The following is a 166,996-nucleotide window of genomic DNA, read 5'->3' on the forward strand; positions in this document are numbered from 1 at the left end:
AGGCCCGCCTGCCCGACGGCATCATGCCCTGCTGCGACGTGGTCAACCGCGGCGCCGCGCTGTACGACGATCTGGTGATCTTCGCCACGCTCGACGCCAAGCTCGTCGCGCTGAATCAGGACACCGGCAAGGTGGTCTGGAGCGAAAAGACCGACGACTACAAGGCCGGCTATTCGGCTACCGCGGCTCCGCTGATCGTCAACGGCCTGGTCGTCACGGGCAATTCGGGCGGCGAGTTCGGCATCGTCGGCCGCGTCGACGCGCGCGACGCCAAGACCGGCAAGCTGGTGTGGTCGCGTCCGACCGTCGAGGGCCACATGGGCACGCTCAACGGCAAGGACAACGGCATCACCGGCAAGCTCAACGCGAGCTGGCAGGGCGACCAGTGGAAGACCGGCGGCGCGGCGACCTGGCTCGGCTGCACCTACGGCGCCGACGTCGACCTGATCTTCTGCGGCACCGGCAACCCGGCGCCGTGGAACTCGCACCTGCGTCCGGGCGACAACCTGTACTCGTCGTCGACGCTGGCCATCAGCCCGAAGACCGGCAAGATCGTCTGGCACTACCAGTCCACGCCGCATGACGGCTGGGATTTCGACGGCGTGAACGAGTTCATTCCGTTCGATCTGAAGAGCGGCAACAAGACCATCAAGGCCGGCGGCAAGGCCGACCGCAACGGTTTCTTCTACGTGCTCGATCGCACCAACGGCAAGCTCATCAGCGCCTCGCCGTTCGTGACCAAGCAGTCGTGGACCAAGGGTGTGGACCTCAAGACCGGCCGTCCGATCGAAGCCGATACGCGTCCGGGCAACCCGGGTTCGGCCGAGAAGGGCGGCACCGTGTTCTCCGCTCCGTCCTTCCTGGGCGGCAAGAACTGGATGCCGATGGCCTACAACCAGGGCACGGGCCTGTTCTACGTGCCGGCCAACGAGTGGGGCATGGATATCTGGAACGAGCCGATCACCTACAAGAAGGGTGCGGCCTACCTGGGCGCCGGCTTCACCATCAAGCCGCTCTACGAGGACTACATCGGCGCCCTGCGCGCGATGGATCCGGCCACCGGCAAGATCGTCTGGGAGTACAAGAACCCGGCTCCGCTCTGGGGCGGCGTGATGACCACGGCGGGCAACCTCGTGTTCACCGGCACGCCCGAGGGCTTCCTCAAGGCCTTCGACGCCAAGACGGGCAAGGAAGTCTGGAAGTTCCAGACCGGCTCGGGCGTGGTCGGCCAGCCGATCACCTGGGAAGAAGACGGCGAGCAGTACGTCGCCGTGGCTTCCGGCTGGGGCGGTGCGGTTCCGCTCTGGGGCGGTGAAGTGGCCAAGAAGGTCAAGAGCATCAGCCAGGGCGGCATGCTCTGGGTGTTCAAGCTGCACAAGTCGCAGACCGCTGCCAAGTAAAGCTTCAACGACGGAGGTCCCTGCAAAGGGGCCTCCGTTTTTCTTTCAGTTCCGATGTCCTAAGTCTTCGCAAACACAAAGGTAAAAACCCATGCGCTCGCTGCTCTCCAAATCCGCCCTCGTTCTTCTCACGGCTTCCGCGCTGGGCGCCGCGGGACTCGCATTCGCGCACGGCGACGTGGTTCCGCAGGCCGTGAACACCGACGGCCTGCCACAGGTCCAGGGCCCGCTCGAAGAAAACCCGTATCGCGGAAACAAGGACAAGAAGGTCGTCGCCAAGGCCGTCGAGATCGGCTCTTCGGCGTACAACCAGAATTGCGCGCGCTGCCATGGCCTCGGCGCCGTGTCGGGCGGCATCGCCCCGGACCTGCGCATGCTGCCGGCCGGCGTCGATGGCGACGAAATCTTCAGCCAGCGCATCCGCCATGGCAGCGTCCGCAACGGCGTAACCTACATGCCGCCGTTCGAAGGCACCTTCAGCGAACCAGCCATCTGGGCCATTCGCAGCTACCTGGATTCCGTGCATGTGGACGAATAAGCACAGCCGACTCCTCACCGTATCGATCACGCTGGTGGCCGCGTTGGCCACCAGCGCCGTGAGCTTCACCGCGGGCGCGCAGGACGAAGACCGCCTGCAGAAGATCCGCGAGAAGGGCGAGATGTCCGTCGCCGTCTATCGCGACTTTCCGCCCTACTCGTACGCGGGTGAGGGCGGGCGCTACACCGGCATCGACGTCGACATCGCCAGCGCGCTCGCGCAGCAGCTCGGCGTCAAGCTGATCCTCAACCCGGTGACCGCCGGCGAAGACAGCAACGACGATCTGCGCACGAACATCTGGCGCGGCCCGCTGATCAACGGCAGCGCCTCGGACCTGATGCTGCACCTCGGCATGGACCCCGAATACGTCAAGCGCAACGACAAGGCCGATCTGTTCAACGCCTATCAGCGCGAGACGGTTGCGGTGATCTATCACAGCGACGTGATCGAGAAGCTCGATTCGCCGCTGAGCCTGTCGGGCCACAAGGTCGCGGTCGAAAACGACTCGATCAGCGATTACTACCTGAGCGGCGGCTTCAACGGCCGCCTGGCCAGCGCCGCGGTGCGCAAGGCCACGGTCGAAGAAGCCGTGGACGCTTATTTCAACAACGAAGTCGATGCGGTGATGGCCCCGCGCGGCCAGCTCGAAGGCGCGCTGTCCGCGCGCAAGCAGTCGGCGGCGGAGCTCGACATCAGCGAGTTCGTCGGCCTGTTCCGCAGCAGCTGGGACGTGGGCATGGCGATCAAGGCCGGCAATCCGCAACTGCGTGCCGCGCTCGAAAAGGCGATGGCGACACTGCGGCAAAGCGGCCAGATCGATACGATTTACCAGCGTTACGGCGTCAGGCGCGTGGAGCCGAAGATCGTGGCCGTGAACGACTGAGCCGCGCCAGAGGATTTCATCGGGATATTCGATCGCGGCGTAGCGGACGGCGCGCCGCGATCGGGGTTTTCACAACGGCGCGAGCCGACCAACGACAAGGCGATGCCATGCGCAATCGCAGCACAGGACGCGGCGCCGGTCTGAGGAGAGCGGCCAGCTTCGTCATCGCGACCACGCTGTTCGCGAGCCCTGCGCTCGCCGACGGCAAACTGCCCGACGATCCCTTGCGATCGCCGGTCTGGGCCTTCATGGCCAAGCGCTATCTCGGCGACTCGCCCGTGGTGATCGACGATCGCGTACGCGTGATCATGCCAGCGTCCGCGGAAGATCCGCTCGCGGTTCCGGTGGAGATCAGCGCCGATGGCCTCGACGGTGTCGAGCAGGTGCTCGTCTACGCCGATCTGAATCCGCTGCCGAAGATCCTCGAATATTTCCCCAAGCGCGCGAAGCCGAACCTGCAGTTCCGTTTCAAGGTCGAGCAATCCACGCCCGTACGCGCCGCGATGAAGACGCGTGATGGCGTCTGGCATCTCGGCGGGGCCTGGCTCAGCGCCGCCGGCGGCGGCTGCACGGCGCCGAGCATGGGAACCGGTGGCGGGCTCTGGCACGACCAGCTCGGCGAAGTCAGCGGGCGCATCTGGCCGCAGAAGAATGGCAGCGAACGCCTGCGCATTCGCGTGATCCATCCGATGGACACGGGCCTCGCGCCGGGCATTCCGGTGTTTCACATCGAGTCGCTCACGCTGCGTGACGCCAAGGGCGCCGAGCTCGCGGTGCTCAAGCCGTATGAGCCGGTATCGGAAAACCCGATGCTCAGTTTCGACCTGCAATCGCAAGGCAGCGTCGTCGTCAGCGGACGCGACATCCAGGGCAATCTGATAGAGGCCACCGTCGCGACTGGAGCCACCAAGTGAAGCGCTGGCTCTGCGCTCTGCTGTTGCCGCTGTGCTGCCATGCGGGCGCGGCGAACGCGCCGGACTACGCGCTCACGCCGCAGCCGATCGCCGATGGCGTCTGGTGGTTCGAAGGCCTGCAGGAGCATTTCACGCGCAGCAACGGCGGCAACATCGCCAACACCGGCTTCATCGTCGGACGCGATGGCGTGGTCGTGATCGACAGCGGCCCGTCGAAGCAGTACGGCGAGCAGATGCGCCGGCAGATCGAAGCGCACAGCGGCGGAAAAAAGATCGTCGAAGTGCTCATCACGCATGCGCATCCCGATCACTTTCTCGGCAACCAGGCCTTTGCCGGAATCAAGATCGAAGCCTTGCCGCAGACCGTCGCCGCGGTCGCCGAGCAAGGCGAGACGCTGTCGGCCAATTTGTACCGGCTCGTCGGCGCCTGGATGCAGGGAACCGAAGTGCGCAAGCCCGAAGCCCTCACGCAAACCGGCGAGCGCGTGATCGGCGGACGCAAGCTTCGATTGATTCCGCTGCAAGGCCACACCGAGGCCGATCTCGCGGTGTACGACGAAGCCACGCGCACGCTGTTCGCGGGCGATCTGGTGTTCTTCCATCGCGCCGCGACGACGCCGAATGCCGATATCGCAAAATGGCTCGCGGCGCTCGACGCCTTGCAGAAGATCGATTTTCAGACGCTGGTGCCCGGACATGGGCCGGTCGTGCGCGGGCCCGAGGCGATAGCGGAGACGCGCGCGTACCTGGCGTGGCTGCGCGACTCGCTGCATGAAGCGGCGGCGAATGGGCTCGACATGATGGAGGTGGCGAATCAGCCGATCCCGGAGCGGTTTCGCAAGCTCGCCGTAGTGCAGGAGGAGCACACGCGGTCGGTGAGTCATTTGTATCCGGCGATGGAGTTGGAGGCGTTGGCGCCGGCGCAGTAGGGTTTGGTTGGCGCTTTGCCGCTGGGTTCAGCTGAGCATCCGGAGCGAGCTTCTGAGCTCCTGATGACGCGCCTTGGAAAACGGCAATAGCACATGTCCCCTCTCCCGCATGCGGGAGAGGGTGGTCCGAAGGACCGGGAGAGGGGAAGCTCGGAAAGTGCGCTCACTTTACGGAGCCACCCTCTCTCCCCGCCTTCGGCGGGACTCTCTCCCGCGAGCGGGAGAGAGAAAAATCGACAACAACTTGCATCGAGGCGTAGCGAGCCGCTAGCCGTGCCGTAGATGTTCACCCCCTGGACTTCGGGCCTGCTTTCTTTGCAGGAGCAAAGAAAGCAGGCCCGACCGGCGAGGTCAAAAACTCTCAACGCTCAGCTGCACCTAAAACCACAAGGCAACACACCACCAAGGGGAGACACCACATGATCGGCATCTATCACACCCACGCCCAAACCTTCCTGCTGATCCTGACGATCGTCACCACGCTCGTCTTCGCCGGCCCGATCTTCCTGATCCCGCTGACCTGGGCGCGCTGGTTCCAATGGCGGATCCCCGAACACACCGACCTCGCCGTCTACTTCGGCCGCTGCCTCGGCGCCTTCATCCTCATCGTCGAAGCCCTGATGCTGCGTGCCGCGCTGAGCGGCGAAGGCATCGAGTTCACGTTCCAGGTGCTGCTCGGCGTCGCCGGCTTCATGGTCGTGGTGCACATCTGGGGCGCGATCCAGCGCATCCAGCCGTGGACCGAGACGGCCGAGATTGCCATGTACAGCGGACTTGGAATCCTCGCGCTGCTGTTCTACCCGATCGCGCAATAAGGCTCAGTCGGCCGCGCCGTCGAGCCGCTCGCGCAAGGCGAGCAGGCGATCGCGCAGATCGATCAGATCACCCGCGCCGAGCCCGCAGGCGGTGCCGACGCCGATCGGCACCGCCTGCGCTTTTTCGCGCAGGGCGCGGCCAGCCGCGCTCAGCGTGACCTGCAGCTGGCGCTCGTCGGCCGGATCGCGGCCGCGCTGCACGAGGCCCGCGGCTTCGAGCCGCTTGAGCAAGGGCGTCAGCGTGCCCGAATCCAGGTGCAGCAGGCGTCCGATCTCCTTCACCGGCACGCCATCGCGCTCCCACAGCACGAGCATGACGAGGTACTGCGGATACGTGAGCCCGAGCGGATCGAGCAGCGGCTTGTAGACGGCATTGAACGCGAGTGCGGTGGAATAGACCGCGAAGCAGAGCTGCATGTCGAGCTTGAGCAGGTCGATCTGCGCTTCGCCCACCGCGGGGACCGGACTCTGGGAAGCGGAAGATCGGGAGGCTGATTTGGGCATGACGGGGGACCGGATGGGCTGGAGTGCAACTGCCTTCGATTGTATTGCGCGCAATTTAATTGCATAAGAGTCCCTCTCTTTATCGCTATAAATTACTTTGCACACAATTTAATTTTCCGCAATATTTGTCGCACCAACTCACACCCAAGCCCACCGACAAGGAGTCCACCATGTCCACCAAAGTCCTCTACCGCACCTCCGCAACCGCCACCGGCGGCCGTGACGGCCAGTCCGTCGTCGAAGACGGCAGCCTGACCGTCAAGCTCACCACGCCCAAGGAACTCGGCGGTGGCGGCGGAGCCGGCAACAATCCGGAACAGCTGTTCGCTGCCGGCTATTCGGCCTGCTTCATCGGCGCGATGAAGTTCGTCGCCTCGCAAGGCGGCCCGAAGGTTCCGAACGATGCGACGGTGAAGGCGACGGTCGGCATCGGCCCGCGCGACGAAGGCGGCTTCGGCCTCGAGATCTCGCTCGACGTCTCCCTACCCGGCCTCGACGCCGAAGCGGCCCGTGCGCTGGTCGAGAAGGCGCATCAGGTCTGCCCGTACTCGAACGCGACACGCAACAACATCGACGTGAAGCTCAACGTCATCTAGGGAGCGCCGGTTGAGCGTCGCGATCGCGGCGGCTTGAGCCGCGTTTCCCCCGGCCTCAAGGGCATCGCAACGACGGGCGGGTGATCTAGACGATCGCCCGCCCTTCTTCGTTCAAGCCCGCCAGACAGGGGGCGACGAACAGCTGGCCGCGCCAGGCGCCGCGCAGCGTTCGCGTTGCCACCACGAGCCAGATCGCGGCGAGCAGCATCACCAGCGCGCAGCCGCAAGCGCCGAAGAACGCGGCGCCCGTATGCGCTCCGAGCGCGAACGAGCACAGGGCGAAATTGCCGATCGGGAACGTGAACGCCCACCAGCCGAGATTGAACGGCAGGCCCCGGCGCAGATAGCCGATCGTGATCAGCGCGGCGAGCGCGAACCACCAGAGCGCGCCGCCCCAGAGCAAGGCGGCCGCGATCAAGCCGAAGTCGCGGGCCGCCGCGCCGAGCTGCGGAGCCGCCTGCACCGCGAGCGTCGTCGGCGCCGCGTCGCCGAGCGTGAGCAGGGCGAATCCGGCCGTCGCCACCGGGCCGAGCGAAAGCCAGCAGGTGGCGGCCGCGTCGCGCGCCGGCAGCTTGTGCAGGGCCATGCGCAGGAACAGCACGGCCTGGATGCCGAAGGCCGGCAGCATCGACATCGCCCACAGCCCGTAGCTGAGCCAGAACACGCGATCGGCCGCGGCCGACGGCGACAGCCTGGCGACGAGCAGGCCACCCGAGGCCGCCGAGACCACGCAGGCGACCACCGGCATGAGCCAGAGTGCGGTCATGGTCTCGAGCCGGTGATCGTGGCGCGTAAACATCAGGTACGGAATCGCCACCGCGCAGCCCGCAGCCATCGCCGCGTCGATCCACCACAAGGCCTCTGCGAGTCCGAGCGCGCCCGCACCGCCGAAGACGAGCAGGCCGTTGACGAGCGTCGCCAAGCCCATCGGCACCGCCCCGAAGAACAGGCTCATGGTCCCGTGCTCGAAGATGCGCCTGGCTTCCGAAGGGAACAGCAGCCAGCGCGCCGCATACGTCAGTGCGCAGACGGCGAACAGCAGCACATTGAGCAGCCACAGCGATTCGGCAAGCGCATGCAGAAACGGCCCGCGCTGCGGCAGGCGCTCGATCGCGAGCGACAGGATGCCGGTGCCCATGGTCACCGTGAACCAGTTCGGCGTGAAACGGCGGACGATTTCGATCGGCGGAAGGCGGCCGGTGACGGCGGATATCGAGGCAGGCATGGCGTACGGAGACGGTGTGGAAACGCGAGGCCGGCATCATCGAACCCGGCTCCATCATCGGTCCAACGCATTGTTCTTCTAAAATCCATCAATCCAATCGATATGCGATTGGCTCAGGAAGAACCCATGAGCACCCCGATCACGCTGCGCCAGCTCGAAATCTTTCTCGCCGTCGCCGGCTCCGGCCACGTCACCCGGGCCTCGCAGGCCCTGCACCTGTCGCAGTCGGCCGCCAGCATGGCGATCGCCCAGCTCGAACGTCAGCTCGACACCGCCCTGTTCGAGCGCCGTGGCCGCAGCCTGAAACTCACCGAACGCGGTCGGCTGCTCGCCAGCGAGGCGCGCGATCTGCTCGTCCGTGTGCAGGCGCTGCCGACGCTGCTCGGCGGGACCGGCGAGGCCCTGCGCGGAGAGCTGCGCATCAGCGCGAGCCAGACCGCGGGCTGTTATCTGCTCGCACCGGCGATCGCCGCCTTCGCACACGCCCATCCACAGGCGCGCGTGCATTGCCACATCGGCAATACCGCGGTCGCGGTACAGGCCCTGCTCGCGCACGAGGCCGACGTCGGCTACGTCGAAGGGCGCGTGAACCACGCCGATATCGTTTCGGCTCCATGGCAGCGCGACCGGCTCGAGATCGTCGTCGGCCGCGGCAGCCCGCAGGCGGCGCAGCGCAAGCTCGACGCGACCCGGCTGCGCGCGCTGCCGTGGATCATGCGCGAGCCCGGCTCGGGCACGCGTGAGCTGCTCGATCAGGCCGTGCGCACCGCCGGCCTCGACCCTCTGCCAGCGACGCAGACCTTCAACGACGCCGAAGCGGTCAAGGAAGCCGTGATCCAGGGCTTCGGAGCCGCCTGCCTGCCGGTGCTCGCGATCGCGGACGATCTGCGCGAAGGCCGGCTCGTCGCCCTGCACGCCCCGATGCTGACGCTGGAACGCCAGCTCTGGCGCATCACGAGGCGCGGCAGCTTCGACGGCGCGGTGCTCGCCGCGTTCGAGAGCTGGCTGCTGGCGCGGCAGCCGCCCGAAGCGCTCAGCGCTCGAAGCGCAGCAACTCCAGGCTCACCTCACCGCCGACGATCTGCTCGGTCCTGAGCTCCTCGGTGCGATGCAGCTTCACGAGGCCGACGCCCGGCGCATACCACTCGGTGTGCGTGATCGGCACTTCCGATGCGCCGATGCGCGCATCGGCGAGCACGAACAGGCGCCCCTGCCCTTCCACGCGCAGGCAATGTTCGAAGCGCCCGGCCGGTGTTTCGACCACTTCGTCGTCGCTCGCGAGCCGCATGCGCAGCTCGATGTTCTTCGATTCGTCCTGCGTGAAGCGCTCGCGAAACGGAATCGCGCGCTCGAGGATGTAAGGCCGCGTCTGCGCGTTCCATTCGGCGCCGACGACGAGCTTGGGCGGCAGCACCGTCTGCGGCGGTCCATCGACCGCAGGTGGAGCATCGAGCCACGAGCGCGCGCCGCTGCGCTGCACGCCATCGCCGTCGATACGCAGCCAGTATTCGTTGCCTTCGCTGCTGCGACGCAGCCAGTAGCGCACGCCGTCGCGCTTGCGCGCGCCGAGGTTCTCCATGCTCAAAGGCAGGCGCCGGCTCACGAGCGGGTTCGACTCGCTCACGCGGTATTGCCAGCGATAGCCTTCGTTGAGCGGAAAGTAGTCCGGCTGCGGTTCTTTTCCGCAGGCCGACAGCAACATGCAAGCGGCGATCAGGAGCGCGCGAGGCATCTCACTTCTCCGGCAAGGCGGGCGCCGGCAAGGTCCGCAGCTCGAAATCCGGCGGCGGCTCCTCGATCGAGAACAGGCCGCGGCCACGGCCTTGCTCACTGCCGTCGTCTTCCTTGAGCGAGCCGATCTGCGGATGCCCTTCGCGCATGCGGTCCATCGCGAGCTGCACCTGCTCGTGCAGCGAGCGCTTGTACGGCACGCGATACGAACGCGGCGGGCCATCCGGACCCTCGTCCTTCAGCGTCGTGAGCCAGAGCAGCAGGCTGCCCTTGCTGCCCGAATGCTCGTCGGGCTCTTCGATCGTGGCGGCGTGAAACAGGAAATTCTTCGGCATCGGCTCTGCGGTCGGCCAGCCGGTGGCGTCGCGCCAGAGCTGCCAGCAGACGAAATCGCTCGCGCCGACCAGCACGATCGCGATGAGCTTGAGCAGCACCGGCATGCGCGAAACCGCAGCGAGCCAGCAGGCCATCAGCGCAACGCCGGCGTAGAGCACGACGAGCAGCACGAGATCGGAGGTCATGAAGTCACCAGAGACTTGGGCAAGGTATGCAGCTTGTAGATACGGCCGTCTTCGGCCACCGAGAAGCGCACGGCGGTGCGCTCGCTGTCCTGTCCGGCGAGCTCGACGCTGCCGTAGTAGACGACTTCGAGCACCGGATTCACTTTCACCACGCTGATCTGCACGGGCACGGGCTTTTCGCTGGTCGAGTGATAGCAGTGAACGTTGACCGTGTATTCGCCCGGCACCGTGCCGCGCACGGTCACCACTTCCTGGTTTAGCGGGTTGACCACGGACTGGCCGTTGATGGTGATGCGGTCGTTGTCGGCGCCGCGATCGTCGCGATCCAGATGCATGAGGCCCGCATCGGGGTTGCGGAACCAGACCACCTCGCCATCGGGTGCCTGCACCCAGGTGTCGACGTCGTCCGGGTTTCCGTCGGGCCAGGTGGTGGTGATGATGATCTCGGCTTTCGCCGGAATCTCGCCCTTCTTCTTGGCAGGCGGATTCAGCGCGGTCACCGCGATCACGAACATGAAGGTGAAGCCGAGCAGGATGTCGAACAGCAGATCCGTGAACGGATCGTGATCGTGCCGGCCGACGTTGCGACGCCTCATGCGCGCGGGCTCGGCGCAAACAGCAAGGCCTGCGCGATGTAGCGATCGGCCGAGCGATCGAGCAGCAGGTATTGCAGCGACAGCGCCATGTTGACGAGCAGGCCGACGAGCGTGGTGTAGAGCGAGACGCCCATGCCCGAGCCCATCTGCGCGAGCATCTGCGGCAGGTCGGCGAACTCGCGCACCGACAGCGAGTTGATCGCACTGAGCATGATCATGAAGCCGACCACGGTCGCGAGCAGCGCGAGCTTGAGGATCGCACCGGCCATGAACCAGCCGAACTCGTGCGTGCCGCGCGCCTGTTCGACGAGCACTTCGTTGAGCGAAGCCTGATCGGCTCCGGGCAGTGAAAGTGCGCGCAGATGCAGGCCGGCCCAGGAGTCATGCGCCGCTGCGCTGTCGCCCGCGCGCAAGGCCGAGAGCGAGGCATGCTGCGCCGACAGCTGCCAGGCGCGCCAGCCGCCATGCGCGACGCAGGCCACGTAGAGCAGCAGCAGGATCACGGTGATGCGCGACTGATCGCTGACGATCACGTGCTGCAGGACATCGAGCGTCCAGCAGACGTGCACGATGAACGCGGCGAGCAGGCTCAGGCAGAGCCAGAGCAGGAAGGTCTGCTGCGGACTCTCGCGCAGCGAGGCGGGGACATCGTCGTTCATCGCGGCCTCGTCAACCGAAACAGGTCTGCGTGATGTGTGCATACCATTCTCGTGCCTGGTGATATTCGGATTTGCGCAAGGCCGCGTCGCCTTGCAGCGGGCTCATGCCCGAATGCTGCGCGCCGAAGCCCGCATCGGCCGGCGCATAGACTGCGCTGACCGAGATCGCGTAGTCCGGAGCGAGCACGCTGTAGCAGGTGTTGATCAGCCGCGGCTCCGGCGGCGCTTCGCCGCTCATGCGTGCCGCGATCGTGAGCGCGCAGAGCTGTGCCTGGCTGTGCGCGGCGAAAGCCGATTTCGGAACCGGCGCGATCGCGGCCGCATCGCCGATCACGTAAACGCCTGCATGACGCTTCGACTCGAGCCCTTGCGCCTGCACCGGACACCACTGTGTGTCGTCGACGAGATCGGCCTTGACCGCGATGTCGCCCGCGCGCTGCGGCGGAATCACGCAGCACAGATCGGCGTTCACACGCTCACCGTTCTCGGTGCGCAGCCAGTGACCTCGTGGATCGGTCGCGACGACCGTGCCCCCGCTGCTGCGCGAATGCCATTGCACGACACCCGGATAGAGCAGATCCCAGCCGTATTCGAAGAGCGGCTTCTTGGCGAAATCGTCCTTGGCGTCGAGGATCAGGATTCTGCTGCGCTTGTGTCCGCGCTGTTGCAGCGCCCAGGCGATCAGGCTCGCGCGCTCGTAGGGACCCGGCGGGCAACGATAGGGATTCGGCGGCGAGGCGATCGCGACGACCGCGCCGTCGTCGAGCGCGGCGACGCGCCTGGCGAGCTGCGTGAGCTGCGCATCGCCGAGCCAGGCGTGCGGCTGCGTGTGCTGGCTGCGCTCGTCGAGCCCTTCGATCGCATCCCAGCGCATCGAAACACCTGGTGCGACGACGAGGAAATCGGCCTGCAGCGCGTGGCCTTGCGCGGTCCGCACGCGCCTGGAAACCGGATCGATCCCGATGACCTCGGCTTCGAGGTAGCGAATGCCGTGCCTGCCGAGCGCGCGGCTGCTGCGCTCGACGTAGCCTGCGGGCTCGAGACCCGCGACGACGGTGTTGCAGAGCGGCCCGGTATAGAACGAGCGCCGGCGTTCGATCAGCGTGATCTGCGCCTGCGGCTCCAGCGCGTGCAGGCGACGCGCGAACGCCGCGCCCGCGAAGCCTCCGCCGATGACGACGACGCGCGCCGTGCCCGCGGCGCGCGATCGGCTCGTGTGCAACAGCAGGCCGGCACCCGCGCCGGCCAGCAAATGGCGGCGCGAGATCATGGCGCCTGCTCCGCGTCTGGCGCTTCGGACCCGCCGCGGGCGAAGTAGGCTGCCAGCGCCGCGATGTCCGCCTCGCTGAGCGCGGGCGCGAGCCGCGGCATGATCGTGCCCTTGCGCTCGCCGCTCGCATAGTCGCGCAAGGCCTCGGCGATCTGCAGCGGAGACAAGCCGGAAAGCGACGGGATCGATGCAGCCTGTGTCATCGATGACACATGACAAGTCGTGCACGAGAGCGCGAGCGGCGTCGACGGGCCGGCCGCGGCAGCGGACAGCGCCGGCATCGCGCAGGCAATCGCCGTCGAAAGCGCTAGCACTCGCAAGACGTCTCCTCGTGTTCGCGGCCTCTCTCTCGATCGGAGAAGCTCGTCGGGTGCGCGCCCCATTAGCAGGAGCTGTGCCACGAGCGGATGCTACGCGTCATCGCGCCGGCGGGTTGGCGGCGTTGCCGCCGCCACCGGCCTACAGTCTGACGGCGCGCAGCCTCAGCGCGTTGCTGATCACCGAAACCGAACTCAGGCTCATCGCGAGCGCGGCGAGCATCGGCGACATCTGCCAGCCCAGCGGCGCATACAGCAGGCCGGCCGCGACCGGTACGCCGAGCCCGTTGTAGAGCAGCGCGAAGCCGAGGTTCTGCCGCATGTTGCGCACGGTCGCGCGCGACAGCGCGATCGCCCGCTCGATGCCGAGCAGATCGCCGCGCACGAGCGTGAGCTGCGCGCTCTGCATGGCGACGTCGGTCCCGGTGCCCATCGCGATGCCGACGTTCGCAGTCGCGAGCGCCGGCGCGTCGTTGATGCCGTCGCCGGCCATCGCGACGACGCGGCCCTGCTGCTGCAAGCGCGCGACGAGCGCGGCCTTGTCCTGCGGCCGGGCGTTGCCATGCACTTCGCCGATGCCCAGCGTTTGGGCGACCGAGCGCGCGGTGGCGTCGGCGTCGCCGCTCGCGAGCACGATCCGCAGGCCGAGCGCGCGCAGCTTCTCGAGCGCCGGCGGCGTCGAGGGCTTGATCGCGTCGGCCACCGTGATCAGGCCGCCGAGCTGGCCGTCGACCGCGACGAAGACGCGGCTCAGCGAGGCGTCCTGCGTGGCGAGCACATCGCGCGCCGCCGCCAGCGAGACGCCAGCGTCTTCGAGCATCGCCGCATTGCCGACGACGATCATCGAATGCCCCACGTGTCCGCGCGCGCCCGCGCCTGCGATGGCCTCGAAATCCGGCACCGGCTTGAGCCGCAGATTGCGCTGCCTGGCTTCGGCGACGAGCGCCTTGGCGACCGGATGCTCGCTGCTGCGATCGAGGCTCGCGGCGAGTTGCAGCAGCTCGTCCTCGCTGCGGGTGTCGAACACCTGCACCTCGCGGACCTGCGGCGTGCCCTCGGTCAGCGTCCCGGTCTTGTCGATCACGAGCGTATCGACGCGGCGCAGGTTCTCGATCGCCTCCGCATCGCGGAACAGCACGCCGAGACTCGCGGCGCGTCCCGAGGCGACCATGATCGACATCGGCGTCGCCAAACCGAGCGCGCAGGGGCAGGCGACGATCAGCACGGCCACCGCGTTGACGAGCCCTTGCATCCACGCACCCGCGAGCAGGCCCCAGCCGAGCAGGCTCAGCAGCGACACCAGCAGCACCGCGAGCACGAACCAATGGCTCACGACGTCGGCGAGCCTTTGCATCGGCGAGCGCGAGCGCTGCGCCTGCGCGACCATCTGCACGATCTGCGCGAGCAAGGTGTCGTTGCCGACGCGCTCGGCGAGCACCACGAGGCCGCCGCTGCCGTTGATCGTCGCGGCGGTCACGCAATCGCCAGGCTTCTTGGCGACCGGCATCGACTCGCCCGTGAGCATCGATTCGTCGATGTGGCTGCTGCCTTCGAGCAGCTTGCCGTCGACCGGCAGCTTCTCGCCCGGACGCACGCGCAGGCGATCACCGACACGCACGGATTCGAGTTCGACTTCGCGCTCCTGGCCGTCGGCTTCGATGCGCAGCGCGGTCTTCGGTGCGAGCCGCATGAGCGCGCGGATCGCCTCCGAGGTTCGTGCGCGCGCCTTGAGTTCGAGCAGCTGCCCGAGCAAGGTCAGCGAGACGATCACGGCCGCGGCTTCGAAGTACACCGCAACGCCGCCGTGCATGCCGCCCGTCATCGTCTGCGGCAGCCATTGCGGCGCGAACACGGCGAGCAGCAAGGCGATCACGCTGTACCCATACGCCGCGCTCACGCCGATGCCGATCAGCGTGAACATGTTCGGATTGCGGCCCGCGATCGATTGCACGCAGCGCTGCAGGAACGGCCAGCCGGCCCACAGCACGACCGGCGTCGCGAACGCCAGTTCGATCCAGGGGCCGATCGCGGCCGGCACGCCGAGCCGATGTCCGAACATCGCGAGCACGAACACAATCGCGCTGGCCGGCAGGCTCCACCAGAAGCGGCGCGTGAAGTCGGCGAGCTCGGGATTGTCGGTCTCGGTCAGCGACGGCATCTCGGGCTCGAGCGCCATGCCGCACTTGGGACAGCTGCCCGGATGGTCCTGGCGCACTTCCGGGTGCATCGGGCAGATGTAGATCGTGCCGGGCGGCGCGGCTGGCGCGGCTTGGTCCGTGCTCGGGCCTAGATAGCGCTGCGGGCTCTGCGAGAAGCGCTTGCGGCAGCCTTCGCTGCAGAACCAGTAGCGCTGGCCCGCGTGATCGTGGAACGGCGCGGTGGCCGGATCGGCGCTCATGCCGCAGACCGGATCGATCGCCTTCGCCGGCACCGCCATCGCACCCGCATGCGCGGCCTGCGCATGCGGCTTGTGGCCCGCATTTCCGCAACAGTCGCTCATGCCTGCGCTCCGCTGCGCTCAGCCGGCCGCTCGCCGCTGAGCGCCTGCACGATCGGACATTCGGCGAGCGCGCCGTGTCCCGGGCAGGCTTCGACGAGCTGATGCAGCGCCGCGCGCATGCGTTCGAGCTCGCGCAGCTTGTCCTCGACCACCGCGAGCTTCTGCTGGGCCGCCGCGCGCATGCGGCCCATGTCCTGCGCGCCTTGCGCGGACAGATCGAGCAGCTCGGTGATCTCCGCGAGCGTGAAGCCGAGTTCCTTGGCGCGGCGGATGAAGCGCAGCCGGCCCACGGTGTCGCGTGTGTAGATGCGGTAACCGGATTCGCGCCGCTGCGGCGGCGGAATGAGCCCGGCCTTTTCGTAGTAGCGAATCGTATCGATCGGCAGCTCGGCCGCTTTGGCGACCTCGCCGATGCTCAGAGCGGACATGGCGTCCTCCCAATGAAAGCGAGGCGCCCACTCTAAACCCTGGAGTGAAATCCAGGGTCAAGAGGGGGCGCCGCTGCATCGGGAGAAAGACGCACGGGATCGCCATCGCTGGCTCTGGCGAGCCCGATCAGCGTCAGCGCGCCGGGCGCGAGCGAATCCGCAGCGGAGCCTGTCAGCGCTTGGCTGCGATGTCGCGCACGGCCTGCAAGGCCTGCTCGACGTTCGCCGCGGGCGCGAGCCCGCCGAGCGTGCTCGCGATCTTGCCGTCGGGCGTGACGATGAAGGTGGTGCGCTCGGCGAAGCCGTGGTCGATCTCGACGCCACGCGAATCCTTCTTGCCGGTGCTGGCCTCGCGCACGGCGAGGTCGTAGGACTTGGAGATCTTGCCGTCCTTGTCCGACGCCACCGGGAACTTGCCCGCGCAGTAGTCCGGATCGGCCGAGAAATCGTTGAGACGCTCGATGCTGTCGAGCGAGACGCCGATGATGGTGGCGCCCGCGGCCGCGAACTCGCCGCTCTTCTCGGCGAAGGTATGCGCCTGGATGTTGCAGCCGCCCGTGTACGCGGACGGATAGAAGTACACCACCACCGGGCCTTTCTTGAGCGAGTCCTTCAGCGAGAACGTGAAGGCCTTGCCGGCCAGCGAGGCCTGCGTTTGGAAATCGGGCGCGGTGTCGCCCTGCTTGAGCGCGGCGGCGGCCGGCAGCGAGACGCAGGCGGCGAGCAGTGCGAGAGGGGCGATGCGATGGGCGAAACGGATCATGGGATGGCTCACGGTCGTGGAGTGGAAGGCCGCAGTGACGCTGCGATCGGATGCGCCGATCAGCGGCTCAGCGACCTTTTATAGACCTCGTGACCGGCTTTGCAATTCCTGGCCGTGGCGCGCGCTGATCCGGCGGCTTTCTCGAACGGCGCGGATCGCCCTCGAGCAAAGCCAGCGGTTCATGCGCGGCGAATTTAGCGCTATAACGCGCCGCGCATCGGCGACTGCGCTCCGTCACCAGGCCCTCTGCAGTTGCAGGTATCCATCGATGAACCCACTGACTCGTTCGTTCGCATCGCACGCCAGCGCCTCGCTGTTGCTGCTCCTCGCAGGCTGTGCCGCGCCGTCGCTGCAAGGCCCGGACGGCACGCCCTCGCGCCTGCAAGGCGACGCGACGCATCCGGCGCAGACGCAGAACTGGCTGCGCACCGAGCTTTATTTCGCCACCGGCCCGGCCGACGACGCCCGAAAGGGAGTCGACGAAGCCGGCTGGCGCGCGTTCCTCGATCGCGAGATTTCGACGCGCTTCCCGAGCGGGCTCAGCGTGTTCGACATCTACGGCCAGTGGCAGAACCAGGGCGCGCCCGCACCCGAGCGCCTGCGGTCGAAAGTCGTCGTGCTGCTGCATGAGTCCAGTGCCGTCAACGATGCGAAGATCGAGCAGATTCGCAGTGCCTGGAAGAAACTCACGGGCGATCTGTCGGTGCTGCGCGTGACCCAGCCGGCCGACGTGTCGTTCTGAGCGGACGCCGCTCCCCTTTTGTAGCATGACTGGATTCGACATGCGCTTGTTCGTCCGCGGTGACATCGACGGTTTCTTCGGGCTCGCGCTCGACAATCTGATCCTGCTGCTGGTGTTGTCCGGCCTGTGCCGCTACGTGCTCGGCTTTCCGGAGGAGCTCGTCGTCGGGCGCATCCTGCCCGGCGCGGCGGTGTCACTGCTGGTCGGCAACCTCTACTACGCCTGGCAAGCCCTGCAGCTCGCGCGTGCCGAGCATCGCGACGATGTCTGCGCGCTGCCATATGGGCTCAACGCGGTCACCGTCTTCACTTTCGTGTTTCTCGTCATGCTGCCGGCCAAGCTCGCCGCGACCACCGCGGGCGCAGCCGACCCGGCGCGCGTCGCCTGGCAGGCCGGCCTGCTCGCCTGCTTCAGCTGCGGCGTGATCGAGCTGCTCGGCGCCACCGTCGTCGATCGCATCCGCCGCGCCACGCCGCGCGCCGCCTTGCTGTCGACGCTCGCGGGCCTCGCGCTCGCCTTCATCTCGCTCGGCTTTCTGTTTCGCGCCTATGCGACGCCCGTGGTCGGGCTCACGACGCTCGCGGTGATCCTGCTCGGCTACTTCGGCCGCGTGAAATTCCGCGGCGGCCTGCCGGTGGGCCTCGTCGCGGTCGCGCTCGGCACCGCGCTGGCCTGGGGAACGGGCCTCGCGCCGGTCGGCCCGGCTCCGGGGGCGCCGACGCTCGCGCTGCCGATTCCGGTCATCGGCGATCTGCTCGCCTCGTTCCGTGGCGATTTTTTGCTGAGCTACTTCGCGATCATCCTGCCGATGGGCCTGTTCATCGTCGCCGGCTCGATGCAGAACCTCGAATCGGCCGAAGCCGCTGGCGACAAGTTCGCCGCCAGGCCTTCGCTCGCGGTGAACGGGCTCGGTTCGATCGCGGCGGCCGCGTTCGGCTCCTGCTTCCCGACCACGCTCTACATCGGCCACCCGGGCTGGAAGGCGATGGGCGCGCGCGCGGGCTATTCGGCGCTCTCGGGCCTCTTCATCGCCCTGCTCTGCTTCACCGGCACCATCGCGCACGTCGCCTGGGCGATGCCGGTCGAGGCCGGCATGGCGATCCTGCTGTGGATCGGCATCGTCATGACCGCGCAGGCATTCCAGGCGACGCCGACGCATCACGCACCGGCGGTCGTCATCGGCATCCTGCCGGGGCTCGCGACCTGGGGCTCGATCATGGCCAAGTCCGGCCTGCGCGCGGCCGGCATCGGCTCGCCCGAACATGCGCTCGGCGCCGACATCGTGCCGGGCTTTCTGCAAGGCGACGTGCACATCACCGGCGCCTTCGCACTCGAGCAGGGCGTGGTGTTCACCGCGATGATCCTGTCGGCGATGACGGTCGCGGTGATCGAGCGCCAGTTCCTGCGCGCCGCGATCTGGTGCGGCATCGCCGCCGCGGTTTCTGCGACCGGCCTCATGCACGGCTATCGGTACACGCCGGCCGACACCGTGCTGCAGCTGCAGCCGGCCTGGCCGTGGGTCTGGGCCTATGCGCTGATGGCGCTCGTGTTCGTGTCGGCGCGCTGGCTCACGGTCCAGGATGACGCCGCCGGCCACGGCTGAGCGGCTCGCACACGCGATGCAGCCCGGCGTCGGACACAGCAGCATCCAGCTGCCGCCGGGCGACTGGGCGCTGCTGATCGATTTCCTCGACGAGCGCTTTCCGCGGATCGGCCGCGAGGTCTGGCTCGCGCGCCTGCGGCAGGGCAAGGTTTTCGATGCTGGCGGTGAGTGCTTGCGCGCCGACGCAGCGTTCGTCCCAGGGCAAGTCGTGCGCTACTACCGCGAGGTCGAAGACGAGCCGCGCATTCCGTTCGAAGCGCACATCCTGCATCGCGACGCCCATCTGCTCGTCGTCGACAAACCGCATTTTCTGCCGACGATGCCCGCAGGCCGCTTCGTGCGCGAATCGCTGCTCACGCGACTGAAGCTCGAAACCGGAATCGAAGCGCTGACGCCGCTGCATCGTCTCGATCGCGAGACCGCCGGCCTCGTGCTGTTCTCGATCGACGAGCGCACGCGTGCGGCCTACAGCGCCTTGTTCGCCGGGCGACGCATCGGCAAGGTCTACGAGGCGCTTGCGCCGCTGTCGTCGACGCATCGATTCCCCTTGCAGCGAAGCAGCCGCCTCGTCGCCGGCGAGCCGTTCTTCCGCATGCGCGAAATCGATGGAGAGCCGAACGCGCATACGCGGATCGATCTCATCGAAACGCGAGGCGACACCGGCCGCTATCGGCTGCGGCCGCAGACCGGCAAGAAGCATCAGCTGCGCGTGCACATGGCCGCGCTTGGAATCCCGATCCGGAACGATCGCTGGTATCCGCAGTTGCTGGACCCAGCCGAAGACGACGACGCCAAACCGCTCAAGCTGCTCGCCCGCGGCCTGGCTTTCGAAGATCCGGTCAGCGGCGAGCACCGCGAATTCGCCAGCCGCTTCGAGCTTTGATGGCCCGAGCAAGCCTTGCAGGCGGAATTTCTGAGAGGAATCGTCCGGACGCCGGACAAAAAGAAGCCCCCAAGAAGGGGGCCAAGGTGCGAGAAGGGCGCGTAGCCCTTCTGGAGGAGACTGGTTAGGCCGGAACCAAAAGTTCGACGTGCCTGATGGAGCGAAATATACGGATAACTTACCTACATGTAAATAGATTTCGACAACTTTTTTATTCTTGTCGAAATTCGAGCAAAAGCCGCGCCAGCCATACCAGTTGATCCGGCTGCGAAGGGCAGGCAGAATCCGTCCCGTTGATCGCGAGCATCGATCGGATTGATTTCCTCCGTTCGGACCTCGCCTTGAAAGAACTCTCGCGCAGTCGAGAGCGAGGTGCGAGAGGAGACAAAAGGCCCGTCCACACGCAAGTGTCGATGGGCCTTGGCTTTTTGGGGTGTTCGATTGCCGTGGCGGCTGTGCGCCGCGAGCGTCGCTACGCAGGGTGCGTCGCTGATACAGCGTGCAAGGCTTGAGCGACCAGTCCCTGGATCAGCCGTTCGACCGCCTCCGCCGGGCGTCCACTCACACTCAGGGCTTCGTACATTTCGATGCTCGTGAGCGCGAACAGCACGTCGACAAGCTCGGCCGCGGCCTGCGGGCACGGCACCGTAACGAGTCGGCCAATCAGTTCGCTCAGCGCTACGCGACGCTGCTCGGTGCGCCGATGCAGGCCGCAGGCCACTTCCTCGTCCATCTTGGCGACTGCCGCGAAGCGTGAAACGACCACGCCGTGGTTCGCCCAGAAACGGCAGAACACGTGGACGAAGCTCCGCAAAGCCTTGGCCGGATCGGGCTCCGCGAAAATTGCCGGCAACTCGCACATGCCGCCCTGGCGGGCAAGGTCGTCGAACACCGCTTCGAGCAGTCCGCAACGCGAATCGAACTGGTTGTAGACCGTCAGCCGCGTGACCCCGGCCTGGCGGGCGACGCCGTCGACCGAAAACGCCGGCAGGCCCTCGCCGCCCGCGAGCAGCGTGCGAGCCGCAGCCACGATGCGACAGCGGGTCTCGTCCGCTGCGGCTTCGCGGACGCGACTGCTGTACGGCTGGCGTGGAGGCTTGACAGGCATAGAGTCGATATACAGTATGTATATTGAAAAGTTCAACGCGTTCCGAAGGCTGCAGTATGCCGACCGACGAAGGCCTCGTCGTGACGCCAAAAGGGAGCCGCAGCCCGCTCGCAACGCGATCGACGAGCCCCTCGTCGCCTCTCTTTTGCCGCATCAGGAGCTGGCCGGCATGAATGCCCCTCTTCCCGCATCCGTCACCATCGCCTCGCCCGATGCGCTGCATTTCAGCAATCGCGACCCGGCCTGGCTCAAGCAGGCACGCGGCATCGTCAGCGATCTGTACGTGCGCTCGCCCGCGATCTACTGGACCGACTTTTTGCTCAGCATCGGCATCGCCTGGGCGGCGACCGCGGTGTATTTCCTGGCACCGGCCTGGAGTGCGCTGCAGATCGGGGCATTTCTGGTCGCGAGCGTGCTGTTCTTCCGCGCGGGCACCTTCATCCACGAAATCGTGCATTTCCCGCCCGGACAGATGGTCTGGTTCGGCCGTGCCTGGAACCTGCTGCAGGGCATTCCGCTGCTGATGCCCTGGGTGATGTATCGCAATCACGTCGATCACCACAGCGCCAGGCACTTCGGTTCGCCCGACGACGGCGAATACCTGCCGCTCGCCGCCTCGCCGCTGCGCGAGACGCTGAAGTACCTCGCGCAGGCGCCGCTGCTGCCGATCTTCACGCTCGTGCGCTTCGGCATTCTCGGGCCGCTGTCCTGGTTTCATCGCGGCCTGCGCGAATGGGTGCTCACGGCCACTTCGGCCGCGGTGTCGAATCCGTACTATCGCAAGCGTTTTCCGAAGCGCGACCAGTCGCACCTGAGCTTCGTCGAGGCGCTGTGCTTCATCTATCTCGTTGCACTTGCAGCACTGATCTACGCGCGCGCGATCAGCGGCACGCAGGTGCTCATGGCCTACGTGCTGATGGCCTGGACCTTGAGCCTCAACTGGGTGCGCAATCTCGCGGCGCATCGCTACGACAACCGTGGCGATCGCATGAGCCACGCGGACCAGTTCGTCAATTCGATCAACATCACCGGCCAGAACTGGCTCACGGTGCTGCTGTTCCCGGTCGGGCTGCGCTATCACGCGCTGCATCATCTGTTTCCGATGATGCCCTATCACCAGCTCGGCGAGGCGCATCGCCGATTGTCATTGTTGCTGCCGGCCGATTCGCCGTATCACGGCACCGGACGCGAGAGCTTCTTCGCCGCGGTCGGCGAGTTGCTCGCCGCCGCGCGAAGCACCAAGGCGGAAGATTCCGCGATGATCCGCTGGCGCGCCCGGTAAGCGCGCGCTTACATCAGCTGCGTGAACAGCCAGTAGAGCGAACCCGACAGCAGAATCGCCGCGGGCAGCGTGAGCACCCAGGCCATCAGCAGATTGCGGATGGTCGACATCTGCAGGCCCGAGCGATTCGCCGCCATGGTTCCGGCGACGCCGGAACTCAGCACGTGCGTCGTCGACACCGGCAGGCCATAAACGTCCGCCGCGCCGATCGTCATCATCGCCACGAGTTCCGCCGAAGCGCCCTGCGCGTAAGTCAGATGCGTTTTGCCGATCTTCTCGCCGACGGTGACGACGATGCGCTTCCAGCCCACCATCGTGCCGAGTCCGAGCGCGATCGCGACGGCGACCTTGACCCATAGCGGGATGAACTTGGTGGCGTTGTCGATCTCCTTCTTGAACGCGCCGAGCCTGGCGGTTTCGTCCTGACCGAGATCGCCGTGATGGTTTTTGTCGAGGAAGCGAATCGTCTCGGAGGCGATGTACATGTCGTTGCGCACGTTGGCGACCGCATCGGCCGGCAGGCGCGCGAGCGAGCCGTGCTCGTGCACCTGCTCGCCGATGCTGCCGGCGATGGACGCCAGCGCCGGCAGCACGGCCGGATTGAACTCCTTGGTGCGCACGTATTCGGTCAGCGTGGCGCGCGAATCGGTCGGTGCATTCGCGGGCGAACGCTGCATCAGGGACTGCTGCGTCGCCTGCGCCATTTCGACGAAATGCGCGACTTCGCGCTCCGGCATCGCGCGATTGAGCGCATACGCCATCGGCACCGTGCCGACGAGAATCAGCATGATCAGGCCCATGCCTTTCTGACCATCGTTGGAGCCGTGCGCGAACGACACGCCCGTGCAAGTGGCGATCAGCAGGCCGCGAATCCACCACGGCGGCGGCATGTTGCCCTTGGGTTCCTCGTAGAGCTCGCGCTTCTTCACGAGCGTGCGCAGCGCGAGCAGTATCAGCGCGGCGAAGCCGAAGCCGATCAGCGGCGACAGCAGCAGCGAATAGCCGACCTTGGCCGCCTGCGCCCAATCGACGCCGCTGGTGCCATCGCGTCCGTGCATGAGCGCATTGGCGATGCCGACGCCGATGATCGAGCCGATCAGCGTGTGCGAGGACGAAGCCGGCAGGCCGAGCGCCCAGGTCGCGAGGTTCCAGACGATGGCCGCGATCAGCAGCGCGAACACCATCGCGAAGCCGGCGCCCGAGCTCACCTGCAGGATCAGCTCCACGGGCAGCAGCGCGATGATACCGAAGGCCACCGCGCCGCTCGACACCATCACGCCGATGAAGTTGAAGCAGCCCGACCAGACCACGGCGAAGCTCGGCGGCAAGGAGTGTGTATAGATGACCGTGGCCACCGCGTTGGCGGTGTCGTGAAAACCATTGACGAATTCGAAGCCCAGCGCGATCAGCAGCGCGACACCGAGCAGGAAGAACGGCACCAGCGTGGTGCTGCGCGCGCCGGCCTCGCTGACATCGGAAACCAGACTGATCGCGGTGAACAGCAGACCGGCGCCGAGCAGACCGACGAACAGGATCACGGTTACGATGCCGGGCTTGCGATCGAGCTGCGGTCGCGAAGGGGTCGCCAGCGGCGGAGTAGCGAGAGAAGCAGAGCTCATGGCGCCAGGGATTGCGAACTTAGGATGAGAACATGGTCAGCAGGCAATGTTTCGGTTTGATGTCATCGATGGCATGGGTGATCGCATGATCGATCGCCGATTCGTGAAAGTTCTGATGCGCGCGGCACTCGGCGGCAGCCTGCTCATCGCGGCCTGCCGTTCTCCGGCACCGGCTCCGCAGCCGGCACATGCACCCCATCCGTCGACGCCTCCGTCCACGGCTCCGCGCACGAACGCGCCGACGATGCCGGGGTCCAGCACGCGCCAGGACGTCGATCTCTACAAGGCCGGCATCAAGCAGGGCTGCGTCAATCAAGGCATTCAGCGCGGAGATGCAGCGGCCAGCATCGATGCGTTCTGCGGCTGCATCTCCGAAACCTTCAACCGCTCGCTGAGTCCCGCGCAGTGGCAGGCCGCGAGCGATGCGGCCAGGGCGATGAACAGCGCGGAGGAAGCGAAGGTGTTCGCGCCGTACATGGCGCAGGCCAAGAGCTGCAAGAAGCCCAAATAGCGTTCCCTCGGATCAGCTGCGCGATTCGAGCCGCATCATCGAGCGAATGAGCCGCTGCTCGTCCTGCTCGATCTCACGCAGCGCATCACGGATGCCATGCAAGTGGTCGAGCGCCGCGCGCTGCGCGAGATCGGGCTTGCGCGACAGCACGGCCTGGTAAAGCTTGGCGTGCTGGGTGTCGATGAGCTCCTTGTACGGCGTGCGGTGATACAGGTTCACCACCGCGGCGAACACCGAACTCAGCAGCAGATCGGTCAGCGAGCGCAGCGTGTGCAGCAGCACAGGGTTGTGCGAGGCCTCGCAGATCGACAGGTGGAACGCGTGATCGAGCCGCGCATGCGTATCGACGTCGAGCTGCGTGCGCGCTGACTCGGCCTGGCGCAATTCCTCGTAGCGGCGCGCCATCAGCACGAAATCGGCATCGGTGCCGCGAATCGCCGCGAGCCGCGCCGATTCGCCTTCGAGCAGGGCGCGCACTTCGAGCAGGTCGTAGAGCGTGCGCGGCTGGCTCGCGAACAACTGCAAGAGCGGAGTCGTCGCCGTGCTTTCGTGCAGGTTCGCGACGAAGGTGCCGCGGCCATGTTCGGTGCGCAGCAGTCCGCGACCGCGCAGCAGGCGCAGGCCTTCGCGCACCGCGGGTCGCGAGAAGCCCAGGCTCGCGCTGAGCTCACGCTCGGCCGGCAAGCTCTGGCCAACGGCGAACACGCCGTCGGCGATAAGCTGCTCGATGCGGGCCGCGACGCGGTCCGCGACGGCGCCAGCGATCGGCCTACTGGCTTCGGTATCTGGTATGACCACCTTCATCTTTGGCTCCACTGGGCATGCGATACCTCGCAGCTATTGTAGAAGCATCTGGTAAGACCAGTTTGCGATAGCGCAAATCGCATGGAACGATCTGCCACGCCACGAGCCACGCTCCCAGCCATGAACCTGCTCTACGACGAAGCCATCGACGGCCCGCTGCCCGACATCGACCGCCCGGCGCTGATCCAAGCGCTGCGCGAGGCCGCGCCGGGCGTCGCCCTGCTGCACGAAGCCGAACAGCTGCGCCCCTATGAATGCGACGGGCTCTCGGCCTATCGCACCGTGCCGCTGCTGGTCGTACTGCCCGAAACCGCGGAGCAGGTGCAGGCGATCCTGCGCTGCTGTCATCGCTTTCAGGTTCCCGTGGTCGCACGCGGCGCCGGCACCGGCTTGTCGGGCGGCGCACTGCCGCTCGCCAAAGGCGTGCTGCTCTCGCTCGCCAAACTCAAGCGCATCCTCGAAGTCGATCCGGTGAGCTGCATCGCGCGCGTGCAGCCCGGCGTGCGCAATCTCGCGATCTCGGAGGCCGCGGCTCCGCACGGCCTGTACTACGCGCCCGATCCGTCCTCGCAGATCGCCTGCACGATCGGCGGCAACGTCGCCGAGAATGCTGGCGGTGTGCATTGCCTCAAGTACGGGCTCACCGTGCACAACGTGCTGCGCGTCGACATCATCACGATGGACGGCGAGCGGCTGACGCTCGGCAGCGAGGCGCTCGATAGTCCGGGCCTCGATCTGCTCGCCTTGTTCGTCGGGTCCGAAGGCCTGCTCGGCGTGGTCGTCGAAGTCACCGTCAAGCTGCTGCCCAAGCCCGAAGTCGCCAAGGTGCTGCTCGCGAGCTTCGACGATGTAGCCAAAGCCGGTCGCGCGGTATCGGACATCATCGCCGCGGGCGTCATTCCGGGCGGCCTCGAAATGATGGACAACCTGTCGATTCGCGCGGCCGAGGATTTCATCCACGCCGGCTATCCGGTCGACGCGGCCGCGATCCTGCTCTGCGAACTCGACGGCGTCGAAGCCGACGTCGCCGCCGATTGCGAGCGCGTGCGCGCGGTGCTCGTCGACGCGGGTGCGATCGATTGCCGGCTAGCGCGCGACGAGACCGAGCGCAAGCAGTTCTGGGCCGGACGCAAGAACGCATTCCCGGCGGTCGGACGCATCTCGCCCGACTACTACTGCATGGACGGCACGATCCCGAAGCGCGCGCTGCCGATGGTGCTCGAAAAGATCGGCGAGCTCTCGGAGCACTACGGACTACGCGTCGCCAACGTGTTTCATGCGGGCGACGGCAACATGCATCCGCTGATCCTGTTCGACGCGAACCAGCCCGGCGAACTCGAACGCGCCGAGGAGATCGGCGGCAAGATCCTCGAGCTCTGCGTCGACGTCGGCGGCAGCATCACCGGCGAGCACGGCGTGGGCCGCGAGAAGATCAACCAGATGTGCACGCAGTTCAATCACGACGAGCTCGAGACCTTCCACGCCGTGAAGTTCGCGTTCGATCCGGATGCACTGCTGAATCCCGGCAAGAACGTACCGACGCTCGCACGCTGCGCCGAATTCGGACGCCTGCACGTGCATCACGGCCAGCTGCCGCATCCTCACCTGGAGCGCTTCTGATGGGCGATTCCAGCGACCGCAGCGAATCGCTGCAGGAACAGGTGCGCGCCGCCATCGCCGACGACACGCCGTTGCGCATCAAAGGCGGCGACAGCAAGGCGTTTCTCGGTCGGCGCGTCGAAGGCCGCGTGCTCGATACGCGCGAGCATTGCGGCATCGTGCACTACGATCCGACCGAACTCGTGCTGACCGCGCGCGCCGGTACGCCTTTGAGTGAAATCGAAGCCGCGCTCGCGCAGCGCAAGCAGATGCTGCCCTGCGAACCTCCGCATTTCGGCGATCACGCGACTTTCGGCGGAGCGGTCGCTGCGGGTCTGTCGGGACCGCGCAGGCCGTGGTCCGGAGCCGTGCGCGATTTCGTGCTCGGCTGCCGGCTCATCGACGGCCACGCGCGGCATCTGCGCTTCGGCGGCGAGGTCATGAAGAACGTCGCCGGCTACGATCTGTCGCGCCTGATGGCCGGCAGTTTCGGCACGCTCGCGCTGTTGACCGAAGTGTCGATCAAAGTGCTGCCGCGCCCGCTGCATACGATCACGCTCAAGCTCGATCTCGACGTCGCCGAATCGCTGCGACGCCTCGCCGGCTGGGCCAGCGAACCGCTGCCGATTTCGGGCGCGAGCCACGATGGCACTGCGCTGATGCTGCGACTCGAAGGCGGTCACGGCTCGGTCGAAGCGTCCGCCGCGAGGCTCGGCGGCGAGATCGCCGATGGACAATTCTGGTCGGCGCTGCGCGATCACGAGCTGCCGTTCTTCGCTGGCGAGCAGGCGCTCTGGCGGCTGTCGCTGCCGCCGCACAAACAGCTGCCGCAGAACCTGCCCGGCAAGATGCTGATCGATTGGGCCGGCGCGCAGATCTGGCTGCGCAGCGATGCCGATGCGGCGTTGATTCGCGAGCGCACGGCCGCCGTCGGCGGCCATGCGACGCGCTGGCGCGGCGCAACCGACATCGACAGCCCGTTCCATCCGCTGCCTGCGCCACTGCTCGCGCTGCAGCAGCGCCTCAAAGCACAACTCGATCCGCAGGGCCTGTTCAATCCGGGCCGTCTCTATTCGGGACTCTGAACCATGCAAACCCGACTGGATTCCGTCGCCCTGCAGCTGCCGCGCGCGGCCGAGGCTGAAAGCATTCTGCGCAGCTGCGTGCACTGCGGCTTCTGCAACGCCACCTGCCCGACGTATCAGCTGCTCGGCGACGAGCTCGATGGGCCGCGTGGGCGCATATACCAGATCAAGCAGATGCTCGAAGGCGGCGAGGTCACGCGCGAAACGCAGCTGCATCTCGACCGTTGCCTGACCTGCCGCAACTGCGAGACCACCTGCCCGTCGGGCGTGCGCTATCACTCGCTGCTCGACATCGGACGCGAGGAAATCGCGCGTCGAGTGCCGCGCACGCCGGGCGAAAAGCTGCTGCGCGGAAGCCTGCGCAGGCTCATGACGCGGCCCGCGCTGTTCGGCTTCCTGCTCCGCATCGGCCGGCTGTTCCGTCCGCTGTTGCCGGCCATTCTTCGCGACAAGGTTCCCGCGCATCCGGTTTCGCCGGGCAAGCGCCCGATCGCGCAACACACGCGCAAAATGCTCATGCTCGAAGGCTGCGTGCAGCCGAGCCTGTCGCCGAACACCAATGCCGCGACCGCGCGCGTGCTCGACAAGCTAGGCATTCAAGTGCAGCCAATCAGTGGCGTGCGCTGCTGCGGCGCGGTCGACTATCACCTCGACGCGCAGGATGATGGCCTGGATCACGCGCGCCGCAACATCGACGCCTGGTGGCCCGCGATCGAAGCGGGCGCCGAGGCGATCGTGCAGACCGCGAGCGGCTGCGGCGCTTTCGTGAAGGATTATGGGCATCTGCTCGAACGCGATCCGGCTTACGCGGCCAAGGCGAGAACCATCAGCGCGCTCGCGCTCGATCTCGTCGAAGTGCTGCGCAGGGAGCCGCTCGAAAAGCTGCGTTCGCCCGAGGCCGGCGACGACAAGCTCGCGTTTCATTGCCCCTGCACTTTGCAGCATGCACAGAAGCTCGGCGGAGCGGTCGAGGACGCGCTCAAGCGACTCGGCTTTCCGCTGACCAGCGTGCCCGATGCGCATCTGTGCTGCGGCTCCGCGGGCACCTATTCGATCACGCAGCCCGAGCTGTCGAAGCAGTTGCGCGACAACAAGCTCGCTGCGCTGCAAAGCGGCGATCCGCAGCAGATCGTCACCGCCAACATCGGCTGCCAGACACATCTGGCCGCCGCATCGAAAGTTCCCGTGCGGCACTGGATCGAGATCGTCGACCAGTCGCTGCGCGGCTGAGCCTTCATCGAACCCCAAAGGAAGAAAAGCATGCCTGTCCTGACCACCCGACCCGTGCTGACCGCCGCCGACGTCGAGCGCATCGCCTCCGCCGCTCGCGAGGAAGCGCTGCGCAACGACTGGAAGGTCAGCATCGCCATCGTCGACGAAGGCGGGCACCCGCTGGCTTTGCAACGCCTCGACGGCTGCGCGCCGGTGGGCGCCTACATCGCGATGGAAAAAGCACGCAGCGCGGCGCTCGGTCGCCGCGAAACCAAGGCCTACGAAGACATGATCAACGGCGGACGCACGGCCTTCGTCGCGATCGCGGACATCAGTCGCGGCCTGCTCGAAGGCGGCGTTCCGCTGATCGTCGACGGTGACTGCATCGGCGCGGTCGGCGTTTCGGGCGTCAAGGCCGAGCAGGACGCGCAGGTCGCACGCGCCGGTACCGCGGCCATTCTTTAGGTTTTAGCTGCGCCGACCGCGCGCGCGCAGAATTCCACGATTCCTTCGATCAATGCCTTGCTGGCCTCGCGCTTGGCGTTCGGCGTGATCGGCCGGACCAGCGCCTCGGTGAACGCGCCGACGATGCAGGCCGCGCCGACGTCGATCGACTGCGTCGGCAGCACTTTGGCGGCGATGCCTTCGCGTAGCAGCTGCTTGAACACTTCGCCGAAGCGCTCGCGGCAGATCAGGCGTGCGGCCTCGACTTCGAGATCGGCCGGTTCGGCGATGAACGCGTAGGCCAGATTCGGCCCTTCCACCGCGCGACTCGCGAACGAGCGCACCGCCGCGCGCAGGCGCGTGCCGACGTCGCCCTTGCCGTCGACGATCTTCTGCAGGATCGCCACCTCGTAGTCCACCGCGCTGTTGAGCACCTCGACGAACAGATCCGCTTTCGCCGGAAAGTAGCGATAGATCGCGCCCGTCGACAGCCCCGCGCGCGCCGCGACCGCGGTGATCGAGGCCTGGCGAAAACCGCCTTCGGCGACCAGGGCGCGCGCCGACTTGAGGATGCGCAAGCGGTTGTCAGCCAACCTTTCCTCCATCAGCGACGAACGGCGATACGACATTCGGGCTCCTTTCAAAGAGATGAATTTGTGAACCAATATTTCTTTCGTGAATTGTAATTCACTTTTTTACAGGGCGCGCCTAGAATGCGTCTCCCGGGCCCGACGCCTAGAACATTTCCGCCTGGAGGAGACCCCAATGTCCCTGAGTGCCTTCAACTTCGACCTGGGCGCCGACATCGACGCCCTGCGCGACGCGGTGCGCGAGTTCGCGCAGCGTGAGATTGCGCCGATCGCGGCGCAGACCGATCGCGACAATGCGTTTCCGAACGCGCTATGGCCCAAGCTCGGCGAACTCGGCGTGCTCGGCCTGACCGCGCCCGAGGCTTACGGCGGAACGCCGATGGGCTATCTCGCTCACGTCATCGCGATGGAGGAAATCTCGCGCGCTTCTGGCTCGATCGGCCTGTCCTACGGCGCGCATTCGAACCTCTGCGTGAACCAGCTGACCAAGAACGGCAACGAGGCACAGAAGCAGAAGTACCTGCCCAAGCTCATCAGCGGCGAGCACATCGGCGCGCTCGCGATGAGCGAGCCGGGCGCCGGTTCGGACGTCGTCAGCATGAAGCTGCGCGCCGACAAGAAAGGCGATCGCTACGTGCTCAACGGCAACAAGATGTGGATCACCAACGGGCCCGACGCGAACACGCTGATCGTTTACGCCAAGACCGACATTAGCGCCGGTCCGCGTGGCATCACCGCGTTCATCATCGAAAAGAGCTTCAAGGGTTTCTCGACCGCGCAGAAGCTCGACAAGCTCGGCATGCGCGGCAGCAACACCTGCGAGCTCGTGTTCCAGGACTGCGAGGTGCCCGAGGAAAACGTGCTCGGCGCCGTCGGCCGCGGCGTCAACGTGCTGATGTCGGGCCTCGACTACGAGCGCGTGGTGCTGTCGGGCGGGCCGCTCGGCCTGATGGCCGCCTGCCTCGACGTGGTGCTGCCCTACGTGCACGAGCGCAAGCAGTTCGGCCAGAGCATCGGCGAGTTCCAGCTCATGCAGGCCAAGCTCGCCGACATGTACGTGGGCTTCAACGCCTGTCGCGCCTACGTCTACGCGGTCGCCAAGGCTTGCGATCGCGGCGAGACCACGCGCAAGGACGCGGCCGGCGCAATCCTGTATTCGGCCGAGAAAGCGACCTGGATGGCCGGACAGGCGATCCAGGCGCTCGGCGGCAACGGCTACATCAACGAATTCCCCACGGGTCGAATCTGGCGTGACGCGAAGCTCTACGAAATCGGCGCGGGCACCTCGGAGATTCGTCGCATGCTGATCGGTCGCGAACTGTTCGGAGAAACCGCCTGATGGCCGTGATCCAGTCCAAGCTGCGCACCGGCAGCGACGAGTTCAAGGCCAACAGCGCGGCCTTGCGCACGCTCGTCGACGAACTGCGCGAAAAGACCGCGCAGGCCGCGCTTGGTGGCAGTGAAAGCGCGCGTGCCAAGCACACAGCGCGCGGCAAGCTGCTAGTACGCGATCGCATCGACGCGCTGCTCGATCCGGGCTCGCCGTTCCTCGAGTTCTCGCCGCTCGCCGCGCACGGCATGTACGGCGGCGAAGTGCCGAGCGCCGGCGCGGTCGGCGGCATCGGCCGCATCAACGGACGCGAGTGCGTGATCGTCGCCAACGACGCCACGGTCAAGGGCGGAACCTATTATCCGATCACGGTGAAGAAGCATCTTCGGGCGCAGGAAATCGCGCTCGAGAATCGCCTGCCCTGCGTGTATCTGGTCGACTCGGGCGGCGCGTTCCTGCCGCTGCAGGACGAGGTGTTCCCGGACAAGGAACACTTCGGCCGCATCTTCTACAACCAGGCCAATCTGTCGGCGCAGGGCATTCCGCAGATCGCCTGCGTGATGGGCTCGTGCACGGCCGGCGGCGCCTACGTTCCGGCGATGTCGGACGAAACCGTGATCGTCAAGAACCAGGGCACGATCTTCCTCGGCGGCCCTCCGCTCGTGAAGGCAGCGACCGGCGAAGTGGTCAGCGCCGAAGACCTCGGCGGCGGCGACGTGCACACGCGCATTTCGGGCGTGGCGGATCACCTGGCCGAGAACGATCATCACGCGCTCGCCACCGTGCGCCGCATCGTCGGCAATCTCGGCCCGCGCACGTACTCGCTGCAGGCGCAATCGTTCGAGCAGCCGCTCTACGATCCCGAAGAAATCTACGGCGTGATTCCGGCCGACACGCGTAAGCCCTACGACGTGCGCGAGGTGATCGCGCGCATCGTCGACGGCTCGCGCTTCGACGAGTTCAAGGCGCGCTTCGGCACCACGCTGGTGACGGGCTTCGCGCATATTCACGGCTATCCGATTGGCATCGTCGCCAACAACGGCGTGCTGTTCTCGGAATCCGCGCAGAAGGCCGCGCACTTCATCGAACTGTGCGCGCAGCGCGGCATTCCGTTGCTGTTCTTGCAGAACATCACCGGCTTCATGGTCGGCCGCAAGTACGAGAACGAAGGCATCGCGCGTCACGGCGCGAAGATGGTCACGGCCGTCGCGACCGCGCAGGTTCCGAAGTTCACCGTGCTGATCGGCGGATCGTACGGCGCCGGCAACTACGGCATGTGCGGACGCGCGTATTCGCCGCGCTTTCTGTGGACCTGGCCGAACTCGAAAATCTCGGTCATGGGCGGCGAACAGGCCGCGAGCGTGCTCGCCACCGTGCGTCGCGACGGGATCGAGGCGCAGGGCAAAAGCTGGAGCGCCGAAGAAGAAGAGAAGTTCAAGGCACCGACGCGCTCGCAATTCGATGCGCAAGGCAGCTGCTACTACGCGACCGCGCGACTCTGGGACGACGGCATCGTCGATCCGGCGCAGACCCGGCGCATGCTTGCGCTCGGTCTCGCTGCCGCCGCCAACGCTCCGATGCGCGAAACGCGCTTCGGTGTCTTCCGCATGTGAGCCGCGCATGAGCACGCCCAACACTTCTTTGTTCACCAAGATCCTGATCGCCAATCGCGGCGAGATCGCCTGCCGCATCATCGGCACCTGCCGACGTCTCGGCATTCGCACGGTCGCCGTGTATTCCGAGGCCGATGCGCAGGCGCGTCACGTGCGGCTCGCGGACGAAGCCTATTGCGTCGGCCCCGCGGCCTCGCGCGAAAGCTATTTGCGCATCGAAAACATCATCGACGCCGCCAAGCGCTCGGGCGCGCAGGCGATCCATCCGGGCTATGGCTTTTTGTCCGAGAACGAAGCCTTCGCCAAGGCTTGCGCCGAAGCCGGCATCGTCTTCGTCGGTCCGCCGGTCGAGAGCATTCGCGCGATGGGCAGCAAGTCCGCGGCCAAATCGCTCATGGAGCGCGCCAAGGTTCCGCTCGTGCCGGGCTATCACGGCGACGATCAGGATCCCGCGCTGCTGCAGAAGGAGGCCGATCGCATCGGCTATCCAGTGCTCATCAAGGCCTCGGCCGGCGGTGGCGGCAAGGGCATGCGCGTGGTCAATGCGAGCGCCGATTTCGCTGCCGCGCTCGCCTCGTGTCAGCGCGAGGCGCGCGCGAGCTTCGGCGACGATCGCGTGCTGATCGAGAAGTACTTGCAGCAGCCGCGACACATCGAGATTCAGGTGTTCGCCGACAGCCAAGGCAACACCATCAGCCTGCACGAGCGCGATTGCTCGGCGCAGCGCCGCCACCAGAAAGTCATCGAAGAAGCGCCCGCGCCCAGCATGAGCACGGCGCAGCGCGAAGCCATGGGCCGCGCGGCCTGCGATGCGGCGCGCGCGGTCGGCTACGTCGGCGCCGGTACCGTCGAGTTCATCGCAGAAGGTCACCATGATTCGGGCCGCTCCGACTTCTACTTCATGGAGATGAACACGCGCCTGCAGGTCGAGCATCCGGTCACCGAGATGATCACCGGGCTCGATCTCGTCGAATGGCAGCTGCGCGTCGCGGCCGGCGAACCGCTGCCGCTCACGCAGAAGCAGGTTCCGCTCAACGGGCATTCGATCGAAGTGCGCGTCTACGCCGAGGAGCCAGAAAAAGGCTTTCTGCCGTCGATCGGCAGGCTCGCGTATTTCTCGGCGCCGCAGACCTCGGCGCACGTGCGACTCGACAGCGGCGTCGAACAGGGCGACGAGATCACGCCGCATTACGATCCGATGCTCGCCAAGCTCATCGTCTGGGATCGCACGCGCGAAGCCGCGATCGAACGCATGCTCGGCGCGCTCGCGCAGCTGCGCGTGGTCGGCGTCGGGCACAACATTGCCTTCCTGTCGAAGCTCATCGACCATCCGCTGTTCCGTGAAGGCCGCGTCGACACGGGTTTGATCGAGCGCGAACGCGAGGCGCTGATTCCGCCGGCCGGCAGCTTGCCGCACGAGGTTTTCGAAGTCGCCGCGCTCGCGCAGCTCGCCTTCGAGCGCGATGCGGCGAGCAGCCGCGAAACGGCGTCGCCGTGGGCGATCGCCGACGGCTGGCGCATCAACGGTGCTCAGAGCCGCCGGCTCTCGTTCGCGAGCGGCGAGCAGAGCGTGCAGATCGACGTGCGTTACGCGGGCGATGGCTATCGCATCGGCAGCGAGCCCGCGCGTGTCACGCGCCTGTCCGAGCAGCGGCTGCGCATCGCGATCGGCGATCGGCGCATCGACGCCGACGCACTGCGGCTCGGCGATCAGCTGCATCTGTTCCTGCGCGAGCGCCAGTACGTGATCGACGTACTCGATCCGCTCGCGCACGCCGGTGAATCCGACGAGGCGCAAGGCGGACTCACCGCGCCGATGCCCGGCAAGATCATCGCCCTGCTCGTCGAGCCCGGCGCGAGCATCGCCAAGGGCGATGCCCTGCTCGTGATGGAGGCGATGAAGATGGAGCTGACCGTCTCCGCGCCGAGCGCCGGCAAGCTCGCGAGCTATCTGTGCGCGGTCGGCGAGCAGGTCAAGGAAGGCTCGGCGCTCGTCGAGATCACCGCCGAATAAGGCGGTCGCGCGCGGTGCTCGGAGGCTTCACTCGAAGCCTTCGAGCACGATCTTGCCGCGCGCCTGGTGGCTTTCGATCAGCGCGTGCGCGCGCCGCAGATTCTGCGCATCGATGCGTCCGTAGTGCTCGCCGAGCGTGGTCTTGAGCGTGCCCGCATCGATGAGCTTGGCGACACGATCGAGCAGCTCGTGCTGGCGGATCATGTCGTCGGTCTCGAACAGCGGGCGCGTGAACATGAGCTCCCAGTGCAGTGAGATCGACTTGCGCTTGAGCGGCATGATGTCGATCGGCGTGGTGGGATCGTCGATCAGCGCGAGCTTTCCCTGCGGAGCGAGCGCTTCGACGATCTGCGCGTAGTGCGCATCGGTATGCGTGAGGCTCGCGACGTAGTGCACAGGACCGATGCCGAGGCGATCGAGCTCCTGCTTGAGCGGACGCGAATGGTCGATGACCTCGTGCGCGCCGAGCTCGCGCACCCATTGCTGGGTTTCCTCGCGCGAGGCGGTGCCGATCACCGTGAGCTTGGTCAGCTGTCGCGCGAGCTGCACGAGCATCGAGCCGACGCCGCCCGCCGCGCCGATCACGAGCAGCTTGCGGCCCTCGCCGCCGCCTTCGGCGATGCCGAGACGATCGAACAGCAGCTCCCAGGCGGTGATCGAGGTCAGCGGCAGCGCCGCGGCCTGCGCGTCGGGCAGCGAGGCCGGTTTGTGGCCGGCGATGCGCTCGTCGACGAGCCCGTATTCGGCGTAGCTGCCGGGCCGTGCGATCGAACCGGCGTAATAGACCTCGTCGCCGGGCTTGAACAGGCTCACCCGCTCACCGACTTCGACGACCGAGCCGACCGCGTCCCAGCCGAGGATGCGCGGGCTGTCGGTGGCCGCATTGCGGCGGACCTTGGTGTCGACCGGGTTCACCGAGACCGCGCGAATCTTCACGAGCAGGTCGCGCGGCCCTGGTGTCGGGCGCGGCAACTCGATCTCGTGCAGGGCCTGCGGATCTTCGATCGGCAGACCGTTTTGGGTGTAGACGATGGCTTTCATGGCGAACTCTCGTGAGCTGGAACAGGCGGCCATGCTGCGCCCGTCCATTGCTGCGAAAAACCCGCAGAATCGGACATCACTTTCACTTCCAGAAAGAAAATGATCCGCCTCGACGACCTGACCCTGTTCGTGCGCACGGCCGCGCTCGGCAGCTTTTCGAACGCGGCCCGCGAGGCCGATCTGCTGCCGGCCCAGGTCAGCGCCGCGATCCAGCGCCTGGAACGTGAACTCGACATCCGGCTGTTCGCGCGTTCGACGCGCAGCCTGCGACTGACCGCCGAGGGCGAGCGCTACCTGCCGCACGCGCAGCAGGCGCTGGCCCAGCTGCGCGAGGGCCGCGATAGCCTGCAGGCGCAATCGGGCGCGCTGCGAGGCGTCCTGCAGCTCGCCGCGCCGTCGGATTTCGGCCGCAACGTGCTGCTGCCCTGGCTCGCCGAGCTGCGCGGCGCGCATCCGCAGCTGAGCCTGCGGCTGCAGCTGTCGGACCAGGTCACCAACCTGTTCCGCGATCCGGTCGACGTCGCGATCCGCTACGGGCGCATCGAGGATGCGAGCTACGTCGCGCTGCCGCTGGCGCCGGACAACCGCCGCGTGCTGGTGGCCTCGCCCGACTATCTGCAACGCCGCGGTCACCCACAGTCACTCGACGACCTGCGCTCCCACGACGGCCTGCTCTGGGGACTCGACGGCCGGCTCTACGACAAATGGATATTTCCACTCGAAGGCGGCCGCCGGCAGACGGTGACGATGAAGGCCGCGCTGGCCTGCGACGACGCCGACGTCGCGCGTCGCTGGGCCGTCGCCGGCCAGGGCATCGCCTACAAGTCCTGGCTCGACGTCTGCGCCGACGTGCGCGCCGGCCGGCTCGAAGTGCTGTTGCCGGAGGTCCCGACCGAGCCGACGCCGCTGAGCCTGGTCTGCCCGCACCGCAGGCAGTTCCTGCCGGCGATCCGCGAACTGCATGCGCTGCTGCGCAAGCGTTGCGCTGAACTCGGAATGCCTTAGGGCCTGTTAACAGGCCTAGTTCACGGCCTCGCCGCCGATCTGCGCCACGCGCAGCAGGTTCGTATGCCCGGGCGCCCCGAACGGCATGCCGGCCGCGATGACCACGCTCTGGCCGTGGCGCGCGAAGCCTTCCTCGGACGCGGTCCAGCTCGCGAAGTTGGTCATCTCGGTCACGCTCGCGACGTCGGGCGTGATGACCGGATGGATGCCCCAGACCAATGTGAGCCGGTGCGCGGTCTCGATGCGCGGCGTCATGCCGATGATCGGCGCCTCCGGGCGCTCGCGCGCGACGCGCAGGGCCGAGTAGCCCGAGCTCGTGTAGGTCACTACCGCCGCGGCCTTGAGCCGGCCCGCGATCGTGCAGACGGCCTCGCCGATCGCGCCGGCGATGTCGGCCTGCGGCGGCGTGTGGGCGGCGTCGATCACTTCACGGTAGTAGGGGTCGGATTCGGTCTGCGCGATGATGCGGTCCATCATGCGCACCGCCTCGACCGGATACTGGCCGGCGGCCGATTCGGCCGACAGCATCACCGCATCGGCGCCGTCGTAGATCGCGGTGGCGACGTCGGAGGCCTCGGCGCGCGTCGGCACCGGCGCCGAGATCATCGACTCGAGCATCTGGGTGGCGACGATCACCGGCCGCCCGAGCCGCCGGCAGCTGCGCACGATGCGCTTCTGGATAGCCGGCACGTGCTCGGCCGGCATTTCGACGCCGAGGTCGCCGCGCGCCACCATGACCGCGTCGGTGGCCGCGACGATGGCCTCGAGCTGGCCGATCGCCGCGGGTTTCTCGAGCTTGGCGACGATGCCCGCGCGGCCCTGCACGATGGCCTGGATCTCCTCGATGTCCTCGGGCCGCTGCACGAACGACAGCGCCACCCAGTCGACGCCGAGCTCGAGCCCGAAATCGAGGTCGCGGCGATCCTTTTCGGTCAGCGCCGAAATCGGCAAGGTCACGCCCGGCACGTTGACGCCCTTGCGCTCCGACAGCGCGCCGCCGGTGATCACGCGGGTCTGCGCGTGCAGGGCGTCGAAACGCTCGACACGCAGGCGGATGCGGCCGTCGTCGAGCAGCAGGTCGGTGCCCTCGGTCAGCGCGGCGAAGATCTCGGGGTGCGGTAGGGCGACGCGGCTGCTGTCGCCGGCGACTTCACGGCGCAGGTCGAGCGAAAAGGGCTGGCCGGGCTCGAGCCTGATCGGCCCGGCCGCGAACGTGCCGATGCGCAGCTTCGGGCCCTGCAGATCCATCAGGATGCCGATCGGCCGCCCGATCTCGCGCTCGATCTCGCGGATCAGCTCGAAACGGGCCCGATGATCCTCGTGCGAGCCGTGGCTGAAATTGAGGCGGAACACGTCCGCGCCAGCCCGGAACAGGGCTTCGATGGTCTCGCGGTCCTTGCTGGCAGGGCCCAGCGTGGCGACGATCTTGGCGTTGCGTTGACGGCGCATGCGAACTCCTGGGTCTGGGCGACCATCATACGAGAGCCGCCCCGCACCCAAGCCGTCCCCGCGATTCGACCTATGTGTGATTATTAATCGAACTTTGTGTTTTACCGATCGCGTCGATTGATAAATTCAAACCGCATAAAGCGAACTTTCCATAGCCTTAGCACTCTATGATCCCGACTGCTAGCATTGCCTCACACGGTAATGCTCTGGGTAGCAGCCGTCCTAATGGAGTAAGTCATGACGCAATCCACCGCCCTGAGTCTGCGCGCCAACACCGGCGCCGCTCTGATGCCGCTGTCGGGCAGCCTGGAGTCGTACATCCAGTCGGTCTCGCGCATCCCGGTGCTGGACGCCGAAGAAGAATCCCGCCTCGCTCATCGCCTGCACGACGAGCAGGATCTGCCCGCCGCGCAGAAACTCGTGTTCTCGAACCTGCGCTTCGTGGTCCACATCGCCCGTGGCTACATGGGCTACGGCCTGCAGCTCGCCGACCTGATCCAGGAAGGCAACGTCGGCCTCATGAAGGCGGTCAAGCGCTTCGATCCGAACGTCGGCGTGCGCCTGATCAGCTTCGCGGTGCACTGGATCAAGGCCGAGATTCACGAGTTCATCCTCAAGAACTGGCGCATCGTGAAGATCGCCACGACCAAGGCCCAGCGCAAGCTGTTCTTCAACCTGCGCTCGGCCAAGCAGCGCCTGGGCTGGATGAACCAGTCCGAGGTCGAGGCGATCGCCAAGGATCTCAAGGTCAAGCCCGAAGAGGTCATGCAGATGGAATCGCGCCTCGGCGGGCACGACGTGTCCTTCAGCATGACGTCCGACGACAGCGAAGAATCGAGCTACGTGCCGGAAGACTATCTGGCGACCGAAGACTCGACCTACGCCGAGATCGAGGACGCCGGCTGGAACGAGCGCCGCGAGACCACCATGCGCAATGCGCTGGCCAAGCTCGACGACCGCGCCAAGAGCATCCTGATGCGCCGCTGGCTGTCGGAAGACGGCCAGAAGGCCGGCCTGCAGGAACTCGCGGACGAGTACGGCGTGTCGGCCGAACGCATCCGCCAGATCGAAGCCGCGGCGATGAAGAAGCTGCGCAAGGCCATCGAGGCGCTGCCGGCCTGAGCTTCTGCTTCTCATGCTGGTTGAATGAAAAGACCCGCTTCGGCGGGTCTTTTCGTTTCTGCCTATTCGACTGCGAAAGTCAGCGGTTGTAGAGCCGCGCGAGCGCCGCGAGCTGCTGCGTGCGTCCGGCCTCGAGCTGGCTCCAATCGAAGCGCCAGCACCAGTTGTCGTCGGCCAGCGTGCCGGGCGTGTTCATGCGGTTGCCTTGGCCGAGGCTCAGCACGTCCTGCATCGGAATGATCGCGAGCTGCGCACACGAGGCGTAGATCGCGCGGATCAGCGGGTCCGGCATCGGCGCCGGGTCGGGCAGATAGCGCTGCACGAGCGGCAGGCTGGCTTCGTCGAGCGCCTCGAACCATTCGAGCGTCACCGCGTTGTCGTGCGTGCCCGTGTAGGCCACCGAATCGACGGTGTAGTTGTGCGGCAGATGCAGGTTGGCCGGGTCGCCGTCGAAGCCGAACTGCATCACGCGCATGCCCGGCAGGCCGAAGCGCCTGCGCAGTTCATCGACTTCGGGCGTGATCTCGCCGAGATCCTCGGCCACCAGTGGCAGGGCGCCGAGCTTTTCGGCGACCGCCCTCAGCAATTCCTCGCCAGGCGATTTCACCCAGCTGCCGTTGACCGCGGTGGTGTCGCCGGCCGGAATCTCCCAACAGGCTTCGAGGCCGCGAAAGTGATCGATGCGCAGCAGGTCGAACAGCTCGCGCTGACGGGCCAGCCGGTGCAGCCACCAGTCGTAGCCCTGTTTCCGGTGCTCGGGCCAGCGATACAGCGGGTTGCCCCAGAGCTGGCCGGTCTTGGAGAAATAATCGGGCGGCACGCCCGCGACGACGGTCGGCTCGCCGGCCTCGTCGAGCTTCCAGAGCGTCGGCCGCGCCCAGACGTCGGCGCTGTGATGGGCGACGAAGATCGGCAGGTCGCCGAACAGGTAGAGCCCGCGATCGTTGGCGTAGGCGCGCAGATCGGTCCATTGCATCGCGAAGATGAATTGCTGGAAGCGCTCGAACTCGCAGCGCTCGGCGACCGCTTCGATCGCGCGCTTGTAGGCCGCGCCCTTGCGGTCGCGCACCGCTTCGGGCCATGCGGTCCAGCTGCTCTTGAATTGCGCGTCGAAGGCGACGAAGCGCACGTAATCGTCGAGCCAGTACGCGGCCTCGCGGCAGAAGCGGCGATAGCGTTCGAGCCAATCGGCGCTGGCGGTTTCGAAGAACTTCGCGTGCGCCTGACGCAGACAATCCGCGCGATGCGCGCGCGCCTCGGCGCGGCCCAGCCCGCGTTCGTAATCGGCCAGCCAGCCGCGATCGACGAGCCAGTCGAGGCTGATCAGCAGCGGGTTACCGGCATTCGCCGAGGTGCTGTAGTACGGCGAGCCGTCGTCGTGCGTCGGATTGAGCGGCAGCACCTGCCAGATCGAGAAGCCCGCGCGCACGGCGAAATCGACGAAGCGATAGGCGTCGTGGCTGAAGTCACCGTTGCCGAGCGGCCCGGGCAGCGAGGTGATGTGCGCGAGCACGCCGGCTCGGCGCCTGGCCAGCGGATTGGTCGGCGCCGTTGCGGCCGGCGCAGCTTTGAGCGTCATCGGAAGTCCTTTTCCCAAGTCCTAGTTCGCACGCATCACGCCGCCGGCGGCCGGGTCGCCCTGGCCGTGACTCAGCACGGCGGCGAGTTCGGCCGGCGGCGGCTCGCCGAGCATTTCGTAGAGCCGGCGCAGGTGCAGGCGGTAGAGCGATTCGAAATCGCTGACCGCGCGATCGGGGTTGTAGTCGCCGAGCCACCAGAACCAGTCCGAGCCTTCGCAGACCGCGAGCTGGCGATCGATCGCCGTGAGCTCGTCCGGCGACAGGCGTTTGCTCGCGACCACGCGGTCGTAGGCGCTCTTGGCATGCACGAGCAGATCCCAGCCGCGGTTCTTGTCGGCACTGCCGATCCAGGTCGAAAACGTGCCGTAAACCCAGCTGCCGGCCGTGAGCTTGGGCAAGTGCGCAAGGCTCGCCTGCTCGGCCAGCGCCTCGGACATCGTCACGAGCCTGAGTTGTGGATGCGCGGCGATGCGCGCATACAGCGTCGACAGCAGCCAGTACGCGTTGTGCGGATAGAACTCCCAGGCGTTCTCGCCATCGAGATAGATCAGCAGCAGTCCGCCAGGGGTCTGCCAGGCGCGGCTTTCGAGGCGCTTGAGCAGGTGCGTGACTGCGTCGTCCGCATGCCAGGTCTGGTACTGGAAGCCCACCGCGTCGGAGAGCTCGTCGTCGCGGAACACGCAGGCCAGCGGGTTGTCACCGAACTGCACGGGCGCGTTCGCGGGCGCCGTGCGCAGGCCGGCGTTGAGCACGCTGTGATGCAGCACGTTGCCGCCCGATGCAGTCCAGGTGAACCCGAATTCCGGCAGCAGCTTGAGCGTCGCCTCGGAAATGGAACCTTCGGACGGCCAGCAGCCCTTGGGTCGAAAGCCGAAGCAGCGTTCGAACACCTGCAGCCCGCGTTCGAAGTGCCAGCGCGCGCGCTCGATGCCGCCCGGATACTGCGCAGCGGCAGCCGGCAGCGGCGCACCCGGCATCGCCTCGTGCGCCGATTGCAGATCGAGCAGCAGCGGCACGATCGGATGGCCGTACGGCGTGGTCGTGAGCTCCACGCGCCCGCTTTCGGCGAGCTTGCGGTAGCGCGGAATGATGCCGGCGGTGATCTCGCCGATCAGCGCGAGCAGTTCGCGACGCTGCTGCAGCGTGTAACCGCGGCCCTGCTCGGTGAGCTGCTGCACGAAGGCATTGTCGCGACGGATCGTTTCGCCCATCCAGGCCAGGTGCAGCCAGGTCAGCAGGTCGGCGATGTAGGCATCGGACAGGTAGGCCGCGAACTCGGGCTCCTGCTCGAGGCGTTCGGCGATTTTCGCAAGTGCCGCGTAAGGCTCCCAGCGCGCGATCAGGCGCTCCTTGTGCGAGCGCAGGCCGGCCTGGATCAGTGCGAGGCGCGCGGTCGCATCGGGCGGATAGTGTTCGGCGACGAGCGCTTCGAGCAGCGGCTCCTTGAGTTCGGCGCCGTGGGCGAGGAAACCGGCGATCGTCTGCGCGCGCGCTTCGAGCTGTTCGAGCAACAGCGGAGCGAAGTTGACGACGCCGCGAGCCGACTCGTCGGCCTCGAAATGCGCCGCCATGTCGGCGTAGTCCTTGATCGCGTGCAGATAGGTCCACGGCAGCGCCGAGACGCCCGTCGCGGGGTCGCGATACTCGGGCTGGTGCATGTGCCAGCCCACCACCACGCGCAAACGGTCGTCGCTCATTCAGTCGCTCGATGTGCCGGTCGGAACACACAGCATACCCAAGCGAATCTGAACCGCTATACGTCGTTCGCGTGCATTTTTCGGCAGGCGTAACAGCGCCCGAAACGAGCCCTAGAACAGCCGCACGTAGTGATCGACGAGCAGGAACGTGAACAGGCCCATCAGGTACACGATCGAGTAGCCGAAGGTGCGCATCGGCAGGCCCGGCACGGGCGAGAACTTGAGTCGCCAAGCGTAGTACAGGAATACGCCGCCCAGGCCCAGAGCGCCGATCAGGTACAGCAGCCCGCTCATGCCGGTCACGAACGGCAGGATCGTCACGACGACGAGCAGCACCGTGTAGAGCAGCACCTGCGTGCGCGTGAACTCGATGCCATGCGTGACCGGCAGCATCGGCACGCCAGCCTTGGCGTATTCGTCGCGGCGCTCGATCGCGAGCGCCCAGAAATGCGGCGGCGTCCAGATGAAGATGATCAGGAACAGGATCAGCGAATGCGCATGCAGCTCGCCGGTCGCGGCGACCCAGCCGAGCACGGGCGGCGCAGCGCCCGCGGCGCCGCCGATGACGATGTTCTGCGGTGTCGCGCGCTTCAGATACAACGTGTAGATGCCCGCGTAGCCGACCAGCGTGAACTGCGTGAGCACGGCCGTGAGCGGGTTGACGAGAAACCACAGCACGACGAAGCCCGCGAGTCCGATCACGGTCGCGAACGCGATCGACTCGGTCATGCCGAGACGGCCGGTGACGAGCGGACGGCCGCAGGTGCGCGCCATGTTGGCGTCGATGTTGCGGTCGATGATCTGGTTGATCGCGGCGGCCGAAGCGGCCTGCAGCGTGATACCGAGCGTGCCCCAGACCAGCGCCGCGATCGGCGGCAGGCCCGGCACCGCGAGGAACATGCCGATGATCGCGGTGAACACGATCAGCATGACCACGCGCGGCTTGCAGAGCTCGTAGTACTCGTGGAGCAGCGAGCTGGGGTGTTCGGCGGCGGACGTCATATCGGAGCTCCGCATGTCAGCGCGGCGGCGCCTGGCGCAGGCGCACGTTGAGCGCCAGTAGCGTGCTCAGCAGCAGCGCGGCACCGGCGTTGTGCGCGGTGGCCAGCGGCAGCGGCAGCTGGAACAGTACCGTGGTGATGCCGAGCGTGATCTGCAGCGCGAGCACCGCGAGCACGGCCTGGCCGAAATGCTTCCAGACGCTTTCGCGACAGCGCAGCAGCGCCACCGCGAGCAGCAGCAGGAACAAGCTCACCACGAGCGCGCCGACACGATGCGCCCAGTGAATCGTCACGCGCGCTCGCGCATCGAGAATGCCGTGCTCGTAGTTGATGCCGAGCCCGTGCCAGAGCGTGAACGCGGTCTTGAAATCGGTCTCGGGCACGAGCCGGTAATGGCAGGTCGGAAAATCCGGACAGGCCAGTGCCGCGTAATTGGTACTCGTCCAGCCGCCGAGGAAAATCTGCAGCGCGACGAGGATCAGGCCGATGGTGGCGACGCCGATCAGCGGGCGCGGTGCCTTGGCGCTGCCGTGCGCGCGCCCGGACAGCCACAGGCCCAGCAGCAGCGACAGCGTGGTCAGGCCGCCGATCAGATGGCCCGTGACCACGAGCGGCTTGAGCAGCAGCGTGACCGTCCACATGCCGAGCAGGCCCTGGAACACGACGAGCCCGACGAGCACCCAAGGCAGCTTTTTCGGCGCGCCCTTGATGCGTGTGCTCATGAGCGCGAGCGCGACGATCAGGAAACCCAGCGTCGAGGCCAGGTAGCGGTGGATCATTTCCTTCCAGGCCTTGTGCGCCTCGACCGGACGCTCCGGGAAGGCCTGCTCGGCCTGGGCGACGTCGTGATCGGCCTCCGGAACGCCGACGTGCCCGTAGCAGCCCGGCCAGTCCGGGCAACCGAGGCCGGCGTCCGACAGGCGCACGAAGGCGCCGAACACCACCACGACGAAGCACAGCAGCACGGCGGTGAGATTGATGCGGCGGAACCAGAGCATGGACGGTGACGTGTGAGGTGACGCGGACGCGGCGGGCGGCATTCTAGTCGTCCATCAACCGAGGCGGGACAGCTTGAGCAGCTTGTTGATGTCTTTTTGCATGCCCTTGAAGTCGGCCTGCACGCCGTGGCCGCCCGGATACAGCATCAGGTAGTTGCCGACCGGATCGACCAGGAACAGCGCCTCGGCATCGGTGGAACCGAAGAAGCGACGCGCCTCAAGCAGATCGGCCATCGCATGCCAGCTCACGTCGGGCTGCTCGGCCGCCAGGCGCGATTGCAGGGCCGCGAGGCCGGCCGCGTCATTGCTGAGCACCACGCGCAGCAGGCGTTCGCGCTCGGCCGCGAGGGCGGTGCGCATCTGCCGCGTGGTGACCAGGCGATCGGTGCAGACCTGGTCGCAGCTGCCGTCGACGAGCTGGATCAGCAGCCATTTGCCGCGCAGCGCTTCGGTGGTGGAGGCGCTGCCATCGGGCTCGGTCAGCGACCAGTTCGGCAGCTGCAACGGTGGGTTCACGAGCTGGCCGTAATTGGTCGTGCCGGTCGGCCGGGCATCCGGAAAGTAGAAATACAGTGACCAGGCCGCGACGAACGGGGCGAAGAACAGCAGGGCGAGCAGCACGAACTGCGTGCGGCCGGTGAGGCGCGAGCGAGGGCCGGCGGTGGGCGGAGCAGCGTTCATGCGTCAGGACTTCTCGGAATGCGTTTGAGGTTGAGCTTCACGAACAGGAACAGCAAAGTCGCCGCGAAGGCGTACCACTGGGCCGCGTAGGCGTAATGCCGCTGCGGCGGAAAACCGGTGCTCACGCGCCAGTCGCGCACATAGCCGTCGGCCGCGTCGGCCTGCAACAGCAGCACGCCGGGCAACACGGCCTCGCCGAGCAGGCAGCGAAAATCCTTCACCTCCGGATACTGCAGCACGCGCGGCCAGGCATCGCCTGCGCAGTTGTCGACGGCCAGTCGCAAGCCGGGCCGGGCCGGTTCGCGCCACAGACCGGCGACCTGCCGAAGCTGTTCGCCGACCGCGATATCCGGCAGCTGGCTACGGCTCGCCGTCTGCGGCACCCAGCCACGGTTGACGATGACGATGGCGCCGTCGTCGAGTCGAAGCGGGGTCAGCACATGATACCCCGGGCGACCTTCGTAGCCTTCATTGTCGAGCAGCAGCTGGTGCGCGCTGTCGTAGCGGCCTTCGGCGCGGGCGTGCAGGGCACTGTCCTTCTGCGCGGCCTCGCTGCTGCGCGACAGCGCCGTCGGCGCCTGTTGCTGGGCCTCGTCGAGCGTCTGCTGCAAGGCGATCTTGCGGAGCCCGCGATCGAGCTGCCAGGTTCCGAGCGCGATCAGCAGGGCCAGGCACGGCAGCAGGCCGATCCAGGCCCACAGCGGCGGGCGAAACTGCAGTCGGCTGGCGGGAGCGGCACTCATCGGACGGTCGGGCGGCCTTCAGTATGAGACGGCGAGCATGCGGGCATTAGCAGCGATCGAGAACGGCGATACCATGCGCCGCTCAGTCTGGACCGCCTTGGACAACATATGGTCGTCAACGGCTTCATCGTCATCTTCCTGATCGCGATCATCGTCGCCCTGCTCGCCGGCGGCTACTTCGTCGTGCGCGACCCGAGCACCAAGCGCCGCGCGCTGTGGGCCCTGATCTGGCGCGTCGGGCTGCAGGCCCTGCTGCTGATCTTCCTCGTGCTCGCCTTCTTCCTCGGCTGGATCAAGCCGCATGGGGTCGGCGGCTGAGGCAACGAAACGCCGATTCGAATCCGTACAGCAAAAAGGCCCGCTGAGCGGGCCTTTTTGCTGACCACGTCGTCGATCGATCAGACGATGTAGACGAAGATGAACAGGCCGATCCAGACCACGTCCACGAAGTGCCAGTACCAGGCCACGCCTTCGAAGCCGAAGTGGCTGTCGGGCTTGAAGTGGCCGAGCATCAGGCGGATCGCGATGATCGCGAGCATCAGCGTGCCGAGCGTCACGTGGAAGCCGTGGAAGCCCGTGAGCATGAAGAAGGTGGAACCGTAGACGCCCGACGTGAGCTTGAGATTGAGCTCGTGGTAGGCGTGGATGTACTCGCTGGCCTGGAAGTACAGGAACAGCGAACCCAGTGCGACCGTCACCCACATCCAGATGATGCAGGACAGGCGGTGGTTCTCCTTGAGGTCGTGGTGCGCCTTCTCGAGCGTCATGCCCGAGGTGATCAGCAGCACGGTGTTCACGAACGGCAGGCCCCAGGCGCCAACCGTCTCGAACTTGCCGCCGACTGCGGCCGGGCCGTTGGTCGGCCAGGTGTTTTCGAAGCCGGGCCACAGCGTCAGGTGCGTGGCGATCTTGGCGCCCTCGCCCGAGAGCCACGGCACCGACATTTCGCGCGTGTACCAGAGAGCGCCGAAGAAGGCGGCGAAGAACATGACCTCGGAGAAGATGAACCAGGCCATGCCCATGCGATAGGTGCGATCGACCTGCGCGTTGTACGCACCGCTCTCACTCTCGAGGCAGATGCCGCGCACCCAGCGGAAGATGATGTAGATGGCCAGCGCCGAGCCGATCCACACCGGCAGCATGCCGACGTGCTGCTCTTCGAGATAGCCCCAGACGCCGATGATGACGGCCACCAGGGCCGCGGTCAGGATGAACGGCCAGGCCGTGGGCTCCGGAACGAAATAGTGACTCTTGTCCGGTGCGTGATCGTGGGTTGCGGCTGGCGTCGCCATGGGTCTCTCTCAAACCTCGTGCTAGCTGTTGGGTGATGCCGACGCGCTCTTTGCAGCGGTCTGCGTCACGTCAAAAAAAGTATACGACAGGGTCACCGTATCCACTTCCGGCGGTAACTCCGGATCAATCACGAAGCGCACCGGCATCTCCTTCGCTTCCCCGGCCTTGAACGGCTGGTTGTTGAAGCAGAAGCACTCCGACTTGCGCAGATGCCGTGCGGCGGCGGTGGGCGCCACGTTCGGAACCGCCTGGGCCACGATGTCGTGATCCTCGGTGTTGCGAGCGTGGAACATCACCGTCGAGAACTCGCCCGGATGCACCTCGACCTGTGCCTGTTCCGAACGAAACTCCCAATTGCGACCGCCGTTCACGGTGGTCACGAACTGCACCTTCACGAGCCGCGTCTTGTCGACCGCGGCCCCACCGCTTTCACTGACCGCCTCGGTCGACACCTTGCCGTTGAGGCCGATGATCGTGCACAGCGCGTTGTACAGCGGCACCGTCGCGTAGCCGAAACCGAACATGCCGGCGACCACGCCGGCCATGATCAAGGCCGTGCGGCGTACCGATTTGCGGCCCTGGTCCGTGGCGCTCATGCCGCTCAGCGCCGGGTCTGCGCGTAGACGAAGCCGGCCAGCACGACGATCACGAGCAGCACGTGCACCAGCGCGAGAATCACGTTGCGCCGGGCCCGCTTGCGATCAGCTTCCATTGCACTCATTCAAGCGTGGCGCGATCAGTGATGACCGGCGTGCGCGTGGGTGGTGTCGTGCAGGTTCTGCGTTTCGGCGTCACCGACGTGCGGCGGATCGACGAAGGTGTGATACGGAGCCGGCGACGGCACCGTCCACTCGAGGCCGTGCGCGCCTTCCCAGACGCGGTCCGTCGCCTTGGTGCCCTTCTTGAACATGCACTTGAGCATGTTGCCGATGAAGATGAACTGGGCGAAGAAGAACACGAAAGCGCCGACCGTGGAAATCTGGTTGAAGTCGGTGAACTGCACGGCGTAGTCCGGAACGCGGCGCTGCATGCCGGCCAGACCCGAGAAGTGCTGCGGGAAGAAGGTCACGTTGATCGCGATCGCCGACAGCCAGAAGTGCAGCTTGCCGAGCGTTTCGTTGTACATGCGGCCGGTCCACTTCGGAATCCAGTAGTAGACGCCCGCGAGGATCGAGAACACCGCGCCAGGCACCAGCACGTAGTGGAAGTGCGCGACCACGAAGTAGGTATCGTGGTACTGGAAATCGACCGGCGCGACCGCGAGCATCAGGCCCGAGAAGCCGCCGATCGAGAACAGGAACACGAAGGCGACGGCGAACAGCATCGGGGTCTCGAAGGTCATCGAGCCCTTCCACATCGTCGCCACCCAGTTGAACACCTTCACGCCGGTCGGCACCGCGATCAGCATGGTGCTGAACATGAAGAACAGCTCGCCGGCCAGCGGCATGCCGACCGTGAACATGTGGTGCGCCCAGACGATGAACGACAGGAACGCGATCGACGCGGTGGCATAGACCATCGAGTCGTAGCCGAACAGCGTCTTGCGCGCGAAGGTCGGGATGATCGTCGAGACCACGCCGAAGGCCGGCAGGATCAGGATGTACACCTCGGGGTGGCCGAAGAACCAGAACACATGCTGGAACAGGACCGGGTCACCACCGCCCGAAGCCGTGAAGAAGCTCGTGCCGAAGTACTTGTCGGTCAGCAGCATCGTGACCGCGCCGGCGAGCACCGGCATCGTCGCGATCAGCAGGTAGGCGGTGATCAGCCAGGTCCAGCAGAACAGCGGCATCTTGAGCAGCGTCATGCCGGGGGCGCGCATGTTCAGGATCGTCACGGCGACGTTGATGGCGCCCGTGATCGAGCTGATACCCATCAAGTGCACGGCGAAGATCAGGAACGGGAAGCCTTCGCCCATCTGCAGCACGAGCGGCGGATACATGGTCCAGCCGCCGGCCGGGCCGCCGGAGGGCATGAACAGGGTCGACAGCAGCAGCGCGAACGCGAACGGCAGGATCCAGAAGCCCCAGTTGTTGATGCGCGGCAGCGCCAGGTCGGAGCAGCCGATCTGCATCGGCACCATCCAGTTCGCCAGGCCCGTGAAGGCCGGCATCACGCCGCCGAAGATCATCACGAGCGCGTGCAGCGTGGTCATCGAGTTGAAGAACTCGGGATGCACGAACTGCATGCCGGGCGTGAACAGCTCGGCGCGGATCACCAGCGACATCAGGCCGCCGATGAAGAACATGATGAACGCGAACACCAGGTACAGCGTGCCCAGGTCCTTGTGGTTGGTGGTCTTGATCCAGCGCATGATCCCCTTCTCGGGGCCGTGGTGCGCGTGATCGTCGTGGTGGGCGTGATCGGTGTGAGCCATGCGAAAACTCCGAAAAACTCTATCGACTGCTATCTGTTTGGGGTCGGCGGCGCGTGCGGCTTACTTGCGCTGCGCCGCGACGTCGGCCGCGCTCACCGCGTCGGCCTTGTTGCCCCACGAGCTGCGGATGTAGGTCGCCACCGCGGCGATCTCGGCGTCCGAGAGCTGCGGGAACGGCGGCATCATGTTCTTGCCGTGCAGCACCTGGCCGATCACCGCATCCTTCGGACCATTGACGATCTTGCCGCCGGCGAGCGCCGGGAAGGTCGGCGGAGCGCCGGCACCGGTGGGCTGATGGCAGGCCGCGCAGTTGGCCTTGTAGATCTTCTCGCCGTCGGCCGCCGGAGCGGCGGCCGCGGCAGGCTTGGCGGCTTCGGCCGGAGCCGCTGCAGCAGCGACTTCGGTCTTCTCTTCGACGGCGGCAGCGGCCGGCGCTTCGGCGGCAGCCGGAGCCGCGTCGGTCGCGGTGGCCGGAGCGGCGGCGGCGACTTCGGTGCCGCCCTGCTTCTTCGAAGCGAGCCAGGCCGCGTATTCGTCTTCCGGCAGCGCCTTCACGACGATCGGCATGAAGCCGTGGTCACGGCCACAGAGTTCGGCGCAGACACCGCGATAGGTGCCGGGCTGATCGATCTTGGTCCAGATTTCGTTGACGTAGCCCGGGATCGCGTCCTTCTTGACCGCGATTTCGGACACCCACCAGGCGTGGATGACGTCGTTGGAAGTGATCAGGAAGCGGACCTTCTTGCCCACCGGCAGCACCAGCGGGTTGTCCACGTCGACGAGGTAGTTCGGCACCGTGTTGACGTCGATGCCCGACTGCAGCTGACGCGCCTTGTTCGATTCGGCGGCCAGCGTGGAGAAGAACGAAACGTCTTCACCGATGTATTCGTACTGCCACTTCCACTGATAGCCCGTGATCTTCACGGTCATGTCGGAGTTGGCGGTGTTGTCCATGCGCACGAGCGTGGCCGCAGCCGGAATGGCCATGCCGATCAGGATGACGAACGGAATCGTGGTCCAGATGATTTCAACGAGCGTGGACTCGTGGAAATCGGCCGGCTTCGGGTGGCGCGACTTACGGTGCGCGAACACCGAATAGAACATGACGCCGAAGACGACCACGGCGATCACCACACAGACCCAGAAGATGATCATGTGCAGATGGTGGACCTCGCGGCTGATCTCGGTCACACCCTCGGGCAGATTCCACTTCGCACCCGTGTAGGCGAACGCCGAACCGCTGGCGAGAAGTGAGCCCAAGAACGCGACGGCGCGCGCCCAACCCGGCATCTTCAGCATGCTTCTAGTCTCCAAAAGGCTTCCCAGCGGGCCCGTCGGCCCCCTCGGTGGCAATCACCCGGCCCCAAGCCGGCTTAGCGGACAATACTTGTTTTAGCCGCACGGCCAAGGCCGCACGTTCCTCTTCCGTCAGACAGCGGCCGATCTCGACCCATTGCCCCGAGCTGCCCAGGCGCAGCCGGCTCGGATCATGGCGGTTGTGGCCCGCCTCGATCGCTACCCGTACCCACGCTCTTGGAAACTCGATCCGCGAATCGATGCTGGCTGCGCCAGCTCGCCCCGTCTGTCCGAACTCCACCAGCACTCGCTCGTCGTCCACACTGATCACTTCGCGGTAGCGATTGCGGCGCAGGCTGACCCACACCGCGGCGGTCACCGCCATGATCTCGGCGCCCGCGAACGGCAACACGGGCCAAAAACCGAACCAGACGCAGACTGCTGCCACCGAAAGCGCCAGAGCGCTCAGCGAACCCAGGAACCACAACGCCCCACGAACATCCAGCGACGCGTTCGGCCCAATGACGATGCGGGTGACCGGCATGGTTGGTATCGGGTGATGGCTGGGAGCGCCGCACACTGTGCAGAGGCTTTCGAGCCGCCGGATTGTAGTGGATGCCGCTGAGCCGGCGCAAAAATTTTTGGGAATTGGGCTTTCCGGCGGGCGTGGCGCCGGGGCTCAGGCGAGCGCGCTGCGCAGCGCCGCGAAAGCCGCGCCCGCATCCGTGCCGCCGGTGGCGATGCGCCCGAGCAGCGGAGCGCCGATGCGGCCGGCGATGCTGCGGATGTTCTCGTCGAGCCGGTCCTGCCGCGGCGGCAGTTCGTTGGCGACCCAGCCGGCCAGGCGCAGGCCGCGGGCGCGGATCGATTCGGCCGTCAGCAGCGCATGGCTCACGCAGCCCAGGCGCATGCCGACGACCAGCAGCACCGGCCAGCCGCGTGCGCCGACCCAATCGGCGAAGTCGGCCGCATCGTTGAGCGGCACACGCCAGCCGCCCGCGCCTTCGACGAGCAGCCAGTCGTGGCGGGCGGCAAGCCGGTCGGCGGCGGCGTCGAGCACGCGCAACTCGACTTCGACGCCCGCCTCGCGCGCCGCGATGTGCGGGGCGAGGGGCGGCTCGAAGGCGTAGGGGTTCACCGCCTCGTAGGCCTCGTCGGCGCCGGAGGCCGCGAGCAGGGCCAGCGCGTCCTCGTTGCGCAGCCGGCCGCCGGCATCGCGTTCGCAGCCGCTCGCGACCGGCTTGTAGCCGCAGGCGCGTAGGCCGCTGGCCCGCGCCGCCCGCAGCAGCGCTGCGCTGACATGGGTCTTGCCGACGCCGGTGTCGGTGCCGGTGACGAAGACGGTCCGCAGCGTCGACAAGGCGATCAGGCCGCCGCGAGCGCGGCGAGGCTGTCGTGCAGGGCGTCGAGCAGCGCCTCGATCTGCGCGAACTCGTGCGCGGCCGACAGGGTGATGCGCAGGCGCGCGGTGCCGCGCGGCACCGTCGGTGGACGAATGCCCGCGACCCAGAAGCCGCGCCGCATGAGCTCGGCCGAAAGGGCCATCACGCGGGCGTCGTCGCCGACCATGACGGGCTGGATCGGCGTTGCCACCGGACGCTCCGGAATCGCCAGCCCGCGCTCATGCGCACCGGCGATGAAATGCCGCACGTTCGCGAGCAGCCTGGCCCGGCGCTCGGGTTCGGCGCGCAGGATGCGCAGCGATTCACGCGCCGCGGCCGCGATCGCCGGCGGCGGAGCGGTCGAGAAGATCCAGCTGCGGGCGCGCTGGATCAGGAATTCGATCAGCGTTTCGGAGCCCGCGACGATGCCGCCCGCGCAGCCGAAAGCCTTGCCGAGACCATTGATGAGCACGTCGGGCTCGGTGGCCAGCAGCTCGACGCTGCCGCGACCGTGCTCGCCGAGCACGCCGAGGCCGTGGACGTCGTCGACGATCAGCGCCGCGCCGGCCGCGCGCGTGAGCCTGGCCAGCGCCGGCAGGTCGGCGATGTCGCCGTCCATGCTGAAGACGCCGTCGGTCACCACGGCCGCGAAACGCGATGGCGCCAGCGATGCGAGCGCGGCTTCATAGCCCGCGAGATCGGCATGCGGAACCCGGATGTACTCGGCGCCGCTCGCGCGCGCACCGTCGATCAGCGAGGCGTGATTGAGCTCGTCGGCGATCACCGCGTCGCCACGCCCGAGCAGGGCCTTCAGCACGCCCATGTTCGCGGCCGTGCCGGTCGAGAACAGCAGGGCGCGCGGGCGGCCGATGAAATCGGCGTACTCCTCCTCGAAGGCGCGATGCTCGGCGTCGTAGCCGCTGATCAGCGCCGAGCCGGTGCTGCCGACGCCGCCGTTCGAGATGGCGCGTTTGGCCGCTTCGGCGACGCGCGGATCGGTCGCCAGGCCGAGATAGTCGTTGGCGCAGAAATTCAGGCAGGGCCTGCCGTCGACGACCATGCGGACCGCGTGCTGGCCACTGACGGTACGGCGCAAGCGGTAGAGCGAGCGGTCGCGCAGGGAATCGAGCTGCGGGGCGAGGCGGGCGTCGAGGACGCTCGGCTTCGAAACCGCGAGCAGTTGTTCCTCTCTCCCGCTTGCGGGAGTGAGTCCCTGCGAAGCAGGGGAGAGAGGGTTTACCTGAAACGTGCGCGCACTCTCCGGCCCGCCCCTCTCCCGGTCCTTCGGACCACCCTCTCCCGCCAGCGGGAGAGGGGACACGCTGGCCAGCTCGACGCCACTCATCTGAGCTGCAATCCGATCAAACCGCAGCCGCGTGCTCGTGGCCCTGCTCGTGATGGTGATGGTGTTCGCAAGCCGAGCCGCCATGACGATGGCAGTCCTCGGCGTTGCCAACCGCCACTTCGGTCGTCACCTTGCCTTCGATCTGCATGCCGAGCTTGGCGATCAGCGCGCGATCCTTGGCGTTCTGCGGGTTTTCGGTGGTCAGCAGCTTGTCGCCGTAGAAGATCGAGTTGGCGCCGGCCATGAAGCACATCGCCTGGGTCTCGTCGGACATCGCCTGACGGCCGGCCGACAGGCGCACCGAGGACTTCGGCATCAGCACGCGGGCCACCGCGATCACGCGCACGAAGTCGAGGCCGTGCACGGGCTCCTGCTTGCCGATCGCGAGCGGCGTGCCGTCGACCTGCACGAGGTCGTTGATCGGCACCGATTCCGGATGCACCTCCATGGTCGCGAGCTGGCGCAGCAGCTCGGCGCGATCGGCGGTCTGTTCGCCCATGCCGACGATGCCGCCGCTGCAGACCTTGACGCCGGCCGCGCGCACGTTGGCGAGCGTGTCGAGGCGATCTTCATAGGTGCGGGTGCTGATGATCTTGCCGTAGAACTCGGGCGAGGTATCGAGGTTGTGGTTGTAGTAATCCAGGCCCGCGTCGGCCAGGCGCTGCGCCTGGTGCGACTTGAGCATGCCCAAAGTCACGCAGGTTTCCATACCCAGTTCCTTGACCTCGCGAACCATCGCCTCGACCTTGTCGAGGTCGCGGTCCTTGGGGCTGCGCCAGGCCGCTCCCATGCAGAAGCGCGTCGCCCCGTTGGCCTTGGCCTCGCGAGCGGCCTCGACCACGGCGCGCACTTCCATCAGCGGCTCTTTCTTGAGCCCGGTTTCGAAGCGCACCGACTGCGGGCAGTAGGCGCAGTCCTCGGGACAGGCGCCGGTCTTGATCGACAGCAGGGTCGACAGCTGCACGGTGTTCGGCTTCTGGTAGCGGCGATGCAGCTCCTGGGCCTTGAACATGAGGTCCATGAACGGCAGGTCGAACAGGGCCTGGACTTCTTCGCGGGTCCAGTCGTGGCGGATGTCGGCGGCGGTCGTCATGGCTGGACGCGTGGCTTCTTTTTGGGAATGAGGGGAGCGAGTGTGAAAACCGGCATGGGGGCTGTCAACTTTTCCAGGCTCTCCGAGGTTTACAGCCTGGAGCCGCTGCGCCATCTGCTCAGCAGCCCGCATTGCCTGTGCTGCGAGCTGCCGACGAGCGCCGAGCTGCTCTGCGAGGGCTGCAAGGCCGACCTGCCCTGGAACCTCGAAGCCTGTCCGGGCTGCGCGATTCCGTCGACGCGCGGCCTGCCCTGCCCGGCCTGCCTGCGCCGCCCGCGACGCTTCGATGCGGCCTGGGCGCCGTTCCGGCTCGCCCCGCCCGTGCGGCTCGGCATCCTCGGATTCAAGTACGCGGCGCGTTTCGAACAGGCGCGCCTGCTCGGCGGGCTGATGGCCGAAGGCCTGCAGCATCGCGCCGCTCCGCTACCCGATCTGCTGCTGCCGGTTCCGCTGCACTGGCGGCGGCTGATGGGCCGCGGCTACAACCAGGCGCAGCTGCTCGCGCGCGAAATCGGCAAGGCGCTGGCGATCGGGATCGACGCCCGCAGCCTGCGGCGCGTCCACGCCAGGCCCGACCAGATCGGGCAATCGGCGAGCGAGCGGCGGCGCAACCTGCGCGGGGCTTTCGAACTCGGCCGACGGCTCGATGGACTGCATGTCGCGATCGTCGACGACGTGATGACCACCGGCGCGACGTTCGACGAGCTCGCGCGCGTCTGCCGCAAGGCCGGGGCGGCACGCATCGAGGCCTGGGCGGCGGCGCGCACGCCGTGAGGCGCGTTGCGTAAATGTGGGTAAAGACGCGGGCGCCGCGCAGGTCGAGCCGCTATGGTCTGCAGGCGTTTTCTCCACCGAACCGACCATGACACTCGCCCGGCACGCGCGCCGCTTTTCTGTGGCGCGCTCACCCAGCCTCGTCGCCCTCGCCCTGCTGCTCGCGGCGGCGCAGGTGCAGGCACAGGACCCTTCAAAGGAATCGAGGCTGCCCGACAGTCGCTATCCGGCGATGAGCTGCAGCAAGCCGGTGAAGCCGTTTGCGCCGATGGAGCTCAGCAACTCGGCCCAGGCCGCGCAGTACAAGCTGGTCGTCGAGCGCTACAACCAGCAGGCGCAGGCCTACACCGATTGCGTCAACGCCTATCTCGACGTGGCGATGGCCGACGTGCAGCGCATCCAGCAGCAGATGGACGCAGCCGTCGCGAGCGCCAACGCGCCGTGAAACGCCGTCATTTGCGCAGGTAGCGATCGAGGAAATCGATCGCCGCGTCGACCGCGCTGCCGTCGGTCAAAAACGCGCCGATGTGCCCGCGCCCGCGCAGCACGTAGAGCTCGGTCGGCACACCGGCCGCCTGCAGCGCTTTTTCGTAATCCCTTGCGTGATCGATGCACACGAGGCGGTCGCTGCCGCCGATATTGGCGATCGACTTCACCGGATCGCGGGAAATCCTGGAAGAACCTGCGGCCTCAGAGTGAAACTGGAGGCAAAGACAGCGCCGTGCCGATGAAGATCGCGAGCCCGTAGTAGTTGTTGTGCAGGAACGCGCGCATGCAGGCCGCCGGCTCGCGCGACGCGCTGATGCGCCATTGATGCAGCGTGGTCAGCGCGGCAAACGCCAGCCCCGCGTAATACGCCCAGCCGAGCGCATGCGCGATGCCGACACCCGCCATCAGCAGCAGCGCGATCCATTGCAGCGCGAACACGATCGTGCGATCCGCGCGGCCGAACAGGATCGCGCTCGATTTGACGCCGGCCTTCAGATCGTCGGCGCGGTCGGCCATCGCATAGTAGGTGTCGTAGGCGATCACCCAGGCGATGTTCGCGATCATCAGCGCGGCGATCTCGCCGATCGGCAGGCGCTCGCGCACGGCCGCGTAGGCCATCGGAATGCCCCAGGAGAACGCGAGCCCGAGCACCGCCTGCGGAATGCTGATGAACCGCTTCATGAACGGATACGCCGCGGCGATCGCCACCGCCGGCAGCGCGAGCGCGAGCACGCGGAGGTTGTGCAGCGAAGTCGTGAGCCCGAACGCGATCAGCGCCACCACCACGAACAGCCGCAGCGCCTCGCCCGAGCCGATCTCGCCGGCCGCGAGCGGACGATCGCGTGTGCGCGCGACCTGCGGGTCGAAATCGCGATCGGCGAAATCGTTGATCACGCAGCCCGCGGCGCGCATCAGCACGGTGCCGAGCACGAACACCACGAGCACCTTGAACGGCGGCAGGCCGCCCGCCGCGAACCACAGCCCCCACAGCGTCGGCCACAGCAGCAGGTAGATGCCGATCGGCCGGTGAAAGCGCATGAGCCGCCAGTAGATATCGAACCTGGCGGCGAAGCCCGGCGTGGGAGAGCTGTTCATGCGCGCAGTGTAAGCCTCAGACCTGGCCGTATTTCTCGACGTCGCCGACCCAGCGCGCGATCAGGCGCTTCGCATCGAGCGGGAAGCGCTCGAGCCATTCATCGGCGAGCTGCTGCAGCGGCGCGATCAGCGCCTGGTCACGCACCGGGTCGGCGATCTTGAGGCCGATCACGCCGGTCTGGCGGCGGCCGAGAATTTCGCCCGGACCGCGCAGTTCGAGATCGGCCTGGGCGATGCGAAAGCCATCGGTGGTGGCGCGCATGGTTTCGAGCCGGCTCTTGGCCGCGTCCGACAGCGGCGGCTGGTACATCAGCACGCACTGGCTCGCGGCCGCGCCGCGACCGACGCGGCCGCGCAGCTGGTGCAGCTGCGCGAGGCCCAGGCGCTCGGCGTTGTCGATGACCATGATGCTCGCGTTCGGCACGTCGACGCCGACTTCGATCACCGTGGTCGCGACGAGCAGCTGCGTGCGGCCTTCCTTGAAGTCGCGCATCTGCGCTTCCTTCTCATCACCTTTGAGCCGGCCGTGCACGAGCCCGATCTGCAGGTCGGGCAGAAACTCGCGCAGCTGTGCGGCGGTGACTTCGGCCGCCTGCGCGTCGAGTTCCTCGGATTCCTCGATCAGCGTGCAGACCCAGTAGGCCTGGCGACCGGCGCGACAGGCCTCGCCGATGCGCGCGAGCATCTCGTCGCGCCTGGCGTTGTTGAGCACGACCGTGGTCACCGGCGTGCGACCCGGCGGCAGCTCGTCGATCACCGAGACGTCGAGATCGGCGTAGACGGTCTGCGCGAGCGTGCGCGGAATCGGCGTCGCCGACATGATCAGCTGGTGCGGCGAGGAGCCCTGCGGGCCCTTGTCGCGCAAGGACAGTCGCTGCTGCACGCCGAAGCGATGCTGCTCGTCGACGACCACGAGCGCGAGCTTCGAGAAACTCACGCTGCTCTGGAACACCGCATGCGTGCCGACGACGATGCGCGATTCGCCGCTCGCCACGCGCGCGAGCCGCGCGTCCTTCTCGCTCTTGCGCAGCTTGCCGGCGATGAACTCGACCGTGATGCCGAGCGGCTCGAACCAGCGCGAGAGATTCAGATGATGCTGCTCGGCGAGCAGCTCGGTCGGGGCCATCAGCGCGCTTTGGAAACCCGCGTTCGCGGCTGCGAGCATCGCCGATGCGGCGACCACGGTCTTGCCCGAACCGACGTCGCCCTGCACGAGCCGCAGCATCGGCCGCCTGGCCGCAACATCGCGAGCGACTTCGCCGATGACCTTGCGCTGCGCATTCGTGAACTTGAACGGCAGCACGCCCTGCAGGGCATCGGCGGCCTGCTCGGTGGCCGCAATCACCGGCGCCGGGCGCGCACGTACCTGCGCGCGCAGCAGGCGCATGCAGAGCTGGTGCGCGAGCAGTTCCTCGTTGATGAGCCGGCGCTGCGCCGGGTGCTTGCCGGCGACGAGCAGCTGCGCGTCCTCGGGCGTCGGCGGCGCGTGCACGATGCGCAGCGCGGCGAGCGTCTCGGGGCCTTCGAGCCCGGGCAGCTGCGCGCACAGGCCGACGTCGCCCGCCGCCGCCTTGACCGCGCGTTCGGCGAGCCGGCGCAGGCGCGCCTGCGTGACGCCCGTGGTCAGCGGATAGATCGGCGTGAGGCCCTGCGCGATCTCGAACTCGGCGACATCGTCGGCGATGCGATATTCGGGATGCACCATCTCGAAACCGCTGGCCGTGAAACGCGCGCTACCGTAAGCCTGCACCCAGCGATCCTTCTTGAAGGCATTGCGCTGGGCGTCGTTGAAATAGAAGAAGCGCAGCAGCAGCGAGCGGCCCGCATCGCCGATCACCACGCGCAGCGAGCGGCGGCCGCCGTAGCGCACTTCCGAGGCTTCGACGCGCCCGCGCACGAGTGCGTCCTCGCCGTCGCGCAGATCGGCCAGCGCGATCAGCCGGCTGCGATCCTCATAACGCGTCGGCAGATGGAACAGCAGGTCCTGCAGCGTCTCGAGCCCGATGCCGCGCAGCACGCCGGCGAGCTGCGGCCCGAAGCCCTTGAGATCGGCGAGCCGCGTCTGCAGCCCGCCTTCCGGCGCCGGCGTTCTTCTGGTGCTCAGGACGAACTAATCGAGAACGATGACGGCGTCGGCCTCGACGTTCGCGCCCTTGGGCAGCGAGCTGATGCCGAGCGCCGCGCGCGCCGGATACGGCTTGGTGAAGTACTGCGCCATGATCTCGTTCACCTTGGGAAAGTTGGCGAGATCGGTCAGGAACACGTTGAGCTTGACGACCTTGTCGAGCGAACCGCCGGCGGCCCTGGCGATCGCCGAAAGGTTCTTGAACACCTGGTGGATCTCGTCCTCGATGCTCGCGTTGAGCAGGGTCATCGTCTTCGGATCGAGCGGAATCTGGCCCGAGACGTAGACGGTGTCGCCAACGCGCACGGCCTGCGAATAGGTGCCGATGGCGGCGGGTGCGTCGTCGGTGTGGATGATCTGGCGGCTCACGGCGTTGACCCTGGTTCGTGGCAAAGGCGGATTATTTCTTGAGAGCCTCTTCGGGCGAAAGGGCCGGCTCGCTCTGGTGTTCGAGCTTGTGCCGCAGCCGCAGGTTCAGCAGCTCCACCGCCACCGAGAACGCCATCGCCACGTAGACGTAGGCCTTGGAGACGTGCACATGCGCGCTCTCGATCATCAGCACGAGGCCGATCATGACGAGAAAGGCCAGCGCGAGCATCTTCACGGTCGGATGCGCGTCGACGAAGCGCGACAGCGGGCCCGAGAAGAACATCATCGAAATGATGGCGATGACGATGGCCGCGACCATCACCGGCAGGTTGTTGGTCATGCCCACGGCGGTGATCACCGAGTCGAGCGAGAACACGATGTCGAGGATCATGATCTGCACGATCGCCGCGCCCATGCTGAGCCCCTTGCGCGGCACTTTCACGCCCGACTCGGCCGCGTGATCGCCCGCGCTGAGCATCTCGGCGATCTCCTTGCCGGCCTTGTAGAGCAGGAACAGGCCGCCGAAGAACAGCACGAGGTCGCGCCCCGAGATCGCCAGCGAAGCCAGCGAGAACAGCGGCGCGGTCAGGCTCGCGAGCCAGGCCAGCGAGAACAGCAGGCCCACGCGCGTGAGCAGGGCGCCGGCCAGGCCGAGCGTGCGCGTGCGCGCCTGCTGATGCCTGGGCAGCTTGGAGACGATGATCGAGATGAAGATGACGTTGTCGATGCCGAGCACGATCTCGAGCGCGGTGAGGGTCAACAACGCGGCCCACATTTCGGGGTTGGCCAGAGCTTCCATTGTTCTCGCTAAAGGATGAGGGATTGCCCGTAAGGGGCGGTGAACGCCGTCGCATGATACCGGCTGCTCGAAGCTGTCATGAAAGCTTCGTCAAAGCTTCATCGATCTGGCAGAGACGCGCTCTAGTCTGGCAGACGTAAAAATCGACTGGAGAATGCCATGCGCATCGCCTACGGAGTCATGGGCTACGGCCGCGGCCATGCCATGCGCAGCCTCAGCGTGCTGCCCTCGCTGATGCAGGAGCACGAGGTCACCGTGTTCACGGCCGGCGACGCCTACGAGGTGCTCGCCCCGCTGTTCCCGACCGTGCGCATCCCGATGATCGGCTACCGCTATAACAGCCGCGGCGGGCATTCGATTCCGCGCACCGTCGGCGAGAACATGGGGCCGATGGCGGACCTGCTGCTGCGCGGCCCGGGCATGGAGCAGGTCGAGCGCGAATTCCGCGATCGCGGCATCCAGCTCGTGATCTCGGACTCCGAGGCCTGGTGCCACCGCGCCGCGGCCCGGCTCAAGCTGCCGCGCATCAGCTTCGACCACGTCGGCATCATCGCCTGGTGCAAGCCGCACTTTCCGGCCGAGCTCTGGCTCGCCGGCATGCGCGACGCGGTCGGCTACCGCTCGCTGATGGGCCAGCCGGACCGCATCATCATTTCGAGCTTCTACCCGGCCGAGCCGCGCGGCAGTGGCACCCGCATCGTCGGCCCGATGCTGCGCGACGAGGTGCTGCGCGCGAGCGCGGTGTCGCGCGGCGCCGCGCCGAAGGATTTCCTGCTCGCCTACTTCAACAAGGGCGAGCACCAGTACCGCCCGCACGTCGACCGCGCGCTGCGCCTGCTCGACTGCCCGGTGGTGGTCTACGGCACGCCGAATCGCGGCAGGAGCGACAACCTCGAGTTCCGCGCCCCGAGCAACGAGTGGTTCGTCAACGATCTCGCCAATTGCCGCGGCGTCATCAGCACTGCGGGCAACCAGCTGATCGGCGAGGCGATCCATTTCGGCAAGCCGATCCTCGCGCTGCCCGAGCAGGCCTTCGAGCAGCGCCTGAACGCGCACATGATCGAACGCATGGGCGTGGGCATGCGCGGCAACCTCGCCACGCTGACGCCGAGCGACATCGATCGCTTCCTCGGCAATGAGAGCTACTACCGCAGCCACATGGGCGAGCACGCCCGCGACGGCCGCGCCGAGGCGATCGAAACCCTGCACCGCTTCATCGGCGAACTCGTGCGCCAGCCGCGCCCGGCCGCCAAGCGCCGGGCCAGGCCGGGCCGGCGCATCGGGGCGGGGCAGGCGGTCAAGCCTTAGCTTCCAGCTTGTCCCCTCTCCCACTTGTGGGAGAGGGTGGTCCGCCACGACCGGTAGAGGGGCGATCTGAAAAGGGCGCTCTCTTCTCATACGAACCCTCTCTCCCCGCCTTCGGCGGGACTCTCTCCCGCAAGCGGGAGAGAGGACAAACAAAACGGCGCTCGATACACAGCGTCGTTGCGTTACCAGCGACGCCAAATCCTGCCGCTGCAAAAATCCCAAATTTCCATTGACAAGCAGTAACTGCCCGCTCACTATCTGCCGCCTCATTATCTGCTTAGGCAGAAATATAGATCGGCAGACACATGGTTCAGCACTACGACGCCAAGACGTTCCGCTCGAACAAGAGCCTCGGCTACCTGCTCAAGGTGGCGCATGCGCGCATGCATGAATGCGCCTCGCTGGCCTTCTCCGAGCACGACCTGAACTTCATGCAGTGGATCGTGCTGACCAAGCTGCGCGAGGGCACCGCGCGCACCGCCGGTGATCTCTGCAAGGGCATGTACTACGACACCGGGGCAGTGACCCGGCTGATCGACACGCTCGAGGAGCGCGGCTACCTGAGCCGCGAGCGCAGCCGCCAGGATCGTCGCGTCGTCGAGCTCCAGCTCACCGAAACCGGGCTCGAAAAGCTCGCCGAAATGACCCCGCTGGCCGTCGCCAAGCTCAACGAGGCGCTCGCCGATTTCAGCGCGGCCGAGTTCGCCGAATTCACCCGCATGCTCGAAAAGCTCATCGGCGGACTTTCGCGCGCCGAATCCGAATTCAAAGGGGCCGACCCCAAGGGAACCGCTTCATGATCCGCCCACCGCTCAAACTCGCGCTCGCCAGCACGCTGGCCGGCGCCCTGCTCGCGCTCGCGGGCTGCGTCACCCCGCAGGTCGAAGACCCGCGCGGTAGCGCGCTGACACCGCAGTCGCTGGGCCTGACCGGCACGCCGATGGCCCCGGTCGCCGCCGGCTGGTGGAAGGCCTTCGGCGATCCGCAGCTCGACAGGCTCGTCGACCAGGCGCTCGCCAACAGCCCGAACCTGCAGGCCGCGCTGGCCCGCGTGCGCGCCGCGCAGGCGCAAAGCCTGTCGATCAGCGCCGAAGACAAGCCGAGCGTTTCGATCGACGGCGAGGCCTCGCGCCAGCGCCTGTCGGCCAATTACATCGTGCCGCCGCCCTACGGCGGACACACCTACTGGGTCAGCAATCTCGGCGCGAACCTGAGCTGGAACCTCGATTTCTGGGGCCAGCAGGCCGCGCAGCTGTCGCAGGCGCGTGACGCCCAGGCCGCGAGCGAGCTCGACGTCGAAGCGGCCAGGCTCGCGCTCGCCGGCGCGATCGCCCAGGCCTACGTCGATCTGCATCGCGCCTGGACGCTGTCCGACATCGCCGATCGCCAGCTCGCCCAGCGCGAGCAGCTGCTCAAGCTCACGCAGCAGCGCGTCGACACCGGGCTCGATACGCAGATCGAGCTCAAGACCGCGCAGGCCGCATTGCCTGCGGCCCGTAATGCGCAGCTGCAGGCGCAGGCCACGCGCGATCTGGCCGTGCACCGGCTGGCGGCGCTGGCCGGGCTCGGCGCCGATCGCTACGGCGAAATCGGCCGTCCGAATCTGAAACTCGACGCCGCACTGCCGTTGCCGACCGCGCTGCCGATGGACCTGCTGTCGCGCCGGCCGGACATCCTCGCCGCGCAGGCGCGCATCCGCTCGGCGATGGCCGGACGCGAGGCCGCGCATGCGGCGTTCTATCCGGACGTGAGCCTCAAGGCCTTCGCGGGCGTGCAGGCGATCGGGCTCGACAACCTGTTCGACGGCGACAGCGCGATCTTCGGCGTGACGCCGGCCTTCCACCTGCCGATCTTCGAGGCGCGCCGCCTGCGCGCCGGCTACAAGGGCGCGACGGCCGAGCTCGACGCGGCGGTCGCGCACTACAACGACACCGTGCTCAACGCGGTGCGCGAGTCGGCCGACCAGATCACGCTCGGCGATTCACTGAGCGCGCAGCTCGCGCAGTCGCAGGAGCAGCTGCGGGCCAGCGAGGCGGCGTACTCGCTCGCGCAGAAGCGCTACGGCGCCGGGCTGTCGAACCAGCTGACCGTGCTCAATGCCGAATCGCAGGTGCTGCAGGCGCAACGCGAACTCGCGGCGCTCGACGCGAATCTGGTGATTTCGCGCGTGACGCTGTTGCTGACGCTGGGCGGCAGTTTCGATCCGCAGGCGGTTGCGGTAAGCGAACGCCGTTCCCCTCTCCCACTCGTGGGAGAGGGTGGCGCGCAGCGCCGGGAGAGGGTCTCTTTCTCAATGCAACCGACCTCTCCAACCGAACCCTCTCCCCTCGCTGACGCGAGACCCTCTCCCGCAAGCGGGAGAGGGGAACAGCTGGCCGTCGCCGATACCGCCGTCGCGACCGACAGCGCATCGCCCTAAATCAAGAAACAACAAGGCACCTCGCCATGAACACCCCCACTCAAGAAGCTCCCGCCCAAAACGGCAAACGCCGCACGCGCCTGATCGCGCTCGGCCTCGCGGTCCTCGTCGGCGCCGGCCTCTACGGCAGTTACTGGTATCTGCATGCGCGCCACTTCGAGGAGACCGACGACGCCTACGTGGCCTCCGATCTCGTGCAGATCACGAGCGAAGTCGCCGGCGCGGTGACCGCGGTCTTCGTCGACGACACCCAGCACGTCGAGCGCGGCCAATTGCTGGTTCAACTCGACGATGCCGACGCGCAGGTCGCGATGGCCTCGGCGCAGGCCGAACTCGCGCGCACGGTGCGCCAGGTGCGCGGTGTGTTCTCGCAGGCCGATGGCCTGAAGGCGCAGATCAACGAGCGCCAGGTCGCGCTGCGCAGCGCGCGTGCGGATCTGCAGCGCCGGCAGAAGGTCGCCGCCGATGGCGCGGTGTCGGCCGAAGAACTGCAGCATGCGAAAGACCAGGTCGCGCAGCTCGAAGCCGCGTTGAACATCTCGCAGGAATCGCTGCGCACGACGCAGGCGCAGATCGTCGATACGCAGATCGAAACGCATCCGCAGGTGCTCGCGGCCGCGGCCAAGGTTCGCGAAGCCGGGCTCGCGCTGCGTCGCACCAGGATCGTCGCGCCTGTGTCGGGCACGGTCGCGCGTCGTGGCGTGCAGATCGGCGCGCGCATCGCGCCGGGCGCCGCGCTGATGGCGGTGGTGCCCCTCGATCGCGTCTGGGTCGATGCCAACTTCAAGGAAGTGCAGCTCGCCGGCATCCGCATCGGCCAACCAGTGGAACTGCATTCCGATCTCTACGGCACCGACGTGAACTATCACGGCAAGATCGCCGGCCTCGGTGCCGGCAGCGGTGCGGCGTTCGCGCTGCTGCCGGCGCAGAACGCCTCGGGCAACTGGATCAAGATCGTGCAGCGCGTGCCGGTGCGCATCGCGCTCGATCCGAAGGAGCTCGAATCGCATCCGCTGCGCGTGGGTCTGTCGATGACCGCGACGGTCGACCTGCACGACAGCTCCGGCCCGCTCGTCGCGACGCAGCTGCGCAGCGAACCGCAGCGCGTGACGATCAACGAGCAGCGTGACGCCGAAGTGCAGCAGCAGATCGCGCGCATCATCGCCGACAACGCCGGTAAAGCCGCGCTGTGAGCACGTCCGCCACCACTTCGGGGGCAGCACCGCAGGCGCAGGCGGCGCTTCCAGGCGGCCGCGCTCTGGTGGCGACCGCGCTCGCGCTCGGCACCTTCATGCAGGTGCTCGACACGACCATCGCCAACGTGTCGATTCCGACCATCGCCGGCAACCTCGGCACCTCGACCGACCAGGGCACCTGGGTCATCACGAGCTTCGCGGTCGCCAACGGCATTTCGGTGCCGCTGACGGGCTGGCTCATGCAGCGCTTCGGCGTGGTGCGCACCTTCGTCGTCTCGGTGCTGCTGTTCACGCTCGCCTCGTTCCTGTGCGGCGCGGCCTGGAGCCTGTCGTCGCTGATCCTGTTCCGCATCCTGCAGGGCGCCGTTTCGGGCCCGATGATTCCGGGTTCGCAGGCGCTGCTGATCTCGCTGTTCCCGCCCGAGAAAAAAGGTTCGGCGCTCGCGATCTGGTCGATGACCACGCTCGTCGCGCCGATCTGCGGTCCGATCCTCGGCGGGCACATCTCCGACGATTACTCGTGGCCGTGGATCTTCTACATCAACGTGCCCGTGGGCCTGTTCTGCGCCTTCGTCTGCTGGAACGGGCTCAAGCATCGCGAGACGCCGACGCGCAAGATTCCGATCGACAGCATCGGCCTGTCGCTGCTCGTGATCTGGGTCGGGGCGCTGCAGATCATGCTCGACACCGGCAAGGACCAGGACTGGTTCTCGTCGCCGGTGATCGTCGCCGAGGCGATCATCGCGGTCGTCGGCTTCATCGCGTTTCTGATCTGGGAGCTCGGCGAGAAGCATCCGATCATCGATCTGTCGCTGTTCAAGAACCGCAACTTCACGCTCGGCGTACTGGTGTTCTGCGTCGGCTACGGCGTGTTCTTCGGCGGCGTGGTGCTGCTGCCCTTGTGGATGCAGACCTGGCTCGGCTACACCGCGACCTGGGCCGGCCTGGTCGCCGCGCCGAGTGGTGTCGTCGCGGTGCTGCTGTCGCCGCTCGTGGGCCGCAACATCAGCCGCGTCGATCCGCGCATTCTCGCGACCATCGCCTTCATCGCCTTCGGCATTTCGTACTTCATGCGCGCGGGCTACACCGCCAACGCCGAGTTCATGGATTACGTGCTGCCGCTGCTCGTGCAGGGCGTGGGCATGTCGATGTTCTTCGTCGCCATGCTGACGATTCTGCTCGACGGCGTGCCGGACGCGCGCCTGCCCGCGGCCTCGGGGCTGTCGAACTTCCTGCGCATCACCGCGGGCGCGTTCGCGACCAGCATCACGACCACGTTCTGGGACCGCCACGCGGCCCTGCACCAGACGCGGCTCGCCGAGGCCACGAGCGCGGCCGACCCGCGCCTGCAGCAGGCGATGGGCACGCTGCAGGAGCGCGGCCTGTCGGAGGGCCAGTCGATCGCCGCGCTCGCGCGTGAGCTCGCCAATCAGGCCTACCTGATGTCGACGCTGGACTTCTTCTGGATCTGCGCCTGGATCTCGATCGCCTCGATCGGCCTGGTCTGGCTCACGCGGCGTCCGCGTGGCGGCGCGGCGGTGCACGCGGCGGCGGATTGAAAGCCGGGAGACGACAGACGCAGAGGCGACTTCGCCACTCATGCGACGCCGCGCGGGATTAAAGATTTCTTACTTCTTCCCGCGTCCGCCGTTCCGCGTCTTGCGCCGGTAGTAGCATGCCGGCGCGAGCGCTCCGCTCGGGATCGGGGCGCGGCATGAGGCGAGTGATGCGATCGATGGCCATGGCGCTGCTGGGCCTGGCGCTCGGCGCCTGTTCGGGCAATGCCGACGAGCTCCTTCCGGGCTACAGCGTCGGCGACGGCCAGGTGTTCGATGCCAATGGCGAGGCGATCCAGCTGCGCGGCATCAACCTGTTCGGCTTCGACAGCGCGATCCTGATTCCGCAATACCTCGACGTGATGGGCTGGAAGCAGCAGATCCAGCAGCTCAAGAGCCTGGGCTTCAACGCCGTGCGCCTGCCGTTCGTGCCCGAGACGCTGTATTCGACGAAAAGGATCGGCATCGACCTCGAGACCTTCGTCGAGCCGACGCTCAACGCCGACGTCATCGGCAAGACGCCGCTCGAATTCCTCGACCTGTGGCTGCGAGAGGCCGATCGCCAGGGCCTGTACGTGGTGCTCGATTTCCATTCGGTCGCCAAGGGCCGGCTCTACCCGCTCTGGTACAGCCTCGATGCCCGCGACTATGCGGCCGACGGCGCGGCGCCGACCTACAACGGAGCCGCCTACAGTGCCGACGACTGGGTGCGCGATCTGGTCTTCGTCGCCGAACGCTATGCGTACATGAGCAGGTTCGTCGGCATCGATCTCTACAACGAGCCCCACGGTCCCGCACGCTGGGGCGATGGCGATGCGAACTACGTCGCCGCGGCCGACTGGAAGCTCGCGGCCGAACGCGCGGCCAAGGCGGTGATCGAGGCGAACCCGCGCCTGCTCGTGTTCGTGCAGGGCATCTACCTGAACCACGACGGCATCGAAAACAGCGCGCTCGGCGTCAATTACGGCGAGAACCTGCAACCGCAGGCGTATCGGCCGCTGGCCATCGCAGCCGACAAGCTCGTGCTGTCGCCGCACAGCTATGGCCCCGACGCGGGCCACGCGACGCCCAAGCCCGAGTTCGCCGCTGCGGATTTCCCGGCCAACATGCCGGCCGCCTGGGAAACCTTGTTCGGGCAGTTCCAGGCCAGCGCCACGAGCACGGCGCCCTCGGCCAAGCACACGGTGATCCTCGGTGAATTCGGCGGCTACTACGGCCAAGGCCCGTCCGGCGAGCAGGACGTGGTCTGGCACGATGCGCTCGTCGACTACCTGATCGGCAAGCACATGCGCAGCGCTTTCTATTGGTGCTACACCCCGAACAGCGACGGCACCGGCGGTATCCTCGCCGACGATCTGAGCGTGCGCGAGGACAAGCTGGCGATGCTCAGGCGGCTGTTCGGAAGCTGAGCGCCCGGTGGGTTAGCGGCGCAGCCGCGTAACCCACCGATTGCCGAATTACTTCTTGCCGTAGACCAGCGGCCGCAGGTTCGAGACCAGCTCGCGCGCGTTGTACGACTCCACCGAGGCCGGCATCGGATTCTTGCCGATCAGGATTTCGAGCTCCGAGGTGTATTGCGTGCTCGTCGTCGGCGCGATGTTGCCGCTGACGTAGCCCGGCGAAGTCGTCACCACCGCGTCGCAGCGGATCAGGCCGCAGCGCTGATACACCGTGGTCTGCGGCGGCGAGATGAAGTCCGGACCACCGCCGAACTCGCGCGTGTCCTTGTCGGTGTTCTTGCCGACGATCTGGAACCAGTCGGCGCCATGCTGCAGCGCGAGCTCGCCAGCGCGCAGCAAGGCGTAATTGCGCGTGGTTTCGGCCGGCGTGATGTCGTTACCCTTGAACGTGATGCGGTAGCGATCGGCGGCGATCGCGGTTTCGGTATAGCCGAAACCGGCCTGCTTCTGCGCAGGCTGATAAGGAGTCTGGCTCGCGCAGCCGGCGAGCATGGCGACGGCGGCGGCAGCCGCGAGCAGGGACGAACGACGCGGGAAGGCAAGTGACATCATGGTCAACTCCTGATGCCGTCCAGTGACGGCGAGTGGCAGACTGCGCGCCTAGACTCGCGATATTCTCTGAAGACACCATGAAGACCGGGGGCGCGATCCCGAGTCATTCGCAGCCCGGGCCGAACTGGATTCATCGTCCCGGACTCATCATCCGGCCTGGCCGGCGCGGCCCTCGACTCGACCACGGCGGCTGATCGTGCGGTCTGTCATCGGCGACACTGCCCAACACCTCGATAAAGACCTCGATAAAGGATTTTTTCATGAGCACTCCCGCCTTTGGCGTCGGCACCTTCCGCCTCAAGGACCAAGTCGTCATCGACTCGGTGCGCAATGCGCTCGAGCTCGGCTACCGGCTCGTCGACACCGCGCAGATCTATGAAAACGAGGCCGAAGTCGGCCAGGCGATCGCCGAATCGGGCGTGCCGCGCAGCGAGCTGTTCGTCACCACCAAGATCTGGGTCGACAAGTTCTCGCGCGACAAGCTCGTGCCGAGCCTCGAAGAGAGCCTCGCCAAGCTGCGTCTGGACCAGGTCGATCTGACACTGCTGCACTGGCCCTCGCCGGGTGGCGCGGTGCCGCTCGCCGAATCGCTGAACGCGCTCGCCGAGGCCAAGGCGCAAGGGCTCACCAAGGCGATCGGCGTCTCCAACTTCACGATCGATCTGCTGCGCCAGAGCATCGACATCGTCGGCGTCGACAACATCGCGACCAACCAGGTCGAGCTGCATCCGTTCCTGCAGAACCGCAAGCTCGCCGCATTCGCCAAGGACGCGGGCATCCACCTGACCTCGTACATGACGCTCGCGGTGGGCCGCGTGATGCAGGATCCGGTGCTGCAGCAGATCGCCGAACGCCACCGCGCGACGGTGGCGCAGGTGACGCTGGCCTGGGCGATGAAGCTCGGTCATGCGGTGATTCCGTCGTCGACCAAGCGCGAGAATCTGGCGAGCAACCTCAAGGCGCTCGAGCTTGCGCTCGACGACCAGGACATGCAGGCGATCGCCAGACTCGACCGTGGCGAGCGGCTCGCGGTGCCGGCCAAGCTTCAGCCGCAGTGGGATTGAGCGTGCGCCGGGTCGCGCCGTAAAACTGCTAGCCGACGAGCTTCTTGCGCATTTCGTCGAGCTGGTCGCGCTCGTGCTGGGCCAGCTCGGGCCAGCGCAGATCGAGCCCGGCGAGCGTGCGTTCGATGATGTCGGCCACCGCCATGCGCATGTAGGACTTGCTGTCGGCTGGAATCGCGTACCACGGCGCCCACGAACGCGAAGTCTGGTTCAGCGCGTCCTCGTACGCGGCCTGGTAGTTCTTCCAGTGCTCGCGCACGAGCAGGTCGGCCGATTCGAACTTCCAGTTCTTCTCGGGCTCGTCGAGCCTCGCGAGCAGGCGCTTGCGCTGCTCTTCGGCCGAGACGTTGAGCCAGAACTTGAGAATCACCGTGCCGTTGTGCGCGAGATGCTTCTCGTGGTCGCAGATCGATTCGTAGCGCCGGTCGAACAGCTCGGCCAGCGGCGGCCGATCGGGCAGTCGCTGCGCTTCGAGAAACTGCGGGTTCACGCGCACCGCAAGCACTTCTTCGTAATAGCTGCGATTGAATACGCCGATGCGCCCGCGCTGCGGCAGGTGCTGGCTCGTGCGCCAGAGGAAGTCGTGGCTCAGTTCTTCTTCGGTCGGCCGCTTGAACGCATGCACTTCGCAACCCGAGGGATCGATGCCCGTGAGCACCGCGCGGATCGTCGAATCCTTGCCGGCCGCGTCCATCGCCTGAAAGATCAGCAGCAGCGAGTAGCGGCTGTCCGCGTACAGCACGCGCTGCAGATCGGAGATCTTCGCGACGTGCTGCTGCAGCCGGGCTTCACGCTCGCTCTTGCTGTCGAGCTGCAGCTTCTTCGCTGCGTTGGTATCGAGCCTGGAGGCGCGCAGACTGCCGTCGAACGGCACGAGATAGGGACTTTCGACGGCTTTTTGACTCGGATGACCCATGCGATCGGCTCGTGGCAGGCGAACGGCGATCTTGCCATCGCCGACGAAGCCGCTGTCTGAACGACCTCGCCTGCGAAACGATCAGGCAGCGGGCAGGCGCACGCGCGCACTGAGCCCACCGCCTTCGCGCGGACCGAGTTCGAGTTCGCCGCCGAGCCGGCGCGCGATGTCGGAGACGATCGCCAGACCCAGGCCCGATCCGCCCGCATCGAGATTGCGCGAGCGATCGCCTCGGTAGAACGGCTCGGTCACGCGCTCGATCTCGTCCGCCGCGATGCCCGGCCCCCGGTCTTCGACGCGCAGTTCGATCAGGCCGCGCCGTGAGAGCACGCTGATCTGCGCCGAGCCCGCGTACTTGAGTGCGTTGTCGACGAGGTTGTTCAGGAGCCTGGCCAGCGAAGCCTCGCGGGCGCGGACGTGCGCGGGCTCGGCGAGCTCGCCGAGCTCGATCGCCTGTGCCGGATCCGCATGCGCTGCGACCTCGCGACGCACGAGCGCGGACAGATCGACGATCTCCCGCGCGCCGGCTTGCGTGTCGTCCGCGCTGCGCGGTCTCGCAAGCGCGAGCGTGTCGCTGAGCAATTGCCGCATCTGCAGGATGTCGCGTTCGGCCGCGTTGCGCTGCTGCTCGTCCGGCAGGTCGTCGATGCGCAAGCGCAGCCGCGTGAGATAGGTGCCGAGATCGTGGCTGATCGCGGCGAACAGCTGCGCGCGGCCTTCGAGCAAGCCGTGTATGCGTTCGCGCATGCGCGTGAAGGCATCGAGCAGGCGCCGCACTTCGGGTGCGCCCTTGGGCGGCGGCGGTGGAATTTCGCCCGCGGTGCCGAAGCGTTCGACCGCCTCGACGAGTCGTTCGAGCGGCTGAATCTGGCGCTTGAGCGCCAGCAGGGAAAGCACGCCGATGACAAGCAGCACGAGCATCATCACCCGCACGAGCGGCCGTCCGAGCGTGGTCCGCAGCAGCGGACCACGCAATTCGACCACCGCGATCTGTCCGTCGCGCAGGCCGATGGCGATGCGCAGCGGGCCGCGAAAATCATCGTCCTCGCTCTTCTCGAATTCGGCTCGCACCGGGCGTTCGCCGAGCGCGTTGAGATAGCGCGCGGTCATCCAGGCGATGCGCGGCAACGCGAGCCCCTGCTCGGCTTTCGGCGGCCAGTGGTCTTGCAGGCTCACGCGCAGGTCGCCCGAGTTCAGCGCACGCAAGACCAGCGGCCGCTGCTCGGCCGGGGTGCGATCGAGCAGTTCGGCGATCGCGGCCATCTGATCGGGCAGCGGCAGGCGCGGGTTGTGGCCGGTATCGGCCTGCCGTTGCAGCTGGAAAACGCCGTACACGGTCACCACCGCGAGCAGCAGCGCGGCGCTCGTGAGCAGGATCAGTCGCAGCGCCAGCCCAGGCCGCAGCCACATCAGCCGCGCTCGACCGGAACCGTGAACAGATAGCCACCGTTGCGCACGGTGCGCAGCAGGGTCGGTTTCGCCGGATCGGGCTCGATCTTGCGGCGCAGGCGCATCAGGGCGACGTCGATCGAGCGATCGAACGCCTCCCAGCTGCGTCCCTTGGTGTAGTCCATGAGCTGGTCGCGCGAGAGCACGCGCTGCGGGTGATGGACGAAAGTGGCCAGCAGATCGTAATCGCCGGCCGACAGCTCGATCTCGACGCCGTCGTCGCGCATGAGCCGGCGCGCGGCGAGGTCGAAACGATAGCGGTCGAAGCGCACGAGCTCGGCGGTCGCATCGGCCACCGGCGTGGCCGGCTCGCAGCGGCGCAGCACCGCGCGGATGCGGGCGAGCAGTTCGCGCGGATTGAAGGGTTTGGCGAGGTAATCGTCGGCGCCGATCTCGAGACCGATGATGCGGTCGAGATCCTCACCCTTGGCCGTGAGCATGACGATCGGCAGATTGCTTCTGGCACGCACGCGCCGGCAGATCGACAGCCCGTCTTCGCCGGGCAGCATGAGGTCGAGCACGAGCAGCGCAGCGGGCTTTTCGGCCAGCGCGGCATCCATCTCGATGCCGTCGCGCACCCAGCGCACCGCGTAGCCGTCGCGCTGCAGGCGATCGCGCACGAGCGGGCCGATTTCGGCGTCGTCTTCGACCAGGAGCAATTCGGTCAGGGCGTACATGGGCGGATTTATACGGGAAGACGCGGCGCGCCGAATGAAGCTGTAACCCGCCGTAACACGATCTTACGGTCCGTCGTGCGCCGGTGATCGCGCCGAAACCGCGGGAGCGCATCGTGATTCCACCGGCCGCGACGGCCATCACAGGAGTTCCCGATGACGTTCAGAACCCGCCTCGCTTTCGCCGCTTCCATGCTGGGCCTGGCCAGCCTGGCGCCGCTGCCGGCCATGGCCCAGATGCCGATGGGCGACATGGCCGGAGCCGACAAGGACGGCAACGGATCGATCAGCACGCAGGAAGTGCGCGATGCCGCGGCCCAGCAGTTCGCTCGCCTCGATCACGATCACAACGGCTCACTGAGCCAGGCCGAGTTCGTCGATGCGCGACTCGAAATGTTCTCCACGCTCGATGCCAACGGCGACGGCGAGATCGAGCGCAGCGAAATGCGCCAGGCCGCGATCGCCGCGCGCAAGAAGCGCTGATACGCGCTGACCTTTCCAACCACCGGAGCCGATCCCATGACACTTACATTCTCGCAGCAAAAAACCGCGACTCCCGTTCGCAATCGCCTGGCCCTGCTCGCCGGTGCGATCGCAGTCGGACTGGCTTTCTCGAGCATCGCCGATGCACGCGAGCGCAATCGCTCGGTGAGCCGCGAAACGGCGGCCGGCTCGTTCAGTCGCCAATCGCAGGTTCAGGCCGGCCCGGGCTATCGGTCGGCCACGCGCTCGCAAAGTGGCCCCAACGGCGCCTCGCGCAGCGTCGAGCGTGGCCATGAGGACGGCAGCCGCTATCGCGAGATCAGCGGCACCACCGCATCCGGCGACGACTGGAGCCGCAGCCGCAGCGCGAGCATCGAAGACGGCTCGCTGAGCCGATCGCGCAGCGTCACCGGCCCGGACGGCGCCAGCGCGGGCAGCAGCGTCAGCGTGAGCCACGATGAAACCGGCGGCAGCCGCAGCGTGTATCGCTACGGCCCCAACGGCAGCGTGAGCCGCGAAACCTCGCACGAGCACTGACGGAAAGTCCTGATCGAGCGCCGCGGGCGCACGCAGCCCGTACGAGACGCGGAGCGCGGCAGCTTGATCAGGTTTCCGGGCACTGCACTTCCCGGGCGGGATGAGGCCTGCGTCCGCATCCCGCCTTCACCTGGACGGAACCTCGCCATGTCGATCGATACCTTGCTGCCGCAGCACCGGCCCGGTGGGCTGTTGCCGTTCTTCATGCTGTTCGCGCTGCTCGAAATGCTGTGGCTGCATCGCCGCGCCGAAGCCGGTCGCGGCTACGATTGGCGTGAAAGCGGCGCTTCGGCTGCGATCGCGCTCGGCAACGCGCTGATCCGTCCGTTCACGGCCGCGCTGCTGTTGCCGCTGTTCGACTTCGTCTACGAACATCGCCTGTTCGACTGGAAACTCGATGCGGCCCGCTTCGTGCTGCTGCTTGTGGCGGTCGATCTGGCCTACTACGGCTTTCACCGGGCCAGCCATCGCGTGCGCTGGCTCTGGGCCACCCATTCGGTGCATCACTCGACCACGCGCTTCAATCTGTCGGCGGCCTATCGCCTCGGCTGGACCGATCTGCTCGCCGGTGCCTGGCTGTTCGTGCTGGGCTTCGTCTGGCTCGGCGTTCCGCCCGCAGCCGCCACCGGCGCGCTCGCGCTGAACCTGCTGTTCCAGTTCTTTCTGCATACCGAAGCCGTCGGCCGGCTGGGCCCGCTCGAATGGGTCTTCAACACGCCGACGCATCATCGCGTGCATCACGCCTGCAACGAGAGCCTGCTCGACAAGAACTTCGGCGGCGTGCTGATCGTCTGGGATCGCCTGTTTGGAACCTACGCCGCAACGCCAGAGCACGAACCGCTGCGCTTCGGCCTCGGCGGCGCATCGGTCAGCCACAACCCGCTGCGGATCGCCTTCGGCGAATGGCGGCGCCTGCTGACCGACATGCGCAAGGCCGGTAGCCTGCGACGGGCCCTGCGGCAGGCACTGGCCCCGCCCGGCTAGCGATCAATCCCCGCGGTGCCACGGCCGCGCTGCCGGCTTGACGGCTTCGCAGCGCTCCCTTCCTGCCGCGGAGGAGTCGCAAAAGTACTGCGCACGAAATCGGCGAACGCGCGCACGGCGATCGAGGCCTGCCGATGGCCCGGATACACCACGTGCACGCCCGCGATCGGCGGACGGAATTCGCCGAGGATCTTCACCAGTTCACCGCGTGCGATCGCGTCGCCGACGATGAAGGTCGGCAGGTGCGCGATGCCGATTCCGGCGCAGGCCGCGTCGCGCAGGATCTCGCCGTTGTTGCTGCACAGACGGCCGTTGACGGCGACGAGCTTGCGCTTGCCCTGCACCTCGAAGCTCCATTCGACATGGCGCTTGTGCCCGTACGGCAGGCATTCGTGCTGGCGCAGGTCGTCGGGTTTGAGCGGCCGGCCTCTGCGGCGCAGGTAGTCCGGGCTGCAGCAGGTCGCCATCTCCATCATCGCCACGCGCGTCGCGATCAGCGAAGAGTCGGGCAGTACGCCGATGCGGATGCCGACGTCGTAGCCTTCGGCGACGAGATCGACGGTCCGGTCGTTCAGGTCGAGCTCGAGCATCACGTCCGGATACGCGCTCAGGAAGCGCGGAATCGCCGCGCTCAGGTGCATGGTTCCGAAGGTCATCGGCGCCGAAACGCGCAGGCGCCCACGCGGAGCCTCGTTGTGGCGCGAGATGGCCTGTTCCATGCCGTCGACTTCCTGCACGAGCCGGCTCGCCTGCTCGTAGTACGACTGTCCGGCTTCGGTCATGCGCAGCGCCCGCGTGGTGCGAACGAGCAGGCGCACGCCGAGCCGCGCTTCGAGCGCGATGAGCCGTTTGCTGACGAACTGCTTGGACAGGCCGAGCTTGTCGGCCGCGGCGGTGAAATTGCCCGAGTCCACGGTCTGGACGAACAGGCGCATGTCTTCGAGCTGGTTCATCGTCTATCCGCCATTGTCCACTCATCGGCGACAATCAGTCGCTTCTCAACCGGTTTTTCGGATCATAGAGCGACATTACGATGGCCTCAATGGAGCTCGCACCGAGCGCCCGACTCGAAAGGAGAATCGCCATGCAGATCACCCAGGCCAACGACCGCGGCTACGCCAATCACGGCTGGCTCAAATCCCGTCACACGTTTTCGTTCGGCGGCTACTACAACCCCGAGCAGATCGGCTTCTCGGACCTGCGCGTGATCAACGACGATCGCGTCGACGGCGGCGAAGGCTTCGGCACGCATCCGCACCGCGACATGGAAATCTTCTCGTACGTGCTCGAAGGCGCGCTCGCTCACCGCGACACCATGGGCAACGGCTCGACGATCCGTCCGGGCGACGTGCAGATGATGAGCGCCGGCAGCGGCGTGGCGCACAGCGAGTTCAACGGCGACAGCGACGAGCTCGTGCACTTCCTGCAGATCTGGATCGTGCCGAACGTGCGTGGCGCGACACCTCGCTACGGTGAACGCAACTTCAGCACCGACGACAAGCGTGGCCGCCTGCGCCTGATCATCTCGCCCGAAGGCGACGAAGGCTCACTGGAAGTGCGCCAGGACGTGAAGGTCTACGCCGGCCTGTTCGACGGCGCCGAAACCGCCACGTTCACGATGCCCGAGAACCGCTACGCCTACGTGCACGTGGCCCGCGGCGAAGTCGAGCTCAACGGCCAGAAGCTCGTCGAAGGTGATGGCGTGCGCATTCGTGAGTCGCAGGCGCTGAGCTTCGCCAACGGCCGCGACAGCGAGGTGCTGCTGTTCGATCTGCGTCCCTACGAACTGCCGGGTCTGCAGTAAGCGGTGGCAGCTGCTTTCTCCATCGAGGCGGAGTCCTCGATGGAGAAAGCTTCCAAGCAGGTGGCGCATTCAGATCAAGGGGCTGGACATGATCGAGTCGAATCTTCGGACGCCGTATGCAGCGAGCAACGCCCACCGGGTCTTGTCCCGCGACACACTCGAACGCTTCGCACGCGATCTCGCGGCGCGAAACCAGGCGATCGACGACAGCGAGCACCGCTGGGTCGCCCTGCACTTCGCGAGCGCCCTGCTCTCCGCGCTCGAGCATCCGGGCGAACAGGCTTTCATCGAGCAGATGCTCGTGACCCTGCGCATGCATGTGGCGGAGCCGCCCGAGCTCAGCCGTCGCCCGGTCAAGAGCGGGCTCGCGCACTGGCAGGAGCTGCGGGCAAAAGCGCTGCTCTCGGGCCGGGACTCGAACGAGGCGACCATCGCGGATGCCGCATCCGCTTGCCGGCTCTCGCGCAGCCATTTCAGCAAGGCCTTCAAGCAAACCACCGGCCGATCGCCGCAGTGCTGGCTGTTGGAATACAAGATCGAAAAGGCCAAGGCCCTGCTGCTCGACGGCATGGCGATCGCCGACGTCGCCGATGCCTGCGGCTTCGCCGATCAGAGTCATCTGACTCGGGTGTTCACCCGCGTCGCCGGCCTGCCGCCGGCCCGCTGGCGCCGCAATCGCGGCTAGCCGTCGCCGCCTCCCTAATCAACAAAAGCGTTCATATCGGACCAGACCGCCCACAGCCCGCCTCAATCCTGATAAAACGTGGCGAAGCACCCGCCATCGCCAGGAGCCGATGCGATCCATGAACGAAGAAAACAAGATCCGGGCAGCAGCCGATCTCGTCGTCGAGCTCAACAAGGAAGTCGAGGCCGCAAGCCATGCGGCGACCGACGAGCCCTCGCTCGCGAAGGCGCGCGAAATTCTCAGACAATGGATCGACGGCACCAAAGGCGTCGTCGTCAACCCGGCGATGGGCCGCGTCACCGTGATCCACGAAAACGGCCAGGCCTCCACGGTCGCATCGTCGGCGCTCGCGTTCCAGCTCAGCGCGGCGAACATCACGCAGATCAGCTAGCGCTTGCAAAGCGCTGCTGCGCCCGCATCATCAGTGCATCGAGACGTGATCGAGAGCAACTAGTCATGGCAACCGGTTGGGCACGTGAAGGCGCCGTGCAGGATCAGATCGACGCCACCGTCGGCGATGCGGTGGCGCGCGCACGCAGCGGACTGGCTTCGGGCGAAAGCCTGACTCACTGCGCCGAATGCGGCGACGAGATTCCGCTGCGTCGCCGGCAGGCCATCGCAGGCGTGCGGCTTTGCGTGAACTGCCAGCAGGAACAGGACGACCAGGCGCCGGTCTTCAGCGGCTACAACCGCCGCGGCAGCAAGGACAGCCAGCTGCGTTGAATCAGCGTTCCAGGACGTAATCGATCGCCGCGCAAACGGCCGCTACCTGCGCGGCGATGCACTGCTCGGGCGTGGCCGACGGACTGTCCGGATACACCTCCGTCGTCGTCTTGTAGGCGGCCCGCGTGATTCCCGCGCACAGACCGAGCCGTTCGAGCGGATACTCGATCACGCCCGGCGCGACCATGGGCGAACCGATGATCTCGCCCTTGCTGTCGGGCGGTGCGATATGCGTGATCTGCGCAACGGCCGCGAGCACCGCGCGCTGAAACGCCGTCTGCGGATTCGCGCTGTCGTCGACCAGATAGAAGCCATCCGGAATTTCGCCAGGCTCGTGCACGACGCCGTCGCGCGCGGCGAGCGCCGGACGAAATTCGGTTTCGTCGGTATCGGTGGTCTCGTGCAGGTCGACATGCAGCCGCACGCGATCGCGATACGGCGCGACCAGCCGCATCAGCGCGGCCGACTCGGGCGCCGGGCTGTCGGCGAAGAACGATCGATTCGGATCGATCGCATCCGGATTCCAGCGCTGGATCACTTCGTAGGCCCAGGGACTCACGCACGGGGCGACGAGCAGGTTCACGCGGCCCGCATAGTGCGCCGCATGCCGGTCGATGAAGCGCAGCGCGCCGTGGACACCGCTGGTTTCGTAACCGTGCACGCCACCGGTCACGAGCACGACGGGCAGCGCGTCGTTCCAATCGCGGCTCCTGATCGCGAACAGCGGATAGTGCTGCGCATCGGCGTCGAGGCGGCCGTATTCGATCACATCGAAGCGCGCGCGAAAGGTCTCGATCACGCTCAGGACATCGTCGGCGTAGCTGCGCTGGCGCCGCTGCCGGGCGCGCCAGGCCGAGATTTCCGCCGCACCCCAGGGCATGCCTGGAGTTCCGATCGGGTAGTGGTCGCCTGAATTCACATCGCTCTCCTGAAATGGACTGCCCGGTCAGGATTGAAACACGAGCCGCGCATCGGACTCGCAATCACGAAACACGCGCCATGAGTGTCGGCTTGTCAGCCCGGCACATAGCGGATAGATTTCAGCCATCAAAGCTAACGATCGTTAGGAAGCCTCCGGGCGGCTTGGTGAGACTGAGGCCGCCGCACCGATGACAGAACATGCCCATCAGAACCTCCCTCCTCTCAACGCTGTGCGCGCTGCTGGCGCTCGGCCACTCGCACGCCGCGGCGGCACAAGCTTCGACGACGCGACTGCTCTACGACATCCTTGATGGAGACAAGCGCGTCGGCCAACTCGAGGTCTCGCTGGAGCCGTCGCCGCGAGGCTTGATCGCACGCCAGCGCGGCCAGCTCGAGCTTCGGCGAATGATGTTGTCGGCGAAGCTCGAGCAATCGGTCGAGGAACGCTGGCAGGGCCAGAGCCTGCTCGCCCTGAGCTCGGAGACGCGCTCCGACGTGGCGGTCGGCGCGTCGAAGAAATCGCTCGCGGTGACGCGTGAAACCTCGGGGACGCTTCGCGCCACCGTTGATGGGAAATCGCACGAGCTACCGCCCGACGCGCTGCCCTTGAGCATCTGGTCGGGCCGCACGCTGACCGAAGGCCCGCACTTCAATCTCGCCACCGGCGAGGTCATCGAGCTCAAGGCGAATTCATCAGCGAAATCCGATCCGCCGCGGATCGTTCGCTACGAGGGCGAAGAGTGTCGGCACCGCCGCTTCGAAAGCGTGAACGGAAGCAAACGCAGCACGGTCGCGGCCTGGCTCGGGCATGACGACATCGTCTGCCGGCTGAGCATCGCCTCCGGTCGCGACGTCTTGACCTACGTGCGTGTGCAGTGAGAGGACGGAGCCACGATGTCTCTCCATCTCTGCCAGCACTTTCCAAAGCAGTTGCTAAGGGCTTACCCCACAATTCAGCCCAGCCCGTGTTGAGGTAATGGTTCAGTTAAAGAAACTGCTGTCGGAGATCGAGCGGGTCTGGAATGAAAACTTCCGGATCGACGTGTACGCGCGTCGTATCGTCGGCTGGCGAGCCTCGACATCGGCGCGGACAAGCCGACTTTGCCAGGCTGCTCGGCGTGAGTTCACTCACGGTATACAACATAGAGAAGGGAAACACGCCGCGGCAGAAAACGCTTGAAGCGTTTGGCAGAACGGCTTTGTTAGGAAAACGCGAGGCTAAGACAAAGCTTCAAGCCCTCAAGGCGTCCGCATAGTAGACGAATGGTGCTTGGTGTCGGCTGCCCGCTTTCAGCCCAAGCAGCCGGGCGGCAGCTGTGATCTGGCTGCCAGATAGCTGACATTCATGAGGAGGTGAGAGCGGTCGCGCTCTTTACTCTTCATGGGCTGCGCAGCACGTTTAGGAAGGCGATCTGGTAGCCAAGATTTTGAGAAAGGGCCGGCTCAAAATAAGGATCGAAGTGGTTGGCATCTAGCGTTTCGAGTTTGATCTGTGGCTTTTTGAGAGCCCGGATTTTTTCTTCGACGAAGGGCGCCACCGTATCTCGTGTTGCTCCTACAATCAGAAGTGGAATAGGCACTTCCTTCAAGCTTTTGAATGGTCGATACAGACCCATCGTGAGGAGAGAACGCGCGGCCACCCGATTATCGTATTTACCTGCTTCGGGACCGCCGTTCTCGACCATCGCCTGCAATCCCTTCTGCAAGGCTTTCGCCGCGCCATCCCGATCCATGCTGGACCACTCTCCGGGCGGCGCTATGACTGGTAGGTAGATGGGCCGTCTTCCGCAGAACAGATCTCTAATTGCTGCCCAGCCGAAGCGTAGGAGGCGTGGAAACGGCACCGCCTTCACCGCCGCCATTCCATCCAGCATCGGAACCTGGGCGATGGCACCCAAGAGTTCAGGATGTCGCGCGGCGATCCTGACAACGTGTCCACCGCCGAAAGACGTTCCCCATAGCACGATGCTGCGTGCATCGATTTGCGGCTGTGCGCGCAAATGTTCCAGGGCGTTTTCAACATCGCGCTCTCGATGCCAAGGATTGATGACGTTACGGATCGTACCTTCGCTCGCTCCCCAGCCGGGATAATCGAACGTCATGACCGCGAAACCGGCTTCGTTGAACGGGGTATAGAAGGGCAAGGTCAACGCATCTTGTATCCCACCCCAGCCGTGAACCATGAGGATCGCTGGGAATGGACCAGCACCGTCTGGAAGGTGAAGAGTAGCGGCGCACTGGACGTTGTTGCTTTGGAAGTGCGAGACGAAGATTTTGATTGCCACGGCGCTTATCTTGAATGTCGATCAAGAGACGTTATCACCGCCTTAAATGGCGTTCAAGAGATCATATAATCAGTGCCGAGTGGCGCTTTGGCCACTCGTTAGATTGAGCAGCCAATGCCACGCAATAAGGTTCAGCAGGACTCCAACGAGAAGCGCGCTGAAATCCTGGACGCCGCCCGAAAATTGTTTATGGAGGTAGGTTATGAAGCTACCTCGATGGCTGCGATTGCCACATCCGCAGGAGTCGCAGCCAATACCATCTACTGGTACTTCAAGGACAAAGACGAGCTACTGATCGCCGTCCTCGATGCAGAATTGGAGCAGGGATTGACGGCACTCCGCCGTAGATCCGCCGCGGACCCGCTGGGACGGCTTCTCGCGACAGTGAATCAACTACAGCAAGCCAGCCATCTTGTGGCGACCGTCCATGCTCGGATGTTGACATCACCCAGCATCAACGCTTGGCATGACCGTTTCCACAGGCTGAGTGAAGACTTGATCCTGGCTGAACTTCGAGAGGCGGGCGTTTCTCCTACGAAGGCAAAGTCTCTGATGAAGATTTGGGTATTTACAATCGAAGGCCTTCTTGCTCATTCGATGACGGATGCTGAGAAGCGCGAGATCTGCTCGGCACTCGTCAGCGCAGCTGCGGCGCACGGGAACCTCGTTGCACGTACATTCGGGCGTCGTCTCTGAAGACTGTGCTGGCGCCGAGAAGCTGTCGATTGCGAGCGGCCGGAGTTGGCACATAGCTGCCGGCGGAGCATTTTGATGCAGGTATTGCGGGAAGCGGCTGAGCTTCTGCTCCTCTGAACGCCAGCATAGTGCCCGCCTCAGTGCCGCGCGATGCGCCGCAGATCGGCAAGCGACTGATCAGCCGCCGGCTTCGGCGAGGGCCCAATCGCGAGCTATATGAGTTGTCGGATGGCGTCGATACGCTCGTCCGGCACGTCGACCAATAGCGGAAGGGCGCTCATCCAGCTTCCCTAAATCGGCAGGCTGGTCCACGTGCACGTTTCAAACTTTCGTTCAATTTCCGCGCACACAATGTGTGCAATAAACCAATTCCCGAAAAATGAGCAAAGCAAATAGCTCGTCAGAATGGACGTTTTTTATCCATATAACGCTGACTTTCTGTCGCTATCTCAGTCCGATGTAAATGATTTTCCGCGCACTGGTGCGACCGTAAATCCATTACAACGTCCGCTTCTAGAGATGCAGAAGTCGCCTACGCTCACTGCGGTATACGCTGAGCATCATAGCTCCGAAATACAGCAGTGCGACAAGCGCAGCCCATGGCATGGCCGTTCGCACTTGATCGAGCGCTCCGTTCAAGACTTGGTTAATGGGCGACGGACGGTCGATGTCTGGAATCAGTAGAGCCGAGAGCAAGACGCCAGCTGGTATCAGTAGGGTTGCCCAGGCGGCAATCACGAGCTTGGCGGAAATGGAAAGCACCGCGCAGAACTCATACAGGGCGTCTTTTACTGCATCGAGCATCACAGAACTCCTTCTGTCAGATAGCAACCATCGAACTGCCGGACCATCCGCATTAGCTGGTATGGCATTCCCGAGAGCACCAGTAGCAGCCATTGGACTGGTAGTAGTGAACCTTGGCGGCGCGAACCGCTTCACGGCAGTTGCTGTGAAAGCCCAGCGCCAGTTGATTTGAGGGAATTGGCAGGAACGCGCAGGTCTGTTTGTGAACCTCGTGGTCACCGTTCGCCTGGGCCTGCTTGTTGACGTAGTAGTAATCCATGGCAGCCTCTGGCTAGCGCGACTTGTTGGACTGGGAGAGAACGGAAGCGGCCAGGTCCTTGGTGTTCTCCGAGTACTTATCGGAGCGCAGCACGGCCGACGCGACCTTTTCCATTTCGGCACTCGTTTGTTTTGCCCCTGCGCGCTGAGACAGAGCGGAAGCCGCCAAGCTCTTTGCAACCTGGGACTCGCCTCGGCTCCGCAAAGTCTCGGATGCCTGGCTGCCAACCCTCGTAGACGTCTGTTTGGTGTTCTTCGACATGAAACGCTCCTATGTCTTCCGCATACGACCTGACAGCCGGCATTGACCCTGCACGGCCTACGGTGAGACAGTTCCGTCTCACTTGAGAGACAGTCTGGAATATGACTGTCTCGTTTGTCAAACACTAATGTCTTACAGAAGAGACGAGGGTTATGGATTTTTCTGCCGTAGAGAGCCTCGCCGTGCGCATCCAGGAGAAACGCGGCGGCATGGGCATTCGGGAAGCCGCCAAGCAGGTGGGGGTTAGTCCCGCAACGCTTTCAAGGGTCGAAAATAAGAAAATTCCTGATTTGGAGACGTTCGAGAAGATTTGCCAATGGTTGGGCGATGACCCGTCGCTATACCTTGGAATCGCCGCCTCGGCGAAGACGATCCCGTGCGCACAGGTTCACTTCAAGAAAGGCAGTGCCATTGAGTTCGACAGTGCTAAGGCGCTAGCCGACATGATCCTCCTCACGCACCAAGCGCTGCGTGAAGAGGACGACGCTATCTAAGTTCAGAGTCGATCATGGCTTTTGAACGAGGGTTCAAGACCTGGTGCGAAAAGTACGCCGCGAAAAAACGCGCCGAGCTTGGATTGAGGCCCAGCGACCCGCTCGACCCATTCCATCTCGCAAAAAATCTCCGAATCCGTGTGTGGACACCGAACGACGTGCCCGGCATCACGACTGAGATGCTCGCTGTTTTGCTGCGCAACGACGGCAAAACGCCGAGCTGCTGGTCCGCGTTAACCGTGGTCGTCGGGCAGAAAGTGGTCGTGATCCTAAACAGCTCGCATTCGCCGGCACGCCAAGCGAGCGATCTCATGCATGAGCTGGCCCACCGAATCCGCGAGCATAGGGCTCAAGAGGTCGAAGTCTCAGCTGCTGGTCTCATGCTGCTGAAAGATTACGACAAGGTCCAAGAAGAAGAGGCCGACTGGCTATCGGGCTGCCTTCTGTTGCCCAGAGAGGCCCTCATCTCAATTAAAACCCGCCGGCTCGACGCCCAAACGGCAGCCACAACATTCGGCGTCAGCCAGCGCATGCTGAACTACCGTCTTGCAATGACGGGCGTTAATAGGCAGTTCGCGTAGAGCACAGCCTCTACGGGGCACGCTCCTCGTCATCGCGCACAGACTGCATTACCACGGAGAAAGTGCTTTTTGCCTTGTGAGAGCTGCAACCAACGCGCCGCATCAGTTCATCAACAAAGCTTTTCCTCGTTATCGGAATGCCAGCCTTTCTCCAGCGCTTCACTATGCGCCGCGCGGACTTCAACGTCGTGACTTCGCGGCTACGCTTCCGATCGTAAATCCCCTTGCGCTTCTTGGTCGCGTGCGACTTCAGCAAATCATCAGCATAGAAATAAAGCATCCCAACCGGGATGCCGACACGTTGTGCAAGTTCTTTGACGGTGATTCCGCTGGACGTACTGACCTCGGTCAATACCGACGCCCTGATAGAAACGGGATCATGTCGACGAAGCGGTCGAGACCGGGTCGGAACATAGACTGCAGCGGACTTGAACGGCAACGGTAGCTGACCAGATGCTAGAACTGGGTCCAGCAACGTCGCAGCCGGTGATGCTCCGACGCTGGCACATACCCGCAGCCACGAGCTTAGTCTCGGCCTGTTACGGCCACGCACCCACTGCGCCAGTGTATCGAATGGAAGCTGCGTCGCATCAGCCAGTGATTGCACCGTTATCTTTCTAGAGCGGACTAAAGCAGCGAGAAAAACTCTGCACTCTCCGCCATGAGATCGAACAGCGAGATCAGATCTTGCCGATAGAAGTGCCCCGATCTCTACAGATAGCCATCTCTGATACGCATCAGCAGGAGAGTCGCCGAAGCTACGATTCACTTCAACGACAAGCGACGCTGCGCAACTCGCGCACCTGTCGAGCGCCGACGTAGTAAGCAGGGGCTGACCCTGCCCACATTGTGGGCAGATATCTATCAATGGCGTGCCGTGCTCTGCGCATATTGTGATATCAGTTATTTGCCAGATCAGCTTGTCATGCAGAATCTCATCGCGCGCGCGCTGGCTTTTGTAGCACTCCGAACACCAATGCCGGGTTAGCTTGATGGCCCCGGTGCTGTTTTGAGAGAAAAACTTCCCCATGTCCGCAAGACAAGCCTGGTTCAAATTCGCAGTGACGTTCACCCATTGCAACGTGCGCAGAACCCTGTCCTGCTGAATGCCATAAGAATTCAGAACTCGAGCATCTCCATTCCTCATTACGATAAATGCCTTCGGCATGCTGTTGAAGTTGCTCAACACGCTGAACATCTTCGGAATCGAAACCCGATGCTCGCGGCATAGTCGCGAGAGGTAACTGGTCAAGGATTCCACGAGAGGGCTATCCGAACACATCAATGGCAGGTTGTAGAGTCGCAGGGGGCTACTCATTGTCGCTGCCAACCCTATCGCGCGATGGATTGCGCTCACCTACTCTTCGTCCATTGCGACTCCTACCTCTATCGGGTGTGTCAGGGGACGGAGACGATGCTGCGGACTCCTCGAAGTAACCCGCGATGGTCGAAATCTCGTGTTGTAAGACCTCGCGCTTCTTGGCGCGAGGAAGCTCCCTTTGGATGTCCTTCCAATTGAGCCTTTCCTTCTTGCGCTCCTCCATGCGCGCCAATGCGTCTGATATCGCCTGCTTAAGCCAGCCGATGCAACCGGCCGAAGCCGCATGCAGAGTCGAGGCATTTCCGACGAGGGTCCCTGATTCGACTAATGGGATGAGGATCTCTTCAAAACTCTTCACCGCGCTAATAAAGTCTGCGGCGGCAGCTTCATTATGGGCAGAGAGCGGCGGAACATGGAGCACTGTCGTGTGCAGGTCAAGCGATGCTTTGCGGTGCATTGTTCTTAGCAGCGGGATTCCACCGCCCATCACGACCACCTTGGGACGCTCGAACTTCCGAGCCGCCATCTGCTGAAAGATCTCCAGTGGAAGCGTGAGGTCGTCATCTGGCGCTCGACGGAGCATGGCATCTGCCCCGGAGATGAAGAGCGTTCGACAGCCACGCCGATGCAGGATGTGCTCAAAATCTCGACGCAGATTATCCTCAGCCCTGAAGGCTGCACTGCCGAGGAACTCGGTATAGAGCTTCGCCGATTCGGTCGCCCGGCGTCGTTGCCCGAGTATCGGCTCTTCCAATACCTCCAAGCCCGACTCCCAGAAATCCTTCCAATGAAATCGTCCGCGTGTGGGGACGCGAGCAACCAGCTCAACGGCGCAAAATGGATTCTCAGGCCTGCATGCTATCTGTAAGCGGCGATGACAGGCTCGGGCGATCGCAGTTACTCCTGTGCCCGGGGCACCGACCAGCAAGACGATGCTCCCTGGCAAAGCATAGGTCACGATGCTCTCTAGCTCGCCCAGAACATGCCGATACGTGGAGTGCTCGATGATGGTGCTTTCGAGCTTGCGATGGATCTCCCTCAAGGTGTCCGGGCTCATCGGCCAGACTCGGACGTCGATGACGCTGCAACCGAGGCTGGATCAACGCGGCCCCACACATCGTCAGCCTGCGCGGGATTGGCGCTCTGCGGATCGTGATCAAGCGATCTGAGGAAGTCATCCAGCGGGTTCTTGCTTATCGCCTCAATCGCCTCACGATGCCTGGCATGCTCTCGCAGCTGGTCATCGCGAGATTCTTGGTAACGCTGGCCGTGTTCGATCAGCTCGACGCTTACGGCTGACAGCTGGTCAGGCGACAGTCCCGCGTACTTGGGTTTGTGCTGATGCTCAAACCTCAGCCAACGATTTTTCGCGAAAACCATCACATAGGTGATGTCGAGCGGATCGTATCGAACAACGAGCTTTTTGCCGTAAAGATCTGGACTAACCGGTTCGCTTGGAAAGTATCGATGGTGTCCGCCAAACATTCGAATCCCTGTCTGGCGCTCGAAAGCGCGCTCGGCGCTGCGGGATGCGAAGGGCAACATGATGACCTTCGCACGCTCAAGGTCATTGATGATTCTGTGCTGGCGCTCGCCATGCTGCCGGCACGAGGACTGGCGCACTTCGGTTGGGGTAAGGCCACCAAAGGTGGCTGGGCGGTACGACGTGTTGTAGTAGTCAAAGAGAAATGCGCGAATCGCCAGCCAGAGAGAACCGAGCGTGCGGTCCGCAAATTGCGCCGGGTTCCAACCTCTGGGCCAGCTCTTGGGGTCCTGTCTGAGGACGTAGTTGCCCTGCAGGTAGCAGAGAAGCCCATGCTCGATCGTCAGGAAGCCCCGCTCGATGTCGGCGCCGTCCCTGGGAGACATATACCGGCGACAGATCTTGTCGGTGTTCGACTCGCCGAGGAGCGTTTCGACCGCGATACTGTCGTGCGCCTTTTCGCCATCAAGGAAGAGTTGCTCCGGGACACGTTTGTGAGTCCGGAAGCAATCCCAGATGCACCCGAGAACAGACTGCGCAGATGGATGTCGCCATGTCAGGTACATACCCAGGATTTCCTGGGCATGCCGATCCCGCATATAGGTCAGCCAAGGGCTTCCGCTAAGCGGCGACCGAGAAAATGCCGAAAGGCACCTAATCGGCAGAGGGGTGTGATCGAGGATCGCCAGCTGCCAAGCGCGCGACGCAGCCCGAGCATTGGCCACGGCGGTAAGTGGAGCCGATGGCGTACTTTGATACTTCGCCTCCGGACCCTCTCGCTTGGCAATATTCTCGAGGTCGGCTTTTCGTTCGCGTACCCGGACGTAAAAGGTCTGCCTGCTCGGAAGCGCCTTTCCTGCACATGTTTTGTCTGTTAGCAGCGAGCCATAAAAGCTTGAGACGGGCTCTAGACTGGCGGCAGCCTTCTCGACGTACGCGTTGAGCGTCGCGTTGATCTCATCGTCGAGCCGAGGAGTGCGATTCCCTCGCTCGTTAAAACGCGGCACAAATGCCAGAAATACGGGGTCGCTCGATGAAGCGGCTTTGCGCAAAGCCGAGACAAGGCCGCGCTCTCGCCTCGACAACGCTTCTTCTCCAGTTTTGGCGGCGGCCTTTCGTGCGGCTTCCAGCTTCTCCCACGCAGCCCGGATCTGCCGGGGCGAGAATTTCGAGAAATCGGGTTCTGCCCGCGTGCATTCGCCATGCAGGACTTCATTGGGGCCGTGGGCCCGGCCGTCATTGGCATTGGCATTGGCAAGTTCGGCGTGTTCTGCTGAAGCGTATAAGCGGACGGGCGCGAGGCCGCCCAGGCGATCGCGATCGAGATCCATGTAGATGAGGCCCTGTGCAATTCCGCCAACGATGTCGTCGGCAGTCCATCCGCCTGCATCTGCAACAAGTTGCTCGTAAGTGTTAATGCCGACACTGGAGAGGTGCCTGGCCAGCTTCTCGAATCCCGGCCCAGGACGCCATTTTTTTCGAAACCCCTTTCCGATAAAGAGGTAGTTCGCGGTTCGAACTGCTGAGAAGTCCGTGCTGACGAGAACCAAGTGTGGAATCCCCATCTTCTCTGCGGCCGACTGCGACGCAGGGTCGATGAAGTTTCCGCTCGAATCGCGGGCTAGTCGCGGATCATTCTCTGAGCTTCTCTTTTCGGCCGAATTGGCTTCTTTGCATTCGATAAGTATTGCTCGCCTATCGGGTAGCAGCACAAGGCAATCGGGAGTGGATGACGTAACCACTCGGCGTCCTGCGCGAGAACGATAGTCGAGTGGCAGCGGCTTCGGTTGCGGCCAGAGCTCGATATCGATCGGCGCGAAGTCGAGTTCTAAAAGCAGTAGAAATTCGACGGAAAGGCTTTCGGCCTCTTGCACGTAGCCCATCTTCTCGCCTGCGTAGCGTCCGGCGGAGTTATGCGGGCTTCGGCGAACGCGCCTAAATGGCGCCCCCTGGCGCGTCTCATCGATGTAGCGCCGACCATCATCGTTTGGGGCGTTGGCGGCATCGACGATTTTTTGAACGAGCGGGGATACAGCGCGCGAGCATCTTGCTCCAACGATATCGGCCATGATTTTCCTGGGTGTTGGACTGCCCTTCGTGCGGGCAAAAAGGTCCTTGACGGGTCCAGATTCACGGCCGATACTTTGCTTGCAAGAGCGGATCGGCAACGATTCCGGACCCGGAGCGGGAAACCGCTTCGGGTTTTTTGTTGGGCGCTAGAGTGGATTACTCTCCTTTAGTCGACGCCTTTCGGCAGGTGTAAGACAAGCAACCGCTTGGCAGAGCAACGTCGCTTTGACGCGCAGCCAACTCCGCAGCTAATCCCGTGAGGCTTCGCATGAAAGCATGGTCGCGCTGGCAAGCAGCCGTTGGTCGACTTTCCCAAGCCAAGTCGCCACGTCAAGCGTTCTTGCCATCCACGCTCTGCGCCCAGGCTCCTTGAAAATCGGCACCGGCAGCCTGTTCTGCTGAGCCGCCTGGCGAAAAGCCTGTGCGGACTGATATCCGAGCAAGTCGCGCAACTCCCGACCACTGACGAAGGGGCCACGGCTCTTGATGAATGCTTCTGCTGTTGATAGCGCCATCGATCTCATTCGGCAGCAATCATGTGCATCGATCGTATTTCGGCACGAACTACCGGACAAGGGTAAAAAGTCGGACGGATTTTTTACCTAGATAAAGCCGCCAAAATCCTGCATTAGTAGCCAGTATGAATAGCCAAGCAGTTCGTTCGCGCGGAAGCAGATGGCCTCGCTCAGTTGTCGTGTGCGCCGCGGCGGCAGTTCATGCCTGCTTGGCCGCCGCTTTCGGTGAGTGGAACGAACTCACGTGGGAAAGGGAAGTTGCTGGCGCTAGACCGAAGTCCTGGGAACCAACGGGTAAGTTCCGGCAGCTTCACGTTCCGAGAGGCGTGACGCTGAGGCAGATTCAGCACCGATTACCGAGTGCGGCGGTAACCCATTGGATCCATCATCCGCTTTGGTTGCTGCTCGCAAAGGAAATGGCGGACTACCAAACGGTCGACACCGCGCTCGAGTCCGTTGATGGACCCTCCAGAAAGCTGATTTGGGATTTCGAGTGCCAGCCCTTTACTGATCGAAGCCGGCTACGAACGCCTCCGACGCTGGAACTCCTCCATGCCCTATGGGAAGTTGGCGATGAGCACGCCCTGACTGCGATGGTAGCCCTGACGCTGGAGGCGCGAGCTGCTCGGCAGGCCAGCTTCATGCGATATGGGGCCGAGGGCATATGGCACATTCTCCCGCGTGTTCTTGCGAGGTCCCTTCCACTCCATGCGGGGTGGCCAGCGCTGCTAGATATCTTCTCGCAGCGAATCTGGACTTGTCCTGAGAATGTCTCAGTGTTTTACAAGTGGGTTCCGATCGATGTCAAAAAATTGAGTGAGCAGTTGTGGGGACTGCGTTTAGACGGCGATGTTGCGGCTGTCGCACCGCCCAGGCGCTATCTAGAGCACGTATGCCGGCAAGCCTCGTGTCGCCTCCCGATGGGCAAAGGCACCGCAACGCGAGCGATTAGCAAGATGCTTTTGCCTGGGTGAAGCTACGGGCGGTCAGTTCCCGAGCGAAATTGCCTCGCCAATCGGCAGAACGTCGCTGATGCGTTCGCCGTCGAAAAGGTACTGATACATCTTTGATGGCACGACATCGGTGATTGCCGGCGGCCGGAACAGCGCAACACACCATCCTCCCCTGGCGCGAACCGACGGATAGATCAGTCCATAGGCCTTCGCATCGCGCAGCTGCGCACCGACCTTGCGGCTCATCTGGTAGTCGTTGACATCAAGAGCTGCCTTGGGGAGCCGGCGACGTCCGTCCACGAGCTTCTGTGCCAGGCGACCCGCGTACTGTCGCATCTCGACGCGACACGGGCCTTCGCCTGTTAGCTTCAGAAAGATGGCGCGGTGATGCGCGGTCTCACGAATCGCGACTCTCTCGCTGTCACCACAGTAGTACACGCCGTAGCTGCCATCGGAGAATCGGGAGCCTGCCGGTGACGGATGCGTGAAGGCGCCCATTACGGTGGTTGCGCCGGGCCCAACAACCCAGTCCTCGGGGTCCACCAGGTGAAGCGCGCCGATGTCCGCACGCAACCGCTCATTGGTCCGAGCTTCGATCTCAAAGGCGATGTCCAGTTCATCGTGCGAAACCAGTCCGTCAAACACACCGACGGGTGGGAATCGCGATGGGATGATGCGGTAGGCAGTCTCGAACGGCGGCTTGATCGTGCGCAGGCCGTCGATCATCCGCGCCATCCGTCGAGATAACGCCGAACGTACTGAAGATCTTCCATGCGGCCGCGCAGCATGCGATCCAGTGCGGACTGACCGTCGAAGCCAGGCCCCTGGTTTGGGCGCTTGACCCAACCATCCGCCTGCGCATCGTCCATAAACAGGATGCGTAGGGCTTTGTGAATGCCGAGTAGGTAGCTCACCCGATCCAATGTGTCAGGTCCGAAGTCGGCTGCAATCGCGCCCTTGTCCGAGAGCTGGGCTTTCCAGCGCTGAATGGTTGAGCGCCCCACGCCGCCGAGCAGAACCGAAAGCTGGTCGTCGGTGAGGCCCCATAGGCGAGCAATGCCCAGCACGGCCTTGAATGCGACCGTAGTTTGTCGATCGCGGCTCGTCGTCTGGCGTGGGCGATGTGCGGTTGCTGATCCTGCCATGGTCGATCTCCGCCATGTCTCACATGGAGTAATCTATATCATATAAGATAATTCGGGGGCGTGGCTCGACTCGGAAATAGCTGGCACGTTGCGCGCATTGCCGAAGACAATGCGCCGTCGCCCTGTTGTTAGCTATCTTCTGAATGTCGAACGAATCCAGTGTGGAGAGGGATTCGGGCGCAGATAATCCTGACGCGAGCCTGCCCGCGGGAAAAGGCTCAAATTCTTGGATTGGCCAGGGCATGAGGACGCCCGGCAGGGCGAAGAAGGTTGTATCGGAAAAAGATGCTTGGGACGACACTGACCAGCAACGATCGAAAGCCCGAACCAGCTGGCCTGCTGAGCGGACTAGCACGCGTCGAGCCGCTCGACATGCGCCTACGTTTTGGCTCGAGGGCCGATGCTTCCCGCTATATCCGTGCGCTTACGAGCTTGGTCTTCGGGGCGAGCTTTGAGGTTACTGCGACGTTGACCACCGGGGCGTCACGCGAGGATCTTGGTGCCGACGAAATCGGCAGCTATCTCAAGCGTAATGCCATCGAAAAGCTGCGTTTCGATCTACGTCTAGGCGAGCTCGTGCCGCATGCCGAGCTATGGCTGCAGCCTTGCGAGCCTTGCTCGGTCTCCATCCGAGCGCCCTTCACGAGCGGCCCCACTGTTTCGCGTCTTTGGCTTCAAGCCGACCCTGATGTCGTGGAAGCAGTCACCGCGCTCATGCTCCCGACTAGCCGCGAGGGCCTCACGCTCGATGCCACCCACGCGTTCGTCGGGCTCGCGCTCCGATGCGGCGGCTTTGAGGGGGCCGAACTCGCCGGTGACCATCCGCTTACCTGGAGCACCTCGAAGTCGAGCGACGAAGCCCAGCCGGTGTGCAGTACTCTCAGCGACGCTGTCTGGAGCGCCAACAGACTGGTGCAGGGCGCCGCCCTATGGGTGACAGGCCTGCCATTGGCGCAGATGCCGCGAACCCCTGAGCCCGGTTGGTGGGAGCAGTACGACCTGCTCACCCGCAGCCCACGTGAGGCGCTGATCGAACTGCATGCACACCTCTCGGTGCACGTCGACGTACCCTTCACCTGGAGCATCGTCGACAAAACCGTCGCGCCCGAGGGCTCGTTCGCCGTACAGCCCGAAGCAAACGCTGTCGCGCGCTTAGTGCCGGAGGCCAACCGCGTCGTCATCGCGGTTGACCTGGATCAGCCTGCCTCACTGGTGGGCGAGATGCTCCTGCACCTCTGCGCGCATCTGGCGCTCGGTCACATTCGCCCCGGAGACACCTGGGGCCATTGGGACTCGCCCGACTCGTTGTCCTCGATACCGCATCGTCAATGGGACCGAGAAGCGCGCGCTTTCGTGGACACCCATTTCGCCCGCCCTACGCGCCGCGTCTCGTCGCTGGACGAGTGCACCCCGCGAGAGAAGGGGTGGCTAGTATTGCTCGACCACATCGGGCGCATGGTTGGCCAGCAGCGTACGCTGCACGCCGCAATAGAGCGCTACCAGGCCGCCGCCTATCAGCGCCAGGCTGCGCAGCGTCTCGTTGCCCAACTCGAGGAGTACGGCGGCTCGATGCTCTGCGACGGCGTCGGCCTAGGGAAAACCTACGTCGCCACCACCGTCGCCGTTCACTACGCGAATCAATGGCGCGACCAGCTCGCAAGCGCGAATTGCTCGGCCACCGAGGATCCGTTTCGCATCACGGTGCTCTCGCCAAATTCTGTGGTCAGCACGTGGTTGCGCGAGGCCATCGCACCACTCTCGGCACACGGTGTGCCGCTCGCCACCATCCGCGTCGTCTCCCACTCGAAGCTGTCGCGCATCTTGCCGTCCAGCGACATCCTTACGCGCCGCCCGGCGGGCATGAGCGACATGGAGCACCTGCTCCTGTCGGACCTCGTCGTCGTCGACGAGGCGCACAACTTCCGTTCCGTTGGCGCACGCCGCACCACGGTGCTACGCGATCTTCTTCGCTTGCAGCCACGCAAGGACCTGCGCCGCAAGGTTCTTCTGCTCACTGCTACGCCTGTGAACAACAGCCTGGAAGATTTGCGCCAACAGGCCGCGCTTATGTTCGGCAAGCCGCTTTTCTTCAACGACAACCTCACGCCCGAAAAGTATCGCGCACGCGTATTCAAGGACGTCGAGGAGCGTGTTGCGAAGGCAGCCAAGGGCAAGGGTGCGGCCGATGTAGCAGCGCTGCTTATCCACGGCGATGCCTCGGCGAAGTTCGCCTACGCACCCGATTTCCGCGACGACGTGCAGTTCGGCGTGCAGGTGCCCCGCGTCGGCGACTACCTCAAGGAGCAGGAGAAGCGGCTCACAGCGCAGCAGGCTTCCGTGCGCGCCGCAATACAAAGCGGCCAGCCGCCTGTCGAAGCTCCCGCGCGTATTGCGGGCGAGCTGCTCGACCGTATCGTGGTCCAGCGCTCACGCGCGCTCTGCAAGCAGATCGAGCGCGAGCAGGGCTCAGATGCGCGGCTTCTGTTCCGACCCGACGCCGCTACGCCCGAGAAGCTCGTCTACGAAGACGTCTACGACGATACGCGCGACGTGCTTGCTCGCTTCCTTCCGCTCTTCGAGACAGAAGGGGAGCCCACCGAGAAGGGCACGCCGCCACTGTCACTCAAAATCTACATGTGGGCGGACGTTCGTGACGGCATCCGCGACGCGGACAACGTGTCATCCGTCGTCGGTCTGCAACGTGTCCTGGTGCTCAAACGCCTCGAGTCGTCACCCGTCGCTTTCCTGATCACCCTGCTCCGTTTGTTGGCGCTGCACGCATATCGTCTGAAGCAGCTCGTCGAGCTGTGCCGCGAGTTGGGTGACAACAAACGCGAGAAGGCCCTCGCCGCCGAACTCGCAGACCTTGTCGACGCGGTCAGGCCTGTTGAACGAGAGCGCATCGACATGCTGCTCGCAGGCAGTGCCAAGACGAAGGTACGTCCGCCCGACCTCCTCGAGAGATGGAGTAAGGCGCACATGAGCGCGAAAGCGGCCGCCGATACTGACGATCCGCTACCACCTCAACTCGATCTTTTCGGCGAGCATGAGAAGACGACGGAGCGCAAGCAGCAGCTTGAGCGCTTGTGGGGCCTTCGCGACCATCTCACGCGTGACTTTGCCACGCTGCTTCGCGTCGCCCCAGGCCTTGCTGACATCATCTTCGGCCGCTTCGCACAGAGCGACTGGCCGCAGCGCTTCATCAACGGCGGGCAGCAGGTCGACTGGCCGAAGTCTGCGGCGTGGGCGATGCGCATCGTTACCGACGCCAAGCTGCAGCGCCTTGTGGCGCGGCTGCTACGTGCGCGCAGGGACGGCCAGAAGGCCATCGTTTTCTCTCAGTTCACCGATACGCTCGCCTACCTCGACTCTGTGTTGCGCGCTGCGCCGGTTCTCGAACGCAACGAGTGGAAGACCGTACTGCGCGAGTTGTCATCCGGTGCTGGGCACATCGTTTCGAAGGACGAGTTGCTCGATCTTATTGGACGAATCGCTGTCGTGAGCGGCGAGACCGAGGAGCGCGACGCAGTCATCCATGCATTTGCGCCGTTCTATCGGCTCGGACCATCGCGCCCGCGCTTGCCTGGGGCATCGGTGCTTGAACAGCAACAGATCGACACGCAGTGGATCAACGGCTGGAGGCAGGCGCTTATACAGCCCACTGACATTCTTCTTGCCACGGACGTCCTCGCCGAAGGTGTAAACCTCCAGGACGCGGCATTGCTAATCAATTTTGACGTTCACTGGAACCCAGTACGGATGATCCAGCGCGCGGGCCGCATTGATCGTCGCCTGAACCCCGCCATCGAGGAGGCGACGAGCTTCCCCGATCTCGAAGCGCTGGCGCACGAGCTCGCCGTCGCCCCGCCACGCTACTGGTGGCATGGGAACCAGGGTGCCGCGCCCATCACCGTGAACCTGCTCTTGCCCAACGAGCTTGAGGCTGAGCTGCAACTCCGTGAACGCATTGCCAACAAGACGCTCGCCATCGACTTCACCCTCGGTCTCGAACAGGGCACCGGCGCCGAGGCCGACTGGATGGCCGAGTACCGCTACCAAGGTATCTCGGCGCTCAACGCTTGGCAGGGCGACCGTGCCATCGAGCAGATCGCCGGCTACCAACAGCGCCTGCGCCGCAGAATGACCGAGCGGGGCATCCAGGCTGAGTGGCTAGCCGCGTGGAACGGCTGGTTGCGTGAGGCCGATGGGCGACCAGACGATCGGATCATCGCGTGGGCGAGCCTTGGGCGAAAGGGGGGCGAGGCGACGGAGTACACCCGTCAGCTTATGCCTCGCGTGCTTGACGGGATTCCACACTGGCTGTGGACAGCGGAGAAGCCGGTGGAGTGGAGCAAGAATTTCTGGCTCGTGCTCGATAGCAATGCGCACCCGGCCGCGACGCGTAAGGACCTTGGCTTCGCAGAAGATGCCTCACGTCCCGTCACAGCCGAGGACCTGCTGGTCGCCTCGCGTCGCATAGTCGATGGCGATGTTCTCCTTGAGGAGCTTGGCCGCGAGGTAGGCCGACCTTTCCAGCAGGGCGCCACGACCATCGCGGCCGGCGTCTTCAGCGAAGAGGACCGTCGCGCCATTCAGATCCGAGGATTCCGAATCCTTCAGTTGCGTCACGTCGATGCAGCGCCCGCCACCGTGATACCCAGCGAGGAAGCATGCTGACAAAGGATGAATTTATTCGCCACATTCTTGGCGAAGGCTCTCGCGCTAAAGCACCCGCGACGAAGGTCACAGGCCACATCGAGGGCTTTGACTTTGCCGACGACGTGCCGGACTTGGAGGCCGTCGAAGACACGCGCTTTGTGACACCGCTGCTCCAGGCGGGCTTCGGCGATGGCCAAGGCATTCCGCGCGCTACCGTTATTCGCAGTACCGACGCAGTCGCCCGCTATATCCCCGACGAGGTGCGGTACTGGCCAAAGACACCCACGCGCCCGCACCATACGCTGCTTATTGAGGCGAACCTCACCCACCGCGAGCTGCTGGCCATCCCGGCATTCAAGTCGCGTCAGTTCGCCTACCTCGACATCGCCGAAGACGCTGTCGCTCGTCTCGTCGCCGAGACGCTAGAGGGCTTCCAGCGAGGCGCCGAAGGTCTCGATGCCTCGGCCTTGAAGGGCCAGAAGCACGAGACTCTATGCGTCGTGTCGATCGTCGACGAGCGCGAAGGCCACGCTGGTCGCCTCGCGTGCTTCGGCACGTTCAATGCCAAGACCGAAGGGCTCGAGACCTTCTTCCTGACCGAGCACGCGCGCTTGTGGGACCGCGCTGATGCGCGTGAACGGCTGGGCCTCATCTACGAGAGGCAGTTCAAGAAGCTCGGCGAGAACTCTTGGCAGGAAGCCTTCACGACGACCGACGAGCGCAAGCAGGCCGAGAAGCTGCTCGAGGTCTGCACGAAGAAGAACGTCGCCGAGAAGGACGTTCAGGAGTCGATCCTCGACCTGCTTGACACCATCGCGCGCGGTTTCGGGCTGCGGAAGAAGGCCGACGCCGAGCGACGCCTACGCGCGTTCCCGCTGCCTGCAGACCACGACATCGGCATGACCTCGGAGGAGTTCGATAGCAGTTACGGCGGAACGAACCCGTTTAGCGGCGTCACGCTTCGCGACGACAATCGGCGCTTGCGCGGCTACATCGTCTACCCGCTCAAGACGAAGTCCGACGCCGAGAAACTGCGGCAGAACCTCCAAGAGCACAACCGGTTCCACAACGTCCTCGTCGTCTACCCTGACGCCACACAGGCGAGCATCGAACTCTGGCAGGGGCGCGAGCAGCTCACCGGGAGGCTTCGGAAGGGGCAGACACACAAGGACGCGGCCGACGTCGTGAACCTGCTCTCGCGCTTCTTCATCGTTAGCAACGCGAAGGTTCGAAACCCCTCGGAGCTCGCACAGGAACTCGCGCATCGCGCCCGTTTCTTGAGGCAGCTCGCCGTCAAGCAACTCAGGGATGAGCCGCAAAAGGGCCCGCTCCGCAGCTTGTACAACGCCTTCAAGGTCGCCCTGGTGCATGACCAGAAGGAGGACGAGTTCGCTGACGCCTTCGCTCAGACCATCACCTATGGCCTGTTGACCGCGCGCTGGCTGGGCAACGATCACCTGGCAGTGTCTGGCGAAGGGTTCACGCGCCGGAGCGCGCTCAAGTACCTCCCGGCAGCGAGCCCCTTCCTCAACGACCTCTTCAAGTCGGCGCTCTCGGTGAAGATCGACGAACAACGAGGCCGCCTGCTCTGGCTCGTCGACGACATTGCCGATCTCCTTGACCGCATCGACGTGACCTACGTCTTCGGCGCGGGCGACAGGGGCTCGGACGCGGCCACCGACCCCGTCATCCATTTCTACGAACCGTTCCTCGCAGCGTACGACAAGGACCTCAAGAACAAGCGCGGCGTCTTCTTCACGCCTCGGCCCGTCGTCTCGTACATCGTCCGCAGCGTTCACGAGATGCTGAAGAAGGAGTTCGGTCTCGAGGACGGACTCGCGTCGACTGACACTTGGGGAGATGTCTCGAAGCGCATCAATGGCCTCAAGCTTCCCAAGGGAACAAAGACTAGCGATCCCTTCGTGTGCATTCTTGACCCTGCGACGGGCACGGGAACGTTCCTCTACGAGTGCATCGAGGTCATCGAGCGAACGATGAAGGACCGCTGGTGCCGAGAACTCGGTGCCGAGTCTTGGAGCGACGAGCGCGTCATGAGTCTCTGGCGGGAGTATGTCGCCGCTGGGCTCTTGCCGCGAATGTATGGCTACGAGCTCATGATGGCGTCATACGCGGTCGCGCACCTCAAGCTCTCGTTCAAGTTCGCAGAAGCCGGCGCCGAACTCAGCGGAGGTGCGGCAAGCCGCCTACACGTCTACCTGACAAACAGCCTTGAGTCTACGTCGAGAGCACAGAGCGAACTCGAAGGCATCTCGCCCGCGCTCGCGTCAGAGGCGAGGGCTGTTGCACGCATCAAAGACGAGCGGCGCTTTACGGTCGTGATCGGCAACCCGCCGTACGCCAACTACTCGGCCAACTTGTCAGACGAGTCCCGGGCAATCGTGGACAAGTACCGAACGTTCGCCGGCGTGCCGATTCGAGAAAGGAATCAGCTCCAGTTCGAGCGCAACCTTCAGGATGACTTTGTGAAGTTCATCGCCATTGGCGAAGACGAGCTCCGAAGCAGTGATGTCGGAGTGCTTGGCTACATCACGAACGCGACGATGCTCGCGTCCGCGTCACTTCGTGGCATGCGGGAACATCTACTCGGAACCTTCAGCGAACTGTTCGAGCTTCATCTGCATGGAGGCGTCAACGAAATCGCCGAGGACTCTCGCAACGACCAAAACGTGTTCGATATCGCGCAGGCGGTAGGCATCCACGTCTACGTGCGCAGTGCCCGAAACATGAATAAAGAGGCACCCCGAGTCGTGCGCTTCGCCGAGTTGTGGGGGCCACGACCTGAGAAGTACGCATACCTCAGCTCTCATTCCGCCCCTACCACCGACTGGCGGCAGGTTGAGCCTGATCACGAGAACCGCGCGTTCGTGCCTCAGGACGGCATGGCAAGCTTGGAGTCCCTCCGACTCGACAACGTCTTCGTGCGCTTCGGGGCCGGAATCAAGACCAACCGAGACTCGGTGGCCATCGCCTTCCGAAAGGATGATCTCCTCGACGCTGTTAGGGAGTTCGACTCGAAACTTACCGGCCGCAACGCCAACGATTGCGTGCGTCCGATCTTGTACCGCCCCTTCGATAAGCGGGTGATCTTCTATCACGAAGATGTCGTTGCGAGCCGGTCGCTTCCTACGATGCAGCATGTGCTGGCGGGGGCGAACATTGGTCTCATTGCGTCGAGCACCTGGACTTCACCCGAACGATTCAGCGTCAACGTTTCACGTGTGATGGTCGAGATGAAGACGGGGACGCATGATCGCGGAACCACCTTCTTCCCCCTCTATCGATACGAGAGCATTCTCGGCGGTCGGGCACAGAAGGCGTCGAATCTACAGGCTGGATTTCGGGCGCAATGGGAGGGCTTCACCAAGACCCGACTTGTTGCCGAGGAGCGGGGCGACCTGAAGCAGACGACGGGTCCTGAGGACGTCCTCTACTGGATCTACGGCCTGAGCCATTCGTTGGAGTACCGGCGCCGACATCGGGCAGCGTTGGCACAGGGTTTCCCGATCCTGCTTTTCCCGCGAACGGGGCGTCTGCTGACGGAGCTTTCGGGGATCGGGAAGCGTCTCGCTTCGATTCATCTCTTTGAGGAATCTCCTGCCAGCGCTCCTGGGTCGTACGTCGGCAGTCGGAATCATGAAGTGGAGAAGATCGCTCACGCGAACGCCACCATTTGGATCGACAAGAAGCGGACGTGTGGGTTCGCAGGTGTCGCGGACGACGTGTGGGCACTCCACATCGGCGGCTACCCAGTCTGCGAAAAGTGGCTCAAGGACCGGAAGGGGCGGTCTCTGTCGAAGGACGAGATCGACCACTATCTGCAGCTCATTGGGGTTCTCAATGAGACGCTCCATCTGATGAAGCAGACCGACCTGATCATCGAGAAGCACGGGGGATGGCCCGGTGCGTTCGTCACGAAGGCGAGCGCGTCATGAGCGAGCCGAAGGCGTGGGCGATCGACATCAGCCTCGTGACTGACTTCGCGTCGGACGCGGTCGGCCCCATGCAGCTCTCGCTGCCCTCTGGCCTCCATCTCGAAACCGACGTGCTCGTCGCCCTCATGGACATGGGCCGCTGCTGTGGACTCGGGATGGTTCGCGACGAGGCTCTGGTCGTCCAGCCCGTGAGCTTCGAGCCGAACCTGCTCGTCAGCCCGCAGTACGAGCCAAAGGAGCTGCAGGCCGAGGACCGCGCCAAGCTCTTCGGAAACGACGAGGCCCACCTTCGCCGGATCCTTGGCTCCATGTCCGTCGCTCCGACGGCGCACGCCGTCGCGTCCCAGCCGACGGCTGTCGCGATGAGCCCCCGCTACTGGAAGGTCGCGCCCGGCCGGAACGGCATCGCCTGGCCCGAGTGGCGGCAGCGAGGCATCGCGGCCATCGGCTGGCCCGACCTCGGCGACATCTCCACGCTGTCCGAGACCGATTTCCAAATGATAGCAAGCGAGAAGTACGGAAAGGCCAAGATCAACGAAGGGCCCTACCAAGTGTGGCGTTTTCGTTCGATCAAACCGGGCGACCGTGTCGTTGCCAATAACGGAACGCAGGAGGTTCTTGGTGTCGGTACGGTGATGGGCGGCTATCAGTACAAGCCTGGCAATCACATGGTTGAGGGAAGCGACTATCCGCACCAACTCAACGTGAGATGGGACAACACGACGGCTCGTGAGGTAAATGAAGGAGGATGGCGAAAGACTCTACTGGAACTTTCTCGGGAAAAATTCGAGTCTCTTTCAGGAATTGCAGGGACTGAGCCGTACTTGCTGACGAGCCCGAGCAACATCATCCTCTACGGTCCGCCCGGCACCGGGAAAACGTACAACGTGCGAAGGCGCGCGCTCGAGCTGCTAGGCGACGCGACAGCTGCCGACGCGCCGAGCGACCACGTGCAGGCCGAGTGGGAGCGACTGCGACTGGCTGGGCAGATCGTCTTCTGCACGTTCCACCAGGCCTTCGCCTATGAAGAGTTCGTGGAAGGTCTGCGCGCCATCACTGACGAGGAAGGCGACGTCCACTACCGGGTCGAGCCCGGCATTTTCAAGCGCGTCGCCGCCACCGCGGCACAGCAGCGCAAGAACGCCTTCGTCCTCGTCATCGATGAGATCAACCGTGCCAATATCGCGCGCGTCTTCGGCGAGCTGATCACGTTGCTCGAACCCGACAAGCGGCTCGGCAATCCGAACGAGCTGCGCGTGCAGCTCCCGTCGTCGAAGGAGTGGTTCGGCGTGCCTCCGAACCTGCACGTCGTCGGCACCATGAACACCGCCGACCGATCCATCGCGCTGATGGACGTGGCGCTGCGCCGCCGGTTTACCTTCGAGGAGATGATGCCCGACGCGGAGGCGCTGAACGACGCGCTCGCCGAGGCGAACGTCGATGAGACGCTGCGCACGCTCGTCGTCGCGGTTTTCACGAAGCTCAACGAACGCCTGCGCTATCTCTATGACCGCGAGCACCAGATCGGCCACGCCTACTTGATTGGCGTGCGCTCTCTCGATGGTCTGCGTGCCGTCTTCTCTGATCGTATCCTCCCGCTCTTGCAGGAGTACTTCTACGGCCAGTGGGATAAGGTCGCACTCGCACTCGGCTATCCGATCAAGGCCGACGGCACGCCGAAGGAGGTGCGCGGCACCGAGCACGCGAGCGGTACCTTTCTCACCACGCAGCAGCTCTACGAGAAGAGCGTGCTCGGCTTCGATCATGACGAGTACGTCGACCAGGTCGCTTGGGACGTGCATCCGGCCTTCCGCCCGCGCGGCAAGGCCGCCGATGCCTGGCTTCGCCAAGCCTTCGACGAGCTGCTGGGGGCAAAGGTCACCTGATGCTGCGCGTAACCGTCCTCGAGCGTGGCCGCGTCGTGCGGTCTGACTCCGACGCCGACAGCGTCGAGCTCGGGACGCCTTCGCGCCGCGTGCTGCCCCAGCGCCTCTACGACCGGCTATATCGCCGCGAGGGCGCACGCGAGGACCGAGGAGAGGCTCCGGTGTTCAGCTGGCGTCGTAACCACTGCCTCGTCGGACCTTGGGTCGGCGTGATGCAGATCCCCGGCTTGCAACTCGAGATCCTGCCGAAGACTCACGAGAGCGCAACGCAAGACAGCGACCAGGAGGTTCGGGACATCCGCAGCAATCTGATGGAGATGCTGCTGCGCGGTGGTCTTGGAGCGGTACGGGCGCGCGGCATCGCCGATCTTGCGCTCAAGCGCGGCAACCTTCATGACCAGCTCGTCGATGCCTTCCTTGAGCGCACACTGTTCGAGCTGCGGCGTGGCCTTGATCGAGGTTACGCCACCGAAGAAGACAACCTCCCGACCCTGCGAGGCAAACTCGTGCTCTCGCGGCACGTGGCCATGAACGCTACGCAGAAGGGGCGTTTCTACTGCCGCCACGACGTGCTTACCGAGGCCACGCAGATCTCCGTGCGTCTCAAGCAGGCATGTCGCGTACTTGCCGGGCGCGCGTTGCCCGTAACCTTGTTGGTGAAGTGCAAGCAAGTGCTCGCGCTGCTCGACGACGTGCCCGACCTGCCATTCCGTCACCGCGAACCCGACCCGGTGTTCACGCGTCAGAACGAGCGCTTCTCTGACATCTTTGGCTTCTCCTGCATGCTGCTCGAAGGTCAGGCCCCGAACTCCAAGAGCGGCGAGGTCGAAACCTTCTCGCTGCTCTTCGATATGGAACAGGTGTTCGAGTGCTACATCGCTGCGCTCCTGACCTCCGATGTCATGCCCCTGTTCAGTGACATAAGCCTCTACTCGCAAGCCAAGGCTCACCGGCACAACCTCTATCTCGATGGGCAGGATAAGGTTCTGAGCATGGAACCAGACCTCTTGTTCATCCACGAGATGGAAGGCAAAAAGGGAACGCTCATCGTCGATACGAAGTGGAAGCGCCTCTCCGAAGAAAAGGGTGGCCGTCCGAGCCGGGCGGACCTCTACCAGCTCTACGCCTATCTTCACCGCTACGACTGCCAGCGCTCATTCTTGCTGTATCCGATGGCAGCAGGTGTGCTCGCACGCGACCTTAAGGCGCTCGCACGCCACGCGGGAGATCACGTGGGCACCGTCGGCGTGCGCTTCGTCGACCTGAACCGGAAGCTCTGGACTCGTGAAGGCAAGAGGGAATTGGTCGACGAGCTCGCTGTTATTGTCCGAGAGGGCCTGGGTCTCGCAATGGCGCCCACTGCAGAGGTCACTGCGTGACCCGCTCTTCCTTTGACGCTCTCGTCGCGCGCCTCGCGGGGTCTCCTGTGACCTTCAGTGAGCGCGAGTTGTTGGAGCCCTCGCACTGGATTCTCGGCGAGGACGCACGCCTGCGCGAGGACCTGCGCTTCCGTGAGACGCCCTGGGGGCGCTGGATGCTTGCCGAGGACCTTATCGCGAACGATGCAGTGTATCGCTGGCTGCACGCCGAACGTCGAGGCTCGGTAGTACTCGAAGCCGCAATCAGTCGAGCGAGCGAAGTATTTGGGCGTCGCTGCGTTCTGTGTGTCGATGACCCTCGCTTTGTCTTGAGTCGTGGCGAACTGCGTCTTTCAGCGAGCGAGTTGTCGCACAAGCCGTTGATCGAAAGCGAAGTGGGTGAGCTGGAGAAATACACCACTCATCTTCCCCTCTACAGTTTGAAGGCGATTGCGGCATCAGAGCCGGCGGGAGAATGGGGCGAGAGAGCGCAAGAGCAAGCTGCGGAAGTTCTTGGGTGGATTCGGCTGACGGTCCCGGGTCGGCAGGCCAACGAGCGGTTGTTTGTGGCTGAAATTGAAGGCCACAGCATGGACAACGGCAAGAGTGGACTTGTTGATGGGGGTTATGCGGTTTTTGAGTTGTGGCCCTCTGGGACCAAGCAAAATCTGAACGTGCTGGTTCGCGGCTCGTTCCACGATCCCGAAACGGGGAGTTACGCCGTAAAAAAGTACGTTGCTGACCAGCGTGATGCCGATGGTCAGCACCATAAGATCACTTTGGTATCGCTGAGCCCCGACAAAACGCGGTACCCGGACATCGATCTTCCGGTAAACGACGACGCCGTGATGGTGGTTGCCAAAGTAGTGCGAGCATTACTTCCGGACGACTATGAGCGGCGACCGAAAGACAAGCGGCGTGCGGGGCGCCGCAAACTGAACAGCGACGAGCAGGCTATACGTCTCGGTCGGCGGGTGGAGTCTTTCTTTGAAGGCGCGGTGTCCGACGCGGACGACGAGGAAACGAGTACGACGACGGGCGCCGGCTGGCAGACGCGACTCGTGTGCCTGGACCTTGCCGCCGGCGGTCTCCAACTCGAAGTTGGCCCGCTCGATGGCTTGCCGGCCTTCGTCAAGAAGCTCCGTGTCTTCGGCACCGAGTGGGATGCTGTCGTCCTGGCCGCTAATGCAAAGACACGCCCGACACGCACCCAGGTACACCCTGCGACAGGGCCTTGGCACTGGGAGGCCGTGGGCTTTGAGGATGAGCACGAATTAGGCGTCGACAAGCTCTCACTTGATGCTGTTGATGCTACGGCTCCGATCGTGTTCCGCGTCGATGCCGATGGCGTGGGGCATCACGTCAAGACCACGACGCTCGCTCTCGGCCAGCTTTACCGGCTGCTGCTCCCTCCGAACATTGGTTCCGACTTCGGTGCCGAGCAGGCCGACGGTTGGCGCATCTGGTCGCTCGATCTGGCCGTGCAGCTCTCGCCCGCGACACGACAGGCACTCACAGCCCTCGGGCTTGAGGTAGGCGAGGCGTGGCCGCGCATCGAATGGGCGCTCGCACCGGCGAGTGCATGGCGAACCAACGCACGCGGCGACAGCTATCCCGTGTTCGAAGCAGGTGCCGAGTTGCTGGTCCATGTGAGCGGCATTTCGGCGGACGAAGGTGACGAAGCCTTGCTGTTCCTCCACGGTCCTGTCGGCACGGCACGATTGCCGCTGTTGTCTAACGGGATCGTCTCTCTTGGTGCGCCCACCTCCGGACGATGGGCGTGCGCGCTCCTGCATTCGTGCACCAGGGTGCCGTCAACGACTGTGTTCTTCGAAGTCGCCAGGGAAGTGCTCGATGAAATCTCCGGGGCACATTCGGCTGTTGCCCACAGCGGAGCGGCTTCACTCGAAGCGACGGCGCCGCCTGGCTGGCCCGTCAAGGTTCACTGGCGCGTCTTTTCCGCTGATCAGGAGACGTTGGCAACTCTGCATAGCAACCAAGACGGCACGGTGCCGGCTGAAGACGTTGCAGAGCTCATAGCGGCCCGTGCTGCACGCACTCGCATCGCCGACCTCATCGTAGACTTCGGCGAACTGGGGTACCGTGTGCTTCCCCACGACGGCCGTGCGCCCTTGAAGCAGGTGCGTGAGCAACTTGCGGCGCTGTGGCAGCAGCGATCCGACCTCGTGCAGAGTCGCAAGGGCGCTTGGCTTCAGCTCAGGAAGCCGTGGTTCGAGCCAGTAACTGAACTCTTCGGCTACGGCCTTGGGGAAGTGACGCTGCTGGACGATATCGAGACTCCGCACGATCTCGCCGCATGGGGTCTCACGGTTGATGAGCGAACTACGGGTGGCATCACGCGATCGACATCGCGCGTGCTCGTGCTTACCGTGGACATCGACGCCGTCTTGCATGAGAACCGGGCGTGGATTGATAGCGCGTGCTCGGCGGCGAAGGTGCGCGACGCAATTGTCACCGATGGCGTGCGCTGGACCACGCACCGCAAAGGTAGTCAGCAGCTGAAGCAGAAAGTGTGGAGCCTGGATGACGCCATCAGCGCTGGCAGCATTGACGAGATGCTTGGCGATCTTGCGGAAGGTTTGTAATGGCTCCCTCGAACTATGCTGCAATTTGCGACGAGAACCGAACGCGATACGGCACTGATATCAGCCGCATCGGGCCAATGTTGCTCGCCAACCGCTACGACGACCGTACGCACTTCATCTTCGAGTTGCTCCAGAACGCCGAGGACGCGCTCGGTAGACGCAGCGAAGCGGGCGGGCCGCGGAGCGTTAGCTTCACGCTGTCACCTGGAAGGCTGAAGCTCTCGCATTTCGGAAGGCCGTTCGACGAGGCAGACGTTCGCGGCGTATGCGGCATTGCGCAGAGCACGAAAGACCAATACTCCATTGGTCGTTTCGGTATTGGCTTCAAGTCGGTCTACGCGTTTACGGATCTTCCCGAGATTCACTCGGGCGACGAGGACTTCTCCGTCGAGAACTACGTACAGCCGAAGGCGGCGGCAGCGTTAGCGCGTACCGCAGGCGAGACCCAGATCATTTTGCCTCTCAAGTCTGACGACAGCAGCGCGGAGCAGGAGATTACTAACGGCTTTCAGCACCTTGGCCCTGGCGCGCTGCTTTTCCTTCGTCACATCGACGAGATCAACTGGAGCGTCGAGGGCGGCGCGTCCGGCGTCTACATGCGGGGCGCCTCGGAAGCTCTTGCCTCCAACGCACACAGAATCAAGGTGATTGGCCAGGAAACCGGCAAGCCCGATGTTGACCAGAACTGGCTGGTATTCCACCGCGACGTGTCCTCAACCACCAGAGAGAAGGTTGGTCGCGTTGAGATCGCCTTCTCGCTGATCCCTACCCAGGACGCGCCTGGGCGATGGGCGGTGCAGCCACTCGCGGTGTCGCATCTCGTGGTGTTTTTCCCCACGGTCGTCTCGACGAACCTCGGCTTCCTCGTACAGGGGCCTTATCGCACAACGCCCAGCCGCGACAATATTCCGCGCAATGATCCGTGGAACCAGCAGCTCGTTCAGGAGACGGCCGACCTGCTGGTGGAGGCCGTGCGCTGGCTTCGCGACAACGGGATGCTCGACGCCTCCGCGCTCCGTTGCCTCCCGACAGACCGAACCAAATTCCCGGAGGGTGCGATGTTCGCGCCGCTTTTTGAGGCAGTCCGCGAGGCCTTCTTGGAAGAAGCCCTGCTCCCACGCTTCGACGGCGGCCACGTTACAGCGACACAAGCGAGGCTGGCGCGCACGCAGGAGCTGCGAGAGCTGTTCAGCATCGGGCAGCTCGAGGGGCTGTTCGACGCCGAAGGCTGCGCATGGCTCACCGGCGACATCACGCAGGACCGCGCACCTGAGCTTCGTCGGTATCTACTGCAGGAGCTCCAGGTTCCGGAGATCACGCCTGAAACGATCGTCGTGAAGCTGGACAAGGCATTCCTCGAGGTCCAGTCCGACAAGTGGCTGACGCGCCTCTATGTCTTCTTAGGTGGGCAGAAGGCAATCGCTGGTCGCGTCAGCATGCTCCCCTTGGTTCGCCTCAAGGACGGGAAGCACGTCGTCGCCCGCGAGAACGGGAAGTCGAACGCGTTTCTTCCCAGCGACATCGAGACCAGCTTCCCAACTGTCCATCGCAACGTTTGTGGGTATCCAGAGGCGCGGGCCTTCCTCGTGTCGCTCGGACTGACGGCGCCTGACCCGGTCGACGACGTAGTGTGGAATGTACTGCCCAAGTACCGAGCGTCTGAAGTTGATGGGGACAAGGGGGCCTACACAACTGACATAGAGCGTATACGAACCGCCTTCAATACAGACTCAAAGGCGCAGCGCGAGAAGTTGCTTGTAGCGTTGCGAGAGACTCCGTTTCTGATGGTTGTCGATTGCGGCGATGGGAAGGACAACGTATCCAAGCCCGGCGAGGTTTACATCGCGACGGACAGGCTGAAGGCGTTGTTTGCCGGTGTTCCTGATGTATTCATCGTCGATGACAATTATGAATGTCTTCGCGGTGAGGCCGTGCGTGAGCTTTTGGAGGCGTGTGGCGCGCTGAGGTACCCACGCCCAGTTCAGGCTTCGAATACTCTGACGTGGGAAGAGCGTCGCGACCTCCGACGTCAAAGTGGGCACGAGGAAACCTCGGGGCAGAACGATGTCGTTATCGATTGGGAACTGCTGGGCTTCGAAGCGCTACTCGATCTGCTGCCGACGCTTTCGCAGGAGCAGCGCGTCGAGCGCGCGCGTCTGCTGTGGGAATCCTTGGGCGACCTCGAGGAGCGACGGGGGCGAGGCTTGTTCGATGGCTCCTACACCTGGACGCATTACGGCCAGCGCAAGGCACCGCCATTCCCGGCTGCATTCGTCCGTCGCCTCGCCAAGGAGGCGTGGGTACCCGATGCCAGCGCCGATCTGGTGCGTCCGGCGCTCGTGACGTTCGAGAGTCTCGGCTGGAAATCGAACCCGTTCCTCCAAAGCAAGATTGCGTTTAAGCCGCCGATCATCGACCAGCTCGCGAAGGAAGCAGGAATCGAGCCGGCTGCACTCGACCTGCTACGAAAGCTCGGAATCACAAGCGTCGCAGACCTGGCCCGCATCGGCATCGCCAACAAGCCTGCGGCTTCGCCGCCTGATGAAGCGGCAACCGATGACGACGGTACTGCAGACGACGGCGCGGAAATGGAAGCTGACGAGGAAGCCCGCGATGGTGCTGGCGGGGCTGAGGATGTTGGCGAGGCTGACGACTCCTCGAACGCCGACAAGGCCATGCCATCAGACGACAACGACACGCCCGACCTGAGCGTGGCCGGCGCTGATGAGCCGACGACTAACGACAACAAAGGAGAAAGCGCCGCCGCAGAGCCGACCGAGCCGCGTGCTAACGGTGCTCGTGGTCCTCGCCCAACCACCGGCGAGGACCGCCCAGAACGATCCGCATGCCCGGGTCAACGCAACATCGCCGGCCAAGCGGGGCTCGACGAACAGGCGAAGCGCCTCGAGCGTCGCGTGGCGTCGTTCTTTGACGGCACAGCGCCTGGCGGCGACGACGAAGAAGTGACCGCAATAGAGCGGAAGACGAAGCTCGTATGCCTCGACGTCGATGCGGGCGGTCTGCAACTCGAGATCGGCCCGCTTGATGGTCTGCCGACCTTCGTCAAGAAGCTCCGCGTCGTCGGAACCGAGTGGGAAGCCCTCGTGCTTGCGGCGAATGCGAAGCTGCGGCCGACGCGCGTGTCGGTACTGCCTGGAACCGGTCCGTGGCGGTGGGAGGCCGTGGGCTTCGAGGACGAGCAAGATCTCAGCCTCGACCAGCTCGCCCTCAGCGCAGTCGACGTCACGACACCGCGCGTGTTCCGCGTCGACGCAGACGGCGTGGGCCAGTCCATCGTGAGCACTACACTCTCTCTCGGGCAGTCTTATCGGCTGCTGCTCCCGCCCAAGGTTGGTGGAGACGACCTAGGCACCGAGCTGGGTGACGGCTGGCGCATCTGGTCTCTCGACCTCGCGGCGCAGCGCTCGCAGGCGATGAGCGCCGCGTTGACGGCCCTCGGCATTGACATCGGCAAAGCATCGCCCCGCCTTGAGTGGGCCCTGACCTCTGCTTCAGCGTGGCGCACCAATGCTCGCGGCGACACCTATCCGGTGTTCGACGAGGGGATAGAGCTGCTCGTGAACGCGAACGGCGTCGCCCTCGAAGACGGTGGCGAGGCCATGCTGTTTCTCCACGGCCCCGCACGGACGGAACGCCTGCCTCTCTCGGCAAGTGGGCTGGTCTCTCTCGGCAAACCCACGGTGGGGCGGTGGGCCTGCGCGCTGCTGCATTCACAGACCAACGTGCAGACCGCAACGCTGATCTTCGAGGTCGCTCAGAGCGTGACAGAGTACGTCAGCGCAGCGTGGACGACGGGCATGCCGAACGGGCTGGCGTCGCTCGAAGCGATGGCCCCGCCTGGTTGGCCAATCGCCGTGCGCTGGGGCAGCCTCGCCGCTCACCAGGAGACGATCGCGACGATCTACGGCGGCGACGACAGGACTGTGTCCTTCGAGGACGTCCATCCGCTTCTCGAGGCCCGTGGTGCACGAGCATCTGCCGCAGATCTCGTGATCGACTTCCGCGAGCTGGGTCGCCGATTGATCCCTATTGACGGCCGCGCCTCGCTGGAAGAGGTTCGCGCACAGCTCATCGCGCTCTGGCAACAGCGCTCCGAACGCGTGCAGACACTTAAGGGGATGTGGTTGCAGCTCATGCCTATGTGGTTCGAGCCGACGGTGACGCGCCTCGGATATGGCGTCGATTCGCTCGCCATACCCGACGTTGCAGATGTGCCGCACGACCTCGCCGCGTGGGTGCTCACCATCGACGAGCGGACAGACGGAAGCATCACGCGGTCCCCGTCACGTCTGCTCGCGCTCACGACCGACGTTGACAGCGTGATGCGCGACCACCGCGAGTGGATCGACAACGCCTGCACGGCCGCGAGAGTGCGCGACGCGATCGTCACCGATGGCACCCGCTGGGCCACGCACCGCAAGGGCGACCGCCAACTCCGGCGGCGCGAGTGGTCGTTCGACCACGCGATCAATCTCGTCAGCGTGGACGACATGCTGAACGACCTCACGGAGGGTTTGTGATGACGCTCTCGCATGTCACGCTCGAAGAAGCAGTGAAGCGGCTCACCCAGAGCCAAGCTGGCGCCCCGGACTCCATCGAAGCGCTCTGCGATCTCGTGCGCGCTGAGGTTCATGCCCGGAAGCACGCACCGCGCGCGGCGACACTTTCTCGTGTCGCACGACTGCTCGCCCCTGCCCTCACCCTCGATGAGCAGCGCCTCGATGAGGTGTGCGATGCGCTTGAGCGAGAGGGTGATGTGATGCTCAACCCAGGCGGCATCCTCTACGCAACGCCCACACGCGTGGTTGCCATCGAGAAAAGCGCGCGTGTCTTTAGCAGTCTTCCAACGCGCGTTCTTGCAAAGGCGCTCGGTCGAGACATCTCCGCGAAGGGTGCTTCGCGCACAACCACCTCGATCGACGGGCTCACCGAAGCCGTCGCCAAGGTAAGCGGCGTGATGGTCCCGCCCGAAGCGTGGGCTGGGCTCGACCGCTCACCGAACGCCGACGCGGCTTTCTTGGATAAGCTTGACCAGAGGCTCGAATGGCAGGCGCTTGGCGGGGGCTCGCTCGAGAAAGATGGGGAGCTCGAATGGCGCGCCTGGCAGGCCGCGCCGGAAGGGGCGCGCTGGCGGCGCAGCAATCAAGGCCAGCTCTGGTGGGCGCGCACGCGCTTTGGTGGCCACTATCGCGCGTGGACGGCGGGCGCATCTCCCGCGACGAGCCCATTTGTCCCGCTGAGCCCAGACGACGCCGACCGCGCCCGCTTCGCGCTCTCGCGAAAGGTCAAAGCGGCTTCGACCCTGCGCGTCGAACGCTCCGGTAAGAATGCAATTCTTGAAGTTCCCGGTTGGTTGCCGTACCCAGAGTACCGATGGCTCTCGCTGCACGCGGTCGCCGTCGCTGAGAGCAAGGGCATGCGCTGGGAGATCTTCACGGACAATGAAGACCAGATCACGAAGCTGCTGGGCGAGCGTCTTGGTCTCATCGTGGAGGCCACGTGACACGACGACAACTCACAATCAAACCGAGCTGCATGCGTGAGATCGCAATGTTCCCCTCAGACCGCGCCGCGCTGCTCTGGGACAAGATCGACGCGCTCGTCTCCGACCCGCTTCCCGATGGGAAGGTAAAGAAGAAGCTCAAAGGCGCCGACGGCGTCTATCGCATGCGCGTGACCGACCACCGCGTGTTCTATCGCTTCGGCGAAGACTGGATCAGCCTGCTCGGCATCAGGCGGCGTGCCGAAGACACCTACGACGGCGTGCCCGACGAGACCGCTGACGCCCCGGCTCCTGACGACGGCGACGACAACCTCGATGCGCTCATTGCGGCCGCGCAGCCGAAGGTCTTTCAGTTCAAGACGACCGCGCCCGAGACGATGTTGCCCGAACCCATCACGCAGGTGCTGCTGCGTGAGCTCGGTGTCCCCGTCTCGGCGGTGCCGACTCTGTTGCGCTGCAAGACGGAAGAAGCGCTGCTCGAAGCCCCAGTGCCTCCCGAGGTTCTCAGCCGCGTTGTCGACCGCCTCTTCCCGCCGACCATCGAGCGACTCGACCAGCAGCCCGATCTTGTGGTGGCGTCTACGAAGGACCTCGTTCGTTTCAAGGAGGGCGATCTCCTCGGTTTCCTGCTGCGGCTCGACGATGACCAGCTCAAGCTGACCCAGTGGGCGATGAAGGGCCCGACGATGGTTCGCGGCGGTGCGGGCACCGGCAAGAGTACCGTCGCCCTCTATCGGGTGAAGGCGCTGCTCGAACGGCCCGGTGCGACTGGCGCCGAGCGCGTGCTGTTCACGACCTACACGCGCTCGTTGCTCACTGTGACGCAGCAGCTCCTCGAACAGCTCCTGTCGCCTGAGCAGATGAAGCGCGTCGACGTCGCGACGTGCGATCAGATCGCGTGGCGCGTCGTCGGAAAGGTTCGCAAGGTCGGTCAGCTCGAATCCGACAAGGAAGCGCTCAAGCGGCTGGCCAAGCTCCGTGCAACGCACGCGTCCGGGGGCTCCGCGTTCGAAGCGAGGCTGCGCGCGCGGGCGCTGGAGCGTCTGAGCGATGTGTGGCTCCTCGAAGAGTTCGAGTGGATCATCGAGGGACGCGGATTGACGAATCTCTCCGAGTACCAGGCGGCGCCGCGTCCAGGTCGAGGGCTGCCGCTTAATGAACGTGCTCGCGCGGCTGTTTGGGAGTTGTACGAGGCGTTCAGCAGGGGTGCGGGTGAGCGGTATCCGGCGCTGCGGCGGGAGGCACTGAAGCTCCTCGCCGAGGACGCGAAGGCGGCCCGCTACGACTACGTCGTTGTCGATGAGGCGCAGGACCTGAGCCCCGTATCGCTCGCGCTGATGGCCGAGGTTTGCAAGACCGCCGAAGGTCTGTTCTTCGCCGCCGACAACAAGCAGTCGCTCTATTCACGCAACTACACTTGGAGCTCGGCGCACCCGCGTCTCCAGTTCCGAGGGCGCACGGCGCTACTCTCGCGCAACTACCGCTCGACGCGCGAGATCGACCGCGCCGCCTTCTCTGTGCTCGTGGCCGGTGAAGGCGAGGAACTGATGGCCTCGAATAGTGTCCACGAAGGACCACTTCCAGTGCTGGTGCGTGACATCGCTGCCGACAAGCAGGCCGAGTGGATTGCGCGTTTCGTCCGGCAGATGGCGCGTCACCTTCACCTGAAGTCGAGCGCCGCCGCCGTTCTTGTTCCCGTCGCAGCCGCCGGTGAAACGCTGGCCATCGAGCTTCAAGCGCAGGGCATCCAGGCTCGCTTCTTCCCTGGCCGCGATCTCGACCTCAAGGCCGACGTCGTGCGCGTGCTGACGCTGCACGCGGCGAAGGGCTTGGAGTTTCCCATCGTTATCGTCGCGGGCCTCGACAGCGGTAGCTGGCCCGTACCGGAGGACTTCGAGGAGCCGGATCTTTTCGCCGAGCGCGCACGCCACGAGCGGCGTGTGCTCTATGTCGGGCTCACCCGTGCGATGCGCGGGTTGATGCTGATTTCGCCCCAAGGATGTCGGCATCCCGCGGTCGCCAATCTTGACCTCAGCCACTGGCACGTGGAGAGCGCCGTATGAGCAATGTGAAACTCCACAACTATGCCGACGAAGGTCGGCTCGTCGACGTGGACATTGTCGGGTTTCTCCGCAAAAAACTCGACAAAGGCGACAAGCTCGACTTCACGAACATCGTCGAAGTAGCCGACGCTGTGGTCGACGCACTCTTCGATGGCTGGTCGCCGGAGCAAGTTGCGGAGGTCATTGCGGAGCTGAGTCCGGCCGCCGACAAGGCGCTCGCTAAGTGGTCTGATCGAGCGGGCGGCAAGGTCACGAAGGCAGAGAAGACCACGCGCAAGGCCACGGTGCGGAGGCCCGCGCAGTTGACGCGCTCTCCTTCGGTCCTCGAGCGCGACCCCACGGGCGACGAACGTTTCACGCCCACGCGCCTCGTGGGCCGCCTCCAGAAGGCTCTGCAGGGCTACATCGAGAGCGCTTACCCGCTAAACGATCCGACGCTGGTTCGCTCACGTCGCCGCCTGCTCGAAGAAGCAGCAGGCGGCCACCTGCTCGCGCAGGAGCCCTACATCGAGACCACCACGCGCTACGCGACGTCAAAGGCGACATACGGGGACATAGGGTTCACGCCGGAGATCGCCGGCTTCTTCTCTAAGCTCGCCAAGACGCCGTCCGCGCAGAGCACGCCGGATGACGAGCGTACGGTCCTCTTCCCGTCGATCTACATGCATCAGGAGCGCGCCTTCCGAGAGTTCCTCGTCGAGCGGAAAGACATAGTCGTTGCGACGGGCACGGGCTCCGGTAAGACCGAGTGTTTCCTCGTGCCGATGCTCGGCTCGCTCTACGACGAAGCGGCGCGCTCGCCCGAGACGTTCGAGCAGCCCGGCGTGCGCGCGCTGATCCTGTACCCGATGAACGCGTTGGTGAACGACCAGCTCTCGCGCCTGCGTCTTTTGCTCGGCGACCCCGCTGTTGCCGATGCTTTCAAGGGGCTCGGGACAGATCGCCGCTTCCCGCGCTTCGGCATGTACACGGGGCGTACGGCATATCCAGGGCCGCGCAGCTCCTCGCGCGACAGCGACCGCGTGAAGCCGCTGCTCGACTACTACCTGGGGCTCTCGCCGGAAGTCGAAGAGCGCCTCCGCCGTCTGGGTCGTTACCCTGCCAAAGACCTCCAAGCCTTTTACGCGCAGAACGAGGCGCGCCGGCGGACGTACCAGAGCGGCAAGCGCGCTGGGCAGGAGTACACAGACCACAACTGGGAACGGCGCCTTCACACGGGTCCGAATGATCGCGAGCTGCTGACTCGGCAGGAGATGATCCACGGCGCAGGAAGCCGTCCCGGCCATGCGCCCGACGTGCTCGTTACGAACTATTCGATGCTCGAGTACATGCTGATGCGTCCGTTCGAGCGCCCTGTCTTCGCTGAGACAAAGCGCTGGCTCGAACAGGAAGGCACGCAACTCCTGCTCGTACTCGACGAGGCGCACATGTACCGGGGCGCCAAGGGCGCGGAGGTGGCGTTCCTCATCCGCCGCTTGCGCGCGCGGCTCGGTATCCACGACCGCCCCGACAAGCTGCGCGTCATCGCCACTTCTGCATCGCTCGGCGAGGGCGCGGAGGCGGTTGATGCGGTCAAGCGCTTCGCCGCTGACATCACCGGCAAGCGACCCGAGAGCTTCGAGGCGATCACGGGAACGCGCGAGGTTCCAACGCCTGCCAGTCCTGCTCCGAAGGACGTGGCAGACACGCTGGCTTCGCTCGACCTCGACGGCATCAATGAGGCGCTCGACGCGCCCGCGCTTCGCGAGAAGCTCGCGCCGCTGCTCCCGGCGAGCATCGCTACGGACGCTAGCGAGAATGAAGTGCTCGCGGCCCTGCATGCAGCCTTGAAGAACAAGCCGTGGGTCAATCAGTTGGTGAAGGAAGCGGCTGGCCACGCGGTCGCAGTGAGCGAGCTCGCTCCGCGCGTGTTCCCGGGCCATCCGGAGGCGCGCCGCGCGCTCGAAGCGCTGCTCACCGTGTCCACCCTCGCGCGCACCAAGGCCGACGAGCCCGGTCTCGTGCCCACGCGAGTGCACGGTCTCTTCCGTGGCCTCCACGGGCTCTATGCCTGCGTGAACCCCCAGTGCAGTGGACGGCAGAGCGAGCCCGGCGAACAGGCGGTCCTAGGCAAATTGTTCACGACGCCGAGCGCGGTGTGCGATGCCTGCGGCTGCCGCGTCTTCGAGATCGCGTCGTGCCGCGATTGCGGCGGCCCGTATCTGCTCGCCTACTCGCAAGAGGAGTCGCTTGACCGGCTCTCGTTCCTGTGGGGTGAGACCGAGGGTGCGCTATTCCGGCTGCAGCTCCTTCCCAGCACTCCGCGCTACACGGACCGCACCGAGATCGTGCGGCTCCACCTGCGCACGGGCTACCTCGACACCGGCAATCGCTTCCCCGACGACGAGGTCCGCGACCTGGCTCTCTGGCTCGATAGCGACGGTAAGCGCGAGGCCTCGTTCGACCGCTGTGCCATGTGCCAGCCTTCGGCGAACGCAAAGAGCCGCATTCACGACTTCAGGACGCGCGGCGAGCAGCCTTTCACGGCGCTTATCGAGGCACAGTTCGCAGAGCAGCCGCCGCAAAAGAAGGACCCGCGCCTGCCGAACCACGGGCGCAAGGTGCTGGTGTTCAGCGACGGACGGCAGAAGGCCGCACGCCTGGCGCCGGCGCTCGAGCACAGCCACGCGCGCGATCTGTTCCGGCAGGTCGTCGCGCTCGCAGCCCACGAGCTTGGCGAGCAGGTGGGCATGTCGGCGATGCAGTACCTGTACCCGGCGGTCGTGCATCTGTGCGCGCAGCGCGGCTACGACCTGTTTCCGGCCGCCGATGAGGTGGAGTTCCACAATCACCTTGGGCAGGTGAAGGGCAAGACGCTGCAGCAGACGATCGCGATGGCGAACCGAGGCTGGCTGCGCGCCACGCGCTCGTTCGCGCAGGCGATCTTCAGCGAGCTAACCGATCGCTACTACTCGCTGCCCGCGCTCGCCCTTGCCACCATCGAGGAGGACCCGGACACCGCCGACATCGTGTTCGATGATTTCCCGAGCATCGGCCTCGACGCCGATGCCCAGAAGGTTCTGTTCCGCGCCTGGCTCCGGCAGCACCTTGAGCGTCGCTCATTCCGCCCCGACGGCGCGGAGACGCGCGAGCTCGGCGAAGGCTGGGCTCACCCGCAGGGCATCAACGCCGCGCGCATCGAGCACGTGCTGCCCAACCGCTTCAACCAATACCTGGCCCACGTTCTCGGCGGGGACATGGTCAAGGTCGAGCAGGTGACAAAGTGGTTCCAGCACGCCGTGCGTGACAAGGGCCTGCTGCACTTTGAAAGCGACCTTTACTACCTGCAGCTCCAAGGCCTGAGCCTCCACCTGCGGCTCGACACCAACTGGCTGCGTTGCCAGGACTGCGCGCGCATCCATCCGGAGGCGCTGGCCAACGCGTGCCCCGCGTGCCTCGGCGCTGTCGTTGAGGTCGATCCTGACTACCTGGACGCGCGCACCGGGTTCTACCGCCAGCAGGTGCAGCGCGCCTTCGACAAGCGTGCGCTGGAGCCCTTTGGTCTCTCGGCAGCGGAGCACTCCGCACAGCTCACGGGCCAACCCGATGAGAGTGCCTTCAACAAGGTTGAGGAGTACGAGCTGCGTTTTCAGGACGTGCCGCTCGACAACCTGCCGCCGATCGACGTGCTGAGTTGTACGACAACAATGGAAGTCGGCATCGACATCGGCGCTCTCTCCGGCGTCGCGCTACGCAACGTGCCTCCGCACGTCGCGAACTACCAGCAGCGCGCTGGTCGCGCGGGCCGTCGAGGACGCTCCATCGCGTCGGTCATCACCTACGCCCACGGCACCTCTCACGACGCCCACTTCTTCGATCACCCAGAGCAGATCATCTCGGGCGACGTGCGAGCTCCGGTCGTTTACGTCGAGAACCAGCAGGTACTCGCGCGACACGTCCACGCCTATCTCGTGCAGCGCTTCTTCCACGAGCGCGTGCCACCAGACCCGACTAGCTACGACCTCTTTGGCTCCCTCGGCTCGGTCGAGCAGTTCCTCGCAGAGGCCCACGCCTGCTCGCTGCTCAAGCTCGAGGCGTGGCTTGACGACAACGCAGACGTCTTGCGGCGCGAGCTCGAAGGGTGGGTACCCGCGTTCAGCTTCGGCCTCAACGAGCCTGTTGCAGAGGTGGCAGACACGATTCGCGAGGCCATCGCCAACACGAAGCTACGCATCCGCGACGTGCTTCCGGTCGCCGAGTACGCCACGCGCGAAACACTCGCCGATCTCGAGCGAGAGTCACTGGAGCGACGCTTAGAGGAGCCGCTGCTCGAGACGCTCATCGGCCACGCGGTGTTCCCGCGCTACGCGTTCCCGACGGACGTCGTGACATTCTGGGTCTCCAAGCCACGCCAGCAAGGCGACGCGCCAAACAAGAGGACCTTCGACTACGAGCCGCAGCGCGACCTTCAGCTTGCACTTTCGGAGTACGCGCCCGGGCGAAGCCTCACGATCGACAAGTGGCGCTTCGAGTCAGCGGCGCTGTACTCGCCGTACGAGCCGAGCGCGGCGCACACGATCCAGCGGCAGCGCCCATACACGTCGTGCGTCGACTGCTCGTGGGCGACGATGGATGGCGCGATGGCCCAGGCGACACTTTGCCCGGTCTGCGGAAGCGACCAGCTCACGCGCACCGCGTTCATCACGCCAGCTGGCTTCGCGCCTGACCTCAACGCCAAGCGCGAAGTCGATCGTGGACAGGCCATCAGCTACGCGGGCATGACCGATCGCGCGCGGCTCGAACCGCAGGATCCGCCCTCGGCGTGGACCGAGGAGGCTGGATGCGATGGCCGCCTGCTTCGTTGGACCGGCCCGCGCTTCCTCGTGATGGTGAACAAGGGCGTCGGCCAGCGCGGCTTCCGCGTATGCCCCGACTGCGGTCGCTCGGAGCCTGAGTATGGTCCTGGTTTTACTGCTACGAAGCTCATGAAGAAGGGCGCGCCGACCTCGCATGATCACCCGTTGGAGCGAGGGAAGGTGTGCGCGGGTGTCGCCGATGGTCCCTTCTATCTCGGGCACGAGTTCCCTACCGATGCACTGCTCCTGCGCCTGCGCGTCACGGCGCCGGTGCAGCTCGGCGCGGCGACCACGACGGGACTCATTACGCGCGCCTCTCGCATGGCGCTCTCCTCGCTGGTTGAAGCGCTCGGCCTCGCGGCGTCGCGCGCGTTGCAGATCGACGAGGGCGAGCTGTCGGGGTGGTGGACGCCCGTCATGGGGGGGCGTCCCGACGAGGCGCAGCTTTACCTCTACGACCTCTTGCCGGGCGGCGCAGGCTACGCGCGCGCCGTCGGAAACAATATGCCGGAGGTGCTCGGCGCCGCCGAGGCGTTGCTCGGAGGGTGCGACTGTCCGTCGTCCTGCTACCGGTGCATCCGTCACTACGGCAATAACTGGATTCATGCTTCGCTCGACCGCCATCTCGCACTCGCGCTCCTTCGCCACCTGCGCACGGGCGAGCTTCCGAGCCTGACCGACCAGGACAAGGACCGCGCGCTCGTGACCCTGCGCCAGCTCCTGGCGCTGCGAGGCATCGCGTGTGAGGAGAACGTGAACCTCGGCGGTACGCGCGTCCCGCTTATCTTCCAACTCTCCAACTCGCGGGTATGCGTGGATGTTCATCATCCGCTTATCGATCCGCTTGCGCACGACTCTCCGGTCGTCGCAGCGGCGCGCTCGCAGTTCCTCGAGGCCGTGTCGCTGGATGCGTTCGACCTTCTTCACGATCTGCCTGCCGCCGTGGCGCGCCTGAAGCTGCCGAATGGAGCGGTGGGATGAGCCTCTACGAGCTGCAAGCGCCCACAGCGTGGGCGGACCCGCCGTCCATGTGGAGCAGCACGAGCCTCGACGACGTCGAGGCGTGCCCGCGGCGCTGGCAGCTCCTGCGTTCGCGCTGGGGCGATTTCGAGCGCTTCCCGGTGCGTCCGCACCCGGCGGCCATCGAAGGGCAGATCGTTCACGAGGCGCTCGACCGGCTCGCGCGCGCCTGCGGCCAGCGAGGCAACCCGGCATTCGGCAGCGCGGAGTTCTCGGCCGCTCTGACCGACGCGGACTTCTTTCCGGGCTTCGCGCGCGCCGTCGCAGAGTGGCAGCAGAAGCTCACGTCCCATCCAAGGCCGGGCCCCGCGTTCCGCCTCCGCGCGAGTGGCGAGGAGCTGGCGAACCGCGCGGTGCGCATGTTTCGCGAGCAGTACAAGGTCGACGGGCACGTCAACTCGCAAGCGGCTGAGCGCTCAACGGACACGCCCGCCGATGTAAATACGCTCCTCAAGCAGAAGCGCGCCCTCTCCGAGTTGAAGCTAACCCATCCCAAGCTTCCGTTCCTCGGAATCCTCGACCGCGTGCAGGGCATAGGGGAGGGAGTCGAGGTCGTCGACTTCAAGACGGGCAAGCCGAGCGACAAGAACCGGAGGCAGCTGCTTCGCTATGCGCTCCTCTGGTGGCGCGAGACCGGAGACGTTCCAGTTCGTGTCAGCGCGCAGTATCTGGACGGAATCGAATCTTGGGCCGGCAATCAGGGAATGCTCGAGGATATCGAGGTTGACCTCGAGCAGATGATTTCGCTTTTGACCGACGCGCTAAGTTTACGCCCGGCTTTGGCGAAGCCTGGAGCTAACTGTCACTTCTGTGCAGTCCGAGCACGCTGCCAGGAAGGTTGGTCTGTCGGCGAGGAGGCGGCGCACGCCGATGGCCGCGGTGACGCTGAGATAGTTGTAGGGGCGAGAGTTAGCGATTATGGATTCCTCGCTCTTTTGCACAACGGTGCCGAGATATCGGTGGTGTATGAGGCCGCCGTCTCGAAGTTGCTGCCCGAGCACGTAGAGGGCCGCGTGCTCCGAGTCATCAACGGTGTTTGGAAGGAAAGGCGTACCCAACTCCAGATCAAAGCATGGACTGAGGTATTCATTGTGCATCTGGCGCAATGTAAGGCCGGTAAAGTTCGTACCCGACCGTGAGCCTATGTCGCACATAGCAGGCCGGTGTGGCCCAACAATCGTAGTCCGATGAGCGCGCGGCTTCTACCAATGCAGCGAGCCATTCAACCGGCTGGCAGGAAAGGTCGCGACTATCGCGTCCTTCCATCCTGCAGCGCTTATCGCCTAGTCAGCTCGTAGCGAGCCAGCTAGCCGGATTACTTTCGTGTCATTGCCGGTTTCTAACAAATAGTCACGAGGTGAGACTGGTTGGCGCGGCGCGGCAGGGAGCATTTCTTCGCCGAGCAGATCGACATTAGGCGTTACCAGCCAGGAAAGCGCTTCAATGGTACTAATCGCCTGCGGAAACGCTCGCAAGATCTCACGAAGCCCCGGCAGTTCGTGATTCTCGTGAAACTGAAGGGCCGGCAGGCGGTATTCGCGCCCAGCCGAAAGCTTGAGAAATGTGCGATTCCTGATGCGCTGACGGATGGTTGATGTGCTTACGCCCAGCATCACCGCCACGTCGGCAACGGTCAGTCCCGTCACGAACAGATCGAAAAACACGTGCGCAGACTGACGGCGAGCACGTGCTGCACATTGCTGGGTTGTCGGGCCGAGAAGCAAGCCTACACGGTGGAGGGCTTCCAGTTCTCCCTCGGTCAACGCGCGATCTGGAGCGAGCGACGGCGGCGTGAAGTCATGGTTTCGGCTCGCGAACGTTGCCGCCGCAGCTCGGATGTAATCGAGATCGCTGGCTGCGGGGCTAGCGGCCTGGCGGGGGACATTGATTGCCTGCAGAAGCGGGTGCCGAGGCATAGCTCCGATCCTCGAGGGCTCGCTGTCAGTTTGCGCCGTCGGAGGCGCCGCATCCATGGTCGATCCTGCTTTCGCTTGCTCCCGAGGCGTCTCTGGAAACTGGCTGAGCCATCACCTGATGGCCCAATCCGCCATTCAGGATTCTTACCAGAGTGCCTTCAAGCAATTAGCATGACCATCTGCCGTCAAGCATATACGCTGATTTCGCGCGATTAATTGCTTTACTGCACACAATGCGACGCCCTGCGCCGTAAGTGGTGGGCCCAGCCGGACTTGAACCGACAACCAAGAGATTATGAGTCTCCTGCTCTAACCAATTGAGCTATAGGCCCTGCGTCTGCGCCGCTTGCGGCAAGCGGGCCGGCATCATAGCCGATGAGCGCGCAGCCCCGGCGGATGGCCAGGCTTTCGACAACGCGGGTCGCGGCGGCGCTTGGGCTAGGATGGCGGCCCACCATATTGACTCGCCGCCCGACTGGACGGCTCTTCGACGGAGTACGACATGAGCAAGTCTCACCTGAATCCACCGCTGGCGATCGCGATCGGCACGGTGGTGGCGCTCGGCGCCGGCAGCGCTTCGGCGGCCTCGCCGCAATCGCTGTTCGTGGCCAGCGAACTCGCCTCGGGCTACGCGGTGGCCGTGGCCGGTGACACCAAGTCCGGCGAGAAAGCGGCCGATCACGCTTGCGGCGGTGAGGGCGGCTGCGGCGGCGACATGGGCGCCGATGCCGGCAAGGCCGACGACCACAAAGCCGATGCGAAGAAGAGCGCCGATCATGCCGGTCACGACCACGCCGGCCAGGACCAGGCCAAGCCGTCCAAGTAGGCAGGCCTGACGCGGCGGGTTCGCGAATGTCCGAGCTTGCCGGCGCCGGCCTGGGCTTGCGCCGCTCGCTGCTCGACGACTTGCTCACGGCGCCCGCCGGCGCTGTCGACTTCATCGAGGTCGCGCCCGAGAACTGGGCCGAACTCGGCGGCAGCGCCGGCCGCCGCTTCCGCGCGCTGACCGAGCGCTACGCCGTCGCCGCGCACGGGCTCTCGCTCTCGCTCGGCGGTCCCGATCCGCTCGACGAAGGCTGGCTGCGGCGCATCCGCCGCTTCCTCGATACGCACGGCATCGCCGACTACAGCGAGCACCTGTGCTGGACCGCGGCGGGCGGCCAGCTTTACGAGCTGCTGCCGCTGCCGTTCACCGAAGCCTCGGTGCGCCACGTGAGCGCGCGCATCCGCCGCACCCAGGAGGTGCTCGAACGACGCATCGCGGTGGAGAACATCAGCACCTACGCGAGCCTGCCGTCGACGCTCGGCGAAGCCGATTTCCTGCTCGCGGTGCTGCACGAATCGGGCTGCGACCTGCTGCTCGATCTGAACAATCTCTACGTTAACGAGGGCAATCATCACGATCGCGACGACGGCAGCGAGGCGCTGGCCCTGCTCGACCGGCTGCGACGCGAACTGCCTGCCGGGCGCATCCGCGGCTATCACGTCGCCGGGCACCTCGAAACCCGCGACGGGCTGCGCATCGACACGCATGGCGAGCCGGTGATCGAGCCGGTCTGGCGCCTGCTGCAAGCCGCGCACGAACGCTTCGGCGTGCGGCCGACGCTGCTCGAACGCGATAGCCAGCTGCCGCCGTTCCCCGAATTGCTGGCTGAGGTTCAGCACATCCGCGAGCTACAGCGAAGCGCCGCATGAGTGCGGCCAGCGACTCCGCCGAGCAGCTCGCGTTCGCGCAGGCCTTGCGTGATTCCGCCGTGCCGGCGCCGGCCTGGATCACTCCAGAGCGGCTGCAGATTTATCGCGAGCTCGCCTTCAACAATCTGCGACGCGCGCTCGCACGCAGCTTCGCGGTCTCGCATTCCTTGCTGGGCGAGGCCCGCTGGAACGCGCTCGTCGCCGCCTTCTTCAAGGCACTGCGCACGAGCGAACCTCAGCTGCGCCGCCTGCCAGCCGAATTCACGCGCTGGCTGGAGGACGCGCCGAAGCACGAAGCTCCGGCCTGGTGGATCGCGCTATGCCGCTACGAGCAGATCGAGCTCGAACTCGCGATGGCCGATATCGAGCTGCCCGAGGCGCCCGCGCTGCAGGGCGAGGCGCTCGTGTCAGGATTGCTGGCCGGCCGGCCGCGGCTGTCGCCCCTGGCGCGTCTGTTCGACTCCGAGTGGCCCGTGCACCGCATCGATGCCGCTTTTGCGGCAGCGACACGGGACGACGCGCAGCCCGCCGCCGGCCCACGCACGCAGCTCGTGATCTGGCGCGATCGCGCGGACAGCGTGCGTTTCATGGAACTCAACGCATTGAGCGCCCGGCTGCTGCAAGCGCTTCGCGATGCGCCCGCGCGCAGTGGGCGCGAACAGTTGCAGCAGCTCGCGGCCGACATCTCGCAGGCGTCCGAACCGGTCGTCGAGGCCGGTGCCCAACTGCTGTCGAGTCTGTATTCGCGCGAGATCGTGCTGCCGGGGTGATTCGACGCGACGAGGCGGGCACAATCGGGGTTCATTCGGGGACACCGAAAACTCCAGGCGCATCGGAGTTGGATGGAGTCATCAGGAACGATGCCCTCCACATTTGCCCGCGATATTTCTCATGGACGAAATCGGAACGACCGCCATGCCCGCGGTCACACCGAACAAGACGCTGCCGCGATGGATGCTCATGCTCGCCAGTGTGCTGGCGGTGTCGGCTTGCGCCACCCAACCGCAGCGCAGCCCGGCGCTCGATCCGCGCCTCAGCCTCGGCGGCCTGGTCACCGATCGCAGCGCCACGGGCAACGACTGGTTCAACAGCCGCATCAGCCTGAGCGGCCCGTTCGATCGGCTGCAGTATCAGGCGAGCTATGTCGTCGACGGCGGCGACCTGCTCGCGCGCATCGATGGTGAAGGCACGCAGCCGCCGCTGACCAAGCCGCCGCTCGATTACTCGGGCGAGGCCCTGCGGCAGTCGATCAGCGCGAGGCTGCCGAGCCTGATCGGCACCGCGCCGCAGCTCAGCTTCAGCAGCCTGAGCGGCAGCCGCTTCAACGGCGTCGCGGAGACTCCGCAACGCGAGCAGAAAGCGCTGCTCGACTGGAGCCCGGCGCTGTTCGATCTGCACCTGGAGTGGTCGGCTCCGCGCGTGCTCGCCGATCTCAACAAACCGCTCGATTGCAGCCTCGGCGGCCGCCTCAAGTTCGGCCTCGATCGCTTCGGCGCGGACGATCAATCGCTCAGCGTCGGAGCACGCAACTGCCAGGTCGACTCGCCCGACCGGCTCGTCGGCAGCCTGGGCGTGGATAGCTGGAGCGGCGCCTGGCAGTTCGGCAAGACGGCGATGCGACATCAGCTGAGCTTCTCGGTGCTCGAAGTGGCGAACACGCCGCTCACCACCATCGATGCGGGCTCGGGCTACGAACTGCGCCTGACCCAGACGCGTTCGGCCGGCAGCTGGACCGGCGAATCCGCATTGGGCCTGCGCCGCGTCGCCACCACCGACGCAGCCAGCGGCACCACCGACTGGACCGCGCAGGCCAATCTGCAGCGACAGATTCACGATGTCGCGCTCACCGCCGGCTGGAAGCGCGACGCCGACCCGCTCTGGTTCGTCCCGGGAATCGCGCGGCCGGTCGATCAGCTCGCACTGGCGCTCGACCTGCGTTCATGGCTCGCCGAGCAGATCGGTGCAACGAATCTGCTGACCGCTCAGCTGAGCTATCAATGGAACCAGAGCCACGATCCGGCGCTCGACGGCGGCGCGGTGTTCTGGAACCTCTCGAAGGCCTGGTAGTGAGACCGACTTAACAAAAAGTTTCCGGCGATGCCGCGCACTGTGAACCAGTGCGCGGCCGCGAACCGACGTGCTCGATATCTATGGCTCTCCTTCATCCAAGGAGAGTTTCGATGTCCGCAAAGTCGCCGTATTCGCCCGCAGTCCACGTCCGTTTCTGCACCGCCGATCCGGAAACGCCGCCTCCACCGAAACCACCGGGCACGCCACCTGGGGATGCTGGGGGTGGTGGGGGAGGCGAAACCAAACCACCACGTTGACGAGTAGATCGAATCCCACTCAAGGCCCGAGGCAGCGCTGCAGATCGACTGATTTTGGTAACAAGGTGTTGTCCTCAAGCCTCCATGGGCTCACGCAGTTCACACGGCTGGCGACCTCGCCAGCCGTTCTGCTTTCGAAACCAAAAGGCCAAGCCTGCAGACGGCCATCGTCTACGCCACTGCTGTAGAGGGTCTGGCCATCAGCCGAGAAAGAGACGGTTGAAATAGCTCCCATGTGCCTGCCGACGTTATCGACCAATAACAGGGTCTGCGCATCCCAGAGCTTGATCTGGCCATCGCTGCCGCCCGTGACGATGAAGCGGCCATCCGGACTCCAGTCGGCATCGAAGACCGATTTGGTATGCCCCGCCAGATCGCCGATATGCGCTCGCGCTGGCTCCCAGATTGCGGCGGAGGTGCGAGCCTGATCGAGCAGCAGCACACGCCGACCATCCGGTGAAAATTTGGCGGCGAAGCAACCGCCGGCATCCGGCAGATGCACGTGTTGCCGCTCCAGCGAGCGCAGCGAAATCCAGCTCGCCTCGTCGCTTTCGGAGGCCATCGCGACCAGCGCCTGGCCATCGGGCGCAAAGCGCAGGCAGCCGATTTCCGGCGACTCTCCGGCATCGCTGACGAGCGGCTCTTGCAGCTGCGGCTCCAGCGTCAGCAGATCGATCACGAGGGTCCGGCGCTGCACCGGAATCGCGAGCCAGCGCGAATCACCGCTGATGTCGAGCGCGAAGCGCGAATCCATCTCGTACTGGGCCCGATGCTCGCCACTCTCGACATTCCACAGGTGACCGGTATTGCCCATGTCGGCCGCGAACAGATGACGGCCGTCCGGACTGATGCGCAGATTGGAGATGAAGCGGCCCGGCAGCTCGAAGCGACGCAGTCGCTCGTGGGTCCGTGGATTCCAGACCTCGATGACGCCTGAGATCGTCGATGCCGCCACGCGTTGTCCATCCGCCGAGGCGGAAACGCGAGTGATCGCGTCTCCAAGCGAATCCAGCATGGCGAGCGGCTCTAAGGTAGGGCCTTGCCAAACTCGTGGCCTCCCATCAATGCCTCCGCTAAAAATCTGTCCGTCTGGCAACAATGTGAAGTCGACCAAATTGCGCCAGACCATGCCCGACTTTTCGGTGCGGGCTCCGTGCCAGTGCTGACCAAGCGGACGTTGATCGGCTCGCCAGCGAGCGACTTGACCATTCGCCCCAAGTGTCAGCAGTTCGCGCCCGCGATTCGAAAGCAGCACATTGAGAATGTTGCCTTCTATTCGAAACAGGCTCACTCCGGTCTGAACGTCGACTACATGCGCACCTCCCGGAACGATCTGCGCGAACTGCGCCCCATCAGGCCCGAGCGATAAGGGGTTGTGATCGAGCGATGGGCCCGAGTAGAGCAAACTGCCGTCGGCACTCCGCCAGATACGCATGCCATCGGCTGCGGTGGTCAGAAAGCGTTGTCGGTCGCGCGAAAAATCCAGAAACGTAACCTGCTGCGTATGGCCGCTGGCGAACGCCAGTTCACCGCTCGGCAGCGTCCAGGCGCGCACACTGCCGTCCTCGCCCGCTGCGAGCAGGCGGCCGCTATCGTCATCGAACACCATGAGAATCACAGGGCTGCTGAGCCCGCGTAGTCGGAGCCGCCTCCCGCTCGACTGCCGCGAGCGCAGTTCGACATCGCCCGTACGCAGGCCGAAGGCCATCCAGTCGCCGCTGCGATCGAAGGTGGAGATGGTGACTTCTCCAGCCAGATCGACCGGCCTGGACGAGCCGTCCGCAAGTGACCAAAGCCTGGGTTTTCCGCCCGGAGCAATCGCCAGCAGCTCTCCATCGGGACCGAACGGCTGGACCGAAGCCGGATCAAACGAATCGATGGCGATATCGAGCACCTGCCGCTGATCTTCAATCGACCAGACCATGCGGTGCCCTTGCAGGGTCTTCGAATTCACATATGCAATCGACAAGAACCGACGATCACGGCTCAGCGCCGTCTCGTCGCGCCTGACGATGTTCCGCGACGCTATCGCCGCATCTTCGATATGCGCCAGCCGCCTGCCCTCCTCCAGCGACCAGACATCGATCCAGCCGTCCTGGCCGACCACCGTCAGCAGGGCGTCGTCCTCGGTCAAGAACGAACGCCAGGGCACGCCGTTGCTGTCCAGCACCTGGCGCAAGGCGTCGATCGGCTGCATCGCGCGCTGCAGCATGTAGCGCAAGGCCAGGCTGTCCTCGCCGCGCCGATAGGCTTCGGCGAGATAAACCGCAGCGCGCATCGGCGATTCGGCCAGCAACTCGCGACGCCCATGTTCGACGAGCTGACGCCGATACTCGATCTGCTCGCGCTGGTCGAAATCGCGGCGCTGCACGGTCATCGCGACGATGATCAACGATGCGAAAACGGCCAGCACGCCGCCGCGGATCAGGCTTTGCTGCCGCTGCCGGCGCCGCTCGCGACGCACGAGTTCGTCGAGTCCCAAGCCGAGCAGACCCGCGAGCAGCTTCATGCGCGCGAGGAAAGGACCGTCGCCGGATTTGCGCAGATCGGCCGCGATCGGCTCGGACTCGCGCAGCGAAGGCGGAAAGCATTCGCGCGCCGGATCGGCGGCGTTCGGCTCTCCGTCGATGATCAGCGCGAGGATGCGATCGCCGCCGCCCATCGTCTTGAACAGCCGGATCTCCTCGTCGACCCAACGGCTGGCGGCGGCCGACGGAGAGCAGATCACGATCAGATGGCGCGATTCCGACAGTGCCTGGCGAATCACGCCGCCGAGTTCGGACGAGCTCGGCAGCTCGTCGCGATCGCGAAAGATCGGCTGCAGCCGCTTGGGCACCGCGCCCTTGGCGGTCCGGCGGCCGACCAAATGCCCCGGCACGCGATACGCCTCGAGCCGCCGATGCAGCCGGCTCGCGGCGCGGCTGTCGTGGTGGCTGTAACTGATGAACGCCCAATACCGGCGCGGATCCTGCGGCTGTGAAGACATCAACACGTTCTCCCCCGAGAAAGCGCCCGACGGACCACGCCCCCGCGATCCATCGTGCGTATTGTGAACGGATCGACGGCTGCGGATGCGAATAAGCAAGACAATCGAGCCTGACCTCCTTCGGCGCCACGAACCTCCGCGATGCCCGCGGTCGTTCCGGCATGGCAGGCTTGCACCATGATCCCAACATCCGGCGGCGAAATCGGCTTCGATGAGTGGCTGCGTCTGCGCCGCAGCTTTTCGCGCAGCGGCCCCGACGCCACCCTGGTGCTTGGCGGCACCGGGCATCTGCTGCTGTCGCCGGCCGAGGAGGCCGAGATCAGCGCGCATCTGGTCGGCCGCGTCCTGCCCGACATCGCCCGCCAGGCACCGAGCGGCGGCGTGCTCGTCGCCACCGGAGCCGCTCCGGGAGCCGACCTGGTGTTTCACCGCACCGCGCTCGACTGGTTCCGCCGCACCGGCATTGCCTGCCGCAGCGTCGCGCTGCTGCCGGTACCGCCCGAATGGCTGGTCCAGGACTGGGTGCTCTACGCGCGTGGCGCCGGCGTGGCGGTCGAAGACGAGACCATCGCACGCCATCGCGCCGCGCTGGCGCTGATGCTCGAAGAATCGCAATGGCGGGTGACGCTGTACCGGCCGCGCGGCGAACCGGCGTCGGGCTCGCTCGACTGGCGCACCGATCAATACCGGCAGCTCGCGGCCTGCCTGGCCGAGCAGCCCGACATCCTCGTCGCCATGCTGCGCGCGCAGAACCTGCGCGAGCCCGGCGGCACCGCCGAAGTCGTCGAATGGCGCCGGCACATCCGCCGCATTCCGCCGAAGCTCAGTACGCTCGACGCGCAGGCGCCCGACTCGCTCGCGCAGCGGCGCCCGCTCATCGTCATCGACCCGAGCGTGCGCTTCGGCCACTACGAGGCGCAGTCGACGGTGCTTCAAGACAACCGCCGCGACGACGAGCACGCGACGCTAGACGAGGTGGAGCAGGCGCGTCGTAGCGGCAACGAGCTGCGGTGCCACGACCTGCTGGCGCGCGCGGCCAGGCGCGGCGAGCGTTCGCGGCGCATGGACTACCTGCGCATCCTCACGCTGGCCAACCTCGGCAACACCGCGCTCGCGCTCGAGCATTACCGCGGCCTCGTGCTCGCGCCCGACGAGATCGACGAAGACTGGATGGCTCTGCAGGGCCGGCTCGAAAAAGACCTCGCCCAGCAGGCTGGCAGCGAAGCCGAAGCGCAGGCGCACTACCTGAATTCGGCCGATGCCTACGCCTCGGCCTTCCTGCGCTCGCGCGGGGCCTACAGCGGAGTCAATGCGGCGACCATGTACTGCATGGCCGGCAAGGCCGAACAGGCGCGGCTCACCGCGCTCGCCACGCGCGAGGTGCTCGACGAGCTGCCCGCGGGCAATCCGGCGCAGGACTTCTACCGCCACGCCACCGTGGCCGAGATCGCCCTGCACCTGGGCGATCTCGCCACCTGTTCCGCGAACCTGGCCTGCGCCGATCGCCTGCTCGTCGGCGACATCACCCGGCGCGGGCGCACGCTGCGCCAGCTGCGCGAGCTCTGCCGCCAGCTGCGGATCGACGAGGCGGTGCTCGCCGCGCTGCAGATGCCGACGCTGGTGCTGCTGAGGCGCAGCGCCGGCTCGCGGCTCGCCTTCGAAGCCGGCACCGCACCGACGATCGAGCTCGGCGACGAGCTCAGGCCCGGCATGCCGGTGTTCGCGAGCCTGATCGATCCGCTCGATCTGCAACTCGCCCGCCAACTGCTCGAACGCGGGCTCAACCTGTATCCGGTGCTCGCCCTGCCCGAACGCGAACTGCAGAGCGGGTGGGCCCGCAACTGGGGCGAGGCTTCGGCTGCGCAGCTGCTGCAGATCCTGCAGCGAGCCCAGCCGATGGCGGTGGTGCCGGGCTTTCTCGACAGCGAGCGCGACTGGTGCACCCGGCAGCTCGATTCGACCGCACTCGGCGCTTCGCTGCTGACCGCGCGCCGGCTCGGCTGCCCATGGCGGCTCATGTCGGTCGGCCTCGACCACGGCACCGCGCGCTGCGACAGCGTCAAGCTCGGCGCCGAGCAGCAGCGCCTGGCCTGCCTGCAGCAGGAATCCGGAGCCGGCCCGGGCCGGCGCATGGTGGGCATCCTGTTCGCGGACTTCGTCGGCTTCCGACGCATCGCCGACGTCGACATGCCGCGCTTCTGGCGCGAGGTCATGATCACCCTGATCTCGCATCTCAAAGCCTACGGGGCGCGCGTGCTGCACGCCGCCACCTGGGGCGACGCCCTGCACGTGATCACCGACAACGCCACCACCGCAGCCGACATCGCGGCCGACATCCAGCAGCTCATGGAAACCCGCAGGCAGCAGCGCAGCGGCAGCCTGTCGGCGCTCGAACTGCGCATCGCCGCGCACTACGCCCCGGCCTTCGAGGAGACCGACCCGCTGCGCCAGACCCCGGTGTTCTACGGCTCGCAGATCTCGTTCGCGGCCCGCATCGAGCCGGTGACCCCGCCCGGCACCCTGTTCGGTTCCGACACCTTCGTCGCCCGGCTGGCGATCGAATCGCCCGAGCGCTTCTCGTCCGAATACGCCGGCGAACTGGAGCTGGCCAAGAAGCACGGGGCGCATCCCTTGTTCGCCGTGCGTCGACGCGCCGGACCCTGAGCCGGCGGGGCGGGGTAAAATCGCGGATGCGCAGCGAGCCCCGCCCCCACAGCACCGAAGAACGCCTGGCCGACTGGTTCGTCCGCGGCGTCGAACCCGACGACGTTCCCGCCCTGCACGCCCTGATCCAGGCGCGGCCGGCAATCCAGTCGCTGAGCACCCTGTTCTCGGGCACCGAGGCCGCCGTGCTCGTGCGCCTGCTGGTGCTGCGAGAGCTCGGGCGGCGCGGCGGCGACCCGTTCTTCGAGGCCGGCGAGCTGCGCGCCCAGTTTCCGTACCTCGACGAAGCCAAGCTCAACCACCTGATCGGCCGCCTGCGCGTCAACGGGCTGCTGTCCTGGGACAGCGAGACCGCACGCTACAGCGTCAGCCCGCTCGGCCGCATGATCATCGCCGCGCTGTCGGGCGTGCTGAGGTTCGACGACGACGGCGCCGAACTCGGCTACCTGGCCGCGCAACTCGCCGGCAGCGGGGCGATCGGCTCGGTGCAGGAAGACGAGCTGCAGCATCTGCTGTCGCGCCTGGTCGAGCTCAAGGACGAATTCGAGCGCGCGATCCTGTCGGGCTCCGAGCACCGCATCCGCAGCGCCGAAACCCGGCTCGCCTCGGTCTGGAACTGGGTCGACAAGGGCAGCGACATCCTGCGCCGCATCATCGACGAGACCGATCTCGAAGGCCCGACGCATCGCGCGGCCCAGCGCATCGGCCAGGTGCAGAGCGAGCTGCTGCGCATGAGCGGCGCCTTCCAGCGCGCGCTGAACCAGATCGAAAGCCAGAAAGTGCATCTCGGCGCGAGCGGGCTGTCGTCGGCCGACGTCTCGGCCTGGCTGCGCAGCCTCGACCAGAGCCGGCTCGTCGCGCTCGCCGAGGGCGCGGTTTCGCCGGTGCCCGACATGAGCTTCGTGCTCGGGGACATCGCGCTCGACGCCGCCGAATTCGAGCTCGTCGACAAGCTGCTGCCCGACAAGCTCGACGCCCGGTTGCCGAACGCCTCCGAATCGCCGCTCAGCGAAGGCGTGGATCTCGAGCCGCCCGACTACGCCGAGCTCGAAAACTGGCGCGACGCCCTGCGCGTGGCGCCCGACGGCTGGTCGCTGTCCGAAGCGGTGCCGCTGCGCGACTACGAACTCTCGAGCTACCGGCTCTCGCTGCTCGCGCTGATCGGCGATCGCGAATCGGCCACGCTCGACGGCCCGGTCGCCGATCTCGCGCGGCTGCCGACGCGCCCGGTCTGGAGCGGCCGCGTGCTGCGGCTCGATCGCGACGGCGTCGCCGAGATCAGCGAAGGCCATCTGCGGGCGAAAGCCGCGGAACCCGACAACGAAGCAGGCAAACCGAATGGAAACTGAGCTGCAAACCCTGGTCGCGCGGCTGTCCACGCATCGCGTGCTGCCGCGCACCGACGCGCAGGTCCGGCGCGCCCTGACCGACGACCTGTTCTACAACGCGCTCAACGAGCGCCTGGCCGCCTGCGGGCTCGAACTCGTCGAGCATCCGTACGCCGACAACGTCTGCCTGCGCGTGCGCCGCGACATGGAGCACGCGGTGTTCGGCGGCGAAGACGCCTGGCTGTCGAACAACGTGGGCCTCAAGCGCGACCAGATCGCGCTGCTCGTGGTGCTGTGGGCGCTGCTGATCCTGCCCAAGCGCTCGCGCCAGCACGAGCGTCGCGATGCGCCCAACACGCAGCGCCAGAACGAGATGTTCGCGGTCGAAAAGCCGCTGCCGACCGCTGCCGACATCGGCATCAGCGTGGCCGAGGCGACGCTGGTGGCCGACTTCGGCGATCGCCTGGGCGGACGCACGCGCATCAGCATCGCGCTGCCGATGCTGTCGCGCCTGGGTTTCATCGAACGCCGCAACGGCCGCATCTCCGAAGGCCCGCTGCTCGATCTCGCGCTCGACTACAGCCGCATGGCCCCGCGCGTGCTCGACGGCACGCTGTCCGAGCTGTTCGGCAGCCTCGCCGAGCAGGCCGAAGCGCCGAACGAGACGTCGATCGAATCGCCCGGCGAAGAAGACGGAACCCTCAACGAAGAACAACCGCCGGAGAGCGAAGACGATGTTCAGCTTCCATAAGCTCGAGATCGTTCACTGGGACTGGTGGGAGCGCTTCTCGCTGCCGCTGGACGCGAACATCGTCACCGTCGTCGGGCCCAACGGCTCCGGCAAGACCACGCTGCTCGACGCGCTGCGCGTGCTGCTGACGATCCCGTGCAGCAACGGCCGCGACTTCAAGCGCTACGTGCGCCGCGCCGATCGTCCTTACGCCTGGCTGCGCGCGGTGGTCAGCAATCCGCGCCGCGCCAACGGCCAGCTCGCGTTCTGGCCGATCACCGACGAGCGCGTGACGCTGTTCTGCCGCATCCGCAAGGACGGCGGCGAATGGAAGCGCAGCTACGGCATCGGCCGCGGCGACATCAGCGTCGAGGAAGCCGAAACCGCCGAGGCGGTGAACTGGGTGGGCCTGCGCCAGTACGAATCGCAGCTCGAAGGCGCGGGCCTGACGCGCGCGATCAAGCGCGTGCTCGCACTCGACCAAGGCCACACCGACAAGCTCTGCGAGCTCAATGGGCGCGAGCTGCTGTCGCTGGTGTTCGAAGTGTTCGGCGACAAGGACGTGCTCGACAATTATCAAAAGGCGCGCGAAGACCAGACCGCCTGCCAGCGCGAGCTCGACGAACTCACGGTGCAGCTCGCAAGCCTGCACACGCGCCTGCGCGCGGCCGAGAGCGACGTGTCGTCCTACCGCGAATACCAGCGCCTGTTCGCCGAGCTCGCCGAACTGACGAGCCAGTGGCGACCGCGCGTGCAGCTCGCCGAGCTGTCCGACAGCCTGCGCGGCAGCCGTACGAATCTGGTCGGCAAGCGTCGCGAGCATCGCGAACTGCAGCGCACGATGATCGAGACCGAGGCCACGCACGCGGCGCTCACGACCGAGCTCGCGCAGGCCGCCGAGCTTGAGGCCACGAGCAAGCTCGAACTCGATCGCGCGCAGAAGGCAGAGAAGGAATTCGCCAAGCAGCTGCGCAAGCCGCAGGGGCTCGTCGACGAACATCAGCGCCTGCTCGATCGCGCCGCGCGCCAGGCCGAAGGCCTCGACGTCGAAGCCGCGACGCGCGAGCAGAACAAGCTTTCGCGGCGCAGCTACGAGCTCGACGCGCAGATCGAAGCGCTCGGCCGCGAGCGCGACGAGCTGCGCCAGCGTGTCGCCGCGCTCGAATCGGGCCGTCGTCCGGAACCGGCCGAAGTCGTCGCGTTCCGCGCCGCGCTGCAGAAGGAAGGCATCGCGCATCGCATGCTCGCCGACATCGTCGAGATCACCGACGACAGCTGGCAGCCCGCGATCGAAGCCGTGCTCGCGGGCGTTCGCCAGCTCGTGCTGCTCGAGAAGCCCGAGGACCGCGGCCGCGCGTGGAAGCTCGGCGAGCAGCATCGCTACCGCCATTACGTCGTGCCGGACCGCGCGCCCGCGCTGTCGGCGCGCAGCGGCTCGCTGCTCGAATGCCTGCGCTTCACGGCCGATCCGCCGAGCTGGCTCGTGCGCCTGCTCGACGGCATCCAGCGCGTCGCCAGTACCGACGAAGGCGCCAAGCTGCCCGAAAGCCAGGCCTGGATCACGCCACGCGGCTATCAGCGCGAACGCCGCGGCGGCCGCGACATATCGGTCGCCGACGTGCATTTCGGCCGCAACGCCGCGGCGCAGGCGCGCACGCGTCTGGCTGAGATCGAAGACGAAGCCGCGGGCCTGCGTGAAGCGCGCCAGAACGTCGCGCAAAAGCTGTCGGCCGTGCAGATGGCGCTCGCCGGACTCGACGCGACGCGCGAACTCGCGGCGCGCGCGGCGGAATTCGAAGCGGCGACGGCCGAGCTCGACCGCCTGACGGCCGAAGCGCAGGCGCTCGAAAGCGCGCGTGCCGATGCGGCGACGCGCTACTTCGCAGCCGTCGAGCGCGCCAAGCCGCTCGGCGCGCAGCACGCGCTCGCCGAAGAAAAACTGCAGCGCGCGCGCAAGGCCGCCGAACAGATCGACTTCGAGCTGCGCAGGACGCAGCGCGCCTACGTCGAGCACGTGCTGTCGTGGCGCTCGCTGCGCAGCGGCAAGCCGCTGTCCTGGCGCTCCGACGCCGGGCTCGCCCAGACGCGCGCGAAGTTCGAATCGGTCGCCGCGGTCGAGCGCGAGATCGAGCGCCAGGAGAAGCGCAAGGCGGAGACGAACTACGTCACCGATCCACAGTGCATTCCGCTGCGCGACAAGCTGTTCACCGAGCATCAGCAGCTCGAGTCGCGCATGGACGATCAGCACGTGCACCTCGACCGCGCGCGCAACAGCACCGACCGCGCACGCAGCACCTACATCGGCGTGCTGCGCGCCACCTTGCGCCGCTACGCCAACAACCTGCGCTCGCTCGGTGCGCTCGCCGGCATCGACGTCGAGGTCAAGCATCCGGAGCTGTCGAACGACGATCTGTCGCTCGCACAGGCGCGGCTCGAAGTGCAGTTCAACTTCGACCAGAAGGGCATGATCGGCCTCAACGACGGCGAGGCCAGCGGCGGCCAGCAGGTCATGAAGTCGATGATCCTGCTCGTCGGCCTGATGGCCGAGGACGACAAGGGCGGCGGCTTCGTCTTCATCGATGAGCCGTTCGCACACCTGGACATCTTCAACATCGACAAGGTCGGCGCGTTCCTGCAGGCCACGCGCGCTCAGTACATCGTCACCACGCCGAACACGCACAACGTCAACGTGTTCAAGCCTTCCGAACTCACGCTCGTCACGCAGAAGAAGCGCGGCGGCATGAGCTTCGCGCCGCCGATCGCGTTCCTGCGGCGCGCGGTGAGCTGAGGCGCGAATGAGCGAGGCGGACTGGTCATCCGCCGATGCGCGCGGCATCCGCACGCGCACGATCGACGTCGGCGCCAAGTCGACGCTGCGAGGCAAGCGCCAGCGCCGAGGCGATGCGCTCGACCTCGAAGCCTGCGCGAGCTGGCCCGAGGACTGGCGCGCGCTCACACGCGAATGGCTGGGCGAGAGCGCGTCGCGGCAATGGAGCACGCTGCTCGGCATCGCCGGACCGATGCGCGCCGCGATGGCGCCCGAGCTGCTCGACGCGCTGCTGGTCGCGGGCTGGCTCACGCTCGACGAGAAGCGCGAGGACGGCCGCTGGGTCGCCGTGCGCGCGGAATTTCGCGAGCTGGAACGCCTGCGCGAACGTCTCGGGCTGCCGAACCGCGATCGCCTCGCCGAGCGGCACCGAGGCTTGCTCGATCGGCGCTTCGACGACGCGGCGCTCGATGCCGCCGCGCAAGCCCTCATCGAGACGGCGCCCGCGCTCGCAATCCGCCGCCATGGCCTGCTCGGCAAGCTCGCGGACTGGAGCGCCGACCGACGCAGCGGCACGCGCCGCGATTTCGCACTGTTCGCGGCCGGCGACACCAAGGGCATCGCCGATGCCGACTGGAACTGGCTCGCCGCATCGCTCTCGCTCGCCGAGTTCGGCATCGAGGCGCACACGCCACTGCTGCTGATGCGCGCACCGCTGGCGATCGCAGCGGTTCCCGATTTCATCGGCCTGACGCCCGAGACCATCGCCGCCGGCATCGGCTCGCCAGCTCGGATCCCGCGCTGGCGCCTGGTCGAAAACCGCACGAGCTTCGAACGCGCCGCGCGCCGCTATGGGTCCGAGGATGGCGTGATCTGGCTGCCGGGTTATCCGCCGGGCTGGTGGATGAAGGCGGTGGCGCAACTGCTCGGACAGCATCCGGCGCCCGCGCTGATCGCCTGCGATCCCGATCCGGCCGGCATCGAGATCGCGCTGAGCGCCGCGGCACCGTGGGAATCGGCAGGTCTGGACTGGCAGCCGTGGCAGATGGAGCCCGAAGTGCTCGATCGGCTGCCGACCGCGAAACCGCTGGGCGAAGCCGATCGGGTGCTGCTGTCGCGCCTGCTGGGCAGACCGCTGCCCACCACGCTGCGGGCGCTCGCCAGTGCGATGCGCGAGCGCGGCATCAAAGGCGAGCAGGAGGGGCTCGGCGAACTGTGACTCGTCGACAGCCTCACGCCACCTAGCCCTCGCGTTTCCGATCCGCCGGCTAGGCATCTGGCCCCGTCTCCGCGCCCCGACCCGCTACAATCCGCGCCCGCCGTCCGCAGTGCCGACACCATGTCCGCCGTTCTCGAGCAGGCGCAGAAGCGCCGCACCTTCGCCATCATTTCCCACCCCGACGCGGGCAAGACCACGCTGACCGAGAAGCTCCTGCTGTTCGGCGGCGCGATCCAGCTCGCCGGCACCGTGAAGGGCCGCAAGGCCAGCCGGCACGCGACCTCGGACTGGATGGCGCTCGAACAGCAGCGGGGAATCTCGATCACCACCTCGGTGATGCAGTTCCCGTACAACGGCAAGATCGTCAACCTGCTCGATACGCCGGGCCACGAGGACTTCTCCGAGGACACCTACCGCACGCTCACGGCGGTCGACAGCGCGCTGATGGTCATCGACGCGGCCAAGGGTGTCGAGGCGCGCACGATCAAGCTCATGGAGGTCTGCCGGCTGCGCGACACGCCGATCATCACCTTCGTCAACAAGCTCGACCGCGAAGGCCAGGCCCCGCTGAACCTGCTCGACGAGGTCGAGAAGGTGCTCGACATCCAGTGCACGCCGATCACCTGGCCGCTCGGCATGGGCCGCGATTTCAAGGGCGTGTACCACTTGCTCGAGGACCGCTTCTACCTGTACTCCGGCGACAAGCACCGCGTCTCCGAGATCGAGACCATCGACGGCCTGCATGCCGACGGGCTGGCGGAGCGCTTCGGTGCGGTCTACCAGACCATGCTCGACGAGATCGAGCTGCTGCAGATGGCCGGCACCGAGTTCGATCTCGACAAATACCGCGCCGGCAAGCTCACGCCGGTGTTCATGGGCAGCGCGATCAACAATTTCGGCGTGCGCGAGCTGCTCAACGGCTTCACCGACTGGGCGCCGAGCCCGCTGCCGCGCCACACCGAATCGCGCGACGTGCAGCCGACCGAAGAGAAATTCACCGGCTTCGTGTTCAAGATCCAGGCGAACATGGACCCCAAGCATCGCGACCGCGTGGCCTTCCTGCGCGTCTGCTCGGGCGTCTACCGGCGCGGCATGAACCCCTACTCGGTGCGCCTGGGCCAGAGCGTGCGCGTGTCGAATGCGCTGATCTTCATGGCGGCCGATCGCGAATCGGTCGAAGAGGCCTACCCGGGCGACATCATCGGCCTGCACAACCACGGCACCATCGCGATCGGCGACTCGTTCTCCGAAGGCGAGACGCTGCGCTTCACGGGCATTCCGAACTTCGCGCCGGACCTGTTCCGCCGCGTCGTGCTCAAGGACCCGCTCAAGGCCAAGCAGCTCAACAAGGGCCTCGACCAGCTCTCCGAGGAGGGCGCGACGCAGGTCTACCGGCCGCTGACGAACAACGACATCGTGCTCGGCGCGGTCGGCACGCTGCAGTTCGACGTGGTGCAGTTCCGCCTGCGCGATGAGTACGGCGTGGAATCGGTGTTCGAGCCCGTGCAGGTCTACTGCGCGCGCTGGCTGCAGGCCGACGACGACCGCACGCTCAAGGCCTTCGTCGACAAGAACGAGCTGCGCGTCGCCAAGGATCACTATGGCGACCTCGTCTACCTCGCCAGCAGCAGCGTCAACCTGTCGATGACCCGCGAGCGCCACCCGGAAGTCCGTTTCCTCGACACCAAGGAGCACGGTCGCTCCTGAGCGCCGCTCGCGGAGCCGCTGCTGACGCTCCGATCAGCTTTGAAAACCGCCTTCGCGATGCGCGCGAATGGCGGTTTTTTTGTCTGCCCCGCAAGTTCCGTTAATCGGAAAATCTCTCTTGATACCGAGGCTTACGAGCGAAACATTCAGGTTGAGTTCATTGGTTCAGCTAACCATAGCGCCTGCTGCAAGGCCCGGTGCATCAGACGTCGGATGGATTGCGGCGATAGTGCACCGAACAAGAATCAACGGGAGTATCCCGGGAGTTTTGCCCTTTACTAGGAGGTTTCAATGTCGTCCCGACTGCGTCGTCTCGCGCTATCGGCCGCTGCTTTGTGCGCGGCCGCAGGATTCATCAATTCAGCCACCGCCGCGGACGAGTCCGCCGGCTACGAACAACCGAAGGCCTATGTGGGCGGCAGCGCCTTCTGGAACAAGCCCGATTCCAATCGCAACATGGATGACGGCTGGGGCTCGCGTGTGTTCCTCGGCACGCGCCTCAACAGCGGCCTGATGTTCGAAGTCAACGGCTTCGGACTGCAGGGCGAACGTGACATCGGCTCGGGCAAGGATTCGGCCTGGGGTGTCGGCGGCGACTTCCTGTTCCCGTTCACCCAGGGCGGATTCCAGCCGTTCGTGCTCGCCGGCGGCGGTTACATCGACGAGAAGGTCAACGGCAGCACCGACGGTTCGGGCTATGCCAACGCTGGCATCGGTTTCCTGGTGCCGCTGACCGAAGGTCTCAAGCTGCGTACCGAAGGCCGCTACGTCGCGGTGTTCAACGACTTCGCCTCGACCAACGGCGACGATCCGCTCTACGACGTGCAGGTCGGTCTCGGCCTGCAGGCCGACATCGGCAAGCCCAAGCCGATCGACTCCGACGGTGACGGCGTGGTCGATCCGCAGGACGCCTGCCCGAACACCCCGGCCGGCGTGACGGTCGATTCCAAGGGCTGCCCGCTCGACTCCGACGGCGACGGCGTGCCGGACTACCTCGACAAGTGCCCGAACACCCCGCGCGGTGCGGCGGTCAATGCCCAGGGTTGCCCGCTCGATTCCGATGGCGACGGCGTGCTCGACTACCTCGACAAGTGCCCGAACACCCCGCGTGGCACCCCGGTCGACGCCAGCGGCTGCCCGCTCGACACCGACGGTGACGGCGTTCCGGACTATCTCGACAAGTGCCCGAACACGCCGAAGGGCCTGAAGGTCGACGCCACCGGTTGCGTGCGTGAAGCCCAGACCATCGTGCTGCAGAACGTGAACTTCGAGTTCAACAAGGCCACGCTGACCGCCGACAGCCAGAGCGTTCTGAACGAAGTGGCAACCGGCCTCAAGAGCGACCCGAACATGAAGGTCGAAATCGCCGGTCACACCGACAGCAAGGGCAGCGACGCCTACAACCAGAAGCTGTCGCAGAACCGCGCCAACTCGGTGAAGGCCTACCTGGTCAGCCAGGGCGTGCCGTCGACCCGTCTGGTCGCCAAGGGCTACGGCGAGAAGTCGCCGGTCGCCACCAACGACACCGACGAAGGTCGTGCGCAGAACCGCCGCGTGGAGTTCCGCGTGCTGGCGAAGTAAGCCTCAAGTCGTAAGCTGTGACGGACCGGGCGGCGCAAGCCGCCCGGTCTTTTTTTGCGTCGAGGAATTGAAGCAAGTTTCACAGGACTTTCGGCGACGCCCTGGCTAAGCTGCGCCCCGCCATGAAAACCTCCACGCACGACGCCTTCGCCGCGTTGCGTCACCAGCCGTTCCTGTTCCTGATCTCGGCCAACCTGCTGCTGTCCACCGCGCTGCTGATCCAGACCGTGGTCATCGGCTACCAGCTCTATCAGATCACCCACGATCCGCTGTCGCTGGGCCTGATCGGCCTGGCCGAAGCGGTGCCGTTCATCGGCCTGGCGCTGTTCGGCGGGCACCTGGCCGATCGTCGCGAGAAGCGCCGGCTCATGCAGCAGGCCGGCGCGGTGGTGGTGGTCAGCTCGCTCGTGCTGCTGTGGGCGATGCTGCCGTCGACGCACGAGACGCTGTCGCGCAACGCGCTGCTGGCGACGGTCTACACGAGCATCTTCATCCTGGGCCTCGCGCGCGGCATCTATTCGCCGGCGTCGGCCGCGTTGCGCGCGTTTCTGGTTCCGCGCGAGATCTACGCCAACTCGGCGAGCTGGAGCGGCACCTTCTTCCAGGCCGGCGCGATCGCCGGGCCTGCGCTCGGCGGCGTTCTGTACCTGGCCGTAGGCCTCACCGGGACGCTCGTCATCACGGTGGCGATGATCGTCGCCAACGTGCTGCTGATCGGACGCATTCCGCCGCAGCCGGTGGCACCGCTCAAACCCGGCAGCGCCGATCTGTGGACCAGCCTGCGCGAAGGCCTGGCCTACGTCTGGCGCACCAAGATCCTGCTCTACGCGATCTCGCTCGACATGTTCTCGGTGCTGTTCGGCGGCGTGGTCGCGATCCTGCCGATCTTCGCCGAGGACATCCTCAAGGTCGGCCCGGAAGGTCTCGGACTGCTGCGCGCCGCGCCGGCCGCCGGAGCGCTCGTCACGGTGATCGCCTGCAACTGGTTCCCGCCGACGCGCCGGCCGTGGGCGACGTTGCTCATCGTGGTCGCCGGCTTCGGCCTGGCGACGCTGGTGTTCGCGCTGTCGGAGACCTTCTGGCTGTCGATCGCGGCGCTGTTCACCACGGGAGCCTTCGACAGCGTCAGCGTGGTGATCCGCAACACGCTGCTGCAGTCACTGCCCGCCGAGAACATGCGCGGGCGCGTGGCTTCGGTGAACAGCATCTTCATTTCGGCCAGCAACGAGCTCGGCGCCTTCGAGTCCGGCCTCGCCGCGCGCCTGCTCGGCACCGTGCCTTCGGTGGTCGCGGGCAGCATCGCCACGCTGCTGACCGTCGGCTACATCGCCAGCCGCTCGCGCCAGCTGTTCAAGATGCGGCTGACCTGAGGTCTCCATCAGTATGTTTTGCCGCTTTGCGGTCCTGCGCCCAGCCGCTAGGCTTGCCACAAACAAGGGAGCCTTCCGAATGTCGCGTCGTTTTCTGCCTTCCGCCCTGGCGGCTGCCGTCGTCGCCCTGTCATCGAACCTGGCGCAAGCCCAGACCATGATGTCCGACGCGGCGCTGCCACTGAACGCGCGGCCGGGCGAATGCTATGCGCGCGTCTACACGGCTCCGCAGTTCAGGACGGTGACCGACACGGTGATCAAGAAGGCCGCGTCCGAACGCGTCAACGTGATCCCCGAGCGCTACGAGTGGACCGAGGAAACGGTGATGGTGAAGCCGGCCTCGGAGCGCATCGCCCAGGTCATTCCGGCCGAATACCGCTGGGAAGAGGAGCAGGTGCTGGTCAAGCCGGCGTCCGAAAAGATCGAAGAAGTGCCCGCGACCTACAAGACGGTCACCCAGACCGAACTCGTCAAGGCCGCCACCACCGAGTGGAAACGCGGTCGCGGCCCGGTCGAGAAGGTCGACAACCTGACCGGCGACATCATGTGCCTCGTCGAAGTGCCGGCCGAGTACCGCACCATCACGCGCTCGGAAGTCGATCAGCCGGCCAGCACGCGCCGCGTGACGATTCCGGCCGAGTACCAGACCGTGCGCCGTCAGGTGCTCGTCAAGGAAGCCGAAGTCCGCAAGGAACAGGTTCCCGCGCAGTACCAGACCGTCAAGGTCCGCAAGCTCGTCGAGGCGGCGCGCGAAGAGCGCATCGCCATTCCGGCCGAATACCAGACCGTCACGCGCCAGGAGAAAGTCGCCGACGGCCACATGGTCTGGAGCCAGGTGCTCTGCGAAACCAACGCCACGCCCGAAACCGTCTACGCCCTGCAGAACGCGCTCCAGAACGCGGGCTACGCGCCTGGCAAGATCGACGGCCGGCTCGGCGCCGGCACCGCCGACGCGGTGCGCCGCTACCAGAAGGCCAACGGCCTCGCCGAAGGCGGCATCACGCTCGAAGTGCTGCAGCGCCTCGGCGTAAGCACGAGCCGCATTTCGGCCGGCAACGCAGGCACCTACTGATCGCCAGTCCGCAACGCCGCGGCCGATCCGTGATCACTGCCATGCCGTTCCGCCTGCGCCTGCTGCCGCTGCTCGCGTGCGCGCTGGGCCCGCTCGCGGCGGTCGCCCAGGAGGCGGGGCCGGCCACCAGCATCGCCATCGCCGAGCCGCCCGCGGCCAAGCCCGGCGAGTGCTGGAGCCTGGTGGTCGTTCCGGCGACGTTCGAACGCCATGTCGAGACCGTGCTGAAAACCCCGGCCGGCGAAAAGCAGGTGCCCAAGCCCGCGCGCTACGAGTGGGTCGAGCAGACCGTGACGATTCCGGCCGGCAAGCGGCGCATCGTCGTCAAACCGGCCGAATACGAAGTCACCGAAGAGCAGGTGCTGATCAGCCCGGCCGGCAGCCGCGCTGTCAGCACGCCGGCCACCTACCGCACGATCGAAGAACGCGTGCCATCCAAGACCGGCGCCGTGCTCAAGCCGCACCCGGTCACCGGCGAGCTCTGCGTCGTCGAAGGGCCGATCGAATACCAGATCGTCAAGCGCAGGCAGCTGATCACGCCGGCCGGCACGCAGATGGTCGAGACCGAAGCGCGCTGCAAGACGGTCAAGCATCGCAAGCTCATCACGCCGGCCGAAACCAGGCTCGTCGACCGTCCAGAGCGCACGATCACCAAGCGCGTGAAGCAGCTCGTCGAACCGGCCGGGTTCACCACTGAGCCGACACCCGCGGTCTACGAGGACGTGGTGCGCGTGGTGCAAACCCGCCCGGCACGCAGCGAATGGCGCAGCATGCTCTGCGAAACCAACATGACGCGCAGCCTGCTCGGCCGCGTGCAGCAGGCGCTCAAGGACTCGGGCCATGATCCGGGCCGCACCGATGGCCGCTGGAACGCACAGTCCGCGCGTGCGATGCGCCAGTTCCAGGCCGCCAACGGCCTGCCGCAAAGCGGCATCAGCATGGAGTCGCTCGAAAAACTGCAGGTAACCGTCGGCGGCTAGTTTTTTGTAAGGGGTAAGGCGTGGGGAGCAAGGCGTTGAAGCCCGCTCATTTCATCCACGCCTCACGCGAAGCTACTTGCGCTCCACCGTGTTGACGATGGCCGCCGCGAGCTGGAATGGCCTTGGCCCCAGACGTCGGACCAGGTCCGGCGGCAGATCCTTCTTGTCGATCTGCAGCAGCGAGAGCTGCGCGAAACCGGTCGGCGTGTAACCCGACCACGACTCGGCGAGCGCACTGCGCCCCTTCGACGGGCGGATGCCGAGCGCCGCGAGCTTGTCCTGCTGCGGCACGATGCCGTGCGCCCCGTCGTGCAGCGGCTCGGTCGAGGCCTGCACCTCGACCCAGGTGTTGAAGTCGCGCCGCAGCAAGGGCTCGGTGATGCGGCTCACGATGCGACTCGCGAGCACGCGCTGCAGGCCGTTGCCGGCGATGCGGCTCACGCGCTGGCCGCCGGCCTGCACGAGCGAACGCGAGGTCGAGGCCACCGGATCCGTTTCGGGCTGCGCACGCAGCGCCGGCCTGAGCACCGAGGCGAGATTGCTCTGCAGGTGAGCACGAACGCGCACGCGATCGCCATCCTGCTGAGGTTCCACGAGCACCTGTACGTTGACGCTGCAGATCGGCCCGCGACCGCCGGCCGGCAGCTCGGCCGAGAACGCGAAGCGCTCCGGCTCGGCTCCGCCGCGATTCTCGAATGTCGCATCGAGGCGTTCGCGCAATCGGCTTAACATGCCCATCTTGAGCTCCTTGGCAGCCTGCATCCGAAAACTGCTTTCAGACCGTCATGACCGCATCTTATCGCTTCGTCGTCACCGGCCGGGTCCAGGGCGTCTACTTCCGCGAATCGACGCGCGAGCAGGCACAGAAGCTGGGTCTCGTCGGCTGGGTCTGCAACCTCGCGGACGGACGCGTCGAAGGCGTCGCTCACGGCAGCGAGGCCGCCCTCGCAGCCCTGCACCGCTGGCTGCTGCTTGGACCACCCGCGGCGCGCGTCGACACGGTCGACTGGCATCCGGCGGATCGGACGCCCGGTGACGTCATTCCGACCGAGTTTGTCGTGAGGCGCTGAATCGGCCCCGACTCCGGCTCGCCGACCAGGGCCGGCGACACCGAAGTCTCAGATGGTCAGCTCGCGGTCGTAGGCGAAGTCGAAGCGGAACTTGCGCGGGGCGCTCTTGCTCTCGACGTAGTCCGCCATGCGCGCAAGGCGCTTGGGCACTTTCATGAGCCTGTCCTGAGCCTCGTTGCCTTCGCCGGACAGGCCGGTCAGCTCACTGACCTTCCAGTACTCGAGGCATTCCTCGACGATGGCCTGGTACTGGCGCGGGCCGAAGATGTTCGACCGGCGCACGACTTCGCTCATTTCGTCGAAGCCCGCGATGCGGTGGCCCGGCATCGAGAAGTTGGAGACCACTTTCTGCAGCGAGTTGAGCGCGCGGTTCGGATCGCGGCTCAGGATCTCGTTGAACATCTCGCGGTAGAACAGATAGTGCCGCGATTCGTCGCCCGCCAGATGGCCGAGCACGCGGCGCAGCAGCGGCTCGGTGGCGCCGGCGATGCGGCCGGTGTTGGCGTGCGAGATCTGCGTCGCCTTCTCCTGCAGCGAGGTGTAGGCGAGCAGGCGATACGGATCGGATTCCCATTCGGGATCGAAGCCGGCTTCGATGTACGAATACTGCAGGCGCTCGAGCGCGCCCATTTCGAACAGGCGCGCGTCGCGCACGTAGTCACGCAGCGCGCAGCCGTGACGGTCTTCCTCGGCCGTCCACATGTTGTTCCAGGTCACCCACGGCGACGATTCGCCGAAGTGCACGGCGATCAGGCGGTGGAAGTGCGGCAGGCCTTCTTCGGTCAGCAGGTTGACCGCGACGGCGACGCGCACCGCATCGGGCAGCTCGCGAGCGGCGCGGCGGACTTCGGCGAGCTGCTCGTCCCATTCGGCCGGCGCGTCGGAATCGGCGCGCACGAGATCGTTCGGGAACCAGAGATTACGGCGTTCCTTGTGCGCTTCGGTTTCGCGCAGGACAGCCGGCTCCATCGAAACCAGGACTTCGACCTGATCGGGAGTGACCAGCTGTGCATCCGCAGCGCCCATCGTTCCATCTCCGAATAAGTGGCCTCGTCTCCGGCCTTACGAACAGCATCGCACGATGGATGCCGCGATACACAACAAACCGGAAGCGTCGGCGTTGGAATTCTACCTCAAGCTTGAACGACTACCGGCGCTGGACCAAATTGAGGAACTCCTGGCGGGTCCGCGGATCTTCGCGGAAGCGGCCCAGCATCATCGAGGTGATCATCGAAGAATTCTGCTTTTCCACGCCTCGCATCATCGCGCACAGGTGTTTCGCTTCAATGACCACGGCGACACCGGCCGCGGACGTGACACCCTGGATGCAGTCGCCGACCTGCTTGGTCAGGTTCTCCTGGATCTGCAGGCGGCGCGCGAACATGTCGACGATGCGCGGAATCTTCGACAGCCCGATCACCTTGCCCTGCGGCAGATAGGCGACGTGGCAGCGGCCGATGAAAGGCAGCAGGTGATGCTCGCACATCGAGTAGAGCTCGATGTCGCGCACGATGACCATCTCCTCGTTGTCGGAATCGAAAATCGCGCCGTTGACGATCTCGCCGATGTCCTGATCGTAGCCGCGGGTCAGGAACTCCATGGCCTTGGCGGCGCGGTGCGGCGTGCGCAGCAGGCCTTCGCGCTCCGGGTTCTCGCCGATGGACTCGATGATGGCTCGATAGTGTTCTTCCACGATAATGGTCCTTTATGACGGGCCCGTCCTAGGGGCGGATCTTCTCGGTTTGTGGGCCATTGTGTCACAGGCCATCGTGAAATCTGCCCGAACGGCTCCGCCAGCCCAAGGTATTCAAGCGCTTATCCACGCCATCGCATGCTCGGCAAGCCCTCACCCGATCCTGTCCGCCTGATCCCGGTGGACCTGATCCGCCCCGGATCGCAGCAGGCGCGCCGGCGCTTCGACCCGGACACGCTCGCCGACCTCGCCGAGTCGATCCGCGAATCGGGCGTGGTGCAGCCGATCGTGCTGCGTACGCGCGTCTGGGGCTTCGAGCTGCTCGCCGGCGAGCGCCGCTGGCGCGCGGCCCAGCAGGCCGGGCTGCACGACATCCCGGCCATCGTCCGCGACGATCTGTCGGAATCCGAAGCCTTCGTGATCGGGCTCGTCGAGAACCTGCAGCGCGAATCGCTGTCGCCGATGGAAACCGCCGCCGGCATGAAGCGGCTCGGCGAGATTTTCACGCTCACGCATGAGCAGATCGGCCGGCGCATCGGCAAATCGCGCGAATACGTCAGCAACTACCTGCGGCTGCTGAACCTGGCGCCCGAGGTCGGGGCGCTCGTCAACGAAGGTCATCTGCACCTGGGTCACGCCAAGGTGATCGCGGGCCTGCCGATGCGCGAGCACGTCGCCACCGCCGACGAAGTGATCCGGCTCAAGCTCACGGTGCGCCAACTCGAGCGCCGCGTCGCCCAGCGGCGCCAGATGGCGGCCGATTCGAAGCTGGTCTTCAAACCCGCCAAGTCCGGCGACCTCGCCCTGCTCGAACGCGAACTTTCGGACCAGATCGGCTACCCGGTCAGCGTCAGCAGCGATCGCGGCGGCGAAGGCGAGCTGCGCATTCGCTTCCACTCGCTCGAAGAGCTCGACGGCCTGCTCGAGCGCCTCGGTTACCGCCCGAGCTAGCTGGAACCGATCGCCTCGAACGTGTCCAAGTTATCGACAGCCACGCTGGATAAGCCTGTGGATAAGCGGGGCATGAAGCACGCCAAACACTGCTTTTTGCAGGCTTCCCAGCGCGGTGACGATTTTTTTACCGCATCGCGCCGCGCCGGCATGTCTTACTCTTCAATCAGTTACCACCGTCCATCGCCACCATGACCGTCTACGACAACAAGCTGCCCTGGGATCAGCGCCAGCGCTTCATGCTGCTCGAAGCGCGACTGATCTGGACCGGCCGCATCCAGCTCGGCGACCTGCGCGACGCCTTCGACATCAGCACGCGCAAGGCCGAGAAGGATCTGCAGCTCTATCGCGAGCGCTGTCCGCGCAACCTCGTGCTCGACGACGAGACCGGCGTGTTCTACCCGGACGATCGCTTCGAGCCGGCCTTCCTGCGCGGCACCGCGCAGGAGTTCCTCGGCGTGCTGCGCAATCACGATCTGGCCCAGGACCTGCCGCTGGCGATGGCCGCCTCGGACCATGTACCGGCCGAGACGCTCGAACTGCCCGAGCGCGAGTTCGACGTGCGCGTTCTGCAACGCATGAGCACCGCGATCCGCGAAGGCCGCTGGCTGACTGTCGAATACCAGTCGATGAACCGCCCGGACCCGCGCAAGCTGCTGATCGCCCCGCATGCGCTGGCCTATGTCGGCCGCTGGCATGCGCGCGCCTATTCGGCCGAGCACCAGTCGTTCCGCGATTTTCTGCTCTCGCGCATCCTCGGACTGCCCGAGCTCGGCGAGGCCTGCCGCCACAGCCCCGACGCGGATTGGGACTGGCGCAATCAGGTGACCGTGCGCATCGGCCCGCATCCAGGGCTGACCGAGGGCCAGCGGCGCGTGGTCGAACACGATTTCGGCATGCACGGCGGGCTGCTCGAAAAACGCGTGCGGCTCGCGCTGGCTCCGTATTTGCTCAAGCTGCTCGGCGTCGGCCGCGGCGATACCGAGCGTGATCCGGCCGAGCAGCAGATCGTGCTGCTGAATCAGGCGGAGCTCGATGCGTTCAATCGGCTCGCGTGACAGCAGACCATTTTATTTTTTATCACTTAATTCCATAGCATTTTACAATTATAAATAACGATAAATTATCGAATTAAATTAGCTTTAATCACAAAATTGCCCGCCCAAGACGATCAACTCGACCTGCTGTTCGACACCTACCAGGTGACCGAACGCGTCAGCGCCAAGTCGCGCAGCATTCGCGTCGAGGTGACCTCGCCGACCGAGGTCACGCTGGTGATTCCGCGCTTCGTCGCCCGGCAGGTCGCGCGCGATTTTTTGCGCAGCCGCGACGGCTGGATTCGCCAGAAGCTCGCCGAGCTCAAGCAGCGCGCCGATCGCGATGCCGAGGGCGGGCCTTCGCCCCACCTGCGCTGGGACGGAACCGACCTGCTGCCGCTGCGCGGTGGCGCGGTGCCGCTGAAGATCGTGCAGGCGCAGGTGCGGCCGGTGGTGCGCGTCGAGCCCGCGACGGTGACGCTGTTCTGTCCTGGCAGCGAGCTCGGCGATACCGCGAGGCTCGAGCAGCTGCTGCGCGAGACGCTACGGCGCGAGGCCGCGACCGAGGCGCGCGTGCTGCTCAACCGCGAGGCCGCCCGGCTCGGCGTGAGCTTCAAGGGACCGCGCATCGCCGATCAGAGAACCCTGTGGGGCAGCTGCACGCCCGACGGGCTCATCAGCCTGTCGTGGCGGCTGTTGCTGACGCCGCCCGAGGCCTTCCGCTACGTGGTGATCCACGAGCTCTGCCATCGCGTGCATCTCGATCATTCCGACGCCTTCTGGTCGCTCGTGGCGCGGCAGATGCCCGATCACGAGCGCCATCGCCAGTGGCTGCGCGAGCACGGCCAGCGCCTGCACTGGTATCTGAAGGGCTGAGCCCGCGGCCCAGGCGGACGCTGCGCCCGATCGACGCTGCTGCATCGTCTGACAAGGACTCGTCCCAACGGCGGTTGTCGAGCCTCGTCAGGCGGGAGTAAGGTGAATGTCAGGAAACGCGGCGCCTGGATGGCTCGGGTGCCGCAAGGCGATCACCCAACCAAGGCACGCGCATGTCCACGCTCGATACGGTTCAGGTCCGGCAATACATGACCACGCAGATCATCTCGTTCCCGCCCGACATGGAGGTCATGAGCGCGGTGCACGAGCTGGTCAAGCACCGCATCGCGAGCGCCCCGGTGGTCGAGAACGGCAAGCTCGTCGGCATGCTCTCGGAGCGCGATTGCCTGTCGATCGCCTTCATCGCCTCGAGCGACTCCTGCGTCGCCGGCCCGGTGAGCCAGTTCATGAGCAGCAAGGTGGCCTCGGTGACGCCCGACACCAGCATCACGCAGCTCTGCCAGCTGTTCACGAATGCCTCGCACCGCCGCTATCCGGTGGTCGAGAACGGCCGGCTCGTCGGCATCGTTTCGCGCCGCGACGCCCTGCGCGCGATCAGCGATGCCTGCTCGGGCACGCTGCAGGAGCTCACGATGGCCGAGAAGTATTTCTCGTCCACGCGCAGCTGAGCGCCGTGCCGCAGCCTGGGTTCATCAAGCCAGGCTGCGACCTCAGACCGCCGCGACGGCCGGCGCCAGCCGCAGCTGGCCGGTCTTCTTGAGCTGGATCAGCAGCAGCGACACCGCGGCCGGCGTGACGCCCGAAATGCGTCCGGCCTGGGCGACCGTTTCGGGCCGATGCTGGATCAGCTTCTGGCGCACTTCGTTCGATAAACCGCTGACGGCCGCATAATCGAAATCCTTCGGCAGCAGCGCGTCCTCGTAGCGGCGCGCGCGATCGATCTCGGTCTGCTGGCGCGTGATGTAGCCCGCGTACTTCACTTCGATCTCGACCTGCTCGGCCGCGAGCGGATCGACGTTGTCATCGGCCAGTCCCAGGCGCCGCAGCGTGGCGTAATCGGCTTCGGGACGGCGCAGCAGTTCGAGCGCGCTCGCGCCGTTCGACACCGGCGCGGGACCGAACACTTCCACTACTTCGGGCGCCGCGAGCTGCTGCGGCTTGAGCCAGAGTGCGGACAGGCGCGCACGCTCGGCCTCGATCGCCTCGCGCTTGGCGGTGAAGCTCGCCCAGCGCGCATCGTCGACGAGGCCGAGTTCGCGCCCAACCGGCGTCAGGCGCAGATCGGCGTTGTCCTCGCGCAGCAGCAGGCGATGCTCGGCGCGCGAAGTGAACATGCGATACGGCTCATTGGTGCCGCGTGTGATGAGGTCGTCGACGAGCACACCGATGTAGGCCTCGTGGCGCAGCGGCGTCCAGCTCTCCAGCTCACGAGCGAAGCGCGAGGCATTGATGCCCGCGAGCAGGCCTTGCGCGGCGGCTTCCTCGTAGCCCGTGGTGCCGTTGATCTGGCCCGCGAAGAACAGGCCGTCGACGGCCTTGGTTTCGAGGCTGCGCTTGAGATCACGCGGATCGAAGTAGTCGTATTCGATCGCGTAACCCGGCCGCGTGATGCGCACGTTCTCCAGGCCGCGAATGCTGCGCACGAAGCGTTCCTGGATGTCGTACGGCAGCGAGGTCGAAATGCCGTTCGGGTAGATCTCGCGCGTGTTGAGGCCTTCGGGCTCGAGAAAGATCTGGTGGCTGAGCTTGTCGGCGAAGCGGTTGACCTTGTCTTCGACGCTCGGGCAATAGCGCGGGCCGACGCCTTCGATCACGCCCGTGAACATCGGCGAGCGATCGAAGCCTTCGCGAATGATCGAATGCGTCCGCTCGTTGGTGTGCGTGATGTAGCAGTCGATCTGGCGCGGATGATCGGCGGCCGAGCCCATGAACGAGAACACCGGTACCGGCGTGTCGCCGGGCTGCGGCGTGAGCTGCGCCCAATCGATCGTGCGGCCGTCGAGCCGCGGCGGCGTGCCGGTCTTGAGCCGGCCCGTGCGCGGCATCAGTTCGCGCAGGCGCAGCGCCAGAGGCAGCGACGGCGCATCGCCCGCGCGTCCGCCCGGATGATTCGCCAGGCCCACATGGATGCGTCCGCCGAGGAAGGTGCCGGTGGTCAATACCACCGCGCGCGCCAGGAAGCGCAGGCCGATCTTGGTGACCACGCCGGCGACGCGCGTGCCTTCGACGATGAGGTCTTCGACCTCGTTCTGGAACAGCGTGAGCTTCGGCTGGTTCTCGAGCGCCTCGCGCACGACCCACTTGTAGAGCATGCGATCGGCCTGGGCGCGCGTGGCGCGTACCGCCGGGCCCTTGCTCGCGTTGAGCGTGCGGAACTGGATGCCCGCCTTGTCGGCCGCGATCGCCATGAGCCCGCCGAGCGCATCGACTTCGCGAACCAGATGGCCCTTGCCGATGCCGCCGATCGCCGGGTTGCAGGACATCTGGCCGAGGGTTTCGATCGACTGCGTGACGAGCAGCGTGGAGGCGCCACTGCGCGCCGCGGCGAGCGCCGCTTCGGTGCCGGCATGGCCGCCGCCGATGACGATGACGTCGAAGCTGTTGTCCTGCATGGCCGCACGCTGCTGAGCAAAATTTGGCCGCGCAGTGTAGGGCCTGGGCGCGGAGGAGAAAAGGACGCGACAACGTCACGCGGCCGGTTCAGGATACGCACCCCTTAGACGCGCGAATCTTCTTCGCATGACCTCACCCGCCTGGCGCCGCAAGCGAGCCGCTCTATCCCCCGATGCCCCGATGGTGGGCTGGCGCGAATGGGTCAGTTTCGGCGAACTCGGCATCGACCGCGTCAAGGCCAAGATCGACACCGGCGCGCGCACCTCGGCGCTGCATACCTTCGCGATCGAGCGGCCGACGCCGGGCCGCGTGCGCTTCGGCGTGCATCCGCTGCAGCACGCGACCACGCAGGTCTGGTGCGAAGCCGAGGTGATCGACGAACGCTGGATCACCGACTCCGGCGGCCGCCGCGAATTTCGCCCGGTGATCCTCACGCCGATCACGCTCGGACTCATCACCTGGCCGATCGAGATCACTTTGACGGCGCGCGATTCGCTGCAATTCCGCATGCTGCTCGGCCGCACCGCGCTGGCCGGACGCTTTCGCGTCGACCCGGGCGGAAGCTACCTGCAAGGACGCAAGAACGATGTGAACGAACCGGGCACGGAGCCGGATTCCGACTCATGAAAATCGCCCTGCTCTCCCGCAACGGCAAACTCTATTCGACACGACGCCTCGTCGAGGCCGCCGAGGCGCGCGGCCACCAGATCGAAGTGGTCGACGTGCTGCGCTGCTACATGAACATCGCGCCGAACTGCACCGAGATCCACTACCGCGGCCGCAAGCTCGAAGGCTTCGACGCGGTGATTCCGCGCATCGGCGCCTCGGTGACCTTCTACGGCACCGCGGTCGTGCGCCAGTTCGAAATGATGGGCACGTATTCGGTCAACGAATCGCAGGCGATCACGCGCTCGCGCGACAAGCTGCGCGCGCACCAGCTGCTCGCGCGCCACGGCATCGGCATGCCGATCACCGGCTTCGCGCATTCGCCCGACGACACCAAGGATCTGATGGGCCTGGTCGGCAAGGCGCCGCTCGTGATCAAGCTCATCGAGGGCACGCAGGGCCAGGGCGTGGTGCTCGCCGAAACCGATCAGGCGGCCGAATCGGTCATCGATGCGTTTCGCGGGCTCGATGCGTACTTTCTCGTGCAGGACTTCGTCGCCGAGGCCAAGGGCGCGGACATTCGCTGCTTCGTCATCGGCAACAAGGTAGTGGCGGCGATGATGCGCCAGGCCAAGTCCGGCGAGTTCCGCTCGAACCTGCACCGCGGCGGCACCGCGCTGGCCGTGAAGCTCACGCCCGACGAGCGCCGCACCGCGATCGACGCGGCCAAGGCGATGGGCCTCAACATCGCGGGCGTCGACATCCTGCGCTCGAACAAGGGCCCGGTGGTGATGGAGGTGAATTCCTCGCCCGGACTCGAAGGCATCGAGACGGTCACGCAGATCGACATCGCCGACCGCATCATCGAGTTCATCGAGAACAACGCGCGCCAGGGCCGCACCAAGACGCGCGGCAAGAGCTGATCACGGCGCCGCGCGTGGCGCCGATGATGCGCGCTACCATTCGCGCATGACCCGCTCGATCGATCCCGCCACGCCGTTCTCCATCGGCGACGCCCGCATCGCGGCCGGCGAACGGCGCAGCGTCGAGCTGCCCATCGCCACGCTCTACAACAGCGCGCCCGTCGCGCTGCCGGTGGTCGTGCATCGCGGACTCAAGGCCGGGCCGACGGTGTTCGTCAGCGCCGCCCTGCATGGCGACGAGATCATCGGCGTCGAAATCATTCGCCGCCTGCTCAAGCTGCCGGTGCTCGACGAACTCGCGGGCACCCTGCTCGCGGTGCCGGTCGTCAACGTGATGGCGTTCCTGCATCAGTCGCGTTATCTGCCCGACCGGCGCGATCTCAACCGCAGCTTTCCGGGCAGCGAATCGGGCTCGCTCGCGGCGCGTTTGGCGCACGTGTTCCTGCGCGAAGTCGTCGAGCGCTCCGATTACGGCATCGACCTGCACACCGGCGCGATCCATCGCCCGAACCTGCCGCAGATTCGCGCCGACCTGCGCAACCCGGTCAATCTCCGCCTGGCCAAGGCCTTCGGCGCCCCGCTGCTGTTGAACTCCAAGCCAGCGCCCGGAACGCTGCGCGAAACCACCACCAAGCGCGACATTCCGGTGATTCTCTACGAATCGAGCGAAGCCCTGCGCTTCGACGAAACCGCGATCCGCATCGGCGTGCAGGGCGTGCTCAACGTGCTGCGCGAAACCGGCATGCTGCCGCCCGACGCCTCAGCCTGGAGCGCGACCGAGCCGGTGCTCGCGCAGAAGAGCCGCTGGGTGCGTGCGCCTTCGAGCGGCATCCTGCGGGCGCAGGTCGCACTCGGCGATCACGTCGAAGTGGGCCAGACGCTCGGCATCGTCGGCGACCCCTATGGTGGCAACGACTGGCCCGTCATCGCCGACAACGAGGGTCTGGTGATCGGCAAGCTGAGCCTGCCGCTCGTGCACGAAGGCGACGCCGTCTTCCACATCGCCCAGGTCGCCGAACCACGCGAAGCCGCGATCGCGTTCTCGCAGCTGGAGGCAGCCACGCGGGACATCGAGTCGGACGAGCCGCCGATTGTTTGAGTCGTCTGCTGCGCGCTGCGCCGTGGATTTGTGACGTAGTTCCTGTTTCTATCGAATGACATCGTGCAGTCTTGTTCTCACTCAGCACCACGATTCTTTTTTGATAGTTGTTTACCGACGATACCCCTCGGCTCCTTTGAAGCTTTTTCGATAGCTGGGTAATCGGCGAATATCTCCAGGGGCGTCAACGACAATGGGCGGGCATTGACGGGCGATGGATTACTCCGACTTCTTCACTCGGGCCACCGGCAGGAAGCAAGGGCCATACCCGTACCAGCAACGATTAGCCGAATCCGCCTGGCCCGACACCCTGAACGTGCCGACGGGTCTCGGCAAAACCGCTGCCGTCATCCTCGCCTGGCTCTGGAAGCGCGGCTGGCGCGCCGATGGAACGCGCGTCGATCCGCAAGCCGACACGCCGCGCCGGCTCGTCATCTGCCTGCCGATGCGCGTGCTGATCGAGCAGACCGAAGCCGAATGCAGACAATGGCTTCGTAATCTGCACTGCGAAGGCGAGCCCGGCGACGGCCACGTCAGCGTGCACGTGCTCATGGGCGGCTCCGAAGACCTGGCCAAGCCGCTCTGGAGCGAACATCCCGAGCAAGACCAGATCCTGATCGGCACGCAGGACATGCTGCTGTCTCGCGCGCTCATGCGCGGATACGGCATGAGCCGTTATCTGTGGCCCATTCACTTCGCTACGCTGCACAACGATGCGATGTGGGTGTTCGACGAAGTACAGCTCATGGGGCCCGGCCTGGTCACGAGCGTGCAGCTCGATGCGTTCCGCCGCTCGCTGGGCACGGCCCGCAACAGCCGCAGCCTCTGGATATCGGCGACGCTCAACGGAGCGTGGATGAAGACGGTGGATTTCGATCCATCCACGCTCAGCACCCTGACGCTGAGCCCCGAAGAACAAGCCTCGCCCGCAGTGCGCGAGCGCAGCGCCTCGATCAAGCCGCTGGCCCGAAGCGAGATCCGGCTCGAAGGCGAGACCAAGGCCGCTGTCGGAACTTATTTGAGTGCGCTCGCAACACGAGTGATCGCGGCGCACAGCGAGCAGCCGGCAAGCACCACACTGGTCATTCTGAACACCGTCGAACGCGCACAAGGACTCTATGACGCGCTGCTGGCTTCACTCGCGCCGAAGCCAGCCAAAGGGCGCAAGGCGCCATCGGCCGAGGCTGCGCCCGATGGCGACGCCCCGCAGTTGCTGCTCGTGCATTCGCGCTTTCGCTCCGCGGAACGTAGCGCGCGCAACAAGCAGTTACGCGAAGTACCCGCATCCGCCGACGGCCGCATCATCATCGCCACGCAGGCGATCGAGGCCGGCGTCGATCTTTCCGCGCGCCTGCTGTTCACCGAACTCGCGCCTTACGCCTCGATGGTGCAACGCTTCGGTCGCTGCAATCGCTACGGGGAGTTCAACCAAGACGCCAGTGCGCGCATCGAGTGGATCGACGTTGCGGACGCGAAACCGTACTCGTCCGACGAGCTCACCGTCGCACGCGACATGCTCAATGGTCTCGACAGTGCTTCGCCGGGCAGCTTGCAGAAGCCGCCCGACTCCACGCCGCTGCATCCGGTGCTGCGGCGCAAGGATTTTCTCGATCTGTTCAGCACCGAGGCCGATCTCTCGGGATTCGACATCGACATCGCGCAATACATTCGCGACACCGAAGATGCCGACGTCTTCCTGTTTTGGCGCGACTGGGCCGAACCTGCGGAAGCCAAGAAGCAGCCGCCGATGCAGCAGCAGGAACTTTGCCGCGCCGGGCTGCGCGCCGCGGCCGAACTGCTCGGACGGCGCGACATCAAGACCGGCGATGTCTATCTGTGGGACAGCCTGCAACGCCAGTGGACCGCGTTGTCCAATCCGGGCAAGGCGCGGCTGCGCCCCGGCATGAGCTTGATGATCCGCGCAAGCGTCGGCGGCTACTCGGCGGAGCGCGGCCTCTCGCCCGATCGCACCGCCGCTGTTTTGCCCGTCGACATCGACCGCTCGGCCGAAGTCGCCATCGAAGCGATGTCCGACGAACACCGCAGCCTGCAGAGCAAAGCCATCTCATTGCCGGAACATCTGGCCGACGTGGAACGAGAGGCTCAGAAGCTCTGCGCCGCGCTCGATGTGCCTGAATCCGCCGCCGTGATTCGCGCAGCGCGCTGGCATGACGTGGGAAAGGCGCACGATGCGTTTCAGTCCATGATCAGAGCCGCGCATCGCAGCGCGAACGAGGACACGGAGCCGCTGGATACTCAGCAGTTCTGGGCGAAATCCGGCGGACGATCGAAGCGCCGCATCGGCGGCGTGCGCTGGACGCCACCGCGCTACGAAGCCGACGGCGTCGACCGGAAGCATTTTCGCCACGAGCTCGCATCCGCATTGGCCTGGATCGCCCGGCATGGCGACGAGCCCGATGCCGATCTCATCGCTTTTCTGATCGCTGCGCATCACGGCAAGGTCCGGCTCTCGCTGCGTGCGCTGCCGGATGAAGCCGAACCCGAGGGTGAGCATGCGGGCAAGCTGTTCGCACGCGGGGTCTGGCAGGGCGACGAGCTTCCCGAGCTCGAATTCGCTGGCGAAAAGCTACCGAGAACTTCTCTGAGCCTGGAGCTCATGCGGCTCGGCGAGGGGCCGCAGGGCGCCTCTTGGGTCACGCGCACGCAAGCCTTGTTGAAAGCCTACGGCCCGTTCCGCCTGGCGTGGCTCGAAACGCTGGTACGTCTCGCCGACTGGCGCGCAACGCGCGAGGAGCAGCAATGAAGCTTCGCGCCCTCGAAGCGATCTCCCGCGCACTTTCCGAGAACGGTGTGCGCTACATCGTCGCAGGCGGCCTCGCCGTGAATGCGCATGGCTACTCACGATTCACCGCCGACATCGATCTGGTCGTCGCACTCGATGCGGGCAACATCGTCGCCGCCTTCGCGGCCATGGCCGCCGCCGGGTACGAGCCGAGCTTGCCGATCACCGCCGAGCAGTTCGCCAACGCGAGCCTGCGCCAGCGCTGGATCGACGAGAAGGGCATGCGCGTGCTGAATTTCTTCAGCGATCAGCATCCCGAAACATCGGTCGATGTCTTCGTGTATGAGCCTTTCGACTTCGAAGTGGAATTCGAGACGGCGATGCGGGGCGAGCTGCTGCCAGGCTTGCCGGTGCGCTTCGTCTGCATTCCGACGCTGATCGACATGAAGCGCAAGGCCGGACGCGCACGCGACCTGGACGACATCCAGCACTTGCAGTGGATACTCGACGAGGAGCAAGGACATGGTTGATCCCGATCCTGATCACGTTGACGCTCGCGACTCCGACATCGACTGGTCCAAGGCCACGTTCGACGGCAGCCGCCGCGAGCAGCTGCGCCGGACGCGCGCGATGAGCCTGCGCCAGCGCCTCGAAGCGCTCGATGCGATGACGGACACGGCCTTGCACTTCCAGCAGCACAGCAGGCGATACGCCCAGGCTTCGACCGAGAAAGCTTTGCAGGCGCGCGAACCCGTGAAGCGCTACGAGCCACGCGCCGGCCGCGCACTCGTCGAACTGTCGGGCTGCTCACCGACCCCTTTGGCCGGCTACCTGAAAGCCCTTGCGATTCTGCGGCTGATCGCCGAAGCCCCCGAGCCGCACGGCGGCGATCCGGACGTGCGCGGCTTCTGGCGCGACGATCGCTTCGTGCTCGAGACGATGAGATCGAGGGAGGAGATTCGGCGCTTCTTTCTCGAAGCGTATGCGCCGACCCCGCTGGTGGCGCCGTGGGGCGCTCGATCTGGGTTCTACGATGGAAGCTCAGAAAAATCAGCTCGAGATGCACTTAATACGATTTTGACAAGCGTCAGTCCAAGATTGGAAGCTTTCCGCGAAGCCATAAAGCTTACAAAGGCTTTGCTTACCCAAGCTGGATTTTATAAAAAAGCAGATAGTGACGGCGAAAAGCTCAAACTCATGGGCTTATGCCGGTCAAGACTTCCAGACAGCGTATTGCCATGGTTGGACGCCTGCTATGTTCTAACCAGTGAGGGCCGCCAGTTCCCTCCTCTATTGGGTACCGGCGGTAACATCGGCAGCGGGAGCTATGTCTCCGGGTTCTCTCAGTTAGTTATTGGTTGCATCCTTGACCGTAAGCATGATGGTGCTTTGGATTCCTCCCTTTTTCTCCATCCCGGCTGCGGAGTATTCAGCGATCAAGCTCCAGGTCACCTTTTGCCAGGCGCAGTCGGAGCCCCTAATGCTTCATCTGAAGATTTCGATGGATTAACCCAGACGAACCCTTGGGACTACATTCTTGGGTTGGAAGGAGCACTGCTTTTCGCGGCGAGCGCATCAAAACGGCTAGATTCTAGCGATCCATCGGTGTTGTGCGCTCCATTCACAGTGCGCAGCCGTTTGGGCTCGAGCGGTGCCGAAAGCGCATTTGATGACCATGCCGGAGGCGGGGAAATCTGGATGCCGATATGGACCACCCCTATTTCTGTCGTGGAATTGCGAAGTCTTCTATCGGAAGGAAGAGCTTCTTTTAACGGGAGGCAAGCTCGCGATAGTATCGACTTTGCGCGCGCGATCGCGAAGCTTGGCGTTGATCGAGGCATATCGAGCTTTCAACGCTATGGATTTCTCAAGCGTTCTGGAGACAACTGGCTTTCCGTACCACTCAATCGCATCGAAGTTGAACGGAATCCGAGTTCGGACCTCATAGACGACCTCGATCGCCAAGGCTGGCTTCCGTCCGTTCAACACTACGCGAGAGAAGAAAGCGCGCCAAACGCCTTCCGCTCGGCTGCGCGGCAACTTGATGCAGCGCTGTTTGCGATGACGCGACGCGCGGACAGCCACAGCGTGCAAGCGGTGCTGCGCTGCGTGGGGCGCATCGAATCGGCGCTGGGCTTGAGCGTAAAATCACACGAGGCGGTACGCACACCCGCACCTCAGCTTTCCGCGAAGTGGATCGAGCGAGCGGATGACGGCTCGGCGGAATTCAGCATTGCGCTCGCACTCGCGGGCTTGTCCCTGCGCAATGAGAAGGGTCGCATCCTCGACTACCGCATGCACCGTGTCGGGGTCGGCGAGCCGCTGTACGGCAACGGCAATCGCGAATGGAAGCCGACTTCCGCTCATGCCGTCTGGGGCCCCGGAGCACTCACTCGCAACCTCACCTCGATGCTGCATCGCCGTCGCCTCGACGCGCTGTCCATGCAGAGCGAAAGACAGACGCTGCAGAGTTACACCGGTACCCACCGCCGCCACTTGCATGCGTTTCTGGCCGGCAAGACCGATGACGCGCGCATCGACGATCTGCTCGGCGGCCTGGCCTGCGTCAATCTGTACGGCGTACGCATCGGCGGTGAATCGGGACGCGATGCGGTTCTTCCACCGGCGTTTGCGCTGCTCAAGCTGTTCTTTTCGTCGGAAGCGCAGTTACAACGGATTGCGCCCGCTTGGTTGCCGGAAGCCCGACCGCTCAACACGCCAGCCGAAATCTACAGCCGGCTCGCCGTCGGCCAGATCGCAAAGGCGGTCGAGATCGCCTGGAGCCGGCTCAAGGCCTACGACATCAAGCTGCCCGGCCGCGCACCTCCAGTCCCCGTCGTCCCACCGCAGGAACGCACACGCTGGCTCGCCGCGCTATGCGTTCCTCTCAGCGACTCCGAGCTTCGCAAGCTGATCGCCACGCTGCCCTTCGAATCGAAGCTGCAATCCGAAACCAACGACGCCACCTGATCGCCATCAAGGAACCACCCGATGCCACTGAACTTCGACGCGCTCAAACACGCTCCGCGCCTGCTGCTGGAAGCCGAACTCGAACCGATCCAGGGCACGCGTTTTCAGCCCACGGGTTTCCCGAACCTGGGCCATGCGACCTACGACGGCCCGGGCGGCGACAAGCGCATGCTACTGGTCGAATCGGCACAGAGCATGGCGAACCGCCTCGAAGCGGTTTGCTGGGATCGCGACGCGGATGATTGGGTTACGCCGCTCAAGGGCTTGCCGCTCGTGAAGGTGCGAACGGCCAAGGACGAGCCACTGACCAACACCGTGCTCGAATCGCATCGCCTGAACTCACCGTACGTGCTCGAAGGCAAGGATCGCAGTGTGTTCGATCGCCTCAAGAGCGAGCTTGCGGGCATGGAAGAAGGGCCGGTCGACATCAAACTGCTGGCGAGCGTGCTGCTCAAGCTCGATGCGAACGCCCTCATCCACGGCATATTTCTGGCCAAGTCCGAGCTCGCCGGGGGGCGCCTGCGCTTGCCGCGCGTGCTGTCGTCGTTCATCGAAGCCGAAGACGTACGTGAAGCGCAAAGCGGCGGCGTCAAGAACGACCACGTGAATCCATCGGGGGACACCGCGCGCGGCTTCGGCAACGTTCCGTTCGCGCGCACGGAGTTCACGTCGCCCAAGATCATCGCCTACTTCAATCTCGACCTCTCCCAGATTCGCGGCTTCGGTCTCGGCGATGCGGTGAGCACGCTGCTCATCGCGATCTCGCTTTACAAAATCCAGGCGCTGCTGCACTCCGGGTTGCGCCTGCGCACGGCCTGCGATCTAGAGGTCAAGGACAATGGCTTGTCGGTGAAGAGACCCAAGGGCTTCGAAGTTCCGAGCCTACCGGAATTGGAAGCATTGTTGCCGCAGCTCATCAAGAGCGTCGCAAGCGAGCAACAATGGCCGAGTGATCCGGTTACGACCTTGACATGGGAGCCGTCGGCGAAAGCCAAGAAAGACAAGGCGAACGAAGACAGCAACTGAGACCGCGCCTTCATGCTCGCCATCGCCTTTCAGTTCCCGGCCGGGCGCTATCACGCCACGCCCTGGGGACGACACGTCAACGAGGCCGACGTGGCCTGGCCGCCGGATCTGTGGAGGCTCAGCCGCGCGTTCATCGCGATCTGGCATCGGAAGCTCGCGCATGATGCGTTTCCACGCGAGCGGCTCGCCGACCTGCTTGCGGCGCTCGCAGAAGCAGCCCCGCCGTCGTACCGGCTTCCGCAGTCCGTCGTGCATGCGCACACTCGGCATTACATGCCCAGCAAGGGCGACAAGAAAACTTTGGTGTTCGACGCGTTCGCGCGGCTTTCGAGCGATGACGAGCTCGTGATGGCTTGGCCGGCACTCGAGTTGGCGTCGCCGCAACTCGAATTGCTCGATACCTTGCTCGAACATCTCGGCTATTTGGGGCGTGCGGAATCCTGGGTTCACGCGTTCCGAAAATCGCAGGTCGAGGACGACTATAACTGCAAGCCGATCGAACTCGGCCCGGGAGGCGAAGAAATCGTCGATCTGATGCTGCCTCGCCGACCGGCGGATTACGTGGAGTTCCGCTCGTCTCGATTCTCCGAGGCCGGCCTCGTGCCCGATACACGCGGGCGTATGCCCAAACTCGACGGCGTGCGGCGCAAACTCGTCGGCACACTTCCGGAAGATTGGCTCGATGCAGTCAGCGTCGATACCGGTACGCTGAAATCGGCAGGCTGGAATACGCCGCCTGGCTCGCGCCAGGTGCGCTACGGCCGGCCCGCACATGTGCTCGAGACGATCGGACGCAGTGCTGGCGGCAAGCGCACGCATTCGAACATCGATGCCACTCGCAATCCGGCGCTTACCGTCGCGCGCTATGCTCTCTATGGCAAGCCGCTACCGCGTATCGAAGATGCGATTCGAATCGGCGAAGCGGCACGTCTTGCAGCCATGCAAATCGCCAAGCCCGAGTCACTGCCCGCGGAACTCTCCGGCCACAACCTGCCCGATGGCAGCTGCCACGGCCATGCCTTCTGGCTACCGGAAGATGCCGATCGCGATGGCTTCATCGACCATTTAATCGTGCACGCGCCCGACGGCTTGTCCGATCGATCACTACGCGTCTTGAATGAATTGAGACAGATTCGACGTGGCGAGCAGGACATGTTGCAGCTCATGCTCGAAGGCATCGGTTCCACCAAACTGTTCGCGGCAGCAACGCCTTACGTCGCGCCGGGAACAGTTTGGGAAAGCGCGACCCCGTATCTGTTCCCTTGGCATCTGAAGCCGCGCGAGTTGCGCTCGCGAGAAGCGAAGGAAGCGGCGGTCGAGGCACAGATTCGGCGCGAGTGGGAAGCGCGTTTCGGATCGCATGCGGTGATCGAGCGCATCGAGTTCATGCCCACGGTCAAACTCAACGGGGGGAAGCGACTGCATAGTCTGCAATTCCATCGATTCCGCAAAAAGAAAACCCAAGTCATGCAGCCGGACACCTACGGTCAGCTGCTCAGGCTGCACTTTTCAAAGCCCATGCAAGGCCCGATCGCCTTGGGCTTCGGCTGTCACTTCGGTCTCGGCTTGTTCGGCCCACCTCAAGACTAAAAGGCGCACTCGATGGACGGTCAACAGCACGAACTCGCGTTGCCCTTCCCCGAACTCACGGGCGACCAGCCGCAGTTGCCCGCGCGCATGATCAATGAGTATGTGTACTGCCCTCGACTCGCCTATCTCGAATGGGTGCAAGGCGAGTGGGCCGACTCCGGCGATACGGTGGATGGACGCAACAAGCACAAGCGCGTCGACAAGCCTGGCGCCGATTTGCCGTCACCTGCCGATGTCGAGCAGGGTGAACGCATCCACGCGCGCTCGGTGACGATCTCGTCGAACCGCCTCGGCCTCGTCGCGAAGATGGATCTGATCGAGGCCGAAGACGGCTTCGTGCAACCCGTCGATTACAAGCGCGGCAAGCGTCCGCACGTGGCGCGCGGCGCTTACGATCCGGAGCGGGTGCAGCTGTGTGTGCAAGCGCTGATCCTCGAAGAGCAGGGATACAAATGCGAATCGGGCGTACTGTATTTCGTCGAATCGCGGGAGCGCGTACCGGTGGCTTTCGATGCGGAGCTGCGCGATCTCACGCTGTCTTCGATCCACGGCCTGCGTGGCGTGGCGCTCGGTGGTCGCATTCCGGCGCCGCTCGAAGATTCATCCAAGTGCCCGCGCTGCTCGCTCGTCGGCATTTGCCTGCCAGACGAAATCAACTTCCTTCGGCGACAGGACACGCCGCCGCGCCCGCTGGCCGTGAGCATCGAAGAGTCACTGCCCGTATACGTGCAGGCGCGCAAGGCCAAGGTTGCCAAGGACGGAGAAAATCTCGAAATCACCATCGACGACAAGCTGGCCTCCAAGCCCCGGCTCGCCGAAGTTTCGCAGCTGATCCTGCACGGCAACATCTATGTGACGACGCCGACCTTGCACGAGCTCATGCAGCGGGAGATTCCGGTGGTCTGGCATAGCCACGGCGGCTGGTTCATCGGCTACACGGCGGGCATGGGCCACAAGAACGTGGAACTACGCATCGCTCAGCATCGCGGGGCCGAAGATGAACGCGTGTGTCTGGCGCTGGCTAAAGGTTGGGTGCGCGCCAAGCTCGTCAATAGCCGGGTCATGCTGCGGCGCAATTGGCGCGGCTTGCAGTCCGTCGACCCGATGATGGCCCAGCTCGAACATTCGATTAAAACAGTGAATCGCGCGCGCAATCTCGACGAGCTGCGCGGTATCGAGGGTAATGGCGCAGCGATTTACTTTGGCTCCTTCGGCCAGTTGTTGAAGCGCGAAGCCGACAACGACGGTGTTTTCACGTTCGATTTCATGCAACGCAATCGACGACCGCCTGCCGATCCGGTCAACGCGCTGCTTTCGTTCGCATACTCGATGCTGGCTCGAACACTGACGATCACGGCGACGACGGTCGGCTTCGATGCTTATCGCGGCTACTACCATCAACCTCGCTATGGACGCCCCGCACTGGCACTGGATTTGATGGAGCCATTCCGCCCGCTGATCGCGGATTCCGCCGTGATCCAGGCGATCAACAATGGAGAAGTCCGACCAACGGATTTCATCGGCGGCTCGGGACGTGTCAATCTTTCAGACGAGGGTCGCAAGCGATTCATCGCCACGTTCGAGCGCCGACTATCGCAGGAGATCACGCACCCGCTGTTCGGCTACAAGCTCAGCTATCGACGCCTGCTCGAATTGCAATGTCGCTTGCTGGGACGATTCTTGCTCGGAGAATTGCAGGAAAACCCGAACTTCACCACGCGATGAAGACCCACGAACATCTATACGTCATCAGCTACGACATCGGCGACCAGAAGCGCTGGCGCCGCTTGTTCAAGCTTATGCATGGCTACGGCGAATGGCTGCAACTGTCGGTGTTCCAATGCCGCCTTTCGGAGCGCCGCCATGCCGAACTCGTCGGACTCGTCAACGGCATCATCATCGACGGCCAGGACCACGTCATGATGCTCGACCTGGGGCCGGCAGACAGCGTAAAGCCTCGCGTGGTCAGCTTGGGCAAGACGTTCGAGGCCGTCAGGCGAGAACCGATCGTAGTCTGAGCATGGCTCGCCTCGGTCAGCCTATGCCGTCTTTTCGCGAGCGCTCTTATGGTGTCGTTTTACCCAGGCAGCGCTCGCAGCCTGTAATGCTCTTTAAAAACATGATGTTGTTAGCGGCTGGGCGCCGCCGTCTGTCGACACCGAGCCCCTCGGAACGCTATCGTCCGCCAGCGCTCGCAAATTTGAACCAGCGCCCGGCAAGATCAAAGGCTTCAGATCAGGCCGTGATCTGCGGCTTCATGCCGCAGCTCCTTTGAAGCGTCGTCGGGCTTCTCGTCCTCAGCTTTGGGGGCCGGGTGATCTGCGGCTTCATGCCGCAGCTCCTTTGAAGCGATACTATTCCTGCAATGATGGAAGTAAAAGAAGGAAGTGATCTGCGGCTTCATGCCGCAGCTCCTTTGAAGCCGTCTTCGGTGAATTCCTTGAGCCCGCGACCGGCAGGTGATCTGCGGCTTCATGCCGCAGCTCCTTTGAAGCGAACTCGACGGTGAAGCGATTTTCATTTGATACTCGGGTGATCTGCGGCTTCATGCCGCAGCTCCTTTGAAGCCATTAAACACTGAATTTCTACTAGCCACTTTTAACGCATGTGATCTGCGGCTTCATGCCGCAGCTCCTTTGAAGCCTTGGGGCGACCGCGATATTTGCCACGAACCTTGTCGTGATCTGCGGCTTCATGCCGCAGCTCCTTTGAAGCGAAGCTATCATCCCGATCTACGTTATCTATCTAAAAGGTGATCTGCGGCTTCATGCCGCAGCTCCTTTGAAGCCGATGTCTCGGGCGATGTCAGTTGATCCAACGCTGGGTGATCTGCGGCTTCATGCCGCAGCTCCTTTGAAGCCGGTTGAAACAGGGCAACCCATTTCAGGCGGTGGCGTGTGATCTGCGGCTTCATGCCGCAGCTCCTTTGAAGCTCGGGAACCAAAACCGATGTTCATGCCCTCGTGAAATAGGTGATCTGCGGCTTCATGCCGCAGCTCCTTTGAAGCCTATCCTAGAAGAACCAACCATACTGGGTACGCCGGTGATCTGCGGCTTCATGCCGCAGCTCCTTTGAAGCAAAATCAATTCGTGATTCAACGTCACGACCGGGCACGTGATCTGCGGCTTCATGCCCCCCCCGCGTCAGAATAGTTGTCGTCCCGATAGACTTCTTCCTCGGGGGCGAAAGGACTCAATGACGTGGCTCGATA

General features: G+C 65.2%; 139 protein-coding genes, 1 tRNA gene, 1 pseudogene and 1 CRISPR repeat array (1 of these 142 only partly in view). Of the genes and pseudogenes, 82 read left to right on the forward strand and 59 right to left on the reverse strand.

Annotated elements, in window-relative coordinates:
- The 6 genes from AC3WUM_RS06640 to AC3WUM_RS06665 all read left to right on the forward strand — a co-directional run.
- Positions 1-1,400: the 3' portion of a methanol/ethanol family PQQ-dependent dehydrogenase gene (locus AC3WUM_RS06640; RefSeq protein WP_492409412.1), read on the forward strand. 400 nt of this gene lie to the left of the window's left edge; the window shows 1,400 of its 1,800 coding nt (coding positions 401-1,800); its start codon lies beyond the left edge, outside the window; it ends in the stop codon at positions 1,398-1,400.
- A 91-nt stretch (positions 1,401-1,491) separates the two neighbouring features.
- On the forward strand, positions 1,492-1,938 hold the full coding sequence (pedF, locus tag AC3WUM_RS06645; protein WP_492409413.1) for a cytochrome c-550 PedF: 447 nt from the start codon (positions 1,492-1,494) through the stop codon (positions 1,936-1,938).
- Positions 1,925-2,821 (forward strand): substrate-binding periplasmic protein, encoded by an 897-nt coding sequence (locus tag AC3WUM_RS06650; RefSeq protein ID WP_492409414.1) that lies wholly within the window; start codon positions 1,925-1,927, stop codon positions 2,819-2,821. Before pedF ends, AC3WUM_RS06650 begins: the two co-directional genes overlap by 14 nt.
- Before the next feature lie 107 nt (positions 2,822-2,928).
- Entirely contained in the window at positions 2,929-3,735 is an 807-nt protein-coding gene (locus AC3WUM_RS06655; RefSeq protein WP_492409415.1) for a quinoprotein dehydrogenase-associated SoxYZ-like carrier, read from the forward strand.
- Positions 3,732-4,664 carry a quinoprotein relay system zinc metallohydrolase 1 gene (locus AC3WUM_RS06660; protein ID WP_492409416.1) on the forward strand — a complete coding sequence of 311 codons (933 nt, stop codon included), beginning with the start codon at positions 3,732-3,734 and terminating at the stop codon, positions 4,662-4,664. The genes AC3WUM_RS06655 and AC3WUM_RS06660 overlap by 4 nt, the downstream gene beginning before the upstream one ends.
- 419 nt (positions 4,665-5,083) lie before the next feature.
- A complete protein-coding gene (locus AC3WUM_RS06665; protein ID WP_492409417.1) occupies positions 5,084-5,479 on the forward strand; it encodes a hypothetical protein in 396 nt (131 codons plus the stop codon).
- 3 nt (positions 5,480-5,482) lie between these two features.
- Here the strand turns inward: AC3WUM_RS06665 and AC3WUM_RS06670 are convergent, their stop codons facing one another.
- Complete coding sequence (locus tag AC3WUM_RS06670; protein WP_492409562.1) at positions 5,483-5,896, reverse strand: MarR family winged helix-turn-helix transcriptional regulator; 414 nt, start codon at positions 5,894-5,896, stop codon at positions 5,483-5,485.
- A 257-nt stretch (positions 5,897-6,153) separates the two neighbouring features.
- Between AC3WUM_RS06670 and AC3WUM_RS06675 the strand changes: the two genes are divergently transcribed.
- On the forward strand, positions 6,154-6,579 hold the full coding sequence (locus AC3WUM_RS06675) for an organic hydroperoxide resistance protein (RefSeq protein ID WP_492409418.1): 426 nt from the start codon (positions 6,154-6,156) through the stop codon (positions 6,577-6,579).
- Between the two features lie 85 nt (positions 6,580-6,664).
- On the opposite strand, the gene AC3WUM_RS06680 is transcribed toward AC3WUM_RS06675, so the two are convergent.
- Complete coding sequence (locus AC3WUM_RS06680; RefSeq protein WP_492409419.1) at positions 6,665-7,804, reverse strand: TDT family transporter; 1,140 nt, start codon at positions 7,802-7,804, stop codon at positions 6,665-6,667.
- A 126-nt stretch (positions 7,805-7,930) separates the two neighbouring features.
- Between AC3WUM_RS06680 and AC3WUM_RS06685 the strand changes: the two genes are divergently transcribed.
- Positions 7,931-8,899, forward strand: coding sequence for a LysR substrate-binding domain-containing protein (locus tag AC3WUM_RS06685; protein ID WP_492409420.1), 969 nt, complete (start codon positions 7,931-7,933; stop codon positions 8,897-8,899).
- Here AC3WUM_RS06685 and AC3WUM_RS06690 read toward each other — a convergent pair.
- The 9 genes from AC3WUM_RS06690 to AC3WUM_RS06730 form a co-directional block, all read right to left on the reverse strand.
- Positions 8,838-9,536, reverse strand: a complete 699-nt coding sequence (locus AC3WUM_RS06690) for a hypothetical protein (protein WP_492409421.1) — start codon at positions 9,534-9,536, stop codon at positions 8,838-8,840. The genes AC3WUM_RS06685 and AC3WUM_RS06690 overlap by 62 nt on opposite strands.
- A gap of 1 nt (position 9,537) precedes the next feature.
- On the reverse strand, positions 9,538-10,056 hold the full coding sequence (locus AC3WUM_RS06695) for a hypothetical protein (protein ID WP_492409422.1): 519 nt from the start codon (positions 10,054-10,056) through the stop codon (positions 9,538-9,540).
- Positions 10,053-10,652: a hypothetical protein gene (locus AC3WUM_RS06700; protein ID WP_492409423.1), complete on the reverse strand. Its 600-nt coding sequence runs from the start codon at positions 10,650-10,652 to the stop codon at positions 10,053-10,055. The genes AC3WUM_RS06695 and AC3WUM_RS06700 overlap by 4 nt, the downstream gene beginning before the upstream one ends.
- Complete coding sequence (locus AC3WUM_RS06705) at positions 10,649-11,311, reverse strand: MotA/TolQ/ExbB proton channel family protein (protein WP_492409424.1); 663 nt, start codon at positions 11,309-11,311, stop codon at positions 10,649-10,651. Before AC3WUM_RS06705 ends, AC3WUM_RS06700 begins: the two co-directional genes overlap by 4 nt.
- A gap of 10 nt (positions 11,312-11,321) precedes the next feature.
- Positions 11,322-12,581, reverse strand: coding sequence for an FCSD flavin-binding domain-containing protein (locus tag AC3WUM_RS06710; protein ID WP_492409425.1), 1,260 nt, complete (start codon positions 12,579-12,581; stop codon positions 11,322-11,324).
- Positions 12,578-12,895: a c-type cytochrome gene (locus tag AC3WUM_RS06715; protein ID WP_492409426.1), complete on the reverse strand. Its 318-nt coding sequence runs from the start codon at positions 12,893-12,895 to the stop codon at positions 12,578-12,580. Before AC3WUM_RS06715 ends, AC3WUM_RS06710 begins: the two co-directional genes overlap by 4 nt.
- A 145-nt stretch (positions 12,896-13,040) precedes the next feature.
- Positions 13,041-15,398 (reverse strand): heavy metal translocating P-type ATPase, encoded by a 2,358-nt coding sequence (locus tag AC3WUM_RS06720; protein WP_492409427.1) that lies wholly within the window; start codon positions 15,396-15,398, stop codon positions 13,041-13,043.
- Positions 15,395-15,826 (reverse strand): heavy metal-responsive transcriptional regulator, encoded by a 432-nt coding sequence (locus tag AC3WUM_RS06725; RefSeq protein WP_492409428.1) that lies wholly within the window; start codon positions 15,824-15,826, stop codon positions 15,395-15,397. The genes AC3WUM_RS06720 and AC3WUM_RS06725 overlap by 4 nt, the downstream gene beginning before the upstream one ends.
- Positions 15,827-15,998: 172 nt before the next feature.
- A complete protein-coding gene (locus AC3WUM_RS06730) occupies positions 15,999-16,589 on the reverse strand; it encodes a peroxiredoxin (RefSeq protein WP_492409429.1) in 591 nt (196 codons plus the stop codon).
- Between the two features lie 268 nt (positions 16,590-16,857).
- Here AC3WUM_RS06730 and AC3WUM_RS06735 point away from each other — a divergent pair, with 268 nt between their 5' ends.
- The 3 genes from AC3WUM_RS06735 to AC3WUM_RS06745 are packed head-to-tail and all read left to right on the forward strand — an operon-like array spanning position 16,858 to position 19,817.
- Positions 16,858-17,331, forward strand: a complete 474-nt coding sequence (locus AC3WUM_RS06735; RefSeq protein ID WP_492409430.1) for a DUF3574 domain-containing protein — start codon at positions 16,858-16,860, stop codon at positions 17,329-17,331.
- A gap of 40 nt (positions 17,332-17,371) precedes the next feature.
- Positions 17,372-18,934: an NCS2 family permease gene (locus AC3WUM_RS06740; protein ID WP_492409431.1), complete on the forward strand. Its 1,563-nt coding sequence runs from the start codon at positions 17,372-17,374 to the stop codon at positions 18,932-18,934.
- Positions 18,912-19,817, forward strand: coding sequence for a pseudouridine synthase (locus tag AC3WUM_RS06745; RefSeq protein WP_492409432.1), 906 nt, complete (start codon positions 18,912-18,914; stop codon positions 19,815-19,817). The genes AC3WUM_RS06740 and AC3WUM_RS06745 overlap by 23 nt, the downstream gene beginning before the upstream one ends.
- 472 nt (positions 19,818-20,289) lie before the next feature.
- On the opposite strand, the gene AC3WUM_RS06750 is transcribed toward AC3WUM_RS06745, so the two are convergent.
- The gene (locus tag AC3WUM_RS06750) at positions 20,290-20,847 is read right to left on the reverse strand and encodes a TetR/AcrR family transcriptional regulator (protein WP_492409433.1); all 558 of its coding nucleotides are present in this window, start codon (positions 20,845-20,847) and stop codon (positions 20,290-20,292) included.
- Positions 20,848-21,094: 247 nt separating this feature from the next.
- Here AC3WUM_RS06750 and AC3WUM_RS06755 point away from each other — a divergent pair, with 247 nt between their 5' ends.
- The gene (locus AC3WUM_RS06755) at positions 21,095-22,207 is read left to right on the forward strand and encodes a fatty acid desaturase family protein (RefSeq protein WP_492409434.1); all 1,113 of its coding nucleotides are present in this window, start codon (positions 21,095-21,097) and stop codon (positions 22,205-22,207) included.
- 8 nt (positions 22,208-22,215) lie between these two features.
- Here the strand turns inward: AC3WUM_RS06755 and AC3WUM_RS06760 are convergent, their stop codons facing one another.
- Positions 22,216-23,826 (reverse strand): inorganic phosphate transporter, encoded by a 1,611-nt coding sequence (locus AC3WUM_RS06760; RefSeq protein WP_492409435.1) that lies wholly within the window; start codon positions 23,824-23,826, stop codon positions 22,216-22,218.
- A 103-nt stretch (positions 23,827-23,929) separates the two neighbouring features.
- On the opposite strand from AC3WUM_RS06760, the gene AC3WUM_RS06765 reads away from it, so the two are divergent.
- Complete coding sequence (locus tag AC3WUM_RS06765; protein ID WP_492409436.1) at positions 23,930-24,337, forward strand: hypothetical protein; 408 nt, start codon at positions 23,930-23,932, stop codon at positions 24,335-24,337.
- A gap of 12 nt (positions 24,338-24,349) precedes the next feature.
- Here AC3WUM_RS06765 and glcC read toward each other — a convergent pair whose 3' ends face one another.
- Entirely contained in the window at positions 24,350-25,141 is a 792-nt protein-coding gene (gene glcC, locus AC3WUM_RS06770; RefSeq protein ID WP_492409437.1) for a transcriptional regulator GlcC, read from the reverse strand.
- Between the two features lie 120 nt (positions 25,142-25,261).
- Between glcC and glcD the strand changes: the two genes are divergently transcribed.
- The 4 genes from glcD to AC3WUM_RS06790 are packed head-to-tail and all read left to right on the forward strand — an operon-like array spanning position 25,262 to position 29,502.
- Positions 25,262-26,761, forward strand: coding sequence for a glycolate oxidase subunit GlcD (glcD, locus tag AC3WUM_RS06775; protein ID WP_492409438.1), 1,500 nt, complete (start codon positions 25,262-25,264; stop codon positions 26,759-26,761).
- Entirely contained in the window at positions 26,761-27,825 is a 1,065-nt protein-coding gene (gene glcE / locus AC3WUM_RS06780) for a glycolate oxidase subunit GlcE (protein WP_492409439.1), read from the forward strand. Before glcD ends, glcE begins: the two co-directional genes overlap by 1 nt.
- Before the next feature lie 3 nt (positions 27,826-27,828).
- Entirely contained in the window at positions 27,829-29,055 is a 1,227-nt protein-coding gene (glcF, locus tag AC3WUM_RS06785; RefSeq protein ID WP_492409440.1) for a glycolate oxidase subunit GlcF, read from the forward strand.
- A 39-nt stretch (positions 29,056-29,094) separates the two neighbouring features.
- The gene (locus AC3WUM_RS06790; protein ID WP_492409563.1) at positions 29,095-29,502 is read left to right on the forward strand and encodes a GlcG/HbpS family heme-binding protein; all 408 of its coding nucleotides are present in this window, start codon (positions 29,095-29,097) and stop codon (positions 29,500-29,502) included.
- On the opposite strand, the gene AC3WUM_RS06795 is transcribed toward AC3WUM_RS06790, so the two are convergent.
- Positions 29,499-30,110 (reverse strand): TetR/AcrR family transcriptional regulator, encoded by a 612-nt coding sequence (locus AC3WUM_RS06795; protein WP_492409441.1) that lies wholly within the window; start codon positions 30,108-30,110, stop codon positions 29,499-29,501. The genes AC3WUM_RS06790 and AC3WUM_RS06795 overlap by 4 nt on opposite strands.
- 136 nt (positions 30,111-30,246) lie before the next feature.
- Between AC3WUM_RS06795 and AC3WUM_RS06800 the strand changes: the two genes are divergently transcribed.
- From AC3WUM_RS06800 to AC3WUM_RS06810, 3 genes are read left to right on the forward strand one after another with little or no spacing between them, the layout of a single operon-like run.
- Positions 30,247-31,410, forward strand: coding sequence for an isovaleryl-CoA dehydrogenase (locus AC3WUM_RS06800; RefSeq protein WP_492409442.1), 1,164 nt, complete (start codon positions 30,247-30,249; stop codon positions 31,408-31,410).
- Positions 31,410-33,014: a carboxyl transferase domain-containing protein gene (locus AC3WUM_RS06805; RefSeq protein ID WP_492409443.1), complete on the forward strand. Its 1,605-nt coding sequence runs from the start codon at positions 31,410-31,412 to the stop codon at positions 33,012-33,014. The genes AC3WUM_RS06800 and AC3WUM_RS06805 overlap by 1 nt, the downstream gene beginning before the upstream one ends.
- 28 nt (positions 33,015-33,042) lie before the next feature.
- On the forward strand, positions 33,043-35,028 hold the full coding sequence (locus tag AC3WUM_RS06810; RefSeq protein WP_492409565.1) for an acetyl/propionyl/methylcrotonyl-CoA carboxylase subunit alpha: 1,986 nt from the start codon (positions 33,043-33,045) through the stop codon (positions 35,026-35,028).
- A gap of 27 nt (positions 35,029-35,055) precedes the next feature.
- Here the strand turns inward: AC3WUM_RS06810 and AC3WUM_RS06815 are convergent, their stop codons facing one another.
- Complete coding sequence (locus tag AC3WUM_RS06815) at positions 35,056-36,069, reverse strand: zinc-binding alcohol dehydrogenase family protein (RefSeq protein ID WP_492409444.1); 1,014 nt, start codon at positions 36,067-36,069, stop codon at positions 35,056-35,058.
- Between the two features lie 99 nt (positions 36,070-36,168).
- On the opposite strand from AC3WUM_RS06815, the gene AC3WUM_RS06820 reads away from it, so the two are divergent.
- A complete protein-coding gene (locus tag AC3WUM_RS06820) occupies positions 36,169-37,074 on the forward strand; it encodes a LysR family transcriptional regulator (protein ID WP_492409445.1) in 906 nt (301 codons plus the stop codon).
- A gap of 15 nt (positions 37,075-37,089) precedes the next feature.
- Here the strand turns inward: AC3WUM_RS06820 and pyk are convergent, their stop codons facing one another.
- On the reverse strand, positions 37,090-38,523 hold the full coding sequence (pyk, locus tag AC3WUM_RS06825; protein WP_492409446.1) for a pyruvate kinase: 1,434 nt from the start codon (positions 38,521-38,523) through the stop codon (positions 37,090-37,092).
- Between the two features lie 237 nt (positions 38,524-38,760).
- Here pyk and rpoH point away from each other — a divergent pair, with 237 nt between their 5' ends.
- Positions 38,761-39,645 carry an RNA polymerase sigma factor RpoH gene (gene rpoH / locus AC3WUM_RS06830; protein WP_492409447.1) on the forward strand — a complete coding sequence of 295 codons (885 nt, stop codon included), beginning with the start codon at positions 38,761-38,763 and terminating at the stop codon, positions 39,643-39,645.
- A gap of 79 nt (positions 39,646-39,724) precedes the next feature.
- Here the strand turns inward: rpoH and malQ are convergent, their stop codons facing one another.
- From malQ to AC3WUM_RS06860, 6 genes are all read right to left on the reverse strand, one after another.
- Entirely contained in the window at positions 39,725-41,224 is a 1,500-nt protein-coding gene (malQ, locus tag AC3WUM_RS06835; RefSeq protein ID WP_492409448.1) for a 4-alpha-glucanotransferase, read from the reverse strand.
- A 21-nt stretch (positions 41,225-41,245) separates the two neighbouring features.
- On the reverse strand, positions 41,246-42,922 hold the full coding sequence (locus AC3WUM_RS06840) for a glycoside hydrolase family 57 protein (RefSeq protein ID WP_492409449.1): 1,677 nt from the start codon (positions 42,920-42,922) through the stop codon (positions 41,246-41,248).
- A gap of 111 nt (positions 42,923-43,033) precedes the next feature.
- Positions 43,034-43,924, reverse strand: a complete 891-nt coding sequence (gene cyoE, locus AC3WUM_RS06845; RefSeq protein WP_492409450.1) for a heme o synthase — start codon at positions 43,922-43,924, stop codon at positions 43,034-43,036.
- A gap of 16 nt (positions 43,925-43,940) precedes the next feature.
- On the reverse strand, positions 43,941-44,921 hold the full coding sequence (locus tag AC3WUM_RS06850) for a COX15/CtaA family protein (protein ID WP_492409451.1): 981 nt from the start codon (positions 44,919-44,921) through the stop codon (positions 43,941-43,943).
- 54 nt (positions 44,922-44,975) lie between these two features.
- A complete protein-coding gene (locus AC3WUM_RS06855; RefSeq protein WP_492409452.1) occupies positions 44,976-45,602 on the reverse strand; it encodes a redox-active disulfide-containing membrane protein in 627 nt (208 codons plus the stop codon).
- A complete protein-coding gene (locus tag AC3WUM_RS06860) occupies positions 45,599-46,345 on the reverse strand; it encodes an SURF1 family protein (RefSeq protein WP_492409453.1) in 747 nt (248 codons plus the stop codon). The genes AC3WUM_RS06855 and AC3WUM_RS06860 overlap by 4 nt, the downstream gene beginning before the upstream one ends.
- Before the next feature lie 108 nt (positions 46,346-46,453).
- On the opposite strand from AC3WUM_RS06860, the gene AC3WUM_RS06865 reads away from it, so the two are divergent.
- Positions 46,454-46,663 carry a DUF2909 domain-containing protein gene (locus AC3WUM_RS06865; RefSeq protein ID WP_492409454.1) on the forward strand — a complete coding sequence of 70 codons (210 nt, stop codon included), beginning with the start codon at positions 46,454-46,456 and terminating at the stop codon, positions 46,661-46,663.
- 80 nt (positions 46,664-46,743) lie between these two features.
- Here the strand turns inward: AC3WUM_RS06865 and AC3WUM_RS06870 are convergent, their stop codons facing one another.
- The 8 genes from AC3WUM_RS06870 to bioB all read right to left on the reverse strand — a co-directional run bounded on the left by AC3WUM_RS06870 (position 46,744) and on the right by bioB (position 55,131).
- Entirely contained in the window at positions 46,744-47,637 is an 894-nt protein-coding gene (locus AC3WUM_RS06870) for a cytochrome c oxidase subunit 3 (protein WP_492409455.1), read from the reverse strand.
- A 21-nt stretch (positions 47,638-47,658) separates the two neighbouring features.
- Positions 47,659-48,234, reverse strand: a complete 576-nt coding sequence (locus tag AC3WUM_RS06875) for a cytochrome c oxidase assembly protein (RefSeq protein ID WP_492409456.1) — start codon at positions 48,232-48,234, stop codon at positions 47,659-47,661.
- A 140-nt stretch (positions 48,235-48,374) separates the two neighbouring features.
- Entirely contained in the window at positions 48,375-50,015 is a 1,641-nt protein-coding gene (gene ctaD, locus AC3WUM_RS06880; protein ID WP_492409457.1) for a cytochrome c oxidase subunit I, read from the reverse strand.
- A gap of 60 nt (positions 50,016-50,075) precedes the next feature.
- Positions 50,076-51,314, reverse strand: a complete 1,239-nt coding sequence (gene coxB, locus AC3WUM_RS06885; protein WP_492409458.1) for a cytochrome c oxidase subunit II — start codon at positions 51,312-51,314, stop codon at positions 50,076-50,078.
- Between the two features lie 4 nt (positions 51,315-51,318).
- Positions 51,319-51,855, reverse strand: coding sequence for a DUF2244 domain-containing protein (locus AC3WUM_RS06890; protein ID WP_492409459.1), 537 nt, complete (start codon positions 51,853-51,855; stop codon positions 51,319-51,321).
- 135 nt (positions 51,856-51,990) lie between these two features.
- Positions 51,991-52,671: a dethiobiotin synthase gene (gene bioD / locus AC3WUM_RS06895; RefSeq protein WP_492409460.1), complete on the reverse strand. Its 681-nt coding sequence runs from the start codon at positions 52,669-52,671 to the stop codon at positions 51,991-51,993.
- Positions 52,672-52,676: 5 nt separating this feature from the next.
- Positions 52,677-53,789: an aminotransferase class I/II-fold pyridoxal phosphate-dependent enzyme gene (locus tag AC3WUM_RS06900; protein WP_492409461.1), complete on the reverse strand. Its 1,113-nt coding sequence runs from the start codon at positions 53,787-53,789 to the stop codon at positions 52,677-52,679.
- Between the two features lie 265 nt (positions 53,790-54,054).
- Complete coding sequence (gene bioB / locus AC3WUM_RS06905) at positions 54,055-55,131, reverse strand: biotin synthase BioB (RefSeq protein WP_492409462.1); 1,077 nt, start codon at positions 55,129-55,131, stop codon at positions 54,055-54,057.
- A gap of 54 nt (positions 55,132-55,185) precedes the next feature.
- Here bioB and AC3WUM_RS06910 point away from each other — a divergent pair, with 54 nt between their 5' ends.
- Both AC3WUM_RS06910 and AC3WUM_RS06915 read left to right on the forward strand, forming a co-directional pair.
- Positions 55,186-55,905, forward strand: a complete 720-nt coding sequence (locus AC3WUM_RS06910; protein ID WP_492409463.1) for a ComFC family protein — start codon at positions 55,186-55,188, stop codon at positions 55,903-55,905.
- Positions 55,906-55,993: 88 nt separating this feature from the next.
- Positions 55,994-56,350, forward strand: coding sequence for a hypothetical protein (locus AC3WUM_RS06915; RefSeq protein WP_492409464.1), 357 nt, complete (start codon positions 55,994-55,996; stop codon positions 56,348-56,350).
- Between the two features lie 7 nt (positions 56,351-56,357).
- Here the strand turns inward: AC3WUM_RS06915 and AC3WUM_RS06920 are convergent, their stop codons facing one another.
- The 5 genes from AC3WUM_RS06920 to AC3WUM_RS06940 are packed head-to-tail and all read right to left on the reverse strand — an operon-like array spanning position 56,358 to position 60,782.
- A complete protein-coding gene (locus tag AC3WUM_RS06920) occupies positions 56,358-56,561 on the reverse strand; it encodes an alpha/beta hydrolase family protein (protein ID WP_492409465.1) in 204 nt (67 codons plus the stop codon).
- 34 nt (positions 56,562-56,595) lie between these two features.
- On the reverse strand, positions 56,596-57,489 hold the full coding sequence (gene ubiA, locus AC3WUM_RS06925) for a 4-hydroxybenzoate octaprenyltransferase (protein WP_492409466.1): 894 nt from the start codon (positions 57,487-57,489) through the stop codon (positions 56,596-56,598).
- 16 nt (positions 57,490-57,505) lie between these two features.
- Positions 57,506-59,557: an ATP-dependent DNA helicase RecG gene (gene recG, locus AC3WUM_RS06930; RefSeq protein WP_492409566.1), complete on the reverse strand. Its 2,052-nt coding sequence runs from the start codon at positions 59,555-59,557 to the stop codon at positions 57,506-57,508.
- Between the two features lie 42 nt (positions 59,558-59,599).
- The gene (locus AC3WUM_RS06935; RefSeq protein WP_492409467.1) at positions 59,600-59,983 is read right to left on the reverse strand and encodes a RidA family protein; all 384 of its coding nucleotides are present in this window, start codon (positions 59,981-59,983) and stop codon (positions 59,600-59,602) included.
- 31 nt (positions 59,984-60,014) lie between these two features.
- Positions 60,015-60,782 (reverse strand): TerC family protein, encoded by a 768-nt coding sequence (locus AC3WUM_RS06940; protein WP_492409468.1) that lies wholly within the window; start codon positions 60,780-60,782, stop codon positions 60,015-60,017.
- Positions 60,783-60,941: 159 nt separating this feature from the next.
- On the opposite strand from AC3WUM_RS06940, the gene AC3WUM_RS06945 reads away from it, so the two are divergent.
- The 6 genes from AC3WUM_RS06945 to AC3WUM_RS06970 all read left to right on the forward strand — a co-directional run bounded on the left by AC3WUM_RS06945 (position 60,942) and on the right by AC3WUM_RS06970 (position 68,670).
- Complete coding sequence (locus tag AC3WUM_RS06945) at positions 60,942-62,090, forward strand: glycosyltransferase family protein (protein WP_492409469.1); 1,149 nt, start codon at positions 60,942-60,944, stop codon at positions 62,088-62,090.
- 305 nt (positions 62,091-62,395) lie between these two features.
- Positions 62,396-62,890, forward strand: a complete 495-nt coding sequence (locus AC3WUM_RS06950) for a MarR family winged helix-turn-helix transcriptional regulator (RefSeq protein WP_492409470.1) — start codon at positions 62,396-62,398, stop codon at positions 62,888-62,890.
- Positions 62,887-64,509 carry an efflux transporter outer membrane subunit gene (locus AC3WUM_RS06955; RefSeq protein WP_492409471.1) on the forward strand — a complete coding sequence of 541 codons (1,623 nt, stop codon included), beginning with the start codon at positions 62,887-62,889 and terminating at the stop codon, positions 64,507-64,509. Before AC3WUM_RS06950 ends, AC3WUM_RS06955 begins: the two co-directional genes overlap by 4 nt.
- Before the next feature lie 26 nt (positions 64,510-64,535).
- Positions 64,536-65,702: an HlyD family secretion protein gene (locus tag AC3WUM_RS06960; RefSeq protein WP_492409472.1), complete on the forward strand. Its 1,167-nt coding sequence runs from the start codon at positions 64,536-64,538 to the stop codon at positions 65,700-65,702.
- Positions 65,699-67,264: a DHA2 family efflux MFS transporter permease subunit gene (locus AC3WUM_RS06965; protein ID WP_492409473.1), complete on the forward strand. Its 1,566-nt coding sequence runs from the start codon at positions 65,699-65,701 to the stop codon at positions 67,262-67,264. Before AC3WUM_RS06960 ends, AC3WUM_RS06965 begins: the two co-directional genes overlap by 4 nt.
- Before the next feature lie 167 nt (positions 67,265-67,431).
- Positions 67,432-68,670: a glycoside hydrolase family 5 protein gene (locus tag AC3WUM_RS06970; protein ID WP_492409474.1), complete on the forward strand. Its 1,239-nt coding sequence runs from the start codon at positions 67,432-67,434 to the stop codon at positions 68,668-68,670.
- Between the two features lie 48 nt (positions 68,671-68,718).
- Here the strand turns inward: AC3WUM_RS06970 and AC3WUM_RS06975 are convergent, their stop codons facing one another.
- Positions 68,719-69,273: a CC0125/CC1285 family lipoprotein gene (locus tag AC3WUM_RS06975; protein ID WP_492409475.1), complete on the reverse strand. Its 555-nt coding sequence runs from the start codon at positions 69,271-69,273 to the stop codon at positions 68,719-68,721.
- Positions 69,274-69,533: 260 nt separating this feature from the next.
- Between AC3WUM_RS06975 and dkgB the strand changes: the two genes are divergently transcribed.
- Positions 69,534-70,337, forward strand: coding sequence for a 2,5-didehydrogluconate reductase DkgB (dkgB, locus tag AC3WUM_RS06980; protein ID WP_492409476.1), 804 nt, complete (start codon positions 69,534-69,536; stop codon positions 70,335-70,337).
- A gap of 28 nt (positions 70,338-70,365) precedes the next feature.
- On the opposite strand, the gene AC3WUM_RS06985 is transcribed toward dkgB, so the two are convergent.
- The 3 genes from AC3WUM_RS06985 to AC3WUM_RS06995 form a co-directional block, all read right to left on the reverse strand.
- Positions 70,366-71,253 (reverse strand): PPK2 family polyphosphate kinase, encoded by an 888-nt coding sequence (locus tag AC3WUM_RS06985; RefSeq protein ID WP_492409477.1) that lies wholly within the window; start codon positions 71,251-71,253, stop codon positions 70,366-70,368.
- Between the two features lie 81 nt (positions 71,254-71,334).
- The gene (locus AC3WUM_RS06990) at positions 71,335-72,663 is read right to left on the reverse strand and encodes an ATP-binding protein (RefSeq protein ID WP_492409478.1); all 1,329 of its coding nucleotides are present in this window, start codon (positions 72,661-72,663) and stop codon (positions 71,335-71,337) included.
- Entirely contained in the window at positions 72,663-73,379 is a 717-nt protein-coding gene (locus tag AC3WUM_RS06995) for a response regulator (protein WP_492409479.1), read from the reverse strand. The genes AC3WUM_RS06990 and AC3WUM_RS06995 overlap by 1 nt, the downstream gene beginning before the upstream one ends.
- A 153-nt stretch (positions 73,380-73,532) precedes the next feature.
- On the opposite strand from AC3WUM_RS06995, the gene AC3WUM_RS07000 reads away from it, so the two are divergent.
- The 3 genes from AC3WUM_RS07000 to AC3WUM_RS07010 all read left to right on the forward strand — a co-directional run bounded on the left by AC3WUM_RS07000 (position 73,533) and on the right by AC3WUM_RS07010 (position 75,380).
- Positions 73,533-73,859: an EF-hand domain-containing protein gene (locus AC3WUM_RS07000; RefSeq protein WP_492409480.1), complete on the forward strand. Its 327-nt coding sequence runs from the start codon at positions 73,533-73,535 to the stop codon at positions 73,857-73,859.
- 36 nt (positions 73,860-73,895) lie between these two features.
- Entirely contained in the window at positions 73,896-74,396 is a 501-nt protein-coding gene (locus AC3WUM_RS07005) for a hypothetical protein (RefSeq protein ID WP_492409481.1), read from the forward strand.
- A 147-nt stretch (positions 74,397-74,543) separates the two neighbouring features.
- Complete coding sequence (locus AC3WUM_RS07010) at positions 74,544-75,380, forward strand: sterol desaturase family protein (protein ID WP_492409482.1); 837 nt, start codon at positions 74,544-74,546, stop codon at positions 75,378-75,380.
- Here AC3WUM_RS07010 and AC3WUM_RS07015 read toward each other — a convergent pair.
- Positions 75,377-76,333, reverse strand: a complete 957-nt coding sequence (locus tag AC3WUM_RS07015) for a LysR family transcriptional regulator (protein ID WP_492409483.1) — start codon at positions 76,331-76,333, stop codon at positions 75,377-75,379. The two genes, AC3WUM_RS07010 and AC3WUM_RS07015, sit on opposite strands and share 4 nt — an antisense overlap.
- Before the next feature lie 131 nt (positions 76,334-76,464).
- On the opposite strand from AC3WUM_RS07015, the gene AC3WUM_RS07020 reads away from it, so the two are divergent.
- The 4 genes from AC3WUM_RS07020 to AC3WUM_RS07035 all read left to right on the forward strand — a co-directional run bounded on the left by AC3WUM_RS07020 (position 76,465) and on the right by AC3WUM_RS07035 (position 78,592).
- A complete protein-coding gene (locus AC3WUM_RS07020; RefSeq protein WP_492409484.1) occupies positions 76,465-77,184 on the forward strand; it encodes a pirin family protein in 720 nt (239 codons plus the stop codon).
- A gap of 142 nt (positions 77,185-77,326) precedes the next feature.
- Positions 77,327-77,869, forward strand: a complete 543-nt coding sequence (locus tag AC3WUM_RS07025; RefSeq protein ID WP_492409485.1) for a helix-turn-helix transcriptional regulator — start codon at positions 77,327-77,329, stop codon at positions 77,867-77,869.
- A gap of 118 nt (positions 77,870-77,987) precedes the next feature.
- A complete protein-coding gene (locus AC3WUM_RS07030) occupies positions 77,988-78,260 on the forward strand; it encodes a hypothetical protein (RefSeq protein ID WP_492409486.1) in 273 nt (90 codons plus the stop codon).
- Positions 78,261-78,325: 65 nt separating this feature from the next.
- Complete coding sequence (locus tag AC3WUM_RS07035) at positions 78,326-78,592, forward strand: DksA/TraR family C4-type zinc finger protein (protein ID WP_492409487.1); 267 nt, start codon at positions 78,326-78,328, stop codon at positions 78,590-78,592.
- Between the two features lies 1 nt (position 78,593).
- Here the strand turns inward: AC3WUM_RS07035 and AC3WUM_RS07040 are convergent, their stop codons facing one another.
- The gene (locus AC3WUM_RS07040) at positions 78,594-79,472 is read right to left on the reverse strand and encodes a M14 family metallopeptidase (protein ID WP_492409567.1); all 879 of its coding nucleotides are present in this window, start codon (positions 79,470-79,472) and stop codon (positions 78,594-78,596) included.
- A gap of 239 nt (positions 79,473-79,711) precedes the next feature.
- On the opposite strand from AC3WUM_RS07040, the gene AC3WUM_RS07045 reads away from it, so the two are divergent.
- Entirely contained in the window at positions 79,712-80,392 is a 681-nt protein-coding gene (locus AC3WUM_RS07045) for a DUF6134 family protein (protein WP_492409488.1), read from the forward strand.
- Positions 80,393-80,892: 500 nt separating this feature from the next.
- Here the strand turns inward: AC3WUM_RS07045 and AC3WUM_RS07050 are convergent, their stop codons facing one another.
- A complete protein-coding gene (locus AC3WUM_RS07050; protein ID WP_492409489.1) occupies positions 80,893-81,798 on the reverse strand; it encodes an alpha/beta hydrolase in 906 nt (301 codons plus the stop codon).
- Between the two features lie 114 nt (positions 81,799-81,912).
- Between AC3WUM_RS07050 and AC3WUM_RS07055 the strand changes: the two genes are divergently transcribed.
- A complete protein-coding gene (locus AC3WUM_RS07055; RefSeq protein WP_492409490.1) occupies positions 81,913-82,494 on the forward strand; it encodes a TetR/AcrR family transcriptional regulator in 582 nt (193 codons plus the stop codon).
- 513 nt (positions 82,495-83,007) lie between these two features.
- On the opposite strand, the gene AC3WUM_RS07060 is transcribed toward AC3WUM_RS07055, so the two are convergent.
- From AC3WUM_RS07060 to AC3WUM_RS07070, 3 genes are read right to left on the reverse strand one after another with little or no spacing between them, the layout of a single operon-like run.
- A complete protein-coding gene (locus tag AC3WUM_RS07060) occupies positions 83,008-83,298 on the reverse strand; it encodes a hypothetical protein (RefSeq protein ID WP_492409491.1) in 291 nt (96 codons plus the stop codon).
- Positions 83,299-83,350: 52 nt separating this feature from the next.
- Positions 83,351-83,557 (reverse strand): hypothetical protein, encoded by a 207-nt coding sequence (locus tag AC3WUM_RS07065; RefSeq protein WP_492409492.1) that lies wholly within the window; start codon positions 83,555-83,557, stop codon positions 83,351-83,353.
- 12 nt (positions 83,558-83,569) lie between these two features.
- Complete coding sequence (locus AC3WUM_RS07070) at positions 83,570-83,818, reverse strand: hypothetical protein (RefSeq protein WP_492409493.1); 249 nt, start codon at positions 83,816-83,818, stop codon at positions 83,570-83,572.
- A gap of 152 nt (positions 83,819-83,970) precedes the next feature.
- On the opposite strand from AC3WUM_RS07070, the gene AC3WUM_RS07075 reads away from it, so the two are divergent.
- The gene (locus AC3WUM_RS07075) at positions 83,971-84,312 is read left to right on the forward strand and encodes a helix-turn-helix domain-containing protein (RefSeq protein WP_492409494.1); all 342 of its coding nucleotides are present in this window, start codon (positions 83,971-83,973) and stop codon (positions 84,310-84,312) included.
- Between the two features lie 14 nt (positions 84,313-84,326).
- On the forward strand, positions 84,327-84,893 hold the full coding sequence (locus tag AC3WUM_RS07080; protein WP_492409495.1) for an ImmA/IrrE family metallo-endopeptidase: 567 nt from the start codon (positions 84,327-84,329) through the stop codon (positions 84,891-84,893).
- A gap of 10 nt (positions 84,894-84,903) precedes the next feature.
- On the opposite strand, the gene AC3WUM_RS07085 is transcribed toward AC3WUM_RS07080, so the two are convergent.
- From AC3WUM_RS07085 to AC3WUM_RS07105, 5 genes are all read right to left on the reverse strand, one after another.
- Entirely contained in the window at positions 84,904-86,154 is a 1,251-nt protein-coding gene (locus AC3WUM_RS07085) for a TniQ family protein (protein ID WP_492409496.1), read from the reverse strand.
- A gap of 49 nt (positions 86,155-86,203) precedes the next feature.
- Complete coding sequence (locus tag AC3WUM_RS07090; RefSeq protein ID WP_492409497.1) at positions 86,204-87,271, reverse strand: hypothetical protein; 1,068 nt, start codon at positions 87,269-87,271, stop codon at positions 86,204-86,206.
- Positions 87,268-89,766, reverse strand: coding sequence for a TnsB C-terminal domain-containing protein (locus AC3WUM_RS07095; RefSeq protein WP_492409498.1), 2,499 nt, complete (start codon positions 89,764-89,766; stop codon positions 87,268-87,270). The genes AC3WUM_RS07090 and AC3WUM_RS07095 overlap by 4 nt, the downstream gene beginning before the upstream one ends.
- A 1,502-nt stretch (positions 89,767-91,268) precedes the next feature.
- Positions 91,269-91,961 carry an RES family NAD+ phosphorylase gene (locus AC3WUM_RS07100; RefSeq protein ID WP_492409499.1) on the reverse strand — a complete coding sequence of 231 codons (693 nt, stop codon included), beginning with the start codon at positions 91,959-91,961 and terminating at the stop codon, positions 91,269-91,271.
- On the reverse strand, positions 91,958-92,380 hold the full coding sequence (locus AC3WUM_RS07105; RefSeq protein ID WP_492409500.1) for an MbcA/ParS/Xre antitoxin family protein: 423 nt from the start codon (positions 92,378-92,380) through the stop codon (positions 91,958-91,960). The genes AC3WUM_RS07100 and AC3WUM_RS07105 overlap by 4 nt, the downstream gene beginning before the upstream one ends.
- 285 nt (positions 92,381-92,665) lie before the next feature.
- Here AC3WUM_RS07105 and AC3WUM_RS07110 point away from each other — a divergent pair, with 285 nt between their 5' ends.
- The 10 genes from AC3WUM_RS07110 to AC3WUM_RS07155 are packed head-to-tail and all read left to right on the forward strand — an operon-like array spanning position 92,666 to position 121,423.
- Entirely contained in the window at positions 92,666-97,057 is a 4,392-nt protein-coding gene (locus tag AC3WUM_RS07110; protein WP_492409501.1) for a helicase-related protein, read from the forward strand.
- Positions 97,051-100,992, forward strand: coding sequence for a type ISP restriction/modification enzyme (locus AC3WUM_RS07115; RefSeq protein WP_492409503.1), 3,942 nt, complete (start codon positions 97,051-97,053; stop codon positions 100,990-100,992). The genes AC3WUM_RS07110 and AC3WUM_RS07115 overlap by 7 nt, the downstream gene beginning before the upstream one ends.
- Entirely contained in the window at positions 100,989-102,878 is a 1,890-nt protein-coding gene (locus AC3WUM_RS07120) for an AAA family ATPase (protein ID WP_492409504.1), read from the forward strand. The genes AC3WUM_RS07115 and AC3WUM_RS07120 overlap by 4 nt, the downstream gene beginning before the upstream one ends.
- Positions 102,878-104,257: an McrC family protein gene (locus AC3WUM_RS07125; RefSeq protein WP_492409505.1), complete on the forward strand. Its 1,380-nt coding sequence runs from the start codon at positions 102,878-102,880 to the stop codon at positions 104,255-104,257. Before AC3WUM_RS07120 ends, AC3WUM_RS07125 begins: the two co-directional genes overlap by 1 nt.
- Entirely contained in the window at positions 104,254-106,842 is a 2,589-nt protein-coding gene (locus tag AC3WUM_RS07130) for a hypothetical protein (protein ID WP_492409506.1), read from the forward strand. Before AC3WUM_RS07125 ends, AC3WUM_RS07130 begins: the two co-directional genes overlap by 4 nt.
- On the forward strand, positions 106,842-111,383 hold the full coding sequence (locus AC3WUM_RS07135; RefSeq protein WP_492409507.1) for a sacsin N-terminal ATP-binding-like domain-containing protein: 4,542 nt from the start codon (positions 106,842-106,844) through the stop codon (positions 111,381-111,383). Before AC3WUM_RS07130 ends, AC3WUM_RS07135 begins: the two co-directional genes overlap by 1 nt.
- Positions 111,383-112,366: a hypothetical protein gene (locus AC3WUM_RS07140; RefSeq protein WP_492409508.1), complete on the forward strand. Its 984-nt coding sequence runs from the start codon at positions 111,383-111,385 to the stop codon at positions 112,364-112,366. Before AC3WUM_RS07135 ends, AC3WUM_RS07140 begins: the two co-directional genes overlap by 1 nt.
- 32 nt (positions 112,367-112,398) lie before the next feature.
- Positions 112,399-114,429, forward strand: a complete 2,031-nt coding sequence (locus AC3WUM_RS07145; protein WP_492409509.1) for a 3'-5' exonuclease — start codon at positions 112,399-112,401, stop codon at positions 114,427-114,429.
- Complete coding sequence (locus AC3WUM_RS07150; protein ID WP_492409510.1) at positions 114,426-120,245, forward strand: DEAD/DEAH box helicase; 5,820 nt, start codon at positions 114,426-114,428, stop codon at positions 120,243-120,245. Before AC3WUM_RS07145 ends, AC3WUM_RS07150 begins: the two co-directional genes overlap by 4 nt.
- Complete coding sequence (locus AC3WUM_RS07155) at positions 120,242-121,423, forward strand: PD-(D/E)XK nuclease family protein (protein ID WP_492409511.1); 1,182 nt, start codon at positions 120,242-120,244, stop codon at positions 121,421-121,423. The genes AC3WUM_RS07150 and AC3WUM_RS07155 overlap by 4 nt, the downstream gene beginning before the upstream one ends.
- Before the next feature lie 144 nt (positions 121,424-121,567).
- Here AC3WUM_RS07155 and AC3WUM_RS07160 read toward each other — a convergent pair whose 3' ends face one another.
- Positions 121,568-122,200 carry a helix-turn-helix domain-containing protein gene (locus AC3WUM_RS07160; RefSeq protein WP_492409512.1) on the reverse strand — a complete coding sequence of 211 codons (633 nt, stop codon included), beginning with the start codon at positions 122,198-122,200 and terminating at the stop codon, positions 121,568-121,570.
- Between the two features lie 255 nt (positions 122,201-122,455).
- Positions 122,456-122,532: transfer RNA gene (locus tag AC3WUM_RS07165), tRNA-Ile, on the reverse strand.
- Between the two features lie 170 nt (positions 122,533-122,702).
- Here AC3WUM_RS07165 and AC3WUM_RS07170 point away from each other — a divergent pair.
- From AC3WUM_RS07170 to AC3WUM_RS07185, 4 genes are all read left to right on the forward strand, one after another.
- Positions 122,703-123,026, forward strand: a complete 324-nt coding sequence (locus AC3WUM_RS07170; protein WP_492409514.1) for an HvfA family oxazolone/thioamide-modified RiPP metallophore — start codon at positions 122,703-122,705, stop codon at positions 123,024-123,026.
- A gap of 26 nt (positions 123,027-123,052) precedes the next feature.
- Positions 123,053-123,895, forward strand: a complete 843-nt coding sequence (locus AC3WUM_RS07175; protein ID WP_492409515.1) for an MbnB/TglH/ChrH family RiPP precursor modification enzyme — start codon at positions 123,053-123,055, stop codon at positions 123,893-123,895.
- A complete protein-coding gene (locus AC3WUM_RS07180; RefSeq protein WP_492409516.1) occupies positions 123,892-124,665 on the forward strand; it encodes an HvfC family RiPP maturation protein in 774 nt (257 codons plus the stop codon). Before AC3WUM_RS07175 ends, AC3WUM_RS07180 begins: the two co-directional genes overlap by 4 nt.
- Positions 124,666-124,786: 121 nt before the next feature.
- On the forward strand, positions 124,787-125,962 hold the full coding sequence (locus tag AC3WUM_RS07185) for a hypothetical protein (protein WP_492409517.1): 1,176 nt from the start codon (positions 124,787-124,789) through the stop codon (positions 125,960-125,962).
- A gap of 279 nt (positions 125,963-126,241) precedes the next feature.
- Here the strand turns inward: AC3WUM_RS07185 and AC3WUM_RS07190 are convergent, their stop codons facing one another.
- Positions 126,242-128,599 (reverse strand): WD40 repeat domain-containing protein, encoded by a 2,358-nt coding sequence (locus AC3WUM_RS07190; RefSeq protein ID WP_492409568.1) that lies wholly within the window; start codon positions 128,597-128,599, stop codon positions 126,242-126,244.
- A gap of 282 nt (positions 128,600-128,881) precedes the next feature.
- Positions 128,882-129,496, reverse strand: a pseudogene (locus AC3WUM_RS07195) (toll/interleukin-1 receptor domain-containing protein); the annotation flags it as partial.
- Here AC3WUM_RS07195 and AC3WUM_RS07200 point away from each other — a divergent pair.
- The 10 genes from AC3WUM_RS07200 to AC3WUM_RS07245 all read left to right on the forward strand — a co-directional run bounded on the left by AC3WUM_RS07200 (position 129,386) and on the right by AC3WUM_RS07245 (position 144,626).
- Positions 129,386-131,872 (forward strand): tetratricopeptide repeat-containing protein, encoded by a 2,487-nt coding sequence (locus tag AC3WUM_RS07200; RefSeq protein ID WP_492409518.1) that lies wholly within the window; start codon positions 129,386-129,388, stop codon positions 131,870-131,872. The pseudogene AC3WUM_RS07195 and the gene AC3WUM_RS07200 overlap by 111 nt on opposite strands.
- A gap of 26 nt (positions 131,873-131,898) precedes the next feature.
- Positions 131,899-133,221, forward strand: coding sequence for a hypothetical protein (locus AC3WUM_RS07205; protein WP_492409519.1), 1,323 nt, complete (start codon positions 131,899-131,901; stop codon positions 133,219-133,221).
- Positions 133,211-133,951: a hypothetical protein gene (locus AC3WUM_RS07210; RefSeq protein ID WP_492409520.1), complete on the forward strand. Its 741-nt coding sequence runs from the start codon at positions 133,211-133,213 to the stop codon at positions 133,949-133,951. The genes AC3WUM_RS07205 and AC3WUM_RS07210 overlap by 11 nt, the downstream gene beginning before the upstream one ends.
- Positions 133,935-136,718, forward strand: coding sequence for an AAA family ATPase (locus AC3WUM_RS07215; RefSeq protein WP_492409521.1), 2,784 nt, complete (start codon positions 133,935-133,937; stop codon positions 136,716-136,718). Before AC3WUM_RS07210 ends, AC3WUM_RS07215 begins: the two co-directional genes overlap by 17 nt.
- Positions 136,719-136,725: 7 nt before the next feature.
- A complete protein-coding gene (locus AC3WUM_RS07220) occupies positions 136,726-137,916 on the forward strand; it encodes a hypothetical protein (RefSeq protein WP_492409522.1) in 1,191 nt (396 codons plus the stop codon).
- 120 nt (positions 137,917-138,036) lie between these two features.
- A complete protein-coding gene (locus AC3WUM_RS07225; RefSeq protein WP_492409523.1) occupies positions 138,037-139,623 on the forward strand; it encodes a peptide chain release factor 3 in 1,587 nt (528 codons plus the stop codon).
- Between the two features lie 291 nt (positions 139,624-139,914).
- On the forward strand, positions 139,915-141,204 hold the full coding sequence (locus tag AC3WUM_RS07230; RefSeq protein WP_492409524.1) for an OmpA family protein: 1,290 nt from the start codon (positions 139,915-139,917) through the stop codon (positions 141,202-141,204).
- 122 nt (positions 141,205-141,326) lie between these two features.
- The gene (locus AC3WUM_RS07235) at positions 141,327-142,574 is read left to right on the forward strand and encodes an MFS transporter (protein ID WP_492409525.1); all 1,248 of its coding nucleotides are present in this window, start codon (positions 141,327-141,329) and stop codon (positions 142,572-142,574) included.
- A 79-nt stretch (positions 142,575-142,653) separates the two neighbouring features.
- Positions 142,654-143,646, forward strand: a complete 993-nt coding sequence (locus AC3WUM_RS07240; RefSeq protein ID WP_492409526.1) for a peptidoglycan-binding domain-containing protein — start codon at positions 142,654-142,656, stop codon at positions 143,644-143,646.
- Positions 143,647-143,675: 29 nt separating this feature from the next.
- On the forward strand, positions 143,676-144,626 hold the full coding sequence (locus AC3WUM_RS07245; RefSeq protein ID WP_492409527.1) for a peptidoglycan-binding domain-containing protein: 951 nt from the start codon (positions 143,676-143,678) through the stop codon (positions 144,624-144,626).
- A gap of 72 nt (positions 144,627-144,698) precedes the next feature.
- On the opposite strand, the gene AC3WUM_RS07250 is transcribed toward AC3WUM_RS07245, so the two are convergent.
- Positions 144,699-145,364, reverse strand: coding sequence for a hypothetical protein (locus AC3WUM_RS07250; RefSeq protein ID WP_492409529.1), 666 nt, complete (start codon positions 145,362-145,364; stop codon positions 144,699-144,701).
- 47 nt (positions 145,365-145,411) lie between these two features.
- Here AC3WUM_RS07250 and AC3WUM_RS07255 point away from each other — a divergent pair, with 47 nt between their 5' ends.
- Positions 145,412-145,696: an acylphosphatase gene (locus AC3WUM_RS07255; RefSeq protein WP_492409530.1), complete on the forward strand. Its 285-nt coding sequence runs from the start codon at positions 145,412-145,414 to the stop codon at positions 145,694-145,696.
- Positions 145,697-145,744: 48 nt separating this feature from the next.
- On the opposite strand, the gene AC3WUM_RS07260 is transcribed toward AC3WUM_RS07255, so the two are convergent.
- Together AC3WUM_RS07260 and folE are read right to left on the reverse strand one after the other, a co-directional pair.
- Positions 145,745-146,722 carry an acyl-ACP desaturase gene (locus AC3WUM_RS07260; RefSeq protein WP_492409531.1) on the reverse strand — a complete coding sequence of 326 codons (978 nt, stop codon included), beginning with the start codon at positions 146,720-146,722 and terminating at the stop codon, positions 145,745-145,747.
- 121 nt (positions 146,723-146,843) lie between these two features.
- Positions 146,844-147,389, reverse strand: coding sequence for a GTP cyclohydrolase I FolE (gene folE, locus AC3WUM_RS07265; RefSeq protein ID WP_492409532.1), 546 nt, complete (start codon positions 147,387-147,389; stop codon positions 146,844-146,846).
- A 138-nt stretch (positions 147,390-147,527) separates the two neighbouring features.
- Between folE and AC3WUM_RS07270 the strand changes: the two genes are divergently transcribed.
- From AC3WUM_RS07270 to AC3WUM_RS07285, 4 genes are all read left to right on the forward strand, one after another.
- Entirely contained in the window at positions 147,528-148,340 is an 813-nt protein-coding gene (locus AC3WUM_RS07270) for a ParB/RepB/Spo0J family partition protein (protein WP_492409533.1), read from the forward strand.
- 191 nt (positions 148,341-148,531) lie between these two features.
- The gene (locus tag AC3WUM_RS07275) at positions 148,532-149,398 is read left to right on the forward strand and encodes a BrxR family transcriptional regulator (protein ID WP_492409534.1); all 867 of its coding nucleotides are present in this window, start codon (positions 148,532-148,534) and stop codon (positions 149,396-149,398) included.
- 96 nt (positions 149,399-149,494) lie between these two features.
- The gene (locus tag AC3WUM_RS07280; protein ID WP_492409535.1) at positions 149,495-150,253 is read left to right on the forward strand and encodes a M48 family metallopeptidase; all 759 of its coding nucleotides are present in this window, start codon (positions 149,495-149,497) and stop codon (positions 150,251-150,253) included.
- A gap of 173 nt (positions 150,254-150,426) precedes the next feature.
- Positions 150,427-150,882, forward strand: a complete 456-nt coding sequence (locus tag AC3WUM_RS07285; protein WP_492409536.1) for a CBS domain-containing protein — start codon at positions 150,427-150,429, stop codon at positions 150,880-150,882.
- A gap of 42 nt (positions 150,883-150,924) precedes the next feature.
- Here the strand turns inward: AC3WUM_RS07285 and mnmG are convergent, their stop codons facing one another.
- Positions 150,925-152,826 (reverse strand): tRNA uridine-5-carboxymethylaminomethyl(34) synthesis enzyme MnmG, encoded by a 1,902-nt coding sequence (gene mnmG, locus AC3WUM_RS07290; RefSeq protein WP_492409537.1) that lies wholly within the window; start codon positions 152,824-152,826, stop codon positions 150,925-150,927.
- A 127-nt stretch (positions 152,827-152,953) separates the two neighbouring features.
- Between mnmG and AC3WUM_RS07295 the strand changes: the two genes are divergently transcribed.
- The 10 genes from AC3WUM_RS07295 to cas2 all read left to right on the forward strand — a co-directional run bounded on the left by AC3WUM_RS07295 (position 152,954) and on the right by cas2 (position 165,802).
- Positions 152,954-153,454, forward strand: a complete 501-nt coding sequence (locus tag AC3WUM_RS07295) for an ATP-dependent zinc protease family protein (protein ID WP_492409538.1) — start codon at positions 152,954-152,956, stop codon at positions 153,452-153,454.
- The gene (gene rimK / locus AC3WUM_RS07300; RefSeq protein ID WP_492409539.1) at positions 153,451-154,356 is read left to right on the forward strand and encodes a 30S ribosomal protein S6--L-glutamate ligase; all 906 of its coding nucleotides are present in this window, start codon (positions 153,451-153,453) and stop codon (positions 154,354-154,356) included. The genes AC3WUM_RS07295 and rimK overlap by 4 nt, the downstream gene beginning before the upstream one ends.
- A gap of 46 nt (positions 154,357-154,402) precedes the next feature.
- On the forward strand, positions 154,403-155,455 hold the full coding sequence (locus AC3WUM_RS07305) for a succinylglutamate desuccinylase/aspartoacylase family protein (RefSeq protein WP_492409540.1): 1,053 nt from the start codon (positions 154,403-154,405) through the stop codon (positions 155,453-155,455).
- 214 nt (positions 155,456-155,669) lie between these two features.
- On the forward strand, positions 155,670-158,219 hold the full coding sequence (cas3g, locus tag AC3WUM_RS07310) for a type I-G CRISPR-associated helicase/endonuclease Cas3g (protein WP_492409541.1): 2,550 nt from the start codon (positions 155,670-155,672) through the stop codon (positions 158,217-158,219).
- Positions 158,216-158,728, forward strand: coding sequence for a nucleotidyl transferase AbiEii/AbiGii toxin family protein (locus tag AC3WUM_RS07315; RefSeq protein ID WP_492409542.1), 513 nt, complete (start codon positions 158,216-158,218; stop codon positions 158,726-158,728). Before cas3g ends, AC3WUM_RS07315 begins: the two co-directional genes overlap by 4 nt.
- The gene (gene cas8g1 / locus AC3WUM_RS07320) at positions 158,721-161,168 is read left to right on the forward strand and encodes a type I-G CRISPR-associated protein Cas8g1/Csx17 (RefSeq protein WP_492409543.1); all 2,448 of its coding nucleotides are present in this window, start codon (positions 158,721-158,723) and stop codon (positions 161,166-161,168) included. Before AC3WUM_RS07315 ends, cas8g1 begins: the two co-directional genes overlap by 8 nt.
- A gap of 21 nt (positions 161,169-161,189) precedes the next feature.
- The gene (cas7g, locus tag AC3WUM_RS07325; protein ID WP_007184470.1) at positions 161,190-162,194 is read left to right on the forward strand and encodes a type I-G CRISPR-associated RAMP protein Csb1/Cas7g; all 1,005 of its coding nucleotides are present in this window, start codon (positions 161,190-161,192) and stop codon (positions 162,192-162,194) included.
- Positions 162,195-162,206: 12 nt separating this feature from the next.
- Complete coding sequence (gene csb2 / locus AC3WUM_RS07330) at positions 162,207-163,784, forward strand: type I-G CRISPR-associated protein Csb2 (protein ID WP_492409544.1); 1,578 nt, start codon at positions 162,207-162,209, stop codon at positions 163,782-163,784.
- 12 nt (positions 163,785-163,796) lie between these two features.
- A complete protein-coding gene (cas4g/cas1g, locus tag AC3WUM_RS07335) occupies positions 163,797-165,509 on the forward strand; it encodes a CRISPR-associated endonuclease Cas4g/Cas1g (RefSeq protein WP_492409545.1) in 1,713 nt (570 codons plus the stop codon).
- The gene (gene cas2 / locus AC3WUM_RS07340) at positions 165,506-165,802 is read left to right on the forward strand and encodes a CRISPR-associated endonuclease Cas2 (RefSeq protein ID WP_492409546.1); all 297 of its coding nucleotides are present in this window, start codon (positions 165,506-165,508) and stop codon (positions 165,800-165,802) included. The genes cas4g/cas1g and cas2 overlap by 4 nt, the downstream gene beginning before the upstream one ends.
- Positions 165,803-166,026: 224 nt before the next feature.
- A CRISPR array of direct repeats spans positions 166,027-166,863; the repeat unit is 36 nt; unit sequence GTGATCTGCGGCTTCATGCCGCAGCTCCTTTGAAGC.
- Positions 166,864-166,996 lie beyond the last annotated feature (133 nt).

The organism is Hydrocarboniphaga sp. FW305-C-57 (assembly GCF_058783045.1).

Coding starts and splice junctions, on each gene's coding strand:
- pedF (WP_492409413.1), top strand. CDS start 1,492: ATGCGCTCGCTGCTCTCCAAATCCGCCCTCGTTCTTCTCACGGCTTCC.
- AC3WUM_RS06650 (WP_492409414.1), top strand. CDS start 1,925: ATGTGGACGAATAAGCACAGCCGACTCCTCACCGTATCGATCACGCTG.
- AC3WUM_RS06655 (WP_492409415.1), top strand. CDS start 2,929: ATGCGCAATCGCAGCACAGGACGCGGCGCCGGTCTGAGGAGAGCGGCC.
- AC3WUM_RS06665 (WP_492409417.1), top strand. CDS start 5,084: ATGATCGGCATCTATCACACCCACGCCCAAACCTTCCTGCTGATCCTG.
- AC3WUM_RS06670 (WP_492409562.1), bottom strand. CDS start 5,896: ATGCAGCTCTGCTTCGCGGTCTATTCCACCGCACTCGCGTTCAATGCC.
- AC3WUM_RS06675 (WP_492409418.1), top strand. CDS start 6,154: ATGTCCACCAAAGTCCTCTACCGCACCTCCGCAACCGCCACCGGCGGC.
- AC3WUM_RS06680 (WP_492409419.1), bottom strand. CDS start 7,804: ATGCCTGCCTCGATATCCGCCGTCACCGGCCGCCTTCCGCCGATCGAA.
- AC3WUM_RS06685 (WP_492409420.1), top strand. CDS start 7,931: ATGAGCACCCCGATCACGCTGCGCCAGCTCGAAATCTTTCTCGCCGTC.
- AC3WUM_RS06690 (WP_492409421.1), bottom strand. CDS start 9,536: ATGCCTCGCGCGCTCCTGATCGCCGCTTGCATGTTGCTGTCGGCCTGC.
- AC3WUM_RS06695 (WP_492409422.1), bottom strand. CDS start 10,056: ATGACCTCCGATCTCGTGCTGCTCGTCGTGCTCTACGCCGGCGTTGCG.
- AC3WUM_RS06700 (WP_492409423.1), bottom strand. CDS start 10,652: ATGAGGCGTCGCAACGTCGGCCGGCACGATCACGATCCGTTCACGGAT.
- AC3WUM_RS06705 (WP_492409424.1), bottom strand. CDS start 11,311: ATGAACGACGATGTCCCCGCCTCGCTGCGCGAGAGTCCGCAGCAGACC.
- AC3WUM_RS06710 (WP_492409425.1), bottom strand. CDS start 12,581: ATGATCTCGCGCCGCCATTTGCTGGCCGGCGCGGGTGCCGGCCTGCTG.
- AC3WUM_RS06720 (WP_492409427.1), bottom strand. CDS start 15,398: ATGAGCGACTGTTGCGGAAATGCGGGCCACAAGCCGCATGCGCAGGCC.
- AC3WUM_RS06725 (WP_492409428.1), bottom strand. CDS start 15,826: ATGTCCGCTCTGAGCATCGGCGAGGTCGCCAAAGCGGCCGAGCTGCCG.
- AC3WUM_RS06730 (WP_492409429.1), bottom strand. CDS start 16,589: ATGATCCGTTTCGCCCATCGCATCGCCCCTCTCGCACTGCTCGCCGCC.
- AC3WUM_RS06735 (WP_492409430.1), top strand. CDS start 16,858: ATGAACCCACTGACTCGTTCGTTCGCATCGCACGCCAGCGCCTCGCTG.
- AC3WUM_RS06740 (WP_492409431.1), top strand. CDS start 17,372: ATGCGCTTGTTCGTCCGCGGTGACATCGACGGTTTCTTCGGGCTCGCG.
- AC3WUM_RS06745 (WP_492409432.1), top strand. CDS start 18,912: ATGACGCCGCCGGCCACGGCTGAGCGGCTCGCACACGCGATGCAGCCC.
- AC3WUM_RS06755 (WP_492409434.1), top strand. CDS start 21,095: ATGAATGCCCCTCTTCCCGCATCCGTCACCATCGCCTCGCCCGATGCG.
- AC3WUM_RS06760 (WP_492409435.1), bottom strand. CDS start 23,826: ATGAGCTCTGCTTCTCTCGCTACTCCGCCGCTGGCGACCCCTTCGCGA.
- glcC (WP_492409437.1), bottom strand. CDS start 25,141: ATGAAGGTGGTCATACCAGATACCGAAGCCAGTAGGCCGATCGCTGGC.
- glcD (WP_492409438.1), top strand. CDS start 25,262: ATGAACCTGCTCTACGACGAAGCCATCGACGGCCCGCTGCCCGACATC.
- glcE (WP_492409439.1), top strand. CDS start 26,761: ATGGGCGATTCCAGCGACCGCAGCGAATCGCTGCAGGAACAGGTGCGC.
- glcF (WP_492409440.1), top strand. CDS start 27,829: ATGCAAACCCGACTGGATTCCGTCGCCCTGCAGCTGCCGCGCGCGGCC.
- AC3WUM_RS06795 (WP_492409441.1), bottom strand. CDS start 30,110: ATGTCGTATCGCCGTTCGTCGCTGATGGAGGAAAGGTTGGCTGACAAC.
- AC3WUM_RS06800 (WP_492409442.1), top strand. CDS start 30,247: ATGTCCCTGAGTGCCTTCAACTTCGACCTGGGCGCCGACATCGACGCC.
- AC3WUM_RS06805 (WP_492409443.1), top strand. CDS start 31,410: ATGGCCGTGATCCAGTCCAAGCTGCGCACCGGCAGCGACGAGTTCAAG.
- AC3WUM_RS06815 (WP_492409444.1), bottom strand. CDS start 36,069: ATGAAAGCCATCGTCTACACCCAAAACGGTCTGCCGATCGAAGATCCG.
- AC3WUM_RS06820 (WP_492409445.1), top strand. CDS start 36,169: ATGATCCGCCTCGACGACCTGACCCTGTTCGTGCGCACGGCCGCGCTC.
- pyk (WP_492409446.1), bottom strand. CDS start 38,523: ATGCGCCGTCAACGCAACGCCAAGATCGTCGCCACGCTGGGCCCTGCC.
- rpoH (WP_492409447.1), top strand. CDS start 38,761: ATGACGCAATCCACCGCCCTGAGTCTGCGCGCCAACACCGGCGCCGCT.
- malQ (WP_492409448.1), bottom strand. CDS start 41,224: ATGACGCTCAAAGCTGCGCCGGCCGCAACGGCGCCGACCAATCCGCTG.
- AC3WUM_RS06840 (WP_492409449.1), bottom strand. CDS start 42,922: ATGAGCGACGACCGTTTGCGCGTGGTGGTGGGCTGGCACATGCACCAG.
- cyoE (WP_492409450.1), bottom strand. CDS start 43,924: ATGACGTCCGCCGCCGAACACCCCAGCTCGCTGCTCCACGAGTACTAC.
- AC3WUM_RS06850 (WP_492409451.1), bottom strand. CDS start 44,921: ATGCTCTGGTTCCGCCGCATCAATCTCACCGCCGTGCTGCTGTGCTTC.
- AC3WUM_RS06855 (WP_492409452.1), bottom strand. CDS start 45,602: ATGAACGCTGCTCCGCCCACCGCCGGCCCTCGCTCGCGCCTCACCGGC.
- AC3WUM_RS06860 (WP_492409453.1), bottom strand. CDS start 46,345: ATGAGTGCCGCTCCCGCCAGCCGACTGCAGTTTCGCCCGCCGCTGTGG.
- AC3WUM_RS06865 (WP_492409454.1), top strand. CDS start 46,454: ATGGTCGTCAACGGCTTCATCGTCATCTTCCTGATCGCGATCATCGTC.
- AC3WUM_RS06870 (WP_492409455.1), bottom strand. CDS start 47,637: ATGGCGACGCCAGCCGCAACCCACGATCACGCACCGGACAAGAGTCAC.
- AC3WUM_RS06875 (WP_492409456.1), bottom strand. CDS start 48,234: ATGAGCGCCACGGACCAGGGCCGCAAATCGGTACGCCGCACGGCCTTG.
- ctaD (WP_492409457.1), bottom strand. CDS start 50,015: ATGGCTCACACCGATCACGCCCACCACGACGATCACGCGCACCACGGC.
- coxB (WP_492409458.1), bottom strand. CDS start 51,314: ATGCTGAAGATGCCGGGTTGGGCGCGCGCCGTCGCGTTCTTGGGCTCA.
- AC3WUM_RS06890 (WP_492409459.1), bottom strand. CDS start 51,855: ATGCCGGTCACCCGCATCGTCATTGGGCCGAACGCGTCGCTGGATGTT.
- bioB (WP_492409462.1), bottom strand. CDS start 55,131: ATGACGACCGCCGCCGACATCCGCCACGACTGGACCCGCGAAGAAGTC.
- AC3WUM_RS06910 (WP_492409463.1), top strand. CDS start 55,186: ATGGGGGCTGTCAACTTTTCCAGGCTCTCCGAGGTTTACAGCCTGGAG.
- AC3WUM_RS06915 (WP_492409464.1), top strand. CDS start 55,994: ATGACACTCGCCCGGCACGCGCGCCGCTTTTCTGTGGCGCGCTCACCC.
- ubiA (WP_492409466.1), bottom strand. CDS start 57,489: ATGAACAGCTCTCCCACGCCGGGCTTCGCCGCCAGGTTCGATATCTAC.
- AC3WUM_RS06940 (WP_492409468.1), bottom strand. CDS start 60,782: ATGGAAGCTCTGGCCAACCCCGAAATGTGGGCCGCGTTGTTGACCCTC.
- AC3WUM_RS06945 (WP_492409469.1), top strand. CDS start 60,942: ATGCGCATCGCCTACGGAGTCATGGGCTACGGCCGCGGCCATGCCATG.
- AC3WUM_RS06950 (WP_492409470.1), top strand. CDS start 62,396: ATGGTTCAGCACTACGACGCCAAGACGTTCCGCTCGAACAAGAGCCTC.
- AC3WUM_RS06955 (WP_492409471.1), top strand. CDS start 62,887: ATGATCCGCCCACCGCTCAAACTCGCGCTCGCCAGCACGCTGGCCGGC.
- AC3WUM_RS06960 (WP_492409472.1), top strand. CDS start 64,536: ATGAACACCCCCACTCAAGAAGCTCCCGCCCAAAACGGCAAACGCCGC.
- AC3WUM_RS06970 (WP_492409474.1), top strand. CDS start 67,432: ATGCGATCGATGGCCATGGCGCTGCTGGGCCTGGCGCTCGGCGCCTGT.
- AC3WUM_RS06975 (WP_492409475.1), bottom strand. CDS start 69,273: ATGATGTCACTTGCCTTCCCGCGTCGTTCGTCCCTGCTCGCGGCTGCC.
- dkgB (WP_492409476.1), top strand. CDS start 69,534: ATGAGCACTCCCGCCTTTGGCGTCGGCACCTTCCGCCTCAAGGACCAA.
- AC3WUM_RS06985 (WP_492409477.1), bottom strand. CDS start 71,253: ATGGGTCATCCGAGTCAAAAAGCCGTCGAAAGTCCCTATCTCGTGCCG.
- AC3WUM_RS06990 (WP_492409478.1), bottom strand. CDS start 72,663: ATGTGGCTGCGGCCTGGGCTGGCGCTGCGACTGATCCTGCTCACGAGC.
- AC3WUM_RS06995 (WP_492409479.1), bottom strand. CDS start 73,379: ATGTACGCCCTGACCGAATTGCTCCTGGTCGAAGACGACGCCGAAATC.
- AC3WUM_RS07000 (WP_492409480.1), top strand. CDS start 73,533: ATGACGTTCAGAACCCGCCTCGCTTTCGCCGCTTCCATGCTGGGCCTG.
- AC3WUM_RS07005 (WP_492409481.1), top strand. CDS start 73,896: ATGACACTTACATTCTCGCAGCAAAAAACCGCGACTCCCGTTCGCAAT.
- AC3WUM_RS07010 (WP_492409482.1), top strand. CDS start 74,544: ATGTCGATCGATACCTTGCTGCCGCAGCACCGGCCCGGTGGGCTGTTG.
- AC3WUM_RS07015 (WP_492409483.1), bottom strand. CDS start 76,333: ATGAACCAGCTCGAAGACATGCGCCTGTTCGTCCAGACCGTGGACTCG.
- AC3WUM_RS07020 (WP_492409484.1), top strand. CDS start 76,465: ATGCAGATCACCCAGGCCAACGACCGCGGCTACGCCAATCACGGCTGG.
- AC3WUM_RS07030 (WP_492409486.1), top strand. CDS start 77,988: ATGAACGAAGAAAACAAGATCCGGGCAGCAGCCGATCTCGTCGTCGAG.
- AC3WUM_RS07035 (WP_492409487.1), top strand. CDS start 78,326: ATGGCAACCGGTTGGGCACGTGAAGGCGCCGTGCAGGATCAGATCGAC.
- AC3WUM_RS07040 (WP_492409567.1), bottom strand. CDS start 79,472: ATGCCCTGGGGTGCGGCGGAAATCTCGGCCTGGCGCGCCCGGCAGCGG.
- AC3WUM_RS07045 (WP_492409488.1), top strand. CDS start 79,712: ATGCCCATCAGAACCTCCCTCCTCTCAACGCTGTGCGCGCTGCTGGCG.
- AC3WUM_RS07055 (WP_492409490.1), top strand. CDS start 81,913: ATGCCACGCAATAAGGTTCAGCAGGACTCCAACGAGAAGCGCGCTGAA.
- AC3WUM_RS07060 (WP_492409491.1), bottom strand. CDS start 83,298: ATGCTCGATGCAGTAAAAGACGCCCTGTATGAGTTCTGCGCGGTGCTT.
- AC3WUM_RS07065 (WP_492409492.1), bottom strand. CDS start 83,557: ATGGATTACTACTACGTCAACAAGCAGGCCCAGGCGAACGGTGACCAC.
- AC3WUM_RS07070 (WP_492409493.1), bottom strand. CDS start 83,818: ATGTCGAAGAACACCAAACAGACGTCTACGAGGGTTGGCAGCCAGGCA.
- AC3WUM_RS07075 (WP_492409494.1), top strand. CDS start 83,971: ATGGATTTTTCTGCCGTAGAGAGCCTCGCCGTGCGCATCCAGGAGAAA.
- AC3WUM_RS07080 (WP_492409495.1), top strand. CDS start 84,327: ATGGCTTTTGAACGAGGGTTCAAGACCTGGTGCGAAAAGTACGCCGCG.
- AC3WUM_RS07090 (WP_492409497.1), bottom strand. CDS start 87,271: ATGAGCCCGGACACCTTGAGGGAGATCCATCGCAAGCTCGAAAGCACC.
- AC3WUM_RS07095 (WP_492409498.1), bottom strand. CDS start 89,766: ATGGCCGATATCGTTGGAGCAAGATGCTCGCGCGCTGTATCCCCGCTC.
- AC3WUM_RS07100 (WP_492409499.1), bottom strand. CDS start 91,961: ATGATCGACGGCCTGCGCACGATCAAGCCGCCGTTCGAGACTGCCTAC.
- AC3WUM_RS07105 (WP_492409500.1), bottom strand. CDS start 92,380: ATGGCAGGATCAGCAACCGCACATCGCCCACGCCAGACGACGAGCCGC.
- AC3WUM_RS07110 (WP_492409501.1), top strand. CDS start 92,666: ATGCTTGGGACGACACTGACCAGCAACGATCGAAAGCCCGAACCAGCT.
- AC3WUM_RS07115 (WP_492409503.1), top strand. CDS start 97,051: ATGCTGACAAAGGATGAATTTATTCGCCACATTCTTGGCGAAGGCTCT.
- AC3WUM_RS07120 (WP_492409504.1), top strand. CDS start 100,989: ATGAGCGAGCCGAAGGCGTGGGCGATCGACATCAGCCTCGTGACTGAC.
- AC3WUM_RS07125 (WP_492409505.1), top strand. CDS start 102,878: ATGCTGCGCGTAACCGTCCTCGAGCGTGGCCGCGTCGTGCGGTCTGAC.
- AC3WUM_RS07135 (WP_492409507.1), top strand. CDS start 106,842: ATGGCTCCCTCGAACTATGCTGCAATTTGCGACGAGAACCGAACGCGA.
- AC3WUM_RS07140 (WP_492409508.1), top strand. CDS start 111,383: ATGACGCTCTCGCATGTCACGCTCGAAGAAGCAGTGAAGCGGCTCACC.
- AC3WUM_RS07145 (WP_492409509.1), top strand. CDS start 112,399: ATGCGTGAGATCGCAATGTTCCCCTCAGACCGCGCCGCGCTGCTCTGG.
- AC3WUM_RS07150 (WP_492409510.1), top strand. CDS start 114,426: ATGAGCAATGTGAAACTCCACAACTATGCCGACGAAGGTCGGCTCGTC.
- AC3WUM_RS07155 (WP_492409511.1), top strand. CDS start 120,242: ATGAGCCTCTACGAGCTGCAAGCGCCCACAGCGTGGGCGGACCCGCCG.
- AC3WUM_RS07160 (WP_492409512.1), bottom strand. CDS start 122,200: ATGCCTCGGCACCCGCTTCTGCAGGCAATCAATGTCCCCCGCCAGGCC.
- AC3WUM_RS07170 (WP_492409514.1), top strand. CDS start 122,703: ATGAGCAAGTCTCACCTGAATCCACCGCTGGCGATCGCGATCGGCACG.
- AC3WUM_RS07175 (WP_492409515.1), top strand. CDS start 123,053: ATGTCCGAGCTTGCCGGCGCCGGCCTGGGCTTGCGCCGCTCGCTGCTC.
- AC3WUM_RS07180 (WP_492409516.1), top strand. CDS start 123,892: ATGAGTGCGGCCAGCGACTCCGCCGAGCAGCTCGCGTTCGCGCAGGCC.
- AC3WUM_RS07185 (WP_492409517.1), top strand. CDS start 124,787: ATGGACGAAATCGGAACGACCGCCATGCCCGCGGTCACACCGAACAAG.
- AC3WUM_RS07190 (WP_492409568.1), bottom strand. CDS start 128,599: ATGACCGTGCAGCGCCGCGATTTCGACCAGCGCGAGCAGATCGAGTAT.
- AC3WUM_RS07200 (WP_492409518.1), top strand. CDS start 129,386: ATGATCCCAACATCCGGCGGCGAAATCGGCTTCGATGAGTGGCTGCGT.
- AC3WUM_RS07205 (WP_492409519.1), top strand. CDS start 131,899: ATGCGCAGCGAGCCCCGCCCCCACAGCACCGAAGAACGCCTGGCCGAC.
- AC3WUM_RS07210 (WP_492409520.1), top strand. CDS start 133,211: ATGGAAACTGAGCTGCAAACCCTGGTCGCGCGGCTGTCCACGCATCGC.
- AC3WUM_RS07215 (WP_492409521.1), top strand. CDS start 133,935: ATGTTCAGCTTCCATAAGCTCGAGATCGTTCACTGGGACTGGTGGGAG.
- AC3WUM_RS07220 (WP_492409522.1), top strand. CDS start 136,726: ATGAGCGAGGCGGACTGGTCATCCGCCGATGCGCGCGGCATCCGCACG.
- AC3WUM_RS07225 (WP_492409523.1), top strand. CDS start 138,037: ATGTCCGCCGTTCTCGAGCAGGCGCAGAAGCGCCGCACCTTCGCCATC.
- AC3WUM_RS07230 (WP_492409524.1), top strand. CDS start 139,915: ATGTCGTCCCGACTGCGTCGTCTCGCGCTATCGGCCGCTGCTTTGTGC.
- AC3WUM_RS07235 (WP_492409525.1), top strand. CDS start 141,327: ATGAAAACCTCCACGCACGACGCCTTCGCCGCGTTGCGTCACCAGCCG.
- AC3WUM_RS07240 (WP_492409526.1), top strand. CDS start 142,654: ATGTCGCGTCGTTTTCTGCCTTCCGCCCTGGCGGCTGCCGTCGTCGCC.
- AC3WUM_RS07250 (WP_492409529.1), bottom strand. CDS start 145,364: ATGGGCATGTTAAGCCGATTGCGCGAACGCCTCGATGCGACATTCGAG.
- AC3WUM_RS07255 (WP_492409530.1), top strand. CDS start 145,412: ATGACCGCATCTTATCGCTTCGTCGTCACCGGCCGGGTCCAGGGCGTC.
- AC3WUM_RS07260 (WP_492409531.1), bottom strand. CDS start 146,722: ATGGGCGCTGCGGATGCACAGCTGGTCACTCCCGATCAGGTCGAAGTC.
- AC3WUM_RS07270 (WP_492409533.1), top strand. CDS start 147,528: ATGCTCGGCAAGCCCTCACCCGATCCTGTCCGCCTGATCCCGGTGGAC.
- AC3WUM_RS07275 (WP_492409534.1), top strand. CDS start 148,532: ATGACCGTCTACGACAACAAGCTGCCCTGGGATCAGCGCCAGCGCTTC.
- AC3WUM_RS07285 (WP_492409536.1), top strand. CDS start 150,427: ATGTCCACGCTCGATACGGTTCAGGTCCGGCAATACATGACCACGCAG.
- mnmG (WP_492409537.1), bottom strand. CDS start 152,826: ATGCAGGACAACAGCTTCGACGTCATCGTCATCGGCGGCGGCCATGCC.
- AC3WUM_RS07295 (WP_492409538.1), top strand. CDS start 152,954: ATGACCTCACCCGCCTGGCGCCGCAAGCGAGCCGCTCTATCCCCCGAT.
- rimK (WP_492409539.1), top strand. CDS start 153,451: ATGAAAATCGCCCTGCTCTCCCGCAACGGCAAACTCTATTCGACACGA.
- AC3WUM_RS07305 (WP_492409540.1), top strand. CDS start 154,403: ATGACCCGCTCGATCGATCCCGCCACGCCGTTCTCCATCGGCGACGCC.
- cas3g (WP_492409541.1), top strand. CDS start 155,670: ATGGATTACTCCGACTTCTTCACTCGGGCCACCGGCAGGAAGCAAGGG.
- AC3WUM_RS07315 (WP_492409542.1), top strand. CDS start 158,216: ATGAAGCTTCGCGCCCTCGAAGCGATCTCCCGCGCACTTTCCGAGAAC.
- cas8g1 (WP_492409543.1), top strand. CDS start 158,721: ATGGTTGATCCCGATCCTGATCACGTTGACGCTCGCGACTCCGACATC.
- cas7g (WP_007184470.1), top strand. CDS start 161,190: ATGCCACTGAACTTCGACGCGCTCAAACACGCTCCGCGCCTGCTGCTG.
- csb2 (WP_492409544.1), top strand. CDS start 162,207: ATGCTCGCCATCGCCTTTCAGTTCCCGGCCGGGCGCTATCACGCCACG.
- cas4g/cas1g (WP_492409545.1), top strand. CDS start 163,797: ATGGACGGTCAACAGCACGAACTCGCGTTGCCCTTCCCCGAACTCACG.
- cas2 (WP_492409546.1), top strand. CDS start 165,506: ATGAAGACCCACGAACATCTATACGTCATCAGCTACGACATCGGCGAC.